The following is a 230,686-nucleotide window of genomic DNA, read 5'->3' as shown; positions in this document are numbered from 1 at the left end:
CTGAACGGCTTCGCGGGTTTGCGGCATCACGCCGTCGTCCGCCGCCACCACCAGGATGACAATGTCGGTCGCCTTGGCACCACGGGCACGCATCTGGGTAAACGCAGCGTGACCTGGGGTATCGAGGAAGGTGACCATGCCGCGGTCGGTTTCCACGTGGTAGGCACCGATGTGCTGGGTGATACCACCGGCTTCGCCAGCGGCAACCTTGGCACGACGGATGTAGTCGAGCAGCGAGGTCTTACCATGGTCAACGTGACCCATGACGGTAACCACCGGCGCACGCGACTCGGTCTGGCCTTCGAACTTCAGCGATTCGGCCAGGGAGTCTTCCAGGGCGGTGTCGCTGACCAGCGTGACCTTGTGGCCCAGCTCTTCTGCGATCAGCTGAGCGGTTTCCTGGTCGAGCACCTGGTTGATGGTGACCGGGGTCCCCATCTTGAACATGAACTTGACCACTTCAGCGCCCTTGACGGACATCTGGTTGGCCAGCTCGGAGACGGTGATGGTCTCGCCGATGGTCACGTCACGGATGACGGGGCCGGTCGGGTTCTGGAAGCCGTGCTGATTACGCTTTTTCAGCTTGCTCTTGCCACCACGGCCACGACGAGCGCCATCGCTCTCTTCGTCGGTAGTGCGCGGAGCAGCACGCGGAGTCGGCGCCTTTTCCTTCTCCTTGACCTTGACCTTGATCGACACACGAGGTGCCTCGCCACGACGACGGTCGTCATCACGGGTACGGCTTTCGTTGCGACGGGTCTCGTCTTTCTTGCGCTCGGCAGCACGGGCTGCGGCGTCTTCAGAGGCCGGGGCGTCTGCGACTACCGGGGCCGGAGCAGCGACCGGAGCAGCGGCAGGAGCCGGCTCTGGCTTGGCAGCAGGCGCAGGGGCGGCGGCTGCGGAGCCGGCGGCCTGACGGCGAGCCTGCTCTTCGTTGCGCTGGCGAACTTCGGCCTCGACCTTGTCGCGAGCGGCATTTTCAGCCGCGCGGCGCTCATCCAGCTCACGCTTCTGCTCAGCCTGGATTTCTTCAGGGCTGCGCTGAACGAAAACTTTCTTCTTGCGTACTTCTACGCTGATGCTCTTGCTACCGGCGACACGCAGGGTGCTGGTGGTTTTGCGCTGCAAGGTAATCTTGCGCGGCTCTTCCGCCTTGCTCTTGTGGCTGCTTTTCAAATGAGTCAGCAAGGTCTGCTTCTCATTGTCGGTCACTACCTGACCGGCGTCGGTGTGCGGCAGACCTGCCTCACGCATCTGCTGCAGCAGGCGCTCTACCGGTGCCTCGACCTCTTGGGCCAGTTCTTTCACCGTGACTTGCGTCATGCACTTCTCTCCTCAGGCCGCGCCTAATTACTCGAACCAGTGGGCTCGGGCGGCCATGATCAACTTGCCGGCACGCTCTTCGTCGATGCCGTCGATGTCGAGCAGATCGTCGATCGACTGCTCGGCCAGGTCTTCGCGGTTAACCACGCCGCGCACCGCCAGTTCAGCCGCCAGGTCTTTGTCCATGCCCTCAAGGGAGAGCAGGTCTTCGGCCGGGTGGGCGTCTGCCAGTTTTTCTTCGGTAGCGATGGCCTTGGTCAACAAACGGTCCTTGGCTCGAGCGCGGAGCTCATTGACGATATCTTCGTCAAAGCCATCGATGTTGAGCATTTCTTCCAACGGTACGTAGGCAATTTCTTCAAGGCTGGTGAAGCCTTCGTCGACCAGCACTTGGGCCAGCTCCTCGTCGACTTCCAGTTCCTCGATGAAATTGCGCAGGATGTCACCGGTTTCGGCCTGTTGCTTGGCCTGGATGTCCTTCTCGGTCATCACGTTCAGGGTCCAGCCGGTCAACTGACTGGCCAGGCGAACGTTCTGACCGCCACGGCCAATGGCCTGGGCCAGGTTGTCCTCGGCGACGGCGATGTCCATGGCATGGGCATCTTCATCAACGATGATCGCCGCGACTTCAGCCGGCGACATGGCGTTGATGACGAACTGCGCCGGGTTATCGTCCCACAGGACGATATCCACACGCTCACCACCCAGCTCCCCGGATACGGCCTGGACGCGCGAACCACGCATGCCGATGCAGGCACCTTGCGGGTCGATACGCTTGTCCTTGGAGCGGACGGCGATCTTGGCTCGCGAACCCGGATCACGGGAAGCAGCCATGACTTCGATGAGGCCCTCGGCAATTTCCGGCACTTCAATGCGGAAAAGCTCGATCAGCATCTGCGGCGCGGTGCGCGACAGGATCAGCTGTGGGCCACGGTTTTCGGTGCGAATTTCCTTGAGCAGCGCACGCAGGCGCACACCAACACGGAAGGTTTCGCGCGGAATGATGTCTTCGCGAGCCAGCAAGGCCTCGGCGTTGTTGCCCAGGTCAACGATGACGTTGTCGCGGGTAACCTTTTTTACGGTACCGGAGATGATCTCGCCAACGCGCTCACGGTAGGCATCGACCACCTGGGCACGCTCGGCCTCACGGACCTTCTGCACGATGACCTGCTTGGCGGTCTGGGCGGCAATACGACCGAACTCGATGGACTCGATCTTCTCTTCGATCACGTCACCGACCTTGGCTTCAGGGTGGGTGTCCTTGATCTTGTCCAGCCAGGTCTCGATCGCCGGATCATCAAGATCGGCTTCGTCGACCACGGTCCAGCGACGGAAAGTCTCGTAGCTACCGGTGTGGCGGTTGATTTCCACACGTAGGTCGACTTCGTCTTCAAAACGTTTTTTGGTTGCAGTGGCCAGGGCCACTTCCAGCGCTTCGAAAATGACGCCGGGCGGTACACCTTTTTCGTTGGATACCGATTCAACAACCAGCAGTACTTCTTTGCTCATCGTACGCCTCGCCTTGCGCAAGCCATTGGGCCCGGATAGTCCGCCGGGCCCGGCACGTCTCAGTCAAAACTGGGAATAATATTGGCCTTGTCGATCGAGTCGATCGGTAACAGGAACTCCTGGTTGTCCACCTGGACCACCACATCCTGCTCCTCCACACCGCGGAGAAGGCCCTGGAAGTTACGACGACCCTCGAAGGGTGAGCGCAGCTTGATCTTCACTTGTTCGCCGGCATGCGAGGCAAACTGTTCCAGCGTGAACAGTGGGCGATCCATGCCTGGAGAAGACACCTCGAGGGTGTACTCACTGCTGATTGGATCTTCCACATCGAGGATTGCGCTGGCCTGACGGCTGACTGCTTCGCAGTCGTCCACCAGAATACCGCCTTCCTTGTCGATGTAGATGCGCAGTACCGAATGCTTACCCTGGGAAACGTATTCGATCCCCCAGCACTGATAGCCCAGACCCTCGACAACCGGGGCCAACAAGGCCTGCAACTGTTCTAGCTTGCTCGACACCTGAACCCCCTCGTGCATGCTGTGCAAATAAAAAATGGGCGAAGCGCCCATCCCTGAAAGCGCCGTAGGACAACGACGCCGAAACTGTTCGGTTAGCAAAAAGCCCCTGAAAAGGGGCTCCGCTGAAGCTGGTTGCGGGGGCTGGATTTGAACCAACGACCTTCGGGTTATGAGCCCGACGAGCTACCAAGCTGCTCCACCCCGCGACAAAGCTGGGGCAAAAGTATAAGACCGAACCCTGTTGAGGGTCAAATCCAAACATTCACCTACAAGAAAGCCCGCTAAAGCGGGCTCTCAAGCTTTAATTGGTACCGAGAAGGGGACTCGAACCCCTACACCCTATGGGCACAACCACCTCAAGGTTGCGTGTCTACCAATTCCACCACCTCGGCAATACTACTACTTGAAACCCGTTACTTCTGCTCTTGAGCCGGAGGAGGTACATCACCCGTATTACTGGTGGTTTCGCTCTTCTGCTGCTGGAGCACCGGAACATCATCATTAACTGCCGGTTTTTGCGGCTCTTTCACTTCTAGCACTGCTGGATCTGGAAGACCTGCTTGGCTAAGCTGGTGAGCTTGTTGCTTCGCGAAGTATCCTAACCCAAGTGCTGTCAAAAAGAAAGTGGCAGCGAGTATAGCAGTTAATTTACTTAGGAACGTTGCAGAGCCTTGGCTCCCGAACACGGTATTTGAAGCCCCCGCGCCGAAAGATGCACCTGCTTCAGCACCTTTACCCTGTTGCAACAGAACCAGCACTACAAGCGACAGCGCTGCCAACAGATGAAAAACAACGATGACTGTTTCCAGCATTTGTTCAGTTTCCTGCGGCGCGACAAATTGCACCGAATTCGTCTGCGTTCAGGGAAGCCCCACCAATGAGCCCCCCATCGATATCCGGCATGCCGAACAGTTCGGCCGCATTGGCCGCCTTCACGCTGCCGCCGTATAGCAACTGCACCTTCGCAGCCACTTCAGCATCTTCTGCCGCCAACTGGCCGCGGATGGCGGCGTGCACATCCTGGGCCTGCTGTGGCGTGGCCGTAAGGCCCGTACCGATGGCCCATACAGGCTCATAGGCAATTACTGCATCGGCAAAAGCCTTAACACCGAATGCTTCGATGATACTGCTTAGTTGACGCCCGACAACTTCGAGCGTTTTGCCAGCCTCGCGCTCCTCAAGGGTTTCCCCTATGCAAAGCACTGGCTTCAAGCCTTTGGCCTGGGCCGCTGCAAACTTGCGATTGAGCACTTCGTCGGTTTCACCAATAATCTGGCGACGCTCCGAGTGACCAATCAACACCAACTTGCAACCTGCTTCAACCAGCTGCTCCGGAGCAACTTCCCCGGTCAGCGCACCCTGTTCGGGTTGTACAGCAGAATTCTGTGCGCCGACAGTAATTTCTTTACCTGCCAGGCCATCAATCACCTGATTGATGAACAAGGCCGGTGGAAATACGGCGACTTCCACTCCGCTCGGCAAGGCGAGATTGCTCAAGCCTTTGGTCAGCTCAGCGACGCTAGCGCGGGTACCGTGCATTTTCCAGTTACCAGCTACCATAGGGCGACGCATGCTTTACCTCGTCGGTCAAAGTGGGCGCAGATCTTACCCAACCAGATCTGCGCTGGCAAGCGCCTTCAGACACAAACTTCGCTGACCAGTTTGGCCAGTGCTTCAGCATGGGCCCGCACCTGGCTTTCGTCTTCGCCCTCAACCATGACCCGCACCAGCGGCTCGGTACCGGACTTGCGCAACAGCACGCGACCACGCCCCGCCAGCGCATCGGTAACCTTTGCACTGGCTTCCTTGACGGCGGGGTGCTCCAGCGGGTCGACCTTGCTGGCGCCAAAGCGCACATTGATCAGCACCTGCGGACACTTGCGCAGGGCCTGACGGGCCTGGGCCAGGGTTTCACCCCGGCGCTTGAGCGCCATCAGCACCTGCAGCGCGGCAATGATCGCATCGCCGGTTGTGGTGTGGTTGCAGCACACGACGTGACCGGAGTTTTCACCGCCGACCAGCCATTCACGCTCCAACAGCTCGGCCATGACGTAACGGTCGCCGACCTTGGCTCGCACAAACGGGATGTCCAGGTCCTTGAGCGCCAGCTCCAGGCCCAGGTTACTCATCAGCGTGCCGACCACCCCACCTTGCAGCTTGCCATGCTCCTGCAGGTCGCGAGCAATGATGAACAGCAGCTCGTCACCGTCGACGATGGCGCCCGTGTGGTCGACCATCAGCACGCGATCGCCGTCACCGTCAAAGGCAATGCCGAGATCGGCATGCCCGACCAGTACAGCGGCCTGCAGCGATTCGATGTGTGTCGAGCCGCAACCTTCGTTGATGTTCAGGCCGTCCGGTTGCGCATGCAGCACGGTCACGTCGGCACCCAGCTCACGGAATACGCTGGGCGCAACCTTGTAGGTCGCACCATGGGCGCAGTCGACCACCAGCTTGAGGCCTTCGAAGCTGGTGCTGCTCGGCACGCTGCTCTTGCAGAATTCGATGTAGCGGCCGGCGGCATCGTTGATACGCGAAACCTTGCCCAGCTTGCCCGACTCGACAACGGTCATCGGTTGATCGAGCAGCTCTTCGATCATCAGCTCGACCTCGTCCGGCAGCTTGGTGCCCTGGCCCGAGAAGAACTTGATGCCGTTGTCATCGTGCGGATTGTGCGAGGCACTGATGACGATGCCGGCTTCGGCGTGGAAGGTACGCGTGAGGTAAGCGATGGCCGGTGTCGGCATCGGCCCGAGCAGCATCACATCGGCACCTGCCGCGGACAGGCCGGCTTCGAGTGCGGACTCGAACATGTAGCCGGAAATACGCGTGTCCTTGCCCACCAGCACGCGGCAGTGCCCTTGCTTGCGGAAGGCCATGCCGGCCGCCCAGCCAAGCTTCAGCATGAAGTCAGGCGTGATCGGGTATTCGCCGACGCGGCCACGAATGCCGTCGGTACCAAAGTATTTTCTGCTCATAGGGACTCCAATGTTCTTATTCGGCGTTTTGCACCGCAGCGATCATGCGTACCACATCAACGGTTTCGGCCACGTCATGTACCCGAAGGATGCTCGCCCCTTTGGTCATGGCCAACGCCGCCAGCGCAAGGCTGCCGTACAAGCGCTCGCCGACCGGACGTTCCAGCGTCAGGCCGATCATGCTCTTTCGTGAAACGCCCACCAGCAGTGGACGCCCAAGGCGATAGAGCGCTTCCATGTGCTTGAACAGGCTCAGATTGTGCGCCAGTGTCTTGGCGAAACCGAAGCCCGGGTCAAGGATGATTCTGTCAGCGTCGATGCCCGCTGCGGCGCAGGCGGCCATCCGCTGTTCTAGATAACGGGTGACGTCGGCGGTCACGTCCTGGTAATGCGGATCGTCCTGCATGTTACCTGGCTCGCCACGCATGTGCATGAGGCACACCGGCAGACCGGTGTCCGCCGCAGCGTCCAGGGCACCATCGCGCTCCAGGGCCCGCACGTCGTTGATCAGCCCAGCACCCAGGCGGGCTGCTTCACGCATGACAGCAGGCGTGGAGGTATCGACCGAAATGACCACGTCGAGGCGACTGTTGATGGCCTCGACCATTGGCGCCACACGCTCCAGCTCCTCGGTCACCGACACTGCACGCGCACCCGGGCGCGTAGACTCGCCACCGATGTCGATCAGCGTTGCGCCAGCGGCCACCATCGCTTCGGCATGGCGCAGGGCCTCGTCGCGCTGACTGAAGCGACCGCCATCGGAGAAGGAATCGGGGGTGATATTGAGAATACCCATGACATGGGTATGTGACAAATCAAGAACCCGGCTGCCGCAAGGCAACCGGGTGGGGTACTGCACTGAGCTCATAGATGCCCTTAGTGTTCAGCCGCTGGGCCGCCGATTGGCGATTCCGGACGCTCATCCTGGGCCGCAGGCGTGCCCGAGTGCTTGTCATCGTCCCAATCACGCGGCTCACGTGGTGTGCGCCCAGCCATGATGTCGTCAATCTGATCGGCATCGATGGTCTCGTACTTCATCAGCGCTTCGGTCATCGCCTCGAGCTTGTCGCGGTTGTCGATCAGCAACTGTTTGGCAGTGGCGTAGCACTGATCGATGATGCTGCGCACCTCGGAGTCGATCAATTTGGCCGTCTCACCGGACACGCTGGCATGCTGGCTACCGGCACTACGGCCGAGGAACACCTCGCCCTCTTCCTCTGCATACATCAGCGGGCCAAGCTTCTCGGACAGGCCCCATTTGGTCACCATGTTACGGGCGATCTGGCTGGCGCGCATGATGTCGTTGGACGCGCCAGTGGTCACGCCATCGAAGCCCAAGGTCATCTCCTCGGCGATACGGCCGCCATACAGCGAGCAGATCTGGCTGATCAGCGCACGCTTGGAGAGGCTGTAGCGGTCTTCTTCCGGCAGGAACATGGTCACACCCAAGGCACGACCACGCGGGATGATCGAAACCTTGTAGACCGGGTCGTGCTCAGGCACCAGGCGACCGACAATGGCGTGGCCAGCCTCGTGATAGGCCGTGTTTCTCTTTTCCTTCTCGGACATGACCATGGTCTTGCGCTCAGCGCCCATCATGATCTTGTCCTTGGCCAGCTCGAACTCTTTCATTTCGACCAGGCGCTTGTTGGAACGCGCGGCAAACAGCGAAGCCTCGTTGACCAGGTTGGCCAGGTCGGCGCCGGAGAAGCCTGGGGTACCCCGCGCGATGACCGCCGGGTTGACGTTCTCGCCAATCGGCACCTTGCGCATGTGCACCTTGAGGATCTGCTCGCGACCACGAATGTCCGGCAGGCCAACCACCACCTGGCGGTCGAAGCGGCCGGGGCGCAGCAGCGCAGGGTCGAGCACATCCGGACGGTTGGTGGCAGCGATGACGATGATGCCATCGTTCATCTCGAAGCCGTCCATCTCCACCAGCAACTGGTTGAGGGTTTGTTCACGCTCATCGTGACCGCCGCCCATGCCGGCGCCACGATGGCGACCAACGGCGTCGATTTCGTCGATGAAGATGATGCACGGGGCGTGCTTCTTGGCCTGCTCGAACATGTCGCGCACACGGCTGGCACCGACACCCACGAACATTTCCACGAAGTCCGAACCGGAAATGGTGAAGAACGGTACTTTCGCCTCGCCCGCAATGGCCTTGGCCAGCAGGGTCTTACCGGTACCGGGTGGGCCAACCATCAGCACACCGCGCGGGATACGGCCGCCCAGGCGCTGGAACTTGCCCGGATCGCGCAGGAACTCGACCAGCTCGCCAACCTCTTCCTTGGCCTCGTCGCAGCCCGCAACGTCAGCCAGCGTGGTCTTGACCTGGTCTTCGGACAGCAGGCGTGCCTTGCTCTTGCCGAAGCTCATCGGCCCGCCCTTGCCGCCCGCGCCCCCTTGCATCTGGCGCATGAAGAACATGAACACGGCAATGATCACCAGGATCGGGAAGCTCGCCACCAGCAACTGCGTCCAGATGCTCTGTTGCTCAGGCTGCTTGCCTTCGACGACCACGTGGTTGTCGACCAGATCGCCGATCAGGCCATTGTCGGTGATGGCCGGGCGCACAGTCTTGAAGTTGTCGCCATCGGTGCGCTTGCCAGTAATGATGTAGCCATCGACGGTCACACGCTCGACCTTGCCATCCTTGACCTGCTGGATGAAGTCGGAGTAGTTGAGGGTCTGCGGCTCGTTAGGGCTGGAGAAGTTGTTCATCACTGTCACCAGGACAGCTGCGATGATCAACCACAGGATCAGATTCTTTGCCATGTCGTTCAATTAGCTACCCTCTGAGGCCGGCGCACGACGCAGCCGTGCCTCGCATGATATTCATCGCCCTAACTTACTACATTACCTACGCAGCCGCAGGCACCGTCTGTAACCCTTTGTGAAAGCTAGACTACACGAAGTTCGGACGATCCTGACGCAGTGGCCGATTGGAATTAACTATCGACCACCCCGCTTCACACCTTTCATTACCCTTTGAAGCCCCTGCCCAACAGGTACTGCTCGCGGGAACGGTCCCGTGACGACGATGGCTTGCGCATTTGCACCTTGTCGAACTTGCTGCGCACATCCTTCAGGTACACGTCAAAACCTTCGCCCTGGAAAATCTTGATCAGGAAGTCGCCCCCGGGCTTGAGCACGCGGGTCGCCAGATCGAGGGCCAGCTCGCAGAGGAACATGGCACGCGGAATGTCCACCGCGGGCGTACCACTCATATTGGGGGCCATGTCGGAAATCACAAGGTCCACATGCGAATCGCCCACCGCTTCGAGAATGCGCTGCAGCACTTCGTCGTGGGTGAAGTCACCTTGAATGAAGGTCACGTCGGCGATCGAGTCCATTTCCAGAATGTCGGAAGCGATCAGGCGACCCTGGCCACCAATCAGACGACTGGTCACCTGGGACCAGCCACCAGGGGCCGCGCCGAGGTCGATCACGCTCATGCCTGGGCGGATAAGGCGGTCCTTCTCCTGGATCTCCAGCAGTTTGTAGCTCGCACGCGAGCGATACCCATCCTTCTGCGCCTGCTTCACAAAAGGGTCGTTGAAATGCTCTCGCAGCCAGTTTGCGCTGCTTTTGGAACGTTGTACCACGGGGCACCTCGATGATATGCGTCGTGATTGACTGGGCGGAGCCGGTGGCCCTCGGGTAAAATGCCGGTCAATTTTACAGAATCAGACGGAAAGGGTCAGATTATGCCGCTCAATAACGAGCAGAAGAAGCAATACAAGTCCATTGGTCATGACCTGAAGCCGGTCCTGATCGTTGCTGGCAACGGTTTGAATGAAGGCGTGATCGCCGAACTGGAGCGCGCACTGGTCGACCATGAGCTGATCAAGGTCGAAATTCGCTCGGAAGACCGCGAGGAACGCGCCGAAACCATCGCCGAGCTGTGCAAGGCCGGCCGTGCCGAGCTGGTGCAGACCATCGGCAAGAAAGCCCTGATCTACCGCAAGAACCCACAGCCGAACAAACAGCTGTCCAACATCCACCGTTACAAGTAACGGTGGCTCCGATCAGTGGCGCGGTGAACGCGCCCTGACCGGTACCGGCTGGGCCACCAGCACGATGCCGGAAAAGCCCAGCACCAGGAAGCAGAACATCTGCCAGCGCTCGCCCACGGAAATACCGTAGCGCAAGGTGTAATACCCCACGCAGGCACCAAAGCCGAGCAACAGCATCTGGCCGCGGAACTGCCGCCACCAGGCCGCCAGGCCGTCCACCCTCGCCAGCACTGCCAGCTGAGTCAACAAGCCAAGCAACGCCACGCCGATCAACCAGCGGTCGATCTGCCCGGCGATATCCTGCACCAGCAGCGGGGCCAGGCCACTGACCTTGAGCGCAGGCACCAGCCCTACATGGAACACCCACAGGCCACCGACCCAGAAAACCTGGGCCAGTTGCCAGAGGATCCCCTCAAGGGACGGCGCCCGCAGGCGTCGGTCAGATGTGCTTGACTTCGACAATCTCGTACTCGACCGTGCCACTAGGCGTCTTGACGACGACAGTATCACCTTCTTCCTTGCCGATGATGGCACGGGCAATGGGTGCACCGCTCGACAGCTTGCCCTGCTTCACGTCAGCTTCATCCTCACCAACGATCTGGTAGGTCACCTCTTCATCGGTTTCGGTGTTGGCCAGTACCACGGTGGTACCGAAAATCACCTTGCCGGTGTGAGGGATGGTGGTCACATCGATGACCACCGAATTCTGCAGACGGCCTTCGATATCACGGATACGCGCTTCGACCATGCCCTGCTCCTCACGGGCGGCATGGTATTCGGCGTTTTCCTTGAGGTCACCCAGCTCACGCGCTTCACCAATGGCCTGACTCAGGCGCGGACGCTCGGTCTTGCTCAGGAACAGGTGCTCTTCTTCCAGGGCGCGAGCGCCCTGGACGGTCATCGGGTATTTGGTAATGCTCATGCTTTCAGTCCTGCATGCAGATCCTGCAAGCGACGAACGGTCTTTTCCGGACCGAATTTCAGCGCTTCGCAGATGGCTTCACCAGCCGCAATGGTAGTGGTGCAGTAAATCTTGTGCTGCAGCGCATTGCGACGAATCGAGTAGGAGTCGGCGATCGACTGGCGACCTTCGGTGGTATTGATGATCAGCGACACTTCGTCGTTCTTGATCATGTCGACCACATGAGGGCGACCTTCGGTCACTTTGTTCACACGGCGCACTTTCAGGCCTGCCGCCTCGATAACCTTGGCGGTGCCGGCAGTGGCAACCACTTCGAAGCCCAGGGCGATCAGGTCGCGGGCAACGCCGGCCACTTGTGGCTTGTCGTCGTCGCGTACGCTGATGAACGCGGTACCGCCCGTCGGCAGCACTTCGCTGGCACCCATCTGGGCTTTGGCGAAGGCTTCACCGAAGCTGTCACCGACACCCATGACTTCACCGGTCGATTTCATCTCAGGGCCGAGGATCGGGTCAACCCCTGGGAACTTGGCGAACGGGAAGACGGCTTCCTTCACGCTGTAGAAGTTCGGGATGATTTCCTGGGTGAAGCCCAGCTCTTTCAGGGTTTTACCCGCCATGACGCGGGCCGCGATCATCGCCAGGGACGTGCCGATGCACTTGGACACGAACGGTACGGTACGCGAGGCACGCGGGTTGACTTCGATCACGTAGATCTTGTCGCCCTGCAGGGCCAGCTGCACGTTCATCAGGCCGACCACGCCCAGCTCCAGCGCCATTTTCTTGACCTGAACGCGGACTTCGTCCTGCACTTCCTTGCTCAGCGAGTAAGGTGGCAGCGAGCACGCCGAGTCGCCGGAGTGTACGCCGGCCTGCTCGATGTGCTGCATGATCGCGCCGATGACCACGTCGGTGCCGTCGCACACCGCATCCACGTCCATCTCGATGGCGCAGTTGAGGAAGTGGTCGAGCAGTACCGGGCTGTCGTTCGACACTTGTACCGCTTCACGCAGGTAGCGCTTGAGCTCGTCCAGCTCGTAGACGATCTCCATGGCACGGCCGCCCAGTACGTAGGACGGACGCACGACCAGCGGGTAGCCGATGCTGCCCGCAGCACGGATAGCCTCTTCTTCGCTGCGCACGGTGGCGTTTGGCGGCTGCAGCAGGTTCAGGCGCTGAACCATCTGCTGGAAGCGCTCACGGTCTTCGGCGCGGTCGATGGCGTCAGGGCTGGTACCGATGATCGGAACGCCAGCTTCTTCCAGAGCGCGGGCCAGCTTCAGCGGGGTCTGGCCGCCGTAGTGAACGATCACGCCCTTCGGCTTCTCGACGCGGCAGACTTCCAGCACGTCTTCCAGGGTCAGCGGCTCGAAGTACAGGCGGTCGGAAGTGTCGTAGTCGGTGGAGACGGTTTCCGGGTTGCAGTTGACCATGATGGTCTCGTAACCGTCGTCACGCAGCGCCAGGGCGGCGTGTACGCAGCAGTAGTCGAACTCGATACCTTGGCCGATACGGTTCGGGCCGCCACCCAGGATCATGATCTTGTCGCGGGTCGACGGGTTGGCCTCGCACTCTTCCTCGTAGGTGGAGTACAGGTAGGCGGTGTCGGTGGCGAACTCGGCGGCGCAGGTGTCGACGCGCTTGTACACCGGGAACACTTCCAGCTTGTGGCGGTGGCGACGCAGGTTCTTGTCGGTGATGCCCAGCAGTACTGCCAGACGCTGGTCCGAGAAGCCCTTGCGCTTGAGGCGCAGCATGTAGTCCTTGTCGATTGCCGACAGGGCCAGGGTCTTGACCTTCTCTTCTTCCTTAATCAGGTCTTCCATCTGCACCAGGAACCACATGTCGATGCCGGTCAGATTGAAGATTTCTTCGCAGGTCATGCCCGAACGCATGGCGTCAGCCACGTACCAGATACGCTCGGCACCCGGCACGGTCAGTTCGCGCTTGAGGATGCTGGCGGCTTCTGGGCTGGCCAGGTCGACTTTCGGGTCGAGGCCGCAGGCGCCGACTTCCAGGCCGCGCAGGGCTTTCTGCAGGGATTCCTGGAAAGTACGGCCGATGGCCATGACTTCACCCACGGATTTCATCTGGGTGGTCAGGCGGGCGTCGGCTTTCGGGAATTTCTCGAAGGCGAAGCGTGGCAGCTTGGTGACGACGTAGTCGATCGACGGCTCGAAGGACGCAGGGGTGCGACCGCCAGTGATGTCGTTCTGCAGCTCGTCGAGGGTGTAACCAATGGCCAGCTTGGCGGCGATCTTGGCGATCGGGAAGCCGGTGGCCTTGGAGGCCAGGGCGGACGAACGCGATACGCGCGGGTTCATCTCGATGACGACCATGCGGCCGGTGTTCGGGCAAATGCCGAACTGGACGTTGGAGCCGCCGGTTTCCACACCGATTTCACGCAGCACCGCCAGCGAGGCGTTGCGCATGATCTGGTATTCCTTGTCGGTCAGGGTCTGTGCCGGGGCAACAGTGATCGAGTCACCGGTGTGCACACCCATCGGGTCGAAGTTCTCGATCGAGCAGACGATGATGCAGTTGTCCTTCTTGTCGCGGACCACCTCCATCTCGTATTCCTTCCAGCCGATCAGCGATTCGTCGATCAGCAGCTCTTTGGTCGGCGACAGGTCCAGACCACGGGTGCAGATTTCCTCGAACTCTTCACGGTTGTAAGCGATACCGCCGCCGGTGCCGCCCATGGTGAACGACGGGCGAATGATGCATGGGAAGCCGAGCTTCTCGAGGACCGCATTGGCCTCTTCCATGCTGTGGGCGATACCGGAGCGCGGGCACTCCAGGCCGATGTCCTTCATGGCCTTGTCGAAGCGCGAGCGGTCTTCGGCCTTGTCGATGGTGTCAGCGTTGGCACCGATCATCTCTACGCCGAACTTTTCCAGAACGCCGTGGCGCTCCAGGTCCAGGGCGCAGTTCAGGGCGGTCTGGCCACCCATGGTCGGCAGGACGGCGTCCGGGCGCTCTTTCTCGATGATCTTGGCCACCGATTGCCACTTGATCGGCTCGATGTAGGTGGCGTCGGCCATGGCCGGGTCGGTCATGATGGTGGCTGGGTTGGAGTTCACCAGGATGACGCGGAAACCTTCCTCGCGCAGGGCTTTACAGGCCTGCGCGCCGGAGTAGTCGAATTCGCAGGCCTGGCCGATCACGATCGGGCCAGCGCCGAGAATCAGGATGCTTTTGATGTCTGTACGTTTTGGCATGGTGGTCACTCAAATCCGGGGTCAGTCGGCAAGCCGCTTTGAACAATCTGGGTCAGGCGCTGCCGGGCGCGGCAGGTGCCGGCCCGGGGCCTTGAAGCAGGATGCTCAGCGGCGCTTGGCCATGGCATCGGTGAAACGATCGAACAGAGGCGCGACGTCGGTCGGGCCCGGGCTCGCTTCAGGGTGGCCCTGGAAGCTGAACGCGCTCTTGTCGGTACGCTCGATACCCTGCAGGGTGCCGTCGAACAGCGACTTGTGAATGGCGCGAACGTTACCCGGCAGGGTCGCCTCGTCAACGGCGAAGCCGTGGTTCTGGCTGGTGATCATGACCACACCGGTATCCAGGTCCTGGACCGGGTGGTTGGCACCGTGGTGGCCGTGGCCCATTTTCACGGTCTTGGCGCCGGAAGCCAGGGCCAGCAGCTGGTGGCCGAGGCAGATGCCGAATACCGGGATCTCGGTTTCGAGGATTTCCTTGATCGCCTGGATCGCGTAGTCGCACGGCTCAGGGTCACCCGGGCCGTTGGACAGGAACACGCCGTCCGGGTTGAGTGCCAGCACTTCGCTGGCCGGGGTCTGGGCTGGCACCACGGTCACGCGGCAGCCGCGGGCCACCAGCATGCGCAGGATGTTCAGCTTGACGCCATAGTCGAAGGCAACCACATGGTACGGCAGGTCGGCAGCGTCGATGGTCGGGTGGCTGTCGGTTTTCAGCTCCCACACACTGGAGCGCCACTCGTAACGTTCCTTGGTGGAGACGACCTTGGCCAGGTCCATGCCCTTCAGGCCCGGGAAGCCACGGGCAGCGGCGATGGCCGCTTCTTCGCTGATGTTGTCACCCGCCAGAATGCAGCCGTTCTGGGCGCCCTTTTCACGCAGGATACGGGTCAGGCGACGGGTGTCGATGCCGGCAATGGCAACGACGTTGTTAGCCTTGAGGTACTCAGGCAGCGACTGGGTGTTACGCCAGTTGCTGGCCAGCAGCGGCAGGTCACGGATGACCAGGCCAGCGGACCAGACGCGGTTCGACTCGGCGTCTTCCGGGGTAGTACCGGTGTTGCCGATGTGCGGGTAGGTCAGGGTAACGATTTGCTGCGCGTAGGAAGGGTCTGTAAGGATTTCCTGGTAGCCGGTCATAGCGGTGTTGAATACCACCTCACCAACGGTCTGACCGTCGGCACCGATGGCTTCACCGCGGAAAATACTGCCGTCGGCAAGGGCGAGTATGGCTGGCTTTGTCAAGAAGACCTCCCGTAAATCAAGCATGAAAGGGCGATCGCAGGTTGCAAAAAAGCGGAGTGACGTATGGACACGTCACCCCGCTTTCATGTGCTGAATTCAATTCGCTGCGCGCTTTTAGTGGACACACTAAAGCTGTAGCTTACAGAAAAGTGTGTTTTCGGTCTACCGTGGATGTGTCTCTAAAACACATGATTGCGACAGACTGACATCGGCAGTGGCTTCTTCGCGAGCTTGCCCGCGAAGAAGCCACTGCCGATAGAACGGCTTAACGCAGTTCAAGCACATCCTGCATGTCGTACAGCCCCGGCTCGCGCCCATCCAGCCACAGCGCCGCACGTACAGCACCCTTGGCGAAGGTCATGCGGCTGGAGGCCTTGTGGGTGATTTCCAGGCGCTCGCCTTCAGCAGCGAACAACACGGTGTGATCGCCCACCACATCGCCGGCACGCACGGTAGCGAAACCGATGGTCTTGCGATCGCGCGCACCGGTCTGCCCTTCACGACCATACACGGCCACTTCCTGCAGATCACGGCCCAGCGCATTGGCAACCACTTCACCCATGCGCAGTGCAGTACCCGACGGCGCATCGACCTTGTGCCGATGGTGCGCCTCGATGATTTCGATATCGACATCATCACCCAGCACCCGCGCAGCCATATCCAGCAGCTTGAGGCTAAGGTTGACCCCCACGCTGAAGTTGGCGGCGAACACGATTGGAATGTCCTTGCCAGCCTCAGCCAACAACTGCTTCTCTTCGACTGTAAAACCGGTCGTGCCGATGATCATCGCCTTGCCGTGCTTGCGGCAGAACGCCAGGTTTTTCAGGGTCACCGAGGGGTGAGTGAAATCGATCAGCACATCGAACTCGTCGGCAACCTTGGCCAGGTCGTCGGACAACAGCACGCCAATTCGGCCAAGTGCCGCCAGCTCTCCGGCATCAGCCCCGACCAACGAGCTGTCTGGGCGATCGATCGCCGCAGTCAGCCCCGCGCCCGGGGTTTGTTGCACGGCTTCGATGAGGGTTTTGCCCATCCGCCCCGCCGCGCCCATCACTGCAATACGTCGCATAACCTGTTCCTTGTCAGAGATCGCCGAAGAAGCGCTTCACACCATCGAACCAGCCGCTGGCCTTGGGCGAGTGGGAACTGTCACCTTCCAGCGAATCACGCAGCTCTTCGAGCAGCTCACGCTGACGGCGACTGAGATTGACCGGGGTTTCTACGGCCACACGGCACAGCAGGTCACCCGCACCACCACCACGCACCGGGGCAACACCCTTGCCACGCAGACGGAACTGCTTACCAGTCTGGGTGCCTTCCGGAATCTTCAGCTTCACGCGACCATCCAGGGTCGGCACTTCCAGCTCGCCGCCCAGGGCAGCATCGGTGTAGCTGATCGGCACTTCACAGTACAAATGCTTGCCATCACGCTGGAAAATCTCGTGCTCACGCACGCTGATCACCACGTACAGGTCGCCAGTCGGGCCACCATGAGTACCGGCCTCGCCCTCACCCGACAGACGGATGCGGTCGCCGGTATCGACACCTGCCGGCACCTTGACCGACAGCGTCTTGTATTCCTCGACACGACCTTCACCGTGGCACGAAGTGCACGGGTCGGTAATGATCTTGCCTTGGCCATGGCAGCGCGGGCAGGTTTGCTGCACCGAGAAGAAGCCTTGCTGCATGCGCACCTGGCCGATACCACCGCAGGTCGGGCAGGTCGACGGGGTCGAGCCCTTCTTGGCACCGGAACCGTCGCAAGGCTGGCAGTTGACCAGGGTAGGCACGCGGATGCTGACCGTGGTGCCACGCACCGCTTCTTCCAGGTTCAGCTCCAGGGTGTAGCGCAGGTCGCTACCGCGCTGAGCACCGCCTCGACCACCACCGCGGCCGCCGCCGAAGAAATCGCTGAACACATCGCCGAAGATATCGGAGAAATTGGCACCACCAAAGCCGGCACCACCGCCACCCATGCTTGGGTCGACACCCGCATGGCCATACTGGTCGAAGGCCGCACGCTTGCTCGCGTCTGACAGCACTTCGTAGGCCTCGTTGGCCTCCTTGAACTTGTCTTCCGATTCTTTATCGCCCGGGTTGCGGTCCGGGTGATATTTCATCGCCAAACGGCGGTAAGCCTTCTTGAGGTCCGCTTCAGTGGCGCCGCGCTCGACACCCAGGACCTCATAATAATCACGCTTGGACATAGGTCATTTGCACCTTGTTGGGCGTGTGGCATCTGCGCCACGCCATCAGCACCCGCCTGCTACCCATTAAGAGCCGCTGACAGATGCTGTAAAAATTCTCGAATTCCAGATACGCCAACGCGGGAGCAAGCCCCCGCGCGGCGACATCCTACCAGCTCACCGGCAAACGACGGTGAACCGGCCGACAACATGCAGGGATTACTGCTTGTTGTTGTCTTTCACTTCTTCGAACTCGGCGTCAACCACGTCATCGTGCTTGGCTTCCGGCTCGGCCTGCTGCGCGCCACCCTGAGGCTGTTCAGCCGACTGCTCGGCGTACATCTTCTGGGCAACCGGGGCAGAGACCTTGGACAGCTCTTCAACCTTGGCGTCGATGGCAGCCTTGTCGTCGCCTTTGACAGCGGCTTCCAGGGCAACAACGGCGGCCTCGATGGCGGTTTTCTCTTCAGCGGTAACCTTGTCACCTGCGTCAGCGACCATCTTGCGGGTCGAGTGCACCAGCGCGTCACCCTGGTTACGGGCAGCAGCCAGCTCTTCGAACTTGCGGTCTTCCTCGGCGTTGGCCTCGGCGTCACGCACCATGCGCTCGATCTCTTCGTCCGACAGGCCGGAGTTGGCCTTGATCACGATCGACTGAGTCTTGCCGGTGGCCTTGTCTTTCGCACCTACGTGCAGGATGCCGTTGGCGTCGATGTCGAAGGTTACTTCGATTTGCGGAACGCCACGCGGTGCTGGCGGAATGTCAGCCAGGTCGAACTTGCCCAGCGACTTGTTCTGCGCAGCCTGCTTACGCTCACCTTGCAGCACGTGAATGGTCACGGCGCCCTGGTTGTCGTCGGCAGTCGAGAACACCTGCGACTTCTTGGTCGGGATGGTGGTGTTCTTCTCGATCAGCGCGGTCATCACGCCGCCCATGGTTTCGATACCCAGGGTCAGCGGGCTGACGTCCAGCAGCAGTACGTCTTTTACGTCACCGGCCAGTACCGCACCCTGGATGGCAGCACCCATGGCGACGGCTTCGTCCGGGTTGACGTCCTTGCGCGCTTCTTTACCGAAGAAGTCGGCCACTTCTTTCTGCACCAGCGGCATGCGGGTCTGACCGCCGACCAGGATCACGTCGTCGATCTTGCTGGCGTCGATGCCGGCGTCTTTCAGGGCGATGCGGCAAGGCTCGATGGTACGCTTGACCAGGTCTTCGACCAGCGACTCCAGCTTGGCGCGGGAGATCTTCACGTTCAGGTGCTTAGGACCGGTGGCATCTGCAGTGATGTACGGCAGGTTGACGTCGGTCGACTGAGCGGACGACAGCTCGATCTTGGCTTTTTCTGCGGCTTCTTTCAGGCGCTGCAGGGCCAGAGGATCGTTCTTCAGGTCCATGCCCGACTCTTTCTTGAACTCGTCGACAAGGTAGTCGATCAGGCGCATGTCGAAGTCTTCGCCACCCAGGAAGGTGTCGCCGTTGGTAGCCAGTACTTCGAACTGGTGCTCACCGTCGACTTCGGCGATTTCGATGACCGAAACGTCGAAGGTACCACCACCCAGGTCATAAACGATGACGGTGTGGTCGCCCTTGGCCTTGTCCATGCCATACGCCAGTGCAGCGGCAGTCGGCTCGTTGATGATGCGTTTTACGTCCAGGCCAGCGATGCGGCCGGCGTCTTTGGTCGCCTGACGCTGGCTGTCGTTGAAGTAGGCCGGAACGGTGATGACCGCTTCGGTGACTGGCTCGCCGAGGTAGTCTTCGGCGGTCTTCTTCATTTTCTTCAGGACTTCGGCGCTGATCTGCGGCGGAGCCATTTCCTTGCCAGCAGCCTCGACCCAGGCGTCACCGTTGTTCGCCTTGACGATCTTGTATGGCACCAGCTTGATGTCTTTCTGCACGACATCTTCTTCGAAGCGGCGGCCAATCAGGCGCTTCACTGCGAACAGAGTGTTGTGCGGGTTGGTGACTGCCTGGCGCTTGGCCGACTGGCCAACCAGGATTTCGCCATCGTTGGCGTATGCCACGATCGAAGGGGTAGTACGCGCACCTTCGGCGTTTTCGATGACTTTGACGTTACCGTTTTCCAGAATGGAGACGCACGAGTTGGTGGTCCCCAGGTCGATACCGATGATTTTGCCCATGTTAACTCTCCCGAAACTTGAATTTGGTAGCAGCGACTACTTTGGCCAACTGCGGTAATACTTGAAGGCTTGACACCTAGATGGGGATGCCCCGAAGGATTTCAAGCCTTTTCATTGATCGAGGGTTGCGCCGCGCTCGGCGCCTTGCTGACCACCACCATGGCGGGGCGCAGCAGGCGGCCGTTCAGCAGGTAACCCTTCTGGAACACGTTCAGCACGCTGTTTGGCTCGACCTCGGCGTTTTCCTGCATGGCCATGGCCTGGTGGTGCTCAGGGTTGAACGGCTGGCCGTGCGGGTCGACAGCTTCAAGGTTGTAGCGCTTGAGGGTGTCCTGGAACATCTTCAGGGTCAGCTCGACCCCTTCGCGGATTTGCTTGACGTGCTCATCGTCGGCACTGGAGTGAGCCAGGGCCAGTTCCAGGCTGTCGATCACCGGCAGCAGGTCGCTGGAGAACTTCTCCAGGGCGAACTTGTGGGCTTTCTCCACATCCTGCTCGGCACGACGGCGTACGTTCTGCAGGTCGGCAACGGCGCGCAGCGCCTGGTCCTTGGCTGCGGCCAGCTGTTCCTCGAGCTCCAGAACACGGGTATCAGCTGCATTGCCTGCACCGGTTTCTTCCACGTTAAGGTCTTTCTCGTTCAGCTGCTCATCAGCCATGGGGTCTCTCCTGCGCAATTTTGTGGACTGCGAGCCAGGCTCGCCTTGGATGTCGGCTATATGGGGCCGGAAAAACCAGGTTCAAGGGGCAAGGTGGTTTTCAAGGCTGCAACAGAATCTGCGAAGGGGCATTGGCAGGCCTGAAAAAAGTACTGTATAAATAACCAGACCTGATTTCCGGGAGCCGCCCCCATGCTGGTGCACCTGTCCATTCACAACTACGCCATCGTCGAGCACCTCGACCTCGAAATCGCCCGTGGCATGTCCGTCATCACCGGCGAGACCGGTGCCGGCAAATCGATCATGCTCGACGCCCTCGGCCTTGCCCTGGGCGACCGTGCCGACAGCGGCGTGGTGCGCCCCGGCACCGACAAGGCAGACATCCTGGCCACCTTCGACCTGGTGGACATTCCCGAAGCGCACACCTGGCTGGCCGAGCGCGACCTGGACAACGAAGGCCTGTGCATCTTGCGCCGGGTGATCACCGCCGAAGGCCGCAGCCGCGGTTACATCAACGGCACGCCCTGCCCGCTCGGCGACCTCAAGGCGCTGGGCGAACTGCTGATCGATATCCACAGCCAGCACGAGCACCAGTCCCTGCTCAAGACCGACACCCACCGCCGCCTGCTTGACGAGTATGCCGGCGCCGTCGACCTGGCCCGCCAGGTACAGCTTGCAGCCAAGCGCTGGAACCAGACCCGCCTGGAGCTGGAGCGCCTGTCCAACTCGGGCGACGAGCAGCGCGCCCGCCACCAGTTGCTCAGTTACCAACTGGAAGAACTGGACAACCTCGGCCTGGGCGAGCACGAACTGGAGCAGTTGGAGCAGGAACACAAGAACCTGACCAGCGCCGAAGCCCTGTTCGGCATCTGCCGCCAGGTCATCGACCAGTGCAGCGAGAGCGATTCGGGCAATGTGCTGAGCGCCCTCACCTCCAGCCTCAACCGCCTGGGTGCCGCCACCAACTCGCCCAAGGCACTGAACGAAGCGGCCAACCTGATCGCCAGCGCGCAGATTCAGGTCGAGGAAGCCGTGGGCGAACTCAACCGCTTCCTCGACAACTTCGACGCCGACCCGATGCGCCTGCAAGCCCTGGAAGAGCGCCTGGACACCATCTACACCCTGGCGCGCAAACACCGGGTGCATCCCACCGAGCTGCCCCACCTGCAACAGCAACTGATGGAGGAGCTGGAAGGCCTTAACGCCAGTGACGAGTCGATCGAGCGGCTGGGCGAAGAGCTTGCCGCCTACGCCCAGCACTATAAAGAGAAGGCGCGCGAACTCAGCGGCCTGCGCCAGCAAGCGGCGCAGCAGCTGGCGGGCGCGGTGGAGCAGGAAATCCAGCGCCTGGGCATGCCTGGCGGGCGCTTCTGCATCGAACTGACAGCGAACGAAGGCGCCGAACTGTCACCCCATGGCCTGGAGCAGATCGAACTGCTGGTCAGTGCCAACCCTGGCCAGCCGCTCAAGGCACTGGCGAAGGTGGCGTCGGGCGGTGAACTGTCACGTATCAGCCTGGCGATCCAGGTCATTACCGCGCAGACCTCGCGCATTCCTACCCTGGTGTTCGACGAAGTCGACGTGGGTATTGGCGGGCCAACGGCAGAAATCGTCGGCCAACTGCTGCGGCGCCTGGGCGAGCGCGGCCAGGTACTGACCGTGACCCACCTGCCGCAGGTGGCGGCGCAGGGGCATCACCATTTGTTCGTGCACAAGGTGCGCAACAGCGACACCACCCACACCGCCGTGGCTAGCCTGGGCAAGCGTGAGCGCGTGGAAGAAGTGGCGCGGATGCTCGGCGGGATCGACCTGACCAAGGAATCCCTGGCCCATGCACGCAAGATGGTGGTGAGCGGCAAGGCCTGAGGCCCTACCCGGCAGACGCGGTCAATGTGGGAGCAACTGTCTTGCTCAATTTCTAAAAGCTGGCGCGATCCTTGGACTGCCCCCAAGAAGTTGGACACTAATCCAACCCTTGGGGGATCTATGGGTAAGTACACCGAGCAATTCAAGCTCACAGCGATCACAGCCTACCTGGATGGCAGCAACGGTTTCCGAAAGGTGGCTCAACACTTAGGTATCGATTTCAGCCTGCTTCGACGCTGGGTGGCCAGTTATCAGGCCAATAATGGCATTGGTCCAGGCTCGCATGGGCGGCGCTATACCAGTGATTTCAAACAGCAGGTGCTTAGCTATATGCACGAGCATCGGCTTTCGCTGCGCCAGACCGCTGCCCACTTTGGTCTTGGGCAGTCCTCTCAGATAGGCATTTGGCAGCGGCAGTACTACAGTGGCAGTCCTGCACCCTCTACTGCCATCAAGCCAAGAAAGCCAATCGACGTGTCGAAGAAGATCAAGCCTGCCAAACCCACCGATACCAATGATGATCAGAAGTCTCGAGATCAGCTGATGGCTGAACTTGAGTACCTGCGCATGGAGAATGCTGTCCTAAAGGAGCTCAAGGCTCTGCGCGAGGAAAAGGAACGAACACGCGGGAAAAAGTCCTGATCGTTTCCAAACTCAAGCGCAGGTTTCCTTTGCCTGACCTCCTTCAGTTGGTCGAGCTGGCGCGCAGCACCTTCTACTACCAGCTCAAAGCTCAGCAGAAGCCAGACCGGCATGCTGAGCTCAAGGCATTGGTGCATCGCGTCTACCACGAGCAGAAAGGGCTTTATGGTTATCGCCGTATCGCACTCGTAATCAGGAAGGAAAAGCGGGTGAACAAGAAGGTCATTGAACGGCTGATGGCTGAGCAGGGATTGAAATCAGTAGTGCGCCCCAAGAAATATCGCTCCTATCGAGGTACCGTCGGTAAAGTGGCAGCGAATGTACTGGAGCGAAATTTTATCGCTCAACGCCCAAACCAAAAGTGGGTGACTGACGTAACCGAGTTCAAAGTAGCTCAACAGAAGCTCTATCTGTCGCCCGTGATGGATTTGTACAACGGCGAAATCGTGGCCTACGAAATGGCCAGCCGCCCGTGCTATAGCCTGGTTGGGAACATGCTTGGCAAAGCGCTCGATTGCCTGGGAGAGAAACCGAAGCTCGTGCTGCATTCGGATCAGGGATGGCATTACCAGCAGGCGCAATACCGCCGTAAGCTAAGCGAATGTGGGGTAAAGCAGAGCATGTCTCGAAAAGGCAATTGCCTGGACAACGCGGCCATGGAAAGCTTCTTCGGCACGCTCAAGTCTGAGTTTTTCTACCTGAAGCGTTTCGAGAGCATTGATGAGCTGAGAGCGGGTCTGGATGAGTACATTCACTACTACAACCATGATCGCATCAAGCTGAGGCTCAATGGCCTGAGCCCTGTGGAGTACAGGGCTCAGGCTGCAGCTTAAAACTGTCCAACTTTTGGGGGGCAGTCCACCCTGTGGGAGCGGCCTTGCGTCGCGAAAGGGTCGCAAAGCGGCCCCAGGATTTCAGCTTCAACCCACCTATCGCTGGGGCTGCCCGGCAGCCCTTTCGCGACGCAAGGCCGCTCCCACAGGAATCTCACACTCTTTCTAGCCCGGCTATAAAGCACAAAGGCGACCCGAAGGTCGCCTTTGCTATCCATAACGAAAAATCGTTACTTCTTCTTACGCACGTACAGGACCAGATTGTGGTCCACCAGCTCGAAGCCATGCTCGGCCACGATTTCGCGCTGGCGCTTCTCGATTTCGGCGTCCATGAATTCGATGACTTCACTGGTATCCACGTTCACCATGTGGTCGTGGTGACCGCCATCAGCCAGCTCGAACACTGCATGACCGCCGTCGAAGTTGTGGCGAACCACCAGACCCGCCGCCTCGAACTGGGTCAGCACGCGATAGACGGTGGCCAGGCCTACATCCTCGCCAGCCTCCATCAGCGCCTTGTAGACATCCTCTGCACTCATGTGACGCTGCTCGGTAGAGTCGAGCATCTGAAGGATCTTGACTCGAGGCAGGGTCACCTTGAGGCCGGCTTTGCGCAATTCGCTATTTTCAACCATGGTCAGCTTTCTCGCCGATGCTGCTTCGCAGCTTCTCTTAATACGGGTATGATCGGGGTTTACGTTGTCCAGCCAAGATAGTGGAAGTCGCCCACCGATGCAAAACACCAAGCTCTTGCTAACCAGCCTCACCCTAGTGGGACTGCTCGCACTCGCCGGTTGCTCGTTTCCCGGGGTTTACAAAATCGACATCCAGCAGGGCAATGTCGTCACGCAAGACATGATAGACCAATTACGCCCGGGAATGACCCGCCGGCAAGTAAGGTTTATCATGGGCAACCCGCTGATTCAGGACACTTTCAACACCAATCGTTGGGATTACCTGTACAGCCTGCAGCCTGGTGGCGGTAAGCGCCAGCAAGAACGCATGAGTGTATTTTTCAACGAAAGCGATCAACTGGTCAGCCTGTCTGGCGACTTCATGCCAGGCGTCAGCCGCGATCAGGAAATCCTCGGTGGCAGCAGCGACACCACCGTCAGCCCGGCCACCGAGCCAGGCCAGGCCGAACAGCCGGCAGCGCAACCTGTAGAAAAACCGGCCAAGCCTGGTTCGACCGAAGAGTCCATCCAGCGCGAGATCGACACCATCGAGACCACCCCGGTCCCGACCCCGGCACCGCTGGAAACCCGCTAAGCGGGAACAGCAGATGCAAAAAAGCCCGGACCTGGTCCGGGCTTTTTGTTTGCGCCTTATACGTCAGGCATTCAATTGCTTGGCACGCTGGCAGAACGCATCGACCAGCGTATTCGCCGCCTGATTGAATAGCGGGCCCAACGTGGCGCGCACAATCGGCCCGGCGTAATCGAAGGACAGGTCCAGGCTGATCTTGCAGGCTTTTTCACCCAGCGGCTTGAACACCCAAACACCATGCAGCTGGGTGAATGGCCCTTCTTCGAGGTTCATCTCGATGGACTGCCCCGGCACCAGCACGTTACGCGTCACGAAGTGCTGGCTCATGCCCCCCTTGGCCACTTCGAGCTTGGCACGCATGTGTGTATCGCTGGTTTCGATCACCGTCGAGGCCGAGCACCACGGCAAAAACTCAGGGTAGCTGGCCACATCGTTGACCAGATCGTAAAGCGCCTGGGCGGGGTATGGCAGCAGGGCGGAGCGTTGAATATGGGTAGTCATCCAGGCGTCACTTCCAAGGCTGGGTGGCGGCGCTTCGCAGCGTGCCGAAAACAGGTTCTGTGCGTATGACAGGGTTTGTATTGTCCGGTATTCATTCCAGTGGCTCAAGCACACCGAAATCCCATAGCGGACGACGCGCGGACTTGCCTATAATGCCGCCCCTATGGCTAAGCAAAAAAAACATCCGACCGGGACCATCGCGCAAAACAAGAAAGCGCGACACGATTACTTCATCGAACACAAGTTCGAGGCCGGGCTGGTCCTGTCCGGCTGGGAAGTAAAAAGCCTGCGAGCCGGCAAGGCGCACCTGACTGACAGCTACGTGCTGCTCAAGGACGGTGAGGCCTGGCTGTTCGGCAGCCACATCACCCCGCTGACCACGGCCAGCACCCACGTCATCGCCGACCCTACACGCACCCGCAAGCTGCTGCTGAACAAGCGCGAGCTCGAGCGCGTGGAAGCGGCTGTGGCGCAAAAAGGCTACACCTGTGTGGCTTTGGCGCTGTACTGGAGCAAGCACCTGATCAAGTGCGAAATCGCACTGGGCAAGGGCAAGAAGGAATTCGACAAGCGCGACACCATGCGCGAACGCGATTCCAACCGCGAGCTGCAGCGGGCTGTGCGGAACAAGGGCAAGGAAGAGTAACCAGCCTGCCTGGCCGCTATGGGAGCGGCCTTGTGTCGCGAAAGGACTGCGAAGCAGCCCCAGCAATCTGCGCATCGACGCCGATCCTGGGGCCGCTCTGCGACCCTTTCGCGACGCAAGGCCGCTCTCACAGGCCCCGCGTTACAGCACAAAAACGCGCTCTCAGCGCCCGCTGCGCCGCTCCGCCCGTGCCACCCGCTGCGCTTCTTCGTGCGCCTCATGCAGCACCTCCTGCACATACAAAATGTGCCGGCTGGACACCTCTCGCGCATCTTCCGCCCTGCCCTCGACAATCGCCAGGTACAGTTCCCGGTGCTGACTGATCAGCATGTCCCGGGTTTCGGTGCGCTGCTGGTACATGCCCCCGATGTTGGTCACCACGTTGCGTTTGAGCAGGTCGAACAAACCCCGGATGGTGTGCAGCAACACCGCGTTATGGCTGGCCTCGGCGATCGCCAGGTGGAAGCGCGCATCAGCCGCGCCCTCCTCCGCACGGGTCACCTCATCGACCCTGGCATAGCAGTCCTGCAGCGTATCGAAGGCCGCCTTCAACCGTGCCCGGTCCGGCTCGGTGGCACGCTGGGCAGCGTAATAGGCGCAGGACGCCTCCAGGGTATGGCGGAACTCGAGCAGGTCACGCTGCGCTTCGGCACTGTGCTCGAGCAACTGCAGCAACGGGTCGCTGAAGGTGGACCCCAACGACTCCGCCACAAAATTGCCCCCGCCCTGACGGCTGACCAGCAGCCCCTTGGCCACCAGCTTCTGGATCGCCTCACGCAGTGACGGGCGGGACACACCAAACTGCTCGGCCAGGACGCGCTCGGCCGGCAGCCGCTGCCCCGAGGTCAGCGTGCCTTCCAGAATCATCCCTTCCAGCCGATCGACAATGTCGTCGGACAGGCGCCGTTGGCGTACCTGATCAAAAACCATCACATGCTCTCCACAAACCCCCGGCAAATTTCAGGGGGTGCCTATTCTCGCCGATCCAGGCCACGCAAACACCCATCAAGCCGCGATTTTCCGAGCACATCAGACGCCCGCTCATCGGCACGCGACCAAAGTTTTGCACGGGACAAATTGACACACCCACGGCAGCGCTTTTAACCTAGCGTCCAGCCATTGTAAATTGGTCTTACCAATTATCCAATGCCAGTGCCTGACCAACAACAATTAGGGGCCACCCCATATGCAAACCTGGCAACAACTCTATAGCCCGCTTGGTAGTCTTGGCCTGTCCGCACTGGCGGCGGTCATCCCTATCGTGTTCTTCTTCCTGGCCCTCGCCGTGTTCCGCCTCAAGGGCCACGTAGCGGGCAGCATCACCCTCGCGCTGTCGATCCTGGTGGCGATCTTCGCCTTCCAGATGCCTGTCGACATGGCCCTCGCCGCCGCAGGTTACGGCTTCCTCTATGGCCTCTGGCCAATTGCCTGGATCATCGTTGCCGCGGTGTTCCTGTACAAACTCACGGTCAAGAGCGGCCAGTTCGAAGTGATCCGCAGCTCGGTGCTGTCGATTACCGACGACCAGCGCCTGCAAGTGCTGCTGATCGGCTTCTGCTTCGGCGCCTTCCTCGAAGGTGCGGCAGGCTTTGGCGCACCGGTGGCCATCACGGCCGCACTGCTGGTGGGCCTGGGCTTCAACCCGCTGTACGCTGCCGGCCTGTGCCTGATCGCCAACACCGCGCCAGTGGCCTTCGGCGCCTTGGGCATCCCGATCATCGTGGCCGGCCAGGTCACCGGTATCGACGCCTTCCACATCGGCGCCATGACCGGCCGCCAGCTGCCGCTGCTGTCGCTGTTCGTGCCGTTCTGGCTGGTGTTCATGATGGACGGCCTGCGTGGCGTGAAGGAAACCTGGCCTGCCGCCCTGGTCGCCGGCCTGAGCTTTGCCGTCACCCAGTACTTCACCTCGAACTTCATCGGCCCGGAACTGCCAGACATCACCTCGGCACTGGCCAGCCTGATCTGCCTCACCCTGTTCCTGAAAGTCTGGCAGCCCAAGCGTGCGTTCAGCGAGGCCAAAGGCAGTGTCGGCGCAGCCGTTGTGCAGCCAAGCGGCAGCCAGCCTAGCCCGTACAGCTTTGGCGAGATCTTCAAGGCCTGGTCGCCGTTCCTGATCCTCACCGTGCTGGTCACCATCTGGACCCTGAAGCCGTTCAAGGCGGCTTTCGCTCCGGGCGGCGCGATGTACAACTTCGTGTTCAACTTCGCCATCCCGCACCTCGACCAGCTGGTGATCAAGACCGCACCGATCGTTGCCGCGCCGACCGCCATGCCGGCGGTGTTCAAGCTCGACCCGATCTCCGCCACCGGCACCGCGATCTTCCTTTCGGCGCTGATCTCGATGGCGGTGCTGAAGATCAACTTCAAAACTGGTCTTACCACTTTCAAAGAAACCTTCTGGGAACTGCGCTGGCCAATTCTGTCGATCGGCATGGTGTTGGCTTTTGCCTTCGTCACCAACTACTCGGGCATGTCCTCGACCATGGCCCTGGTGCTGGCCGGTACCGGCGCCGCGTTCCCGTTCTTCTCGCCGTTCCTCGGCTGGCTGGGCGTGTTCCTGACCGGCTCGGACACCTCGTCCAACGCCCTGTTCAGCTCGCTGCAGGCCACCACTGCGCACCAGATCGGGGTCAACGACACCCTGCTGGTGGCGGCCAACACCAGCGGCGGCGTAACCGGCAAGATGATCTCGCCGCAATCGATCGCCGTGGCCTGCGCCGCTACCGGCCTGGTCGGCAAGGAATCCGACCTGTTCCGCTTCACCGTCAAGCACAGCCTGTTCTTCGCCACCATCGTCGGCCTGATCACCCTGATCCAGGCTTACTGGCTGACCGGCATGCTGGTTCATCACTAAAGTGAAAGGGGCCGGGCGCCGTCGCGCGCCCGGCACTCCCACAAGCAACGCTGCGAGAATCCATGATCATTTCTGCCTCTACCGACTATCGCGCCGCGGCCCAACGCAAGCTGCCCCCCTTCCTGTTCCACTACGCTGACGGCGGCGCCTACGCCGAGCACACCCTGCGCCACAACGTCTCGGACCTGGCCGGCATCGCCCTGCGCCAGCGCGTGCTGAACAACATGTCCGAGCTCAGCCTGGAAACCAAGCTGTTCGACGAAACCCTGAGCATGCCGGTGGCCCTGGCCCCGGTCGGCCTCACCGGCATGTACGCCCGCCGTGGCGAAGTGCAGGCCGCACGCGCGGCCGCCGCCCATGGCATCCCGTTCACCATGTCGACCGTGTCGGTGTGCCCGATCGAAGAAGTGGCGCCCGCCATCAACCGGCCAATGTGGTTCCAGCTGTATGTGCTCAAGGACCGCGGCTTCATGCGTAATGCCCTGGAGCGGGCCAAGGCTGCCGGCGTCAAGACCCTGGTGTTCACCGTGGACATGCCCGTACCCGGTGCCCGCTACCGCGACGCCCACTCTGGCATGAGCGGCAAGAACGGCCCGCTGCGCCGCGTGCTGCAAGCCATGACCCACCCCGAGTGGGCATGGGATGTGGGCGTGATGGGCCGCCCGCATGACCTGGGCAACATCTCCAAATACCGTGGCAACCCCACCGGCCTTGCCGACTACATCGGCTGGCTGGGCAACAACTTCGACCCGTCCATTTCCTGGAAGGACCTGGAGTGGATCCGCGAGTTCTGGGACGGCCCGATGATCATCAAGGGCATTCTCGATGCCGATGACGCCCGCGATGCGGTCAAGTTCGGTGCCGACGGTATCGTGGTGTCCAACCACGGCGGCCGCCAGCTCGACGGCGTGCTGTCCAGCGCCCGTGCCCTGCCGGCCATTGCCGACGCGGTCAAAGGCGACCTGAAGATCCTGGCCGACTCGGGCATTCGCAGTGGCCTGGACGTGGTGCGCATGATCGCCCTGGGTGCCGACACCGTCCTGATCGGCCGCGCCTTCCTCTATGCCCTTGCCGTGCATGGCCAGGCCGGCGTGAAAAACCTGCTTGAGCTGTTCGAAAAGGAAATGCGCGTGGCCATGGTGCTGACCGGTGCCAAGTCGATCAGCGAGATCACCCGCGACTCGCTGGTACGCGAACTGGGCGCCTGAACGCCTGCAAGAACCACCGCCTGAATGACCCGGGGCATGTAGCGCACAGACGCCACAGCCCCGCGAGGAGACTGCATGAGCCTGCCCGCCGCGTTCCTGCGTGATGCCGAGCGCCTGATCCCCGCCGAACGCCGCTTCGACGACCCCACTTCCACCCTGGCCTTCGGCACCGACGCCAGCTTCTACCGCTTGATCCCCAAGCTGGTGGTGCGCGTCGAGTCCGAGGACGAAGTGGTCGGCCTGATCAAACTGGCCCAGCGCGAGCGGGTGCCGGTCACCTTCCGCGCTGCCGGCACCAGCCTGTCTGGCCAGGCCATCAGCGACTCGGTGCTGATCGTGCTTGGCGATAACTGGAACGGCCGCGAAATCCGTCGCCAGGGTGAGCAGATTCGCCTGCAACCCGGCGTGATCGGCGCCCAGGCCAACGCCTGGCTGGCCCCCTTCGGGCGCAAGATCGGCCCCGACCCGGCCTCGATCAACGCCTGCAAGATCGGCGGCATCGTCGCCAACAACGCCAGTGGCATGTGCTGCGGTACCGCGCAGAACACCTACCACACCCTGGCGGGCCTGCGCCTGGTGCTGGCCGATGGCACCCGCCTGGACAGCGAAGACCCGGCCAGCGTCGCCGCCTTCGAAAGCAGCCACGCCGAGCTGCTGGAAGCACTGGCCCGCCTGGGCCGCGAAACCCGCGCCAACACCGCGCTGGCCGAGCGCATCCGGCACAAATACCGGCTGAAGAACACCACCGGCCTGTCACTGAACGCACTGGTGGACTACGACCAGCCGCTGGACATTCTGCAGCACCTGCTGGTCGGCTCCGAAGGCACCCTGGGCTTCATCAGCGCCGTCACGTACGACACCGTGCCCGACCACCCGCACAAGGCCAGCGCCCTGCTGGTGTTCCCCAGCGTCGAAAGCTGCTGCCGCGCGGTACCCGTGCTCAAGCAGCAGCCGGTTTCTGCCGTGGAACTGCTCGACCGCCGCAGCCTGCGCTCGGTGCAGAACATGCCCGGCATGCCGCTGTGGGTAAAAGGCCTGTCGGACAATGCCTGCGCCCTGCTGATCGAATCCCGCGCCGCCAGCCAGAGCCTGCTGCACGAGCAACTGCAGCAGATCATGGCCTCGATCGCCGACTTCCCGCTGGAACAGCAAGTGGACTTCAGCGAAGACCCGGCCGTGTACAACCAGCTGTGGAAAATCCGCAAGGACACCTTCCCCGCCGTCGGTGCCGTGCGCCAGACCGGCACCACGGTCATCATCGAAGACGTGACCTTCCCCGTCGAGCAACTGGCCGAAGGCGTCAACCGCCTGATCCAGCTGTTCGACAAGCATCACTATGACGAAGCGATCATTTTCGGCCACGCGCTGGAAGGCAACCTGCACTTCGTCTTTACCCAGGGGTTCAACAGCGCCGAAGAAGTCGCCCGTTACCAGGCGTTCATGGACGACGTGGCGCAACTGGTGGCGGTGGAGTTTGGCGGCTCGCTCAAGGCCGAGCACGGCACCGGGCGCAACATGGCGCCCTTCGTGGAGCTGGAGTGGGGCCACGATGCCTACCAGCTGATGTGGAAGCTCAAGCGCCTGCTCGACCCCAACGGCATCCTCAACCCCGACGTGGTATTGAGTGAAGACCCGGACATCCACCTGAAGAACCTCAAGCCGCTGCCGGCCGCCGACGAAATCGTCGACAAGTGCATCGAGTGCGGCTTCTGTGAACCTGTGTGCCCGTCCAAGGGCCTGACCCTCAGCCCGCGCCAGCGCATCGTCATGTGGCGTGACATCCAGGCCAAGCAACGCGCCGGCATCGATACCCGCGCACTGATGCAAAGCTACCAGTACCAGGGTATCGACACCTGCGCCGCTACCGGCCTGTGCGCCCAGCGCTGCCCGGTCGGCATCAACACCGGCGAGCTGGTGAAGAAACTGCGCAGCCAGGCCGTCGACCACGCTAAAACTGCCGACTGGCTGGCCGAGCATTTCCACACTGCCCTAAGCGGTGCGCGCCTGACCCTGACCGCCGCCAACACCGCACGCAAGCTGCTAGGCGCCCCGCGCCTGGGCCGCCTGAGCGCCTCGCTGAGCAAAGCCAGCAAAGGCCGCCTGCCCCAATGGACCCCGGCCATGCCGCAACCGCTGCGCCCGCTGGCCTTCGGCGCCACCAGCAACGACGCCCGCCCCCGCGTGGTGTACCTGGCCGCCTGCGTCTCCCGGGTAATGGGCCCGGCCTATGCCGACCGCGAGCAAAGCTCGCTGCTGGACAAAACCCGCGCCCTGCTGGAAAAGGCCGGTTACCAGGTGGTGTTCCCCGACAACGCCGACAGCCTGTGCTGCGGCCAACCGTTCGCCTCCAAGGGCTACCCCGAGCAGGCCGAACACAAGCGCCAGGAACTGATCACCGCCCTGCTGCACGCCAGCCGCGGCGGCCTCGACCCGATCTATTGCGACACAAGCCCCTGCACCCTGCGCCTGGTGCAGGACCTGAGCGACACCCGGCTGGACCTTTACGACCCGGTGCGCTTCATCCGCACTCACCTGCTTGACCGACTGGAGTTCACCCCCCAGGACGAACCGGTAGCCGTGCACGTGACCTGCAGCACCCAGCACCTGGGCGAAAGCCAGGCCTTGATCGACCTGGCGCGGCGTTGCAGCAAACAGGTGGTGATCCCGGAAGGCATTCACTGCTGCGGGTTTGCCGGTGACAAAGGCTTTACCACCCCCGAGTTGAACGCCCACTCGCTGCGCAGCCTGAAGGACGCCGTGCAGTATTGCAGCGAAGGTATTTCCACCAGCCGCACCTGCGAGATTGGCCTGTCGAGCCACAGCGGCATCGACTACCACGGCCTGGTGTACCTGGTGGATCGCGTCACCCGGCCACGCAGCCTCTAACGCGTTGATATAGGTGGGGAGCGCTGTGTAGGAGCGGGTTTACCCTCGAAAAGGCCGGCCCTGCTGGCCAATCTCTACCCGTCGTCCACCACCGCATTCGCGGGTAAACCCGCACCTACACAGATTAGTGGTGCCCACACATCGGTGGTTGTACACAGCCCCCCCCGTAGGAGCGGGTTTACCCGCGAAGAGGCCGGCCCTGCTGGCCAACTTCTACCCGTCGTTCACCATTGCCGCCGCCACCGTATTCGCGGGTAAACCCGCTCCTACATATAGATTGATGGTGGACACACGTCGGTGGTTGTACGAAGCCCGCCGTATCCGCGGTAAACCCGCGAACACCGGCACCGCCGGTGCCATCCCCACCTCAATATCGCCCCGCCACCATCCCGATTGAACCCCCGCCAATCCCCTGCAGTCCACCTTACAGGCCCACCTTCCAGAGGCCCCAGAGGAGACACCCATGAAAGGTACTGCACTTTCGGCCCTGTTCGCGGCCGCCACCCTGCTGGCTTCGCCGGTGTTCGCCGCCGATGACCTCTGCGCCGCCAACCTGCAAAAGATCGACGACAGCATGGCCACCGCCGGCGCCACTTCCGAAGGCCTGGACAAAGCCATCACCGAGCACGTCGACAAAGCCAAGGCCGCCCAGGCCTCGGGCGACACCAAGGAATGCATCGCCATTACCAGCAAAGTGCTGGAGCGCCTGGAAAAAACCGAGAAAGGCAGTAGTGGCAACGGCGGCGCGTGAGCCCAAAAGCGGGCGACTGGACCGGCTGTCGACGTCGCCCGCGCAATGGCGTATACTCCGTCCTACGCGCCGTAAGGTGCGTTAGCCAAGAGCTAGTGCGGGGCCGATTAGGATTCGACGCCGGTAGCGAAACTCTAGGTGCATGCCGAGTTGGTAACAGAACTCGTAAATCCACTGTTGCAACTTCTATAGTTGCCAATGACGAAACCTACGGCGAGGAATCCTACGCTCTCGCAGCGTAAGTGACCTTTGCTTCTGGTAGCTTCGGCTCCAGCAATCACTAGGGGATGCCTGTAAACCCGAAATGATTGTCATACAGAACAGGATCGTCGCGTAGCACGTTGTGGGCGAAGTGACTAAAACTTACACAACTCATCCAAAGCACCCTGCCCGTCGGGCGGCTGCGGATTAAATCAGTAGACACGGCTAAGCATGTAGTACCGACAGCGGAGTACTGGCGGACGGGGGTTCAAATCCCCCCGGCTCCACCAATTTGTCTTCCCAGGAAGACCCAGAAAAGCCGTAAAGCCTAGAGAAATCAACGCTTTACGGCTTTTTTCTTGCCCGCGTTTTCCCAGCTGATCCCAGGGCATCCCACGGTTGACGGGGGCATATATGGGGGCATAAAACGCTCATCAGCTCGCTCGGAGAGGATGTGCCCCCAATGCCCCTGAAAGACACCAACTGCCGCAACGCCAAGCCCCAGGACAAGCCGTACCGCCTGTATGACGAACAAGGTTTGTACCTGGAAGTGCAGCCCAACGGAGGCCGTTACTGGCGCTTGAAGTATCGCTTTCTGGGCAAGGAAAAACGCTTGGCTCTTGGCGTTTACCCAGAGGTCGGCCTGCAGGAGGCGCGGCGAAAACGTGATGATGCTCGTGTCCAGCTCGCCAGCGGCCAAGACCCCTCACTGCAAAGACGCATGGCCAAGGTGGTCAGCCAGCTCGATCACCAGCACACGTTTGAGTCAGTTGCCACGCAGTGGCTGAGTATTCGCGAGTCCTCCTGGGACCCGGAGTACACCCGCACGGTGCGGCAGCGCCTTGAGCTCAATGCCTACCCCTGGCTGGGGAAACTCCCGATCAGCAGCATCAGCACGCCCATGCTGGTAGAAAACCTCCAGCGCATCATCAAGCGCGGCGCGCGCGAGACAGCACGTCGTGTTGCTCAGATCTACAAGCAAATTTTCGAGTTCGCCGAAGCTGCCGGCATCACCCCACCCAACCAGATTGGGAATCTCTCACGTACGCTCCCAGCCAAGCGGGTGAAACACTTTGCTGCCGTGACCGACCCTGAAAAGCTCGGCGCTCTGCTTAAAGCACTGGATAGCTATAGCGGAACGATGCCTGTTTGTTGTGCCTTAAAACTGGCTCCGTTGCTGTTCTGCCGACCCGGAGACCTGCGTCACATGGAGTGGTCGGAGGTCAATCTGGATACGGGCGAATGGTTGATTCCTGGTCACAAGATGAAAGGGCTTACTGCCACCAAACAGGATCGGCCGGATCATTTGGTTCCTCTCAGCCAACAAGCAGTCGCGGTTCTGCGCGAGCTGAAACCACTCACCGGCAGACATCGGTACGCCTTCCCCTCGGCACGAGGAGGCGACCGGCCGATGTCCAACAATGCCGTACTCAGCGCATTACGCCGCATGGACATCAGCGGCGACGAAATGACTGGGCACGGCTTTCGTGCGACAGCGAGAACCATAGGTGCGGAGGTGCTAGGATTTCGCCCCGATCTCCTGGAGCATCAGCTTGCTCACACGGTAAAAAATCCGCTGGGACGTGCGTACGATCGAACCACCTTCTTGCCGGAGCGCCGCGAAATGATGCAGACATGGGCCGATTATTTGGACTCGATAAAAAACTGAATGCGCGCTCGCGCCATCAGCCGGCCCCCTTGAAACCAGCACAAGCACCATCGCTTCGCATGAGTACGGGCTGAATTGCTAAACTGCGCGGATTTGGCGTCTGCAATGCGCCACGCATAGTTCAAAAGGAATTCCTGCCGATGTCAGCCTTATCAGCCTTGCTCACTACCTACCGCAGCGCTTCTGTCACCGAACGCGAAAAAGGTACTTACTTCGAAGAGCTGGTTTGCACTTATCTGCGCAACGAAGCCACCTACCGCGACCTGTACGAAAAGGTATGGACATATGCGCAATGGGCCAAGGAGCAAGGACTCAGCGGCAAAGATGCTGGCATTGATTTAGTGGCTCGCACCCAGGGCACCGGCCAATACCACGCTATCCAGTGCAAGCTGTATGCCGAGGACTACAAAGTCCAGAAGAAAGACATCGACAGTTTCTTTACCGCCTCGGGCAAAACGCCGTTCTCGCACCGCGTCATCGTTACCACCACTAACAACTGGAGCGAGCACGCCGAGGATGCGCTTCAAGGCCAGCAGCCCCCAGTCAGTAAGATCGACTTACAAGCCTTGGAAGACAGCCAAATTGACTGGGCCAAGTATCAACCCAATCAGGCAGTCGCCCTCAAGGCCAAGAAGCAGCTTCGCGATCACCAACAGACCGCACTAAACGCCGTAGCCGCCGGCCTCAAGGATGCCGAGCGCGGCAAGCTGATCATGGCTTGCGGCACCGGCAAGACCTTCACCAGCCTGAAGATTGCCGAGCAGCAGACCGGTAAGGGTAAGCGCGTACTGTTCTTGGTGCCCAGCCTGTCGCTGCTATCGCAGACCCTTACCGAATGGACGCAGGAAAGTACCACCCCGCTCCACAGCTTTGCCGTCTGCTCCGACAGTGACGTAGGCAAGAAGCGCAAAGCAGAGGATGACGCGGTTCAGGTGTTCACCCACGAGCTGCGCTACCCGGCTACCACCCAGGCGGATCGCCTCGCAGCGGAAATGCTCAAGCGCCACGATGCCGAGCACATGAGCGTGGTGTTCTCCACCTATCACTCCATCGACGTGATCAGCCGCGCCCAGCATGAGCATGACATGGCCACGTTCGATCTGGTGATCTGCGACGAAGCGCACCGCACTACCGGCGCAACCTTTGATGATGACGACGAAAGCACCTTCGTGCGCATCCATGATGCCGACTACATCCGCGCCAGCAAACGCCTGTACATGACCGCCACGCCGCGCATCTATGGCGACAACGCCAAGCTCAAGGCTGAGTCCGGCGAAGTCACACTGTGCTCGATGGATGACGAGGCGCTGTACGGCAAAGAGCTGTTCGTCATCAACTTCTCCGAGGCCGTTCAGCGCGGCCTGCTCACTGATTACAAAGTGCTGGTACTCACCGTCGAGGAGAGCACCATCAGCCGCCGCCTTCAGGACATGCTGAAGGACGAGAACAACCAGCTCAAGGTAGACGACGCCGCCAAGATAGTCGGTTGCTGGAAGGCGCTGGCCAAGCAGGGACTGGCGGAAAACCTGGTGGGTGATGATCAACCCATGAAGCGCGCTGTAGCTTTCTGCCAGGTCATCTCGCCCAACTACAAGGGCACCAAGCACAAGGTCAGCTCGATCAACATCGCCAGCATGTTCCAGTCGGTGGTAGAAGCTTATCAGGAGTCAGAAAACATCGATGAGGCCTCACGCATCATCTGCGAAGCCGCACACGTCGATGGCGGCATGAACGCCAGTGCCAAGGAAGCCAAGCTCAACTGGCTCAAGGAAGAACCGCCAGCCAACACCTGCCGCATCCTCAGCAATGTGCGCTGCCTGTCTGAAGGTGTCGACGTGCCAGCGCTGGACGCCGTGCTTTTCCTCACCCCGCGTAATTCCCAGGTCGACGTGGTGCAATCCGTTGGCAGGGTAATGCGCAACGCACCGGGCAAGAAGCGTGGCTATGTGGTGCTGCCGGTGGTTATTCCTGCCGGTATGGAGCCCCATGAAGCGCTCAACGACAACCAGACCTATAAGGTGGTCTGGCAGGTGCTTCAGGCACTGCGCTCGCACGACGACAGCTTCGACGCCATGGTCAATAAGCTCGACCTGATTGGCTCTGACCCGCGCAAGATGGAAGTCATCGCCATCACCGACAAGGCCGAGAAAAAGGCCAGGAAAGCTAGTGGCACCAGCAACGGCCAGGCAGGCAAAGGCCAGTACGGCATTGGTGAGAAACGTGCTAAGTACGATGTCGAAGGCCAGATGACCCAGCAGGCCGAGCTGGCCTATGAGGTGGGGGAAATCGAGAAGGCCATCTACGCCAAGATCGTTGACAAGTGCGGCAACCGCCACCACTGGGAAGACTGGGCCAACGACATCGCCAAGATCGCCCGCACCCATATCGACCGCATTCAGGGCATCCTGGAGAACCCTGCCAACATCCAGGAAAAGACCGCATTCAATGCCTTCGCCACCGAGCTGCGCGACGACCTCAACGACAGCATCAGCGATGGCGAGATTGTCGAAATGCTCGCCCAGCACCTGGTAACCAAGCCAGTGTTCGACGCGCTGTTCGATGAATACAGCTTCGCCAGCCACAACCCCATGTCCAAGGCCATGCAAGGCGTACTGGACGCGCTTCATGAACATCACCTGGCCAAGGAAGCCGATACCCTGGATAAGTTCTACGCCAGCGTGCGGCAACGCGCTGCCGGCATCAACAATGCCCAAGGCAAGCAGAAGATCATCGTCGAGCTGTACGACAAGTTTTTCCGCAATGCCTTCCCCAAGATGACTGAGCGCCTAGGGATCGTTTACACCCCGGTTGAGGTCGTGGACTTTATTCTGCACAGCGTCAATCACCTGCTGCAGCAGGAGTTCAGCCAGACCTTGGGCAGCAAGGGCGTCCACATCATTGACCCGTTCACCGGCACCGGTACCTTTATCACCCGCCTGATCCAGTCAGGCCTGATCAAGCCGGACGAGCTGCCGCACAAATACAGACACGAGATTCACGCCAACGAGCTGGTACTGCTGGCCTACTACATCGCGGCCATCAATATCGAAGCGGCATACCACGGCGAAGTGATTGACGAATACACCCCGTTTGAAGGTATCTGCCTGACCGACACCTTCCAGATGTACGAAAAGGACGATTTGGTAAGCGCGCTGCTGGAGGACAACAGCGCCCGGCGTCAGCGCCAGAAGGATTTGGATATACGGGTGATTGTGGGTAATCCGCCGTATTCGGTTGGTCAAGGAGATGCCAATGCCAACAATGCCAATGTGCCCTATCCATCATTGGACGCACGCATTCGTGATACATACGGAGCGCGTTCTGAAGCAACCAACAAGAACTCGCTGTATGACAGCTACATTCGCGCCATCCGATGGGCCAGCGATCGTATCGGTGATGCCGGGATCATCGGCTTTGTTACCAACGCCGGCTTTGTAGATGCCAGCACTACTGACGGACTGCGGAAGTGCCTAAATGATGAGTTTTCCAGCCTGTATGTGTTCCATCTGCGCGGGAACGCCCGCACATCAGGTGAAACACGCCGGAAGGAAAAGGACAACGTGTTTGGCATGGGTAGTCGAGCGCCTATTGCCATCTCCCTATTGGTCAAGAATCCTAACGCAGAGGCTTGTGGCCAGATTAATTTCAACGACATAGGCGACTACCTCAGCCGTGAGGAAAAGCTGGAGAAGATCGCCGGCTTTAGCAGCGTGGCCGGCATCGAGCAGTGGCAGCCGATCACCCCGGATGAGCACGGGGACTGGGTTAAGCAGCGTGACGACAGCTTTAACCAGTTCATTGTGTTGGGCGAAAAGGACGACAAAAGCGCACTTACACTGTTCGACAACTACTCCAATGGCGTGAAAACTCAGCGTGATGCTTGGGCCTTCAATTCCTGCAAAGCCAAATTAGCGACCAATATGGAAGGCATGATTGGTTTCTACAACGCTGAAGTAAAGCGCTTCAATGCGGCGCATCCGGGGCTGGATACCAAGGGCCGTCAGGCTCAGGTGGATGGATTTATTGACACCGATCCGACACGCATCAGTTGGACTCGCGCACTGAAGCAGGATCTTGGCAAAGATCGCAGCTATGCCTTCGAGGTCGACTGCTTGGTGCCTGCACTTTATCGCCCTTTCACCAAGCAATGGTTGTACTTCAACCGTCGATTCAACGAGATGGTTTACCAGATGCCGCGCATTTTTCCCGATGCCGTGGCTGAGAATTTGGTGATCGGCGTTTCTGCCACAGGTGAAAAGGTTGCATTTAGCGCCTTGATTTCTCGCCATGTACCAAGCCTTCACTTCGTGGATATTGAGGGTTCGCAGTGCTTCCCCCTGTACCTCTACGACGAAACCGCACAGGCCTCGAAAAAAGATCTCTTTTCCGAGCCCACTGAAGCCGGGCTGCGCCGGCGCGATGCCATCACCGATGCCGGCCTTGCACACTTCAATACCACCTACCCCGGCGAGCAGATCAGCAAAGAAGACCTGTTCTACTACGTCTACGGCATCCTGCACTCCCCAGACTACCGCGAGCGCTTTGCTGACAACCTGAGCAAAGAGCTGCCGCGCATCCCGGCTGTCAAGAAGGCCGCCGACTTCTGGGCTTTCAGCAAAGCAGGCCGCGCCCTGGCTGACCTTCACCTGAACTACGAAACTGTCGAGCCGTACCCGTTGACCATCGAGGCCAAGGGCACGCTGACCGATGCCGACTACCGAGTGGAGAAGATGAAGTTCGCCAAGAAGGGCGACAAAACCACAGTCATCTATAACCCCCGTATCACCCTCAAGGGCATCCCCGAGGTGGCTTGGGATTACGTGGTCAACGGCAAAGCTGCGCTGGATTGGGTAATGGAACGCCAAGCCGTGCGCACCGACAAAGCCAGCGGCATCGTCAACGACGCCAACGACTGGGCAACCGAAACCATGGGCAACCCCAAATACCCTCTGGAGCTGTTCCAGCGCGTGGTCACCGTGAGCTTGGAAACCCAGAAAATCGTCAAGGGATTGCCCAAACTCGATATCGGTACAGATGACTAGTTAAGTCCGATAAAACGCTGAGCACTCAGTCAACTATTGCCTTGGTTGGGCCACCCTTTCCCAACCAAGGCAGAGCACCTGCTGATTGCCAGCCCGGCACTCTCATGTTAAATAGTGTTCGTCCCAAGCGATCCATATCGATCCGCAACGGTCCGCCACGTCGCCCTGGTAACGATGTTAAAAACTTCGCCTCGTTCGCATCCGCTGAACGGCCCGCATCAGCTGCCCTTGGTTGATTTGCGTATCTGGCCAGGACACTCTCAGTCTGTTCTGCCACTAGAAGCCTTAGGGCCCTAGAACTTCTGTAGCCCACAACGACCTCCGACGCTACCGAACATCAATCTCGGAAACGCGCATATACCTATGCGTGTGGCAAATGCCCCTGCTCGCTATATAGCCAGCCGATATCCGTCTTTTACCCTTTTTAGCAGTAGTGCCGGAGGACGCTGCCCCACGCTTCAGAACCTAGGACTCAAACCTATGGCAATGCACGTTAGCAACTCTGACGATGTCAGCGACGATGACAAAATTCTTCGTTTGCGCGATGTCGAGGCAATCGTCGGCCTAAAACGTTCAACGATCTATCGGAAAATTTCGGAAGGCCTTTTCCCGCGACAGCGCCTTTTGTGCGGCTCCAGCGTCGGTTGGCGTAATAGCGAAGTCCAGGCTTGGATTCGGCAAAGGGAGGCGCTGTAATGCAGCGCCGAACACCTCAACAACCGGGCTGGATGATAGAACTCACAGCAGCGGTCGATATCCCAGCGGAAAAAATCCAGTGGATTTGGCCAGGCTGGCTGCCAAAGGCAAAGTTATCCATTCTTGCCGGCGCAGGTGGATGCGGCAAAACCACGCTGGCAATCTCGCTGGCCGCCACGCTCAGCAGAGGTGGTGACTGGCCAGACGGCAGCAAATGTGAGGCAGCAGGCAACATCGTAATCTGGAGCGGCGAGGATGGTATCGCTGACACGATCATTCCCCGCCTTACGGCTGCAGATGCAGACCTAACCCGCGTGCACATAATCGAAGGGCTAAGTGATCAGCGCGGGAACAGGCGACAGTTTGATCCTGCAGCCAACTTTGCCCTTTTGAATGAGGCAGCAGCACGTATTGACGGCGTTTCATTGCTGATTTTCGATCCACTGATCAATCTTATTCGTGGGGATATGCACCGAGCAAACGAGGTTCGGCAAGGGCTACAAATGGTAGTGGATTTTGCAGAGCGGCATTGTTGCGCTGTCCTCGGCATATCTCACCTGAGCAAAGGTACGGCCCAGTCCTCCGCCGCTAATCGTGTAATCGGCAGCCAGGCATTCTCCGCGCTCGCTCGCACTGTACTGGTGGCAGAGAAGGATCAAAATTCAGAAGCCAGGGTGCTTGTCCGAGCCAAGTCCAACGTTTCGATTGATAACGGAGGAATCGAGTATTTCGTTGAGCCCATCGTTATAGACGAGCAGTTGGAGACAACCTGCATCCGATGGGGAGAGGCCATCGATGGTAGCGCTGAAGCCATTCTCGCTGCTATCGAGCAAACGGGTGACGCCAGACCCGCATCAGCTACTCAAGAAGCGCGCAGCTTTCTTGAGGAGACGTTGCAAGCTGGGCCTGTTGCAATCAATGCGTTGATGGCTTTAGCTGAAGAACGTTGCATTTCTTCGGCGTCACTTCGCAGAGCCCAGAAACAGCTAGGTATACGTTCACACAAAACAGGTATGCAGGGCGGATGGGCATGGGAGCTTCCCACCGCTCCCTGAAGGCGCTCAACGCACGTCGAAGGTGCTCAATACTCGTGTTGAGCATCTTCGTTTTTATTGAACGCCTTCGACTCGCGAGAGAGTCTGTATGACTGATTCCGCAGATAAAACCCCGGCACGCCAGGCGCACAGGTCGACCACGAACTACTTCCCAATGAAATAGAGATTGCCGTTCTTGTTGTAAATAGCGGCAGGTCGGAAGTCCTTAGGCCAATTCCGTCCAGGGTAGTATGCATATATCCATTCGGGCAGGTGACGAGCAATACCCGCCAGCGCATCCATGCCGTCCTTATCAGCTCTGCTAGCGTCAGCAAATAGTTCGCCTGAGGGATCGGTCAGGAAAATCGGGCCGTAGGCTTTCTCGGCCGAAATGAATGCTGGCGCAGCGCTCGCCGGAGCGTCGAACGGTGCAGGGTTCCCAGCAGCCAAATCTGCAAGCCTGTCGTATTTCTTGCCTGATCCGTCAGCGTACTTAGCCGGCTCATGACGCAACTTTGAGATTTTCCCACCGAAGTATTTTTCTCTCGCATCAAGCCAGGCCAACCTGACCAACGCAGATGCCTCCTTTGGGTTAGACGCGAGTTCCTCAGGCACCCACGCAGCAACCTGGTAATGATAGACAGGGCCAGCGCTGCCACCACCCAGCAAGAACAACCCGACGCCAAGAGAGGCTGCTCCTGCGCTGCTAAAACCAGTTGGAGGTGACACGTATCCCAAACCTGCCGTCGCCAGACCTCCAGAGCCTCCCGAAGACCCCAGCGCGCTCAAGTTATTTACCTCGTTCCCGACCATTTCCCTTGGAATATCGCGCTGACCATCGATGCGCATGGCTTCCAGAACCAGCATGGCATCGGACCATTTCTCGCGAGGAACATTTTTAGGTTCTGGCAACGTGACCCTCGGGGTACTGGAGCACCCAACTAGCGCAACCAACAGCAAGGTACCAACGCATCCCTTCACAGAAAAATGCACCGACATGAAAACTCGGCGGCGGCAAAAACTGAGTGCAACACCTGACCTTTCCGGTACGGTGCTGCCCCTATGTCTTATACCGAACTCAGCGTTGAAGAGCGCGCCACCATTCAAATCGGTCGTACCCAAGGCTTCAGCCTGCGCAGGATTGCCTGCTTGATCAACCGATCCCCTTCGACCATCAGCCGTGAGCTGCGCCGTAACCGAGGTGCTTGCGGTGGCTACTCGGCCCGTCTGGCTCAGCAGCAAATGCAGGCCCGCCGCCAGGTTTGTCGACCGATGCGAAAACTGTTGCCGGGTAGCGAGCGCTTCGAACTGGTGACCCATATGCTGCGTGAGCGTTTGTCTCCCGAGCAGATTGCCGGCAAGCTGCGCAGCATGAACATACCCAACCTGCGAGATGCCTACGTCTGTCGCGAGACGATCTACAACGCGATCTATGCCCTGCCAGTGGGTGAGCTGCGTAAGGAGCTGATCATCTGTCTGCGCCAAGGCAAGACGACGCGCCGGCCGCGCTCTGGTGGCGTGGATCGGCGCGGCCAGATCCCCGAGATGGTCAGTATTCATGTGCGCCCGCCGGAGATTGAAGACAGGCTGATGCCGGGGCATTGGGAAGGCGACCTCATCAAGGGTAAGGCCAACGCCTCGTCCGTCGGTACGCTGGTGGAACGCACCAGTGGCTACCTGATGTTGGTGAAGATGAACGACGCAACGGCGACTTCGGCGCTGGAAGGCTTCAGCGCCGCGCTCAATAGCATGCCGCTGGAGATGCGCAAGAGCATGACTTACGACCAGGGCCGGGAGATGGCGCGACACGCCGAGATCACCCAAAGAACCGGCGTGGCGATCTACTTCTGCGACCCGCACAGCCCCTGGCAGCGCGGCAGCAACGAAAACATCAACGGCCTGATTCGCCAGTACTTGCCCAAGGGCACAGACCTGTCGGTACATAGCCAGGAGGAGCTGGACGCCATTGCGCTGCAACTGAACATGCGACCGCGCAAGCGCTTCGACTTCAAATGCCCCATCGAGGTGATGGGAGAGGTCATGCAAAATGCCATGGCAATGCGGCATGATGCTCCGGTTTCAATTCAATAACCGTGTTGCACTCAGCTCCTGCAACCGCCCATCAATAGTGATCGAGCGTCTCTAACCTCAAAGCGCTTACCTAGCGAGGCCTGTATGCATGTGCTGACCGGGAACACGGATAACCTATCGGACAGTCTGAGCGGGTCGATACCTGCATGCATTTCAGTCTCGCTTGGCTGTCTCGTAAACTGACGGTTGGATCGAGCGTGCGCTTGCTGTAGATCGCTTACGCACGCTGATGCGGCGTCACATATTTGAAAGGCTGATGGCGAGGGCGATTAAATGAGCACGAAAGATTCAACACAAATATCTGAGACAGTCCTTAGCCCGTTTCGTGAGGTTGTAGAGCCTTATTTGGAGCGCCTTGGTATTGACCGGCTGGTACTAGACGACCCGGACGCCGAAATAACGGATCGTAAATTCGTTGAGCTTCTTGAGCTTATCTCTATTGAGGAAGATCAGTATATCGGACTGCACATGGCAATGAGGCTCAAGTGCAGTAATTGGGGGGTTTTCGGCCATGCAGTGCGCAATGCGCCAAATGTACTGTCCGCACTCAACGTCATGGCAGGCTTCGTCAATGTTTTTTCCCAAGCAGTAGAAGAGCAACTTGTTCAAACTGAAGATGCTATTGGCCTCTCGTATCGTCTGAATGATTCTGGGATCACACATCGTCGTCAGGATTCAGAGTTTTCACTCGCTGCGATTACCTCCATGATTCGCGAGGCGACTGGGACGGATATCAAACCGCGATTGGTTCACTTCGAACACGCTGCGCCAAGATTCACTCGCGAGCATGAAGATTTTTTCGGTACTGCCCCAAAATTCAAGCAACCAATCAATGCAGTAATGTTTTGCCGCTCTGTCTTGGCCAAGCCAGTCGTGAATGCCGATCAGAGGCTGTACATGCTTTCTCTCCGTTACCTCAGTGAGCGCCTGGTGGAGCGGCGAGTCGAACATAGCGTTGCGGTAAAAATCAGCCAGATTGTGGGGCGTCAACTTCAGGCTGGTGTGCCGTCCCTGGCCCAAGTTGCCAGCGCTATGCATATGAGTGAGCGTACCCTGCAACGACGTTGCAATAACGAAGGTGTCGATTTCCTTCATCTAGTGGATCAGGTCCGTCACCAAGCAGCAGTCGATCTCCTTAGGAAAAATAACAGCTCGCTTACCGATATAGCGTCGGAGCTAGGTTATTCGCAGCTCAGTGCTTTTAGTCGCGCGTTCCGTCGCTGGACAGGATTGACGCCAAAGCAGTACCGGGATGTGTACTCTGAAGAGCTGCGCTAGCGGTTGCGGTGTCAAAATCCGGTAATAATGGCGTGTGCGGTTAAGTGAAATGGCGCGCTAGGTCAAACGTCGATGCCCATCGATGAGATAGGCTTTGAAACACAACACAACAAAACAAAAGGGTATGTGTAATGACCGTCACCAATCAACGCCTGCGGCAGTCATCTTTCTTTCAAAAATTCGGCACAGGTAGCAAGGTTTGCCTGATCGCCCTTATGTCTTTAGCTTCAACACAACTGCTTGCGGCAGAGCCCAAGCAAGCCTTTCACCTCAATCCTGAATTCGAGCAGCAATACGGTTTTTCAATTGCAGTCAAGGCGGGCGGGTTTCTTTATATCGGTGGCGTAACAGCCGTTGATAAAGAGGGAAATGAAGTATACGCCAATGATGCTAACAAGCAAATGCAGCTTATTTATGAGCGTCTGGGTGCGATCCTGGCCGCTCATGATGCAGACTTCAGTAACGTTGTTAGTGAAACTATCTACTACAAGACCGATAACGAAACCTATATCAAAGCTCTAGACGTTAGAACTGCCGCGTATAAAGGGGTAGTGGCGCCTAGCGCAGCCGGTGTGAAAGTGGCCGACTTCGTGAGCGATAAGACCCTTATAGAAATAACAGCTGTGGCGTATCTCGGTGAATAAGCGGCTTGCTAGTTTGATCGGTACAGTAGAATTACAACGATACTAAAGGTGTCGGTTAATGGATGACAAACTAAACAAAGGCCTTAGTCGTAGATCTTTTATTGGAGGCGCGGCGGCAGCAACGGCCGGTGCTGCGGGGCTTGGGCTCATTGCATCTGCAACCGCTTCCGAGAACAGCACTTCCAAGCGGGCGACCAAGTTTGATTATGACGTGATCGTGGTTGGTGGCGGCTTCGCTGGCGCGACGGCTGCGCGTGAATGTGGCCATCAAGGCTACCGAACTCTTCTGCTTGAGGCGCGATCGCGCCTGGGTGGGCGCACGTTCACTTCCCATTTTGCCGGCCAGGAAATCGAGTTTGGCGGAGCGTGGGTCCATTGGTTGCAGCCTCACATTTGGGCGGAAATGCAACGCTACGGTCGAGGGGTAGTGGAAGACCCCCTAGCAAGCCTAGACAAGACTCTAGTTATGTATAACGACGGAAACGTTGAAGAGCTTTCGCCTGAAGTATTTGGAACGAACATCAAAGTCGCTTTCGAAAAGATGTGCCATGACGCCTGGGAAGCATTTCCGCGGCCACATGAGCCCATGTTTACCGAGCGAGCCCGTAAGCTAGATAAGCTGTCCGTCTTGGATCGTATAAATGAGCTGGAGCTGAGTCGCGCCCAGCGAGCAGAGCTTAATAGCTTCATGGCGCTTTATGCTGGTGAGACCACAGATAAATATGGTCTCCCTGGAGTTCTCAAGTTATTTGCCTGTGGCGGGTGGAACTACAGCGCTTTTATGGACACGCAGACTCACTATCGGATAGTGGGAGGCACTATTGGTTTAATCGAGGCCATGTTGGACGATAGCGGTGCCGAGGTCCGATTAAACGTGCCGGTTATCTCAGCGGAGCAAATAGCCGGCGGGGTTCGCATCGAAACTGACGATGGTGAAACGATTACCGCCGCAACAGTTATCATGACGGTTCCGCTCAATACCTATCGCCACATTCAATTCACTCCGGCCCTATCGCAGGGTAAACAGCGCTTTATTCAAGAAGGGCAGCTCAGTAAAGGCGCTAAGCTTTATGTTCATGTTAAAGAAAATCTCGGCCGAGTTTTTGCTTTCGCTGATGAACAACAGCCGCTTAACTGGGTCCAGACTCACGACTACGGCGATGAGTTGGGGACAATACTGTCGATTACCATCGCGCGCGCAGAAACAATCGACGTGAATGATCGTGATGCTGTTACTAGGGAAATCCGGAAACTGTTTCCCGGCGTGGAAGTTCTAGGAATAGCTGCCTACGATTGGACTGCGGATCCGTTTTCATTGGGCGCATGGGCCGCCTATGGTGTCGGCCAACTGAGTCGATTGACAGACTTGCAGCAACCTGAAGGGCGCATTTTATTCGCGGGCGCGGAAACAAGTAACGGCTGGCACGCCAACATCGATGGCGCGGTGGAGAGTGGTCTCCGCGCCGGACGCGAAGCGAAAGAAATATTAGGTTAACCAACGTTATAACTGGATTAAGTGATCATGATAAAACAAAAGTTTCAAGCCGTGTTGTTGTGCCTGGGGGCGCTGTTTTTTGGGGCTACTTCTTCTGTTGCTACAGCCAGTGAAAATTGCAATCCAGATAATGGTAAAAAGATCTTTCAGACATGCGCGGTTTGTCACAGCAATGACAATACAGGGAAACACGGACCTGCGGCGCCGAATCTTCACGGTGTGGTTGGCCGGGAGGTTGGCAAAGTGCCGGGTTATAAGTTTTCTTCCGCACTGCGTAAGTCGGGCGACACCTGGACCGTAGAACATCTTGATGCGTTTCTTAACAGTCCAATGCGGGTCTATCCGCTTACCGGAATGGCGTTTTCCGGCCTGAAGAATGAACAAGATCGGCGCGACGTAATATGCATGCTGAATCAGACGTCCAACTAGCCGGTCGTCCAAGCGACGGCTTGTAAAATAAGAAAGGGGTAAAGATAACATGGCTAACGATAAGGGTGATATAAGCAAGGACGGTGTATCGCGACGCAAATTTCTTGGCGGTGCCGTTATTGGTGCTGCTGCTGCTGCAGGCGTTGGCTCTCAGATCCTATCACTGTCCGCTACGGCACAGGGGGCGGATAAAGAAAGAGTTGGTCCGCTGCAAAGCAACGTAGATTACGATGCCGTCGTGATCGGAGGTGGGTTTGCGGGGGTAACGGCTGCAAGGGAGTTGAGCCGATCCGGCTTGAAAACATTAGTGCTTGAGGGTCGGAGTCGCCTAGGTGGCCGCACGTTTACGTCTAAGCTCGATGGTGAGAAGGTGGAGCTTGGAGGTACTTGGGTACACTGGACCCAGCCTAATGTGTGGACTGAGGTCATGCATTATGGATTAGAAATCGAGGAAACCGTCGGTCTCGCTAGTCCTGAAACTGTTATTTGGGTTACTGATAATCAGGTGAAGCGAGCGCCGGCGGCAGAGGCGTTCGAAATATTTGGCGCCGCTTGTACTGAATATTACAAAGAAGCGCACAACATCTACCCACGTCCCTTCGATCCTTTCTTTGCAAAAAAAGCGCTCCAGGAGATGGATGGGTTGTCAGCTTCTGAGTACTTAAATAAACTGTCCCTAACCCGCGAGCAAAAAGACATGATGGATTCATGGCTTAGCGGTAATGGACATAACTACCCAGAGACGATCGCTTATAGCGAGATTATGCGCTGGTTTGCACTCAGCAACTTCAACATGCCCACTATGTTCGACTCAATTGCCAGATATAAAATTAAATCAGGTACCGTGAGTCTTCTGGAGGCCATGGTTGCTGAAAGTGATATGGAAATTCAGCTTTCAACGCCTGTGCTAAAAGTTAAGCAAGACAGTCATAGGGTACTTATCACCACTGAAGAGGGCACAATTGCGGCATCGGCAGTTGTCATGGCAGTGCCTTTAAACACGATGGGTGACGTTGAGTACAGTCCGCGTCTCTCTGATGCAAAGTCAGAAATTGCCTCCCAAGGCCATGCGGGTAAGGGTGTTAAGGGTTACATTCGTATAAAGCAAGATGTAGGTAACGTAATGACCTATGCGCCCGCTAGAAACGATGTAACGCCTTTCACTTCGGTGTTTACGGACCACGTCGGTGAGAACGGTACATTGCTTATCGCATTTTCCGCCGATCCTAAACTGGTAGACATTAACGATAGCAAAGCGGTCGAAAAGGCCCTGCATCCCCTCCTTCCAGGCGTGGAGGTAACGTCCAGCTATGGCTACGACTGGAATCTCGATCCCTTTTCTAAGGGCACTTGGTGCACTTATCGTCCGGGTCAGACAACTCGCTATTTAACCGAGCTGCAGAAGCGCGAAGGCCGGCTCTTCTTCGCCGGTTCCGACATGGCTAATGGCTGGCGTGGTTTTATAGACGGCGCGATAGAGAGCGGTCGCGAGGTCGGGTATCAGGTTGCTAGCTATCTCAAGGGGAAAAATAGCAATGCGTGATTACCGAGAGTTTTATATAGACGGGCAATGGGTGATGCCGAAAGGCGCTCGTGAAGCCGAAGTCATAAATCCTGCGAATGAAGAGATTGTCGGGGTCATCTCGCTGGGCACCGAGGAGCACGTTGATCTGGCAGTGCAGGCTGCGCGGCAAGCTTTCGACGGCTGGTCCCGTACAACCAGAGATCAGCGTCTTGATCTGCTAGACCAGGTATGCCGAGCATTTGAGTCCAAACTTGATGAGATCGCCAAGGCTATCACTGAGGAAATGGGTGCTCCGCTGGCCCAGCTATCCCGTCCGCTACAGGCGCCGGCCGGTCTGGGGCACTTCCTCACGGCAACTTCCATATTGCGCGATTATGATTTTGAGGAGTCCCTCGGAACGACTCGTGTGATACGGGAACCAGCTGGCGTTTGTGGTTTGATAACACCTTGGAATTGGCCATTGAACCAAATCGCTGCGAAAGTGGCGCCCGCGTTGGCGGCCGGATGCACGATGGTATTGAAGCCAAGTGAGATCGCTCCGTTTTCTGCTTATTTGCTTGCTAAAATCTTCGATGAAGTTGGAGTTCCGCCTGGGGTGTTCAACCTAATCAATGGCGACGGCCCTGGCGTGGGCGCTCCCCTAGCTGCCCATCCAGACGTGGACCTGGTTTCCTTCACCGGCTCCACCCGAGCAGGTACCCTCGTTTCGATAGCTGCGGCACCGACTGTTAAGCGTGTCGCCCTCGAATTGGGTGGTAAATCCGCCAACATTATCTTAGATGACGCTGATTTGGAGACTGCAGTTAAGCACGGTGTGAGCACAATGATGCTTAACACCGGGCAGAGCTGTAACGCTCCATCTCGTATGTTGGTTCCGCTTTCGAGGATAGATGAGGTCGAACGGTTAGCCGAACAGTTCTGCAAGGAAATCATGGTCGGTGATCCGATGAATGCGGATACCAACTTGGGGCCTCTGGCTAGCGCAATGCAGTATGAAAAAGTGCAGGAATGTATTCGGCAGGGCGTGGCCGAAGGAGCCAAGTTGATTTGTGGGGGCTTGGGACGTCCAGAGGGGATCGAGTCTGGCTTTTTTGCGCAGCCCACTATTTTCAGTGCGGTTAACAATCAGATGCAGATCGCTAAAGAAGAGATCTTTGGGCCCGTCTTATGCATCATGCCTTACCGCGATGATGATGAGGCGATCAAGATAGCTAATGACAGCTGCTACGGGCTTTCTGGCTATGTTAGTTCCGGAAGCCTGGAGCGCGCTCGGAAGGTCGCTAAACAACTACGCACCGGCGCCGTACATCTCAATGGGGCGGCACTCGACTTCACCGCACCGTTTGGCGGTTATAAGCAGTCTGGTAATGGCCGAGAGTGGGGGAAGTACGGTTTTGAGGAGTTCCTTGAGATAAAGGCAGTGATGGGTTATGAGGGGTCGTAGAAATCATCTTTACAGGCTTTCCTTATCGAGCGTCACCCAGGGTTATTCGCCCCTCTGTTCCGTCTCGGCTAGCGCTTGGCTACATGGTTGATAATAGATTGTCGCCTAACAACAGATAGATTATAGCGCTGAAGTTTGCGCACTTTATTAACTAGGGTTAAATCAGCTCCGTTGCTTTTGGGTTGATTTCGGCACGATGAATCCACACACCAAGAGGAAAACGTAATGTCATCTGAAAAGCGAAACTTAGAGCAAGCGACTTCTAGGTTTGTTGATGCGAACAACAAAGCTGATTTGGACGCAGCCATGAATTTTTTTACCGATGATGCGGTTTTCGAAGATATCTATGGTGGGCGCCACTCTGGGGTTACGGCTATCCGCAATGCGCTCCAACCATTTTTTGATGGAACATTTGGCAGGGTGCAATACGTTGGCGAAGACCTATTCATTGACGAACAAGCAGGTAAAGTAATGGTTAGTTGGCGCTGCAACCTTGAATTAGGCGGCAAGCCAGCGTATCTCCGGGGTTTGGATCTGCTTCATTTTAACAACGGTAAACTTGTTGCGAAGCTGGCTTACGGGAAGGCCAGCGAAGCTCTGTTCGAGCATTAATTCGGGTAGGCTTGCCCTGAGCCTATCGTGGCCCTCGCTAACTATCGATACTCTTGGCTACGGTATATGCTCAAGTGTTTGCGCCGTCTTAGCATTGGCGTCTGTTAATCTTGGACACTCGTCGGCTCCGCTGATGATACCCATAATGAGTCATGCTACTCCGTAGCAACAGGAGGATGTGTTTCGCCCCCAGTAGCCTGATACTCGACAACATAACAACCAAAGCCGCTTCGAGCTTAAGCGCATCCCCGCTCGCGCGCTACTGATGAGTCTGCTAGCGATTGAACAGACTAGGCATGGCTACCGCGACGGAAATGTGCTGCCTAGTTGCATCGTCTGTAACAGAAGCCTCGATGGCTTGTACTGTAGCGGTTCGGTTTGCCTGCCCCATAGTAGTAGATGATTTAGAGGCGCTGGTGGGCCAGGGAAGAGCAAGCAGCCCAGCTGAGTCGCTCAGCGCTTTCTAAATCTTATCTCTGATAATGTGCGTGGCTCGTGGTTGCTTGTGTAACCAGGCACGTAATCGACCTTCCGCTGCTGGCCGACTCTGTTGAAAAAGTCGGTGTCGTCTAGGTCCGCTGGCGTGAAGTCGAAAACTCGCGCTTGATGTGTCGCTATGCGAAATATGAGGCTATTTCAATGCCGGAATTGGCTCAGATTTCAATTAAAACTGCCTATTTTCGCGGACAAGAATTGAAGTGGATTTGTTTAACAGGGCCGACCGATAGCCGCCATATCTCAGTTACATATACACGTCAGGTTTCATCTTCAATCAACGAACCTATGTCCGCCTTGGCGTGGGAGGTCGGTTTGACGCTTGTTTTTTCTGTCGTATACAAAAATAATTGATCGGCGTATTGCAATAGCTTTTGCTCATTGAGCATGCTGGTTATGTGCGAGCTCGTTCGTACGTATAAAAAGAAGAATCAGCATGAACACAGATACCCAAAGTGCTTACCGCTCACTAGCTACACACTTCTACACGACACGCTTTCCAGAAATCCCTGTATCAGCGCAGGATGAATTGGATGAGTTCAGCATTATCGGTGCGCTGCTGCGTGCTGCTCCCGAGTATCGGCCCGACTATTTCAGGCGGTTGCGCAATGCAAGCAGTCAATTCTTGAGCATCTGCATGATCTTGTTTTCTATCGCTACACGGGCGCAGCGCTGACGCGTTTGCAGTATGAGAAAGAGGTGCGCAAAGCTTTCTACTTCGAGCCTGAGCATGTCTGGTTCAAACAACGAAAGATCAGATGAACTGAGCGCTGGGGGCGTTATTACCGTATCCGCTCCATAAACCCCACCTACCCATAGCCTGCTGATCATTGGATGCTGAGCTCCCGTTTTCACCGGAGTTCATCCCATGATGCGTCCCGACGCCAAGGTGCAGAAGGTCTATCTCTACCCAAAACCCGTCGACTTCCGCAAATCCATCAACGGCCTGGCCGCGCTGGTCGAGCTGGACATCAAGGTGGAAGTGTTCAATCCGGTGCTGTTCGTGTTCCTCAATCGCACCCGCAGCCAGGTCAAGATTCTCTACTGGGAGCGCAATGGCTTCTGCCTGTGGCTCAAGCGACTGGAAGCCGAGCGTTTCAAGACCAAACCCGATGCGGGTGACGAAGCCATCGAACTGACGGTCGACGAGCTGAACTGGCTGCTCGACGGCATCGACCTGTGGCGTAACCGGCCGCATCAGGTTCTGACGCCGCGCTTCGTGGCCTGAGCCGGTATAATCCGGCGCCATGAAATTTGGCGCCGACCACCTTCCAGACGATCCCGTCCTGCTCAAGCAGATGCTGCTGTTGGCTCAGGGAAAGGTGGCGCAACTCCAGGAACAAGTCGCCTTGCTGCGCCACAAGCTGTTCTCGCCCAAGTCCGAGCGCAGCCCTGAAGATGCCGACTCACCGCAGCTGGCCATGTTCAACGAGGCCGAAGAGCTGATCGAAGCGCCGGCCGCCGTGGCAAGCGCAAGCCGTTGCCGGCCAACCTGCCGCGTGTGGAGGTCATCCATGAGCTGCCCGAGCATGAGCTGACCTGCGCCTGCGGTGCCTGCAAGCAGGTGATCGGCGAGGAGACCAGCGAGCAGCTGGAGATCATCCCGATGCAGGTGCGGGTCATCCGCCACATCCGCAAGACCTACGCCTGTAAGGCCTGTGAAACCGCGCCGGTCATCGCCGACAAGCCGGCACAACTGATCGAGAAGAGCCTGGCCAGCCCCAGCGTATTGGCGATGCTGCTGACCACCAAGTACGCCGACGGCATCCCGCTGTACCGCTTCGAGAGGATGCTCAGCCGCCACGGCGTCGACATCCCACGGCAGACCCTGGCGCGTTGGGTGATCCAAAGTGGCGAGCAACTGCAACCGCTGCTCAACCTGATGCGCGACAAACTGTTCGAATACCCCGTGTTGCACTGCGACGAAACGCGTCTGCAGGTGCTGCATGAACTGGGACGCGTCCCCTCGGCACAATCCTGGATGTGGGTGCAAAGCGGTGGGCCGCCGGACAAGCCGGTGATCCTTTTCGACTACACAGCCAGCCGTGCGCAGGAGGTGCCGCTACGCCTGCTCGATGGCTACCGCGGCTACCTGATGACCGACGACTACGCCGGCTACAACGCCGTGGCTGCACGCGACGGCATCGAGCGGTTGGCCTGCTGGGCGCATGCGCGGCGCAAGTTCGTCGAGGCGCAGAAAGTGCAGCCCAAGGGCAAGACCGGCCGTGCCGACATGGCGCTGAACCTGATCAACAAGCTTTACGGCATCGAGCGCGATCTTAAAGAGGTCGACGACAGCGAACGCCTGGCCGCCCGCCAGCAACGCAGCCAGCCGCTGCTCGACCAACTCAAGGCCTGGCTGGACAAAACCCAGCCGCAGGTCGCTGGGCAGACGGCCCTGGGCAAGGCGGTGAACTACCTGGCCAGCAACTGGAGCAGGCTGGTGCGCTACATCGAAGGTGGGCATCTACCGATCGACAACAACCGCGCCGAGAACGCCATCCGACCGTTCGTCATCGGCCGCAAGAACTGGCTGTTCAGCGACACGCCCAAGGGTGCCACGGCCAGCGCGCAGATCTACAGCCTGATCGAAACTGCCAAAGCCAACGGGCAAGAGCCTTACGCCTGGCTGCGCCACATCCTTGAACGCCTGCCAGCGGCGAGCTGCGTCGAGGATTACGAAGCGCTGCTGCCGTGGAACTGCTCACCAGCTTCTGCCTCTGCTTCCTGAAAACAAACCCGTCCGCCAGGTGGGGTTTATGGAGCGCTTACTTATTACCTGTGGGTAGCAGTCGGGTCATCTGCTTGGGTTTCTTTCGAGATAGCGCACCATGGGCTCATCTAGGGCGATCTCAGCTGAGGTGTGGTATGAGGCACTCGATGGTTCCATGTCACAACTGTGGCAAAGCGATGGTTCCGAGAACGACATATAGCCGTGGTTTCTGGGGCTATTCGCCTTCGTCGAATCATTGCCCCTTTTGCCTGAGTGAGAACTGGCACGGAGCAAATCCAGGATTAGGGGCTCGGTTGTTTGCGTTGGTTGGCCTGGCTCTAGGTATTCTGGCCTGTGTGTTGATGGGAGCGTTTCTATTCAAAGTGCAGTGGTGGCTGGGCGTTGAAGGGCAATGGCCTTTATTGAGCCTAACTACATGCGCGGTGTCAGTTCTTGCGGGGTATCGCTTCTACAACTGGTTTGTAGATTTCTGAATAATCACTCCCGCTCAGAACGCTAGGTAGGAACCGGCCAAAAGAAGTCCTCGACTACTTGCGTAGGTTTGCTGGACTGCAATTTATGGTCTAGCGGGCCGGTATCCCTCTTCTATAGCGATATCTGGCGACTACTCAACTGATGTTGCGAGGAAAGGACGCTCGTAGATGACGTAGAAGATCGCTCGGTAGCACTGCAGGTAGCTTCGCGGTGCCTTTGTTGGACAGCTGGATGGCAACGGTTTTGTTAAAGTCCGAAAATTTTACTTGGACTTTTTCTAGCACATGTTTGCGGCCGGCCAGAAGAACATCGGTGGCATCGCGTACATCTTTTACCCCTTTGAGCAAAATTTTCCCTGTCACCCCTTCATCTATTTCGACACCGGAGACTTGGAGCGAGTCGACGGTGACTGTCTGATCTACCGCGTCCTGCAGAGCCGAGACCCACTCGATCAGGTTTACCGAAGGAGGCGTCACTACCAGATTGAAATTGCAGGCTTCAAGTAAGCGGCTGATCAGTTCCTTGAGACTGCGCTGGTAATTTCTGAGCTCAATGTGGGGTGGGGAGTCGAAAAGCGTGAACTCCGTCGTCCGATACCCTATTCGATCAAGCACCTCCTCACTCCCAAAAGGGGTCGATATCACCTCTTGGTAACTGTACTTTTCGATGTAACGCCCCTCTATGAAGTCATCCCTGATTCGCTCGATAGCGAAGCCATCCATTCTCTCCTCCGTGAATGGCATGTCGATGAGCCTCTTCCCTACCGATCGAATCGATGAAGGCCATTGGGCATTCAGCCACCTCACCCTGTTCATGCTGGCTCTCCTTGCGTTTCAGCGCCTGCTTGAGCCTGTGCTCTGAGTTCCTTGATGACCTTCGCAGCGGTTTCTTTGAATCGCCCCGGGTTTCGTGTAGGCCTCAACTCTTGAGAAGATGAGACCATGAGAAAGACTACGACCTACTCCCCTGAAGTCCGTGAACGTGCCGTGCGCATGGTTCTGGAGCATTTGAACGACTACTCCTCCGAGTGGGCCGCCATTGAAGCCATCGCGCCGAAGATTGGCTGTGCAGCGCAAACGTTGCATGGCTGGATTCGCCGTCATCAGACCGACGCAGGTCAGCGTCCAGGCCCGACCACCGAAGAGCGTGAACGCATCAAGGCGTTGGAGCGGGAGAACCGGGAATTGCGTAAGGCCAATGAAATTCTGCGTCTGGCCAGTGCGTATTTTGCCCAGGCGGAGCTCGACCGCCGCACCAAGTCCTGAGGGCTTTTGTCGATCAGTACCGTGACCGTCTCGGGGTCGAGTCGATCTGCCGTGTCTTGCAGATCGCCCCGTCCGGTTACCGCAGACATGCGGCCCAACTGCGTAATCCGGCACTGCGTTGTTGCCGTGCTCAGCGCGATGAGGCGTTGAGCTTGGAGATCCAGCGCGTGTGGGACACCAACATGCAGTGCTATGGCGCGGTGAAGGTTTGGAAGCAGCTCCGGCGAGAAGGTATCGAGGCAGCCAGATGCACGGTGGAACGGTTGATGCGTCGAGCTGGATTGCAGGGCATAAGGCGCGGTCAGGTCGTGCGGACAACGGTGGCCGGAGACAAGTCGCTCTGTCCGCTGGATCGTGTCCAGCGCCAATTCCAGGCCGACCGCCCCAACCAGCTGTGGGTGTCGGATTTCACTTACGTGTCGACCTGGCAGGGATGGCTGTATGTGGCCTTCGTGATCGACGTCTTTGCGCGGCGCATCGTGGGGTGGCGAGTCAGTAGCAGCATGAAGACCGACTTCGTACTGGATGCCCTGGAGCAGGCCCTGTACGGCCGCCAGCCACACCGTGCCGGTGGACTGATTCATCACAGCGACCGTGGCAGCCAGTACGTCTCTATTCGCTACACCGAGCGGCTGGCAGAGGCCGGCATTGAGCCTTCGGTTGGCAGCAAGGGCGATAGCTACGACAACGCCTTGGCCGAAACCATCAACGGACTGAATCGCCCCGGGTTTCGTGGAGGCCTCAACTCTTGAGAAGATGAGGCCATGAGAAAGACTACGACCTACTCCCCTGAAGTCCGTGAACGTGCCGTGCGCATGGTTCTGGAACACCTGAACGACTATCCGTCCGAGTGGGCGGCCATTGAGGCCATCGCGCCGAAAATCGGCTGCGCAGCGCAAACCCTGCATGGCTGGATTCGCCGCCAGCAGACCGATGCCGGTCAGCGCCCTGGTCAGACCAGCGAAGAGCGCGAGCGCATAAAGGCCCTGGAGCGCGAGAACCGCGAGCTGCGCAAAGCCAACGAGATTCTGCGCCTGGCCAGTGCGTATTTTGCCCAGGCGGAGCTCGACCGCCGCACCAAGTCCTGAGGGCATTTGTCGATCAGCATCGTGACCGTCTCGGGGTCGAGTCGATCTGCCGTGTCTTGCAGATCGCCCCGTCCGGTTACCGCAGGCACGCGGCTCAGCAGCGCAACCCGGCATTACGTTGCTGCCGTGCTCGACGCGATGACGCATTGATCCTGGAAATCCAGCGTGTATGGGACACCAACATGCAGTGTTATGGCGCGATGAAGGTCTGGAAGCAGCTCCGGCGAGAAGGCACCGAGGTGGCCAGATGCACGGTGGAGCGGTTGATGCGTCGGGCTGGATTACAGGGCATCAGGCGCGGCCAGGTCATGCGAACAACGGTGGCCGGCGACAAGTCGCTCTGTCCGCTGGATCGTGTGCAGCGCCAGTTCCATGCCGACCGTCCAAATCAGCTGTGGGTGTCGGACTTCACGTACGTGTCGACCTGGCAGGGCTGGCTGTATGTGGCCTTCGTGATTGACGTGTTTGCGCGGCGGATCGTTGGCTGGCGAGTCAGTACCAGCATGAAGACCGACTTCGTGCTGGATGCTCTGGAGCAAGCCCTGTATGCCCGCCAGCCGCATTGCGCGGGTGGTCTGATCCATCACAGCGACCGTGGCAGCCAGTATGTCTCGATTCGCTACACCGAGCGGCTGGCAGAGGCCGGTATTGAACCCTCGGTTGGCAGCAAGGGCGACAGCTACGACAACGCCTTGGCTGAGACTATCAACGGGCTGTACAAGGCTGAGCTGATACACCGTCAATCATGGAAGAACCGCGAAGCTGTTGAGATGGCGACCTTGAGATGGGTGCACTGGTGCAACCACCAGCGCCTGCTGAGCTCAATCGGCTATATCCCGCCTGCGGAGGCTGAGGCAAACTTCCACCAGCAACAAGCAAATCAGGCCATGGCGGCCTGACTTAAACGAAACGGCCTCCACAAAAGCCGGGGCGATTCACCATCGATCACGGGAATTCTCCACCATATCGGTACATCAGGCGCGCTTTACTTGAGCGCGTTGATTCCACCGGCTATAAACAACGTCATTTTTTCAATCATGTCATCTTCTGATTCTGCGTGGACGCTTCCGTCCGTAAGCTCACCGATACGATCGACACCTCTTAGCATATAAAGAATCATTGAGATCATGAACACAGCCCCCCAGCTAATAGCGACGCGATGCTCCTTACCTTCGCAAGCCATCATCTCTTTTATATAAGCCTTAATGGCTTCATCATATAACTCCTTCCTTAACGGCACAGTAACCTCGTCAGGCTCACTTACTAAACGGGACTGCAACCGCGCAAAGTACTTCCATGCCTCCCCCCCATCTCTGTGTTCGAATTGCGGCTTAAGGTAAGTTCTAATTATATCCGAAATCTCATAATCGGATCCCCCCGCTTTCAAATCATCGAGGTATTGCTGACGATTTCTAGCGATATCCGCCAGGCCCCTCCTATAAATTTCTAAAAAAAGATTCTGCTTCGTTCCATAATAATATGTGATAAGCGCTTGAGTTACGTTAGCTTGCTGAGCTATTTGTTTGAGGCTAGTCCCCAAGTACCCTTGCATAGCAAAAAGCTTTTCGGCCTCGTTTAGAATAAGCTCTTTATTTTCGACTTCACCGAGCTCTGAGAACCTTCTCCTACCGAGCCGGCTAACCTGTTTTTTTTCTGCACCCGCCTTCAATCCGGACATACTGCACCCTAGCTGAACACTTAACCTTTAATCGTTCATTATACCTCCGACAAATGAAAAACTGAATATTTTTTTTCCAGCAACCACTACGACCCGAGCAGAGGCCGGGTTAATAAACCAACAGAGATTGCAATTAAAAATTCAAACTTCAACAAGTTACTCCATACGCACTAGTTAAATTGCGCATAGCCACAATTTGCTCATTTAATTTTTTGGTTTAGCAAGTTTAGTAACTCGATATACAGAACCACGTTCGTGCTGGCGTTTAATACTGGGCGGTTGCAGGAGCTGAGTGCAACACGGTTATTGAATTGAAACCGGAGCATCATGCCGCATTGCCATGGCATTTTGCATGACCTCTCCCATCACCTCGATGGGGCATTTGAAGTCGAAGCGCTTGCGCGGTCGCATGTTCAGTTGCAGCGCAATGGCGTCCAGCTCCTCCTGGCTATGTACCGACAGGTCTGTGCCCTTGGGCAAGTACTGGCGAATCAGGCCGTTGATGTTTTCGTTGCTGCCGCGCTGCCAGGGGCTGTGCGGGTCGCAGAAGTAGATCGCCACGCCGGTTCTTTGGGTGATCTCGGCGTGTCGCGCCATCTCCCGGCCCTGGTCGTAAGTCATGCTCTTGCGCATCTCCAGCGGCATGCTATTGAGCGCGGCGCTGAAGCCTTCCAGCGCCGAAGTCGCCGTTGCGTCGTTCATCTTCACCAACATCAGGTAGCCACTGGTGCGTTCCACCAGCGTACCGACGGACGAGGCGTTGGCCTTACCCTTGATGAGGTCGCCTTCCCAATGCCCCGGCATCAGCCTGTCTTCAATCTCCGGCGGGCGCACATGAATACTGACCATCTCGGGGATCTGGCCGCGCCGATCCACGCCACCAGAGCGCGGCCGGCGCGTCGTCTTGCCTTGGCGCAGACAGATGATCAGCTCCTTACGCAGCTCACCCACTGGCAGGGCATAGATCGCGTTGTAGATCGTCTCGCGACAGACGTAGGCATCTCGCAGGTTGGGTATGTTCATGCTGCGCAGCTTGCCGGCAATCTGCTCGGGAGACAAACGCTCACGCAGCATATGGGTCACCAGTTCGAAGCGCTCGCTACCCGGCAACAGTTTTCGCATCGGTCGACAAACCTGGCGGCGGGCCTGCATTTGCTGCTGAGCCAGACGGGCCGAGTAGCCACCGCAAGCACCTCGGTTACGGCGCAGCTCACGGCTGATGGTCGAAGGGGATCGGTTGATCAAGCAGGCAATCCTGCGCAGGCTGAAGCCTTGGGTACGACCGATTTGAATGGTGGCGCGCTCTTCAACGCTGAGTTCGGTATAAGACATAGGGGCAGCACCGTACCGGAAAGGTCAGGTGTTGCACTCAGTTTTTGCCGCCGCCCTGCATAGACATAACAAAAAAGTTGCGTTTAGAAACACCGGACCACTGAACAACCCCGCCTGTATTGATCAGTGTGACGGCCCGTTAAGCCCGCGGCAACGAGACTTCGCCATCCGGCCGAAATAAGTGAAAAAAAAGGCTGCTGCGGATGGCATTCACTGTAGCGAGCCTGTACCGTAAGGGTTCGACTACCGCTAGCAGTGCGTAACACCTCATAGTCGAAAACAGCGAAGCTTAGGGTCAGCGTCCGAGTCGCCTGCCCAAGTTTATGACATCGCATTTCGGAGAAACACAGCATGGGTCTTGGTGGAATTAGCGTCTGGCAGCTTCTCATCGTATTGCTCATCGTGGTTATGCTTTTTGGCAGTAAACGTTTGAAAGGGCTAGGCTCAGACATGGGGGAGGCGATAAAAGGATTTCGCAATTCAATGGGAGCGAGTGAGGATAAGCCAAGCGTGGAAAAGCAGAGCTTTACCTATAACGTGGAAGGCCAGAAGGCCGAAGAACCGGCAAAGAAGAGTTGAGGTGTCGACCTCAGTTACGCCTGAGCTAAATCTGGCTGAACAGCCAAGCGTAAATTAGTATCGGCACAGCTTTACATATGCTTGTGGTAGGCCGCGCGCCTTTGGCGGGACATGAAGGTCCCGCTCGCGCTGCTGTCTCGGCTGAGTCTTTATCGGTGTTTCTTACGCCACAGCTATCAACTGCTTTTTTGTTGGCATTTAGCCTGCCGCGCCGGGTGCAATCGCCACAGCTTTGCTCGCCGTATCAATGTGGGCTTGTCTTCTGCTGAGCCGCCTGAGCGGGTACAAAAATTAACGGCCTAAACATAGTTACGCGCATGTGGAAAGTGGCGAAGCAGGACGCGGTAACTATGCTAAGTATGTGAAAGTGGGCGAAGCAATGATCTTAAAGCACGTAGCGTGCGGCCCAGATTCAAACAAAGTTATCGCCCGCCGCACCCGTCGATGCTGATATACAAATGTCATTAATTTTTACTCAGTTGCGGCGGCCTCTTGGGCAAGCTTGGCCTGATGAATTGACATTTCTACGGGCAGCGCAACGCCATTTTTGACTGCTATTATTTCAGCCATGACGCTGACCGCAATTTCTGCAGGGGTTTTGCTACCAATGTAGATACCCACGGGACCTCGAAGCCGCTTCAGCGAATCCTCCGTCTCGCCAAAATGGGTTATGAGCCGGTCACGACGGCTTCGGTTGTTGCGCCTAGAGCCGATTGCGCCAATGTAAAATGCTGGGCTCTGAAGTGCTTGTAGCAGTGCCAAGTCATCTAGCTTCGGATCATGGCTCAGCGCCACAATGCAAGTCCTAATATCTGGTCGAAACGCATAAACAGCATCGTCAGGCATAGCGGTGCTAATCTCCACGCCCGCGACTGACCAAGTATCGATGTACTCGCTTCGTGGATCGCAAATAGTTATTTTGAATCCATTGAACAGAGCCATTGTGGAGAGGTACTCCGCCAAGGCACCAGCTCCGATAATAAGCATTCGATAACCTGGGCCTAATGTATTTATTAGCTGGGCATCATTGAATTTCAGAGACTCAGGCTCCGCCGTATTCACAAGCCTAACGGAGCCATCAGTGAGCTGGACAATTCGCTTCACCAACTGACCAGTTTCCAGTCTGCTGACCAACTCGTCTAACGAGTCGCCTAACGAGCTGAGCGGTGGTATGAACTCCAAAACTAGTTCGAGAGTTCCTCCGCACGGCAATCCAAATCTGTGCGCCTCGTCAGCACTGACACCGTATCGAACTACCTGAGGGATCGAATTCGGAATGCCTCGTCCGCCGAATGCCTTCGTGTAGCAGTGAATTAGGTCATCCTCAATGCAACCGCCGGATACGCTTCCGACTGCACGACCATCATCGCGTAGGATCATCATGGAGCCAACGGGACGAGGAGATGATCCCCATGTTCTAACTACCGTGGCTAGCAGCACTCTGTGCCCTTCTGCCAGCCAGTCCCGCGCGGTGCGAAGCACCATGACGTCAATACTTTCCATAGCGCCTCATTGTGTTTGTTCGGCATGCTCGCGGAGACGAAGAATCTTCTCAACGCGAACAAGGTCTGTGATTGTGTCTACGTCTTCAGCAATGCCTATGTCCTCGACCGCCAAGTCGAGGACATGACCAAGCGACTGATTGGCACGCACGATAGAACTGGCGCCATAATCAGCTGAGAGCGCTGCAAGATCGTGGTAAAGCTCACGCCTAAACGCCACAGGATGACCACGTCGCCCATCGCAGTGAGGGGCAACAATTAAGTTCTGGCTCAGACTATTCGCGACGAGGTGTAACGTGCCGGCCTGAATTAGCGGCAGATCTGCTGGGAGTATCAACCAGCCAGCCGCATCAGGTGTCGACCGGACACCTAGCGCTATGCTTTCGCCCATACCGCCAGTCCCACCATGAGGACGTACCAGTAGTGCTCGTAACCCGGACTCATCCACAGCCTTCATTACATGCCACAGCATTGGCTTAGCAGCTATAAGCGCTTCGAGTTTGTGGCAAGTGCCCCCAGAGGCCCTGAATCTCTCTCCTTTACCAGCCGCAAGTACAAGCACCGTGACCGTACTGAAATCGAACCGAGATGAAGCAGTCAATGCGTTCATGCATCATCCTTGAGCAATGGCTTCGATACGCCGGTTATGATTCGAAGCCGTACTAGGCATAAGTTTGATGGCTATGAACTTCGATGTAGGGGTGTGACTGCCGATACCAATGCTCTCAAGAGGTACCAATGGGTTGGTTTCGGGGTAGTAAGCGGCTGCCTGCCCTGCCGGGATGTCGAAGGCGAGCAGAGCGAAGTCGTTCACACGCCGTTCAACACCGTCGCTCCAGAGGGACAGCAAGTCGACTTTTTGCCCCGATGTGTAGCCCAGGCGAAGTATGTCGGCCTCGTTGGCGAAGATGACGCGGCGCTGGCCTTTGACGCCGCGGTAACGATCATCGAGACCATAAATGGTGGTGTTGTACTGGTCATGCGAACGCAGCGTCTGCAGGATCAGATCGGGCTGCTGACCGCTCAGGCGAACCTGCTCCGGTAGCAGATCCGTCGGGATCGGATTGGCTTTGAAACGCGCCTTGCCGGTCGGAGTATTCCAGCGTCGTGCGCCGGCCATGTTGCCCAGATAGAAGCCGCCCGGATGTTGGAGGCGCTGGCTGAAGTCGGCAAAGCCGGGAATGGTATCGGCGATCAGGTCGCGGATGCGGTCGTAATCGGTGATCAGCGCCTCCCAGTCCACCGGATGATTACCGATTGTCGCCTTGGCGATGCCGGCGACGATCGCTGGCTCCGAGCGCATCAACGCCGACAGCGGCTGCAGCTGGCCGAAGGAGGCGTGGATCATGCTGAAGGAATCTTCCACGGTGACGCTCTGTGGGCCGTTGGCCTGCCAATCAATATCGGTACGGCCAAGGCACGGCAGGATCAGCGCATCGCGCCCGATGGTCAGGTGGCTGCGGTTGAGCTTGGTGCTGATCTGGACGGTCAGATCGCAATTCTGCAACGCCAGGTGGGTGCGTCGGCTGTCGGGCGTGGCCTGGGCGAAATTGCCGCCCAGGCCAATGAAGACCTTGGCGCGACTTTCGAGCATGGCCTGGATCGCCTCGACGGTGTTGTGGCCGTTCTCGCGGGGCACCTTGAAAGCAAAGCGTTTCTCCAGTGCGTCCAGCAGCGCGGCCGGCGGCCGTTCGTTGATGCCCATGGTGCGGTCGCCTTGCACGTTGCTGTGCCCGCGCACCGGACAGAGCCCAGCGCCTCGGCGACCGAGGTTGCCACGTAGCAGCTGCAGGTTGGCGATCTCCTGGATGGTCGCCACGGAGTGATGATGCTGGGTGATGCCCATGGCCCAGCAGATGATCACCCGCTCGGCCTGCCGATACAGTTGTGCAGCCTGTTGGATGTCAGCCAGGCTCAGTCCCGACTGTGCTTCGAGCTGCGCCCAAGGTGTTGCGTCCAGCACCGCCAGATAGGCGTCGAGGCCATCGGTATGTTCGTTGATGAACGCATGATCGAAGACCGCTGGCTCTCCCTGGTCCTGCGCCTCACGCTCCCATTGCAGGAGAAATTTCGCGATCCCGCGCAAGGCGGCCATGTCGCCGCCCAGGGCCGGACGGAAAAATGCGGTATTGAGCGGTGCGGAGCCGTTGCTGAGCATTTCCAGCGCGTGCTGTGGATGCTGGAAGCGCTCCAGACCACGTTCCTTGAGCGGGTTGAAGCAGGCCACCTGCGCGCCGCGTTTAACCGCTTCGCGTAGCGGTTCGAGCATTCGCGGATGGTTGGTGCCGGGGTTCTGACCGAGCACGAAAATGGCGTCGGCGTGTTCGAAATCGGCAAAGGTTACGGTGCCTTTACCGACGCCCACGCTCTGGCCAAGGGCGACGCCGCTGGCTTCGTGGCACATATTCGAGCAATCGGGAAAATTATTGCTGCCGTAGGCGCGAACGAACAGCTGGTAGAGAAACGCCGCCTCGTTGCTGGCCCGGCCTGACGTATAAAACTCCGCCTGTTGCGGACTGTCGAGACGCTTCAGCTGTTCGCCGATCAGGTTGAACGCGGCGTCCCAGCTCACCGGCACGTAGTGGTCGCTGGCCCGGTCGTAGCGCATCGGTTCGGTCAGGCGGCCCTGGTATTCGAGCCAGTAATCGCTCTGCGCGCGTAACTGGCTGACGCTATAGCGGGCAAAGAAACCCGCATCGACACGACGCTTGGTGGCTTCCCAGTTCACCGCTTTGGCGCCGTTCTCGCAGAACTTTATGCGGCCGTCTTCAGGCGAATCACCCCAGGCGCAGCCAGGACAGTCGAAACCGCCATGCTGGTTTGTCTTGAGCAACGCACGGAGATTCTTGAACGGTTGTTTGCTTTCGAGCCAGGCGCGACCGACGCTGCGCAACGCCCCCCAACCAGCGGCTGCGCCAGCATACGGTCGATAACGAGGGCCTTCAGGTTGTAGGCTCATGGCGCACTCCGTCGTAACCAGGGTTTGTCTGTCGGATTATCAAATTACGCCCTGCCGCGCCGGGGATTCCAATGAGGCCAACAAAAGCGACGCAAAGTCCAACGGCCCATCGAACGTGATCGATAGGAAACACGATCGCGGGGCCCAGGCTGCCTTTCGAAGTATTCGCTCCAAATCGATAAACCATACCGATTAGCTGCTGGCGACCGAACCCCTAGCCTATGCGGCTGCTTGAACGGCGTCTAATCGTTACGCTTGATCCCTTGATCGAGCATATCTATTAAGATCAGCAGCCAAACCATGGGTTACGGGTCATGGGATCTGACTCCTGCCTAGCAGCGCCTGGGCTTCAGCGAAACAAGCGTCGCCAAGCGCCGAGCGAGGTGCGGTTCGCCGGAGAATAAGGCCTAGCGGGGCCAAAGTCTGAGCATCTTCAATGGTAACCAGGCGAAGATGCTGATGATGACCTTCCAAGCCGCTGTTCAGCGGTATCACTGCGCAGAATAAGCCAGCCTGAACAGACTGTAGGAGGATGTGCACAGCGTCGGTTTCCAGTAGTGGACTGACCGCAAGACCGCGGCTACGAAAGCCGTGATCAATCGATTGGCGAAAATGCATGCCGCCCGATAGCAGCCCCAACGGTAACCGGACGAGCGCTTCCCAGCCGAGCTCAGTCGTTTCGAAAGTGAAATAACGGTCGTCATAGAGCAATCCCATACGCGTTTCAGCCAGCTCTAGACTGGTGAAATGGGTCCGGTCAAGTGAGGTGAGGTACGACAGACCCAGCTCTAGCTGGTTGCTGCTGAGACGTTCAAGAATCTGTTCGCTACTCAACGCGAAAAGCTGGAAACGGAGATGCGGGTATTTTGCAGTAAAGATTGAGATTAACCGCATCGGATCGAACCCGCACAACGGTACGACCCCTAGACGCAAGGTGCCTACCAATTGCCCACGGCAGGCGGAGGCCTCCGCCTGTAATCCATCGTGCGCTGCGAGAAGCGTGCGGGCCCACGCAAGGATACGTTTGCCCTCGGGAGTAAAACCCTCGAAGCGCTGTCCTCGGTCCACTAGGGACAACCCCAGCTCCTGTTCTAGGCTGCGCAGCCTCATGGAAAGCGTAGGCTGAGTGATATGACAGAGCGAAGCCGCCTGTCCGAAATGGCGGGCCTCGTCGAGGGCCACAAGAAATTTAAGCTGCTTAATATCCATTAAAAGAACAATACCGTCTTACCAAAGCTCATTGTATTCAACGCCAGGAACGAGTTAGGGATGGTCTGAAGTAGTCAGGTATTTCTGGCTGACTCCAACCCTTGCCGATTTCAAAACGGTGATTCGGCTAAAAAACGATCAAATCATCCCCTCTTTCCGGATTTATAGCCGGCGCGAGCACCTCGCGCCGGCCATTTCCCGCATTACAGACGCACCTCTCCTGCATTCGTCAGCAAATGTCGGCGCGCCATCCACAGGTTCGACAGCGCGAACAGTGTCACCAACTGCGCGGTGTTCTTCGCCAGGCCACGGAAGTGTGTCGTCACGTAGCCGAATTGGCGCTTGATCACCCGGAACGGGTGCTCGACTTTGGCGCGCACCTGGGCCTTGGATTTCTCGATCTTGCGCTTGGCTTTGTACAGCGCACTGCGCTTACTCAGCTTCTTGTACATACTGCGGCGGGCCGCAATCTGCCAGATCACCTCCCGGCCTTCATGTTCCGGGCGTTTCTCTACGCCGGTGTAACCCGCGTCGGCGCCGACCATGTTTTCCTTTCCATGCAGCAGTTTGTCGACCTGGGTAACGTCAGCAACGTTGGCTGCCGTCCCCACCACGCTGTGCACCAGACCTGACTCGGCATCCGCGCCGATGTGAGCCTTCAGTCGGGTAAAGCAGGAGTGTTACCACTCCTGCCTCCCCTAAGAACCGTACTTGAGAGTCACCCCTCATACGGCTCAAGCCTTCCAGCAGCCTGAGTGAGACCGGGCTACCTGACAATGCGCTCTTCGGCGCTCAAGGTAAGACGTCCATGCCGGATCGAACGGGTTCGCTGCACTGCATATTTTGATATGCCGAACAATCGAAACACTGGCTGCGGCAAAAAGCCAAGCGGGTTGACTCATGCCACGTACTTTTTCCTTGCTGGCGAAAATCCAGTGCCGTTGACCCACTACACGAAAGTATCGTTGTTTTACCCAATGGGCACTTTTCATGGCATGCCGGCGGACAGCCCAGCGCCATAACACTCGCCAAATCTGATGGTCGATCCACGCGAAACGCTTGGCAGCGACAACATGACGATGATACATGGCCCACCCCCGGATTACCGGGTTCAGGACCTGAATCAGGTTTGCTTGCATCGCCGCCTTGTTTCCGTTTGTGATTTCCCGGACCTTATCCAGAAGCGCTTTCACACTCTTGCGAGCCGGAGTGATGAGTAGCTTGCCAGCGTACTTACGTACGTTCTGGCCCAGAAAATCGAAGCCTTGCGAGATATGCGTGATGTGAGTCTTTTCATCAGAGAGTTCCAAGCCTCGCTCTTTCAGGAATGCCTCAATTGCAGGTCGAACCTGACTTTGCAGGATAGCCTTCGAAGTTCCCGTGATGATGAAGTCATCGGCATATCTTACGACGTGTATCTTGAATGGCTGTCGCTTTCGGTTCGTCGAAGCCACGCTTGTGTGGACAACATGTTCCAGCCCATCCAACGTCCAATTCGCAAGTATCGGGGAGATGATTCCCCCTTGCGGGGTTCCTGCCTCCGTTGCGAACAAGGCTCCCTGATCGACATACCCGGCTCGAAGCCACTTACGCAGAACCGCTTTATCCATGGGTACGTTGGCGAGCAGCCAATCGTGGCTGATATTGTCAAAACAGCCTCGAATGTCGCCCTCAAGTACCCATTGCGCCGAACTGCGTTTCGCCAGTGCATTGAAGCAATGTGCGATTGCATCGGCCGTGGATCGCTGCGGCCGAAATCCATACGAATTTGGATCCGCACGCGTTTCTGCAACCGGCTCAAGTGCCAGTTTCCACAGTGCCTGCATTGCGCGATCCCGCATCGTTGGAATTCCCAGCGGGCGCTTCTTGCCATTGCTTTTGGGTATGTAGATACGTCTCAGCGGTTGAGGGCAATAGCCCCGATGCTGTAACGCTTTCACTCCCTTCGATTTGGCCACAGGGGTTGACCAGATCTTGCCATCAACTCCCGGTGTTCTCTTGCCTCTATTCTCCGTCACTCGCTTAACGGCCAACATCTTGCCGCGGTACGAGCGAGTCAGCAGCCGCTGCAAGGCTTGCACCTTGCCCCATCTGCCTTCTCGTGTTGCCTTGGCGATACGTACCTGGAGTCGTTTCACTTGCGATTCGATTTGGCACCAGGATAGGGGCCAGACCGACTCGAAGTTCGAAGATGCACCAGTGCCCGCCGGTGCTTGTGCATGGGATGTGAGCACTACCATCTGCTTTCCTCCGTACAACGATTGATCAGGTTGTTTCGCCATGGAAGACCTTGTGGAAGTCTGCTCGCTTTCGCGCCAGATGATCTTTCAACCTGTATTCGCCCCATTACAGGGCGACCTTCGCTTTTTCCACATTCCTTTACCCGCAGCACCAACAGCTTGCTTTACAGCTCACCTGCCGAAACCGGCAGCGCTACGGGCTTACCCTGTTCCACATGGATTTCCGAACGGGTCGGGCTCCTCGATTTCGCCGGCGGCACCACATCCACGAGGGGGTATCGGTAAGACCCCCTGCCTGTCCGCTTACCTTTTGGTTCAAGCCTGTCAGCATCTTTGGCTTGGCTATTTTGACGACGTTTATATGAGGTTCACGTGTGTTAGCCGTACCCGTTCATCCCTAGCACCTCTCCGCCTTGATGCTGGCAGATTCAGTCTGGCCTCACGGTTCGACCTACCGAAAATCGGCGGTTACATTGTCCCCAGGGCTTCAGACCCAGCTGTTACCGGCCGCGCCTGTCTGGGTAGGGAACGAGTGGTGGAACAATCGGTTCCGTCGGGCGTTAACCTGCGGAACAGAAACCCATGCGACTTTCAGGTCGCACTGCCAAAGTAATACTGGTTCCCTTTCTTGCTCTGGTGCATTTCCGGGTCGCGCTTGCCGTCCTGGTTCTTGGTCGAGCTGGGTGCGTGGATCAGTGTGGCATCGACGATAGTGCCCTGGCGCAGCGACAGGCCGCGATCCCCCAGGTAGCCATTGATTACGCCGAGGATGCCGGCTGCCAGCTCATGTTTCTCCAGCAAACGACGGAAGTTGAGGATGGTGGTTTCGTCGGGAATGCGCTCCAGGCTCAGCCCGGCGAACTGACGCAGGATGGTCGTCTCGTAGAGCGCTTCTTCCATGGCCGGGTCGCTGTAGCCGAACCAGTTCTGCATCAGATGGATACGTAACATGGCCATCAGCGGATAGGCTGGACGACCACCTTCACCCTTTGGGTAGTGTGGCTCGATCAGGGCAATCAATCCCTTCCACGGCACCACCTGATCCATCTCGATCAGGAACAATTCCTTACGGGTCTGCTTGCGCTTGCCGGCGTACTCGGCGTCGGCGAAGGTCATCTGCTTCATGGAAAAACTCGGCTGGCGGGATCGGCGTATTTCACCAGATTCGGGAAGTCTTTTTCAGACCTTCCCTAGACAAGACTCTAGTTATGTATAACGACGGAAACGTTGAAGAGCTTTCGCCTGAAGTATTTGGAACGAACATCAAAGTCGCTTTCGAAAAGATGTGCCATGACGCCTGGGAAGCATTTCCGCGGCCACATGAGCCCATGTTTACCGAGCGAGCCCGTAAGCTAGATAAGCTGTCCGTCTTGGATCGTATAAATGAGCTGGAGCTGAGTCGCGCCCAGCGAGCAGAGCTTAATAGCTTCATGGCGCTTTATGCTGGTGAGACCACAGATAAATATGGTCTCCCTGGAGTTCTCAAGTTATTTGCCTGTGGCGGGTGGAACTACAGCGCTTTTATGGACACGCAGACTCACTATCGGATAGAGGGAGGCACTATTGGTTTAATCGAGGCCATGTTGGACGATAGCGGTGCCGAGGTCCGATTAAACGTGCCGGTTATCTCAGCGGAGCAAATAGCCGGCGGGGTTCGCATCGAAACTGACGATGGTGAAACGATTACCGCCGCAACAGTTATCATGACGGTTCCGCTCAATACCTATCGCCACATTCAATTCACTCCGGCCCTATCGCAGGGTAAACAGCGCTTTATTCAAGAAGGGCAGCTCAGTAAAGGCGCTAAGCTTTATGTTCATGTTAAAGAAAATCTCGGCCGAGTTTTTGCTTTCGCTGATGAACAACAGCCGCTTAACTGGGTCCAGACTCACGACTACGGCGATGAGTTGGGGACAATACTGTCGATTACCATCGCGCGCGCAGAAACAATCGACGTGAATGATCGTGATGCTGTTACTAGGGAAATCCGGAAACTGTTTCCCGGCGTGGAAGTTCTAGGAATAGCTGCCTACGATTGGACTGCGGATCCGTTTTCATTGGGCGCATGGGCCGCCTATGGTGTCGGCCAACTGAGTCGATTGACAGACTTGCAGCAACCTGAAGGGCGCATTTTATTCGCGGGCGCGGAAACAAGTAACGGCTGGCACGCCAACATCGATGGCGCGGTGGAGAGTGGTCTCCGCGCCGGACGCGAAGCGAAAGAAATATTAGGTTAGCCAACGTTATAACTGGATTAAGTGATCATGATAAAACAAAAGTTTCAAGCCGTGTTGTTGTGCCTGGGGGCGCTGTTTTTTGGGGCTACTTCTTCTGTCGCTACAGCCAGTGAAAATTGCAATCCAGATAATGGTAAAAAGATCTTTCAGACATGCGCGGTTTGTCACAGCAATGACAATACAGGGAAACACGGACCTGCGGCGCCGAATCTTCACGGTGTGGTTGGCCGGGAGGTTGGCAAAGTGCCGGGTTATAAGTTTTCTTCCGCACTGCGTAAGTCGGGCGACACCTGGACCGTAGAACATCTTGATGCGTTTCTTAACAGTCCAATGGGGGTCTATCCGCTTACCCGAATGGCGTTTTCCGGCCTGAAGAATGAACAAGATCGGCGCGACGTAATATGCATGCTGAATCAGACGTCCAACTAGCCGGTCGTCCAAGCGACGGCTTGTAAAATAAGAAAGGGGTAAAGATAACATGGCTAACGATAAGGGTGATATAAGCAAGGACGGTGTATCGCGACGCAAATTTCTTGGCGGTGCCGTTATTGGTGCTGCTGCTGCAGGCGTTGGCTCTCAGATCCTATCACTGTCCGCTACGGCACAGGGGGCGGATAAAGAAAGAGTTGGTCCGCTGCAAAGCAACGTAGATTACGATGCCGTCGTGATCGGAGGTGGGTTTGCGGGGGTAACGGCTGCAAGGGAGTTGAGCCGATCCGGCTTGAAAACATTAGTGCTTGAGGGCCGGAGTCGCCTAGGTGGCCGCACGTTTACGTCTAAGCTCGATGGTGAGAAGGTGGAGCTTGGAGGTACTTGGGTACACTGGACCCAGCCTAATGTGTGGACTGAGGTCATGCATTATGGATTAGAAATCGAGGAAACCGTCGGTCTCGCTAGTCCTGAAACTGTTATTTGGGTTACTGATAATCAGGTGAAGCGAGCGCCGGCGGCAGAGGCGTTCGAAATATTTGGCGCCGCTTGTACTGAATATTACAAAGAAGCGCACAACATCTACCCACGTCCCTTCGATCCTTTCTTTGCAAAAAAAGCGCTCCAGGAGATGGATGGGTTGTCAGCTTCTGAGTACTTAAATAAACTGTCCCTAACCCGCGAGCAAAAAGACATGATGGATTCATGGCTTAGCGGTAATGGACATAACTACCCAGAGACGATCGCTTATAGCGAGATTATGCGCTGGTTTGCACTCAGCAACTTCAACATGCCCACTATGTTCGACTCAATTGCCAGATATAAAATTAAATCAGGTACCGTGAGTCTTCTGGAGGCCATGGTTGCTGAAAGTGATATGGAAATTCAGCTTTCAACGCCTGTGCTAAAAGTTAAGCAAGACAGTCATAGGGTACTTATCACCACTGAAGAGGGCACAATTGCGGCATCGGCAGTTGTCATGGCAGTGCCTTTAAACACGATGGGTGACGTTGAGTACAGTCCGCGTCTCTCTGATGCAAAGTCAGAAATTGCCTCCCAAGGCCATGCGGGTAAGGGTGTTAAGGGTTACATTCGTATAAAGCAAGATGTAGGTAACGTAATGACCTATGCGCCCGCTAGAAACGATGTAACGCCGTTCACTTCGGTGTTTACGGACCACGTCGGTGAGAACGGTACATTGCTTATCGCATTTTCCGCCGATCCTAAACTGGTAGACATTAACGATAGCAAAGCGGTCGAAAAGGCCCTGCATCCCCTTCTTCCAGGCGTGGAGGTAACGTCCAGCTATGGCTACGACTGGAATCTCGATCCCTTTTCTAAGGGCACTTGGTGCACTTATCGTCCGGGTCAGACAACCCGCTATTTAACCGAGCTGCAGAAGCGCGAAGGCCGGCTCTTCTTCGCCGGTTCCGACATGGCTAATGGCTGGCGTGGTTTTATAGACGGCGCGATAGAGAGCGGTCGCGAGGTCGGGTATCAGGTTGCTAGCTATCTCAAGGGGAAAAATAGCAATGCGTGATTACCGAGAGTTCTATATAGACGGACAATGGGTGAGGCCGAAAGGCGCACGTGAAGCGGAAGTCATCAATCCCGCAACTGAAAAAATTGTTGGGTTAATCTCCTTGGGCACCGAGGAGCATGTCGATCAGGCAGTGCGATCTGCTCGACGAGCTTTTGACGGCTGGTCCCGTACATCAAAAGATCAACGTCTTGAGCTACTAGGCTTTGTACGAAAAGTATTGCCGCATGCAACGTAGGCTGCAGGCCAAGGTGACCATGGCTGCAAAGCTCTTGGCCAGCTTGTCATAGCGAGTGCCGATCCTGCGATTTTCTTTCAGCCAGCCAAACATCCGCTCAATGATGTTCCGTTGCCGGTATTTGGGCCGGTCAAACAGTCGGGGCAAGCCAGGTCGAGGTTTGCGCGGCATAGCGCGCAATGGGATTACCGGCTGCATTCGGTAACGGTCGCAGTACTGGCGCAGGTGCTCGGCATCGTATCCCTTGTCAGCCAGCAACCACCGGCTACGTTTACGCGGTCGTCCTGGCTTGCCAGCAATTCTTACAGCATCCAGCAGCGGCTGAGCGTGGGAGACATCACTGGCTTGTCCTGGTGAAAGCCTGAAATGCAATGGCACGCCATTGGCATCGCACACCATGTGAATCTTGGTGGTCAGACCGCCTCGACTGCGCCCGAAGGCATGGTCTAACGGTTCTTCAGGCCCCCCTTTTTCCCGGCGCCTGAAGAGGCTCGGGTTGCTCGTACTGCGGTGGAGTCGATCATCCAGGTGTCCAAGTCGATCAGTCCTTCCCGGTTCAGCCGAATATACAGACGCTCCAGTACTCGCTCGAATGTGCCGTCGTCGCGCCAGTCACGAAAACGCTGATACACCGTTGACCAAGGCCCAAAGCGTTCAGGCAGGTCGCGCCAGGGAGCGCCCGAGCACAGGATCCACAGAATTCCGTGGAGAACCTGACGATCATCGTTGCGAGGACGGCCCATTTTCTGTTCTGGAGAAACCAAATCCTTGATCAGCTCCCATGACGCATCAGAAAGTTCGTAACGCCTTGCCATACGGGCCTCCAACCGGTCATGGCGGCAATTTTAGCCACAACGACTTTTCGTACAAAACCTAATTCGCACTGGCAGGGGGACTTCAACCGAAGTCACCAGTGTCAGATAATGGTTGCAGCTGAGAACCATGGCTTAGCGTACAAACATCTCAGTGCTCTGTGATTTCCCTTTATTTCGCATGACCCGTTAGTCACGCCTTATGGCATAATGCCATTATTGCTCATGGAGACTCATCTTGCGCTCGAACCTGCCTGTCACAACCGTTGAACAAATATTTCCAGTCCAGCAGCGATTGATCTCTGCTACGGATGCGAATGGGAATATTTCCTATGTGAATGACGAGTTTATGAGAATAAGTGGCTATTCTCGTGAAGAGTTGTTGGGCAGTCCGCACAATTTGGTTCGTCATCCCGACATGCCTCCAGCTGTTTTCGGGCTGATGTGGGGCTATCTGAAGGCTGGCAAAAGCTGGATGGGTATCATCAAGAATCGCTGCAAGAATGGTGACTTCTATTGGGTCAGTGCGTATGTGACACCTATTCTCGAAGATGGCCGCTTAACAGGCTACGAGTCCGTTAGAGTCAAGCCGACTCGGGAGCAAATTGATCGCGCACAAAAGCTGTATGACCGGTTGCGTGCAGGTAAAAATTCCATTCCCCAAAATCGTCATTATGCGGCATTCATGAGGAGGATGGTCTTACCTGCAACTGCGGCTGCGTTGGCAATAGGTGCGGCTAGCGTGCTGCCAAGCCTGGCAGCACAAGCGGTAACTGCCGTGCTCTTTCTCGTTACAGGATGGTGGTCCTATACGCGGCTGGAACATCAGTTGAGTCATATCATGAAATGCGCCCCTGACGCTTTTTCAGATCCGATTAGCGCCATCACTTACAGCGATACGTATGGCCCTTCAGCGCAGTTGGAAATGATATTGATTAGTGAGGATGCACGCCTTAAAACCGCACTGACTCGGCTAAGCGATCTGGCCAGCCAAGTGGCTGAAGCCGCTGCGCATTCCTCCTTACTCTCGAACCAAACTGAAAATGCCTTGCTGGAGCAGCGAGCGGAAACGGACATGACGGCAGCCGCCATGACGGAGATGGCGGCCTCAATCAACGAAGTGGCAGGGCATGTTCAAAAAACCGCCATGGAAGCGCAAGCAGCAAATGAACTGGCTGAACAAGGTGATAAAGTCGCCGGTACTTCCCGTGAGGCCATTCAGTTGCTGGCCAGTACCGTCACGAATATCAGCACTGCTGTGGATTACCTTGCCAATGAAACCCAGCAAATTATGGCTGCTGCGGGGGTGATTCAAGCCATTGCTGATCAAACCAACCTACTCGCTCTCAACGCTGCAATTGAAGCGGCTAGGGCTGGTGAGCAGGGTCGTGGTTTTGCGGTAGTAGCTGATGAAGTCCGGGCCTTGGCCGCTAAAACCCGCGTATCGACTCAACAAATTCAAAACGTCATTGAAACCCTTAAAAAAGGCGCAGATGAGGCTGTGAGCATTGCCAAACTCGGTATTCGCGAGGCCGACCACGGTGTACAGCAAGTTATAGAGGCGCAGTGTGCTCTCCAAGGCATTCGCGATGCTGTTGAACGGATCAGTGGTATGAGCCAGCAAATGGCAGCCGCTTCAGAAGAGCAGGCTAGTGTCGCTGAAGATATTGCTCGGCAGATTAATAACGTAGCGGGAACGGTTGAGAGAACAGCGAAGAATGCTAACTCCGCCGTGATTCGTGGCCGCGAACTTGAAAGTACATCCCGTGGTTTAAACTCGTTGGTTGAACGGTTCAACAGGTAGTGACCTTATGACTATTTTGGTGAATTAGGTTTATATATGAGTGCAGGATACCGTGCAGCGGTGGATGCGGCAGCTATTTTCTCGGAAACCGATAAATCCGGAATAATCACCTATGTCAATGAACAGTTCTGTGATATTTCTGGCTATAGCGCACAGGAGTTGATTGGGCAAAACCACCGCATACTAAACTCAGGGCAGCATCCCCCTGAGTTCTTTATTGATATGTGGAAAAAAGTTTCACGTGGGCAGGTATGGAAAGGTGAAATTTGCAACCGTAAAAAGGATGGCAGCCTGTATTGGGTAGAGAGCACCATTGTACCCATGTACGATGATGCCAGCCAGCGGGTGCAGAAATACGTTTCCATTCGTTTCGATGTGACCGAAAAGCGGAAGTTTCTGGAAACCTTGCAATGGCAGGCTGAGCACGACGAGCTGACGGGTCTTCCAAATCGTTTTTTGCTGTCCAAAGCGCTTGATCAGGCTATTGTCAAAGCAAAGAGCCAGTCCAGCACGGTTGCCGTGGGCGTGCTTGATCTCGATGGGTTTAAGCAGATTAACGACCGCTATGGCCACGAGATAGGTGATCGTCTGTTAGTGGCGGTGGCTGATCGCCTGAAACATAGTATGCGTATCGAAGATACCGTAGCCCGTTTGGGAGGCGATGAGTTCGTGCTGATTTTGGGTGTGCGGGATCCCAAGGTGTTGGAAAGCGCCCTGCAGAGGCTTTTAGCTGCCCTTTCCGCCGTCTACATCATCGATGGCATAGGCATTAATATTTCCGCCAGTATCGGTGTGACGCTCTATCCAAACGATAATGAGAATGCCGATACACTGCTACGTCATGCCGATCAGGCTATGTATAAGGCCAAACAAAGTGGCCGTAACTGTTTCTATTTGTTTGATGTATCAAAAGATAAGATGGATAAATCAGCTTTTGATACCGTAATACGGGTTCGCCAAGCGTTACATGATGGTGAGTTATGCTTGCATTATCAACCAAAAATAAGTTTGAGCAGTGGGGCAGTGATTGGTTTTGAAGCACTATTGCGTTGGCAGCATCCGCGAGATGGACTTATATTACCGCAGTATTTTATACCGTTGATTGAGCAGAGCGATCTGATCGTGGAGATCGGCGAGTGGGTCATAGATCAGGCGCTCAGTCAAATAGAACAATGGGCGGACTTGGGTCATTCGTGGTCTGTGAGTGTAAACATTGCAGCATTACATTTGAAAAAAGAAAACTTTGTAAAGTCCCTAAAGTTTTTGCTGGACAGCCACCCTAATGTTTTGCCGCAGATGTTGGATATTGAGATTACCGAATCAGTGGTGATAGAACACTTATCACATGTCACTCAGTGCCTCATTGCTTGCCAGGATCTGGGTGTGACATTTTCGTTGGACGACTTTGGAACCGGGTATTCATCGCTGAGCTACCTTAAACAACTGCCCACGCAGTCAATCAAGATAGACAAATCTTTTATACGCGACATACTCATCGATAAAGACAGCTTGGGGCTGACTAAGGCGATCATCGGCCTAGCGAAATCGTTTAACCGCGAGGTTATTGCTGAAGGGGTGGAAACGGTTGAGCACGGAGTGTTGCTGATGAACCTAGGTTGTGATGTAGCGCAAGGCTATGGTATTGCGAAACCCATGCCGGTAGAAAAAGTGCCATCTTGGGTGGCGAAGTTTGTCCCTGCTCATTTATCTAGAGGGGTAATAGATAAACCGCACCGTCCATGAACTGATTGCGTCGTCGCAACCTAGTGGATTGAGCGGTTAATTCATTTATCCACCGGTAACGATATACTGTGCGTCCAATGCCATGGATTGGTTATGCGCATGGCTCGACCGACTTTCCCCATTCGCTCGAAATATATTTTTTATGATACACTATCCAAGCTGTTTTTTTCTGGAACAATGAAATAATTAATATTATCATAAACAACAAATCGATAATAATAAAGAGGATCATATATGTCGGATCAAGAGTTAATACTAGAGCAACTCCGTAACGTGAATTATGATAAGTTAAGCAAACAAGATATCGTAACAATGCTAAATGCAGGGGAACAGACTCTAGAAAATATGGCAGCATCAAGAAAAACTGCCATTGATATAATAGCAGAGGCAATGAACCAAACAAAGAATACGCTTGAGGCACTTGATTATTCTGGAAAGGTAGAAGCTGAAATCAGGAAAAATCTCAGCATACTGAGAGAGCTACTGATGACTGGCGATCTATAGCCCCCTAGACTGGGCGAATTAGGTTTTGTACGAAAAGTCGTTGTGGCTAAAATTGCCGCCATGACCGGTTGGAGGCCCGTATGGCAAGGCGTTACGAACTTTCTGATGCGTCATGGGAGCTGATCAAGGATTTGGTTTCTCCAGAACAGAAAATGGGCCGTCCTCGCAACGATGATCGTCAGGTTCTCCACGGAATTCTGTGGATCCTGTGCTCGGGCGCTCCCTGGCGCGACCTGCCTGAACGCTTTGGGCCTTGGTCAACGGTGTATCAGCGTTTTCGTGACTGGCGCGACGACGGCACATTCGAGCGAGTACTGGAGCGTCTGCATATTCGGCTGAACCGGGAAGGACTGATCGACTTGGACACCTGGATGATCGACTCCACCGCAGTACGAGCAACCCGAGCCTCTTCAGGCGCCGGGAAAAAGGGGGGCCTGAAGAACCGTTAGACCATGCCTTCGGGCGCAGTCGAGGCGGTCTGACCACCAAGATTCACATGGTGTGCGATGCCAATGGCGTGCCATTGCATTTCAGGCTTTCACCAGGACAAGCCAGTGATGTCTCCCACGCTCAGCCGCTGCTGGATGCTGTAAGAATTGCTGGCAAGCCAGGACGACCGCGTAAACGTAGCCGGTGGTTGCTGGCTGACAAGGGATACGATGCCGAGCACCTGCGCCAGTACTGCGACCGTTACCGAATGCAGCCGGTAATCCCATTGCGCGCTATGCCGCGCAAACCTCGACCTGGCTTGCCCCGACTGTTTGACCGGCCCAAATACCGGCAACGGAACATCATTGAGCGGATGTTTGGCTGGCTGAAAGAAAATCGCAGGATCGGCACTCGCTATGACAAGCTGGCCAAGAGCTTTGCAGCCATGGTCACCTTGGCCTGCAGCCTACGTTGCATGCGGCAATACTTTTCGTACAAAGCCTAGATTATGGGCTTTGTTGCATGAGGGTCCTGCAGTTGACAGCGCACCTCCTCCTGGAGCAGAAGTGTCAGGCTCTGTGGCATCCCCGGCAGCAAACAGTTCCCAGAAAGCAATTCCGAGCCAGGCAGAGCCAGCTATTACGCCAGCAGTGATAGGTGTTGAGATGCCCGTCATTTCCGGCTGGTACACGTTCTGCCCTACCGCGGCTGACCAAGGTAGCCCAAAACTTCTGGATCTCCTTTATGACGTGCGAGCGAATGCCGGCAAAGTGGCCTTCTTCGACATACAGGTGGACATCGACTGCGTGTTGGGCAGGCAGCCGGACTATGATGCTGCGTTCAGTAGGCTCGAGGACGCGGACGAGGTAATTTACCTCTTGCGCGTGCCCCTAGTAATGGACGGCGATCCTGTCACGCCCCGGCAATGGATTAGCGGCAAGCGCGATCCCTCCGTTCTGCGTACCATGTATAGCGACAATGGTTCCGCGATAGCGATACACAATGGGAACGACAGTCGTAATCCCCTGTCACGTTTCCAGCCCCATGTTGAGGGAAGCAACGACATCCTCTTCGGGCCCTATGCGATAAAGGAAAGCTCCGACGACGATGCCATCACGTTCGATCTGAACGCTTCGTTTCTTGACAGTGCCGCTCTGCAGCAGGCGACCATTATCGCGGAAGAACTCCGTGCTACCCGTGCGCTGCCTACGACTTTGCATTCGCCAGTCGGGAAAGGCGGGTCATAACCGTTTTTGTTTTGCGCAACTGCCATTCTGCTTGTGGTTGGGAATGTTTGCGAACCAACACCGCAATGTTCGAAGCGCGAGCGGTAAAGATCCGGCTTGGGGCGGAAGCCGTCGATCAGAAGGATCAGCTCTTGGCCATTGCCTGCTTATCGTCACTTTGGCATTCGTTGATTCTGTTCAATCTCGAGCCAGGGCATCCGTCGTCGTCTGTTGTGCATCCTTTGCACGTAATGTTGCTGTACGTCTGCAATGTCGTCATCTGCCGCCCATCTAACGCGCGGCAGAGCGGCAGCGGTGCATTGCCAACTCCGCTTCCGTAAATTTCTGACGGTAAAATCGCCTGAAAGCGAATTTTTGATACCGGATGAGATGCCACCATTTGGGCTCTAGAAGCAGTTGGAGCCTTGGCCATGAGCAAAGAACCGCAAGCGATAGTCGCCTTGCTGGATCAGCAATATGAGCAGTTGTTGGTGGACGCGAGACGCCTGGTAACAAGCTATGTGGATGCGTCCATGAAGCTGTACAAAAAGACTGGGGCCAGATCTGTTGTAGCTGCCGTGTCAATCAAGCAAACGAGCCCGAATGCGTACTCGATCTACTGGTGCAAACTGGTGCCACTGCATGGGCAAAAAAACAAATTCGCGCCCCTTACTATTGCCAAGGGCAATGGCAAACACAAATACCCGGCTTCCTCGTTCGAGTTTGTTAAATACCCTTACCGCCGCCTGGTTTTGCAGGTTGAGGAGCGTCTTGCTGAGATTCGTAGCATTGCCAGCGAGAATCGTCAGCTGCGTCGGACGTTGGTCGCTTATGAAAAGAAACTGTCTAGATACCAAGCGCTTGATCATGGCGGTCTCTATTCGGGAGAGTAGAGGCTGAGTGCCTATAAGCAGTGCCGAACGGATCTGAACCGATTTTAGCGTCCGAAAGCCCCGTGCAGCATGGTCTGACGGGGCTTTCTTGTATCAGCAGTGAATTCCTGTGCGACATGTTGCAGCGCTTGAGTAGGTTACGGGCTATAAGCAGTGTAGTGCGCTAAATCTACTCGCTGCCAGCCAGCAGGCCAGTGCATGCGGGGTTCACAGGCTATATTTGCTATTAGCAGTGATGCGTACGTCCAAGGCTGCTGGCCAACTGCGATCTGTATTAGCAGTGAGAGGCTTCACTTTCATAAAATAAACATTGGTAGGTGCCGGTCTAGCTGGTACCTGTGTCGCGCAGCGGATGGCGGCGGTGATGCGCTACCCTTCACTGCATCGCTGCTGTTCGAATGCAATGCGGTTCATTACGCAGATGGGGATGGGGTAGCCCTGGATGTGGGTCGTGAGAGCCTCGCTGCCGGCGATCACCATGATGCAGGAGAGGCCTCTGCGGAAGCGCATTCCTCGTCCCGAGTAATTGCGCGGGATGATCTCCCATGATTCGTCGTCGTAGTAAAAACCAACGATTTCTGACCAGTGCGATTGGACGCCCGCGCCCATGATGCCTACTGGTGTCAGGCAGAAAATTTCTACCTGGGTTTCCTGCCCAAGAGGTACGGCGTAAACCCGACCGTTTGGTGCAATGGGTGGGAAGTACTGCCCGTTACCGAGGTGGCGAAATTCCATGGTGGTGCTCCGGATAGATGAGGTCGCTAGACACTCTCCGGTAGTTTTAGGAAAACCCAAGATCAGATGTTGCCTGCGAGTCGGCGCACGGGTTATGGCGTACCGGGCAAGCTAATTCGCCACATCGAGAAGCGAGCATGCCGTTGATCTAAGCGCTTCGGCGCTCCGGTCATTTTCGCATTGACGCGGCAACTGACTACCCAGCCAAGGTCATCGCTGATCTCATGGACTTGGGTGGCAAATATTGCGTATCGCAGTAGTGATGCCTTGCAGGTGGATTCGGGTAGGCGCCCGCTGCCGATGAAAAGGCAGCGGACAGTTTGTTACAGGTATCTGGTCATACCGCTGAAGACTCAATCGTCGCCACGCTTCTTGTCCAGATACGCTGCGACCATGTAGCCAACAGCACCTGTGATGGTGAGCGCACTGATGACCGCAAGTACCGCATATACCAACAATTCAAAACGATCCACGCCCTGACTCCTTTGACTCGAGGTAAGCCAAGTTTAAGGGCGTCTGATCTAATCCCAAATCTGCTGCGTAGTGCCTTAGCGGCTGGTACCGGCTGCTTCCTTCAGTAGGGTGGCTCGGGCACCGACGTATGCATCAGTTTCCCAGATACGTAAATTTCCGAGCTCGTAGGCGACGTGATCCCGCGCCTCTAGATCCTCGTCGTGGGGAGCGTTTCCCCCAAGAATCGGAGCTTTATGATCGGCCCATTGTTCGTAGAGCTCGCAGGCATACGCTGAGCGGCAATCATCAAAATTTAACCCATGAGCAAGCAAAAGCTCCTTAGCTGCAGGTAGGCTGTTTTGCCGCCATATCCGCCATGCTTCTTGTCTTGGATGGTGACAGTGCCGCACACCTTGAACTGCCGAGGCCGTTTCCAAAACGGCGATCTGCTTGCCCCCTGAGATATTAATTTTGCGGTGATCGTATGGATCTTCGCTGCCGTTACTTACCGAATGATATCCGTCTGCTTTGGCGTCATTCAGAGCTATTCGGGCATCGAAGAAAAACGCTTCACGCAGCGAAATGCCCAGATACCGCACTAACATAATCACCACCGCCAGGTGCTCAGAGAGGCGAGTTTGAACGTCTTCTACAGCTGCCTCGAACGTCGCTTGATCAAGGCTGCGCGGGACGGTAATCCGTGCATGGTTAGGAAAGCCAATACGGTCGCCAACGTCAGCTGTCGCGACTTTCCAGCCACCATCGGTTGCAAGGGCCATTACTGAATACACGGTCTCAAGCAAGTTCGCCGCGCCTTGCTGCGAGAGATTCCCGTGGTACACCTGGATACAGAGTTCTTCGCCGTATTGCCGCACCAGTTTTTTATTGACGAGCTCCAGGATGTCCACCTCATGAGACTCCTTGGCGTAAATACTAAACTGGGCCCACTGCTGGTCGTGGATCATTGCCTCGTGTTGGCTGAGGAGGCCGCGCCGGACTGCCTCCCTGAGGATCGCCGAACCGGCCTTGCTCAAGTCCCGATCAAAATGTAGGTGGAAACTCTGCTTCATGGTCATTCCTCCAATCAGCTCAGGTGCTGAGCTGCTGTAGGGAATGTTGAGGAAGAAAAAATATCCTGTGGTTCGTTTTCGGTCGCTTTCAGCACCTGAAATTGACGAGCGCATCCGTCCCGTAAACGGTCGTTTATGGCACACCTATTCCAAATGATCTTTTGGACTTGGGATTTACCGCTTTCCTGTCACTTTTCCTGTACCGAAATCAGTGTGAGAAAAACGTATGGGAAAGCGGATTGGGTATGCCCGAGTGTCGACTGATGATCAGAACCTCGACCTGCAGCGAGATGCACTTGCTCTGGCTGGGTGCTCAACAGTCTACGAGGAGACCATGAGCGGCAAGTCGGCGGACAGGCCGGAGCTTGGGCATTGCCTAAAAGCTCTGCGTAGTGGTGACACTCTGGTTGTCTGGCGACTGGACCGCCTCGGTCGTTCTCTGCCTGACTTGGTTGGGATTGTCAGTAGCTTGGAGCGGGAAGGGGTGGCCTTCGAATCCATGACCGAACGAATCGAAACCACCAGCGCTGCCGGTAAGCTGATCTTTCACGTGTTCGCTGCCCTGGCGGAGTTCGAGCGCAACCTCATTCGAGAGCGAACTCGTGCAGGGCTGGCTGCGGCTCGTGCCCGTGGGAGAAACGGTGGACGCAAGCCTGCGCTGGATGATCGTCAGGTACGTGCGATACGAGCTCTTCTCAGAGATCCTGAGATACAGGTAACCGATGTTGCCCGACGGTATGGCGTTTCTCGAACAACGCTTTACCGCTACGTCGGTTCGCAGAAATCATCTGCGGTCGTTTAAGTGGTGGTGGTATTTTCCGCTGAAGTTGTCCAGATAATTTTGGGCGCTATGACCTGGCAGGCAAGTGACGGATGTCTCCGGCGCACTACGTGTGCCGTACTACCACTGAATAAAAATAGGGAGGGCGGTTGCAGGAGCTGAGTGCAACACGGTTATTGAATTGAAACCGGAGCATCATGCCGCATTGCCATGGCATTTTGCATGACCTCTCCCATCACCTCGATGGGGCATTTGAAGTCGAAGCGCTTGCGCGGTCGCATGTTCAGTTGCAGCGCAATGGCGTCCAGCTCCTCCTGGCTATGTACCGACAGGTCTGTGCCCTTGGGCAAGTACTGGCGAATCAGGCCGTTGATGTTTTCGTTGCTGCCGCGCTGCCAGGGGCTGTGCGGGTCGCAGAAGTAGATCGCCACGCCGGTTCTTTGGGTGATCTCGGCGTGTCGCGCCATCTCCCGGCCCTGGTCGTAAGTCATGCTCTTGCGCATCTCCAGCGGCATGCTATTGAGCGCGGCGCTGAAGCCTTCCAGCGCCGAAGTCGCCGTTGCGTCGTTCATCTTCACCAACATCAGGTAGCCACTGGTGCGTTCCACCAGCGTACCGACGGACGAGGCGTTGGCCTTACCCTTGATGAGGTCGCCTTCCCAATGCCCCGGCATCAGCCTGTCTTCAATCTCCGGCGGGCGCACATGAATACTGACCATCTCGGGGATCTGGCCGCGCCGATCCACGCCACCAGAGCGCGGCCGGCGCGTCGTCTTGCCTTGGCGCAGACAGATGATCAGCTCCTTACGCAGCTCACCCACTGGCAGGGCATAGATCGCGTTGTAGATCGTCTCGCGACAGACGTAGGCATCTCGCAGGTTGGGTATGTTCATGCTGCGCAGCTTGCCGGCAATCTGCTCGGGAGACAAACGCTCACGCAGCATATGGGTCACCAGTTCGAAGCGCTCGCTACCCGGCAACAGTTTTCGCATCGGTCGACAAACCTGGCGGCGGGCCTGCATTTGCTGCTGAGCCAGACGGGCCGAGTAGCCACCGCAAGCACCTCGGTTACGGCGCAGCTCACGGCTGATGGTCGAAGGGGATCGGTTGATCAAGCAGGCAATCCTGCGCAGGCTGAAGCCTTGGGTACGACCGATTTGAATGGTGGCGCGCTCTTCAACGCTGAGTTCGGTATAAGACATAGGGGCAGCACCGTACCGGAAAGGTCAGGTGTTGCACTCAGTTTTTGCCGCCGCCATGTTATTTAGCGTTAACAAGGCATCAACATCCCCCGCACAACCGAGGCCGCAACTGCTTGGGCACCTAGAGACGATCCAGCATGGCCGTTCGACCAAGGATGATGAGATTAGATGGGAACGGTCCGCTCGCACGTCGCCCCTGCAAGGACCTGTCTCTTCTGACAGCGGGGTTGCGGCGTCTTGATTGGTAAGGATTATGTTTATCGACCGCATGAGTGAGCCATGTCTCTTTCGCTGCGGCGGAATCGCGAATACGCGCCTGGAGCGGCTTTAGCCGCAGTTTTAAGCAGGCGGCCTTACTTGCGTTGGCACCCCAGCGTTCAAGCGGCAGCATCGGTGCGTTGTCGCGCACGCTTCAATAACCTGGCCAAGGTTACATCGAGCCAGAGGCGAGCCATATCGGGCCTAGTTCATCGTATTGCGGCAAGGCTAAATCCGGAAGCCACCCACGAGCTCTTTGAGCCGAGTGGATTGCTGCCTTAAATCAGCGCAGGCGCCCAGGGTCGACTGCAGATTTTGGACGCCTACTTGGTTGAGCGTGTTTATCTCCGTAATGTCTTGATTTAGCGATTCGATTACTGAGGTCTGCTCCTCGGTGGCCGCCGCCACCGACTGGTTCATCGCGTCGATCTCGGCAATGCTCTGGGTCACGCTGGCTAGTCGCTCGCCGGCCTGATCGGCGATGTACGCGCTTTCGTCGCTCTGACGCCGGCTCTCAGTCATTAGGTATACCGAATCCCGTGCCCCGACCTGAAGTTTCTCGATCATTACATGGATTTCGTGAGCGGAGGCCTGGGTACGATGCGCCAAGCTGCGCACCTCATCGGCCACGACTGCAAAGCCACGCCCAGCTTCACCGGCACGGGCCGCTTCGATGGCAGCATTGAGCGCGAGCAAATTAGTCTGAGCTGAGATTCCCTGGATTACATCAAGAATATGACCTATCTCGGCAGTTTGACTATTGAGGGCCTCAAGCTGGGCGCAAGATGCGCTGATATTGGTAGAGAGCAGCTTCATCGCGTCGATATTTTGCTGCACAACTTTGCGGCTCTCCTTGGCTTGATGGCTGGCAGCACCGGCCCGCTGCGAAGCGTCAGCTGCGTTACGGGCGATTTCCTGGGCAGTTGCGCCGAGCTGGTTGACTGCTGCCGCGACGCTGTTTACCCGGCTCGCCTGCTCGTCAGAGTTGGCCATCGATGAGTTAGAGGCATCTAGTACTCGCTGTGCCACTTCGTTTACCTGCAACGTTGTGGAGGAGACTTCGTGAATCGATTCGTGTATACGTCCGACGAAACGGTTAAAGTCCAACGCCAGCTTTCCGAACTCGTCCTGTGAATGTACGGCGAGGCGGCGAGTGAGGTCGCCCTCCCCTTCGGCAATGCTAGCCATCGCCTGGCTCATGTCCGTGAGGGGACGCATCAACATTTTTATCAGCATGCCTAGCAACGTTATGACGAGCACCACTGCAATCAGGGCAGCTAGGAATGCGGATATACGGAAATCTGAAAGCGCCGCGTAAGCTTTTTCCTTACTCACAGATATGCCTACGTACCAAGTCACAGAAGGCAAGCCCTGGACGGGGCTGAAGCTGAGGATGCGCTGCTGTCCATCGAGCTCCGCCTCGATAAATCCACTTGTCACCGAAGGCGTATTGTTAGGATACAGCTCGGCCAAGGTTTTCATAACTTTGGTCTGATCCGGGTGCACAAGTACCTTGCCTTCGCTGCTAACTAGGAATGCATAGCCCATTCCGTCGAAGTTCAGTGTGTTGATGATATCCACCAGCACCTTAAGATTAATGTCGCCGCCCACCACGCCGAGGCTCTCGGCTCCGCTTTGCGCAGGCGTTGACGCAGCAATGACCAGCTCTCCAGTCGAGCCATCACGATATGGTCCGGTCAGAGTAGTCGTTCCAGACTCGAGCGCATGCTTGTACCAAGGCTCTAATCGATAATCAGAGCCAGCCTCCATGCTGAAGGAAGGAAAAATAATCAGCTCTCCATCACTCCTACCAAGGTACGTGAAAGCGAAAGCCGAGTTGAGCGCTGGCTGTTTAACGAGCGCTTGAACTTCTATACTCGAACTTTCGCGGGCAACGGTCTGGGCTGTGCTTTCTAGCAAAACCAGACGCCCAGCAAGCCAGTTGGCAATGTTGCTAGCGGCTACGCCCCCCATCTCATCTAGGTAGCTCTCGAGCTTCGCCTGAATAACCATGCGTTGCGAAAAATCGTTGTAGAGAGTAAACAAAGTGAAAGCGGCGATGACCACCGATGACGCGGCCACCAATATTTTACGGCTAAACTTTAGTCGACTAAGTATGGCGCGTGTCCGAGGGATTTTCTGGGTCATATGCAAGCTACGTCCTTATTATTTCTTATCTGAGACACTTTCTTCAAATAGCCACTTAGGCGCAGGATCAAGCTAACTCATCCAAGCCTACATATGCCCAAGCGTTGATAATTATACCGGTTTGGTTGGGATAGCTCGCGCTTTGCTACCGGCTTCCTTATTCTCAAGAAGCCACTTAATCGTTAAAGAGCCTCGTCGCCTGCAAGCCAAATAAAATGACCCGAAGGCAACGTTTAAATAAGCGCTCCACAGCAGCTGGTATTTAACTTATCAACCGCTGAATAACAAAACATCTTTACATCCGAAAAACGGAACGTTTTCTAAGGGAAACGCCCGCATTCATGTGCTCAGAAAAGCTCAAGCGGGTAGGAGATAATAAGGCGGGTTTGGGTAAGATCACCGCCAGTGCTACCGTCACCCGAATGCCAAGATTGGACCAGCCTAGCGGTAAGATCTTTGACCGGCCCGCTTTCGGCAACATACTGAGCGCTTAAATTAGTCTCACGCTCCTTCTCAGACTCCCCATAAAGACCGAAGTAGGCCGAATCGGAGCTGACACTGCTACCATCGATGCCATGGCCACGTATATGCCTAGCCATTAACGTCAAACCTGAAACTCCAAAGCTTTGCATGTTTAGCTCGTAGCGAACCTGAACTGAGCGCTCATTCGGAGCATTGAAGTCCGACAGTTCAGCAGCGTTCGCCAAGTATAGCCCGTCGCTATATACTCCTGCTCCAACACCAGATTGTCTGCTGCCTATCGCAGCATAGTCATGAGGTTGGTCACCATCATTACGCTGTAACGCGACGACAAACGTGTGCGCCCCTGTCGTAAATGCGGAGGAGAGCGATGCAGCTGTCACGTTGATTTCGCCTGCTTTCTCCCGACCTGAGTCGAGGCTACGATATATATTAAAATCGAAAGTCAACGCCTGAGTATCAGAAAACACATGTACATAGTTAACGCCTGCATAGTACTGCGCCATCACGTCCTCATACCGAGAACCATACAGAGACAGTGATAGATTATCTTTAAGACCGTACGTACCTCCAACATAGTCAACTTGGGTGGTACTAACTCCAGCGAAAGCCAATCCAAGCTCACCATTTCGATTTGTGGAAAGGTAACCAGTTCCAGACGTAAAGTGGCCCGCAGAAATAATCGAACCTTCGACGTCAGCGCTTTCTATCATCCAGCCCACTGCGGTTTGGTTAAGCTGATAATAGCTTCCAGTAGCAAAGACCGGGACCTGCGGCTGCAGGTCTCCATACCTTAGTGTAGTATTTGAAAGGCGAACCTTTACACTTCCGCCTGCTTTACCGTAATTGTCAGCAGGCTGGCCGTTACCTCGATAAGGCAGAGTCATTGAGCCCGTACGACTGCCGCTTCCATCAAGCTTCACTGCACCATAAGCAAAAGCATCGATGCCCAAGCCAACAGCACCCTTGGTGAAACCAGACGTGAAATCTAACATTTCACCTTGCGTCCAATCGCGTTGCGCCCCTAAGTCTCCCGTCTGGTGCCAATAATAGTTGCGAGAGAGCAAGGTGAGGCGACTATCTTCAACGAACCCAGCAGATTCGGACTGACTATTTGCATAGCTAAAGCCTACCGGAATTATCAGGAGTGCGGCTCCGGCGAGCTGACTATACAGGGAGGTATTCTTATTCATTTGTTGCTCCCAAGATTCTACAGATTAGAGGTTATAGATTTTGGTGGCGAATTCGGGGAATCCTAATAGAGACCAGGCGGGATTATTAGGCCCCCGAACTGACCAGCAGCCTGTCACAGACGCCAACCGCTCGATCACTTTCGCTGCGTAGTGACAATTCTTAAATGGCGCACGGTGCTACGCTCAACTCAGCTAATCAATAAGTCAATTTTTAATCGCACCTCCTAGCCTCTAACATCAAACCATAATCACCGTGTTTCGTTGGCATCTATTTGCTTTTAGACAAATAACAGAACAACGTGGAGGATGATTTGATATCATCACTGGGCAGCGTTTTCAGCCTAAAAGAGAAGTTGACGCTTGCAACGAGCTCAGCCATCTCAAGATATCGCCGGAATCAGTCACATCGCCATACTTCTGGTGTATGTCATATAAAGCTGCATCGTGCGGAGGTGAGGCGCGGTCAGCACAGCAATCAGCTGGCACAAGAACATTAAAGCCAGATTGAACGGCATCCACGGCAGTCGCGCGTACGCAGCCTGAAGTTGTGGCCCCGGTTATCACAACAGTATCCGTGCCGGATCCGGCTAGGAGAGTGGATAAGGTGGTTCCAAAGAAAGACGAGGCGCCCTTTTTAACAACGACCATATCCGATGGCTGAATCCCTGTAGCTTCATCAATTTCCACCAAGCGCGTTCCCAAAACCAAATTGGCCATGCCCGACGCTTTTTTCAGCCAAGGAAGTACCGCCACTTCTGCCGGATGGTAAGCGATGGTAGTGAAAATAACTGGAAAGCCCAGCTGTCGGGCGTAATCACATATTTCTTTCGTGCGCGCAATTTGGCCGGCGGCGTTAGACGCCGTGGGATATTGCTCGTCAGTGAACCCATACGAGAAATCTACTACAATTATTGCTGGTCGTGACCCTCTAGGTACGGGCCGCCCGAATCCTGCAGTATCATATATATTAGCCTGAGACATTTTCTCTCCTTAATACAAGGGCCGCTCTGTAGCGTTCATCTTGCGTCGAGTTGGATTTCCTTAACTACGATATCGCCAGCGATGACAACAGGCGCGTCATCAAGGAACAGCGAGCAATTTCGCATTGGAATATCGAGATGACAGGCTGTGTCATTTGACCCGCCAAGTTCATTATTTGGGCCAGTAGAGAACATGACATTGCCGTAGAAACTTCTCGCCTCCATCCCCATGCCGCCAGGGAACTGGCCGGGCACAAAGTTATGCCACCTTGCATAAGGATTCATGCCCCAACCAACATGACTCATTCCCCTTCCCTGTGGATCATTGAATGAATCCATGTACATGCTGACTATATCCGCCTCGAGACCGCCGCGAATATCGGTAATCCACCCCTTCTCGATCGTATATGTAATCGGCTCCCTAACCATAAGCAGCTGCGGCAAAAGGATATCGCCTGGCGCGACGACAATTGTTCCGTCTACTCCATCGTCGTCGCCGCCCGTAAACACGAAACCTGAGGGCCAGTGATCCCAGCGTCCAGGTGTATCCGTACATGCGTATTCCGCAACGGTGGGATATGTGTTTAATTTATAAGTTACATCCGTACCATAAGGCGATGTGATTCGCATCACCTTAGCTCGGTCTAGCAACTCCGCAGCAATAGTCACCTTCTCGCGGAGTTCTGGAAATGGTTGCAATCGCGCTAGTAGTTCAGGTGGCTCCACGGCAGTGAGAATGCGAGTTCCCGCTGCTTGAATTGCCATTTGCTCAGGCGAGAAAAGAAGAAATATGCAATCAATGAGCATGTCGCAGTTTTTCAAAGCTTCGACAGCGCCAGGCATATCCGCCAAACCAGTGACACCTACGGCCCACCCTTCTGAAGGTAAAGGCGCCGGCAGTCGCATATGAAACATCTCGGCACCAAGCTGCCGCCCCGCAGACATAAACGCATCCGCATAAGCTAGACGGTCATTTCCTTGGGTTAGAACGATAAGACGCTCGCCGTTCCTAACTCCCGACATCCTGAGTTGGTGTAGGCATATTTCTGTGAAGCTTAGGTGATCCATCCTAGGCCCCCTTTGCGTCATCGGTGACAGCGCCGAGGAATCCTTCCAAATCGTCCCAAGGAATCATGTGTCCTGCATTTTGAACAGTATAGGTCTTGGTCTGTGGTGCGAGACTCTCGAACTCAGCGATATCTTCCGCGCGGATAACATCCGCTCCGCCAGCTACAATCAGTCGGATAGGAAGCGTCAACTCTAACAAGTCAGCGTGTATATCATCTGTATGAAAACCATCGAAGGCTGTTTTGATGGCCGTATATTGGCAAGTGTGTAGCCACTCCGCGCGGAGTTGGATCTGTTGATCTGTCCAAGTTGGGCAGAAGACTCGCATCTCGTCAACAGAGCAGCCTTTTTGGGCTAAGCGTATGGAGTCGGCATACCATGACCACTTTGCTGGATATTGCCGTCTCCCTGGCCCAGAGACAGGCGGATCTACAAGAATTAGCTTCGAGAATAACTGCGAATTCTTGCGTGCTGCACGGATCGCGATACGTGCTCCCATAGAGTGCCCTAACACAACAACAGTACCCCCCATCCGTTGGACCAGGGCTACCACATCATCCGACATCGCGTCCAAGGAGTAATCGAGGTCGCCTGCTTCACTCAATCCTCGGCCTCGAATGTCGAGAACATGCACGTCGTAGAACTTTGACAGCCGTTCTGCCACGAATCCCCAAGTGATCGCGGGCGAAGTGATTCCAGGAACCAAAAGAAGCGGCTCACCATTTCCCGGAAAATGAAGGATGTGTTGCCGAATCCCATTGGCATGTACGTTGTAACCTTCCATTAGTACGCCCCCGACAAAAGGGCGCCACCGCCTGGAACTCGTGTGGGCAAGTTCAATGCTTTCAACATTGCCCACGTCGTAGCGACTGCAGCTGAAACAACCGGCTTTCTGGTCTGGGCCTCAACCATAGTTATTGCTGACAGTGACGGCATTTGAACGCATGCGGAAAGAACGATCGCGTCAACGTCATCCGTTCTCATCTTGGCCACGATGTCTGGAAGATTCATTGGATCGTGTGCGGCTACTGCAAGATTGTCGGAGATTTCTAGCGCCCGATAATCTCCAACTTCGATGCCCTCGTTCCGAATATAGTCAACGACTAGCTCAGTTAGCGGCTTCATATATGGCGTTACAACTGCTACGCGCTTGGCACCAAGCGCACGAATACCATCCACAAGCGCTCCCGCCGAGGTAATAACCGGCGTTTGAGCATCGTTCTGCGCAGTGACTGTTTGGAGACGTTCGGCCGAAGCGCGATGATAACCGTGCCCCATGGACATGATGGCGACTAAACAGGCATAACCCATCACATCGACACGCGCGTCAGATAGCTCGAGCGCGCAACGGTCGCTGTCCCCATCCATCCGCGCCAATTCTTCTTTCGTTACATGTTTCATTCGCATGCGAGAGGAGTGAAACGTGAACCGCTCAGGAGCTATTAATTCCCTTGCCTTCAGCAAAGCAGGTATCTCCGTCTCCATAGTGATGTTGGAGCTAGGTACGATCTGCCCGATACGAATGATAGTCATTATCGAAACCCTCTTTTATATAAAACATTTAATTTAGTCGCCAATAACCCAGCACGTGTTATAGGCATGACCGGCGAGTTAGAATGAGCCCGTTCGTTTTGTAGCTGCTAGCTAATCCGGTATACCGACCGGCAGCGCTAAACAGCTAAAGTATCGCTCTCGTACTTGGCAGCGACTGTCTATTGAGCTGTCATTACCGACCCTTCAAACCATGAAACAAGTAAGCGCGCGATGTCACTGCTGTTTTTTTCTGACATAAGCATGTGATTGTTCCCTATAATCCCATGCTCCTCTAAAAGGAAATGAGTGACATCGTAATTTAGATCTTTTAGATAACTAACAGCTTTACTATTAGCTTCCCTCATCCAAGTCGCCTGCCCTGTCACAAAGCAGATCGGCCTATCAAAAGGATCATGGGAACCGGACAGCTCCGCCGCGCAAAGTCCGTTATCAAATACTCCAAACGAATGCTCTAATCCCGGATATCCAAGCGGCTCTACCGCAGCAACGGCTTTGACTCGATGCCCACCGATAGCCGCCAGCGCCCAACCACACGGCCCGCCTGCTGAATGCGAAACCAAAATCGTATCACCGGTGACTTCAAACAATTTCGGGGCAATCGCTTCTACATGTTGTTGAGCTGCGGTTAAGGTTGTGGCCATTACACCTTGGCTCGCCATGAACCTATCACCGGCAAGCGGCTCGTGATCAGGCCATTGATCGTGACTTTCTGCTTGTGCCCATAGACCCAAAGTTTTGGGATCGACGAATCTTTGATAAAGAGTTTCGTAATCTGGATGAGGTGTATGGGGCCCTAAAACATCAGTATTCCAGCCACTACGGCCGTGACCCGGCCTGTCTAGAACAAAAACCGAAAAGCCAGCTTTCAAAAAGTCATGTACCCACCCAGGGCGCCCGTCAGGGGTGGTCAGAAATTCCGATCCTTGCCCACCACCACCATGTACAAGCGTAATAGACAATGGATGAGGGTTGACAGGTTTGAACCATTGCACGTAAGCATTTATACCTGGAAAACTCCGACCATTGCACGACAGCGGGGCACTGGTAAGAAACATTCCACCAAAGTCGGCCAGTTCAAGATTGGTCGACGGCGCGGTTCTGAATGCCTGCTCGTCTAGCATTATATCTAGCACTCCTACTCACTATTACTTGATTTAGTTTAGCTAAGCTAAGCGGAGCCTAGGTTCATTTCCGTCTGTCACCCTCAGCCAACGAACTGTGCGACGCTAAACCCAAAACGAACGATAGCGCCGGACCGGGTTCCGCAAAGCACTAATCCGGCACGATCAACTTTCGCGTATTACAGGAACGTCTCCATGTGTTCTGGGAATCGGAGTGCGTCGCGCATTCTGTCTACATCTTTCGAGATAGCCCTAGTGTTGTCCACCCACTCGTCTTTGCCTACACCTTGCTTCTGGTGATACAAATTACGAAGGTTATCGCTGGCTCTCGGGGAAACTAACTCAATAAATTTTCTACGACGGTCGGCTTCAAAAACATCCAGGACTTCTTCGCTACGACCTTCATGGATAATTTGATTTAGCGCAGCTGTTAACGCAAACGCATCAAACATACCACCCGTTAGGCCAAGCCCTCCCGTCGGATTAGTCAAATGGGCTGCATCGCCAATTAACAGAACACGACCCAAGCGCATGGTATCTGCAACCCGCTGGTGCATACGGTACGGCGAATAGGCAACCACCTCATATGGATCGTCAGTCGGCAAAAGCTTGTTGAACATCTGACCGATACGGTCTGAAATACCATCCATGGGTAAGTTCGGATCCTCCATGAAAGTGACCCGCCATAGCGAATCACTATCAATACAGCATATAACTGACCCGTAGACGTCATCCACCTGCATGGTGGTTTTACCAAAACCTAGACTGTCGAAATCAAACTTTGTATTTGTTGCAACGTATCGCTGCGGCCATGTTATGCCAAAGAAGTTTTGCTTCATGACCTGTTGCCGAACAAAACTGTTAGCGCCATCGGCACCAACCAGCCATCCACCCTCAATAACTTGTCCAGCGAACTGACCACCAAGTACAACCTGAACCGAATGAGAACTAATCTTATAATCAACAACGGGCGATGAATACCGAACTTCCACATTTGGGAGGGCTTTAAGATGGTTAATCAATATCTTAGAAAGCTTGTCCTGTCCTAAATGAAGCGCATATGGCAACTCGACCTCAGATTCCAGGCATTTAAGATCCCAGAAAATCATTTCGCCAGTTGAGTGCACACGCCATGCAAAGTTCTGCCTCATTAACCCTGCTGCTATGCAGTCGTCGAGCACTCCTAGACGTTTAAGATGAGGCAAAACCGGGAAGTGGTAAACAAGCGCGCGTGGGCTATCACTGGGCTGACTCTCAGCTTCTAGTACCGTTACATTCGCACCCGCCTTGCCTAATCCCAAGGCAGTTAGCAGCCCTACCGGGCCGCCGCCGACAATAATGACGCGCTTATCAATACTCATCACTTACCCTCTTATTAATTTGATTTCCGATCCCTACCGGGATGAACGAAACGCATTGCACGAATCCGGCCTCCCCCATATGACGTAAACCGGCCGTTGGCGTAATTATATGGCCGTATATATATGTGTGTCAAACCAAGGTTGGCTGGCTTATTTTTCATTCAGTTCAGAAAATGCGTGGTTGAAAAGTTATCTGGTTTGATTATTTAACCGACATAACGGAGATCAATGCCCTTGGTCTCTTTCCAGCATGCCACCACAGCAGCCCCTACTAAGACCATGGCCACTACGTATATATGATATACCCACCCGTAGCTTAATTCCGTTAACCATGAGTTGAGGTAGGGAGCCGTGCCTCCGAAGACTGCAACGCCAATTGACAATGAAACGCCCATTACCCGTGCTCGGTATTTCGTGGGGATTTGCTCAGTGATAGTCGCTGGCATTGTCCCGCCTATACATGCGACCAAAGCGAGCATACCGCCCTGTGCCACAAATAACGTCCAAGCCTGATCCGTTATCATAGCCATAGCCGGATAGTTCAAGAGGGCAACGGAAAGGAAGTAAAATATCGTTACAGGTTTGCGGCCAATTTTGTCGGACACGTATCCCCAACACGGTACTGCAATCAAATATACAAGCTGAGCTAGGACAGTTGCCGTAAATGCATCACTTGGATTCATTCCCCTCTGGGTTATTGCAATCACGAGCGCATACCCAGTCCAGATATAGAATGGTATCCCTACCCCGGCTTGGTAGAAGAAAATACCCACCGACCGCAGAAAAATTTTCTTGCTAGTCCATTCCCTAGGTGTTTCTGCTGCTAACCGTGAGCTGTTAGCTTTGGTTGCAAAATCCTCAAGCACTTCGCTCTCCATCATGTTTCTCCTTAAAAAAAGGACAACAATGGTAAGGAACGCGCCCAATGCGAAAGGAATCCGCCAGCCCCACGCATTCATATCTTCAGCGGATATAACATTTGTAAGGAATGCGCCTACGAGGGACGCTAGAAGACTTCCCAACCCAGCGCTGAAGTACATGCTGCTTGACCACAAGCCGCGTCGCTCTTTAGGTGCAATTTCCGCTAAATATGTGTACGAAGCCGTGGCCTCTCCCCCGTGAGCGAAACCTTGGAGCAATCGGGCCGCCAGGATAATCAAAGATGCCACGCCTCCAATTGATTCATATGACGGCGCGAGGGTAATAATAAGACTCCCGATACCCATCAGCACCATAGATATCAGCAGTACGCTTTTGCGACCGTATGAATCCGCGAGAGTACCGAAAACGATCCCGCCGAGGGGGCGAGAAATAAATCCAACTGCAAATATAGCCAATGTTAAAAGGAGCGCGGAGCTTGGGTCGCTCGGATCGAACATAGCCTTCGCAATATATGATGCAAAAATTGCGTAAATGGTCCAGTCGAACCACTCAAGTATGTTGCCAAGACCAGTAGCGATCATCGAGCGCGTACGCAGCACACCACCCAGTGCTTGAGTGCGTGCAGGTTCGCTAGGAGTTGTTGTTGTTGTAATATTTAACATTTAACTAGTCTTCCTATGGACTCAGCCATGACAGTCGTGGCTACAGCGCGGCCCACCCCGTCACTTTTAAATTGAGAGTTCGGCCACACGTTAAGGACCAGCATTGCATCATTCTGATGGCTTTCGTCTGAAAAGTCCGGCTACCCAAGATTTTATGACCGGCCAGATAAGCGACCGAAGTCCGACAGGCGCGTTTTTTCGCTCAGTTAACGCTCCTTCGCGCAACAGTTGCTCTAGATTTTCTCCAAACATAGAAGCAAGACGTCGAACCGTTTCGATGACAATTCCGCCGCGCCCAAATTGAGCCAACGCTCCGGTGAGCTTCCATGCTAAACCTACATCTATGACTGAGCCCGACTCACCGTTTTGTCTTACCGTCCAAATGATCCGACCCGTAGCGGTGGAACCAGTCAACGCATCCCGACCCCCTACCGTCATCCAGCCTTCCCGGCGTTCATCATTCATTTCGTAAGTTCCATCGCCATTGAAATGGGCCCTAATTGGGCCTAGAGCCATGTGCATTTTTCCAGTTACTTCGTGTTCAGTTAAGCTCACAACCTCTGCCCCAGGAATACAGCTAGCGGCAGTCTTAAGGTCCCGCATAACTGCCCATGCTTCATCTGGCGGGAGGTCGATTTCCACACTCTGTGAAATTGAGTTTGGAAAGTCGTCGGGCTTAGCATCTCGCTTCAAGCTAGGTTCAGGCTTCGAAGATTCGTCAGTTTCATTGGCAACGGACTGAATAGCCTCGCGTTCCTGATGAACCACGACCGGACTTGCACTACCGGTCGGCACCTTTCCACAACTTACTGAACGAATCGCATCAACTATTCCTACATAGCCGGTGCACCGACATAGATTCCCCGCTAATTCGCGCCGAATGCGATTTTCATCAACGTCTCCCAGTCGTAACACAATATCGCGTGCCGTTATAAGCATGCCGGGGGTGCAGAACCCACATTGCAAAGCGTGCTTTTCACGGAAAGCTTTCCTCACATAGGACATCGTAGGGTCATCTTGAAACCCTTCAATGGTGGTGATATTTGAGTCATCGCAATCAACAGCAAAAGCAATACATGAGCGCTGAGGTTTGCCATCGATAAGAATCGTGCATGCGCCACAGACTCCTTGATCGCACCCGAGGTGTGTGCCGGTAAGGCGAAACTGCTCTCTTAGAACGTCCGCAAGCACATCTCTCGACGTGACTGTTGCGGCAATCTTTTCACCATTTACCGTGAGCGTGATAGAGCACGCGGACTGGTCTGGAATAACCTGGTTAATCATCATTTGTAACCCTCAATCCGCCTTATAGCTCTTTCGACCATTGTCAGGTGGATAGCTAGACGATCAGCCTCAACCTCCCGCAGCTTGCTTCGAATTTCCTTTTTCGCAACTTTCAACATCGTTTCTGGGTCGGCTGAGCCTAACTGATTTGATGTTTCCTTGAGGAATAAGGGCGGTCCATCCATTCCTCCGAGAAATGCGCGCGATACCCCTGTTGATGGATCAAAAACTACCGCACATATGGACTTGGCGAATTCGCCGGTTTTTTGGCAAAACTTCACATAAGCCCATCGAGCCGTCGCTGATAGCTTCGGAACCTCAATGCTCGCAAGGATTTCATTACGCTCAAGAGCATTTACGAAAGGAGCGATCATGAGCTCTTCCACTGGGACTTGGCGCTTCCCTTTAGCACCCTGAATGTTGCAAACCGCACCGATTGCGCTCAATGATGTTAACCAGTCCGCTGCAGGATCGGCATGGCACAAAGAGCCTCCTATGGTTCCACGGTTTCGAACGGCGCGGTACGCAATCCCTTTCGCGACATAAGAGAGGTACCGGCCAGTAACGTCTGCAGAATTCTGATCTTCTAGTACGGCATGTGTCACCGCTGCGCCGATGCGGATAGTTTTTTTCGCCTCTTGAATGTCCTGCAGCTCTGGTAAACGGCGAATCGAAACTAAATTATTTGGCCTCGCCAATCGAAGATTCATCATGGGCACTAAGGACTGTCCTCCTGCCATTGGCTTCGCCATGCCCTCTGAAACGGATAACATTTCAACAGCGCTTGAGAGTGAGTCGGCTCGCTCATAGTCAAATTTAGACGGCCTCATAATTTTCTCCCGCAGCTGCAATTGCATTTAGTATCCGTGGAGGCGTCATTGGGAGAGTGCGGACTTTGGCCCCCAACGGTAAAAGTGCATCGTTTATTGCGTTAGCAATCGCAGCTGCGGCAGGGATCGTGCCGGACTCACCGGCACCCTTCACGCCAAAGCTTGTATGCGGAGATGGACTCACGAGGTGATCGAGCCGGAAGCGGGGCACCTCCGCTGCGCCAGGAAGCAGGTAATCTAGTAGCGTCGATGCAAGTGGTTGGCCGTTCTCGTCGTACGGACTTTCTTCGAAAAGCGCTGTACCAATCCCTTGAGCGGCGCCACCGATGGTCTGGCCTTCCACGATCATAGGGTTAATACGCTCTCCGCAGTCCTCGACAATTACGTAGTCGACAATATTAACTTGACCTGTTTCTGTATCGACTTGAACCTTAACTGCGTGTGTACCATAAGCGAAGATTCCGCTATCAACCGGTACTTTGTAGCCTTCGGTAACCTCAAGGCTTTTGATATTCTGCGCACACGTTGGAAGCAAATGCGGTTTCAAATAGAACATGTGGGCGATTTCTTCAAAACTGACGCTTTGATCGCCGATGTAAGCAGCCCCTTCGTCAATCTTCACGTCATCGGGATTGACTTCACCTAGCAGTCCCGCAGCGACAGTCCGAATCCTATGATTCAGAACTTTGGATGCCGCCTCTATCGCGCCTGCGCCAATTACTGCAGATCGGGATGTGAAAGATCCGACAGAATGAGGTGTTAGCTCGGTATCCCCTAAACGAACCTGAATCTTGCTTAGTTCAAACCCGGTCGCAGTGGCCGCAACTTGAGCAAGGGAGGTCTCAAGCCCTTGACCGAAACCTTGGAGGCCCAGCTTCACTTGCAGGGTTCCATCAGCGTTAACTTTAAGAGTTGCTTGATCTAACCCGGGGACAACTGGCATACCCCAAGATGAAAAGAAGCTCGCGCCGTTAGCCGTCTGCTCGTAAAACGTTGCAAAGCCAATTCCTGTTAAGGTTCGTGGCGAAGCCAAACAAGAGGATTGCTCTGATCGGAACTTGTCGAAATCTATCAATTCTCGGGCGCGTTGAAGGCTTTTTCCGTAATCACCAACGTCGAACATTTTTCCCGTAACATCGTGAAACGGCATAGACTCAGGCGGAACCAAGTTAAGCGCACGAACATCGCACGGCTCACGGCCAACGGCGTGAGCTACCGCGTCAATCAATGACTCAATCGCAAAGCATGTACCTACCCGCGCGATACCTCTGTACGGGCAAAAGCTGGGCTTATTGGTAGCCACGACATTCACCCGTGATTGGTAATGGGTGATTTGATACGGGCCAGGTAAGTTGCTTCGCGCGGAGTAGCCTTCCAGAACGGCCGTGAATGGCCAGGTGGAATAAGCGCCATTATCGATGCATATGTCGGCATCCAAACCAACAAGCCGCCCTTCGGGGGTCGCGTAGCCTGTCAGCTTGTACTTGGCTTGTCGAGTACATGCCCCAGCCACCAAATGCTCACGCCTATCCTCTACCCAACGGAAAGGCGTCCTATGCTTAAGCGCGAGCCAAGCAACAACAATTTCTTCGGGAAGGAGCTGAAGCTTATATCCGAACCCACCACCAATGTCTGGTGGAGTGACCCTTATCTTTGATTCAGGAATTCCGAGGAACTGGGCCATTCCGCTACGTACCGGATGGGGGATCTGTGTCGACATTGCAAGCACCAGCTGGTCCGCTTCGAAATCCCAATGCGCCACGATCCCCCTTCCCTCGAGTGGATGGATCGTTTGACGTGAAAGCTCGACCTCGACGTCAACAACAACTGGCGCTTCTTGTGCGAGTGAAGCTAGATCCACCTCAGTTATCATTTCTACAAAGCTGTTATTTGTCCAGCCTTCATGAAGTAGCGGCGCATTGGGTGCAAGTGCCTGGCTAACCGTGGAGAGCGCCGACATCTCTTCGATATCAAGCTGCACTTCATCCGCTAAATCTTCCGCTTGAGCGCGGTCGAGAGCCACGCAAGCGGCGATCGGCTCGCCGACAAACCTTACGCGGCCGGAGGCGAGAACCGGGCACTCGCTGTGTTGGTAACCGGGCGTGGTAACTGGCGTGGTGATTGGCTGAACCCCGACAAGATCAGCATTCGTAAAAACCCGGTTTTCCAAATATCTGGGCTTAATGATTTGGCGAATAACGCCATGCGCGACGGGACTTCTAACAAAAACGACTTCCAGCATACCCGGGAGCCTGATGTCTCCTACGAAGCGCCCGCGCCCTTGAAGATGCCGCTCATCCTCGCGCCTTTCGACTCTCAACCCGATTGAATTTGTCATAGGGGCTGTATCTCCCATTTGCGCAAGACTCAAAGCCAATCCCCGAACTGGGATAGCCAATTTATTATATGTATGACGGTATAATTACTGCCTAATGGTGTCAAGCACAGCCGATAGGATTTTCAGCTTCGCAATGCGATACCCGGCCTGTCACGTTTGCTGGCCGACAGCGCAGGTAGTTAGCACACGCGAATAGGGCGAGATCTCGGCACAGATCGCACGGACCTGAAGCTCGTTAGGTAAATGCGCATCGTCACCCCCTCGAAGTCGGCGGAACGTCAAATAACGGTACATCTGCACAGCCTCTGGGTGCCTGCACCGCGAGTCCCTTGCTAAGGATGGTCTGAAAAAGACTTCCCGAATCTGGTGAAATACGCCGATCCCGTTGCCCGAGTTTCCCGATGAAGCAAATGACCTTCGCCGACGCCGAGTACGCCGGCAAGCGCAAGCAGACCCGCAAAGAGTTGTTCCTGATCGAGATGGATCAGGTGGTGCCGTGGAAGGGTTTGATTGCCCTGATCGAGCCGCACTACCCCAAGGGTGAAGGTGGTCGTCCGGCGTATCAGCTGATGGCGATGCTGCGCGTACATTTGATGCAGAACTGGTTCGGCTACAGCGATCCGGCGATGGAGGAGGCGCTGTACGAGAGCACAATCTTGCGCCAGTTTGCCGGGCTGAACCTAGAGCGTATTCCCGACGAAACCACCATCCTCAATTTCCGTCGCCTGCTGGAGAAGCACGAGTTGGCGGCCGGGATTCTGGCGGTGATCAATGGTTACCTGGGCGATCGGGGCCTGTCGCTGCGCCAGGGCACCATCGTCGATGCCACGCTGATCCATGCGCCGAGTTCGACCAAGAACAAGGACGGTAAGCGTGACCCGGAAATGCACCAGACCAAGAAGGGCAACCAGTATTACTTCGGCAGTGCGACCTGAAAGTCGCATGGGTTTCTGTTCCGCAGGTTAACGCCCGACGGAACCGATTGTTCCACCACTCGTTCCCTACCCAGACAGGCGCGGCCGGTAACAGCTGGGTCTGAAGCCCTGGGGACAATGTAACCGCCGATTTTCGGTAGGTCGAACCGTGAGGCCAGACTGAATCTGCCAGCATCAAGGCGGAGAGGTGCTAGGGATGAACGGGTACGGCTAACACACGTGAACCTCATATAAACGTCGTCAAAATAGCCAAGCCAAAGATGCTGACAGGCTTGAACCAAAAGGTAAGCGGACAGGCAGGGGGTCTTACCGATACCCCCTCGTGGATGTGGTGCCGCCGGCGAAATCGAGGAGCCCGACCCGTTCGGAAATCCATGTGGAACAGGGTAAGCCCGTAGCGCTGCCGGTTTCGGCAGGTGAGCTGTAAAGCAAGCTGTTGGTGCTGCGGGTAAAGGAATGTGGAAAAAGCGAAGGTCGCCCTGTAATGGGGCGAATACAGGTTGAAAGATCATCTGGCGCGAAAGCGAGCAGACTTCCACAAGGTCTTCCATGGCGAAACAACCTGATCAATCGTTGTACGGAGGAAAGCAGATGGTAGTGCTCACATCCCATGCACAAGCACCGGCGGGCACTGGTGCATCTTCGAACTTCGAGTCGGTCTGGCCCCTATCCTGGTGCCAAATCGAATCGCAAGTGAAACGACTCCAGGTACGTATCGCCAAGGCAACACGAGAAGGCAGATGGGGCAAGGTGCAAGCCTTGCAGCGGCTGCTGACTCGCTCGTACCGCGGCAAGATGTTGGCCGTTAAGCGAGTGACGGAGAATAGAGGCAAGAGAACACCGGGAGTTGATGGCAAGATCTGGTCAACCCCTGTGGCCAAATCGAAGGGAGTGAAAGCGTTACAGCATCGGGGCTATTGCCCTCAACCGCTGAGACGTATCTACATACCCAAAAGCAATGGCAAGAAGCGCCCGCTGGGAATTCCAACGATGCGGGATCGCGCAATGCAGGCACTGTGGAAACTGGCACTTGAGCCGGTTGCAGAAACGCGTGCGGATCCAAATTCGTATGGATTTCGGCCGCAGCGATCCACGGCCGATGCAATCGCACATTGCTTCAATGCACTGGCGAAACGCAGTTCGGCGCAATGGGTACTTGAGGGCGACATTCGAGGCTGTTTTGACAATATCAGCCACGATTGGCTGCTCGCCAACGTACCCATGGATAAAGCGGTTCTGCGTAAGTGGCTTCGAGCCGGGTATGTCGATCAGGGAGCCTTGTTCGCAACGGAGGCAGGAACCCCGCAAGGGGGAATCATCTCCCCGATACTTGCGAATTGGACGTTGGATGGGCTGGAACATGTTGTCCACACAAGCGTGGCTTCGACGAACCGAAAGCGACAGCCATTCAAGATACACGTCGTAAGATATGCCGATGACTTCATCATCACGGGAACTTCGAAGGCTATCCTGCAAAGTCAGGTTCGACCTGCAATTGAGGCATTCCTGAAAGAGCGAGGCTTGGAACTCTCTGATGAAAAGACTCACATCACGCATATCTCGCAAGGCTTCGATTTTCTGGGCCAGAACGTACGTAAGTACGCTGGCAAGCTACTCATCACTCCGGCTCGCAAGAGTGTGAAAGCGCTTCTGGATAAGGTCCGGGAAATCACAAACGGAAACAAGGCGGCGATGCAAGCAAACCTGATTCAGGTCCTGAACCCGGTAATCCGGGGGTGGGCCATGTATCATCGTCATGTTGTCGCTGCCAAGCGTTTCGCGTGGATCGACCATCAGATTTGGCGAGTGTTATGGCGCTGGGCTGTCCGCCGGCATGCCATGAAAAGTGCCCATTGGGTAAAACAACGATACTTTCGTGTAGTGGGTCAACGGCACTGGATTTTCGCCAGCAAGGAAAAAGTACGTGGCATGAGTCAACCCGCTTGGCTTTTTGCCGCAGCCAGTGTTTCGATTGTTCGGCATATCAAAATATGCAGTGCAGCGAACCCGTTCGATCCGGCATGGACGTCTTACCTTGAGCGCCGAAGAGCGCATTGTCAGGTAGCCCGGTCTCACTCAGGCTGCTGGAAGGCTTGAGCCGTATGAGGGGTGACTCTCAAGTACGGTTCTTAGGGGAGGCAGGAGTGGTAACACTCCTGCTTTACCCGACTGAAGGCTCACATCGGCGCGGATGCCGAGTCAGGTCTGGTGCACAGCGTGGTGGGGACGGCAGCCAACGTTGCTGACGTTACCCAGGTCGACAAACTGCTGCATGGAAAGGAAAACATGGTCGGCGCCGACGCGGGTTACACCGGCGTAGAGAAACGCCCGGAACATGAAGGCCGGGAGGTGATCTGGCAGATTGCGGCCCGCCGCAGTACGTACAAGAAGCTGAGTAAGCGCAGTGCGCTGTACAAAGCCAAGCGCAAGATCGAGAAATCCAAGGCCCAGGTGCGCGCCAAAGTCGAGCACCCGTTCCGGGTGATCAAGCGCCAATTCGGCTACGTGACGACACACTTCCGTGGCCTGGCGAAGAACACCGCGCAGTTGGTGACACTGTTCGCGCTGTCGAACCTGTGGATGGCGCGCCGACATTTGCTGACGAATGCAGGAGAGGTGCGTCTGTAATGCGGGAAATGGCCGGCGCGAGGTGCTCGCGCCGGCTATAAATCCGGAAAGAGGGGATGATTTGATCGTTTTTTAGCCGAATCACCGTTTTGATATCGGCAAGGGCTCGGCGATTTTCAAGGTAGTTGTCGCGTGAGCGTGTCACGCTGCCTTTGATGTTTGCTGCAGTACCGCTTCCCGCTCCGGGTTCAGGCACACGATTGGTGCCAGCACCCAGTTCCTGATGATGCCGCTCCAGCGCTCCGGGTGCCGTGCACGCGCCGCCTCGTACAGCTCGATACGCTTGCACAGCAACTCTTCCGCCTGGCCAGTATGTCGCTGCGCCGGGGTCACGAACTTCAGGGCGCTGTGGCGATGTTCATGGTTGTACCAGGCCACGAAGCTGTTCACCCAGTTCCTGGCCTGCTCCAGCGTGTCGAAGGGCCGCTCCGGCCACAGCGGGCAGTACTTCGCCGTGCGGAACAAGGCCTCGGCATAGGCGTTGTCATTGCTCACCCGCGGGCGGCTGAACGAGGGCATCACACCCAGGTTCTGCATGGCCGTCCTTGATCATGTACCAGTAGAAGTAACGTAACTGCTCCATTAACCCAACATTCAAATCGTTTAGCTAATCCCGGATGCTGTGCTCCCGATTTCTTGCTGGCGCCCATCCGCCATGATGCGACCTCGATGCAAAAGTCAAAAATCTCTAGCCCAAACCGTCGACTTCTGAAAATCCATCGACGGCCTACCTGCTCTGGTCAAGTCGGACATCAATCTCGCGGTATTTGACCCGTGCTTTTCGTCGATAACCTTCCCCAACTGAGGATGAAACCTGCGCAGCATTACTGTCAGTCGATCCTCCATGCCAAGGTTTTCTACCCGTAACTCACCAGGGGCCAGAGGCTGCTAGGCGCGGAACCCAAATTTTGCACCATTGAATAGCCATTACCTGGCGATTCTGTGCCACTGAAATGGCCTGGCCTTGGCATTCTTATACCGACTGAATGGAATCGGACTATTTAGCACCATTTCTGTGCCACAGAATTGCCATTTAATGCCACGGAAATGCAGGATTCTGTTCTTTCTGTCCTCATTTGAGCCCCTTTGGTCCTGTACCGGGGGTAGGACTTTTTTTGTATCGGGCTCAGGACTTTCTAGTTTTCCAGGGGAGGCAGCCCCAAAAAATGTCCCGAGTCTATTACGTGTTTGGCGTATTTGGCGGTACAACAAAGGACATCCCAAGAGAGCCTCGGCATGACCCACCCTGGGATAGGTTCAGGCTTGACGTGGTAACTCTCGCGAGCAGTTCCACGGCAGCAGCGCTTCATAGTCCGCCACCGACTGCGCATGCGGCAGTCGCTCCAGCACGTGGCGCAGCCACGCATAGGGCTCCTGACTGTTGGCTTTGGCGGTCTCGACTAGGCTATAGATTTGAGCGCTGGCAACGGCGCCCTTGGGCGTGTCGCTAAACAGCCAGGCCTTGCGCCCAATGACAAAAGGCCTTATCGCTCTTTCTGCCGGATTGTTGTCGATCGGCAGGTGACCCGCCTCGACATAACGTTTGAGTTTGTTCCAGTTGCTGGCCAGATAACCGACGGCTTTGCCCAGTGCGTTTTGCGCGGTCACTTGCGGCTGGGTTTTCTCCAGCCAGCCGTGCAGTTGCGCAAGGATCGGCAGGCTGTCTTGCTGACGACCTTGGTGGCGCTGCTCGTCGCTGGCGTCTTTCAGGTCACGCTCGATTCCGTACAACTTGTTGATCAAGTTCAGCGCGATATCGGCCCGCCCAGTCTTGCCTTTCGGTTGCACTTTCTGCGCTTCAACAAACTTGCGTCGAGCATGCGCCCAGCAGCCCATACGCTCGATACCTGGTTGTACGGCCACGGCGTTGTAACCGGCGTAATCGTCGGTCATCAAATAGCCGCAATAACTTTCCAGCAGACGCGAAGGCACTTCCTGCGCACGGCTGGTCGAGTAGTCGAACAGGATCACTGGTTTGCCGGGTGGGCCGCCGGTTTGCACCCACATCCAGGATTGGCTGGTCGCCTCTCGATCCGGTTCTTTCAGCACCTGCACGCGGGTTTCGTCGCAGTGGATCACGCGACTTTCCAGTAGCCGATCACGCATCAGATTGAGCAGCGGTTGCAGATGTTCGCCGCACTGGATCACCCAGCGGGCCAGGGTTTGACGCGAGATGTCGATACCATGACGGCTCAGCACTTTTTCGAAGCGGTGCAGTGGCAGGCCATCAACGTATTTGGTGGTCAGCAGCATCGCTAAAACACTGGGGCTGGCCATACTCTTTTCGATCAGCTGCGCCGGCTTGTCGGCGGTGACCGGGGCGGTTTCACAACCGCGGCAACCGTAAACCTTGCGAATGTGTTTGATCACGCGGATCTGCATCGGCACGATTTCGAGCTGCTCGCTGACTTCTTCACCGATGGTGTGTTTGCGGCAGCCACAGGTGCAGGTCAGTTCGTGCTCGGGGAGTTCGTGGATAACTTCGATGCGTGGCAAATCCGCAGGCAGCGGCTTGCGTTTACCACGGCGCTTAGTCGGCGCGACGGCTTCTTCATCAACGTCTTCGGCAACAGGTTCAGCGACGCTTTCGGCTTCGTTGAACAATACTAATTGCGGTGTTGCCGGATCAGTCGTTTGTTCTGACTTGCGACCAAACAAGCGCTGGCGCAGCAGCGCATTCTGCTCTTCAAGATGAACGACCTTGGACTGCATCTGAGCAATTAATTGCTTGAGCACAGCCGGGTCATCGGGAAGGGTGTCGGGCATGGAAATCATGCCGCGGATTATACCCAATCAAGCCACGAATCGCGGGGTCAAAACCTGATGTGGACGGTTGCGCCACAGATCAAAGCCGTCGAGTAGCCAGTTCAGCTCCTGAACCGTCAGCACGATGGCGTCGTCGGTGATATCGGGAGATGTTTTAAAACGTTCGGATTCGAGGCGCTTGAGCCAAAGGCAGAAGCCGTTGCGCTCCCAATAAAGGATTTTCACTCGATTACGGGGCCGATTAAGAAAAACGAACAGCACAGGGTCGAACACGGCCACCTTGATATCTAGTTCGACCAGGGCGGCCAGACCGTCGATGGATTTTCGGAAGTCCACCGGTTTGGGGTAAAGGTATACCTTTTCGACTTTGGTGTCGGGTCGCATCATGACGTGCTGGCTCCAGAGAGAAATCGGGAGCACAGCTTCAGGGATCAACTGTCGGCTTTGAATGTGGTGTTCATGGATCCCTTACGAAGTAACGGCCCTTGACCGTGGTCGGCAGCCAGGTGATGTCCCAGCACCACAGCTGGTTCGGGCCGTCGGCCACATGGGTCGTCAGAGCTCGTTTCACCGGTGGGCGGCTACGGCCGCGCGGATGCTGCTGTTCGGCGTCCTTCAGCAACCGGTAAAAGGTCGACTCCGAGGCCAGCCAGGTGCCCTGATCGGCCAGCCGCGCCACGATCTGCTGCGGCGGCAGGCTGGCAAACTCGGGCTGGTTGGCGACCTCCAGCACGCGGCGGCGCTCTTGCGGGGTCAGCTTGTTGGCCGGCTCAGCTCGCTGTGCCGAAGGACGCCGATCCTCCGGGCAGTGCTGCCAGCGCTGCAGGCAGCGCAGCGACAGGCCCAGTTCGGCGCAGGCCTGCGCCCGCCGCGCTCCCGCCGCCACGGCGTCCTCGATCAACTGCAGCGTTTCACGGCGATCCGGGGCGCTGATCATTCGTCCTCGTCCTTCCCCCAGAGCGCCTCGGCTTTTTTTCGCAACACCAGCAGAGCCGCGGTTTCTGCCAGCGCCGCATCCTTGCGCCGCAGTTCACGCTCCAGCTGCTTGATGCGCTTCTTCGCGGCCTTTTCCTCTTCGCGTTCGCGCCGGGTCTTGCTCGGCTGAGCCAGGCTGTTGGCCTGCTCGCAGGCTTCGCGCCAGGCGTTGATCTGCTCGACATACAGGCCTTTGCGCCGGCAGTACTCCGCCAGCTCAGCCCCATTGAGGCTGGCGCTTTCCAGCACCACCCGAAACTTGTCCTGGCTCGACCACTGGTCGGCCTGCTGTCCATCTCCCGGCACCACTGCTCCCGCTGCTCTGGCCTGTTTGCGCCAAGCATACAGGGTGGCATCAGTAATGCCTGTCGCTTCCACCAGCTCCGGCACCGTCCGGTTCAAGGGCGGCATCATCTGCCGCACCACCCACTCCCGATGCTCTATCGAATAACGCGCCACACGGCTCTCACTTCCGCCCACCGACCAAGACTCATCGAATCAACTCACACGACAACTATCCTGACGCGGCGGGTCAACAACAGCGTAATGCTTCGCCGGGCTTTGCTATCGGGATGTCAAGCTTCGTAGTGATGGATCTACTGGACGCACGTCATCTGCTAGAGATACTCGAAGCGTTTCGGCCGACGCCGCACCAAGTCTACGGACTGCTCCCGAACCGGAAACATCTGTCTTTCAAAGTCGAGCTGATCTTTGAGTTTGTGCGCCGCTGCCTTACACACCCGCAACAATCAGTCAACGGCTGATCCAGGCCTAACAAAACCGCAAGCCCAAAAGCCGCTGCAACTAGTCAATCGCTCCGCCATGCGCCGTTTAGATGCTTTTTTGCAGCGCACCTACAAATTTAATATGGCTTAACACTAACGCGGCGCTTTTACAGGTCCAACGGCGGCCGAGCGACACCGAAAACCGGCTGACAGCGTTCATCGCCGACCCGGTCGGCGAGCCAAAAAAGTGCATTGCATGTAGTCGCCGCTACAGATTATAAAAGTAGCTTCTTCAGAGAATTGCCTGACACCATCGATCACGGGAATTCTCCACCATATCGGTACCTCAGGCGCGCTTTACTTGAGCGCGTTGATTCCACCGGCTATAAACAACGTCATTTTTTCAATCATGTCATCTTCTGATTCTGCGTGGACGCTTCCGTCCGTAAGCTCACCGATACGATCGACGCCTCTTAGCATATAAAGAATCATTGAGATCATGAACACAGCCCCCCAGCTAATAGCGACGCGATGCTCCTTACCTTCGCAAGCCATCATCTCTTTTATATAAGCCTTAATGGCTTCATCATATAACTCCTTCCTTAACGGCACAGTAACCTCGTCAGGCTCACTTACTAAACGGGACTGCAACCGCGCAAAGTACTTCCATGCCTCCCCCCCATCTCTGTGTTCGAATTGCGGCTTAAGGTAAGTTCTAATTATATCCGAAATCTCATAATCGGACCCCCCCGCTTTCAAATCATCTAGGTATTGCTGACGATTTCTAGCGATATCCGCCAGGCCCCTCCTATAAATTTCTAAAAAAAGATTCTGCTTCGTTCCATAATAATATGTGATAAGCGCTTGAGTTACGTTAGCTTGCTGAGCTATTTGTTTGAGGCTCGTCCCCAAGTACCCTTGCATAGCAAAAAGCTTTTCGGCCTCGTTTAGAATAAGCTCTTTATTTTCGACTTCACCGAGCTCTGAGAACCTTCTCCTACCGAGCCGGCTAACCTGTTTTTTTTCTGCACCCGCCTTCAATCCGGACATACTGCACCCTGGCTGAACACTTAACCTTTAATCGCTCATTATACCTCCGACAAATGAAAAACTGAATATTTTTCTTCCGGCAACCACTACGACCCGAGCAGAGGCCGGGTTAATAAACCAACAGAGATTGCAATTAAAAATTCAAATTTCAACAGGTTACTCCATACGCACTAATTAAATTGCGCATAGCCACAATTTGCTCATTTGATTTTTTGGTTTAGCAAGTTTAGTAACTCGATATACAGAACCACGTTCGTGCTGGCGTTTAATACTGCATAGACATAACAAAAAAGTTGCGTTTAGAAACACCGGACCACTGAACAACCCCGCCTGTATTGATCAGTGTGACGGCCCGTTAAGCCCGCGGCAACGAGACTTCGCCATCCGGCCGAAATAAGTGAAAAAAAGGCTGCTGCGGATGGCATTCACTGTAGCGAGCCTGTACCCTAAGGGTTCGACTACCGCTAGCAGTGCGTAACACCTCATAGTCGAAAACAGCGAAGCTTAGGGTCAGCGTCCGAGTCGCCTGCCCAAGGTTATGACATCGCATTTCGGAGAAACACAGCATGGGTCTTGGTGGAATTAGCGTCTGGCAGCTTCTCATCGTATTGCTCATCGTGGTTATGCTTTTTGGCAGTAAACGTTTGAAAGGGCTAGGCTCAGACATGGGGGAGGCGATAAAAGGATTTCGCAATTCAATGGGAGCGAGTGAGGATAAGCCAAGCGTGGAAAAGCAGAGCTTTACCTATAACGTGGAAGGCCAGAAGGCCGAAGAACCGGCAAAGAAGAGTTGAGGTGTCGACCTCAGTTACGCCTGAGCTAAATCTGGCTGAACAGCCAAGCGTAAATTAGTATCGGCACAGCTTTACATATGCTTGTGGTAGGCCGCGCGCCTTTGGCGGGACATGAAGGTCCCGCTCGCGCTGCTGTCTCGGCTGAGTCTTTTTCGGTGTTTCTTACGCCACAGCTATCAACTGCTTTTTTGCTGGCATTTAGCCTACCGCGCCGGGTGCAATCGCCACAGCTTTGCTCGCCGTATCAATGTGGGCTTGTCTTATGCTGAGCCGCCTGAGCGGGTACAAAAATTAACGGCCTAAACATAGTTACGCGCATGTGGAAAGTGGCGAAGCAGGACGCGGTAACTATGCTAAGTATGTGAAAGTGGGCGAAGCAATGATCTTAAAGCACGTAGCGTGCGGCCCAGATTCAAACAAAGTTATCGCCCGCCGCACCCGTCGATGCCGATATACAAATGTCATTAATTTTTACTCAGTTGCGGCGGCCTCTTGGGCAAGCTTGGCCTGATGAATTGACATTTCTACGGGCAGCGCAACGCCATTTTTGACTGCTATTATTTCAGCCATGACGCTGACCGCAATTTCTGCAGGGGTTTTGCTACCAATGTAGATACCCACGGGACCTCGAAGCCGCTTCAGCGAATGCTCCGTCTCGCCAAAATGGGTTATGAGCCGGTCACGACGGCTTCGGTTGTTGCGCCTAGAGCCGATTGCGCCAATGTAAAATGCTGGGCTCTGAAGTGCTTGTAGCAGTGCCAAGTCATCTAGCTTCGGATCATGGCTCAGCGCCACAATGCAAGTCCTAATATCTGGTCGAAACGCATAAACAGCATCGTCAGGCATAGCGGTGCTAATCTCCACGCCCGCGACTGACCAAGTATCGATGTACTCGCTTCGTGGATCGCAAATAGTTATTTTGAATCCATTGAACAGAGCCATTGTGGAGAGGTACTCCGCCAAGGCACCAGCTCCGATAATAAGCATTCGATAACCTGGGCCTAATGTATTTATTAGCTGGGCATCATTGAATTTCAGAGACTCAGGCTCCGCCGTATTCACAAGCCTAACGGAGCCATCAGTGAGCTGGACAATTCGCTTCACCAACTGACCAGTTTCCAGTCTGCTGACCAACTCGTCTAACGAGTCGCCTAACGAGCTGAACGGTGGTATGAACTCCAAAACTAGTTCGAGAGTTCCTCCGCACGGCAATCCAAATCTGTGCGCCTCGTCAGCACTGACACCGTATCGAACTACCTGAGGGATCGAATTCGGAATGCCTCGTCCGCCGAATGCCTTCGTGTAGCAGTGAATTAGGTCATCCTCAATGCAACCGCCGGATACGCTTCCGACTGCACGACCATCATCGCGTAGGATCATCATGGAGCCAACGGGACGAGGAGATGATCCCCATGTTCTAACTACCGTGGCTAGCAGCACTCTGTGCCCTTCTGCCAGCCAGTCCCGCGCGGTGCGAAGCACCATGACGTCAATACTTTCCATAGCGCCTCATTGTGTTTGTTCGGCATGCTCGCGGAGACGAAGAATCTTCTCAACGCGAACAAGGTCTGTGATTGTGTCTACGTCTTCGGCGATTTTCAAGGTAGTTGTCGCGTGAGCGTGTCACGCTGCCTTTGATGTTTGCTGCAGTACCGCTTCCCGCTCCGGGTTCAGGCACACGATTGGTGCCAGCACCCAGTTCCTGATGTTGCCGCTCCAGCGCTCCGGGTGCCGTGCACGCGCCGCCTCGTACAGCTCGATACGCTTGCACAGCAACTCTTCCGCCTGGCCAGTATGTCGCTGCGCCGGGGTCACGAACTTCAGGGCGCTGTGGCGATGTTCATGGTTGTACCAGGCCACGAAGCTGTTCACCCAGTTCCTGGCCTGCTCCAGCGTGTCGAAGGGCCGCTCCGGCCACAGCGGGCAGTACTTCGCCGTGCGGAACAAGGCCTCGGCATAGGCGTTGTCATTGCTCACCCGCGGGCGGCTGAACGAGGGCATCACACCCAGGTTCTGCATGGCCGTCCTTGATCATGTACCAGTAGAAGTAACGGCCCTTGACCGTGGTCGGCAGCCAGGTGATGTCCCAGCACCACAGCTGGTTCGGGCCGTCGGCCACATGGGTCGTCAGCGCTCGTTTCACCGGTGGGCGGCTACGGCCGCGCGGATGCTGCTGTTCGGCGTCCTTCAGCAACCGGTAAAAGGTCGACTCCGAGGCCAGCCAGGTGCCCTGATCGGCCAGCCGCGCCACGATCTGCTGCGGCGGCAGGCTGGCAAACTCGGGCTGGTTGGCGACCTCCAGCACGCGGCGGCGCTCTTGCGGGGTCAGCTTGTTGGCCGGCTCAGCTCGCTGTGCCGAAGGACGCCGATCCTCCGGGCAGTGCTGCCAGCGCTGCAGGCAGCGCAGCGACAGGCCCAGTTCGGCGCAGGCCTGCGCCCGCCGCGCTCCCGCCGCCACGGCGTCCTCGATCAACTGCAGCGTTTCACGGCGATCCGGGGCGCTGATCATTCGTCCTCGTCCTTCCCCCAGAGCGCCTCGGCTTTTTTTCGCAACACCAGCAGAGCCGCGGTTTCTGCCAGCGCCGCATCCTTGCGCCGCAGTTCACGCTCCAGCTGCTTGATGCGCTTCTTCGCGGCCTTTTCCTCTTCGCGTTCGCGCCGGGTCTTGCTCGGCTGAGCCAGGCTGTTGGCCTGCTCGCAGGCTTCGCGCCAGGCGTTGATCTGCTCGACATACAGGCCTTTGCGCCGGCAGTACTCCGCCAGCTCAGCCCCATTGAGGCTGGCGCTTTCCAGCACCACCCGAAACTTGTCCTGGCTCGACCACTGGTCGGCCTGCTGTCCATCTCCCGGCACCACTGCTCCCGCTGCTCTGGCCTGTTTGCGCCAAGCATACAGGGTGGCATCAGTAATGCCTGTCGCTTCCACCAGCTCCGGCACCGTCCGGTTCAAGGGCGGCATCATCTGCCGCACCACCCACTCCCGATGCTCTATCGAATAACGCGCCACACGGCTCTCACTTCCGCCCACCGACCAAGACTAATCGAATCAACTCACACGACAACTATCCTGACGCGGCGGGAATTTCAGGACACTAGTTCAACTCCTTAAATGGCCGCTCATCGGAAATACATCTATGGGGGCACATATGGGGGCACCCAAGAACGAATCCTTAAATAAAGATATTTAGAACAATACGTTATGCATTGATTTAAGATCCCCCCGGCTCCACCAAATCCAAAGAAGAAGACGCCCTCGGGCGTCTTTTTTTGTGCCTGGCATTTGGGCGCTGCGGGTGGAAAAATCGGATTTAACCCCTTTCTTGCAGGGCTTTTCCCAAACCGCATCGAAGCCGGCATTCCTTGCCAAAACGCCCGCGAACAGGCCTCGGAACTGATGGGCTATGAATAGGGTAGGCAACGCGTTGAGATCAGCAATTTGACTCACCAAAGCGCAGTCGCCCTCACCCCACCAGCGACAATCCCCTACCCACCCCACCACGCGGCAGATCCTCGAGCCCGTCGATACCATTGGCCAGGTACCGACTACGCCACTTGAACACCACCGGCGCGGTAACGTTCAGCCGCAAGCTGACCTCCTTCGGTGTCAATCCACTGTCCAGCAACAGCAGAATCGAGGCCCGGGTAACGCTACGATAGGGCATTCGCCCGGAGCGGGCAGTCTTCCTCAGATGTGCGCGGTCGTCATCCGACAGCAGGAATTCCAGTGCCTTCCTGGCCATGCAGCCTCCTGGTTACATTCAAAACGGTTCATTTGCTGGCCGACGCCATCAGCATGCCAAAACAGAAGAAAGTGACGCCCGAAAGCTTGCCGACAATCCGCGCGCCGCGGTTGGTCGACAACCAGCCCCTGGCGCCGTTGGCCACCAGCGCATAGCCGGTGTGCACCAGCACCACCAGCAGGGCGTAGGACGATACCAGTATGAAGAACTGGCTGTAGTAGCTGTCCTGCGCACGGATGAACTGCGGGAAAACCGCCAGGAAGAAAAATCCTGCTTTGGGGTTGAGCAACTGGATCGACAGCGCCTCGACAAAACGGCGCCAGGGTTGCGTGGCGGTCACTGTGAGCTCGGAGATAAAGCGCTGCGTGCGCCACATCTTGACCCCCAGGTACAGCAGGTACAGGGCACCAACATACTTGAGCACGGTGAACGCCATCGCAGAGGTCGCCAGGATCAACCCGACACTGCTGGCCGAGAGTCCGGCGACGATGAAGGCGCCCAGGGCGATACCGAGGATCCCGGGCAGCGCGCCGCTCCATCCATGGCGCAGGGCGTTGGAAAGTGTCAGCACCACTCCGGGGCCAGGGCTGAGTACGGTAAGCGTCCCGAGAATGAGGAACAGTCCATAACTAGCCATGCAGCATGCCTCCTGGCAACAGGTTCAACAACGTCCGCGCCGCCCAGAGCAGGTATTGCCCCAGCAGCCCGGTGAACAGCAGGTCGGCACCGACCACATAGAGGTACGGTTGCAAGCCTTGATAACGCCTCCACCCCCGCTCGCCACACAGCGCCTGGATACAGGTGGCGCCATCCAGCGGTTGCACCGGCAGCAGCAGATACAGCAGGACATCGCCGGGCAGGCACAAGCCAACTATCACGGCAGCGCGCAGCGAATCCCGATCGGCAGCTTGGGTGGTGTTCACAGCCATGGGGCGGTGGCCAGGGCAGAAAGAGCGGCCTTCAGGGTGGCGCGAAGCGCGACTGCTGACAAACGCTTTTATTGCGCCTTTGATGTGACTAAATTAGACAGATGATCGCCGACCTCCCGCCCTTGAACGCCGTCCGTGCCTTTGCCTCGGCTGCGCGTCACCAGAGCTTCAGCCGTGCCGCCGAAGAGCTGCACGTTACCCACAGCGCCGTCAGCCGCCATATCCGGCTGCTAGAGGAACACCTGGGGGTGGTGCTGTTCGAACGCCGCAACCGGCAATCGCTGCTGACCCCGATCGGCCAGGCCTATTTCGAACAGATCAGCCAGGGCCTGGCGCAGATCGCCAACGCTACCCACGCCCTGACCCGCGGCAGTGCGCCGCGCAAGGTAGTGATCAATGTCCGACCGTCTTTCGCGGTGCGCTGGCTGATCCCGCGTCTGCCCGATTTCATGGCGCAGCATCCGGACATCCAGCCTGAGGTGGTCACCAGCACCCTGGCCCCGGACCAGTCACGGGAAGCCTTCGATGTGGTGGTACGCCGTGGCAGCTCGGGCTGGGCGGCCAACATAGAACCGCACGTCCTGCTCGAGGACGACATGCTGCTGGTCGCCGCACCCGCCCTGCTGCAGGCGATACCAGTAATTGCACCGAGCGATGTGCTGCGCCATACCCTGCTCTCGGGCCGCACCCGCAGTGGCGACTGGGCGGCCTGGTGCAAACTGGCCGGCATCCGCCAGCCGCAGCGCCAGCCAAGACTGCAGTTCGACCACATGCACCTAGTGCTGCAGGCCGCCGTCGATGGACTTGGCGTGGCGCTGTGTCCGGCCTCTCTGCTGGGCAAGGACCTGGCCACCGGTCGCCTGCACAGCCCACTGCCACACCTGCGCCTGCCACTGACCCGTTACTACTACGGGGTATCCCAGGATGCGGTCGCCGAGACCCAGGTGTTCATCGACTGGATGTTCTCGCAGTTCAGTCCAGGCAGCGACCGTTGCCGTTATGAGTGCCACTGACCCGCAGCGCGCCGTCCTGCACCGGTAACGGCGTATCGAGAAGACACCTGCAGTGTTATCGAAGGGGGCCTCGGGCGTCTTTTTTTGTGCCTGGCATTTGGGCGCTGCGGGTCGAAAAAATCGGATTTAACCCCTTTCTTGTAGGGCGTTTCCCAAAGATACTGCCTGCGCCTGTTTTCCGTTGCACACGTTAAATGCGGTCTCTAGTCTCGACGTGTCGTTGGCATTCAACGACCGGGTTTAGCCGCCCGCTATCGTCAGACAACACAGCCGTGCAATTCCGAGCAATCGGCATTGGCGCTTTATGGCGGCTGTGCGTGGGGCACCTTCGGGTGCGCCGGGTGCCTGACGTCCCGGTCGGCTAACCCGCGTACAGTTGCCACCTTACTGTTTAGCCGCGGTGGGTGGTTGCTTCACTACGACAGGAGCCACGCCATGCTAAAGATAGTCCCTGACCCACCCCATCACCTCCACTCCCTGGAAGACACGATCATGATGGCCTCGGACTACGCGCTCTGTGCAGAAGCCGTAGCCCAGCAGGCAATTCTGATGCAGCCCAAGTCACCCGCATCGGTGTTGATCATGGCCTCGATGCACGAGCTTGAAACCCTGCGGCGGCTACTCGAATCCGCACTGACGCAAATACAGCAAACGGCCAACCCGCAACCGATGCATTGATTCGCAGACCGAGCGAAAAGCCTGCAAGGCCGGCTTACCGGCGCATCAGCAGCACCAGGGAGATTGAACAATGACAACCGAAGACACCCAATGCACAGTGGGTAAAACCATCTTCTTTCAAGGCGAAAACCAGACCCACCCACTGTTCCGCATCGAAGCCGGCATCCCTTGCCAGAACGCCCGCGAACAGGCCTCGGAACTGATGGGCTACGCACGGGACCTGACCATCGACGGGCTGATGGAAGACAAGCCCAAACTGATCTGGGCAGCGCACTACCTCTGTGCTTTGGGCAAAGCGCTACTGGATGATGCCGAACTCGGCATGATGCGTTGAATCACGCACCGCGATGCTTCAAGGGGTCAGCCTCAGCCGCTCGGCCCCTGTTACTCCGATCGATCAACGCCGAGGGATGCGGTCTTCCTCAGCAATCGTCGCATTGATGCGCCGCAACATTGCCATCAACCCACCATGCAATCCGGTGCGCGTCGGCTTACGTCCCGCCAGTTGCTGCTGGTTGAGCGCTCCCGGTCCGTTGTAGATCTCTTCGAATGTACCGTCACGGTTCATGCGAATGCCCAGGTAATAGTCAGGCACATGGTGTACCGGGAAAGTCAGGCTCGTGCCAAACGTGGTCTTGATCTGGACATCACGCCCCTCGTCGCAGACCGCATCGCGGTGCTTTGTCAGCCCTTCGTTCAGCGTCAAGAACAAATCCCCGTAAAAAATCACCAGCACCTACCACACCTTCCCCAGCAACCCGCCCAGTCAAGCCTTCCATGAATCAAGGTCACAACATAAAGTTTCGAATAGGAACCCTACAACTTTAGCTCGCCCGTCACCCAGCGCTGAAGCAATAGTAATTACGGATACCAACATAGCGTTGACGACTTGCAAATCAGTTACATCACCAAGGCAACTCAATACTTCTTCAAATTTCTCGAGCATAGTCGCTTGAGTAAAATTCAAACCTTGGACCACATGCGTGGAAGGCGTTAAGTAGAGAATGTTCGCACGCGTCCGCAAGCCATACGCTTCAGTCAACATACCATAACCTTCGGAAGGGAAAGCCGCATCTTGCCCTGCCAGCCTTCTCAATGCCTCCTGAAAAGCCATGGACAAATGAAGAATTAGCTCTGAGAATTCCTTTACACTGACTTCACTGGCCAGTGCTGCAGATTTACTTGAGGGCTTTAACACAGTCATAATACCTCCGAAAATTGGCAGCATCTACTCTTCAACTAGCTATTAGTTCCGAACTCCGAAGCACCCTAGTCAAATGATCAGTCAGCAGATGAATGTCACCATGTAGATTTTGGATTCCATTCCACGGCCGGTTGCCAGTTTTGAAAAACCAATCTCCCGAACCAGACGTCCAGGCAGTATAGCCTTGCAGTTTTTTCAGACCCAACTTAAACACTGGAGCCAATGGTGCTCCTGTGGCACACAACTGTTCCATGACGAACCCCATAGAGATAATCCCTGCACTATGGACGAGGCGCGAACTCTTTGGCGTATGCCCATGCCAAGCATCTCCAAATACTTCTTGGACCGCCTGGAAAAATTCGCTAATAGCTAAAAAACAAAGATCTTCACCTCCCGACAACTCGATAACCTCTCGGCAGTAACCGTCGGAAAGGGAGTTCATCACCAACTTTTGAAGCGAAGTATCGCCTAATACGCCCAGAGGGTTTGTATGCTGCTTTATTTGCCCTTGCAACGAAGACCTATCGTCATAATTCAGCATCTCCACGATACGAGCAGCTCGGGAGCGAGAAGTCATTCTAAGTGGAAGACCACTCACCCCTGGAAGTAGTTCGTAAACCAAAGATTTTGGCAGTGGACTTGTATTATTGACTAGAATAAATTGCCGACGAAGTTCTTCCTGGCTCTTACAGACAAGGGCGGAAACGAGTAACTGAAACGAACTTCCTTCGATACCAGACAACGCAGAAAGACGCTGCTGACCATCTACAACGAACCCAGGCGGACCGGATGAAATGTCCACCTCAATTTCTGCATAAGCCCCAGTCCCCTCAACCACCCTTACTCCAGCGGTGAACGCTAGCACCACTGAATTGGGCATTACCGCATCTGGACGAGTCAGGTAATCGCGGATCTCTCGTATGTGTTTGGACACCTGAGGCCGCTGGAATCCATTAAGAATTCCACGATCATCACGCTTGACTCGGTCGATGCTAGCGATCGCCAAAATCTGCTCAACCGTCGCCGCAAACGATACCACCTGGTGGCTTTGGCTCTGTAAGGCCTTGATTGCGCTGAACTTAAGCAATGAAACTATTCCTTCTTTGAGCGCCCTCCAACAGAGAGGCAGTAGCACTTTCCAGGCCCTTATACCAACCTCAACGCACAAAAACCAGCCAATTTTCATGGCCTAAGCAGTTTCTCAATGCTAAATTAGCAACCCCTAGATAAATGCAAAACCACCACCACAAAGGCTTGCAGTTTTTCGCATGAGAACCGTCATCATTACCAACTGCACCAATCGAAAGCGCCTTGACGGCCTGCCCTCGGTGGTGCTGAGCGACGCATGCTACCCATCGCTTGAAGCTATGGCGCACGCGTGGAAGGAGCAAGTCGACAAACGTCCTGCCACTCAGACGGCATCTTCACTTTACCTGGGTAGGAGCGTTTCCGACGCGAAGTGCGTCGCTACGAGGCTGGGAGCGAGGCTAATGTTCGCCTCGACCGGCTTAGGGTTAGTTGAGAGCGATCATAAGTGTCCGCCCTACGACCTGACTGTGTCTCAAGATCCGAATTCTATCATCCCATACCTCGAAAAATGGGGGCTCCGCGCGTCAGACTGGTGGGAAGCCGTGAATGGTACCCGTGAAAGAGCAAGCGCCCTAGCTGATCTCGTCAGCCAGCCCGACATCGATTTAACGCTGATCGCACTCACTTCAAGCTACGTTCAGTTGATAGCTGCAGACCTCGAAAAAATAGAGGATGCACACATCGACAAGGTCAGGATATTCACTTCGCGCCCAGGCATTGAGATGCTTCCCCGTCGCTTGCGAAGCATGGCGATGCCCTATGACGAACGTCTTGAAGGCTCAACACTACCAGGCACTCGCAATGATTTCCCTCAGAGAGCTATGCGTCACTTCGTTGAGGTTCTTGAACTGTCGAGTGCTCCTGCAGAAATCGCTCGAAAGGCCGTCTCCGAAGCGATGAATGATTTGTCGCCAGCCAAAATGACTGTCCGACGGCGCGCATCGGACAGTGAAATTGCCTACATGCTCGAGTGTGTGTGGGCCGATTACAAAGGCAGTTCCACCCGCTTGTTACGCTACCTAAGGGATGTGGCCCAGGTCTCGTGCGAGCAATCGCGTTTCCGGAAAATCTGGCGCGACATCAAATGCCAGGACAGCATAGAGAGCAAAGCATGACGAGCGAAAATGCGATTGTGGTGCGTGCACTACGCACCACTCAAGGCGACAACCTTGATGTGTACGCATTATTCATCAAAGGATCTGACCTGGTCCGGATTGCTGACATCACCCGCCTTTCTCGCGAAGATAGTAGCCCCCTCAAGGGCTTCCAGCGCCCCGAGATTAAAAACCATGTCAAAGGGATTACCGAGTACCTCAATCAGGGAAACGTGCTTTTCCCCAACGCAATCATCCTGGCGCTGTCACCGGACCTACGCTTCGTTGCCGCACGCGGAAGCAAGCCGACCGGCGACGCGGGGCTTTCGCAAGCGGGTACCCTGACGATCCCTATTAGGGAGGAAGGCTTGAGATCTGCCTGGATCGTGGACGGGCAACAGCGCTCGATAGCGCTAGCGAAAGCAGCCAATTCAGATCTACCAGTCCCAGTGATCGGTTTCGTATCTGACAGCCTGACCACCCAGCGCGAGCAGTTCATTCTGGTCAACAAAGCGAAGCCGTTGCCTACTCGACTGATCAATGAACTCCTGCCAGAGACGGGCGGGATTCTTTTGCCCCGCGAACTGAGTGCTCGCAAAGCTCCAGCTGAGTTATGCGGGCTTCTTAGCCGTGATCCTAACTCTCCTTTCTATAAACTCATAAAGCGCTCGTCCGAGCACAATTGTAAAGCAGTTATCACTGACACTGCTGTCATCACGATGATCCGGAACAGCATTAGTAATCCGCTGGGGGCATTGGCTCCGTACACCTCTAGCAGAGACGGTGCAGCTAACGTTGAGTCCATGTACCACCTGCTTACGACTTTCTGGCGAGCAGTACGCGATACGTTCCCAGAGGCGTGGGCACTTGAATCTAAGAACAGTCGCCTCATGCATTCAGCAGGGGTAATTGCCATGGGCGTCCTTATGGATCGGATCTACGCCAAAATCGGAGGGCAGCGCGAGACCTACGATGCCATACTAAATGAACTGAGCAGAGTAGCCCCCTACTGCGCATGGACATCAGGTCAGTGGCCGATTATTAATGCGCAGTGGAATGAAATCCAAAGCACCCCCCAAGATATCAAGGTACTGCAAGAAACCTTGATCCGCCTCTATATGACCAGCGCTCACCAATGAAATTCTTATACGCCGACACCCAAGACTATGTAGACCCGGACTACGACTTCATCAACGATCGAAATGCGCCAGGCCGTAAGAGATACTGGGATGACCGTTATGCGCACGAAATGATGTCTCCTATCCCTTATGACGGACTCTTGGTTTCGATGAGCGCTGTGCGGCCCGCAAATGGGGTCGCTAATTCAAAGGTTCGGTATTCAACTTCCGAACAGCAGCGTTTCTTGAGAGAGGGTGTGCGCAAATTTCTACGACTCGATGGCGTCCAGTTCAAAGACACTATGGTTTTGGGCGACTGTGGGGCTTTCGCCTATGTAGAGCATCCGACCCCTGCGTATAGCCCAAGTGAGGTAGTAGAGTTCTACTCAGATGCAGGATTCACCCACGGTTGCTCGCCGGACCACATCATATTCGACTGCGACTCCAGCAATCCTCCAGCGGAGAGTCAGTCGGAAGATGTGCTGTTTCGGTACGAAATCACACTAAAAAATGCGCAAGAGTTTCTGCGCCTGGTGAAAGAGGCAGGATGGCCCTTTGAGCCTCTAGGGGCAGTGCAGGGTTGGTCTCCACAGAGCATGGCGAGTGCTGCCAAACAACTTGAAGACATGGGATATCGCTACTTGGCAATCGGGGGATTAGTCCCTCTAAAGGTCGATCAAATTCATGAAGTTCTGAAAGCGCTTCGTGCGACTCTTAAGCCAGAAACAAATATTCACCTCCTAGGCTTTGCCAAAGCCGAAAACATACATGAATTCACTGGATATGGCATTACCAGTTTTGACTCAACGTCCCCCCTCATACGCGCATTCAAAGATGCAAGATGCAACTATTACATGGGTACCACAACAAGCAAACTGGATTATTACACCGCCATCCGCATCCCTCAGGCGATTGAAAACCCACGCCTTATGCAGGGAATAAAAAAAGGCACGCTGAGCGCAGAAGAACTACAAGAAAAAGAAAAATTGGCATTATCAGCAATCCGTGAGTACGACAAGGGCCTGCTCGACTTTGACTCGACCCTAGGAGTGCTAGTCGACTATCTCCGGCTAACACTGTCGGGATCGATATCATCACCAGCAGCAATGGAAAAAGAAATAGCAAAACATATCCGACTGATCTCACCCACACTGAGAGATAAGCCGTGGCAAAAATGCCAGTGCTCGATTTGCCAGTCAACTGGCATCGAAACCATTATATTTAGAGCAAGTAACAGAAACAAAAGACGCGGGTTTCACAACCTGGGCGTTTATCACCGCCACCTTCAGAAAACTCTGGAATCTTCGAAACAATGATCTATCGGTTCAAGGGTGTGCGCGCCCAACAGGCATCCGGGCATGACGTATTTTCTTTCGCGGCCACTCCAAATGAAATTTTAGAATTTTCTGAAATTGAGAGAGTCGGACGCAATGAAGACGGTCATCTTAAGGGTTTTCAGCGCCATCAGGTTGCCTCGCACATTAGAGATATTCGGGACTACCTTCAACGCGATGATGCATTGCTCCCTAACGCGATCATCTTAGCCTTTCTAGATGGAGTCACGATTAAAGACCTCGGCGAAGGCATCGTAGAAATCGTCATTGAGACTACTGATTCCAAGCCAGGCTTTGTGGTTGATGGCCAACAACGACTCAGTGCCCTTGCGACGATGGAAAAGCCTGGGTTCCAGGTGTTCGTATCTGCATTGATTTGTAAAAACTACAACGAATTACGACAACAGTTTGTGCTCGTTAACAATACCCGACCGCTTCCAAAGTCACTGATTTATGAACTTCTACCAACTGTTGACGGCTTGCCTGAGCGTTTTACCAGTCGCAAATTCGCGGCCCACATTATTGACCTATTGAACTTCTTACCGAACTCTTCTCTATTCGGCGAGATCAAGCAACATACTAACCCCAAGGGAGTTTTAAGCGACATGGCGATGCAGAAGTTTGTAATGAATTCTGCTAACGACGGCGCCATTCGTAGTTTTATGAAATTCGATGACTTTGAGGGGCGCAGCATCGAACTCATCAACAATTTCTTTCACGCAGTGCGCGTGGTTTTCAGATCGGAGTGGGAAGGACTAGCGCCTAGAAACTCACGTTTGAAGCACGGGGCGGGCCTAGTATCATTGAGTTTCGTTATGGAAATGCTTTACTCCGAGCAAGGTTCGGCCAGCAAAGAAGAGTTCATCAAAGGCCTCAAACTTTTGAAACCTCATACGGCATGGACAAGTGGTGAATGGCATATTTCAGAAACTGACCAACGCCCCTGGAACGGCATCCAAAACACTCCTACTGATATCGGACTACTTACGAAGTACCTGACCGAAAAGCTTAAGCAAGAACTGAAACGTCGCTAAGTACACGCCCAGTTCCGAGGATGGGAATATGCATAAGAAAGCCTTAGTTTTATTTTCAGGCGGGCAAGACTCCACAACCTGCCTTGCCTGGGCGCTAGAGCGCTACGAGTACGTTGAGACTATTGGCTTTGACTATGGCCAGAGGCACGAAATAGAACTCCAGTGCCGGATCAACATCTTGCTGGAAATACGTAACAGGTTCCCGAACTGGGCTAAGCGACTTGGTGATGATCACGTACTTGATCTCAAATTACTCGGCCAGATCAGCGATACAGCGATGACAGCCGAGAAGAAAATAGAATTTGAGAAGAACGGGCTTCCCAACACTTTTGTCCCTGGGCGCAATCTGCTGTTCTTCACCTTTGCTGCCGCCATCGCGTATCGACGAGGACTTAGCGTACTAGTGGGCGGAATGTGTGAAACGGACTACTCAGGCTATCCAGATTGTCGAGACAACACGCTGAAGTCGCTGCAGGTTTCTCTCGGCCTTGGCATGGATTTACCGTTGGTTATCGAGACACCCTTGATGTGGCTGGATAAGAAACAAACATGGGGCTTGGCCAAAGACCTTGGCGGGCTTGGCTTTGTCGAGTTTGTTCAGGAGGAAACCCACACCTGTTACCTAGGCGATCGTCAGCATCGACATGAGTGGGGATATGGGTGCAATGACTGCCCAGCTTGCGAATTGCGCCGAAACGGCTTCGAGGCATTCCAGCGGGATAACGACGTATGACCTACAGCGTTAAGGAAATTTTCTACACCCTGCAAGGAGAAGGACTTCGAGCGGGCCGGCCAGCAGTATTCTGTCGCTTTGCTGGGTGCAATCTCTGGAGCGGCCGGGAGGCCGACCGCTCCCAAGCGGTATGCCAGTTCTGTGACACCGATTTTGTGGGTACAAACGGAACCTTGGGAGGTAAGTACCTGAGCGCGGAGGCCTTGGTCGAGAGGATAAGCACGCAGTGGCCAGTTGGCCAAGCGCACCGTTATGTCGTGCTCACAGGAGGTGAGCCGTTGCTACAGGTCGATGAGGACCTGATCAATGCACTTCATAACCAAGATTTCGAGGTAGCGGTTGAGACAAATGGGACCATCGCAGCGCCTGCCGGTATCGACTGGATCTGTGTCAGCCCCAAGGCTGGCACTGAATGGGTACAGCAAAGCGGTGACGAATTGAAACTCGTCTACCCACAACCGGGACTGCTGCCCGACACCATTACCGCCAAAGACTTCAAGTACTACCTATTACAACCAATGGATGGTCCATTGCAACGGCAAAACACTCGATCCGCAATTGCCTATTGTCAAGCCAATACCAAGTGGCGACTGTCGGTGCAAACACACAAAATATTGGAGATCCGCTGATGTCCACGCCTCCAGTTGCTCCTCCCTCCCCTTCGTGCGCCGCTGAGTCCATGCTCAACTCGAATAGCAACACGGTCTGCGAATTGTCGCAGCGGTTCTACTTTGAGGCTGCCCACACATTGAATCGCGGCATAGAGACCGAAAGTAGCCGCCGCATCCATGGGCATACCTATGAAGCGGAGGTAACCGTCGCAGGCCAACCAGATGCTACCTCCGGCATGCTAATTGACCTAGGCTACCTACGAAGCGAGATTGCACGTGTTCGCGAGATGCTCGATCACCGGCTACTTGACGAGGTGCAGAATCTGGGGCCGGCCACAATCGAAAACCTGTGTGCGTTTATCCGTAAGCAACTCGAAGATTCAGTACCTAGTCTTTGCGCCGTGATGGTCGAGCGTCGCCTCAGCGGTGACCGCTGCGTGTTACGCTGGACACGGTAGACTTTGATCACGTAGGCAACGCTGACGGATTGTTCACTCGACAACCCGTCAGGCAACACGCATGTCGAGTCGAAGCAACTCTGCATGCTCGCCGAACGATGACGCAGAACGCTTGACTTTTATAAATTCACCTAATCACTCCGAAGCAGAATTTACGCAGCTTTTGCAGAATGCTTCGATGATGCTCGATGCGCCTTTTCCTAAGGGATAGATCAAATCCTGTCTTATCCGACTCACGGGATAGAAGGCTTGATGCTTCGCGCTACCGGCAACAAACAAAAAGTAATTAGCTTTTTTGGCTAAATTCTGCAGAGCTGGGGTCGCAGTGTGATCATGATTGAGTTCCACTCGTAGCCCTTCAAACATGCCTTCCAGTACCGTTTTAGCCCGCCGTGCGGCCCCTTCAGTAAGGCTGTAGATAGCCAGCAGCCTACCCGATAGCTTTCTTGTTTGGACGTCAAAATCAGCATCGCCTTCTTCAGCAGCTAGTGGCGGATAACTCGCTTCATTGCTCTCACCAAATATCTCTCTGGCGAGACTTTTGGTGAGAAAACGCTGCGCTAACTCGAGACGAGTCCAGCGACTCAAGGCAAATCCTTGAAGTACCAACCAGAGCTTTTGCAACTCTTGCTGCCCCGGTTGAGTCTCGTCCAGGAGCAACTCGACAATCTCGAGCATTTCCGAATAAGCACTGACCGAACCGCCCTTCTCCCATAACAACTCCAAGGCTTCCCCTAGACGCGTACGGTCGCCGATATGGCTAGGGCGGGACATGAAGCGTTGCACAATCTGCCCTGCCAATTGTACGTCCGACGGATTAACCAAATCATCGAGCGCCAGCAACTCCAGCCATTCCAGCCAGAAGTGCCCGGAGCAGAGGATTTGACGACGATCCAGCCAGTCAAGCAGTAACGGCAAGCTGTCTCGCAACAATAGGGCAGTACTGGCATCGCCATGCAGACACTGACCCAACTGAGCCTCCGAGAAAGACTCTATTGACCAACTCTGGCTCTCCTCCTGTAACTCATGAATCAGGGCATCAGGGTCAGTAGAAGCCTCCTTCAGGCGTTCTAGCCATCCCTTCCAACCAAGTTCCCTACTACCATCAAAGAGATGGCATATGCCTTGCCACACCGACTGCAGGCGTGGATAAACGTAGAGTTCATTTTTTAACTCTTCGGGTGCTTCCTGCACTGCGACCCAGATCTCGCGTAACTCTTCCATGGAGGCAGATAGCGAGCCTTCGAGCACCAGTCGCAGATCGTTGAAGGTCTGGGGAGATCCGACTTTTAGCAGCGAAGGGATTGGCGCTATGGTTGGCGCTACCGGGGTCTTGGTCGGCAAATTGGCCCAGTCGTGCAATCCGCGAATCCACGCCGGATCGACGAAGTCAGGAAGACCATCAAGGCCATCGGAGAAGCCCAATGCCCCGGCGCCTATCGCCCAGAGTTTCCAGTCGGATGCAAAGCATTCGCGAGTCTCCAGGGGAGGCCGATTAGCAAAAAGAGGGCTGATCGGCTGACATAGAAGACGTATACGCTCTAGGGGGAGTTCGCCAAACGCTGCTGGCTCCAGCAAGCGATCACCGCCTAAATTACCTATGGCACGCAATAGAACCCGAACCAGTTGGGCAGGCATTCTTCCGCCCAGCATATCCACTAGTCGGGGATGTCCTAGAATGTCCGACCAACGACGCTCAGCCTCCCAGGCCTGCAACTCCAGAGAGATCAGGTTCCGCTGACTGAAATTGCCTGTCGTTTTGAGTTCGTCAAAAAAGTGCGATGCTTTCGAACCATCCCTGGACTGACAAGCAGCGAAGAAATCCCGCAGGATCCGCCCAACTGGCCGCTTCACCACAGCGGTTACTGGCGGCCGTTGCTGATAGAGATCCAGCACCGATGCCAACGCTTGAAACACACGTTTACGTAAAGCGAAGTCGCTCTGCGACTGGCGCAACAAATCAACTTTGAGAAGCCCTGCAGGTGCCTGCTGTAAAATAATCTGTTCGATTTTTTCCCGGGCTACCTTAATCAATGGAAACTCTGGATACGTATCCGCTGCTCCCAGCACCGCTTGCAGTATCTGTCGCAACTCCTCCAAAGATCGCCTGTCGCGTTCAGCACCATAGAAATAAAGTTCGCCGCCACGACTAACCGGGAGCAGCAACGGCCATTTTCCCTCGATTGTTGAAGACACGAGTGGCTTGAGTAGATCCTGAAACTTAGGATCGTACGGGTTAGTCAGCGAAAGCACTCGATCAAGATCGATTTGATTGTCTTCAGCGAAAAAATTCCGAAGCCAATCTGGAGGGATACTCATATATCGGCCTCGAAACGATAATGATTTTTAAATTCAAGAAACGCATCGGATATCACCTGTGCGTCTTGTGTCAGAGTCACATGCTCATCGTTTCGTTGCGTACCGCTGAATGTGTAGTTCAAGGAACCCTTAAGAAACCCCGATCGGGTCAAAAAGCCCTTCGAATGCAGGGTGTCACTGATCAAGTAGTTAAAGTCCGGATTGTCGCCGAGACGATTTTCAAGACCACGGACAAAATAGCGACTGGAGTCTACATCGCGGGTTGCGATTCGCAAGGTACACCCCCCCGTGACCGCTCGTGCCAATAACTCGCTGAACGAAACGGTTCGACTACCCCACTTGGGTTCCAATGAATTCCATTGCCCTGAGCGATTATCCAATAGAGGAAAATCGCTCAACCAAGGTGATACAAGCCAGATCTCGTCTGGATTGATCAGCAAAGACGCCAGCATAGTGCTTAGCACTTCACGAAACTGCCTACGACCCAGAGGTCCATGCAGAAAAATCTGCCGCTGCTCATTCATAGCGCGCCCTCACTGCAAAGCCTCCGCCAACTCTATGACCAGCACCAGGGAACCGTCTTCTCTCTGTAGTTCGCCCACTCTGGGGTAAAGTAACAAACCCAGATAGTCAACCGGATACAACTGTACCTCGGTAATGACTTTGGACACTCCCCTCTGCTGGTCGCGGGAAATCACCAATTCAACGCTACCCTCTGCTCGCAAGAATTTGTGCAATTCACTCAAATAGGAATTTGAATACACTAACCGAGGTCTACGCCCGGCAAACAAACCAGCACCCAGCATTCGCTCCGTGGTCGCATTCCCATTACTAAAAGGATTGTAACGATTCAATTCCGATTGGCGAATTGTATTACCTCGCGGCCACAATAACCCCTGATTGACACAATGAGCACGAAATAAATCAGAGACAGTCGCATTCGCTCTCATCTTCTGCGCCGCCAACGTGTGGGAAACGATATTAAGGGGCCACTCAATGCCACTCCTGACCTCGAGTTCTCGCCATTGCTTGAGCAATGTGAGTAGTTCGGCATCCGTTTGCCGACTGCTGCTCGGCTTGAGTATGCGGGAGTGCAATACACTGAGAAAACTGTGGCTAAGTGCAAACCCAGCCCGCAAGAGACTGGAATGCATGGCTGCACCGGCCTTGCGACGCTGCTTATGATCGGCAGCTGCACGAACACCCGTTAGAACCCTCTCGACCTCCTCATCAACAGAAGCTTTCTCCAGCAATTCGTAGAGATCGAAGTCAATTTTCTCGTAGTCGCCAGGACGCAAACTGCACGCCAATACATTCAGAAATCGCAAAGGATCATCGAAGTAGTCTTCGGCCAAGCGACTAATGACCCCACAACCACCCGCTTCGACCTCGCTGAGCCATACTTCCAGGTCACCGCCTTGCCAAAGCGCATCAGCATTCACCGAACGTTCGTTAACGTCCCCAAGCAAGGTGCATAGTGTTTGCTGGGTTGCTGCTGCCAACGTATTGGCCAGAAGTTCTTTTGTCCATTCCACGATATCTGGCAAGGTATGAATATCCCGCCACAGAGGCTCGGCACAATCTGCTAGTTGGGCTAGCACTTCAGAGCATCCCAGGAGTCCGCGCAAGTCGGCCTGTAATTCCTGCTCTCTGGAACCTTCTTCTTGCTCATCAAGTTGGAAAAGGCTTTGCGGAATAGCGAGCAAGCGTTCCTTACCCTCGTCGGAAAGTAGACGGCGCAAGGCTCCATGCATCACCGATGGCTCGGCCGGGTCTACGTCTTTCAACTCAGCAGCCAAAGCGGCAAGGAAGCATTCGCATACCCAGTTGGCTGTAAAGGGGTCACCGTCGAAACGACCTAGTTGCTCGACCCGCCGCCGGAACAACAACGGACGCAATGCGGCAGATATGGCAAGGGTCCCCAGGAGATCGGCAATAGTTTCATCGCTGACTCGAAAACGAAGACGCATACCGTCCACCCACTGACGCGCACCTACGGCTATCGGTTCACCTTGGCTTTTCCATGCAAAATTCACCCGCGCGGTTTGGCCGTTGCGAAAACGCAGCGTGGCGTCAGCCCCTTTGCTATAGCGCACCACCTCAAGCGGCGTCATCTGCTGGTGGAGGCAAAACGCCACATCAATCAGGTGCGTCCCCCAACTTCCCATCGGTGGCTTCTGAACAGATGTATGTTCGGCCAAGATGAATTCCGAGTCCCAACGCAGGCGGGAATTACTCTTTTCCGTCAACCCACTCGCCTTGCGCAGAGCGCGGGTATATATTTCCCGTGGGCGCACTACAGACAATTCTGCCTCGGATCCCGCGGCCACCGCCCCTTCGTTCTGTAGGTACTCTCCGAATGCTTCCGCAATCTCAAAGTCAACCTGTTGTACGGTGTCGGCAATCGGCTGAAATCCCTCCGGGATCAACCAGTCAGCCAGGTCATACTTGATAGCAAAACGCTTGGAAATCCTGCCGGGGGAGAACTCGCGCAAAGCCTGATAAAATGGCAGTCCTTCCCATTTTGCATCACTACCCTCCCCACGCTGCAAAGACACGAATAGGCTAGGAATATTTAATTCGGCGAACATTGCCTCTGGAATGAAAGCCGGCATCGGAGAGCGACCTCGGGGTAATTCTTTCCACTTTTCTCCATACTCGCACCACAGCGTTTTCAATTGCCGACGAAGCGTCGGCAAAAAAGACAACATCAATGATCGCGGTGAAGCCCACAGCACTTGCTGCAAGGCTGCCTCATCTATGCGCAACGCGTCCTTCAAATAACCAACATATCGGTCCTGCATTCCACCAGGTTGCAATACCTGCTCAACAGCCGAGAGTAAGGTCGTCAGTTGTGCAGACGATCCTTTGGGATACTTCAGGATTCTCCAAACCGACCCCTCCTTCAGCAGCATCGCTAGCCAATCCAGCGTCGCCATTGCCCCCTGCATCTTCTGGATATGCCCATTCTGAAGGGGCAACCTCTGTCGCGTGATTTCAGGGGTAAGCAAATCCTCGTAACGCTGAAAAGCAACTCGATCTCGACCGAACTCAGAAAGCACAACGAGGGTCCATGGGCGCATCCCGCGGGGGCGCCCAGCACGTCCCTTGCGCTGCAGATAGGACGCAACGCTTCGCGGCGCCTTATGCTGCAAAACCGCTCCAACCAATGGATCGTTAAAGCCGACCTCCAGCGAAGCAGTAGCTACCACTACCTCGGAGTTAGGGTCGACGCCAGAGTCCTGACTAGAGGTCCGGCCTACCCGAGCGCGATCATCATTGTCGAGCGAATGCCCGATATCCATGCCTATTTGCCAGTCTTGGCCTAACTGAATACGTTTAAGGCGGCTTGGATAATCCAGATAGCGACCACCTCCCCTCAAGCTTGCCAGCGGTTCATGATCCGGCACCAACTGCGCGCCCCTGGTTTTCCAACCTTCAGCGTCTGCCAGTTGGTGATAGAGTCGATTGTTGACATCCAGATCATCGGTAAAGACGAAAGCTTTACTTCCCCATGTTCCACGCGATCTCTTGTCACGATTATCTAGGATACGTCGAGTCAACATGGCGGCCTGAATGGTGGTGGAAAGCAATGCGGTTTGAGAAACCGGATCCCCGCGCAACAACATGAGATACTCGGCGCCCTCATCCACCATCTCATCCGCAAGAGGCTCGATCAACTCCACATGACCTTCTTTCGCCCCGATTAACTCGGAAAAAAAAGCAGGTGCGTCGCTCAAAGTAGCGGAAAGTCCAACGAAGTGTGGCCGGCATTCACTTCGCTTCATCCAACGCCGTAGCAGATAGGCCGTCTGCGCTCCGCTACTACCTTCGTAAGTATGCACCTCATCCAGCAGCACCAGTGTGGGCCCCTCGCAGTTACCTACCCCGAATAAGTGGTGGAATGCATAGTTCCCAAGATGCTGATTCAGCATTTCAGTCGTAGTGAAAAGGATATCCGGTGGCGCAGCAGCCAGAGACCGCCGAGTCAAACGAACCTCATCATGAGGTACATAATGATCACAGCGACTGCAGTGCAGTTCTTCGCGTTGCGCGACAGAACCCTCCAGACGCCATTCCATTTTTCCGGAGCAATCCTTCGTTGGGCAACGCAACAAGTCGAACGGCAAATTGCCGCTGAACTTTTTTGCGGCTTCATGGGCAGTGCTGGTGTTCTCCAGCGTGTCGCCAAAAAATGCCCCAATGGAAATTTTTCGGTCTGACTGCGACTTGACCAATTCGTCCAATTTTCGGCATTGGCTCCAAGTCTCCATGAACTGATCTTTAAGCAGTTCACGCCGCGGGTAGATCGCCAGAATGCGTACTCGCGAGGAAGCATCCTTAGCCAATTGACTGCATAAAGCAGCTAAGGCTGGCAAATAGAAAGCTAAGGTCTTGCCGCTACCAGTGCCGGCACAGACTATGCTGCCGGCAGCATGGATAGACCGATCCTTAGACGCCTGCAGGACTCGAGTAGTAGCACGCACCTGAAAGCCGGCCAGAAGCAGGTTCTCCTGGTGTCCCAGTAGAGCGCGGATTGGCAGTTGGAATCGCGCAGAAGCGACCTCGCCCAAGCCATCTAGCAGTTTCTGCAAACTCTGATCGCGGCAGGGGTAACTACGCGACCGCCGAACGAAACGAAAATCGGAAACTAGCGTACGGGCCTGGTCGACCGGTTTGTTTAGGAACCACTGGCGAAGATGGCGGTACAGATGCACAGCCTCTCCCATTCGCGTCCTGTAGCGCTTGGACAATCCCTCGGGGTGGGGAGCCTCGATCACCATTGCGTGATCGCAGAGTCTGAGCAGAACGTCATAGGGATCGTCCTCGGGAAGCACCTCTTCGAGTGTCGCAAGTATCTCGTCTTCAGTGAAGAAGCCACTGGTGTCCCCCCAAGCCAGCAAACTCGTCTCCAACTCCTCCAAGCGATCGAGGGCAGTACACAAACGATCCAGGGATATTGCCATCAAAATAGCTTCCTACTGCGTTCGACGGAGAACTGATCTAGTAAGTCGTGCTCAAGTAGCCAGCAGAAGGTGTCCTTATCCATCTCCGACAATAAAACCCCTTTAATTCGGCCACGCTGATTCAATACCTTAAAGAAGCGCTTAACATTCTCAGGAAGATCGAGTTGCATTTCATCTCGAATTTGCTCCATGCGCTTCTTAATCTTCACCAGGTCATCAAGAGGCCATACAGTCTCAGGGACCTTTTTTGCTAGAACTTTAAACTCACCATCAAGTTTTACATACCCCGCATAAACATGCTCGAAACCCGGTATCTCGCGCTGACTCTCTAGTATCACTTTCTCAACCATGCACTGGCTATATAATTGCCCTACCCATGATTTCCAAGAAGACTCTATTTTCCCTTCCAACCGTAAAACTAAATCTTCAAGTGCAACCCTCGCATTTTCAAGAGAGTCATCCTGACGAGAAGACTGCTTACACTTCCGCCAAACCTCCAAAAAAGCTCCCAAACTCGCCTGCACCTTATGAATCTGATCTTTAAAGTCATCTTTCAAACTCAATAATTCTGGTGCATCATCCGGCAAGGCCGCGATGCTCGATGATTGTCGCCGCAGCAAAGCAAGCCTCTCTGAAAGGCTTGAAAATCTCTCGTAAATTTCTTTGCAATCCTCGATGGCTATACGCGAGTTACCAGCAGACCGATTCAGCGAGATCCGCTCACGTATAACACTAACCCTCTGTTCAAGACTGCTCACGGCATTCCTCCAGCAACCCAGTCAAAGTATCCGTCATCGCCGACAGCAACTCAGTAACTTTCGCTTGTGATTGCTCCAATATATCCAGTCCATATTGGCGGTTCTCGCGTTCCAACAGCGGAGATACGTATTCGTCAAATTTATCCCACGCTACTAATGCCTGAACAGCTTTTTGCAGGTGCGAACCATCAACCTGATTTATCAACTGCAATCTCTTAGAAGGTTCAGACTCCTTCCAAAACGAAAGAAAAACCTTAACCCCCCCCCAAACCTCGCTTGTTTTCGCATTACTCAACATCTCAAGTATCTTCCTTGAACTCGGCACATCTGGAAGGTGAGAAGGATAATGCTCCCCACCCTCACTTACGCTACGAACGACTTCAGCCATTTCCTCCAACAACAGACAAAATTGTTCATACCGAGAATACCCATCGAGAGTAGACAACACAGAAAATGATGATTGTAACTCTTGGGTAATCGCCCTATTTTGGGTGATCGACTTCTGTCCGAAGCCATTTTTGATAGCATCTCTGAATGATTTGAGAGCCAACTCACCATCCATACCATGATCGTTAGCAGCGACAAGCCTCAACCAGGCATCACGGTTGCCATCCCATTCTTTCAAGGCTGCCCCACGTTCCTCCGACAATTTCAAACAAGCAGCAACCGGCAATGCTTCTCTGATATTTTTCGCTGGCTTAAGAAACTCATTGAGTCTCTGGCGATCGTTGGAAGCATTCCGCCATAACCCCAGAATAGGAGCCGAGGACAATTGTGCTTGCATCGCTTCATGTAGGTTAGATCGCTCCATTAGCGCAAGGGTTTCAAGAACCTGCGGAACCCAATAGGCGGCAAAGTTCTGATAGCGCAAATAGTCCTCGAAACCACCATCATATCCCCAACCAACCACTGTGGATTTCGGGTTAGCACTCTCGTAACGTAAAAGCGCCAGCGCAACCCCTTTCAAAAAAGCTGCTTTCCGGGGATCATCAAAGTCTGACTCGTTAAAAAAACTCACCAAATTGGTTTCTTTATTCCCAGTCATGGAAAATGGGATATTGATATTAACGAAGCTGCCACTATTTAGAGCAGGCCGCGAAGCCAAGCCTAACCACTCTGGATTAGCATATTGCTTATACAAATTGTTCAGGGCATTTCTTAGGTCCCTGGACTCATTCTGCCCCAACTTACTCTTTCGCTGAAACCACCTAGAAACAACCTCTTCAATTTCATCCTGATCAAGATCTGGCTTTGGCCGTTTAGAGTCTATCACCGGCTTGATATTTTTTTTTCCAACGCTTGGCTGCACTGGAGGGTTTACAAAACCGGCAGGTTGGACCTCCCTCAACAAAGATGCTAATTCGTACAGCCCAAATACATTTGCCACACGCCAATCCAACCCCTTCTGCAACTCTGGGATAGAACGACAGCCATAGCCCCAGATTGCAGCTACAGTTTCACAGCGCGTAGGTTCGTTGAGTCCATACAAATCGGACAATCCAGCACTACCCTTGATAGCAGCAAATTCCGCCGGTGGAAATCTGTGTTCCTCACACGCTTGGCGATGGTCTCGTAATACCCTCAACACGATCTGATTCAAGACCTGACGTGGATTGAATATCAACTCGTCGTCGTTTCTGCGATAGTTGTCCACCAAAGCAGTGATGGCACCACGATTAAATGGAAATAGCGGCACACCCGAAGAAGAAAACCCAAATGCCTGAAGATCTTCCGGAGGACCTTCTGAATCCTCCCAAACTTTCGGCCAATCAGATTCACTTACACGATCTACCCAAGACCTTTTCAAACTTTCACTGCCGTGACGGGCAGCGTTCAGATAGCGCGCACAGAAATCAACGATACGTTGCAGAGTTTGTTCTCGACTCTGACCATGATCCCTTATTAACCACTCATACTGTGCACGTGTTTGAATCGTGTCGCGCCGCCGAAGATACCCTTGGTAGCCATCAGTTACCGCAATGGCCGAGCGGAGCGTACACAACTCCTTCTTTTCGTCCCTAATAGACTCCTCCATCAGGCTATCGATCAGCACATCCTCGATAGCAGAAATCGCCGCCATATCCTCAACTAGTACGAACAATGTGCGATCTTGGCGCTTCAAGGTACGGCGAATGTCTTTGAAAAGATCCAAAAAGCTACCGCCATTGAAACTAAATAGGTGGCGAAACGCGGTTCTGGTTGACTCTCCAAGGACCTCATTCAAAACACTTGCAGCAACTTCCTGGGCCTTCCGACTTGTATTCAATTGAACCCGACTTATATACTGACGGGCACTTTGCGACAGGTCATACAGATTGAAACTGAAATCCAAGTCATCAGCCCAGATCTGGTAGTCGTTCCTACTTAACTCCTGATCGGTAGCCCCCTGCGTCAAGCGACTCGCAAACTGATAAATACAGTGACTCGACTCAAGCAAACTTCTTTTGAAATTAGGATCAGTAATCAACTCAGAAAGACCGGACCCTAGCGTGGTATGCGAACGAATATCTGCCAAACGTTGCTTTTCTTCAGCAGGCAGAATTTCGGCAGCCTGCGGATTCTCCTTGTAATAGGCAATTTGCTCTACAACGCGAGCGTTGAGTCTCTGCAACTGCTGTGACATGAAAGTCAATAGCAAGTCGGCGACCTCTTCGACCTTCAGCATTTCACCGACCGATCGGATTCGTAGACGCGCACTGTCGAACTCTTCACCTTCCAAACCTTCCAGCAGCACTTCCAAAACCTGGCGTAAACTGGAGTTCTTCGGAATGCGAACAATATGCCAACTATTGGATTGTGCCTGCAGTTTTAGTTGAGCTTCCAACCATCGAATAAGATGGGACTTTCCAACCCCTGAACGCCCGATCAGTGGAATCGGGCGTTCCACCTCGAGAAAGTGCTTCAGCAAATCGACTTCAGTGCATTGCTGCTCTACACCGTTACCTACTCGAACCAACTGCATAGGTTCATGCACCGCTAAGAGTACGTGCTCAGCTAACTCCTCTGCCTCCGTACGGATACAGTGGGAAATATTCGCCGAATTCGGCCAATAATTTATCAGACTCATACGGCAGCCTCGGAACGGTAGTGAATCTCACCCACGGAGCGTTGAACACCATTCGGCAACAGCAAACTCATACTCGAACTATCGTCCGAGGACTTCTCGAGTCGCAATAGAAACAGACTTTCCATACGCACTAGAGCATGACTAAGTGCTGCGCTGATTTCATGTGAAGCATCTGGCTGCCAATCCTCCATGTAAGGCTCGAGCAATCTGCGGTAGCGTCCACCATCCAACAGTGGAAGGTAGTTCCCCAAACGCTCGATAAACACCCTTACCGACAGCACTCTCTTCCCCTCAAAGATTCGCTCAAGATAGGGTTTGATAGCCAGTGTGGGATCGACAACGTAGCCTTTACCGAAGGGCTCCAGAAAGCCAAGAAAATCCCCGTAGGACACGAAGGTCGAGAGTTCGTTGGACTCATTCAGCCCTCTTCCCGGCAGGTGGCTATTGATTGCCTCAGCTGCATTAGCAGTACTTAGTACGTCGCCCCCCATGAATGTGTAACTACGCTGCGCCAATAAGCAGGTCATTGCTCGAATGAACGGTTCACAGCGAACGCCATCCAGAATAGCACTATCCGGCTCGTTAACTGTATTTTTAATAATCAACTCTAGAACCCTGGATGGTAGTCTCTGATCGCCAGACTGCAGAGGGAGAAGGATCATATCTTCACTATTCTGCACCCACAGGCCCTCTTCCAACCAGAAATCCAGGTTGGACTCAAACCGCTTGGCTCCAGTCTCACTTTCCGGGAGAAAGTCCGGACGCAAAGTCTCTACCAACTCCGCCCGCGCAACTGGTTTTTCTTTGCGAACCAGCACACGATCAATAAGATTTAGCAGTATCAGACTGCTACCAGGGTTAGCGTTATTCACCATGGACATATTCAAATTTCCCTTTCAAAGTCGACCAAATCCCTGCTATTGGAATCACACTCCCACCAATTCCGGTACGGGTGATATGGATCGCCAAGAGTTTCGGGGGCAACTATCAGTCTTGCTGTATCCTCAAAGCCTCTCGTAGGGAGGTGAACTTCATCCGGCATCAGCAATACCAACTCAGTCCACCCCCCAGCAGTATCGAATGGCTCTAGAGCACACCAGAAAGGTAGTGCTTTAAAACCAGCATCCTTCTTTATTTCATCCAACAAGGCCCGACTGGCGCGGACAGCCTGCACCTCCTGACTGCGCAGAAGTGTCACCATCCATCGCCGCCAGTTATGAATCAAAGCACGAGGAGTGACACTGCGATAACTCTCCGTACGGTATCGGATCCTCTGTAACTGGGATTCCGGCATCCACTTGGGCATTACAGGAGGCACCACGCCCACTACATGGAAAGACGCGCCCAATGTTGGCGTAAAGGGCCCCCGCCCCTGAGAACGGCAACCAGGGCATCCACCGCAACTGCGTTCAGGACTGACGCCATCCAGTCGGTAGAACTCTTCCAACAGTTGGCACATCGACTGATCCGGATCATCCAAGCACTGGCGCAAACTGGCGAAACCCTCTGCCATTGCCTGTTGCTCACGAGCACGTTGTGGATCGACATATCGTTGCCAAATATCTTTGGACTGATGGGCATCTATTAGGATTTCCACATCGATACGGTCAAAGTAGTTGTCACTCTGCAGCGCGTCAGTATCGTCAACTGCGGTGTTTTCGTAATCAGCCTCGGGCGGCGAATAGCGCAAACGAATCAGGCCTGCTCGTTGCATCAGAAGCAACGTACGTACGTTCCATTCGGCGTTACCTTCGCTACGACGCCTCAAATCGCGGCGTAACATCGACAGAGATACACTGAAGCAACCATCACTGCTGCGTCGACGACTTTGCAGCAAGGTGTTCCAGCGATCCAATCCCACTTCACTAGAAATCAGCCGTGCCCGAGATATCTGCTCCGCCACTTTTATCTGGCCCGGGTAGAAAACCAACCAGGACCAACAGGCATTACCGTCTCGCCCGGCACGCCCCGCCTCCTGATAGAAACGATCCAGATTTTCTGGCACTGCCGCATGCAATACCGAACGGACATCTCTCTTATCCATGCCAACACCGAAGGCGGACGTTGCAACCATGATGTCCAGATGGTCATCCTGCCACAGGCCAATTAGACGCTCGCGCTCCTGGGTGTTGGTTTCTCCGTGGAATAGGCCAAGCCGACGGAAGCCCTGCTCGACCAACTGATCCCGCCAGTTCTGCGCATCCGCCCGGGTCGTTGTGTAAAGAATCAGAGGTCGAGGCAAGCGCCATAGCAAGTCCACGACAACCTGCCGATGCTCTTCTTCTGCAGGAGTTCTGAGGACATTGAAGTCCAACTCTGGGCGCAAAAAACTGCCATTGATCTCGATAGCCTGAGTTCCTTCGGGAACGAAGGCTTCCTTCAACACCTCCAGAGCGGCGAAATTAAACGTAGCTGACATCAACAAGGTGCGGATGCCGCTTGATGAGTGCTCTCTGAGGGAGTGGAAAAGAGGGGCTAGCAGTTGGAAATCAGGACGGAACTCCGCACCCCATTGGCCGACCAGATGCGCCTCATCGATTACTAGCGCACCCAGCAGTCCTTTTCCGGCGAGTTCGAACAACGATGGTCTAAGGCCCGATATAGCGGACTCGGGCGCACAGAACAAGATCCGTTGAGTGCCGCAACGTAGACGCTCGCGAATCTCTCGACGCTCAGTTTCCTCCTGCCCCCCGATCCACACGTAACTGCCGCCGTGATCGCATCCTGCAGCCTCTAGCACTTCCCCAGCACGCACGGCCTGCTCGATGGCAAGTCCGGTCGTTGGCACAATGACAAGAACCACTTTCTGCCTATAGGCAAACAGACTCAAAGCATGGACAGCCAGTGTCTTGCCGCAACCCGTAGGTAGGTTGATGAAGACCGTACTGTCATCCGGAGAGGTCAGCAATGTCCGCACTGCAACTTGCTGACCGAGGCCGTTGTAGTTGCTAAAACCAACACGGCCCAAAGCACTGCTCAAGGCCACGTCTACCTGAGGCTCGTGGAGGAATCGGCGACGTTGACGTCTGTAAACTGCCAAGTCCGTTTCTTCGAAAGCAATCTTCAACCTTATCCGGTCGGTCAACGGATCTTGAGCCAGCCCCACTCGGGATAGGTGTTGCTTTTCAACGGAACCAGCAGGCAGTTGAAGCAGCAAATCAGTGCAGCCATGAGCATGAGCACAGCCGAAAGCATCACGGCAAGCGACGGCGCGATCGGCCGAACCCGCCTTGGCGTCGCCAAACACCATCAGCATGCGGAGAAAGTACGGCTCGACGACTGTCTGCTCGGATGGATACTCTGGTACTAGTAGCGCCGCCTGCAAGGCGTTCCATTGGGCCTGAATCATTCATTCCTCCACAGATCTTTTGAGCACAGGATCTGGGCGCGTACCGCCATAAGGTGCACGTGCGGTTCAAGGACGGAATCTCGCAGAGCGCCTATCTCCTCCAGGATCCTCTTTCGACTCAACTCAGTGATACCCAGCACCATGCGTTTCCATTCGCCTACAGGTAATAGAAACTCCAACTCGGACCAGACATCATGGCGCAGATTGATATCCTGGAAGATGGCGCCCGCGGGCTTCTTGTAAGGCCATTCCAGGGATTTCAATTTGTTTTCGTCCTTTACCAGGCTGCCGTCTTCAGCGAGCCAGTGGCCATACACCGCAGGTGCCAGTAACTCATCGGCGATAACCTGTTCCTGATACGTGCAATCCGGCCGGGCAGCAGTTACCAGCCACTTCAAATGAAAGAAAATCTTTGGCGCCTGTAGTGCACTGCCGTTAAGAACTCGCAAGAATGCGCAGGCTGCCCCCCGCGAATCACCAGCGGCCAGTTCATATATGGAATCCACGAACGGTTGGCCGTAACGGAAGGGGTACACGCCCGATTGAGTTGAGGCCTGCTGCCGCAAGAAGCTCATGGGGGCGGTGTATGGCGGGTTACCACTTTCCGGATCAATACCCGTGATGCAACCTTCGATAAAGGTCTTCACGTCCACCAGAGTACGACCGCCACGCTCAGCGGAGTCAAGGCCGAAGCCCAGCCTGAATTGATGCTGCAGATCCCCCTCTAATCTGAAGTTTATACCGCGCGTCATCCAGGCACACATGCGGCCAATCTGCTCCTCGGCTATTTCGTCCGCCTCAGAAATTCTTTCGGCGAAGTCCCGTGCCTTGGCGACATCCTCGTCCAATGCAAGCAATTCTTCCTGTACTTTCACGCGACGGCGCTCACGGTCCAACAGGCCGCCCTCGCCCCTCAGTTGCTTGGCGCAGACAAGTAACTCTTCATCGCCAGATCGCGCGACTGCCTGCCAAGTTTTTTCGAGGTGCTCTTCCAGTACGTACTGCAAACTGGCCACCGTCTGATTGAATACACCTACCGATGTGTCAAGTAGATCTAGCCACCGTCTGAATAAACCATCATTGTCAGACATCAAAACTAAACTTTCTACAGGCCTGATGCCACGCAGGTTTGCGCTGTAACGGTTCAATCGTCCCAAGCGTTGTTCAACGCGACTGAACGATCTCGGCAGACTGTAATGCACAGCGAGTTTCTGCCCTCCATGCAGGTTAAGACCATCTTCACCACCTTGATCGCAAACCAATACCCGCACAGAACCGCCCGACTGCAAGAAATGCAAGTCGCGGTCGGAAGAATTGCGCTCTATACCTACAGACAGAGCGTCACCGAGCGTAGCGGCAACATGATCCGCGACTACTTCGTCACCGCAGAAAACAACCACCTTGCCCTTAGGATTGCAGGCCAACCAATCTTCCAGACTCGTGATCAAACTTCGATCTTTACACTCCTGCTCGATTGAGGCTTGCTTGGATATTTCGGCAAGAAACTCTCGCTCGGTTGCTTCAAGGGTCGCTGCTAATTCGCTGTCGAACTTATTAGCCCGCTGCTTAACCAGTAATGGATTGTCCAACAAGTCGTCAACCCAGTTCAGGTACTCTCCAGAACTCATTGCCTGGAACTCATCAGGATCCCGACAGGCCTGACTGCGGTACTCTTCCAACAACAGATCCAATGGCATGCTGCGTGGTTCTATCGGCCAGTATTGACGGCGCAAACCAGCCAATCCTGGAAATAACTGCGCGAGATGCCCCATTTCCCGGCGGTTACGAAGCATGCGCTGATGTAGGCGGTAGTGTTCTCCGAGGTAATGCCGCAAGCCTATGATTTTGTGCTCGCGCTGCTCGCCGCTCTCCTCGGCGAAGAGATCCACAAACGGCATCAAACTGCCGATTCTCTCATGCAACTCCTGATCCTCAGGGAATTTCCCCCGCAGATCATGCAGTGCTTGTTCCAATGCGGCGTTCGAGTTACCCGGGGTCAGTGCGCTATACAACCCACCTAGCCATTCACGCTCCTTGACTCGAGCGATGAAACGCTGAACCCCCGCTTCCGAGATCTCATAAGCTTCGGGACTCAAGCAGTGCAGCATCGCCAAGAAGTTCCTTTCGTTCCCATTCAACGGGGTTCCCGACAACAACAGAGTCACCTCAGCTGCCTGGCAGGCCTCCGCCAGTACCTGAAACCGGTCATTCGAGTGTTGCTCGGAGGACCAGGCCAGCGGCGCTAATTGATGCATCTCGTCAACGACAAACAAGCTAGGCTGGCCACTCTCCCGCAAAGCCGTCTCCAACTGTTCATGACTGCATACTCGAATCAGCTGTTCCGATCGATGCTTTGTAGACATCAACTCGCCAAGATGAAATCGGCCCTTTAATTCCTCATGCCACTGAGTGACAAGAGAAGCCGGCGCCGCAATTAAAACATTGGCGTAAAACTTCTTCTGAAGCACGTGCTCACGGATGACCAGGCCAGCCTCGATTGTCTTGCCCAAGCCCACTTCATCCGCTAGCAAGTACTTAGGGCATGGGTCCTTAAGGATGCGCCTAACTACGGCAATTTGATGCGGCTCCAACTCTACGCTGCTGCTGGTAATCGCACCGATGGAGCGGCAAGCCGCCCGCTGCTCAATATAGGCTTCGAGGAAATCCTGGCGCAGCGGGAAGAAAAAAGGCGCGTCGTTGGCCCTAGCCGCCAGGAACGCCGAAGGATCGAGCAAATCCTGCGCTCCGAGGTTCAGGCAGTAGATCTCATCAATATCGACCACCGCTTGATCGTTATCGTCAGTGCGAAAGATCACCAAGTGCCGATTGAGTGGCCGCGAACCACCGTACCGACCACGTCGCCAGATGCCTGTCAATTGATCTCGACAATAAACGATTGCTTCCTCATAGAGTTGAGTCTTCCTAACGTCGGCTAGATCAACCTTGAGCCTCCTCGCCTCAGGGTTCAAAGGGGATTCGAAGAAGGTGACCTCGCACTCGCCTCTCTCACGATCCAATCCCGACAATTTACCAATGCCGGGAAAAGCACTAGACAAAACCAACTCACCGACGTATAAGACTTGGTTCACTTCGTCCCTCTACCAGTATTATTCCCACTTTTATCCGCCTCTCACCGACGACGTGAATGAGGCCTTGGCGTCTGACGCCTCACACGTTAATAGGCGCTACTTCTGAGGCCAACTCTTCCGATGGCTCTCACCCTATCCGCTCGCCACACCTGGGTAAAGCCACGTACGGTGTTTTTTTGCCATCATAGCTAGCACACGCCTGCAACCATCACCTGAGCCCCGCAAAAAGGGACGAACAGCCAAACTTCTAATCGCCTGACAGGTACACCCTGCCTTGCCTGATCCTTGAATAACGCCAATGTATTAGCAGAATATCCATGGCGCGATTCGCTGCAGGAATCAACAAAATTTAATCCTTTAGGACCTATCCGTATGCGCCTGGCCGTGCGGGTAAACTTTTCGAACAGGTCGAACCACGCTAAAGATGCGCTACTGAAAAGCGGCAGCACGACATGAAGTATCTACCACGCTATGAAAGACGGCGCTCTAATGGAAGTTAGTACCGTGACCGATACTGTGCGTGACGTCAGCGATGCATTGGCATATGGTCAACCAAGCTTTCCATGCTCACGCAAAGCTCTGGTACTAAAATTCAAAGAATCTGCCAAGCCAATCTCAGGTTTAAAATTCGGGGATAGGTATTCCAAATGGTATTCCATTTTTTCACAGAAGAAATTTCCACTTAATCTTCAGATGGATAGATCCATTTCAACTCTCCCCGGCCCACAAAATACAGCACAAGCCGACACCCCAGCCTTCAGCCTGCCCCCCCCACAAGCACGCCGCTAACCGTTTACCCAAACCCCAACCCTCACTCCATAACGCCCTCTTCTTTAAGGCTCAGCCGAAACGTATCCCGAGCAGTCTTCCCCACATACTTCGTCAGCGCATAATTCGCCGTGCCGCCCACTACAACCCCAATCCCAAATGGAATCACTTTAGCGGCAGCCTTCTGGGTGAACGTAATCCCGATCTTCTTGAACAAATCCTTGATCACTTGCAAAACCGGACCCGTGAGGTACTTCTTGACCATCCGCACCCCAGCTTTGCTGGCGATTCGGGTCGTTCCCGTAGTCCCCATCTGCTCCAGGGAACCGTAGAGGGCGATGATGTACGACATGTGCTTGGCGTCCTCATTGGACATCTTCCCGTTGATCGCGACCGCCAGGCACATCGTCATATCAATCTGAAGCTTCATGCACACCGAAATGTCCGCCAGCCCGCCGCCCACAGCACTCACCGCAGTTCCGATACCCGGGATAACACCCGGCAGCGCAGTGGCAGCACCAGAGGTGGCGGCCAATTTTGAGTAGCGGCTGATAATCTTGTCGACCACCGTGTCCTCGATTTTCTGCTCCGAGGCAGACGGCGAGGCCTTGCGCGCCTGCGCCTGGTACTGGGCGACCAGCTCCCGCGCATCTTGGGGACTAATGGCGATGGCTTCCACCATCTTCATCAACGACGAGCTGCTTTCTACTACTTCAGTGGTCATGCCGGATTCCGTTCGTAAAATGGTTTGCCAACTGCCCGCAAAAGCGAAGCATGGGTATCAAGGCGGTCAACATGGCGTCTGGCGCAGGGTCTCACACGATCCGATACTGGCTTCGCCTCTAAAGGTCCGTGCCCCGCGCAGGGCTGCAGCAGCCCTTAGCGCTCAAGAAGCCGCATGGCTGATGAGGCATAATGCCATCATTTGATTGTAAGTCTCCACCGGGCCATGTGAAATCGGTTTTGAACCGTTCCGTAGGCGTTCAGCACTGCACCTGCCCAAGCAGCGGCCTATTCAAAAGCCTCCCTTAACGGACTTGTGTCACAGCCATGTCCTGCAAAATGACCACCTTGCGCTGCAACTGCGCAACATGCTCTCGCTCCGCCCGCAACGCTGACCGTAGCTCGCGGTTCTCCATCTCCCAAATTTGCAACCAACGCAAATCCCGCTGGCAGTGCTCCACCTTCTTGCCAAGCTCCCCCAGCTTCAACCCTTGCTGGATCAGCACCAGCAGGATGATCCCAATTGCCACCAAGGCCCCCGTCGCAACCACTTCCGGCATCGTCATGTTCATGTCCTTTGATGCCTCCGATGCATTCCGAAGGCGAGCCAAAGGTATGTAATGAAAAACTACACGTCTAGAATGTAGACTTATACAGGTAAAGTAATCGCGCACATGGAGAGGGTATGAAACGCAAGCAATCTATCGAGCAGGTACGCTGGGACCTGGCACTTCGCTATCGTTTGATCGAGACCGTTGCCTGGTGGGAAGGCCGGCTGACCACGGGGCACCTGATGCAGAGCTTTGGCATCAGCCGCCAGCAGGCGTCTAAGGACATCAATACCTACATCACCGAACATGCGCCCGAAAACTTGACGTATGACAAGCAGATCAAGGGCTATGTACCGAGCGAGCAGTTCGAGCCACGGTTCATCGACAACAGCGCCAGCGCCTATCTGCACCTGCTGTACCAGAACAATGAGCGCGCCCCGCACATCGACGGGCTGGCACTGGCCTATGCGCACACCCGGGTGCTGGAAGTACCCGATCGCCCAATTCGGCCAGAGGTGCTGCGCCCTTTGCTCAAAGCCTGCCGTGAAGGCCTGCGCCTGGAAACCGAATACGTGTCCTTCAACACCCCCAACGTCGAGGTACGCCTGATCGCCCCGCACACGCTGGTGTACACCGGCATGCGCTGGCACGTACGGGCTTACTGCGAAAAGAACGGCCAGTACCGCGACTTCGTGCTGAGCCGCTTGCGCGGGCAGCCGGACTTGCTCGACGCATCGCCGAACACGCGCGAGCAGGATGAAGACTGGAATGTGGAAGTGCCCGTCATCTTCGAACCTGATGGGCGGTTGAACGCGGCGCAGAAGGCAATCATCGAAACCGACTTCGGCATGACGGATGGGCAATTGGTGGTACCCAGCCGCAGGGCGTTGGTGAAGTATGTGTTGCAGCGGTATCAGATCGACCACCGCAACATGGCGATACTGCCCGAGGCCCAGCAACTGGTGGTGAGCAACCTCAAGGAATTGAAACAGTGGTTGATGAATGACTAATAGCTGAATGCCGGGGCCGAGAATTGCTGCCGCAAGTCTCAGCCCGGCACCCGCGCTCAGCTACGACGACCTGTTCCAGCGCTTGCTGGGGTTATCAGGGCTCATTTGCGCAGCAGTTCGTGCCTGAAACGTGCTTCCAGCGAGGGGATTTCAAGCAACACATCTTCGTCTTCCCACACATCGTAGGAGCGTTCCATCTCAATGTTTCCGGCCATGAAATCTTCATCGAATGGGGCATCATCATCGATTTCCTCGTAGAGCGACGAGGTGTAGCCCTTGATCCAAAGCTTGCGCTTTTCTGCACTGACCACATAGCCGGAAGAATACTCACTACCCAGCAGGCGCTGGGGCTCCGCAGAGCCTTTACGGCCAAGGGCGGTAATGGCAATGACCAGATGCGCCAGTTCATCCATGTCTGGGCAGACAAACTCATGAAACGCTGGCCAAAACTCCATATCGGCGTCAGAAGCGCGCCAACCTTTCGCATCGTTGACCTCGCTCAGGTCTTCGTAGGGGTGCGAATGGAACGTGCCGATGAGCTCCAATTGCGGCCAGTACTCTGCGAAGAAGTCGCGCTTCATCGCGATGGATTCGAAATCGGGCTTTACCCATTCCGAGTGCCTGAGTGCCGAGGTTTCGACCGTGGCGACCACCGCAACCAGGCGGGCAGGAAGGTTGTTGCGCACGGGTAAGGCATACCCCCACAGCAAGCCGAATGTTTCGAGCTTCTTGTTGCTTCGTCCCCGCGCGTGCGCCCTGTGCGACACCTCGTACGCCTCGATCGCCGAAGTAAGCAACTGCGGCAGGACATGATCCTCAATAATTACCTGTGTGCGCATTTATTCCTTCCTGGGAGTTGTTGATGGCTTGCGCCGCGTTATCAATGCCCAGGACACGCCAGGCAGATAATGGCAAATAGCCTTTATCCTACCTTATTTAGCTGATCAGAATACGGTGGAGGCTGGCCGAATGCCCAGCGTCCACCCGGTACACATTTCCCCTACCAGCTATAACTCACCTTCGCCGTCACCTCCCGCCCCGGGTTGTAGTAATTCGCCGTCCCCGACCCCACCACATGCTGCTCGTCAAACAGGTTGCTCACGTTCAGCGCCAGGTCGGTCCCTTTGGCGATCTTGTAGTTCAGCGCCGCATCAAACAACGTGGTCCCATCGCTCTTCTTGGTATTGGCAGCATCCATGTAGTACGCCCCCACATACCGCGCGCCCAGGCCGACACTCACGTCAGTGCCAGGTATGTCGTAGTAGCTCCACAGCGATGCGGTGTGTTTGGGCGCCGTGGTGAACTCATTGCCCTTCAAGGAAGAGCCGTCATACAGCGACCCGCGCAGCACCTCGGACTCCATGTAGGAGTAAGCACCAATCACGCTGATGTCTTGCGTGACTTGTGCCTTGGCTTCCAGGTCAAGGCCACGCACGCGTGACTCGCCCACCGTCTGCTGCTCGATGATGCCGCTTGGCAACACCACGGCAATGGTGACGTTCTCCTGGGTCAGGTCATAAACAGCGGCGGAGAAGAGTGCGTCCATGCCCATGGGCGAGTACTTGATGCCCACTTCGTATTGCTTGCCGGTTTGCGGGGTAACGCCCACTTGCGGGGGCGAGACGGACTCCACCATGCTCACGTAGGTCGACACTTCATCGTTGACGATATAGGTCAGTGCCGTGCGGTAGGAGGTTTCGGAGAAGTTGTCCTTTTCCGTCTGCTCGCCACCGATGTATTCCTTGCTCGACAGGTCCATCGAGTCGTTACGCACGCCTGCGGTCGCGATGACGCGATCAAAGAACGACAGATTCTGCTGCAGGAAAACCGCCTTGGTGGTGGCGTCATTCTTTTTGCGGCTATAGGGCGTGATGCCGCCGGGCACGCCAGTGAACACCGGGTTGGCGATGTCGATGGAGGGCGCCAGGCCGTAGACCGAGCTCTGTTTGGTCGTCGAGTCGAGGTACTCGACGCCCACCAGCGTGCTGCTGTCGATGTGCTCGAACTGGGCATCGTACTGCAGCATCAGGTTGCCATTGAGCTGGTCGGCATCGCTGTCGGTGCCGAAGACGTAGCGTGGAATGGTGGTGCCAACACGCGAGGCGTTGTCGCTCAGGTAGACATAGCCGAAGTCATCGGTCAGCTCGCTGTAGCGCAGGTTGCTGCGCAGGGTGAAGCCGTTGTCGAAGTCGTGGGTAATGTTGCCGCTCAGGCTGGTGCGCTCGACATCGTGGAAGTTGTAGCCGGGCTCGCCGTAGAAGTCGCTGCGGTCGTACTCCTTGTCCAGCGGGTAGCCACCGCTGTTCGGCGAGCTGTTGGTCTTCAGGTAATCCAGCACCACCGTGGCCGAGGTAAAGTCGGTCGGCGCCCAGGTCAGGCCGCCCATGACGAAGCGGTTATCGTCCTGCGAATGGTCGTACTCGCGGTCGCTGTTCTGCATCTTGGCCGTGAAGCGGCCGGCCAGGGTTTGTTCGTCGTTCAGCGCATCGCCTACATCGATCCCGGTTTCGGCATGGTCATAGGAGCCGTAGGTCACGTAGCCTTGGCCAAACTTCTCGAAGCGCGGTTGCTTGGTCACGAAGTTGACCGAGCCACCCGGGTCTGCCGGGCCGAACAGGGTGGAGTTGGCACCCCGCAGAATTTCGATACGCTCGTAGGCGTAAGGGTCTTCGCGCACACCGCGCATCGAGCTGAGGGTCAGGCCGTCTCGGTAGGTGGTGGCCTGGAAGCCGCGGATCAGGAAGTAGTCGTTGCGGTCGTCCGAACCGTAGTAGTCGCTGACCACGCCGGGGGTGTACTGCAGCGCCTCTTCGGTGGTGCTGACGCTGCGCTGCTGCATTTCCTTGTTGGTCACCACCGACACGGACGCGGGCGTGTTGAGGATGCTGGTCGCCACCTTGCCGCCAACCCACAGCTCCTTGGCAACCACCGAGTTGGCGTCATCGTCGGCGCTGGCCTTGACCTTGGCATTGATGATGACAGGTGCCAGGCGGTAGTCCTCGGTCGCGCCCAGTTCCAGCGGGCCGGCAGGCTTTGGTTGCGGTATTACCAGGTACGCATTGGGGCCCTGCGGCTCAATCTGCAACTCGGTTCCGCGCAGCAGCGACGACAGTGCCGACCGTGTATCCAGCGCGCCCTGCACCCCGTTGGTATTGCGGTTGGCCACGTTCTGCGCATCGAACGAAAGGCTGATGCCCGCCTCGCGCGCAAAGCGGTCCAGTGCCGGCGCCAGCGGGCCCGCAGGAATGCTCCACTGCTTGAGCGGGTTGTTGTGATCAGCGCTCAAAGGCTGTGCAAGCGACGGCAGTGCGTAGGTGCTGACTGCCAGGCCCAACAGTGCAGCATGCAGGGCACGACTCAAGGGGTGGCGCTGTGGAACCGGGGTAAAACTCATTCTCTCGCTCCGTGTCGGGGGTCGGCGGGCTGGCCTGTAATCCGGCCTTCTCTACATGCCGAACGAGAATGAGAAAACACCTCATTTATTTTTACACTGGGCATCTTGCGCTAACCACCCGCCTACCCCGATACGAAACCGCGTGGTGGATGGCCTTGCGTTGACCCAATCGTTGCAGGGAATGGACGGCACACGGGCTGCGAAGCGAGCGTACCCCGATCGACCCGCTTGACCTCAGGGCGCATGGCGTTCTTGGCCATTTCGTCAAGTCGTCCCGCAACGCCCAGCGCTACGAGAGGCAGCAATACCCCGCCCAGGTGTGCGCGGCCTGGGTCTGTATGCCTGTCGAGGCCCTGGCTGCTGGCGCCACGAGTCCCCCAACCGCCTCCGACAGCCCCGCCAGCGGAACAGCCAGCACCCTGGCCCCTGAGGCTGATCAATTACATCTGGCGCAATCCCTGTAGCGGCCTTGTGTCGCGCATGTCATTCATGGCGCCGGGGCAGATTCGTCGACATCCTGTTCGGGTGCAGCCGACTGCAGCATGTCCATGATGAACCGCTGCGTTTCCGGCAGCAGCTTGCCGAACACCTCATCCAGTTCAGGGGCGACCTGGATTTCGCCTGCACGCAAATCCCTTGCAACCTGGTCCTGGTAACGCTTCACAAAGCGTTGCCGGATGTCCCGCGCTTCGGGGTTATCGCCGTGAACCAGTTCTTCCAGTAGCCCTTGCACCGCCCGCATGAACACCAGGCTGCGCTTGTATTGCAGCTGCCTCAGCCTGGACTGCTCGAGCGCAGCTGCATAATGCATGTCCATCACCTCGAGCCTTGCCTTGAGCAACTCATTACTGCTCTGCAGGGCTGCAAATGCTTCGGACTCGCAAGCCGTCGGTTTAGCCTCAGCGCGCTTGGCCGCGCCGGCGACCAGGGACAATTGCTGGTACATCAGGTCGATGATGGTTTTCTGGCGCTGCACAACAGCCCGAAGCTGCACCGCCTCCTCGAAGTACTGCCTCACGTACCCCCTGAGTGGCTCCAGTTTCTGGTTAGCACATACCACCCCTGCGTCCCAGCCTTGCGCATAGCCTTGAGAGCGCCCCTCGTCGAAGCCCTCTTTACGACCTTGCTGGCGCCCCTGACTGCGCCCGACATGCAGGTTGGAGATTGCATGATCGAGCGACCCGGTATATCCACCATCCAGTCCGCCGCCCGCTCTACCCGTACCCCAGTTATTGTCCATTTCGCCATCTCCCTGGTTCGACGCGTCCCTAAAAAATGCGCCGCTAGATTCTGGTCAATGCCAAACCCGATACTGTCGACCGGGTTCAACGCATGATCTTTACCTCGCTCCCAGCTGCTTGCTGGGCCTCGGCCTGAGGCAAGGCAAAATTGCCCAGCCGAGTGCCACGCAGTAACGCCACGCAAACCTGTATGCGCTGAAAGGCGTCACGCCATGAGCTTCAGGACACTGGCTGCAAGTTTCTGAAAACGTTCAAGGACGCCCTGGGTATCCCTGCCCGTTTAAGCCAGGTCATCGCCGCCGCCCCCAAGCTACGCATGCAGGTGCATAACACCGCCCGTCATCGCCTCATCACGCATGGTGCGCTGGCAGGTGTGGTCGCAGCGTCTCGGTTTCGACCAGGGCAGCGAGCGCAACGGTGAGGTCAGGGGCGGGCGTGGTAGTGACGGCCACTACGAGGGTGAACATCGGCAGATCATCAGCCCTGATTCAACTTCAGAATATGCATCTTTATGGCCTGCCCGGCGGCATCGACAAGGCTCATATAGAACGCCTTGCCCAGGCCGAGCAACGGTGATCCCTTCAATGATTCAGCCGTTGCCTTCAGCGTGATGACGCCGAATTGCTCTGCGATGGTCTCAATACTGCGCTGGCGCTTCCCAGGCTGGTCGTACGGCTTTTGATACCACGTGGCAATCTGGTACTGGGCGTCCTCTCTTTCGAATGCCGCGTACAAGTGCTGGGCCAGCGCAGTAACCGTTTCACGAATCAGCCCAGGGTCGGTATCGTGATTATTCAGCAATGCCTCGAAAGGGGCATTGGCTACCGCCAGAAGATCTCCGATGGTGTAACCCGCCATCGGTGGAAACACACCAGGCGGCAACTCGACGGCTGCGCCATTCGCTAAAGTTGAACTGCCTTCGTCGTGCATAAAAAGCTCCTTTCTCTTAGCGCGAAGCGCTCTTGTATCCGTGCAAAGCATCCCTGCACGAGAGTGACGAAACGGTGAAGCTCACCACATACTGCATAAAGTCACCAGGCGCAATATTGGCCGGGTACGCGCCTCTGTCGACAGCCGAACGGTGGGTAAGTACGGCATCACAACTCTCCACAGCGGCCAGCACGGGCAGGATGAGTTTACACATGGTCATGCCAGTTTCCTTACTTGAAAAGTCTGCTGGAGCACACCAGAAGAACCGCCCCATGTCTTGCTGCTGAACCTTCGTCTGGCCAAAAAAACAAAGGGCACCCATCCTCGGGTGCCCTTTGCCTTACAGCCAGGTGAACTGAATCACCCCATCGATCGCGCTGCCACCGGTTGCGCATGGCCCCTCGACGTCACGATCCCCAGGAAGGAAATCACGATCGCCAGGCCCAATGTCGAGCTCACTTCCGCCCGATGCTCAGGCGTGTACATCATCACCGCCAGCGCCCCGGCAATGAAAATGATCACCGCCCAGGTCAGGTACGGGAACAGCCACATGCGGAACTTCAGTTCGGTGTTCTCGCGCTCCAGACGGCGGCGCATGCGCAGCTGGGAGATGGCGATAACCATGTACACCAACAGGGCGATGGCGCCAGAGCTGGCCAGCAGGAACTCGAACACGCCCTTCGGCGCGAAGTAGTTGAGGACTGCGATGGCCGCACCGATCAGGGTGCTGCCGAACACTGCAGCACGCGGTACACCGACCTTGGAGGTCTTGTTGAGGAAGGCCGGGGCGTCACCGCGCTTGGCCAGCGAAAACATCATCCGCGAAGCGATGTAGATGGACGAGTTCATGCAGCTGGTAACGGCTACCAGCACCACCAGGTCGACCATGAACGCGGCGTTGGGGATGTTCATGATTTCCAGCGCACGCTGGTACGAACCCACCACCGCCAACTGCGGGTCGTTCCACGGCACCACCGAAATGATCACGAAGATCGACAGGATGTAGAAGGTGCTGATACGCCAGATCACCGAGCGGGTGGCCTTGGCGATGTTGCGCGACGGGTCGCTGGACTCGGACGCGGCGATGGTCACTGCCTCGGTGCCGATGAAGCTGAACATCACAGTGATGAACGCGCCGACCACCGCCGACCAGCCCTTCGGTGCAAAACCGCCGTATTCGGCCATCAGCCCGCTCAGCCCACTGACCTCGCGGTTGGGCAGCCAGCCCATCAGCGCGGCAAAGCCCAGGCCGATGAAGCCCAGGATGGCGGTGACCTTGAGGATGGCGAACCAGAACTCGAACTCGCCGTACTTGGCCACGCTGAACAGGTTGGTACCGGCCAGCAGCAACACCGAAGCCAGGGCGAAGATCCAGCTGTCCACCTGCGGGAACCAGGCGTTCAGCACATGCCCGGCGGCCAATGCTTCGATAGGAATCACCAGCACCCAGAACCACCAGTACAACCAGCCGATGGTATAGCCGGCCCAGCGGCCAATGGCCTGGTCGGCATAGGTGGAAAACGATCCGGTGTCGGGGTGTGCCACGGCCATTTCGCCGAGCATGCGCATGACCAGTACCACCAAGGTCCCGGCCACGAAATAGGAAATTATGGTTGCTGGGCCAGCTGCCGCGATGGCATGGCCAGAGCCGACGAAAAGTCCGGCGCCGATGATGCCGGCGATGGACAGCATCGTTACGTGACGTGGCTTGAAACCTTGTGCAAGGTTGCCATCAGATCCCACGGTGTTCATTGATGTTGTTCTCTTTTTGCTGACACAAGGAAGGACGGGCAGGCGTAGGCGAAAAATATCTCCTTTGAAATCAATAAGTCGACACGTTGTTCGCGCGCTGTTGTTGATATTTGGCACGCGTCACAGAGCAAGGTGTCAGTGCGGTTCGGGGTTCATTTAATCCCCGCATGGCTGTGGGGAATTACACGAGAACGCCACGGAACTGTTCGATCACGACAGGGCATTTCCATCAACGCCAGATGTCGCGAATGGCATATCCGATCGCGCCACAGGCCCAAATGGAGCTTTTGTTTTTCATTTGAATGTGTGTTGCCTGTGCCGGCCCTTTCGCGGGTGAACCCGCTCCTACAAGGGTGCGGGGCGACGGTACCGATTGATGAATGCGGTGGCGGCTGCGACGGTGCCGATTGGTGGATGCGGTGGCGGGTGCGGCGGTGAATGACTGGGGGTATTGGGCGGCAGGGTCGGCCTATTCGCGGGTGAACCCGCTCCTACGACGGTGCGGGGCGACACCACCGGTTGATGTAGGAGCGGGCTTGCCCGCGAAGAGGCCCGCAGCCTCAACGCACCAGGCAAGGCCGTTTGTTATCGAAGCTCCAACCCGGAATCAGGAACTGCATCGCCACGCTGTCATCCCGCGCACCCAGCCCCATGTTGCGGTAGCACTCATGGGCCTTCGCCAGCTGGTCTTCATCCAGTTCCACGCCCAGGCCCGGTCGCGCCGGCACTCGCACATGCCCGTCGACAATGCGCAGCGGCTCACGGGTCAGGCGCTGGCCATCCTGCCAGATCCAGTGGGTGTCGATCGCCGTGATTTCACCCGGCGCCGCAGCCGCCACCTGGGTGAACATCGCCAGCGAAATATCGAAGTGGTTATTGGAATGAGAACCCCAGGTCAGCCCCCAGTCGTTGCACATCTGCGCCACCCGTACCGAACCCTGCAAGGTCCAGAAGTGCGGGTCGGCCAGCGGAATGTCCACCGACTGTAACTGAATGGCATGGCCCATCTGTCGCCAGTCGGTAGCGATCATGTTGGTCGCAGTGGGCAGTCCGGTGGCACGGCGGAACTCGGCCATCACCTCGCGGCCCGAGTAACCGTTCTCGGCGCCACAGGGGTCTTCGGCGTAGGCCAGCACATTGTGCTTGTCGCGGCACAGGGCGATGGCCTCCTTCAGCGACCACGCGCCATTGGGGTCGAGCGTGATGCGCGCTTCGGGGAAGCGTTCGGCCAGCGCTGTCACGGCCTCCATCTCTTCTTCACCACGCAGCACGCCGCCCTTGAGCTTGAAGTCGCTGAAGCCATAGCGCGCCTTGGCGGCCTCGGCCAGCCGCACCACTGCTTCCGGGGTCAGGGCCTTTTCGTGGCGCAGGCGAAACCAGTCGTCATCGCTGTCGGCTTCGTTGCGGTAGGCCAGGTCGGTCTGCTGGCGGTCGCCGATGTAGAACAGGTAACCGAGCATCTTCACCGCATCACGTTGCTGCCCCTCGCCCAGCAATGCTGCCATCGGCACATTCAGGTGCTGGCCGAGCAGGTCGAGCAACGCCGACTCGATGGCCGTCACCGCATGCACGGTGATGCGCAGGTCGAAGGTCTGCAGGCCGCGGCCCGCCGAGTCGCGGTTGGCGAAGGTCTGGCGCATGGCGTTGAGCACACGCTGGTAATGGCCGATCGGCTGGCCGACCACCAGGCTGCGGGCGTCCTCCAGGGTCTGGCGAATCTTCTCGCCGCCGGGCACTTCGCCCAGGCCGGTATTGCCGGCGCTGTCGCGCAGCACCACCACGTTGCGGGTGAAGTACGGGCCATGGGCGCCACTGAGGTTGAGCAGCATGCTGTCATGGCCGGCCACGGGGACCACGCGCAGGTCGGTGACCACCGGGGTACTGGTGTGAAGGGTCTGCATATTCATGGTTGTTGTCTCGCAGTCATCAGTGGGTCTGGCCCAAGGCCGAAGGGGCCTTGAGGTCATCGGAAGGGACGCCCTTGGGGCGAATGCGTACGAAGAAGATGGCAATCGCCGCCAGCACCGAGGTCACCGCCAGGCCGTACAGCCCGCCCTGGATCGAGCCAGTCTGCTGCTCCAGCAAGCCGAAGGTGGTGGGGGCAACGAAGCCGCCGAGGTTGCCGACCGAGTTGATCAGGGCAATCACCGCCGCAGCGATGCGGGCGTCCAGATAGCCCTGGGGGATTGGCCAGAACAGTGACGACGCTGACTTGAAGCCGATCGCGGCGAAGCACACGGCGACGAAGGCAAACACCGGCCCACCCGTGGTGGACATGAACATGCCCGTGGCAGCGACCAGCAGGGCGCCTGCCACCCAGGCCTGCTGGAACTTCCAGCGAGCGGAACCGGCAGCGAAGGCGTACATGGCCAGGATCGAGATCAGCCAAGGGATCGAGTTGAAGAAACCGACCTGCATGTCACTGAGGTCGCCCATGCGCTTGATGATGCTGGGCAGCCAGAAGGTGGCGGCATAGATGGTCAGCTGGATGCAGAAGTAGATCAGGCAGAACAGCACGATCTGGCGGTCCTTGAGCAGGCTCCAGGCCGACGGCCTGACCGCGCCGATGGCCTCACGCGCTTGCTGCTCGCGGTCGATGGTGGCGACCAGCGCGTCCTGCTCGGCCTTGCTCAGCCACTTGGCATCCTGCGGCTTCGAGTCGAGCCAGAAGAACACAAAGAAGCACAGCGCCACCGAGGCCATGCCTTCAATGAACAGCATCCACTGCCAGCCATGCAGGCCCAGGCCCTGGATCTGCATCAACGCCCCGGCCAGCGGCCCGGAAATCAACGAAGCCAGCGCCGAGCCACTGAGGAAGATGGCAATCGCCTTGCCGCGCTCTGCCGCCGGCAGCCAGCGGGTGAAGTAGTAGATCACTCCCGGAAAGAAGCCTGCTTCGGCCACCCCGAGCAGAAAACGCAACACGTAGAACTGGGTTTCGTTCTGCACGAAGGCCATGGCCGTGGCCACCAGCCCCCAGGTGAACATGATACGGGTCAGCCACAGCCGGGCACCGACCTTTTGCAGCAGCATGTTCGAAGGGACTTCGAACAGCGCGTAACCGATGAAGAACAGCCCGGCACCAAAGCCAAAGGCCGCAGCGCTGATGCCCAGGTCGCTTTCAAGGTGCGGGCGGACGAAGCCAATGTTGACGCGGTCAAGGTAGTTGACGATGAACATGATGACGAACAGTGGCAGGACGTGGCGCTTGACCTTGGCCACGGCACTGGCCAACGCGTCGCCTTCATGCCGGGCAGACGGAGCGAGGGTGTCGTTCACTTGCGGATCTCCCACTAATTGTTTTTGTGCGGGTCGGGTTGTCTGACATGGCAGTGGGGAGGAGCTTATGCGCAGCGAGGTTGTACGACAAGATCACAAACGTCGGCAAAACAGCAAAATACAAGCTGTCACAATGCCAATTTGATCAGAACATGCAAAAACACATCAACTACATGCTGAGTTGGATGCGCGAAAAATCGGCAAAAAATATTTCTATCGATTAACTTGTCGTACAAGCCAATCAAGAACCGGATCACACATGGAACCCGAACACGCGCGCAAACGCGGCCACAGCCGTGCCCACGACCTGGTTTCCAGCCTGACCCAGCAGATTTTGCTGGGTACCTTCAAACCAGGCGACAAACTGCCTTCGGAAAACACCTTGGTGCGCGAGCACGGGGTCAGCCGCACGGTGGTTCGCGAAGCCTTGTCGAAGCTGCAGGCCTCTGGGCTGGTGGAGCCGCGCCACGGGATCGGTACGTTCGTGATGGAACGCCAGGCCCAGGCCGGCCTGCGCGTTGCGGCGGAGAGCGCGGCGAATGTGCGCGATCTGCTGGAGCTGCGTATTGGCCTTGAGGGCCAGGCTGCCGCGCTGGCCGCACTGCGTCGTGATGAGGGGCAACTGGCGCGCATGCGCCAGGCGCTGGATGACTATCAGGACCTGGCCGCTGCCGGCGACAGCTGCATCGAAGCCGACCGGCGCTTTCACCTGCTGATTGCCGAGGCCACCGGCAATCTGTATTTCACCGAGATGCTGCTGCAACTGGGTAACGGCCTGATACCGCGCAACCGCATGGCCCTGGCCGAGCGCGCGGGGGCCAAGCTGGCGCGGCAAGCGTACCTGGCCAACCTGGAGCATGAGGCAATCCTCAACGCCATCCGCCGACAAGACCCGGATGCGGCACGGGCGGCGGTATGCCTGCACCTGTCCAACAGCCGCGACCGGCTATTGCCGGACTGACTGTCAGGCAGTGCAAGACGAGTATATTGGCGTGCAGGGTGGCCGTTACATCCAGCTACCCTGCCCTCACTTCACCAGGTCAGGCAGATCTTGCCGAAATGCCGGTTGCTCTCCTGGTAACGGAACGCCTCAACGATCTGTTCCAGCTCGAAATGCTTGTCCACCACCGGCCGCAGGCCGTTGGCATCGATCGCCCGCACCATCGCCTGCTGCTGCGCTCGGCTGCCAACCAGCACCCCTTGCAGCCTAATCTGCCGCACCAGCGCCTGCACCAGCGGCAACTGCCCGGCCACCCCGGTAAGGATGCCGATCAGCGAAACATGCCCGCCAATGCGCGCAGCTATCATCGACTGCTCCAGCGTGGCCGGGCCGCCCACTTCAATCACATGATCGACACCACGGTTGCCAGTCAGCTCGCGCACCTTCTCACCCCAGGCCGGGGTGCTCTTGTAGTTGATCAGGTGGTCGGCACCCAGGGCCTTCAGGCGCTCCAGCTTGGCATCGCTGGACGAGGTGGCGATCACGGTCGCGCCCGCCAGCTTGGCGAACTGCAGGGCGAAAATCGACACACCGCCGGTACCCTGCACCAGCACCGTGTCGCCGGGCTTGAGGTGATCATCGCTCATCAGCGCGCGCCAGGCGGTAAGGCCGGCGGTGGTCAGGGTGGCAGCCTCGGCATGGCTGAAACCCTGGGGTGCCAGGGTGAAGGCGGTGGCGCGGGCAGTCACCTGCTCACGGGCGTAGCCATCGATGCCGTCGCCGGGCACCCGGGCAAAGCCCTCGACATTGGCCTGGCCATCGAGCCAGTCGGGGAAGAAGGTGCTGACCACATTGTCGCCGACCTGGAACTCAGTGACGCCAGCCCCCACCGCAACCACCTCGCCGGCGCCATCGGCCATGGGGATGCGTCGCTCGCTTGGGCCCCACATGCCGCTGACCACGGCGAAATCGTGGTAGTTGAGGGAACTGGCGTGCAGGCGCACGGTAATCTCGCCGGCCTGGGGGGCCTGGGCCTCGCAGGTGCCTACCTCGACCTTGTCGTAGCCGCCGCCGGGTTGTACGTAGATGGCCTTGCTGCTCATGGGTGGGTCTCCGTATCAGAGCAAAGAATGGGGTTCAGCATAGACAGATCCGGCCCTTTCGCGGGCACGCCCACCCCCACAGAGGCACCACAGGCCCCGAGACGTGCGCAATACCTGTGGGAGCGGGCATGCCCGCGAAGAGGCCCGCATGGCCAACACACGCATCAGCCCAGCATCACCTTCAACGCTCGGCAATCCGCCGCATGCCAATCCACCAGTTCCGGCCAGGGATTGTCCGGCAGGTTCACCAGCACCGTGCGCGCCCCCGCCGCCCGCCCACAGTCCAGGTCAAAGCGGTAATCCCCCACCATCACCAGTTCGCTCGGCGTCACGCCCCAGGCGCTGGCAATCTTCAGCAGCCCATCCGGGCTCGGCTTCGGCGCAGCCTCGTCACGCCCGAGAATGTGTTCCACCGGGAAGCAGTCCGCCAGGCCGATGGCCTCCAGCGTTACATGCGCCAGCTCACGCGCATTGCGGGTCAGAATACCCAGCCGGCACCCGCGCCCGGCCAACTCGCGCACCAGCTCCACCGCCCCGGTGGCCGCCGTGGAGGCCGTTGCCAGGTCCCTTTCGTGCTCCAGCAACCAGGCATGCTTGGCCGCCGCTTCCTCTGCCGGCAAGGCCGCCAGGTGGGTGAGGATGTCGTGTTCGGCCGGGATGTCCAGCGCCACCCGAATGGCGGCGAAGTCGTGCACGGCCACGGTCAGGGTGCCGTCCATGTCGAACACCCAGTTGCGCACCTCGCCCAGGCTCATGCCCAGTCCTTGCGATGGCGAATCAGGCCTTCCTGGCTCGACGATGCCACCAGTTGCCCGGCCTGGTTGAAAATGCTGCCGCGGCAGAAGCCACGGGAATTGCCGGCCCAGGGGCTATCGGTGGCGTACAGGAGCCACTCGTCGGCGCGCAGGTTGCCGTGAAACCACAGCGAATGGTCCAAGCTGGCGATCTGCATGTCGCGCTGCCACACCGATTTGCCATGGGGCAGCAACGCCGTGGTCAGCAGGCCGAAGTCCGAGGCGTAGGCCAGCATGTACTTGTGCAGGGCAGGCACGTCAGGCAGGTTGCCGTCGGCGCGGAACCAGGCGTACTTCACCGGGTCGCCCGGCTTGGGGTTGAACGGGTCGCGCTCGGTGACCGGGCGGATCTCGATCGGCTTGGCACACAGCACCTTGTCGCGAATGCGCTCGGGCAACTGGTCGGCCATGGCACGGGCCAGTTCGACTTCGGTAGGCAGGTTTTCCGGGCCGACCACGTCAGGCATCTGCGCCTGGTGCTCGAAGCCTTCCTCGTCGTACTGGAACGATGCACTGCAGGTGAAGATGGTCTGGCCCTTCTGGATCGCCGTCACCCGCCGTGTACTGAAGCTGCCGCCATCGCGCACGCGGTCTACCGAGTACACCACTGGAAGGCTGGCATCGCCCGGGCGCAGGAAGTAGCCGTGCAACGAATGCACATGGCGCGCGTCCTCGACTGTCTGGCTGGCAGCCGACAACGACTGGCCCAGCACTTGGCCACCGTAAAGCTGGCGGAAGCCCAGGTCCTGGCTACGTCCACGGAACAGGTTCTCCTCGATGGATTCGAGGCTCAACAGGTCGACCAGGTCGTCCAACACATGACTCATCGGCGGTTCTCCGTAGGAGCGAGCCTAGCTCGCGATGCGCCGCCCGAGCGGCGCTCGATTTCACAGGCGCTGAACGTGTTACGGGCAAGCGCCTTCCAAGTAGGCAAATGATACAGCGTTTGTCATTCGCGCCGGGCATGGCAGTGCATTCAGGCGCGCAGGGTGCGCTCCCAATGCGCGCGATCGATCCGGTACAGCACATGCGGGCGCAGCGGGTGGCCGATGGGCAGGCGGGGGTGTTCGAAGCTGCCGTGCAGGTCCTGCTGCATGCCGATGGCTTGCATCACCTTTTGCGACGGCAGGTTGCATTCGCTGGTGAACGACACGACCTCCTCCAGGCGCAACTGGGCAAAAGCACAACGCAGGCAGGTCCACGCCGCTTCGCTGGCAAAGCCCAGGCCCCAGTGACGGCGTGCCAGGCGCCAGCCGATCTCCACCGCCGGGGCAAAAGGCGCATCGAAGTTGACATTGAGCAACCCGGTCATGCCGATGAACGCACCACTGTCCTTGCGCTCCAGGGCCCACAAACCAAAACCGTACTCATTGAAATGCCCACGCACGCGGCCGATCAACGCAGCCGCCTCAACGCGCGTCAGCGGCGCCGGAAAGTAGCGCATCACCTGTGGGTCGGCGCACAGTGCGGCGAACTCGCGCAAGTCATCGTCATGCCATTGGCGCAGCACCAGCCGTGCGCTTTCCAGTTCGAGGATGGGGGTCATCGGGCCTGCTCCGGTTTACCGCTTTGCAGTTTACAGCGTAGGCGCGGGCGCGGGTTTCACCCAGCCGGCAGCCGCCAAATGCAATTTTCACACGCCCTTCACCGGCCCCCGACAGGCCGCTTGGCAGGATGGCGCCACCCACCACCGCGCCAGCCGCGGCACTGCCAACGGAGCAACGCATGCTATCGAGCAACACCCTGGGGCACCCCGCCATTCATGCCCGGCGCAAGCGACGCCTGACTCGCAAAGCCGTCGGAGCCGCCCTGGGCCTGTGCATGGTCGTGGCGGCGTTGACCACCTGGCTGGCGACGAGGACGCATATCGTGGACCTTGGCAACGAGCAACAACTGACTGACAGTGGCCTGCTGCAGGACTGGGCCGACGGTGCGGTGATCGTGATGATCCGCCACGCCGAACGCTGCGACAGCGCCCCCGGCCCCTGCCTGGACGACCCCACGGGGATCACCCTGAGCGGCAGCCAGGCCGCTGCCCGCGTTGGCCAAGGGCTGCACCAGCTGGGCCTGAACAACGCCGACCTGCTCAGCAGCCCGAAACTGCGCACCCGGCAAACCGCACACTTCATACTGGGTCAGGCGGTGGCCAGCGAGGACTGGCTCGAAAGCTGCGACAGCCAGTTCGCCAACGAAGCGCTTGCACACAAACGCGCGGGCCACAACCTGGTGCTGGTGACTCACAACGGCTGCATCGACCACTTTGCCCGCCAGCAGCACGTTGCTGGCGGCGAACGTCAAAGCAACTATGCCAGCGCCCTGTTCGTATCGGTGGATGGCAATGGCAAGGCACGCATCCTGGGGCGCTTGAACGAACCGGACTGGCAACGGGTATTGGCCAGCGCCGCAAAGTAATTCAGGCCACCGCAATCCTGTGCAGGCGATTGAGCAGCAAAGCTGGCCCGGCCATGGCAAGATCAGTACCGGGCCCTGATTACGACCTCAACCATGCCGTCTGAACCGCTCCAACCGGACACCTGGACAAGACAGTAAAGTGACGTGGCGTCAGGCCCTTCTTGGGTCACACGTATCGGCAAGGCGGTCACCTTGACGTGCAGTGTTCCCGGATGGTCGACAGGCCCAGGGAAAGACACAAGGGTCGATCGAAGTGTGGGTCAGGCCACCCGGGACACTCCACGACCAGATCATCCATCATCGGTCTATCGCTGTGTGAGTCAGACCCTATGGAAACACTGGCCAGTACATTCTTACTGTCTGAATAAATCATCACTTGCTGCTGTGGCTTGCGTCGCCAAACGGCCATCAACATCGCGTCGATAGCCAGGTCGCTGCACACCCTTGGCTTCATTGACCAACCAATTACTTGGTGTGAGAACAGATCCAGTACTACCGCTAGGTAGAGCCACCCTTCATAGGTGCGGATGTAAGTGATTTCTGTCACCCAGACCGTGTTCGGCTCACTGACCTTGCACTGCCGCGCGAGGCGGTAGCCGTACACACCTCCGCTTTCCAGCCAAGCATGTTTGATCAAGCCAAGCAGACGTTGATCTTCTTTTGCTCGGGCAGATTGAGGCTCGGTCAGCCAGTGTAGTAGCCGCTGGGGTGTACCTTGAGGGTTTGGCAAATGCGCCGCACCGGGTAGCCATTTACGCGCCTAGCGCGGTAGATCTGCTAGCAAGAGTTTTTGGGTCGGTTGGAACACGTTCACTGGGGCCATTCAACGATTAAGAATTGTCTGATGTCCGATTGCCGGCTATCCGCACAAAGTTGGCTAATGCGATTAAAACGTTACCTTCTGCACATCAACCCCTTACTGTCCAACCCCGAAGCGGCCCGGCGGTTGCTGCGATTGTTCGCCATCGTTTTATCGATCGGTATCTTGAGTGGTGTCTACAACTTTTTGCTGTTCACCTTTAACAACGACATCTCCCAACGTCGTGGCTACATGAGCAGCGCGATTGCCGAAGCCCATGCATTCTTCACCAACCGCGAAGCCTTGCTGGAAAGCCTGAGCCTGTCGGCTGTACGCAAGGAGCAACAAGCCAAGCCATTGGTCTACCTGCCTTCGAGCGAAGAAATCCACCTGCAGCTGGGTAGCAGCCCCAACAACCTGTGGAGTATCTGGCTGACCAAACGCATGCGCAGCTATATGCAAGACAAGCAAGTCAGCCTGCTATACGTAGGCACCGGTGCACAAGCCCAGGTCAGGCGGCTCTTTAATGCAACAGCTGAGGTGCCCGAACTCTCTGCCGCCATGCTTGAACAACTGCATGTACTCAAGAATCGTGCAGCCGCGCCACTGAGCGAGTTGTGGTTGACTGACCACAATGAGCAACGCTCGCACCTGTACATCTTCATTCGCCTGGACGAACGCGCCCCCGAGTCCGGCTGGCTGGGCCTGGAAATGGATACGCGTGAGGTATCCAGAGCCTTGAGTGATCATAGCGCCGGTGCGTTCATGATGCTCAATGCCGATGGCATGCACGTGTTCAGCAACAATCCGCAGGAGAGCCTGAACCAGAGACTGCTCAGCCCCCAAGGCGAAAACTTCTTTGGCTTTATCGGCAACGGCCTGATGCCCGATCACCTGGTGATCCGCAAACACCTGAAGTCTTCGGACTGGCAACTAGTCTACTCGATCGACCTGCTGGCAGTGCTGGGGGGCTTGTGGAAACAATTGCTCGGATCACTGCTGTTCTGCCTGTTCAGCATCACCCTGATCGTGCTGTTGATGCGCCGTTTCGAACAGCGCTTGATCGCCCCGGCAGTCCATCGCATTGAAGCCTTGATAGAAAGCGAAGCGTTCAGCCGTGACGTCATCGAGACCGCCCCGGTCGCGTTGTGCGTTCTGCGTCGCAGTGACGGCAAGGTGGTGCTGGAAAATCATCTGGCCCAACAATGGTTAGGTGAAGGCCTTGAGCGTGATGTGCTGTGTGCCGGCTGGATCCGCGACGCCTTCGACTCGGTCGATGCCAACTGCAGCGATTACTTTGAAACGGCCGATGGCCGCCACTTGCACCTAAGCAGTGCGCCCACCCGCTACAAGGGCGAAGACGTGTTGTTCTGCGCCTTCAGCGACATCAGCACACGCAAGCAGGTGGAAGCTGCGCTGGAGGAAGCGCGGCAATCGGCCGACGCGGCCAACGAAGCCAAGACCCTGTTCCTGGCCACCATGAGCCACGAAATCCGCACGCCCCTGTACGGCGTCCTGGGCACCCTCGAGCTTCTGTCCCGCACCCGTCTCGACGGCCAGCAGAAAGACTACCTGCATGCCATCGAAGGCTCTTCGGCAACACTCTTGCAACTGATCTGCGACGTCCTGGACGTATCGAAGATCGAGGCTGGCCAGTTGATTCTGGAAGTGAGCGAATTTTCACCACTGGAACTGGTGCACGAAGTCGTCCAGAACTATAGCGCCGCAGCAACCAGCAAAGGCCTGCAACTTTATGCCTGTCTCGACCCACACCTGCCTGAACGACTGATTGGTGATGTCTCGCGAATCCGCCAGATCCTCAACAACCTGCTAAGCAACGCGGTGAAGTTTACCGATTGCGGGCGTGTGGTGCTCAGGGTCCGCTTGCTGAATTGCGAAGGCGAACGATCAGGCCTGTTGTGGCAAGTTTCGGATACTGGCAAAGGTATTGCCGAGAAGGATCAAGCCTACATTTTCGAGCCCTTCTACCAGATCGAAGGCAATACTCATGTAGTCGCAGGAACCGGGTTGGGACTGCCCATCTGCCAACGCCTGACGCAATTGATGAACGGTCATATGCGCATGGTCAGTGAACCCGGCCTGGGCAGCAGCTTCACCTTGACCTTACCGCTGGAAGTCGCCTTCGGCACGAGTGACACAACCGTGCCGCACAGCTTGTTGGCCGAAATCATCTACATCGTTTCACCGATTCGCGAACTGGCAGAGTCTATCGCTGGCTGGCTGCGCCGCTGGGGGGCCCGAGCGCAGATCGGCTGCCCTGCCGAGACCTGCGCAACCCGTACTCAGGTATTACTTGAGCTGCACCCAGGCCGCGTCGAGCAACACCTGCAGCCGGACTGGCCAGGTCCACGGATCCTGATCAGCAGCAATGGCTGCAGCGAACCCCGGCATGAAGACGGTATCTGGTGCGTGAATCTCAACCACCTGAATGCTATTTACCAGGCTGTCAGCCAGGCCCAGGGACTGAGGGCTACCACAGGCGATGAACACACAAAGCCGCAGGAGATGCGACAGCTTGACCTGCGCGTGCTGGTCGCCGAAGACAACATCATCAATCAGCTGATTCTCAAGGGTCAGCTCGAAGAACTCGGATGTACCGTCGTGCTGGCCAGCGATGGCGATGAAGCGCTGCAGCACTGGAGGCCTGGCCGGTTCGACGTCGTACTGAGTGATGTGAACATGCCCCGTATGAATGGCTATGCCTTGGCCAGAGAACTGCGTCGACAAGGCTGCCTGGCGCCGATCATCGGTGCGACGGCCAATGCAATGCGCGGCGAAGAAGAATTATGTCTGGCCGCCGGCATGAACCGTTGTCTGGTCAAACCTTTTGCATTGCAAGCCCTGTTCAACTGCCTGGCGCCCTATCAAGGAATCACCCGTGAAGCCCTATAACATTCTGATTGTCGAAGATCACCCGTTTCAGCGTATGTACCTGCAGCACCTGTTAAGCGAACTGGGTGAATTCAATCTGGAGTGCGCACGGGACGGCAACGAGGCGCTGCAGCGCCTGCAACAACGTGACTTCGACTTTGTGCTGACCGACCTGTTGATGCCCGGCATGGATGGTGTGCAGTTCATCCAGCGTCTGGCCGGGCTGCGTTGTAAACCTGACCTGGCAATCATGAGCGCCGCCTCTCGACGTATGCTGATGGCGGCCAGCCTGGTCGCCAAAAATCTCGGCGTCGATGTGATCGGACTGATCTCCAAGCCCGTGTCGCCTGGCGCCCTGCGTAGCGTGACCGAGCAACTGCGGCGCAAGCATCAAGTCGCTGCGCAAGCCGCTGCTGCCCCGATCGCCGAGTTTGACCGCCAGACCCTGCTCCAGGCCCTTAACAGCCGTGCTTTTCAGGCCTGGTTCCAACCCAAGAAATCTTTGCACAGCGGTCGTATCGTCGCTGCCGAAGCCTTGGTGCGCTGGATGCATCCTGAACAGGGGGTGTTATTGCCCGGCTCGTTCCTGCCTGCACTGAAAGCGTTTGGCATGGAGGAGCGCTTGCTATGGCTGATGCTCAAACAGGCCATGGATGCCCAGGCCCGCTGGCGCGAACAGGGCTATGACATTCCGGTGTCGATCAACCTGCCCACCCACCTGCTCAATAGCCACGACCTGGCGGACCGTCTGCTGGAGTTTGTCCTCCATCATCAGGGTATACCCGGCAAGCTCTGCTTCGAACTAATGGAGAGCTCTACGCCAGAAGACCTCAGCAACTTCTACGCCGGAGCCTGTCGCTTGCGCATTAAAGGTTTCGGCCTGTCTCAGGATGATTTCGGCCAGGGTTACAGCTCCTACCTGAGCCTGGTGTCGGCGCCGTTCACCGAGCTGAAGATCGACCGCGCACTGGTCCAGGGATGTCATCAAAACGAGAACATGGCCTCAGCCCTGGCCAGCATTGTCGCCCTGGGGCGCAAGCTCGGCCTGACCGTGGTGGCCGAAGGGGTGGAAACCTCCCAGGAGCTTGCCCTGTTGCGCAAAATCGACTGCCATCAGGCCCAGGGCTTTCTGATTTCCCACGCTGTGTCACCAGATCAGTTTCAGCAACTCTTGAACCTTGATGGGGCGGCGACTCTTTATTGATCTGCCCCCAACCCTCGACCACTATTCAGAGGTAACATTCATCGGATCTCAGTATTTTAAGGCCCTGCGGACACTGTTCATGAAGCAAAACAACGCCTCACTGGAAAACCTCACCCGCAGTTCATTACGCCTGAACAAAGGGGTGATGATTCTGCTGGTATTGGCGTTGCTGCTGGTCGGCACCAGCTTCTGGTCGATCCAGCGCCTGGTCGAAGAACACCATGACACGGTGCGCTTTCATTTTGCCCGCCTGCTGGAAAACATTCAGGAGCAGGAAGCCTTTTTGAAAACGCTGGCTGCGCAGGGGACACAGCTGTCTGACGAAAGCCCACAGGTGCATTTGCTTTCACCCTTGCCGAACGAGGGACCAAACATTTACCAAGGACAGGCGTTCTCGTTCTCATTACCCTTCAGCGTCAAACTCGACAAGGACAAAGTTGTTGCTCATGAACACCCCAAGATCTTTGGCCTGGGGGCAAACCTGGCAGACCTCTACAGTACGTTCTGGTCAGCTTCGCACTTCCCTTCACCGCAAGTGTTTCTGTTCGGGCCACACGACAGCTACGACATTACCGTGCCTGCGACCGGACGTTCACGCGGCAAGATGATGAACATCAACGAAAGTTTCGTCGATGTGTTCAACACCGTCCGGGCTCGCACACCGCAAGACAGCCAATACTTGATGAACAACGGGATCGATTGGCGAAGCTATGTCGAAGTGCCCGACCGCACAACACCTGCGCGCTTGTTGGCGTATGTCAATCTCCAGTCCAAATCCGAACAGGCGCAGGTCAAGGGGAGCGACGCCCGCCGTATTGTGGCCTCGCTGCTCGACCTGTCACAGATCAACGACTTTGAACGCATCATGGACTGGATGGTGTATGACCGCTTCACCCTGATTGCTCCGGCCGGTGAAGTACTGATTGGCATTCAGCGCCCGGAATCACATCTGCACGAGGGCGTGAACCTCAAGCCAGAAGGTCTGGTGTTCAAGCTGGTCAACCACGACGGTCCCGGCTGGGCGGCCATCTACACCATTAGCTTCAAAAGTTTTTTCCGCTACGCATTCTGGTCACTGACCACCTTGCTGCTCTCGCTCCTGGCCATCATCGGCCTGGGCTGGCTGGCCAGCCGCTGGTACAAGAAACAGGTTATCCTCCCAGCGCGCCAGGCCCACGCAAGCATCGCCGAGAGCGAGGCTTTCAGCCGCGTGGTGATCGACACCGCGCCGACCGGACTGTGCGTGGTGCGCTGCGCGGACCAGCAGATACTGCTGGAAAACCAGCGGGCCCGGCAATGGCAAGGCACCGCCGCACTGGTCAAAGCCCTGAATCTTCAACAGGACAACGCTAATACCGCAGAGCACGATCTGGAAATCGACGGCCGTCACCTGCAAGTCGGCTTCGTCGCTACCCGTTATCAGGGCCAGGACGTGCGGCTGTATGCCTTCAACGACGTCACACGGCATGTCGAAGATGCCCATGCCCTGGAACACGCCCGGCGCGCCGCCGATGCCGCCAACGAAGCCAAGACCCTGTTCCTGGCCACCATGAGCCATGAAATCCGCACACCGCTGTACGGCGTGTTGGGCACGTTGGAACTGCTTGGCCTGACCCCGTTGGAGCCACGCCAGCTGGCTTACCTCAATACCATCCAGCGTTCTTCGGCCACCCTGTTCCAACTCATCAGCGATGTGCTGGATGTCTCCAAGATTGAATCCGGCCAGATGGCCATCGAGCCGGTTGAATTCTGCCCGCTGGACATGCTCGAAGACACCTTGCATACCTACGCCGCCTTCGCCGAGCGCAAGGGATTGCAGCTCTACGCCTGCACCGACGCGCGGCTGCCTGGCAGGGTGCTCGGAGATCCGATGCGGATTCGCCAGATCCTCAACAATCTGCTGAGCAATGCCATCAAATTCACCGACACCGGCCGGGTGGTGTTACGTACCCGTGTGCTGGAGCTCACGGAGGGAAAGGTCAGCCTTGAATGGCAAGTCACCGATACCGGTATCGGCATCGGCGAACCACAGCAGGCGAAACTGTTCGAGCTGTTCTATCAGGTCAAGGATGCATCCAGCGAAGGCGGTGCGGGGTTGGGCCTGCCAATCTGCGGCTGGCTCAGCGAGTTAATGGGCGGGCAGATGAGAGTGGTCAGTGAGCCGGGGCTGGGCAGTAGCTTTTCCCTGAAAATGAATTTGTCGGTGTTGCCTGGCGAGCTGCCCGACTGCCCCGCCATCGAACGCGACCCGACACCTGTGTATGTGCGCGCGCCACTCCCGGAACTGGGGCAAAGTTACTGCGACTGGCTTGAGCGCCTGGGCGTGGATGCGACCCTGACAATTCCCCCACAAGCGCCAGACAACCCACAGGCGCTGCTGGTTGAAGTCCTTGCAACCACACCTGAACTGCCCTGGAACGGGCAACGGATCTGCTGTATCAGCGGTGGACGCAACCCCGCCCAATACAGTGATGGCCACTGGGACGTCGACATGCATGATCTGCGAGCAGTAGCTCAGGCCATCGTGCTGGCCCGTCAAGGGACTTGCCGACCAGCCGGTGAAGCACCCGAACAACGTAGCGTGAACCTGCAGTTGCATATCCTCGTAGCCGAAGACAACCCGATCAACCAGGCCATCCTCAAGGAGCAGCTCGAGGCCTTAGGGTGCAGCGCCGTGGTCGTAGCCAATGGCGAACAGGCCTTGCACCTGTGGCAACCCGAGGTCTTCGACCTGGTGCTCACCGACGTCAATATGCCGGTCATGAACGGTTATGAACTGGCCAAGGCCCTCCGCGCGCACGACAGCCGCTTGCCGATCATCGGCGTGACTGCCAACGCTATGCGCGAGGAAGGCTTACGCTGCATGGAAGTGGGGATGAACGCCTGGCTTGTCAAACCGCTGAGCCTGAAAACCTTGCGGGCACAGCTGATCAAACTGTGCAAACCCATGCTGCACAGTGCTCCTTCACGGCTCGACGCCGAAACCCTGAGCACTTCGCACACCGCAACGCCCACTGATAGCGTAAAACTGTCACCGACAATGCGGCCGCTGTTTATCAATACCATGCGACAGGACATCGAGCTCATCAGCAGCGCGCTCGCACAGCAAGATGCCAGAGCCATCGCCGAGCGCCTGCATAGCATGGCCGGCGCACTCGGTGCGGTCCAGGCCAGCCGCCTGGCCAGACAGTGCGTCGACCTGGAGGATCAGTTGCACAACGCGAAGCTCGATGCCCCCATTACGCAGAAAGTACAGCAGGTACTAGAACGTCTTGCGACAATCCTGGACACCCTCGCGTAAACTCACCACACCACTACGTGCAACCGTATGGACCCCCTTCGCACCGGTATAACGGGCCGTATTTATGGAAAAACTCAAGGTCATCATCGCTGACGATCATCCCATCGTCCTTCTCGGTGTTCGCGAGCTGGTCGAGCGCGACCCACGCTTTTGTGTGGTTGGCGAGGCCGTGTGCTCCAGGGGCCTGATCGAACTGCTTGAACAACAAACGGTCGACATCGTTATCAGCGACTACAATATGCCCGCTGATTCACCCTATGGCGACGGGCTCAAACTGGTCGACTACCTGAAACGTCGTTACCCTCACGTCCAGGTTCTGATATTGACGATGATCTCCAACCACCTGATTCTTACCCGCCTACAGGAGCTGGGAGTCGTTGGTGTCATTCAGAAAAATCAACTCCATACGGAAATCGAACTGGCACTCAATGCCATCGCCCGTCAAAGCACGTATCAAAGCCTGGAACCTGCGAAAACTTCAGTAATTGATTCCAATACCGCTATCGATGAGCGTGTGGCCAGCCTATCGCCGAAAGAGTTTGAAATACTGCGATTATTCGTTGCCGGGAAAAGCGTAAGCGATATAGCGCGCAGCCAGAGCAGAAGTGCAAAGACCATCAGCGCACAAAAAATATCTGCCATGCGCAAACTCGAAGTCAGCAGTGATCAGGATTTGTTGACCTATTGCCTGGCGCGTAGCATTTTCAACTAAACCCTCCATTAGAAAATTGCATTGACTGGTGCCATCGACAACGATGCCTAGTCCTATGATGTCACCATTGCCGAGCGCATGATCGTCATGGACATAGGCATCACCGAAAGCCTGCCTAAGGACGCGTTAAGGGCAAGTTCTGTAACCTCGACATCCACTGCAACCTGGCGCACCAGAAGTTGGTGGGTATCCCTTGCTCTTTGCTTAGCGTGCAATGCTTTCGGCTGACGTTCACGGTACCGCCTTATCGAAAGCATCCGAATTAAGAATCGTCTGATGTCCGCAAATAGCTATAGCCGTTATTGTTCACGGGCATTTCCACAAATGCCCTTACCCGACCAATAGCAATGGACATGACATGAAGAACATTTTTCTATAATTGTAACCACTTCCTCGTTCATCCGAGCGCTCCACAGCCAGCAGAAGTGCCAACTTCACCGGCCTACCCAATACGCCGTCTGATCAGAAAATAGTGCAACCCTGGCTGCGTGATCGCTGCAGTTGTGGGCATTAATTACAGGTGTACTTTCGAAAGCCCTAACGCCGACCACATGGCCTGCAAGACTTTCAATCTCAGCACCCATCACTTAAGCAGCCCGCGCTCGCAAACAACCTAATCTGAAGAATATAGCATTTCAAATTTGCATTAAGGAGTTAAAACTGTGTGTAAACCCATTAAAGCACTCCTGGCCATCACTGCCACAGGTTTTATTGCCAGCAACGCCATCGCAGCCGACGGCACCGTGAACTTCTCCGGTGAAATTGTCGCGGCGTCCTGCAGCATCAGTGGCGGTGCAGGCACAAGCGTCAGTGGCGCGGCCGGAGATCAGGTTATTGACGTCAAGCTCGGCAAAATCAGCTCCAATTCGCTCAAGGGGGTAGCCGGTGGCGGAATCACGGCAGGCCAGGCTATCAACCTCAACCTCGATTGTGGCACGACCGCTGCCGACTTGACCGCAGTGACCATGCAATTTGATCCAAGTAGTGGTTCGGGCATCGACGGCAAGAATCCTAGCTTGCTGAGAACCGCCGGCACCGCTGCCGGTGTTGGCATCGGCATCTACAACACCGCCAACAAGCTACTGAACCTGTCGTCGAACGAAAGCATCAGAGGCGCTCTCTCAGGCGATGCGACAGCTGGCTACAAAGCCAGACTAAGTCTGCGTGCGGCCTATGTGGCCAATGGTTGGACAGTCAAGCCAGGTACTGCCACCGGTACTCTGCCGTTCACCCTGAGCTACGAATAATCCCGTCGAGTAACAAAGGGGTGTAGTTACACCCCTTAGCTATCTACAGAGTTGTCGATGAAAACGATGATGTTTGCAAAAGTGGCACTGCTCGGGGCGCTGACCTGCTTCAACTCGCTGGCCAATGCGGGAATCATGCTGGGCGGAACGCGGGTGCTGTACACCGAGCCTAGCAAGGAAGCCTCCATCTTGGTGATGAACCAGGGCGCGCAAGACATCATGATCCAGTCCTGGATCGAACCCGAGGTCAAAGATGGTGCGCAAAATGTGCCATTCGTGATAACACCAGCGCTCAGTCGTCTGGGAGGTAACAAACAGCAGTTGTTGCGAATTTTCTACTCCGGCGAGCATTTGCCAGGCGATAAAGAATCGCTGTTCAGGCTGAATGTTCAGGAAATCCCGCAGAAATCCAAAGACGACAACAGCCTGCAGATTGCGGTGCGCCAGCGACTGAAGCTGTTCTATCGGCCAGCCAGCCTGGTGGGCAAGCCCGATGAAGCCCCACAACAACTGCACTGGCGCCTAGTCGAACAGTCAGGCAAAGCGGCCGTTGAAATACGCAACCCTTCGGCGTTCCACGTCTCTTTCGCGAGCGTCACGCTGAACAACGGCTCAGCTAGCTACCCCGTCTCCGTCGGCATGATTGCCCCGGGCAAGACGCAAGTCTTCAACGTGCAAGGACTCCCCGCCGGTAAAACGGTCAAGCCCACGACCGTAGAATTCAGCAGCATTAATGATTACGGCGGTCATGACACTCACTCAATCAAACTGAGCCACTAGCACGCGTCGAACGCCACCTCTGGCTGAAACTAAGCACGGGCAAAGTCTAGACAGTTTATTAATGAAAATCTTGATTTCTGGCACTTTCAGAAGTCAGGCTGACGGGTGGGCACATGCCAACTTTAACGAAATTTAGGAAAGCCAGGAAATTTAACGCCGCCTTCCTTCCCGGAGTTTCGTGCGTCATAACCTTGGGGGTTACAGCACAAGCAGCGGCAACAGAGGTACAATTCAACGAACTGTTTTTGAACAAAGCAGGCACTTCCATTGACCTTAAATATTTTGAACAGGGCAATACGGTGCAACCCGGCACCTACAATGTTGATATCTATTTTAACCAGTCACTGTCGAAGCGTCAGGATATCAGCTTCATCCTCGACAGCAGCTCTGGTAAGGTAAAGCCGATCATCCGACTGGCACTGCTCGAAGAGTTAGGGGTCGATATCCAGCGCCTGAAGAAAGATGGCGTTATTCCGACTAACGCCAACCCTTCACAGATCGTCGATCTGATGGCGTTGATCAAGGGCGCGACACTAGAGTTCGAGGTGACTCGCCTGGCCTTGGAAATCAGCGTGCCGCAGATTTACGTAAAACGTCAGGTGCACGGCTATGTTGACCCTTCCCTGTGGGATCAGGGCCTTACCGCCCTCTATACCGATTACCAGGCCAATTTCAGTCGTAACGACTCGAACGGCAATCGTAGCGACTATCGCTACCTTGGTCTGCGCAGCGGTTTCAACATCTCGGGCTGGCGCCTGCGCAACGAGTCTGCATGGACCGGCGGCACCGGCAGCAAAAGTACCTTTCGCAGCAACCGCAACTATGCCGAGCACGACCTGTCGAGTCTCAAGAGCAAGTTTGCCATTGGCGAACTCTACAGTCAGGGCGAGATATTCGATAGCGTGCGTTTTCGCGGCGCTCAGATCAATTCCGATATCGGCATGTTACCGGATAACGAGATCGGCTATGCGCCTGTAGTGCGTGGTATCGCGGAGACCAACGCGACCGTTGAGGTGCGGCAAAACGGCTATGTGATCTACTCCACGAGCGTGCCACCAGGAGCGTTTGAAATTGCCGACATCTACCCCAGTGGTTCCAGTGGTGATCTGACGATCAAGATCATCGAGGCTGATGGGCTGGTGAGAGAGTATTCGCAGGCCTACTCTTACCTGCCGGTAATGACCCGTCAAGGTAACTTCCGTTACAGCCTGGCTGCTGGTGAGTACGCCTATGACGGCCAGCCTTCGCCCAGATTCATCCAAGGCACAGTGGTATATGGATTATCGAACAACCTAACGACTTATGGCGGTGGATTAACGGCACAGGATTACAAAGCCGCAAACGTTGGCTTCGGGGTCAACTCGGGGATAGGCGGCTTTTCTTTTGATGTAACCAACAGTCAGTCAAAAGGCTTACAGGGCAACACTGATGAAGGTCAGAGCGCGCGGTTTCTCTACTCCAAGACTTTCAACGCGACCGATACGAGCTTCACGATGGCCGGTTACCGCTACTCAACCGCTGGCTATCGGACCTTCAGCCAGCACATCGATGACCTGACGTACTTCAACGAACAATCGTCCGGACGGCAAAAAAGCCGGTTAGACATGAACATCAACCAATCACTGGGACAACGTGGCTCGATGTACGCCAGCCTGGGCGAGAGCAGCTATTGGAACCGTCAGGGCCGAACGCGCAACTGGCAGTTCGGCTACAGCGGCACCCTGGCCTATGCCAGCTACAGCCTCGCCATCGCCCATACCGAAGGCTCTGGCGGACCGAACTCGGATACTCAGTTCACCGCGTCGCTGAGTATTCCATTGGGACGTAGCGACAGATCGCATCGTTTGTATGCCAATGCCCTGGCCTCACAGCACGGCGACTCCAGTGTGCAAAGTGGTGTTTCGGGATTTCTCAATGAGGGCAGTACGCTCAGCTATTCCGTCCAGACCGGGCACAGCAAGCAGAGCGGTAACTCCAGTGGCATCGGCCTGGGATGGGACACCCCTACTTCGCGGATCAATGGCAACTACAATCAGAGTCGCGACAACAAACACATGGACCTGAGTGCCGGTGGATCTGTGGTGGTGCACCAAGACGGCATCACCTTCGGCCAACCGCTGGGGGAAACCTTTGCGTTGATCGAGGTTCCTGACGTCTCTGGGGCCGGCGTGGACAGTTCAGCTTCCATTCGCACCGACCGTAAGGGATACGCCGTAGTGCCCTACGTTCAGCCCTATCGCTACAACTGGATCAACCTGGATACCACCACGCTGGGCAACAACACTGAAGTGAGCGAGAGCAGTGCCATGCTTGTGCCGACCCGTGGCGCCATCGTCAAAGCGCGCTACGCCTCCGTACAAGGTCGGCGCGTACAATTTGACCTGAAGCAGGACAGTGGCCAGCCAATTCCCTTCGGTGCCCAAGCTCGTGACTCACAGGGCAAAGTGCTAGGCATCGTCGACAATCTGTCGAGACTTTTGGTGTTCGGCATTCATGATCAAGGCGTACTGGAGCTCAACTGGAGCTCAGGCAGTTGCAAGGCCGAATATCATCTAACTCCTGTGAAAAGAGATAGGGCCTATGAGCGCTTTGAGCTGCGCTGCCGCACGTCGTCAGCACAGTAATTAACTTTCACTGCTAGGAGATTAGAATGCGGCTATTGGTTGGGTTGATCGGAATTTTTGTGCTAGTTGAAAGTAGCTCATTATGGGCCGCTTGCAAATGGGATCAGGTGATGTCGGGATTTCGACCTGATCCGTACAATAGTGTTGTTGTTCCCCCGAGCATCACAATGAGCCTCACTCCAATCGGCGGTGTACTGGCCAGCTTTTCTGGGGGAGGGGCTAGGCTTGGTGTTGTTAATTGTGACCGGCTTGATAAGCTAGAAGCCATCTTGGACATCAAGGGGTTGGAGCCTGCAGGTATCATGGATGTCTATAAAACAAACGTTCAGGGTGTGGGTATCCGCATCACTGGATACGCCAACTCAAGGCTGGTGTGGACCCCGCCGCAGAAGACAATTGTCTATGACGAACCCAGATATGAAGCGAGCCCGACGAGCATAAAAGTCGAGTACATACGTACAGGCTTCGTGGTCGGGTCAGGAAAAGTAACCTCTGATTTCCGTGTCTTATTTAAAGCTCCCGGTATAAGTCCAAGCACAATAGAATTTGCCTCTTCGGCACAATCTAGCGAACTAATCAATGAGACGTATTTTACTAGTTGCGCGTCAACTACTAGCAACCTTAATGTATCAATGGGAAAGCAGCAAATTAAAATGATTGGCGCTAACACCTCGCCCAAGAAAGATTTTTCTTTTGAGGTGCGATGCCTTGGCTTAAAGCCAAATAAACCAGTTCCTATTAAGATATATTTTGAGGGCGATTCTCCAGGCGCCGGCAAACTAAATCTTTCTGGGGCTGGGCAGGAGGGTGTAGCCAGTGGCGTTCATATAGCGCTCACCACAAACAAGGGGAAAGTGCTACCCTTTAATAAAAACAACTCAATTGAGCTCGAGTGGTTACGCAGCGAAGCCATGGCAGAGGTCTACCGGTTTTCCGGCGTAGCACAGTATGCTCCGAGCCAGACGGGGAAGTTGAAACCAGGTCGGGGAGACGCGACCATGACCTACGTACTGGAATACAACTGATATTCCAAGAACTTATTACTTTAGAGCAAGGTGGCGGATTCCTTTCGGGCGCCTTGCAAACGACCGCCGGTGTGGCGGGTGGCATGGTGCTTGGTAACATGCTGATGGGGATGTTCCAGGACGATGGTGCTGATCAACTCGCGAACCAGGCACCTGCAAAAGAACCACCTGTGGCACAGGAAGAGCCGGTATCAGATGCCCACTATGCTCACGAGGGCTTCTTCGGTGGAGGAGACGACGAAGCGTTCGTTTAACTTTCTCAAGTGAGCACAACATGCAGGTCGTCAAAACCGGCATGTTGTGCCTGCTGACGACTGCTTCCCGTCAAAACAGGCAGGACGTTCAGCATTATTTAATGATTTGGATAATAAGTCTGGCCAATGCAGAGGCGTACAATACCTAGTCACACTCCGTTTGAATCGAAAGAGCGCTAGCGCAGCACCGACTGCAATCAGCGCAGGTGACCAATCGAAAGCGTCTTCAAATCCATTGGGCCAACGCATGTGGTAGCCGAAGGACAGCGCCAAGTTGAGGATCACGCCAACCGTACCCGCTGTGATTCTGGTCAGAGGGGCGGTGTACTTCCCACTGAGCACGGGCATACCGTCTCGCCTTGTACAAAGGACAGGAAACCGTTCGCCACTTTCGAATCGCACGAGCTTGATTTTATAAGGGTTCATTGTTTACAGAACCAATAGGTAAATAATAATTACCCCTGGATCACAATTCATCATTTCGCAAAAAGAACGCAATAACCCTATGATTTTATTGGCCTTTTACTAAATAAGTTTACATGTAAGAAATGGTCATGCTGACTGCATTTTCAACGACCTGGCGGTCATCAGCCGCTACCTGCTGGAAGCAGGCCGGGTACACAGGGTGCTGATCTTCAACTGCGACGTGCACCAGGGTGACGGCACCGCGCGCATCCTGCACGACACGCCCGAGGCCATCACCGTGTCGCTGCACTTCGAGCAGAACTTCCCCGCCCGCAAGGCACAAAGCGATTGGGACATCCCCCTGCCCCGAGGCATGGGCGACACTGCCTACCTGAAGGTGGTGGACGACGCCCTCAACTACCTATTGCCGCTTTATCAACCCGACCTGGTGCTGTATGACGCCGGTGTCGACGTGCACAAGGACGACGCCCTGGGCTACCTGCAACTGACCGACGCAGGCGTTGCCGCCCGTGACGAAGCCGTGCTGCGCCACTGCCTGAGCCGCGATATCCCGGTGATGGGCGTGATCGGCGGAGGCTACAGCAAGGACCGCACAGCCTTGGCCAGACGCCACGGCATCCTTCACCACAGCGCGGCACGTGTCATAGGTTGTTCACAATGACTGTGGAACCGCTTGTGGATAACCTGCGCGAAAGGCGCTGTAGCCCTTTACTGGCAAGGCCTGCATAACACTGGCTATTTTTTGATCAGTGCTTCCATGGGCAGCGCTGCGGTAGAATGCGCCTCTTTTCCACAGCCTGCTGCCCACCATGCCCGATCTGACCCCCGCATCCCCTCCCCCCGCTGTCGTCATCGGTGGCGGCCCCGCCGGCCTGATGGCTGCCGAAGCACTGGCCAAGGCAGGCCTGGCGGTCGAGGTGTTCGATGCCATGCCTTCAGTGGGCCGCAAGTTCCTGCTGGCGGGCGTCGGCGGCATGAACATCACCCATTCCGAGCCCTACCCGGCGTTCGTAGCACGCTATGCCGAACGCCAAGGCGAAATCGAGGCCCTGCTACGCGACTTCGATGCTGACGCGTTGCGCCAGTGGATTCATGGTTTGGGCATCGAAACCTTCGTCGGCACCTCGGGCCGGGTGTTCCCCACCGACATGAAAGCCGCACCGTTGCTGCGTGCCTGGCTCAAGCGCCTGCGCGATTGGGCTGCGCAGCAGCCCCAAAATTTCAGCGCAGATGCACACATTGCTGGGGCTGCTGCGCAGCCCAATCGCGACACAAGGCCGCTCCCACAAAGGGCCGGTACCGGCGCAAGAAACAGGTACTCCCATTGCAGTCACCCGTCATGGCAAGATCAGCACTGGCCCTGATTGCGACCCCATCCATGCCGTTGCCGCTGATCTACCACGAAGATTACAGCCCGGAGTTCCCCGCTGAACACCGCTTCCCGATGGACAAGTTCCGCCTGCTGCACGACCACCTGGTCGGCAGCGGGCTGACCACCGACCAGGCCCTGCTGCGCCCGGACATCTGCCCCAACGACATCCTCGCCCTGGCCCATGACCGCAGCTACATTGAGCGCTACATGAACGGCGAACTGTCGCGCGAGGACCAGCGCCGCCTCGGCCTGCCCTGGAGCGAGGCCCTGGCCCGGCGGACCGTGCGCGCTGTCGGGGGCTCACTGCTGACTGCCGAGATGGCACTTCAGCACGGCATCGCCTGCCACCTCGCCGGTGGCACCCACCACGCCCATTACGACCACCCCGCCGGCTTCTGCATTTTCAACGACCTGGCGGTCATCAGCCGCTACCTGCTGGAAGCAGGCCGGGTACACCGGGTGCTGATCTTCGACTGCGACGTGCACCAGGGTGACGGCACCGCGCGCATCCTGCACGACACGCCCGAGGCCATCACCGTGTCGCTGCACTGCGAGCAGAACTTCCCCGCCCGCAAGGCACAAAGCGACTGGGACATCCCCCTGCCCCGAGGCATGGGCGACACTGCCTACCTGAAGGTGGTGGACGACGCCCTCAACTACCTGTTGCCGCTTTATCAACCCGACCTGGTGCTGTATGACGCCGGTGTCGACGTGCACAAGGACGACGCCCTGGGCTACCTGCAGCTGACCGACGCAGGCGTTGCCGCCCGTGACGAAGCCGTGCTGCGCCACTGCCTGGGCCGCGACATCCCGGTGATGGGCGTGATCGGCGGAGGCTACAGCAAGGACCGCACAGCCTTGGCCAGACGCCACGGCATCCTTCACCACAGCGCGGCACGTGTCATAGGTTGTTCACAATGACTGTGGAACCGCTTGTGGATAACCTGCGCGAAAGGCGCTGTAGCCCTTTACTGGCAAGGCCTGTATAACACTGGCTATTTTTTGATCAGTGCTTCCATGGGCAGCGCTGCGGTAGAATGCGCCTCTTTTCCACAGCCTGCTGCCCACCATGCCCGATCTGACCCCCGCATCCCCTCCCCCCGCTGTCGTCATCGGTGGCGGCCCCGCCGGCCTGATGGCTGCCGAAGCACTGGCCAAGGCAGGCCTGGCGGTCGAGGTGTTCGATGCCATGCCTTCAGTGGGCCGCAAGTTCCTGCTGGCGGGCGTCGGCGGCATGAACATCACCCATTCCGAGCCCTACCCGGCGTTCGTAGCACGCTATGCCGAACGCCAAGGCGAAATCGAGGCCCTGCTACGCGACTTCGATGCTGACGCGTTGCGCCAGTGGATTCATGGTTTGGGCATCGAAACCTTCGTCGGCACCTCGGGCCGGGTGTTCCCCACCGACATGAAAGCCGCACCGTTGCTGCGTGCCTGGCTCAAGCGCCTGCGCGACAACGGGGTAGTTATCCACACCCGCCATCGCTGGTTGGGCTGGAACACCGATGGCAGCTTGCGAATTGCTTATCCACAGGGCGAACGTCAGGTGAAAGCCTCGGTCGTGGTGCTGGCGCTGGGTGGCGCCAGCTGGGCGCGCCTGGGTTCTGACGGCAGCTGGCAACCGCTGCTGGCAGAACGGGCTGTGGATATCTCGCCTTTGCAGCCGAGCAACTGCGGTTTTGAAGTAGAGGGCTGGAGCGCGCTGCTCAAGGACAAGTTCGCGGGCGCACCGCTGAAGAACATCGCCCTCAGCGTCCCGGGCAGCGCACCGCGCAAGGGCGAGTTCATCCTCACCGCCCACGGTGTGGAAGGCAGCCTGGTGTACGCCTGGTCGGCACCGGTACGCGAGGCCATCCACCGTGAAGGCCGCGGGGTGTTGTTGCTCGACCTGCTGCCGGACAAGCCTGTGGACAAGATTGCCCAGGCATTGGCCAAACCACGCGGTTCACGCTCCATGGCCAAGCACCTGCACAGCCAGCTGGGGATTGATGGGGTCAAGGCCGCACTGCTGCGCGAACTGACCGATCAGGCGACCTTTGCCGACGTTGATGCTTTGGCCCGGGCCATCAAGGCATTGCCTATCACCCTGGTACGCACGCGGCCGCTGGATGAAGCGATCAGCAGTGCCGGCGGGGTCCGCTTCGAGGGGCTGGATGAGGGGTTGATGGTCAAGGCCGTGCCGGGGGTGTTCTGTGCCGGCGAGATGCTGGACTGGGAGGCGCCGACCGGGGGTTATCTGCTCACGGCGTGCTTTGCCAGCGGCTTGCGCGCCGGGCGGGCAGCGGCGGACTGGGTGCGGGCTTCCTGACAGCTTGCCAGGGCTGCTTCCACAAGTACTGCGTCAATCCAGATTGTGCAGCCCATGTGGGAGCAACTGTCTTGCTCAATTTCTGGAAGCTGGCGCGATCCGTGTGAGAGCGGCCTTGCGTCGCGAAAGGGCTGCACAGCAGCCCCGGGGTTTCAGCGTCGATGCAAATAATGCCGGGGCCGCTTCGCGGCCCTTTCGCGACACAAGGCCGCTCCCACAGGCCGGTGTTCAGCCTCAGCCCAGCGCAGTGTCGAGAAACATCATCACCGCAAACCCGCCCATCAACCCTGGGTAATGGAGCTGGGTGCAGCGCTGGGCATCAAGGTCGAGCCGGCGCTGGAAGCCCTGAAAGTCGCCGTACACATCTAAAGCCTGGCGCAGTCCTTGTGGGAGCGGCCTTGCGTCGCGAATGGGCCGCAAAGCGGCCCCAAAGCCTCAAGGCTTGCGCTTGCGCGGCCCACCATTGAAGCTTGGCACCTTGCGTACAGCCTTCACCGCCGGTTCCGCACTGCCGGCTTCAGTGCTGTCCATCCAGCGCCCCAGCCCGCGCTTGGCGCTGTTTTCTTTCGGCTTCTTGGGCTTCTTCGGTTTCTTGATAACCTGCCCACTGGCATCGGTCATCGGCACCCGGTGCTCGGGGATGAAATCCGGCTCTTCATGACGCGGCAGGGTTTGCCGGGTCAGCACCTCGATAGCCGCCAGCAGTTGCACTTCATCCGCACACACCAGCGAAATCGCCTCGCCCTTGTTGCCCGCCCGCCCGGTACGCCCGATGCGGTGCACGTAGTCTTCGGCAACGATCGGCAGGTCAAGGTTGACGACCAGCGGCAAGTCATCGATATCCAGGCCACGGGCCGCCACATCGGTCGCCACCAGCACTTGCACCTCACGGGCCTTGAAGCTGTCCAGCGCACGCTGGCGGGTCGCCTGTGGGCGATCACCGTGGATGCCGTCGGCATTCACACCTTCGGCCAGCAAGCGCTCCACCAGCTGATCGACGCCATTGCGGGTCTTGGCGAACACCAGCACCTGCTTCCAGCGCTGCTTGCGCAGCAGGTGGCAGAACAGGTCGGCCTTGCGCTTCTTGTCCACAGGCACCAGCCACTGCTTGACGCTGGTGGCCGTGGCGTTGCGCGGGCTCACTTCGATACTGAGCGGGTCATTCAGCGCCAGCCCCGCCAGCATGCGAATCTGATCGGAAAAGGTGGCGGAAAACAGCAGCGTCTGGCGCTTGCGCGGCAGTGCCGCATACACCGACTGCAGCTCTTCGGCAAAGCCCAGGTCAAGCATGCGGTCGGCTTCATCCAGCACCAGGGTCTGCACCTGGTTGAACTTCACGGCGTTCTGCCGGAACAGGTCGAGCAAGCGGCCAGGGGTAGCCACCAGCAGGTCGACACCCCGGCGCAGGCGCATCATCTGTGGATTGATACTGACCCCGCCATACACCGCGTAAGTACTCAGCGGCAGGTTCTCGGCGTATTCGCGCACGTTGTTGTGCACCTGCTCGGCCAGCTCGCGAGTGGGTACCAGCACCAAGGCGCGGATCGAGTTGCTGGCCACCTTCTCGCCCTCCAGCGCCAGGCGCTGCAGCACAGGCAGGGCAAAGCCTGCGGTCTTGCCGGTACCGGTCTGGGCTGCGGCCATCAGGTCGCGGCCGGCCAGCACGGCGGGGATGGCTTTGGCCTGCACCGGGGTCGGGGTGGTGTAGTCCAGTTGCTGCAGCGTGCGCAGCAGCGGTTCGATCAGGCCGAGTTTGGCGAAATTCATGGCAATACCGTCAGGGGGTTCAGCGAAGGCGGCAAGTTTACCGCATCGCCCCTGCCTACTTGCAGATTTCACCTTTCAACGGTTGCACAGGTTCAGGCGCCTTGCGCCACTGCGGCAGGCCGATCAGCACCACCGCACCGATGATCACTGCCATCGCCACACACTCTTCAGCGCCAATCTGCTCACCGGCAAAGACGATACCCAGCAGCACCGCCACCGCCGGGTTGACGTAGGCGTAGCTGGTGGCCGCTGCCGGGCGCACGTGCTTGAGCAGGTACATGTAGGCACTGAACGCCAGGATCGAACCGAAGAACACCAGGTAGGCCAGCGCCCCCCAGCCAGCGGCGGTCGGCAGCTGTGTCATGCGTTCGCCCGATAGCACACTGCCCAGCAACAGCACCGCACCCCCGACCAGCATTTCCACTGCGCTGGCCATCGGCCCCTGGGGCAGCGGCAAGGTCTTGCTCCACACCGAGCCGAACGCCCAGGACGCTGCCGCGAAGATGATCAGCGCCGCACCTATCGGGCTTGCCTGCAGGTTGGAGCCCAGGTTCAGCAGGCCGATGCCCACCAGCCCAAGGGCTATCCCCGCCCATTCCAGCTTCGAATTGCGGTGCCCGAACAACAGGCCGAACAGCAAGGTGAACAGCGGCACCGTCGCCACCGCCAAAGCCGCCACGCCCGAAGCCACGCCGGCATGCTCGGCCACGGTCACCCCGCCGTTGCCACAGCTGAGCAACAAGAAACCGATCGCCCCTGCCGCCCGCCATTGTGGCCAGGTAGGTGCCGGCACGCCGCGCCAACGCAGGAAGCCGTACAGCAGGCCACCGGCGATCAGGAAGCGCACACCGGCCATGAGCATCGGAGGCCAGCTCTCGACGCCGATGCGAATGAACAGGTAAGTGGAACCCCAGACCAGATAAAGGGCCAGGAAGGCGCCAATCAGCAGCAGCGGGAAACGACGGGAGGCAGGCATGGGGAAAACTCGAAATCCGTTTACGGGTGCCTCAGTTTAACGGCCTGCCTGGGTGAAGGGACGTTACAGAACGGGTGCAAATGAGCGGCACAATTCTGGTGCATCCGGTGTGGTTGGCTTATCGCCTGGGACGATCACCTGCCAGCCCCTGACCGTACTTGGCCAGCGCTTCGCGCACTTTCGCAGCCGGGGTCTTCTGCAGCCGGCAAAGCAGCTCGTGCGACAGTTGCTGAACCCCGTGGTCCTGGTGCAACACACCCGCCAGATGCTGCAGCAGGTTGGCGGCCATTTCGGCATCGGCCATGGCCCGGTGCGCGGTCCCCGTGTCTGGCAACCCAGCCCAGCGTGTCAAAGTGCCCAGCTTGTGGTTCGGCGCGGCGGGCAGCAGGCGCCGTGAAAGCAACAGGGAACACGCGAAGGGCTGGCTGCGGCTGCGGCCAATACGGCTCAGCTCGTAATCCCAGAACTTCTGGTCGAAAGCAGCGTTGTGCGCCAACAATGGGGTGCCACCGACGAACTCGGCCACCTCGTTCATCACTTTCTCCACCGGCGGCGCACTGCGCAGCATGGCGGTGGTGATGCCGGTCAGCCCTGCGACGAAGGCCGGCACCGGCACGCCAGCGTTCATCAGGCTCTGGTAGCGCTCGACAATGCGCCCACCCTCAAGCATTACCACCGCCACCTCGGTTGCACGGCAGCCGGTACCGGGGGAAATGCCGGTGGTTTCAAAGTCGATGACAGCGATACGTTCCATGAAAAGACCTTAGTGTTTGAGCAACAGCGCGCCTTCGATGGGCACGTAGCGGGTGGCAGCACGGATCAGTGACAACGCCGTCAGCCCCGGCACGCCATACACCACCGCTTCGGTGCCATGGCGCTGGATTACCCGCTCCAGCAGCAGGTCGAAGTCACCGTCACCGGAGGCCAGCACCACCTGGTCGACCCGGCTGGCCGCGTCGATCACATCCAGGGTAATGCCCACATCCCAGTCACCTTTGGCCGAGCCATCGCTGCGCTGGATGAACGGTTTGAGGCGCACATCGAAACCGAGGTTGCGCAAGATCTGCTGGAACTGCTGCTGTTTGCTGTCGCCACGGTCGATGGCATAGGCCACGGCCTCGACGATCTGGCCTTCGCGGCTGACATCGGCCCACAGGGCCGTGTAGTTGAAATGGCAGCCGTGGGCCTGGCGCACGGTGTAATAGAGGTTCTGCACATCGGCGAACAGCGCGATCTTTTTCACCTGGGAACCTCATTTTTGGCCTGGAGTGCTGGGGGGCTGCTGCGCAGCCCTTCGCGGGCACGCCCGCTCCCACAGGTATCGCGCGTACACCTGTGGGAGCGGGCGTGCCCGCGAAGGGGCGCAAAGCGCCCCCGGAAATGCCAGCAGTATGCCAGACCTGTCAGACGTAAGAATCGTCGTCCGAGAAGAACCCACCGTCATCGCTGCCAAAACCACCGTCGGCGTATCCGCCCTGGTCACTGCCCCAGCCACCGTTGTCAGCCACTTGCTGCTGCCCGCCCTGGTCGTTCCAGCCGCCACTGTCGCTGGCTGGCGCCGGCTCTTCCTTGATGACCTCGACCACTTCTTCCGGTTGCGAGTTGTGGTTGAACAGGCTGCTGATACCCTGCGCCAGCAGCACACCACCGGCCACACCGGCGGCGGTCTGCATAGCCCCGCCAAGGAAGCTGCTGGCCCCGCTGCGCGCAGGCGCGGCGCCATAGCCAGGCTGCGGCGCCTGAGGTTGGCCAAAACCAGGGGCCGATGGCTCGCGCCAGCCACCACCGGACACTACAGGGGGCGCCGAAGGGCGCTGTGGCTGCACCGCCGGCGCTGCGTTGCGCCCACCCGAACCAAAGATGCTGGACAAGAAACCACCCCCGCCATTGCTCGGCGCACTGCTGGCGGCTTGTGCCGCCTGAGCCTGGGCACGGGCCTGCTGCAGCTCGGCTTCCAGCTGCTTGTTCTGTTCGTCGAGGCGCTTGATTGCGGCCTCCTGCACCAAAATCGCCTGGGCCATGTAGTAAGGCGCCGCCGGTTGCTGACGCACGTGCTGCTCGATGCACGCCTGGGCTTGCGCGTCACGCGGCTGGCTCGGGTCTTCGGCTTGCTTGAGGCGGCCGAACAGGCCGTCAATCAGGGTTTGTTCTTCAGTGTTCATGGGGCGACCTCGTGGGGTAGCGGGACATCGGACAGCGTCAAAGATGGGGCGTACAGGCGCGGGATTCAATCACTGCTGCGGTGAAACTTTTTTCAGCAAGTGACAGCCCCAGGCCTGCTTTGGGCTAAAGTTAGGCCCCTGTTTTTACTGCCATGCGATGTTGACTGATGAATCCGCTGAGCGTTTTGCGCGACTCCTTGTACTTCTTCCGCCGTCACCTGCCAAACATCCTGCAGCTGTGCCTGCCGCTGGTGGTGGTGGAAGCCCTGGTTACCCAATTGCTGTACCGGCAGCTGGGCGACCAGGCATCACCGGCCTACGGCATGCTGGTCAGCCTGTTGTTCTACCCGCTGTACAGCGCAGCCCTGATCCTGTACCTGGACACGCGCAGCAACGGCCAGGAAATCGCCAAGCGCGACCTGTTCGCCCGCGCCCTGCAGCTGTGGCCGCAACTGGCCCTGCTGATCCTGATCAGCTCGCTACTGATCATGGCCGGCCTTGCGCTGTTCATCTTCCCGGGGGTGTGGATCATGATCAACCTGGTGTTCGCCGAGTACCTGCTGGTGCTGCGCGGCCGGCCGGTGGTACAGGCGATGCGCGACAGCGCAAGCATGACCACCGGGCATTTCATGCGCATCATGATCTGCGTGGTAGGCGTGCTAGCACCGATCTGGCTGATCGACGGGCTGCTGCTGATGGCCTTCCCCGAGCCATCACCTGGGATGGAACTGGCCATGGACAGCCTCAGCGGCTTCCTGCAACTGTTCAGCACCGTGGTGCTGTATCGCCTGTTCATGTTGCTGGAAGGCGAAGCCAGCACCTGAGGCCACCGGGGAATGTTTTCGGCCTGCCGGGCTGCCCAGCCTTGGCGCCAGAGTGCACATCCTCAATGCTGTCCTAGGAGTGCACCATGAACGAAACCATTCAGGCCAGGTACGCCAGGTCTTTTCGCGGCAAGCTGTACATGCGCGCCGTCGACCGGGACATCCCACTACGCCTCAGCCGCAGTTCAGACAAGTTCAGCTGGGGCATTACCCCAGAGGATGACTGGTTGCAGGCGGGGGGAAGGCAGGACTCGCCGGTGATGGACTTTCATTACCACTCGCGGACCAACGATCGCCTGCACTACCGCATCAGCATGCCTGGGCGCCCGGAGACAAAGAAACTAGGGGTCAGCCGCAATGGTTATCTGGGCTTTTACTGGCATGCAGACGTTAGCGAATACTGGAAAATCGAGCCGCTGGCGCTGACAGATGAAGGCCTTGTCTGCCATCTGCGCGACCAGCGGGGCTACAGGGTCGGCGCCCTCACGGATACGCCGCACAGGAGTGGGGAGTGGGTAGCCTTGCTCAACGTCGAGGAAGGCGAAGTGATCACTTTCCTATTGAGGCAAGCAGATCAAGCTTCACTGGCGGGTGCAATACGATGAATGGCACGACCACTGACACGTCGTGCCCAGCACATGATTTTTTCGGCCTGCCGCACTCGGTGTTGTGCATCAGCGCCCTCTCGGCTTGGCCCGCGCCGTAGCCTCGGCCACCAGAGGGTCGTCCGGCCAGTAATGCTTCGGATAGCGCCCTTTCAGGTCTTTCTTCACCTCGGCATAGGTCGTGCCCCAGAAGCTGGCCAGGTCCTGGGTCACCTGCACCGGCCGACGTGCCGGTGACAGCAGGTGCAGCTTGACCTGCTGCCGGCCGTTGGCGATGCGCGGGGTATCGGCAAGGCCGAACAGTTCTTGCAGACGCACGGCGAGAATCGGCGGGGTTTCGCTGTAATCCAGGCGGATGTTCGAGCCGGACGGCACGGCCAGATGCGCCGGGGCCTGTTCTTCCAGGCGTTGCGGCAGCGGCCAGGGCAGCAGGTTGCGCAGCATCGACGGCAAGTCCAGCGCGGCAAAGTGGCTGAGGCGCGATACTTTGCTCAGGTAAGGCTGCAACCAGTCTTCCAGGCTGGCCAGCAGGGCCTCGTCCCCCAGGTCAGGCCATTCGCTGTGGCCATCCTTCTGCAGGTCGAGCTGACGCAGCAGCGCCACACGTGCCTGCCATTGCCGCAGTTCCGGCGTCCAGGTCAGCAGGTTCAAACCTTTGCGCCGGACCAGGCCAAGCAGCGCCCGGGCCCTGGCTTCGTCATCCAGCCCGGGCAGCGGCTCGCGGCTGAGGACCAGTTCGCCAACCTTCACCTGGCGCTCGGCGCGCAACACCTGCTCGCGCTCGTCCCAATCAAGGATATCGACCCGCTCGACCTGTTCGGCCAGCACACCCTCGAGCAACGCCGGATCGAATTCGGCGGCCAGATAGATCCGCTCCTCACGCTGCCCCTGGCGGCTACCCAGGTCGGCGATCACCAGCCATGGGCACTTCATCAATGCATCGACTTCGCCAAACAGGGCCGCACGGCCGTTGGCGAGCCGATACTCCGCCCCGCCCGCCCGGCGCTGCTGGGCGACCCGGTCAGGGTAGGCCAGCGCCAACAGGGCGCCCAGCCAGCGTGGGTGGTCCGGGTCGGCAACCGGTGCACCGACCTTGCCACGCAACAGGCCACGGTATTGCCGGGCCAGCTGACGAGCACGCTGCACACCCCCCTGGCCGCCACGCGCAGCCTTGCTCTCACCGCTGACCAGCGCAAGCCGGCTGTGCAAGTCGGCACCACCGCCACGCTGGATGTCCCGCTCCCCCAGCAGTGCAGCCACATCGCAGGCCATCTGTGCCAGGCCCAGGTCCTGACCCCGCAGCAACAAGTGCGCGATGCGTGGGTGAGCCGGCAGTTCGGCCATGGCCTGGCCATGTTCGCTGAGGGTGTCGCGGCTGCCCGGCCGGAAGGCGCTGAGTCGCGCCAACAGGTCCTGGGCCTGGGCGAACGCTGCAGCTGGCGGCTGGTCGAGCCAGCGCAACTGCTCGGGGGTTACACCCCAGCGCGCCAACTGCAGGGCCAGCCCGGCCAGGTCGGCCTGGAGAATCTCGGCACTGCCATGGGCGGCCAGCTGGTCATGCTGGGCCTCGGACCAAAGGCGGTAGCACACGCCGGGCTCCAGGCGGCCGGCACGCCCAGCGCGCTGGGTGGCACTGGCGCGGGAAATGCGCTGGGTGTCCAGGCGGGTCATGCCGCTGCCGGGGTCGAAGCGCGGCACCCGGGCCAGGCCTGCGTCGATCACCACGCGCACGCCATCGATGGTCAGGCTGGTCTCAGCGATGTTGGTGGCCAGCACCACCTTGCGCAGGCCCTTGGCCGGCGGGTCGATAGCGGCGCGCTGGGCATTGAGGTCGAGTTCGCCATGCAGCGGGCACAGCAGAATCTCGGGTCGCGCCCCCAGGGCGTCCTGAAGGCTTTGGTGAACCCGGCGGATCTCGGCTTGCCCAGGCAGGAACACCAGCACGCTGCCGGCCTGGTCAGCCAGCGCATGCAACACGCTGTCCACCACCCGTGGCTCGATGAACTCGCCTGGCTGGAACGGCCGCCCCCAGCGGATATCCACCGGATGCATGCGCCCTTCGCTGCTGACCACCGGGGCGTCGTCCAACAGCCGCGACAGGCGCTCACCTTCCAGCGTCGCCGACATCAGCAGAATCTTCAGGGGCGGGTCGTCACGCAGCAACTCGCGGCCGTTAAGGCTCAGCGCAAGCGCGAGATCGGCATCCAGGCTGCGTTCGACGATTTTGTCATTTACACAGCCTTGTCAAATTTGACAGAATACAGATAACACGGGCTTTACAGACGATCAAGAGCTTTATGGAAAACCTGACAATTATCAAAGGATCGCTGGCTTTGGCGAACTATCCGTTCACCACCCTGCCTCCTGACGTCCTTGAGCTCATGCACCGCTCCTACGAGCCGATCGCGCGAGATGGCATGGGCCAGCTGACCAAGATTTTCGACGCCTACTGCAACATCACTGGCAGCACCGTCACCTACCTCGGCCTCTCTTCTCCAGCCTTCGAACGCACCGTCAGAGGCTTCCTAGGAGCGCTGTACGACCCCACCTTCATCGACGTCACGCGACCGCTGCGCAACAGCTACGCACGCGAGTTCGTGCGCATGCTGCAAGAGATGGCCAAAGAGATCCCGTTGCTTCCGACCTTTGAGGAGAACGGCGGACGCGATGGCTGGCCAAAGTTCAACGAGAAATACTGGATAGCAATCAAAGACGATATTGACCCGAATGCCGTGAGGTTTTGGAACGGCTGGCCCTTGGTGGATATCACGGGTAAAACGGCATATTTGTCGGTGCCCAACATATGGATTTCTCATGGCCCTGAATTTGCCGAAGAAGTATATAAGTGCGTCCGCCAACATTGCCTTAAGATGCGACGACCACGGAGCTCTGAGCTCAGTGGATTTCTGAACTACATCGCAGAAAACGCGCCTAGCTGGCCTACTGAAACATTCCAGAATCCAATTCAAATTAAGAAAGCCTTTTTGGCCTATATGCTCCACTGGTTCACAGATCAGCACGACCGAGGAATGGACATTCCGACTGCGACAAAGTCGTATGCAGCATTCATTAACCTAGTAAACTCCACGATGCTCGCATCCGGTTCATGGGTTAAGCCTTACAGCGGCTCAATTCCAAAACCGGCAATCCAGCACGTCCGAGGAGCGGATACAAATAACAAAAAGAACGCAAAGGGCGAAGTGATTAAAGCAAAACTAATCACGGAAATCCCGTATCATCTCACTGACACTCAGGCAATCGAACTAATTTTCAAAAAAATCAAAGCCGATAACAACGCACTGTACAAGTGGGCGAATAAAAAAGCTTGGCAAACATCAAATGCGCAGAAGTCTCGCGACAAGCTAGCGAAGCTGGGTAATCCCCAAAAAATCATTTACGCTACTAGGGCCCAACCCGAGGACGCCAAGCCTGAAGATGTGTGCGCCGCCTTTAAAGAACACGGCTTTGGATACGTCTACAATGACTTCTCTAAAAGATTTGGAAAAATCATAAACCGAGAGTACCTTAACAGCTTTTTAAGAGTGCCATCAGCTAACGACCTGTATCCATTCAAAATTCTGTTGGTACACAACTACCCGTGCATAACTCAATCCTTCTTAGACAACTTTGAGCTCTACGACAAAAAAGGAGACCTGACTGGCTTTATTAAACTAGATGGATACTACCAACTCACAGGATATAAAGACCGCAAAGGCGGAGCTAATAGTGAGATCAAGGTTAAGCTAAAGCCTCGAGACGCCGTTCGAGTGCGGCAAATTATTCGCTGTACACAACCGCTGCGTGACTACCTGCGCGCAACAGGTGACGACGCATGGAGGCAACTGTTCATTCAGTGCTCAAGGGGGCTTGCATCGCCAAAAAAAATGTCCCCTACGAACTGGAACTCTGGAACGCTCGAAACCCGATATCAGCACCTAGCCGACGAGTTCGCCGAATTCGTCGATATGCCGAAAAAGGAGATCGAAGAGTTCATCTGCAGAATCTCGATCACGTCCCTGAGAGCAACGCGAGCGGTGCTGCTTTACATTGAGAACAACAGCCTGACCGAAACCGCTGCCGCACTGGGGCACACTAACGTCTCGCCGGATCTCCTGAGCAGCTACCTGCCCGAGCCAATTCTAGCGTTTTTCCAAACTAGGTGGATCCGAGCATTCCAGCGCGGGATCATCTGCTACGCCATGAAAGACAGCAAATACCTACTGAAAGTGTCGAACTTTCAAACGATGGAGGAGCTGCATAAGTTTCTGGAGAACAATGCGCTCAAGGACATTCCGGAGGCGATGCGCGACCCAGAAGGCTATCGCGCGGCCCGCGAGCGCACAGCTCATGAAGCACCGACAAAGAAGGGCAAGATAGGCACCAAAGCGGCAGCAAATGACGACAGAGCTGACCGGGTAGAGATTTCTGTCGACGTCGGCATCCTCACCGCCCTCCTATCACTCGAAGAGGCAGTCAGGAAATCCAAGCGTCAAGACCAAATTTGCGCCAAGGCTATGTACTGGGCTCAATTGGCCAAGCTGCTCGTCAAAGAAATTACCGATGGTTATGAATTCGATCTGCAAGAATACCTAGCTACTGCCAAAACCCAGATTGACGCTAGCCAAATGGAGAGCCTGATTTATGCTGCTGCCGCCTGAGCTGCAATTCCTGTCCCCACTGCTGAACTCTCCGCGAGAGGAGTACAAAACAGCGCCGTGGCTGCTTAGCGACTTCGATGCACCCAAGTGGCAGTACTCGTTTGGCTACAAGAAGAAACCAAAGGAGCTCGACTGGGAAATCACGCTTTCGGATGGCAGTTCGCTGCTCGACTCGAAGAACGAAGAGCTCTACCTGGGATTCAAGTACTTCCTTACCACCAGTACCCGTCGTGATTTTGACCTGGGCACCACCAATGAGCTTGAAGGCCAGCAAGCAAAGCAGTTCGGCAGAGCATGTCAGATCATCGATTTCTTACTGATCAATGACAAGCGCTACCAGCTTTCCACGTATGGTCTGGCAGGTCTCACAGGGGGCAATCTCATCGAGATGCTTGAGACCTTCTCCAAAACGCCTTCGAGCGCAGAATCGGTATACAACTGGACGCCAACGCTGCGAGAGTTCTGCCATAGCATCCTCGCAGACACAAGCGAGATGGAAATTATCAGCGTGCTCAAAGAGCGTCCACAGCTGCTCATCATCACCAACGAGCAAAAGGACGACGACGAGTTAGGTATCCGCCACGAATTGATTCCACCGATTCGTGCTGCGCTGTACATACGAGGACTGTATGGCACAACACAGGTAGAGTATGGCCGTCAGCCCAACACCATCAGGCTTTCGGGCATTCTTTACCCACACGTGCTGTGGGGTAAAAACCAGTTTAAGCCCGTTCACTCGATTCTAGGGTTTAATGAGGACACGTCACTCTTCTCCCGAGAGTATCCAGGTGTTCGGACAAACACGGGTGCGCTTGAGCTGATGCGTGACCAGACGTTCTTTACCTACCGAAGCGCTGTGTATAGCCTCGGCACGCTGCACGAAATTGGCCTGCCGGCACCTACGTCCAAAGCGCTGATAGAAGCAGATTGCTTCACGCCAGAGCTTGGCACCAAAGGTCGTTTCCGTACCGTGCCCTCGGATCTGGTGTTCACGTCCCTGCGCAATGCCATTGAACTGCACATTGAGCATGGCTCGGAGATCATCAAAGGCTTCTGCCGCATTGCGATCGAGTGCCAGAAGCGCGGCGTGAACCCCTCTACCCTTTCCGAGGCAGAGGTCAGACACATCGTTGGCCCTTACCTGGCTAACCTTGGCGTATCACGGCTCTCATTGAGCGCCAGGATCATCGCCACCAAGACCCTACGCGAGTCTATTAAGGGCGATAAGGAAGAGTACTTTGCGAACCTGAGGTCAAATACAGGCCTGTATGACCTGCTTGCCGTATACGTCGGTGGCATTCAGCTTACTGTCGGCATACTTATGGCACGGCGCGTCAGCGAACTGTATTCGTTGAAGGCTGACCGGTGCCTTGATGAGAGCGGGGAATGGCTGTTGTTTGGCAACGGCAAGAGTACCAAGCATCTGTTCGGCCTGCGCCGGAGAGAAGCTCGACCTATCGAGCCAATAGCCGCAGACATGATCAAGAGCCTGATCAGGATGCAAAAAGTATTGCTGAAAGTCGGGTATATCAAGTCGTATAAGACCCTGTTTGCACTGCCACAGATGAGCGGAACGCGGGAGTTCATTGACTCGAGCAACACCGCGTACAATCGTAATCTTGATAGGTTCTGCGATTATTTCGAAACTCCCGTCAACGATGAAGGACAGCGCTGGTATCTACGCCAGCATCAAATGCGGCGCTTCTTTGCAATGCTGTTCTTCTACTGCGGGAGCTTCTCAAATCTCGACACTCTGCGCTGGATGCTTGGTCACGCGAGCCTCCAGCACGTCTACAATTACATTACTGAAAGCACAGATGGCGCCCTACTCAACTCTGTTGGTGCTCAGTTTGCTGCAGAAAACATTCACGTCGGCAATGTCGAAAACTTCACAGTATTGGCTGAAATGCTCAAAGACCGATATGGCACTGACAATTTTGGGTTGATTCCGAGCTCTGAATTGGAAGACTATATCAATGACAAAATTAAGGAAGGCATGGTCGAGATCGCGCCTGAATTTTTCACTGATGCTAATGGTGAACACATGAAGGTCGTCGCTCGCCTCAAGCATGGAGTCGCAGCATGACAGATCGCCCCTCACGTGGCGACGTAGCCAAGGCGGGAGTCTTGGCTCTTGAGCGCCTGCTTGCCCAAGTAATCACAAAGCCGAGCGATTTTGTTGAGGACAAAGAGCTGCGGAGCGCCCTTAATAGTCAGGCTGGCCTGGCTTCGCTGGATCGCGTTGTGAGTGCCGGTGTGGAGCCAGCCACCAACACCTTTCCAACCAGTCTCAACACGCTGAAGAAATATAGCGATGAGTGCCTGGTCGGTGGCTTCAACAGTCTCAATGCCTTACGAATCAAGGCTATCGAGGCGTTTGAGCGTGAGGAGCGCAGGAAGGCAAAAAGCAACAAACGCACCAAGTCGGGGCTTAGTCTCAAGGTTCAAGACGTCGAGTCAGAGCTGGAAATGCTGCGCCAGACGAATTACCTACTGCTCCGAGGGCTCCAGGATGCGCTCGGGCAGTTCCGAGACATTCGTGATGCTAAGGATCTGAAGATCTTAGAAAAATGGTCTTCTGACGCGATTGCCAACCTGCTATCCATCACCAGTCTGTGCATTCCCCCGTTCAACCTCACCGAGACGCCGCTGCCAAAGGCCTCATCCAATACAGTGACTGACATCAATGACTACCGCAAAAAAGACTAAGGAGCGGTCAACGCACAAGCTCTATAGCTTGCTGGGCGAGTTTCAGACGTTCAGTCACTATTCAGTTGGTCGTACCAGTTTGCGGGATGCGACGAACATTCCTTTCATGAACTGGCCCAACGGGTCACCGTGCATCATCGGCAACCTTTACATGCTTAGCCTCTTCAACAGGAAAGGGCGAGGATCCCGGCGCGGCCTTTCTCGTTCCGGTCAAGATGGCGGGAGCATGGGGGATTATGCAGCAAAACTAAGTCAACTATTGCGTCGATGCTATCACGATAAGATAGAGCCTATAATGCTAACCGATGGCGACTTCACTGACTACATAACGGAGTTGCGCGAAGAAAAATCCCTTATAAATCCGGGCACACGAAAGCGAACAGAAGATACAATTTCTGATATAGGCCGTGTTTGGCTTGATTTTTTAAGTTTTGTAGGTCGCTTGCATGGATATCAAGACTTTGTTGCGCCTGAAGGCAGAATACGCGTAATGGAGAAAACCTACAACACCGTCGACAGATCGGGTCGCAAATTATCCCGCTCATACTTAGTACATCATTCTTTCGGCCCGCCTTCGCGAAAGAAGAAAAGAAACCCAATCACAGTTGAACAAATAGCACTACTTAAAGACACTGCGCGAAAAGAAAAAACCTCCAACTTCGTTAAAGCTAGACGCTCCCTGCTTATTGATCTCCTCACTGATACTGGAGCACGGCGCTCAGAAATAGAACAAATCACAATTGATGATATTAAAGCTGCCAAAAGACTTGAAAAGAACCCTACCCTAAGACTAACCACTCTAAAGCAGCACGGCGAGCTTAGCTTTAGGGAAGTACCCGTTTTGCCCACATTGCTGCACCTCCTCAATAACCACATTGAGAGACAGCGCAACAACATCATGAAAAAGAAATACAAAGAAGGAAATGACCATCGAAGATTCTTTGTCTCCGAGAGAACCGGCCGCCCACTAACAAGCAAAACCTTATATAACGAAATCAAAATACTGAAAGCAGCTTCAGGAATAGAACCCCCTATCTTTCCACATATGTTTAGACACCGCTTTATCACTAAGCTTTTCATTGACCTAATCAGGACACACCAAGTTACGAATGAAGACGAATTCCGGCGCAACCTCCTAAACACGGAGATCTTCAAAGCCGAGGTAACGGAGTGGACTGGGCACTTAGACCCAGATTCGATCAACGACTATCTACATTTAGCCCTCGCTGCCTCCGCAGACTATGCGGATACCGTCAATACAGTTCACATGCAGCGTGCTATGGATGCATACTTTGAACGAGAAGCTGAGCTTACCCGCCGTTTGGATGAAGGCTTGTCCGTGGAGGACTACAAGAAAGAGATGAAGCTCCTGAAAGAGCTGGTGCAGAAGGACTTTGAGGTTGCACGCACTAGAGAGGCTTCGGTCAAAAGCAAGCGCTTATAGGCCAATGCCTTAGCCACAACCAAGATGCATTGCGAACTGCGATCGAAGAGCTTGCCAAATGGGTGGGTGACCGAGGAGCTGCAACGGCTGTGGACATTTTCAATTAAGCTGATGTGACCTTGCACGACTACATCGACGCCGTGCTGCAGGGCATCGCGGAACTGGTTGCAGCGACTGTAAAGCCTTAGGCGGGCTTCCGCCCGAACAATCGATGCACCACTGAGACAGAACTTTGACCATAAGAGTACCCTCGAGAAATCGGCTGGACGTTGGCTTTCGCGGAACAGAAGCCGTCAGTACGGAGTAGGAGCATGGACGGCAAGTCTGCTAAAACGAGGTAGGAAGGTTTCGGCAAACTCGTTTTGATGAGCTCTTACGAGCGCCACCTTCGCTACAGACCTCATCCAGTCAAATGATCACCCACGCTGAACAGTGGCAACCTTAAGGCATTGCTCGTGAGGGACAGCAGGCCTGAGACGCGCCTTTCTTTCAACCTAGTCTCGCTAATGCGCTGTAAGCGATCCATGAACCCCACCTACCGCAAGGTGAGGCCATCGTTTACCGTGGCATTTCCGGTGAACAGTTCCACGGCAACAGCGCTTCATAATCTGCCACCGACTGCGCATGGGGCAGCCGCTCCAGTACGTGGCGCAGCCACGTATAGGGCTCTTGGCCGTTGATCTTGGCGGTCTCGACTAAACTGTAGAGCTGAGCACTGGCGGCGGCACCCTTGGGCGTGTCGCTGAACAGCCAGGCTTTGCGGCCAATCACAAATGGCTTTATTGCGCGCTCTGCCGGGTTATTGTCGATCGGCAAATACCCAGCCTCCACATAACGCTCCAGCCGACTCCAATTGCTCGCTAGGTAATTCACCGCCTTGCCGAGCACACTTTGCGACGTCACATGTGGCTGCGTTTTGTCCAGCCAACTTTTCAACTGCCCCATGATCGGCAGGCTCTTCTCCTGCCGGCCAGTCAATCGCTGCTCATCACTGGCGTCCTTCAGTTCACGCTCGATGCCATATAGCTTATTGATCAATGACAGCGCCATATCCGCGCGTCCGGCTTTGCCCTTGGGCTGCACTTTCTGAGCTTCAACAAACTTGCGACGCGCATGCGCCATGCACGCCAATCGTTCGACACCCGGCTGCAACGCCAGGGCGTTGTAGCCGGCGTAATCGTCCGTCATCACATAGCCGCGATAACTTTCCAGCAAGCGCAACGGCACCTCCTGCGCACGGCTGGAGGTGTAGTCGAACAGCACGACTTTCCGATCCGGTGGCCCACTGGCTTGCACCCACATCCAGGATTGGCTGGTCGGGTCTCGATCCGGTTCTTTAAGAACTTGGACGCGGGTTTCATCGCAATGGATGACCGGGCTTTCCAGCAACCGGTCGCGCATCAGATTCAGCAGTGGTTGCAGGTGCTCACCGCACTGAATCACCCAGCGTGCCAAAGTCTGACGCGGAATCTCGATACCGTGTCGGCTCAGCACCGTTTCAAAACGGTGCAGCGGCAAACCATCGACATACTTGGTGGCCAACAGCATGGCCAGCACGCTCGGGCTGGCCATGCTCTTCTCGATCAACTGTGCGGGTTTGTCAGCGGTGACCGGAGCGGCTTCACAACCACGGCAGCCGTAAATTTTACGGATGTGTTTGAGCACCCGGATCTGCATCGGCACGATATCCAGCTGCTCGCTGGTTTCCTCACCGATCACGTGTTTGCGGCAACCACAGGCACAGGCCTGCTCGTGTTCGGGCAGTTCGTGGATGACTTCAATGCGCGGCAGGTCAGCGGACAGCGGTTTGCGCTTGCCACGACGCAGTGTTGGCGCGATCACTTCTTCGTCGTCATCGACCGGAGGTATCGACAGGCTTTCCGGCTCGTTGAACAACGCGAGTTGCGGCGTGTTGGTTTCAACGGTCTGCTCGGACTTGCGACTGAACAGACGGTCGCGCAGTAGCTTGACCTGCTCTTTGGATGCTCCGATCAACTTGTCGTGCAGCCGCGGCAAGTTGCAATTTTCCAGGCACCTACAGCGTCATTGGACGAAAAGTGACCGAAAAATCATGTACGGAGAGCTTTTTCGACCGGTTCTCCGTGTTAAACGCGAACCTCACCCATACCCATGAGCTGTTTTCGAACCCTCCACAGGTTTGCCAGGGCGAACAGCGTGGTCAACTGAGCCGTGTTTTTCATCAGCCCACGAAAACGTATTTTCACGTAACCAAACTGCCGCTTGATCACGCGAAACGGATGCTCGACCTTGGCCCGTGTCTGAGCCTTGCAGAACTCGATCTTGCGCTTGGCTTTGTACAGTACGCTGCGCTGGTTCAGCTTGGAATAGGTGCTGCGACGCGCTGCAATCTGCCAGATCACCCCCCGATTTTCATGCTCTTCGCGCCTTTCGACACCGGTGTAACCGGCATCTGCATACACGGCGTTTTCTTCGCCATGCAGCAGTTCAGCCACCTGCGTGACATCGGCCACATTGGCAGCGGTGCCATGGACGTGATGCACCAGGCCGGACTCGACATCGGCACCGATGTGCGCCTTCATCCCGAAGAAATACTGACCGCCTTTCTTGGTCTGGTGCATCTCGGGATCACGCTTGCCTTCTTTATTTTTGGTCGAGCTGGGGGCATGAATAATGGTGGCATCGACGATGGTGCCTTGGCGCAGCGACAGGCCTTTTTCCTGCAGATAACCATTGATGACCGCAAGGATTGCCGGTGCGAGCTGATGCTTCTCCAGCAAGTGCCGGAAGTTCATGATCGTGGTGTCTTCGGGGATTGGCGCGCTCAGCGTCAGGCGTGCGAACTGGCGCATGGGCGTGATTTCGTAGAGCGCTTCCTCCATGGCCGGGTCGCTCAGGGAGAACCAGTTCTGCAACAGATGGATGCGCAGCATGGTTTCCAGAGGATAGGGTTTTCTACCGCCGCCGGCCTTGGGGTAGAACGGTTCGATCAGCTCCAGCAGGCCTGCCCAGGGCACCACCTGATCCATTTCGGCGAGGAAGCGCTCTCGGCGGGTTTGCTTGCGCTTGCCGGCGTACTCAAAGTCGGAAAAGCTCATCTGGCTCATGGGCGGCTCGGATCAGGTGTTGCGGGGATTCTCGCATAACTGAAGGCTTGTTCGGAGATTCCCTTTGAGATCGACGATCTGGCCCTTATCGACCGTGCGCTCCATCAATAACTGCGCAAGCATCTGCTTGAGCAGTACGGGGTCATCGGGAAGGTCTTCGGGCATGGAAATCATGCCCCGGATTATACCGAATCAGGCGACGAATCGCGGCGTCAAAACCTGATGCGGGCGATTGCGCCAGAGGTCAAAACCGTCGAGTAACCAGTTCAGTTCCTGAACGGTGAGGACAATCGCTTCGTCGGTGGCGTCAGGTGATGTTTTGAATCGCTCGGATTCCAGGCGCTTGAGCCAAAGACAGAAGCCGTTGCGCTCCCAGTACAAGATCTTCACACGGTTGCGGGATTTGTTGAGAAATACGAAGAGCACGGGGTCGAACACCGCCACCTTGATGTCCAACTCGACCAGCGCCGCCAAGCCATCAATGGATTTTCGGAAGTCGACGGGCTTGGGGTAGAGATAGACTTTTTCGACTTTGGCGTCGGGACGCATCATGGCGTGCGGGCTCCAGAATGAAATCGGGAGCACAGCATCGGCAATCAGCTGAGCGCTTTGAATGTGGGGTTCATGGAGCGCTTACAATGCGCTTATCTCGCCGCCTTATCTTGCTGCCAATGAGTAATGCCTGAGATCTCCAGAGTCGGCTCGGCTGCGATCATCAAGGTCTGACGAGGATAGAGGTCGAACAAGCCAGGCATACGCCCGAAATTGTCTACGGTCTCAGCAAATTCGTAGTCATCCTCAAACGGGTAATAGTTCACGCCGTGAAGCAGAACTCCCAGCACCGATGATCCCGAAGCATCATAGGCCGAAATGTTCTCGATATTTTTGTCCCGTCTCAGCTCTTCGATTTCGATCCCGTCACGGGTTTCATACCAGATGTGCACCACCCCAGCCTTGCCAGGTGGAATCTGAGACACCCCGTCATGCACCAGGCCCTTGAAATGCCTAGAACGCAGCCGTAGTGACTCTTCGTTATCGCAGCGCCATTGGGCTCCCACGCAAGTTGTTACGTCCTTCACGAAGAGGTTGAGGATGTCGTTATTTGTGCCCGGCCGGACAACCTGTTTAGCCAGTGTAGCGATACTGCGCTTTTGATTGCTGTCCATGTTCCCGAAAACCAGCATTTCCTGCTGCGGGCTATTGGATCTAACCGAGAATTTCCGGTAATGGTGTTTGAGTCTCTTCTTGTCTATGCCCCGCATCTGAACTGTAAGCTTGTCCGCAACGGCCCTACCCTGCCTATCCATGTATGCCCTATCAACTGCCTTCATCACCTCTTCAGCGCTGACTCCTATGACCGGCTGATGAAAAGTGATGTCTACCGTGCACCAAGGCATCACTCTCAACATGTGGTGGCTAAGCTGACCCCAGATACCGGCCCAAGCTTGCTCTTCACACCGTGAATACTTGGTCTGCTTGTCAGCCCGCTTGCACTCCACATAGAAATCTACATCTCCTGCTCTGACGTGCATGTCCGGCGATTTTTTTGTCTTTCCGTCAGACCACGTCATTGAGTTCTCGGGGATGAAGGAAACCTCGTAACCGTTTTTGATGTAGAACGAGGCCGTTAACAATTCAAAGATCTGCTTTTCGGGTTGGTTGTTGTTGGCCAACATCTTATCGAGCACACCACTAACGTTGGGAACGCTGCGAAGCTCAGTGGCGACGGCACCAATCGCCATTGCATAGGGATAGATCCGCCTACTGCTGTAGGCGGAGTCGCTATAAGGGCAGGTGTGCGACAGGTATGACGCTAGGATGTACCAGTCGATGTCATCGTCAGCAGGCGAGAAGAGCTGAGCCTCAACGGGGAGCCTTATATCGAACTGCGACTCCCGCTCGCGTATGCGCCTCAAATAGGCAGCTTTACGTGTTGCCCAAACGTCCTTACCGAGTTTCTCCACCAGTAAATCATAGAAGGCCTTCGTCCTGGCGATATCAACCTGGGTACGGGCATCCATTGCAGTTACTCCATATGATGGAATTGAAGATTACTCCGGCCTCACATTAGTCTACCAACACAGCATTACAAGCCTCCCTTCGAGGCCGGTGCTGACGACCGGCGGACTCTCGTGTTGAATCGCTAACGCTGGACGATTGGCGAGGCCTAGAAATCCCGCTGAGGAGCTACTCGCAGGTTCATGCAGATTCCCAATCGCACCTCCGTTGTCAGTGGGCTGAGGTACGTATACCCTGATCAATAGTCAGAGAGTGCCACCTACCGAACTTAGGATATGAATAAACATGGATAACAATCAGGTCGATGAGCCCGGATCAGGCATGCCTCAGGTGGGGGTGGCAGATACCGGTGAGCGTCGCTCGTCCATTGCCCTTCAGGATGGAGCAATTCATGAGCTGCCTCTGTGCCCGAATCGCTTGATCATCGCCGTTGAAGCTGTGCGTGGCACAGGCTTCGCCCTCGAACTGTTGAGGGAACAACTTCGTCTTCGCGCTTCAGCTAAGCTCGTTTTCTCGACTTACAGCGGCTGCTATTTCCTACAGGTAGACGACTTTGACCGCTACCAGAACCGCTGCGTTGGCATGCTTGAGGCTGTTTCCACACTGCCATTCCGCTCGGCGGCGATCTTCAAAAACGAGATGGCCGGTTGGAAATCCTCGGATATCACTCAGGTGGTAGACGCGAACGGACTCAAGGCGCTGGCAGAGCTTGGGCTTGTTTCTCCATCTGGTGGAAAGCCAGCCCTACCGGCGTAAAAACATGAACCCATCCGTGCTCATCAGCCCGGATTCGGCCTGTACTGTTCATCTTGAATGACCAGTGAGCGGTACCATACATTACGTGGCGGCGATCAAAGCCTGGACTGCCATCACCCCACCACACATGGCCCCTCTCTCCTAAGGTCACCTTTGCGTCATGCATCGCCGCGCGGGTAGTCCGCAACTGATCAGCATTGTTGGCTGCCTACGCCTCTACCACGGCTCGCCCAGCGGAACTAATAGCTGCGAGCGTAAAGCCATAGGCGGGCTTCCGCCCGAACAGTCGATGCAGTGCTGAGAGGGGAGCATGCAGGTGCAACAGGCCCCTCGAGAATTCGGCTGGACGCCGGCTACGCCGCCCCCACGCTGGATTGCTTAACCCCTTTCTGATCGGATCACCCCAGCCGAAAATAGGAGGGCCGATTCGGAGCCTGGGAAATTATTTGAAATTATGGCTCAGCAATAATTATCTCCTAGCGATAATTTCTGTGAACAGCAGGCTCCGGTTCGCTACGGGAGAGACCGTCACTAAGAATTGCGTCCACGGCTAGGGAAAGCGCAATCGTCCGCGCTGACGAGCACCTTCAACTCGGTGCAGAAAGTAAGATGGCGCTTCGGTAGGCGCCACCGGGCCATAACGCCTTAAATCAGCTCTGCGCATATGGTAGGTCTGATCCGGTTTCTGGCTTGCTCCAGGTACTCCAGCACGCAGAACTGCAGGCTTTGCATGAAGCCACTCAGTGCTGATTCGTAATGGAAAAAGTCCACAGCGGTGTCGTCGATTTCAGATCGGGCGCTGCCTAAGACGTGGCTCGAGTCATAGTCATCGCTCTCCGGATGGGCTTCGTAGTTGTCTACCAGCAGGCGAATCTGCCAGTGAGTACGAGCCACTGCAGCGCTCGCTCGGCGCCCATTGAGGCCGCGAGCAGTGAGCACTTCTTGTCCGTCCTTCGTTAAAAACATAAGGGCGATCTCAATTCAGCTCTCTCGTGAGCTGCATTACCGGGAGTCGAGCCAATAACCCATCAGCCAGATTACTGGCGTGGCGTGAGTACAGCGTCACCGTGCCTAGTGCTACCTCACGAAGGGGAACGAACGCACCTACTCTGGTCTGGGTAATCTTCAAAATATTCAGTACCTGAGTGCTCAACGTAGCCGTGGACAAATGATCCACCGCCGTTCGCTGCGGAAACTCGAGAGCGTCCCACAGCTCAACGACAATCTGAAGCAGTTGCCCAGGGCCGAAGTGGTTGAGGGCAATTTCCCAAAGCAGGCCTTCCCGTGCGAGGGTTAGGCGATTTCTAGGCATGACGGAGATTCAATTATGAGGCTCTTTCTGGACTGCGAATTCACTCAGCTCACCGCACAGGCGAAGCTGATCTCTCTGGCTCTGGTTGGCCAGGATGGCACGGAATTCTACGTGGAAGTGATGGATGCATGGCGAGAAGAGGACTGCAGCGAGTTCGTGAAGGAGATCGTGCTGCCACAGCTCTGGGGCGGTAAGTACGCCATGCCGATCATCGAGGCCCGGTCGGCACTCCTACGGTTCTTGGCAACCTACGACGAAGAACTCGAGGTTGTCACTGATGCACCTAACTACGACTGGGAGCTGTTCTGCGAACTCGCTTACGACGATGGGAAGTGGCCTAGGAATGTCAGAAACTTCCCCATTGACGCTACGACCTTGGCCGCGATGAATGATGGGGAAGAACTGCCTCACCACGCCCTACTGGACGCCAGGATCATCGCGAGCATGTTCACAGCTAAAGCGTGACCATCTCTCGCTCGATGGATCGCTTGAGGTGCTCAGGCATGTTGGTGTGCACGTGGAAGTCGACCGGCACATGCACAAGGGCTTGAATTTCATCTTCGAGCGTGTAGATAGAGATCACTGCCTTCGTGATCATCGCCTCGTGCGGCAGAGCCGGAGAGATTGGGTTCAATGAAGCCATTTGTCTCAAGGAGGCGCTGAACCTCTCCTTCCTTTACTCGTATCGCGTCAATGGCCCTCATGCCTTTCTCTTTGAACCACGACCTTGCTGATTGGATAAATACCTTGACAGGCGCTCGTCGATGGCCCTGACATATTAGCATTTGGTGAGCGCCTTTCCGGAACTCAAGCGGCTCGTTAAACTCGGTATAACGCCTTCGGCGACCACTTTCTAGATCAGGGATGTCAGCACCATGCCTTCTATGCGGCCCTCGCAGTACGCCATGCAGCAGCGCACCGATGGCGGCCCATTTCTTCGTTTTGACAATGGCGAAGCCAGAGGGTTAAGCGAGAGAGAGCTTGAAGCAATTGACTCGGGCGATTACGACGAAAATGACTTCCGTGGCCCGACCTTCGTTTACTATAGCGATGTCCCCCTACCGAACAATGCGTCAGGATGGCATCTCATTTTGATGGTCACACCCGACTATGTGGCCATTTACCCAATCATCGCTCGCTCGGAAAACCCCGAGTACGGCAAGCCCAAGTACGACAACATCAAGTCGATAGTAGTAACCGCACCCCTGTACGATGACTATACATACCCTACCGATCAAGATGAGCTTGATGCCTTGCTTGAGCTTCTTCCAGCCGGGCTTACCAAAGACTGGCGCTATGGTCTTGGCTTCCACTATGAGTACCGATACATCCTTCAGGCTTTGAATGACTTGGAGGAGGTGGACACGCTTATCCTGCATGGTGGCTCTGGAAGCTCTGATGCGAAGATCAAAGGCAACGAGTTCTACTTAGGCGTCGAACGGCTTGAACGACTGAGGAAAAGCTTGGACAGGCTAACCCAGCGACATCAACGAGAAACTGCTGCGGATAAGAAGCTCGTTTGCTACACAGGACTACTGCACAAAGCAGATCCCAAGATCCATCCTCCCCGTGAACGGAAGCTGCCGCCAGATCTTCTTGCCAACCTGGTAGCGCTGGGAGTTGGTGAACCTCGCCTATCATCCAAAGACCAAACGCAGGTCGTAAAGCTTGCCCAACAGAGCGTTCCTGCTTTGGCGAAATCGGCCCCGAAGACCCTGTATCAGCTCAAGTCCGAAATTGAACTCATCACGCTCGGAGAACTAATTGAGGTCTACCGGCGGCTGCTGGAGGGCAAGGTCTCTGAGGGCAAGTGGCAGAGCTTCTTGAGTGAGCATCCTTTCGTGCTCGATATGGCGTTCGGCTACCCTGTGAAAATGATTTCAGAACAGCCCTACGTCGGAGGGAAGAATCTCAGAGGCCAGGGAGGTCAATATTCGGATTTTCTTATGGCGGCGAAGGCCACTGGAAACCTCGCTCTGATCGAGATTAAGCACCCCGGACAAGACTTACTCGGAAAAGCCTACCGCAAGACTTACGTGCCCTCCTACGAGCTAAGTGGATGCGTGGCCCAGGTCATCAGTCAGAGAAGCGTTCTACAGAAGAGCATTTCCAACCTTACCGATACTGATGACGATGATGAACGTGTCTACGCACATGCCGTGGCGGCCATTGTCATCATTGGCCGTACCCCAACAAAGGTTGTTGAACAGCGTGCTTTCGAGCAGTATCGGAACAGCTTGAAGGATGTGCTCGTGATCACGTTCGACGAAATGCTGGGACGGCTCGAGGGCATTCACCAAGCCCTGTCGCCGAAGCTGCCAGCAGCACACCTGCCCCTTGATGGTGAAGATCTACCCTTCTGAAATGCCCCCATTGAATGTTTGTAGCGACTTGAGTCGCTGATGGGAGACAGGCCGTGAACCGCGAGAAAAGTGCAGATTCCGAACCTTGCTGTTGGGGATCGGCATCAGGTTGCCCATCGTAAGCGTCCGGCGAACTCACCTTGCGTAAGTCAGGCCGGCACCCACTGATGCGGCAGCAACTGTCCGATCTCACTGGCCCGTTGGGTCGGCAGCCGCGTCAGCACATCTTTTAGATAGGCATACGGATCATGCCCATTCATGCGCGCCGACTGGATCAAACTCATGATTGCCGCAGCCCGCTTACCGCTGCGCAGGGATCCCGCAAATAACCAGTTCGAGCGCCCGAGTGCCCATGGCCGTATCTGGTTTTCGACCTGGTTGTTGTCGATGGGCACAGCCCCATCATCCAGGTAGCGCGTCAGCGCTACCCAGCGTTTCAGGCTGTAATCGAGGGCTTTGGCCGTGGCTGATCCATTGGGCACCAGGTCGCGCTGAGCCAACATCCAGTCATGCAGTTTTTTGAGGATCGGCACCGCCAATTCTTGTCGTATTCGCCAGCGCTCTTCATCACTCATGTCCCGCGCCTGACGTTCGACCTCGTACAAGCCGCTGATCGAGTGCAGGGCCTGTTCAGCCAGCTGACTTTTGTTCGCCACGTGCAAATCAAAGAACTTGCGCCGGGCGTGGGCCATGCAGCCGATTTCAGTGATGCCTTGTTCGAAACCGGCTTTGTAGCCAGCGAAGTCGTCGCAGACCAGCTTGCCGTTCCAGTCACCTAGGAAGTTGCGCGCATGTTCGCCAGCACGGCTTGGGCTGAAGTCGTAAACCACCGCTTTGAGCGCTGAAAACGGCGTCGTGCTGTAGGCCCAGACATAGGCCCGGTGGGTTTTCTTCTCGCCTGGCGCAAGCATTTGCACCGGTGTTTCATCAGCGTGGATCACGCCCTGGTTCAGCACGGCTTCACGCAGTGCATCGACCAGTGGCTGAAGCCGCACGCCGGTTTGTCCGACCCACTGGGCCAGGGTCGAGCGAGCAATTGCCAGCCCGGCGCGGCCAAAGATTTTCTCCTGCCGGTACAGCGGCAAGTGATCGGCAAACTTGGCCACCATCACGTGGGCCAACAAACCTGCGGTCGGGATACCTTTGTCGATAACCTGGGCTGGCACCGGTGCCTGGATCAGGGTTTCGCACTGGCGACAGGCCCATTTGCCCCGCACATGTTGCTCGACGGTAAACACGCCCGGCGTGTAATCCAGCTTCTCGCTGACGTCTTCGCCGATGCGTTGAAGTTGGCAGCCACAGACGCACTGGGTGTTTTCGGGTTCGTGACGAATCACCGTGCGTGGAAACTGCGGCGGCAAAGGCGCACGTTTCGGGGATTGCCGTGGTTCGGCCTGTGGCGCATCTGGGAGAAGCTGTTTTAGCTCGGCCTCGATAGCTTCAAGGTCTGTGTCGAGCAGGTCATCCAGCAAGCTGCTTTGCGCCGGGCTGATTTGCTCGCTGCGCTTGGCAAACTTGTGCCGTTTGAGCAGGGCGATTTCGAACTTGAACTGTTCGATGAGGATTTCATCGTTCTGAATCTTCCTGCTCATCGCCTCGACCTGGGATTGCAATTGCAACGCCTGTGCCGCCAAAGCACGAAGCTGTTCCGGGGTCATCTGGTCGAGGTTGGGCGAGAAAGTCATGCCGCCGATTGTGCCAGAGCAGGCGCGGGGCGACGACAAGTAGACCGGCCAAATGGCCGGCGGTTACAGCATGCTGATCACGCCGCCTGAGCCGACGCGCTGCCACGGCAGGCCCAGCACCAACGCCTGGAGTTGTTCGCTGTCGAGTTCGACCTTGCAGCCGTGGCGAATGCCGGGCCAGTGGAACTTGCCTTGGTTCAGGCGCCGCGCGGCAAGCCAGACACCGACGCCATCGTGCACCAGCACTTTCATCCGGGTAGCCCGGCGATTGGCGAACAGATAAGCGCAGTGCGGCTTCGCCGCACCGAACACCGCAATCACCCGGGCTAATGCCGTCTCGGTGCCGGCGCGCATATCCATCGGCTCGGTGGCCAGCCAGATGGCATCGATGCGGATCATTGAGCCACAGCCCGAATAAATTGCGCACAACCCTCGGGATCCGAGGCTGGCCATTTCACCGTGATCACTTGCCCGGCCACGGGCAACTCGATGATCACTGACGCTTCGACTGGCCGTTTAGGTGCGGCTTTTAGCGGGACGAAAGCTGGTAGTGAAGCCGCTGCGGGCTGATCTCGATAGAGCGGCAGCCATTTGCGGATGACGTTGGCATCGATGCCGTGGTTGATGGCGACACTGGACACGGTTGCGCCAGGTTGCAGGCATTCCTGAACGACCTGGGCTTTGAACGGTTTCGGATAAGAGCTTCGTTGGCGCATGGAAATCCTGGCGATGAGGGTGATCGCGTCCGCTTAAAAATACGCGGACACCATCGCCCTTAATGCTGGAGTTCGGAAGGTGAGTTCGCCGGACGCTTACTGCCCATCTGTTAATGACCTTTCTCAGCGGGCCCGCCGAGGGCGTGCATCTGATAGTCGGTGACCGCCTGGAAGCGATGCTCAGCCATCAACCGGAGGCGCTCCAGCTCCGCTCCCTCGACCCCGTCAGCTTCAGCCTTATGGTAGACCTTCAACGCATCCACAGCCCCGATGTACAGGGGATGGTCGGGCATGAGCACATTGCTCAGATCTCTTTTCACGATCTCTCCCTTTCGTCATGGATATGCCACACGACGCCATGCCACCAAGGCATGTATTTATCCTACCACTGCTGATCAGCTTGGACGGAGTGGGCGTACATCAATGCTTCGTCCGCGAGCTCCAACATGTCGGCCAAGGTTCCTGAGTCCACGGCATGCGTATCACGTAGTGCATAAGCGTGGTGCAGAAGCTCCCGGTGATGTTTCTTCGGCGCGTGAAGCAGTGCCTCGGTGTCGTTAAGCAGCTGTCGCCACTCTTGGATCGACATTACGGGCAGACTGGTGCCTGTCATGGCGGCATCCTCTAATGCTGTATGGGCATACAGTATTCGGAAAATGCCCGGCTGCATAGGTAATGCGGACGAAATGCGCCTGCGAGGTGGGTGTCGGGGGGAGTGGCTATGCATCGCCCAGATGGAAGAGGTGACGACACCACCATAGAAAAAGCCCCCATTAGGAGGCTTAGCAAACTAGCAATGAAGAATATTACTGGGCGAGCCAGCCTTCGATCACATCGCCGCCATACTGGGATTTCCACTCTTTGAGAAGCTTGTGATTGCCGCCCTTTGTCTCAATGATCTCGCCACTGTGCGGATTCTTATACTGCTTTACCTGGCGGGCGCGGCGCGGGGCCTTTTCAATTGCTGCTGGAGCGGAGGCACGACCGCTGGCTTGAGGATCCATGATATTAATGATATCACGAAGGCTGTAGCCGTACTTAGCCAACAGATCATGCAGCTTGGTCTCAAACTCGATTTCTTTCTGCAACTCGGAGCTGCCCTTCAAGGCCTCAAGCTCTGCGAGCTGTGCGGCAAGCTGCTGCTCAAGCTGACGGAATTCTGCTAATCGAGACACAATAATTACTCCAAGGACGAGATCAGATTAAATACTAAACTAAAAAAGCGTCCCCGTCTTCACTCATTACATCAAGTATTTCACATACGTGGCCATAGCCCCATAGGCTCCTGTTTCACCATGCATCATTACAGCCGCACTATACAAGCTCGGAGGAATTTCAATGGAACGTTAATTTTAGGAAAGTACGGGCCTTGCTCAGGTTCTAGATCTTCCAGAAATAGAACGACATTACGCCTCCCAGGCTTTGGCGAAGCCACACTACCGTACATGACCCCGTCGATGCGACCGGATTCAAAATTAAAATCGCGCAAGAACTCTGTAACGACCTGCGATGGTACATATTCTGTATGCACGCGATCATCTCGTGCGACAGGCTGCATTATCTCCTTCGTGAAATAATGAAGAAAAGAGAGCAAAAGACGCCGTCTAGGGGACTCAGTTGAAAAGGCACCAGGAAGCATCGGCAAACTAGATAAGTCAAGCAAGCGCAATGGCTTGACCACCTCAAAGCATCCTATGCGGCTAATCCTTTCTTTTACTTCATAAACAGCAGTGCGGCGATCAAGCGCCCCATAAAACATTGGCACACCTGCGGGGTTCATTCTATTACTCTGGCAAACCTCCCTTGGGGGTGGGCCGAAATCTTTTGCAGTTGGATTTCGCCCTTTAAATCCTGGTCGTGCACGAAAAAGCTTCAAACCAGGCTTCACAGTGATAATTAGCTCTTCCGCGTCAACCAACTGAGCTATTGCGGCCAGCAATTCTACTGGAGAATAAGAGTCATAACTTACACATTCAGAGTCGAGATTTTGAAAAAAATACCGCCGCTCGTGTTTAATGTGATTACAGAATCTGCCCCACGCAAATCGCATTGCTTCATCTTCATCCAATGCCACCCAATCTCGCCTACACCAATTATCATCAACGAGCAATCCGATAATTCCCATTCTCAACGAACCGTCGACATCATTGGGCAAATCGAGGCAACACTCTTCAAACAACAGCTCATAAGTCGACCAAGAGTCCCCTAAATAACCTCCCTCAGCACTGCAAAAAGGTAGCTCATTTGCTGACTTCCCGTAATTCATCTCCAAGATTCGTTCAATATGCTGACAGAGTTCGCCAAGGGGAGCTGCAAGAAGCGTATGCTGGCTACAAAAGCTGCATCCTCTATGGCTATTTAATTCTCTAATCCACTGTTTTAGATCTTCATCTCCAATACAGTCGATGCACACCTTTTGCATTGGCAGAACCTCTCACGCACATGACAGAGCCAACTGAAGCGGCCCCGCCTCTAAATCAACCACCCGTTTAAACCCAGTCAGCGTACAGACCACAAGTATCCTGGGCCCTGGTAGAACCTAAATTTCAATATTACGCCCTAAAAGTCACTTATTGGAATCTATCGATATGGCATTGAGCTTACGTAAACGTCAATATCTACCCCTAAATTTGCTGCCAGCCCCATTACTTCTATCGCGTGCTTAGGATCCGCCTTTGGGCCATAATAGAGAATCGAGCCATTGCAGATCACTCCCGGATTTCCTTCAATATAGGCCCGCCGTGGGCTTCTATCATCAAACAATACGCCTTCTCTCGTTGAGTAATTCGAGGCATGACCGATTGAACGCACCTCTTCCTCAGACGAATATTCTGAAGACTTGAAGAGAAACAGTAACGGGTGCGTTGCTTGGATTACGGCCTCCAAGTCTTCCATTGCCAAGTGCAAAGTCCCTCTAAGCGAGTTCAATCGAGCGATCAGGGCATCTTTAAGCTTTCTAATTGGCCGCTCACCTGCACCACGCCCCCCGCCTCTCGACTCTGTGCCGTAGATAACCTTGAAAAGCTGATCAGGAAAAATGTGAATCAAATTTTTCAAAGGAACGACAATACAGGATCCTTTGCCATCGTCCCCGTAGAAGCGCCAATGATTCAGAGAATCACTTGAGTCCTCTGCGCCATTACGAATCGGCGTGATAGTCCAGCATGACAGAAATGTTGCCTTTCTGTATGCTGAATATAGTAGGCGAGAATCTCGAAGCTTTGCAAACCGCTCAACAAAGTTACTCTTATGTTGATGAGTGCACTCTTGAGCAGCTGCAATCATCACATCGACTAGATATCGCCCCTCCTCGGGATCATTCATGTAGTCTCCGTCGAACTGACGCATCTTATTTTCTGTAGCAGCTGCTAGAAGGAATTTTGGTGTCTGCGCATTGGTATAATGGGCAGCAAACTTACCATCTGCCTCCTTTACGCGCAGGTCGTCCATGATGGCCGTAACCTGTGCAATATAAGACTGAATGTTCATTATCATCCTTGACTAAAAATAAACTGACACAAACTATTTTAGACTAGCGGGGCACTGTCATATCCTACGATATCTCAAAGCACAATGCCATTTTGCCGCAACTCCTCGCCGACTTGGCGCAATCGCTCGTACCGCTAGCCATACTACTTGCGGTAAACCGTCCATAGCTCATCAACGTGAAGCTCTGGCTCATCATCTCCCGCCGCATATCCCATGAGGGATCGACCGGCACACTCGCCAACCGCATCGTCCCCTACCCCACCTACCATTCCATTCACCGCATCGAGCACTCCCATCAACTTCTCGCTCGCCACAGGCTGAGCAGTCGCGGATAGGTCACCGGTAATCTCGATGGGCTGGCTGAGGTCGAGGAGCAACACCTCCGCCGTGCTATAGCGGAACCCTTCCCGGAACACCCGCTCCACGCCCTCCTGCGCTGCTTTTGTCAGCAAACGTGAGTCGTCCGTTGGATATGGCAGCTCGACCAGGACGCCGTTGGCGTACTTCGCCTCGTCCGGATTGAACATACCCGTACGGATGCTCAAGCTTTGTAGAGCGATGGGGGCGTGCCCTGCCAGGCCCGGCTGTCGTGAATCGAGCCATCGTCGTGCGCCGACGTCTCGACCCGTCGGGCGTCCATCCGACACGCCGGCGCGCTCCGCTTGTCGGATCTGCGCCCCCCGGCCTCCGTATCATGCTTCGTTGATGTTTATCCAACGAACTGCGCTCACAATTCCCCAATTTCCCTCAGCATTCGGCCTTCGCCAGTGAGCGGATGGTTGTGAACGTAGATAAGCCAAAGCATCTGGGTAATGTTCGATTTTCTGCTCGCTACCTTTGCGCCCGACAGTGAATCCTCCAGCCTTTTTCAGGGCGGGGGAGAACGTTGAACCGTCCCGGGCTTGAGGCACCAAGTCTAGCGAGCCAGTTACTTTTTTGAGTCGCACTCCTCTCCGGTCAACTCGACATCGACTTCTTCTTCGCCACTATCAATTGAATACGACTGCTCACTGAAGCCGAGAAGCTCGGCGTAGCGCTTCCTCAGTAGCAAGTCTCTAGCTTTGAGGAATTCAAGGAATCGGCTTGTCTGATACAGGCTGCTGTCGCCTGGTATTGAATGCTCCTCAACAAAAGCCGCGCTGCGCCCGGCGAGCCACTCCTCAAAGGCACTGTCCGACTTCTCAAGATTGTCTCGGTATGGCAGCAGCTGCAGATTGCCTAGGCGGTCTTTGCCTTCCTGGAAACCCTCAAGTGCCCACTCCGAAACACCACAGGAAAGTAGCTTGGCTCTGGTAAGGCTAGCCTGTGGGAAGATGTGATCCACGTGGTATTGAGCGGCACCCCACCGTTTATCAGGGTGAAGCAGGGAAAGAGCGAAGAAGGTAGTCCAGTCGTGATAAGTCAGCGCGAGAAGGTCGTCGAGGCTTCTCGGGTCAGTGAAATCAATCTGGCTCTGACGACGCAGCCCAACAAGAAGCGCCCGCTCAGGGAATTCTTTGGAGGTTGTCAGGCTTTCTTGAATGATCTTCCTGGACTGGCTAATGGTGCCGTCAGAAGAACCACCGAATGTGCTAGCCAGCAGGGTCTTAACTAACCAGCGGTGCATCGCACTGATTGCATCAACGTGATGAGCATCAGTCGAATTGAAGCGAACCGAAGTTTTGAAGAAATAGTAGGCAATCGGGAGCAAGGCATTCGCGCTAGTCAGGGTCTCACGATCAATGCCAAAATCATTCGCGAGACGCACTGTCATCTCGAGCGCAGATTTGATCCCATCCCAATTCTGACGGATCAGATCTAGGTTTTTTTTAGTGAAGTTAGAAACTTTGTAAGCATTGGGCAGGTCAGATAAAACAAGACACGCCTTCATCACCCAGTCTTTGTCAAAGCTATTATTGCGAGCTAGCCCGGTATTAAGATAGTCCACAAAACTATAGATTTCCTCCCTGGCGTTCAAGTCTCCCCACATAGTCGTAATGGTCGACAAGAGCAGATCAGACTTGCTTAGCTTTGTGCCGCCCTCGTTAGCCCGCACGAAGATATCCAGTACACGCTCCATTGATTTACTCGTTTCAGTAAAGTAGGCAATGGATTCGTCAACCCAGACAGCATGGTACAGCTTTTTCAGATTCCGTTCGACGATACGGCAATCCGCTCGCGCAACATCCTTCGATTCCAAAAGGTCGAGCAATTTTTCCAAATAATCATCAAACCGGTCTTTATCATCGAATTGCATTATATGGCTGACTGGGAACCAGTGACTGCCGTCCTGCTCGACCGGGGGATTAGCAAAAAATGCGAGCCCGAATGTGATGTCCGACTCTAGCTCTTCATCACTAGCATCCTTCAGCAGGTCAAGATAGAGGCTCTGACGCACCCAAGAGTCTGGATTCTGCCAGCGCTTACCTTTCAGTTTGACCTTATAAGTTCCTCGCAGACCGATCAAGAGAGAGGTTAAGCGCTGCTGACCATCGAGTACTAGGGTGAGGTGCTCACCGCCGGATGCCGCTAGTTCATTATGAAAATCGCCATACTTAAAGTCTTCTACGAACTTGTAGATATCGAGCTGACTGGCTTGCGGCCCATCGATATCCCAGAACAGGAAGGAACTGATCGGATAACCTTTGAGAAGACTATCGAAGAGGCGAACGATTTGCTCAGGTGTCCACACATAGGGGCGTTGAATCGCGGGGAGATAGTAATCACGATTCAGATGTCGGATAACACTCGCGATTGAACTAGATTTGTAGGCCATTTTCCTTCCCTAGAGCCCTTTGGGCCGCATAATGATTTTGCTGAAGCTATCTGATGAATGATGTGGTTGCAATGGGCAGGCATGGGCAGGCATGGGCAAACGAAAGCAATATGTGCCGAGCAATGGTTGATTTCGTGAGGTTAGAGGGCTCAGCTAACCTCCCAACGCTGTTGGCTGGCCTCAGATGGGAACCAAGTGCGCGCAGCGACCAGTCGGTCGCTGCTAAAAACCGATGCTCAACCATCTGACGAAGGTGCTCCAGTCCGACCCTGTCACACCATTTTCTTGTGCCGGGTGGTAACGCTTCATAGCCTCCAGTGCATCGGTATACTTGCGGTGGTCAGGAGGCAGAATTCGACATTCACATGCTACGCCCTCATAACACCGATAGCGTCTTCAAACGCATAGGCCTTGAGCATGCGTATTGTCCGGGAGTGTACCGTCGAGTGCACACGTATACGACTCCGGCCTAGTCCATCATTTTTTCTTGTAATTCACCTTGAGACTTTTGTTCACGTAGTCCTTTAAGATTTCGTAGTCTGGATTATACGTCGCCAAGGTATGCCCTACTGTCGCCACCGCGCCAACCGAAAGGGTAGCTACTGTTACAGGAGTTGACAGCACTCCGAGTGCTGCTCCAAGAACCCCCCCTTGGAGAACTGCGCTTTTAACATCACTTTTAACGCGACACTTAAGGCCGAGAGACTCAATTGTCGTTTCAACGAGCTTGACACCGTCCGAAAAGTTACCCCGCAGGCCATGCACCTCAAATGAATTTCTGCCCTTTACAAGCCCTTCAATCTGGGCTTGGTTCAAACCTGAAACGATGACCATGGTGTTACTCCTATCAATTTAACGCGATGCGGCTGCACCACAATAAGGGTGTGGGGATACATGCTGAGGCCGGTTATACTGCGGCGGGCGTACCGCACTCAGAACAGAACCGCGACGAGCGCACGATGCTGGCTTTGCAATTGCCACAGGTCTTAGCAGCTAGGGCCATAATTGCCTTTTGGCGCATGTACGCCAACTGAACGACACAAGGAACCGTGACGCGATAGGCGGGGCTGGCCAAGTCAGCAGCCGTCCAAAGCGCTGTAATAGCCCAGCCGATCGGGCCGATGGCAACGCTGATGGTGCGCATCATTTGACCGCTGGCTGCAAATGTAAGCCCCTTTCCCAAAATCGCTTTAGCGATAGCGTTGGCAACGATTGCCGCGAGTTTGTACGTGGCGAACCCACCCGCCTTCGCCGCGCAAATAGCGGCGATGGCGGCAGCAGGCCCTGCGGTGGAGTAGCTGGCGACGCCCAGCTCCTCCAGGATGACCTGACGTTCTTCTTCGGACATCTGGTCGAACGCACGGGATAGGATCTTTCCGAGAATCTCCTGCTCGATAACATTGATGGGATCTTTGCCGAAATTTACCTTTAAATGCTTCGCTACATCTTCGACGATTTCCTGATACGGCACACCGTCCTTTCGGAACAGATTCAAAATGGAATTTCCGCCAAACAAGCGGATCTCTTTGGCGATCAATTCGTAGTCCCCAACTGAAAAACGACGCGCATTGCGAGCGGCGACAAGCCGTTTGCAATTATCGCCATCAAGGGCTAGGCGACCCGCACCGTTGTCGGTAAGGTAGTTCACCAACGCGATGATGTCGTCCACCTCGGAGACGGCCAGAAGCTTTTCGAGGTCGCTTGTCGAAGTAATGTCGGCCAGATTCATATTTGATTTCCTTGGTCAATGATTCGAGCGCCCAGTACGATGCACAGCGGCAGTAGTTGGGCATAAATTCCATCTTGGAATCTGGGGTGCACGGGCAAGGCAGCTGTGGTCAAGATTCCCTGTTTGAGCTTGCGCTGGCTGGGTGTTTCCGCTTCGAAGGTATGTCGCGGTTTGACGCCAATATGCTCTGCCATTTTCAGAACTGCATCGGCCCGATCCAGAGGATTGCCTGACGATGCTTCGCCGAGCTGCGCCGCAATGTCGTCGAATTGGTTGTTATTAAGCGTTTGTGCAACGGTCACCAAGCCGTGGGCAAGGTGCAGCCAATCCTCTTCTGTCATGAGCAGCAGTGCCGGCGAAACGTTTAGAGTGGCCGCGAGGCGGCAGAGCGTCTCCAAGTCAGGATTGGCTTCAGATTGCTGAGTCAAATATTTACTGATGGTTGAGCGTGCCACGCCTGAACAGTCGGATAACAGCTGCTGGCTTAGCTTCCCAGGCGATCCGTCTGCTCGGGTGCCAGCAACCTGCATTGCTCGGAGTAGGTTGGAGCTCAAACCTTGTTGGGTCTTCTTGCGAATTTCAATCCCGTGGATCAATGCGTCCTGCGATATCATAAGGCCACCCACCTGAAGATGGCACAATGATATAGCCAAGGCAGATGAAGTCCAGCCCGAACAGCCCTCTCACGAAGTCAATTTTGATGGCAATGGGGTATTGCCCTGGCAGGAGGACATTTCAGTAAGCAGCGAAGATAGATGGAAAGTTGCTCGCCAGGTCTACCCTACCGAAAAGGACTATTCGGTGCTGCTGCGATCCAGCCACCTACTGCTTGAAAAGGACAGATCTCACGTCGAGGGTGCAAAGGATATGCGCAAGAAAGGTCAATGATGGTTTCTGCCGCTGCTGGTTCTGCTCGTGATGGGCTGGGCTGTCGGAAGGAAGGACTCGCCTAAAACTGAGCCACCAGTCAGCCAGGCGCCGGTGAGCACTTTGGCATCACCGCTCCATGTATCTTCCATGATAGATCTGAACACGCCGGCCAGCCCGGAGTGCTTACCTGAGGCTTGGAGCTCTTGTACGAGCTTCCTGAGGTCATCAGCTTCTTGGGGCTGTGAGTATTAAGTCGAGGTAGTGCAGGCCTTCTGTGGCCTTAGTGAGCTGTGCTTTTTGGTCTTCCTGCAAGGGGGATGCTTTGGCTGCAACCTAATGCTGAAAAAGTCACATCTCCCCGCCTGCATCCCCTACCCGTTACCGCGTAGCTAACTGCTTTCTAAAGAACAGCTCCGCTGATCAGCTTAATGCTGGGCCTTCGTGCCTCCTCTCGCACCATCCGCCGCCCAATCACAGACAACGTATGTGCTGTTGAGGGTGCGCGCGACTACATAGCCTTGGAAGTCTTCATAGGTCACGATGTTGGAAGTTCGGATGGAATCACCATCATCAAACCGCCGCTCCCGGTCACCGAAGACCACCCCTCTGAGGAAGAGCTCATGCGGCCCATACTCAACCGAGGACAGGTAGGCTGTGACTTCCCGTTCGAACTCGACCCGCATCGCCTTAGCTACCGTGCGGGGCATGGCTGATGGCGAGACATTGACGGTCTTGGATGTGGAAAGGGGCGCGCGCCGTTTAATCAAGTTTAACCTCCTGTGCAGTGATGCCTTCGGTACCTCATACACGTGATGCCAGCCCATGGGCCGACCAGCAACAGGTGATTAGGCATGCGCGTGTTAGCCTTGGTGAAAGCTCAACGCAAGGAGCGCTGTACTTGAGCATTCCCCCAATTTTTGGCTACTACGAAACGCTTCTCACTGCGCCCGACTCCTCCGACGATCCGGTTGGTGCTCGTCAGAGTCAGCGTTGGCAACTCATCGTCGATGACATTCACCACAGCACATGTGTGAGTGATCTACGGGAGGCTAGGGGAAAAGCCGAAGGCTACATTCGAGGTCTGGTTGATGCCGGCCACCTCTCCCACGACCGAATCCGGGATTATAAAATTTTGAGTAGTATCCACCGACGCAGAACAACGCTTTCGGACGCTTGATCGCAGCATCGTTCATCCAGCGCACGGAAGCGCCTGGCTATGCTGTTGGAATCATCCCCGCAGTAAGCGCTCGTAAGCCCGCCCTCCCCAATCCCCGCTTGAAAGACGTCAGCACAAACCGCCCCTCTGCTGTAGTGATCACCCAGTATCGCCCTACCTTCTTCAGATGCTCGATGCTAGACGTCTGAAAGATGTGCCCATCCGCCCTTTGCCCGTATTGCCCTGGATCGGTGTGGCCAAATACGATGCCGACTGCGCACTCCGACGCGATGAAGACGTCGCTCAAGTAGGCGGTGACAGGTGGCGAGTACCTGAAAACCATCGCACGAGCGATCCGCTTGAGCTGGAAATCTGAAAGCTCTTTGATGTGATATTCGATGACGAATTCGTCTGACATTCGTTGTTCCTGCTCCTACTCCTGTTGCTCGATGCTTAAGCAACGCACCACGGCAGATTAAATCTCGATGGTGAAGTCCGACGAGAAGCCTGTGCGCTCGCCCGGATAGCCTCGAGGGTTCGATACGAGTCGGCAGCCTGAAATGACCGTGTCGACTGCGTGGTGGGTGTGGCCAAAGATCCAGACATCGGCCTGGGCCACCAGGTCATGCCACTGGTTGAAGTACGCCGCGCCGAGGTGGCCTTCGTGACCATCGCCAGCGACATCCTGGATGGGGCAATGGTGGGTAATGACCACTGTCTTGCCGTCGAAGTCCTTCGCCAACTCTGTGGCCAGGAACTCGCGTGTAGCAATGTTTCGAGCGATGAGATCAACTGGGCGAAGCTTGCTGAAGCCCTCCCCTATCCGGATCCTCTTAAAGTCAGTCATCCAGTCGGCACAGACCCTCATCGCCGCTTTGTAGTCGCCCGTGGCGGAATAGTCCGTCCAGGCTGTCGCGACCAGAAAGCGCGTGTTACCAATGATCAGGGACTCGTTATCTAGGATGTGCACATGATCTGCAGCGGCATCGCGCATCTTGGTCAGTGTGCGGTGGAGGTGGCCTTTGTAGTACTCATGGTTGCCACAGACGTATATCACTGGGCATTCGAAGACTTCGTTCGCCCACGTCACTCCCCGGCCACGCACCGAGATGTCGCCGGCCAGCACGACCAGATCAGCATCTGTCGCAGGTGGCTGGAAATCAACGAACTCCAGATGGAGATCTGAATAAACCGTGATTCTCATCGTATCGCCTGGTCTCCGTATCAGCTGACTGGTCGCCCCTCCAGTGCCTCCAACGGAGTGGAGGCCTGGCTACAGGCACTTACTTGAAAGCTTTGCTGAAGCGCTGAGAAAGCTCTGCAATTCCGATCGGTGCCCAACCCTCTGGATCGTTGCTCTTTCGGATGAAGTTGATTGCGCACCCGAGCATGAACACGCCTGCAGCGATACCCTCCCAAAAAGCCCAGATGAAGGTATTCGGCACTAGATAGTCCGGATCCTCGCTTCCCGTCACCAGGTAGATCAAATAGGGGGACGCGAAGCAACCAATGACGAAGGTGAGGATCATTAAAGGAATCGCGGAAACCATGATCAAGATCGGTACCTTGAACTGAAGCTCCTTTGCCGCGATGAGCAGGCCGTTCTCGCCTTTCATGGCGTAGATGGTGGCTTGGTTCTGCATCTTGTCCTTCTTCTTGGTGAAGAAGCCGTACAGCGTAACCCGCTGACCCTTGCCGAGCTCTTCATAGATCTTCCCTGGCAGCAGCACCTTTGGCAGCACCTGCCCATCGATGACGATGTAGGCCGTTACCGTGCCCTGCTCCGTGCTCGAGACATGGAGGGTTTCGATCACCCCAGTGACCTGTCTGCAATCAAATTTGAACAAAATCTGCTCCTGCAATTTTTACAGCGCGCAAGCATCCCCACCCCCGCGGAAACAGGGTGCGTCGATGTGCTGGATCAGCTGCGCGATAAACGAAAAAACAGTGCTGAGGTCAGCCTGCTTCCCTACCTCATCCCAGACGGAAAAACTTTCCTAGCTCAGGCGCAAACAGACGACCTCGTCGGCCTAGCAGTGGAGTAAACCTGCCCACCCTGGGTGATGAATTCGTACACCGGCCTGGATTCCGTGCCGGCTTGTACCCGGATCTCAGACAACAGTTCCATCGCGTACGACCCGCCACCATTTTTTTCAGAAGGAGTAATGAGGTGGATCTTGCTGACACTGAGGAAATTTCCCAGCTCTGCCGTTTGCATCATCTGAACAGTCGGGACATCTTTTACGAGATGCGCGATAGGCCCTATGCATCCATCCTCTATGCCCATTCCTTCGATGAGGAATGAATACTCACATCGACTGATGTCTACGGATCGCCAAAGCATCCGCGTTGCCTCCGGGACTCTGAACTGCCCTTGAAGGTCGTTGCTATAGGTAACAAACACGGTTTCAAACCCTAGTCCAAGCCTGACCTGGCCCTGTGCAAGCCCATCCAGGACGGTCTCATGCGTAGCCTCATGGCAGAGACTACTTGGCGTCCATCGCAAGATGGCCGGCGCGCCACGCACCGAATGGCCATCATAAGGATTTGTCCCGCCAACCGCAACGAACGATGTTTGGTGGGATAAACGGTCTATGGCTCTATCCTTCCTTTTGAGATGCATAACGTGAAGGAAGAGCTAGCCGCGACGCTACGGGTGATCCGTCAACTGAAAGGTGCTCGTTACGAGGCTATCTCGGGTGCGATAAGTCCTAAGCATCTGAGCATGATTGAGCGAGGCGATGCCCAACCGACCTTACCGACCCTCCTTAAATTATCGGAATCACTGGGCATCAGCGTATTGACTCTCCTCGCATTGTGCCTGGCAGTCAGAGACCAAAAATTACCCGACATGGAGATTGAGCAGGCCCATCATGAACTGGGAGAGCTAGCGGCACTGGGAGCGCTTGAAATCATTAAAGCTAACCTACCGGATGGCGCTCTCACAAAGAGAGCTCGCGGCACAAAAGCCGATGCTGAGCGCGTGAGCGCAGTCCAAGCATTAAAACAGCAGGGCAAAACGCAGGCCGAAGCTGCCCGCGAACTGGGGCTTCCCACATCAACTGTGCATCGGTATTGGACGAAATCCTGACGCTTTTAAGCAGTCTGCCTCAAAGCTTGCTAGTGCCGCGTCACTACCCATCGCATCGGCCAACGAAAGCCATTAATTGATCGACTATGCCAAAAACACTTACTTCAAGGATCAATTTTCCTCTGCGGTATCCGACATCGTCCTTGCCTAGACGGATCAAGTTCCCCTAGGTTTAGCTCGCGATGTTGCTTCAGCTACCAATGGATCATCGGGCCAAAAATGCTTTGGGTATCTACCCTTCAAATCCTTTTTCACCTCGGCGTAGGTTGAAGCCCAAAAGTTCGCCAAATCCTGAGTTACCTGCACTGGACGACGCGCCGGGGACAGAAGATGCAGCTTGAGTACCTGTCGCCCATTTGCGATGCGTGGCGTGTCAGCTTGCCCGAACAGCTCCTGCAGTCTCACTGCGAGAACCGGCGGACGCTCACTGTAGTCGATTCGAATATTCGACCCGGACGGTACCGAAACCGTCTGGGGCGCCTGCGCATCCAACTGCTGCGGAAGTGGCCACGGCAGCAGGTTGCGGATAATAGAGGACAGATCGAGCTGACCAAAATGACTAAGCCGCGTGACCTTACCGACATAGGGGCCGAGCCAATCCTCAAGCGACACTAGCAAGGCTTCATCACGAAGATCGGGCCACTCGCTCTGCTTACCCGACTCTTCATCCAACAGGCGCAGCAGCTCCACCCTCGCCTGCCACTGACGCAATTCAGGTGTCCAGGACAAAAGCTGCAGACCCTTCCGGCGAACGCAGTTGAGCAAAGCCTGAACGCGCGCTTCATCGCTTAGGTCGGACAATGGCGCGCGAGACAGAATCAACTCCCCTACTTTCACTTGTCGCTCAGCGCGGAGTGCCCCCTCCCGCTCATCCCAATCAAGTTCATCCACCTGGGTGACCTGGTCTTTCAAGACAGTATCAAACAAGGCTTCGTCCAAGTCGGAGGCGAGGTAGATCCGCTCTTCGCGTTGGCCTTGCCTGCTACCCAAGTCGGCGATCACCAGCCATGAATGCTTCATCAGTGCATCAGCTTCGGTGAACATCGCTGCTCGACCGTTCGCCAAGCGATACTCAGCCCCACCCGCTCGACGTTGCTGTGCGACGCGATCTGGGTACGCCAAGGCAAGTAGGCAGCCGACCCACTTCGGGTCGTCTGAATCAGCGACTGGTTGCGATGCTGGGCCACGCAAATATGAGCGGTACTGCTTAGCCAATTGCTTCGCCCGCTGCGCGACCCCCTGCTCATTGCGCTGAGCACGTTGCTCACCAGACAAGATGGCCAAACGGCTGTGAAGGTCTGCCCCACCACCACGCTGAATATCCCTCTCACCGAGCAGGGCTGCGATGTTGCAGGCAGTCTCAGCCAGGCCCAGCTCATGACCTCTCAGCAGGAGGTGAGCGATTCGAGGGTGGCTTGGCAGCTCGGCCATCGCTTGGCCGTGCTTTGTCAGTTGCCCATCAGGCTGTAATGCGCCAAGGCGCCGAAGCAAGTAGTTGGCTTGGGAGTAAGCAGCTGCGGGCGGAGCATCAAGCCACTTTAGGTCGCCCGGCTGAACGCCCCATTTGGCCAGTTGAAGCGCCAAGCCAGTGAGGTCAGCCTGCTGAATTTCAGGCGAGCTGAAAGAAGCCATTTGGTCATGCTGCGTCTCAGACCAGAGTCGATAGCACATACCGGGCTCGACTCGACCTGCCCGACCTGCTCGTTGAGTTGCACTAGCCTTTGAAATTCGCTGAGTATCGAGTCGCGTCATCCCACTACGAGGATCGAAGCGTGGAACCCGCTCAAGGCCGGCATCGATCACGACCCGCACACCGTCGATGGTGACACTGGTCTCAGCGATGTTTGTGGCCAGCACAACCTTCCGCTTTCCTGCCGGCGCCGGATCAATCGCAGCCCGCTGCTGATTTAGATCGAGTTCACCATGAAGGGGGCAAAGAAGAACGTCACGCTGAAGTGATGGTGACTGGGTCAAAGCATCTTCCAGGCCTGTCATGACTCGACGGATCTCGGCTTGACCAGGGAGGAAAACAAGCAAGCTACCAGTCTGATCAGCAAGTGCTTCAAGGCACGCACTGATGACTCGCGGCTCGATGTATTCTCCAGGTTGCTGAGGTTTTCCCCAGACTGTCGAGACAGGGAACATGCGTCCTTCGCTCGTCACGATCGGTGCGTCATCCAGCAGGCGGGACAGCCTTTCACCTTCCAGCGTTGCCGACATCAGCAGCACCTTCAGCGGTGCATCGTCCCTGAAAAGCTCGCGACCATTGAGCGTCAGGGCCAAGGCGAGATCGGCATCTAGATTTCTCAGATGGAATTCGTCGAAGATCACCAAGCCAACACCTTCGAGCGAAGGATCGCTCTGCAGACGACGCGTCAGTATTCCTTCGGTCACCACCTCGATCCGCGTCTTCGGCCCAACTTTGCTGTCGAGGCGGATGCGATAGCCAACGGTCTCACCGACCTTCTCACCTAGCTCGTTCGCCATGCGCTCGGCAGCAGCTCGGGCTGCGAGCCGGCGAGGTTCCAACATGATGATCGTCTGCCCTTGGAGCCATGGTTCACTGAGCAAGGCAAGCGGGACGCGAGTCGTTTTACCGGCGCCAGGCGGTGCCTGGAGCACTACCTCATCTCGCTCTTGGAGGGCTTTCAGAAGGGCCGGCAACGCGGCGTTGATTGGCAACGAACTCATGTGTACTCCTGCGGCAGACGCGCAGTATACAAAGGTTCGTCAGGTGACGGATCTGTGTAGCGGATAGCTGGCCAAACCGGGCCGCTACCCGCCATTCTTCAGTTGCTGAAGAGACCTTTAGCCAGATCCAAAATCCCGCCCGAAACGAACAGACTAATAATGATCTGCTTGTGCTCGGCGAAGAAGCTCCACTCAGTCAGCCCACAGCCAACCCCGAGGAGAATGCTCGTCATGAGCACAAATCGCCACGTGGGAGCGAAAATTTTGATGAGGTTTGCGAGCTGAGTGTGCTCGATAAACTCATCAACATGCTTATTGTAGGCACGCCCTAGGATGACCGCAGTCACAAGCAGCACCCCGGCCAACCCCAAAGCTAGCCACTGAGTTAGCGGAACAAAAAACAGCGCGCCGCTTCCTACAAAAAGCCATTTTCCAAGCGTGGCCAGCTTCTGGCTGTAATCCTTCGCGACCTGGTCAAACCACCAAGGCATACGCGGATCGAAAAACGGTGCATCCAACATGCGCTTCCCCATAGATCTCATGACTATCGTGAAAGGTACTGGCTAGCAGACCTACCAGCGCAGATCAGCCTTGACCGCCTTATAGAGATCCGCTCGAGAAGTCATGGTGCTGAGTTGAGGTGCCTTGAGAGCTTCCTCTGCCGCACGGATATTTGCCGCTCCGGACTTGCCATGGTCATTCATCAATTTCTCGATGAAGTCAGCGACCTCATAGCCCTCGTCCTTGTCGACCTTAGCTCGGTCAAGTGGGCCGGCGTACGTCCCATCCCCTTTATCGCGCTTCCAGGTGTATTTGTACTTCTCCTGCTGCAAATCCAAATGCTTCACCGTTACTGCCATGTCCTGTCTCCTAGGCTTCGAGATTTTTACGCGCAGCAAACCGCTGCATAAACACCAAGGGACGACACTCCCAAACAAGGAGCGTCGACCCTGGCCAATGGTTAGCTGGTATGGCAGAGCGAAGAGCAGAACCGGCAGCCATTGGACTGTGGGTACGTCACCCGAGCCTGACGAACAGCAGTCAAGCACGAGGTGTGCTCGCCCAAATCTTGGCGGTTGTAAATCGAAGGGAGGAAGGTGCAGCTACCCGTGTGCACTTCATGGTCGCCGTTGGCTTGCGCGTTTTTGTTCACGTAATAACGAGCCATGATTAGTTACCCCGCTCTTTGTTGGACTGAGCGAGCACCGAGGCTGCCAACGTTTTGGTAGTAGAGCTGTACTTGTCGCTTTCCAACACGCGACCAGCTACCGCTTCCATCTCAGCACTGGTCTGCTTACCAGAGGACGACTGGGACATGGCAGATGCTGCGAGCTTCTTCTGAATCGCAGAAGAGTTCGAGTCGCGCAGGGTTTCAGATGCCAGGGTGGCAACCATCGGGGACGTTTCTTTCGTATTTTTAGACATAGCAGGGAGTACTCCACAGTCTTGAATCGAGATTCAGGCGGGAGCACGTTGAGCAGAAACCTCTGGTAGAGCGTTGACACCCTCCCCTGGTTATCTCTAAATGCGCATCCCACCGCTTTCATGAGCGGTATCGGGTGGCAGGTTCATGCGTTGTGTCTGCAAACGTTGCGCATGTGCCTGCTAGTTTTTTCGATTCCACCTTAGCCGCCGAAACCCAAGATATAGTGGCCTCGTTACGACTTGGCTACAAGATAAGGGGCTATTTCGAGACGCGCAAGTTGATGGAGTGTGGATAACTTGTGCGCAAACTGTGTCTTGGATCCCATTTTTGTACTGTACGCATGCACAGCCCGCATGGGACAAGGGTTTCAGGGTTGCACTCCCGTTTTATCTTGTTACAAATATCCTTTTTCTTTATCCAACTGCCCCATTTCCCGGCACTAAGCGACGCAATCTGGTAGGATTTTGCGCCGATGCAGCGTGCGCATTTCTAGAGGGCGCCCCTCTCGGGCAAGTCGACACCCAATCCCCCGAGGCGTCGACTGGCACTGCATTTTACTGGGGTAGCGATGAAGCATTCAGCTGAGCTTGTACGCTTGGTGTAAACGGCCAAGCTCGTCCAATCCTCTGGCAAGCATCGCACTGTAACCAGCTCGATCCTGGATAAAGGGCGAGAACAGACTATGCCCCAGCCAGTGCTCGAATCCCTCGTGGGCAACATTGGCTAAAGCCATGCCGACAGACCGGACGTCCTCAAACTTCCCATGCTGCAAATCATCCAAGCTCAGGTTGTCGTAGACGTACCGCGTGTCGTCGCGTATCGCAGCCCACTGTTTGAAAGAGGCGCGCCGCACCTGACACGGCACACACCGCCCGCAGTGCTTGTACCCGAATCGCTGGAATCGTCCGCAGCTGGTTGAAGCCACAGCATGCTCTTTGAGCAACTCCTGGTTTCGGCATGCAGCGAGCATTTCACCCTTAGTCATCAAGGCATAGGGATTTCGAATCTGCACATTGATGCCAGCAGCATCGAGGATCTTTTGAAGCCGCCCAAGGTATTCAGGGTGAGCTGTACGAGTGCTCAGGCTACCGAGCCTGGACATCGTCAATGGAGGGTTGATTGCAATGAAGCCGTTCTCACAGATGTAGAGCGGCACAGTCTGGCCCCGGTGATAACGGTCAAGCGACGTCCCCACCGCCAAGCCAAACGCCAAGAAAATTATCGAACGAGCACGCTGCGATGGCTCCTGCTGGCCGGGTGATTTCGTGACATGGTTAAGGCCAAGTCGCTCCAAGCCCAAACTCTTGGCGAAGCGATCCTGCTTTTCTCCATCCCCCCTGACGATCTGGCTCACCGCATAGGGCTTCACACCTTGCTCCACCAAATCGATAGCACCGATCAAGCTGTCCAAGCCACCCGACAGAAGTACGACAGAGTCTTCGCTAGGATGCAGAGCCTGCAGCTGCGCAGGTGGCCCGAATCCACCCGCATGGAATGTGAGCGTCCAACGATCCGTGGTGAGAAAGCGCAAAGCTCCTTCAAGCGCTCGAGCTTGAGTGTTCCAGAACACCGGATCTTGAACGGCAATCTCTAGATCAATCACACGCGTCCAAGCATCAGCGCTTTTTGCACGGAGAGCAGTGAAGTCTGCTGCGACTACCGCAAGCGCAATGCTCAGGAAATCCCAAGCTCGGGGATCAATCTCCAAGTGGGCTTTCTCAAGAAGCTCGCGAGCATACCCTCCGACACTCACCTGCCCTTTTTCTGCCTTGCCGTAGATGACCACCTGCATCGCATCATCGACACCCGGCACCCTGAAGTCGGCTGGGCCGCATACGAACTTCATTCTACGTACCCCTCAAACACTTCAAAGGTGTCCTGCAATGCCTGGCTGACCACCTGCGAAATCCGGCCCGTTGTAAGCCGCGCCCCAGTTGCCGCAATCTTACGGAACGACGCAGAGACACACTCTTTGATGTAGTCCTTGATTTCCTTCAAGCGGCGTACAGCCACGGTTGCCGACTTAGCCTTCTCTTGAATGGTTTTACCGAGGTCGAGCTCATATCGATGGAACACATCCATCGCTGTATAACGCTCGATCACAAATGCTCGCTGCTCCGTCGAAAGGTTGAGCAGGTCAGCATCCGGATAACGCACGAGAACATCAGAAAGGGAGCCGCGAATGGATGCTCGCTCAGCTTCTGCATCTTGAGTACCGTCTACCGGACGCACCGCCTCAACTAGCGCATCCATCACCTCCGAAGGTGAACGCCCTTGCCACATAGCGGGATCGAGCACACCTGGTGCGGCCTGGTTGGCAGCATCAGCAACGGATTCAAGTGCAGCAGCCAGAGCGCCGGCGACCGAAGCAGTACCGCCGAATCGCGCAGTGGTTGTTTTAGATCCACCGTAGCCCTGACGCACATAGTCGCGAAGGCTTTTGCGCAGGCTACGTCGATCACCATTACTCGCATAGTCACCTAGACCACGGCGTGCACCACCAAATCGCCCGGGTGGCGCTATTGGCTGCGGTGCTTGCGGCACCTGCCGTGGTTCATCAGTACCCTCTTTTCCATCGTCAGCTGCCTCCTGATCTGGATCAGGAGGGCCTTCATCTGGAGGGCCGCACTCCGGATCGGTCGGATCTAACGGCTCGGGAGGAGCAGGCGGCTGAGGCGGCACCGGAGGCAATGGAGGCAATGGAGGCAATGGAGGCGTCCAAGGTGGTACGTATGGCGTGCCCTTCCCAGGCCCGTCGTTATTTTGTGACGTTCCCATTCAACTTCCTTATCGCAGTTTTTACCGGCATGCCGACGTCGGCACTCAGCCAGAAATCGCAGACCGATTTCGCCCATGCTTCATCGCTCAATTTAGGCACGATACCGGCCTGAATCTGCGCAGGTGGACGCTCCTTCAAAAATGCAGCCAGCCGAAGCCCTTGTTGCGCATCAAGCCTTCCAACAACCAGCATCGCTTCAAGAATGTCTGGCACACCCCATTCCTGTTCTCCACCTGCTTTGTCCAGCAAGCGATCCATAACAACGTTGATCTCAACAGGTGCAAGGGCTCCCAGACGCTCTTTCAACTGAGGCGCCATCTCAGGCATCTCAAGCAGAGCGGTCAAAAGCTCCGCTGCTTCGGAGGACAGTCGATCCTCATCAGTAATGATCGGCGCATGTTCACGGCTCACGTAGATCGCGCCACGAAGATCTTTGTCTGCCAAAGCGGGAGGCAGAGCTAACCACTCCTTCACAAAGGGCTGATCCCAAGGCTGAGACAGAGCTAGGTTTTTGCCTTTGTCTATATGGTCTTCCCAGTCTCGAAGCATGGCCGGCTTCCCGTGTTTGTCGGTAGCCACTGCCTTCATCAGCTCTTCGTAGGCCTTCGGATTACCGCTGCGCTCGAACAGCATCAGCTTCACCAGCACCGCTTCATCCACTCCTACGCCTTGGGCACGAGAGATGCTCATGCGGATGGCCAGCGCGTTGAGGAAGCGCTTGATGAGTCGCGGGTTGCCTTGAATACCTGAGGCAGAAGTCATGACTGCTGCCAAGCGCTCGGCAGTGTCGAATTTGCCAACTAGTTCGGAGGGGTAGTCTTTGTACAAGCCCTGCATGAAGGCTCGATCCACGCGATTGCCCTGCCAGGTCGTACGGAGCTGGCTGCGTACTTTCAGCCGGATATCCTCGAGCACCTCTTTCGGCAACGCACTGTTCTCAAGGAACAGCATCATCATGTACGCCCTCACCTCCTGGGTACCCAGTGGAGGAACACGAATGGGCACCTGGATCAGCTTGTCGAAGTAGCTGGTGACCAGGAAATCATCCGGTACGCCACTGAAGTGCTTACGCACCGCGTGCTTGATCATCTCGTTATCGGCAGCGATCACAAACGCCGTGTTGCGCAGGAACAGGAAGAGGCGGATAGCTTCAAGTGTGGAAATCGTGGTCTC

187 protein-coding genes, 2 tRNA genes, 1 other RNA gene, 17 pseudogenes and 2 other annotated features (2 of these 209 only partly in view) are annotated in these 230,686 nt (G+C 56.2%); of the genes and pseudogenes, 82 read left to right on the top strand and 125 right to left on the bottom strand.

What is annotated here, in order from left to right; translation table 11 throughout:
- The 11 genes from infB to rlmE form a co-directional block, all read right to left on the bottom strand.
- Positions 1 to 1,323, bottom strand: partial view of a translation initiation factor IF-2 gene (gene infB / locus AA098_RS04305; protein WP_003249965.1) — the 5' portion only. The gene continues 1,218 nt to the left of window position 1, outside the view; 1,323 of the gene's 2,541 nt are visible here — the first part of the coding sequence; the start codon lies at positions 1,321 to 1,323; the stop codon falls past the left edge of the window.
- 27 nt (positions 1,324 to 1,350) lie between these two features.
- On the bottom strand, positions 1,351 to 2,832 hold the full coding sequence (gene nusA, locus AA098_RS04300) for a transcription termination factor NusA (RefSeq protein ID WP_003249963.1): 1,482 nt from the start codon (positions 2,830 to 2,832) through the stop codon (positions 1,351 to 1,353).
- A 59-nt stretch (positions 2,833 to 2,891) separates the two neighbouring features.
- Positions 2,892 to 3,350: a ribosome maturation factor RimP gene (gene rimP / locus AA098_RS04295; protein ID WP_003249960.1), complete on the bottom strand. Its 459-nt coding sequence runs from the start codon at positions 3,348 to 3,350 to the stop codon at positions 2,892 to 2,894.
- Between the two features lie 129 nt (positions 3,351 to 3,479).
- Positions 3,480 to 3,556: transfer RNA gene (locus AA098_RS04290), tRNA-Met, on the bottom strand.
- A 100-nt stretch (positions 3,557 to 3,656) separates the two neighbouring features.
- Positions 3,657 to 3,742, bottom strand: a tRNA-Leu gene (locus AA098_RS04285).
- Positions 3,743 to 3,763: 21 nt separating this feature from the next.
- On the bottom strand, positions 3,764 to 4,162 hold the full coding sequence (gene secG, locus AA098_RS04280) for a preprotein translocase subunit SecG (RefSeq protein ID WP_003249958.1): 399 nt from the start codon (positions 4,160 to 4,162) through the stop codon (positions 3,764 to 3,766).
- 4 nt (positions 4,163 to 4,166) lie between these two features.
- Complete coding sequence (gene tpiA, locus AA098_RS04275; RefSeq protein WP_003249956.1) at positions 4,167 to 4,922, bottom strand: triose-phosphate isomerase; 756 nt, start codon at positions 4,920 to 4,922, stop codon at positions 4,167 to 4,169.
- 65 nt (positions 4,923 to 4,987) lie between these two features.
- Positions 4,988 to 6,328: a phosphoglucosamine mutase gene (glmM, locus tag AA098_RS04270; RefSeq protein ID WP_003249955.1), complete on the bottom strand. Its 1,341-nt coding sequence runs from the start codon at positions 6,326 to 6,328 to the stop codon at positions 4,988 to 4,990.
- Positions 6,329 to 6,344: 16 nt separating this feature from the next.
- Positions 6,345 to 7,196 (bottom strand): dihydropteroate synthase, encoded by an 852-nt coding sequence (folP, locus tag AA098_RS04265; protein ID WP_003249952.1) that lies wholly within the window; start codon positions 7,194 to 7,196, stop codon positions 6,345 to 6,347.
- An 8-nt stretch (positions 7,197 to 7,204) separates the two neighbouring features.
- Positions 7,205 to 9,109 carry an ATP-dependent zinc metalloprotease FtsH gene (gene ftsH / locus AA098_RS04260; RefSeq protein ID WP_003249950.1) on the bottom strand — a complete coding sequence of 635 codons (1,905 nt, stop codon included), beginning with the start codon at positions 9,107 to 9,109 and terminating at the stop codon, positions 7,205 to 7,207.
- A gap of 206 nt (positions 9,110 to 9,315) precedes the next feature.
- Positions 9,316 to 9,939: a 23S rRNA (uridine(2552)-2'-O)-methyltransferase RlmE gene (gene rlmE / locus AA098_RS04255; RefSeq protein ID WP_003249947.1), complete on the bottom strand. Its 624-nt coding sequence runs from the start codon at positions 9,937 to 9,939 to the stop codon at positions 9,316 to 9,318.
- Positions 9,940 to 10,041: 102 nt separating this feature from the next.
- Here rlmE and yhbY point away from each other — a divergent pair, with 102 nt between their 5' ends.
- Positions 10,042 to 10,350, top strand: a complete 309-nt coding sequence (yhbY, locus tag AA098_RS04250; protein WP_003249945.1) for a ribosome assembly RNA-binding protein YhbY — start codon at positions 10,042 to 10,044, stop codon at positions 10,348 to 10,350.
- 12 nt (positions 10,351 to 10,362) lie between these two features.
- Here yhbY and AA098_RS04245 read toward each other — a convergent pair whose 3' ends face one another.
- The 8 genes from AA098_RS04245 to grpE form a co-directional block, all read right to left on the bottom strand.
- Complete coding sequence (locus AA098_RS04245) at positions 10,363 to 10,812, bottom strand: hypothetical protein (protein WP_012053750.1); 450 nt, start codon at positions 10,810 to 10,812, stop codon at positions 10,363 to 10,365.
- Positions 10,790 to 11,266: a transcription elongation factor GreA gene (gene greA / locus AA098_RS04240; protein ID WP_024717413.1), complete on the bottom strand. Its 477-nt coding sequence runs from the start codon at positions 11,264 to 11,266 to the stop codon at positions 10,790 to 10,792. The genes AA098_RS04245 and greA overlap by 23 nt, the downstream gene beginning before the upstream one ends.
- A gap of 2 nt (positions 11,267 to 11,268) precedes the next feature.
- Positions 11,269 to 14,490 carry a carbamoyl-phosphate synthase large subunit gene (gene carB / locus AA098_RS04235; RefSeq protein WP_003249937.1) on the bottom strand — a complete coding sequence of 1,074 codons (3,222 nt, stop codon included), beginning with the start codon at positions 14,488 to 14,490 and terminating at the stop codon, positions 11,269 to 11,271.
- 105 nt (positions 14,491 to 14,595) lie between these two features.
- Positions 14,596 to 15,732 carry a glutamine-hydrolyzing carbamoyl-phosphate synthase small subunit gene (carA, locus tag AA098_RS04230; RefSeq protein WP_003249935.1) on the bottom strand — a complete coding sequence of 379 codons (1,137 nt, stop codon included), beginning with the start codon at positions 15,730 to 15,732 and terminating at the stop codon, positions 14,596 to 14,598.
- A gap of 265 nt (positions 15,733 to 15,997) precedes the next feature.
- Complete coding sequence (gene dapB, locus AA098_RS04225; RefSeq protein WP_003249933.1) at positions 15,998 to 16,801, bottom strand: 4-hydroxy-tetrahydrodipicolinate reductase; 804 nt, start codon at positions 16,799 to 16,801, stop codon at positions 15,998 to 16,000.
- A gap of 13 nt (positions 16,802 to 16,814) precedes the next feature.
- Complete coding sequence (dnaJ, locus tag AA098_RS04220) at positions 16,815 to 17,939, bottom strand: molecular chaperone DnaJ (protein WP_003249931.1); 1,125 nt, start codon at positions 17,937 to 17,939, stop codon at positions 16,815 to 16,817.
- Between the two features lie 198 nt (positions 17,940 to 18,137).
- Positions 18,138 to 20,063 carry a molecular chaperone DnaK gene (dnaK, locus tag AA098_RS04215; protein ID WP_003249929.1) on the bottom strand — a complete coding sequence of 642 codons (1,926 nt, stop codon included), beginning with the start codon at positions 20,061 to 20,063 and terminating at the stop codon, positions 18,138 to 18,140.
- 101 nt (positions 20,064 to 20,164) lie between these two features.
- On the bottom strand, positions 20,165 to 20,722 hold the full coding sequence (gene grpE / locus AA098_RS04210; protein WP_010955367.1) for a nucleotide exchange factor GrpE: 558 nt from the start codon (positions 20,720 to 20,722) through the stop codon (positions 20,165 to 20,167).
- A 192-nt stretch (positions 20,723 to 20,914) separates the two neighbouring features.
- Here grpE and recN point away from each other — a divergent pair, with 192 nt between their 5' ends.
- Entirely contained in the window at positions 20,915 to 22,588 is a 1,674-nt protein-coding gene (recN, locus tag AA098_RS04205) for a DNA repair protein RecN (protein WP_003249924.1), read from the top strand.
- A 120-nt stretch (positions 22,589 to 22,708) separates the two neighbouring features.
- A protein-coding gene (locus AA098_RS27980; protein WP_085983016.1) for an IS3 family transposase occupies positions 22,709 to 24,063 on the top strand; the annotation gives its coding sequence in 2 pieces (ribosomal slippage) (positions 22,709 to 23,182 and positions 23,185 to 24,063; 1,353 coding nt in all).
- A 230-nt stretch (positions 24,064 to 24,293) separates the two neighbouring features.
- Here AA098_RS27980 and fur read toward each other — a convergent pair.
- Positions 24,294 to 24,698, bottom strand: a complete 405-nt coding sequence (fur, locus tag AA098_RS04190) for a ferric iron uptake transcriptional regulator (protein ID WP_003249922.1) — start codon at positions 24,696 to 24,698, stop codon at positions 24,294 to 24,296.
- Between the two features lie 97 nt (positions 24,699 to 24,795).
- Here fur and AA098_RS04185 point away from each other — a divergent pair, with 97 nt between their 5' ends.
- A complete protein-coding gene (locus tag AA098_RS04185) occupies positions 24,796 to 25,332 on the top strand; it encodes an outer membrane protein assembly factor BamE (protein ID WP_003249918.1) in 537 nt (178 codons plus the stop codon).
- Positions 25,333 to 25,395: 63 nt separating this feature from the next.
- On the opposite strand, the gene AA098_RS04180 is transcribed toward AA098_RS04185, so the two are convergent.
- Entirely contained in the window at positions 25,396 to 25,830 is a 435-nt protein-coding gene (locus AA098_RS04180; RefSeq protein ID WP_003249916.1) for a type II toxin-antitoxin system RatA family toxin, read from the bottom strand.
- A gap of 163 nt (positions 25,831 to 25,993) precedes the next feature.
- Here AA098_RS04180 and smpB point away from each other — a divergent pair, with 163 nt between their 5' ends.
- Positions 25,994 to 26,476 carry an SsrA-binding protein SmpB gene (smpB, locus tag AA098_RS04175; protein WP_003249914.1) on the top strand — a complete coding sequence of 161 codons (483 nt, stop codon included), beginning with the start codon at positions 25,994 to 25,996 and terminating at the stop codon, positions 26,474 to 26,476.
- Between the two features lie 162 nt (positions 26,477 to 26,638).
- Here smpB and AA098_RS04170 read toward each other — a convergent pair whose 3' ends face one another.
- Entirely contained in the window at positions 26,639 to 27,406 is a 768-nt protein-coding gene (locus tag AA098_RS04170) for an FCD domain-containing protein (protein ID WP_003249911.1), read from the bottom strand.
- Positions 27,407 to 27,662: 256 nt separating this feature from the next.
- Between AA098_RS04170 and AA098_RS04165 the strand changes: the two genes are divergently transcribed.
- From AA098_RS04165 to AA098_RS04125, 9 genes are all read left to right on the top strand, one after another.
- Positions 27,663 to 29,333 (top strand): lactate permease LctP family transporter, encoded by a 1,671-nt coding sequence (locus AA098_RS04165; protein ID WP_003249910.1) that lies wholly within the window; start codon positions 27,663 to 27,665, stop codon positions 29,331 to 29,333.
- A gap of 62 nt (positions 29,334 to 29,395) precedes the next feature.
- Complete coding sequence (gene lldD / locus AA098_RS04160; RefSeq protein ID WP_003249907.1) at positions 29,396 to 30,541, top strand: FMN-dependent L-lactate dehydrogenase LldD; 1,146 nt, start codon at positions 29,396 to 29,398, stop codon at positions 30,539 to 30,541.
- A gap of 75 nt (positions 30,542 to 30,616) precedes the next feature.
- Positions 30,617 to 33,427 carry an FAD-binding and (Fe-S)-binding domain-containing protein gene (locus AA098_RS04155; RefSeq protein WP_064613887.1) on the top strand — a complete coding sequence of 937 codons (2,811 nt, stop codon included), beginning with the start codon at positions 30,617 to 30,619 and terminating at the stop codon, positions 33,425 to 33,427.
- Between the two features lie 463 nt (positions 33,428 to 33,890).
- Positions 33,891 to 34,178: a hypothetical protein gene (locus tag AA098_RS04150; protein ID WP_003249902.1), complete on the top strand. Its 288-nt coding sequence runs from the start codon at positions 33,891 to 33,893 to the stop codon at positions 34,176 to 34,178.
- A gap of 99 nt (positions 34,179 to 34,277) precedes the next feature.
- Positions 34,278 to 34,669: a transfer-messenger RNA gene (ssrA, locus tag AA098_RS04145) on the top strand.
- Positions 34,670 to 34,842: 173 nt separating this feature from the next.
- Positions 34,843 to 36,048 carry an integrase arm-type DNA-binding domain-containing protein gene (locus tag AA098_RS04140; RefSeq protein WP_014754486.1) on the top strand — a complete coding sequence of 402 codons (1,206 nt, stop codon included), beginning with the start codon at positions 34,843 to 34,845 and terminating at the stop codon, positions 36,046 to 36,048.
- Between the two features lie 140 nt (positions 36,049 to 36,188).
- Entirely contained in the window at positions 36,189 to 41,090 is a 4,902-nt protein-coding gene (locus AA098_RS04135) for a type ISP restriction/modification enzyme (protein WP_014754487.1), read from the top strand.
- 363 nt (positions 41,091 to 41,453) lie between these two features.
- On the top strand, positions 41,454 to 41,786 hold the full coding sequence (locus AA098_RS30105) for a helix-turn-helix transcriptional regulator (RefSeq protein ID WP_371059032.1): 333 nt from the start codon (positions 41,454 to 41,456) through the stop codon (positions 41,784 to 41,786).
- Positions 41,786 to 42,841 carry an AAA family ATPase gene (locus AA098_RS04125; protein ID WP_041167256.1) on the top strand — a complete coding sequence of 352 codons (1,056 nt, stop codon included), beginning with the start codon at positions 41,786 to 41,788 and terminating at the stop codon, positions 42,839 to 42,841. Before AA098_RS30105 ends, AA098_RS04125 begins: the two co-directional genes overlap by 1 nt.
- 144 nt (positions 42,842 to 42,985) lie before the next feature.
- Here AA098_RS04125 and AA098_RS04120 read toward each other — a convergent pair whose 3' ends face one another.
- Positions 42,986 to 43,687 carry a hypothetical protein gene (locus tag AA098_RS04120; RefSeq protein ID WP_014754491.1) on the bottom strand — a complete coding sequence of 234 codons (702 nt, stop codon included), beginning with the start codon at positions 43,685 to 43,687 and terminating at the stop codon, positions 42,986 to 42,988.
- 195 nt (positions 43,688 to 43,882) lie between these two features.
- Here AA098_RS04120 and AA098_RS04115 point away from each other — a divergent pair, with 195 nt between their 5' ends.
- The 11 genes and pseudogenes from AA098_RS04115 to AA098_RS04070 all read left to right on the top strand — a co-directional run bounded on the left by AA098_RS04115 (position 43,883) and on the right by AA098_RS04070 (position 55,564).
- Positions 43,883 to 44,911, top strand: a complete 1,029-nt coding sequence (locus AA098_RS04115; RefSeq protein ID WP_011911495.1) for an IS30-like element ISPsp7 family transposase — start codon at positions 43,883 to 43,885, stop codon at positions 44,909 to 44,911.
- A 273-nt stretch (positions 44,912 to 45,184) separates the two neighbouring features.
- Positions 45,185 to 46,189: an AraC family transcriptional regulator gene (locus AA098_RS04110; RefSeq protein WP_064613886.1), complete on the top strand. Its 1,005-nt coding sequence runs from the start codon at positions 45,185 to 45,187 to the stop codon at positions 46,187 to 46,189.
- Positions 46,190 to 46,320: 131 nt separating this feature from the next.
- Entirely contained in the window at positions 46,321 to 46,833 is a 513-nt protein-coding gene (locus AA098_RS04105; RefSeq protein ID WP_082916855.1) for a RidA family protein, read from the top strand.
- 58 nt (positions 46,834 to 46,891) lie between these two features.
- Entirely contained in the window at positions 46,892 to 48,328 is a 1,437-nt protein-coding gene (locus tag AA098_RS04100; protein ID WP_064613885.1) for an NAD(P)/FAD-dependent oxidoreductase, read from the top strand.
- Between the two features lie 27 nt (positions 48,329 to 48,355).
- A complete protein-coding gene (locus AA098_RS27975; RefSeq protein WP_082916854.1) occupies positions 48,356 to 48,757 on the top strand; it encodes a cytochrome c family protein in 402 nt (133 codons plus the stop codon).
- A gap of 49 nt (positions 48,758 to 48,806) precedes the next feature.
- Positions 48,807 to 50,300 (top strand): NAD(P)/FAD-dependent oxidoreductase, encoded by a 1,494-nt coding sequence (locus tag AA098_RS04095; protein WP_082916853.1) that lies wholly within the window; start codon positions 48,807 to 48,809, stop codon positions 50,298 to 50,300.
- Positions 50,293 to 51,726 (top strand): aldehyde dehydrogenase family protein, encoded by a 1,434-nt coding sequence (locus AA098_RS04090; protein WP_064613884.1) that lies wholly within the window; start codon positions 50,293 to 50,295, stop codon positions 51,724 to 51,726. The genes AA098_RS04095 and AA098_RS04090 overlap by 8 nt, the downstream gene beginning before the upstream one ends.
- Before the next feature lie 225 nt (positions 51,727 to 51,951).
- Entirely contained in the window at positions 51,952 to 52,338 is a 387-nt protein-coding gene (locus AA098_RS04085) for a nuclear transport factor 2 family protein (RefSeq protein ID WP_064613883.1), read from the top strand.
- Between the two features lie 931 nt (positions 52,339 to 53,269).
- Entirely contained in the window at positions 53,270 to 53,509 is a 240-nt protein-coding gene (locus AA098_RS27970; RefSeq protein ID WP_256545222.1) for a hypothetical protein, read from the top strand.
- 192 nt (positions 53,510 to 53,701) lie between these two features.
- A complete protein-coding gene (gene tnpB, locus AA098_RS04075) occupies positions 53,702 to 54,061 on the top strand; it encodes an IS66 family insertion sequence element accessory protein TnpB (RefSeq protein WP_058151328.1) in 360 nt (119 codons plus the stop codon).
- A gap of 19 nt (positions 54,062 to 54,080) precedes the next feature.
- Positions 54,081 to 55,564: pseudogene (locus AA098_RS04070) on the top strand (IS66 family transposase).
- Between the two features lie 611 nt (positions 55,565 to 56,175).
- On the opposite strand, the gene AA098_RS04065 reads toward AA098_RS04070, so the two are convergent.
- Positions 56,176 to 56,763 (bottom strand): hypothetical protein, encoded by a 588-nt coding sequence (locus tag AA098_RS04065; protein WP_156747511.1) that lies wholly within the window; start codon positions 56,761 to 56,763, stop codon positions 56,176 to 56,178.
- Between the two features lie 219 nt (positions 56,764 to 56,982).
- Here AA098_RS04065 and AA098_RS27965 point away from each other — a divergent pair.
- Positions 56,983 to 58,022, top strand: a pseudogene (locus AA098_RS27965) (IS3 family transposase); the annotation flags it as partial.
- Positions 57,261 to 57,377, top strand: a sequence feature (AL1L pseudoknot). It overlaps the preceding pseudogene by 117 nt.
- Before the next feature lie 48 nt (positions 58,023 to 58,070).
- A protein-coding gene (locus AA098_RS04045; protein WP_156747510.1) for an IS3 family transposase occupies positions 58,071 to 59,293 on the top strand; the annotation gives its coding sequence in 2 pieces (ribosomal slippage) (positions 58,071 to 58,356 and positions 58,356 to 59,293; 1,224 coding nt in all).
- Positions 58,349 to 58,465: a sequence feature (AL1L pseudoknot), on the top strand. Its footprint overlaps the gene before it by 117 nt.
- Positions 59,294 to 59,379: 86 nt before the next feature.
- Here AA098_RS04045 and AA098_RS04040 read toward each other — a convergent pair.
- Positions 59,380 to 60,072 (bottom strand): TetR/AcrR family transcriptional regulator, encoded by a 693-nt coding sequence (locus AA098_RS04040; protein ID WP_064613865.1) that lies wholly within the window; start codon positions 60,070 to 60,072, stop codon positions 59,380 to 59,382.
- 303 nt (positions 60,073 to 60,375) lie between these two features.
- Positions 60,376 to 61,404 carry an IS30-like element ISPsp7 family transposase gene (locus AA098_RS04035; RefSeq protein ID WP_011911495.1) on the bottom strand — a complete coding sequence of 343 codons (1,029 nt, stop codon included), beginning with the start codon at positions 61,402 to 61,404 and terminating at the stop codon, positions 60,376 to 60,378.
- Positions 61,405 to 61,755: 351 nt separating this feature from the next.
- Between AA098_RS04035 and tatA (AA098_RS04030) the strand changes: the two genes are divergently transcribed.
- Entirely contained in the window at positions 61,756 to 61,983 is a 228-nt protein-coding gene (tatA, locus tag AA098_RS04030; RefSeq protein WP_064613864.1) for a twin-arginine translocase TatA/TatE family subunit, read from the top strand.
- A 471-nt stretch (positions 61,984 to 62,454) separates the two neighbouring features.
- On the opposite strand, the gene AA098_RS04025 is transcribed toward tatA (AA098_RS04030), so the two are convergent.
- The 7 genes and pseudogenes from AA098_RS04025 to AA098_RS03995 all read right to left on the bottom strand — a co-directional run.
- Positions 62,455 to 63,486 (bottom strand): XdhC family protein, encoded by a 1,032-nt coding sequence (locus AA098_RS04025; RefSeq protein ID WP_064613879.1) that lies wholly within the window; start codon positions 63,484 to 63,486, stop codon positions 62,455 to 62,457.
- A gap of 6 nt (positions 63,487 to 63,492) precedes the next feature.
- Positions 63,493 to 64,095, bottom strand: a complete 603-nt coding sequence (locus AA098_RS04020) for an NTP transferase domain-containing protein (RefSeq protein ID WP_064613878.1) — start codon at positions 64,093 to 64,095, stop codon at positions 63,493 to 63,495.
- A gap of 3 nt (positions 64,096 to 64,098) precedes the next feature.
- Positions 64,099 to 66,444, bottom strand: coding sequence for an FdhF/YdeP family oxidoreductase (locus AA098_RS04015; protein ID WP_064613877.1), 2,346 nt, complete (start codon positions 66,442 to 66,444; stop codon positions 64,099 to 64,101).
- Positions 66,445 to 66,756: 312 nt separating this feature from the next.
- Positions 66,757 to 67,653 carry a LysR family transcriptional regulator gene (locus AA098_RS04010; protein ID WP_064613876.1) on the bottom strand — a complete coding sequence of 299 codons (897 nt, stop codon included), beginning with the start codon at positions 67,651 to 67,653 and terminating at the stop codon, positions 66,757 to 66,759.
- Between the two features lie 203 nt (positions 67,654 to 67,856).
- Positions 67,857 to 68,315 (bottom strand): annotated as a pseudogene (locus AA098_RS04005) (IS5-like element ISPst5 family transposase); the annotation flags it as partial.
- A gap of 72 nt (positions 68,316 to 68,387) precedes the next feature.
- Positions 68,388 to 69,893 carry a group II intron reverse transcriptase/maturase gene (gene ltrA, locus AA098_RS04000; RefSeq protein WP_035834956.1) on the bottom strand — a complete coding sequence of 502 codons (1,506 nt, stop codon included), beginning with the start codon at positions 69,891 to 69,893 and terminating at the stop codon, positions 68,388 to 68,390.
- A 603-nt stretch (positions 69,894 to 70,496) separates the two neighbouring features.
- Positions 70,497 to 71,018: pseudogene (locus AA098_RS03995) on the bottom strand (IS5-like element ISPa16 family transposase); the annotation flags it as partial.
- 83 nt (positions 71,019 to 71,101) lie between these two features.
- Between AA098_RS03995 and AA098_RS03990 the strand changes: the two are divergent.
- From AA098_RS03990 to AA098_RS27955, 4 genes are read left to right on the top strand one after another with little or no spacing between them, the layout of a single operon-like run.
- Positions 71,102 to 72,130: an NAD(P)/FAD-dependent oxidoreductase gene (locus AA098_RS03990; RefSeq protein ID WP_064613875.1), complete on the top strand. Its 1,029-nt coding sequence runs from the start codon at positions 71,102 to 71,104 to the stop codon at positions 72,128 to 72,130.
- Positions 72,131 to 72,157: 27 nt separating this feature from the next.
- A complete protein-coding gene (locus tag AA098_RS27960; RefSeq protein ID WP_082916852.1) occupies positions 72,158 to 72,559 on the top strand; it encodes a cytochrome c family protein in 402 nt (133 codons plus the stop codon).
- Positions 72,560 to 72,608: 49 nt separating this feature from the next.
- The gene (locus AA098_RS03985; RefSeq protein ID WP_082916851.1) at positions 72,609 to 74,099 is read left to right on the top strand and encodes an NAD(P)/FAD-dependent oxidoreductase; all 1,491 of its coding nucleotides are present in this window, start codon (positions 72,609 to 72,611) and stop codon (positions 74,097 to 74,099) included.
- The gene (locus AA098_RS27955) at positions 74,092 to 74,337 is read left to right on the top strand and encodes an aldehyde dehydrogenase family protein (RefSeq protein WP_082916850.1); all 246 of its coding nucleotides are present in this window, start codon (positions 74,092 to 74,094) and stop codon (positions 74,335 to 74,337) included. The genes AA098_RS03985 and AA098_RS27955 overlap by 8 nt, the downstream gene beginning before the upstream one ends.
- Here AA098_RS27955 and AA098_RS27950 read toward each other — a convergent pair.
- A protein-coding gene (locus AA098_RS27950; RefSeq protein ID WP_156747509.1) for an IS5 family transposase occupies positions 74,299 to 75,152 on the bottom strand; the annotation gives its coding sequence in 2 pieces (ribosomal slippage) (positions 74,299 to 74,796 and positions 74,799 to 75,152; 852 coding nt in all). The genes AA098_RS27955 and AA098_RS27950 overlap by 39 nt on opposite strands.
- 346 nt (positions 75,153 to 75,498) lie before the next feature.
- Between AA098_RS27950 and AA098_RS30100 the strand changes: the two are divergent.
- The 7 genes and pseudogenes from AA098_RS30100 to mobI form a co-directional block, all read left to right on the top strand.
- Positions 75,499 to 75,666, top strand: a pseudogene (locus AA098_RS30100) (PAS domain-containing protein); the annotation flags it as partial.
- A 168-nt stretch (positions 75,667 to 75,834) separates the two neighbouring features.
- On the top strand, positions 75,835 to 76,953 hold the full coding sequence (locus tag AA098_RS03970; RefSeq protein ID WP_371857143.1) for a methyl-accepting chemotaxis protein: 1,119 nt from the start codon (positions 75,835 to 75,837) through the stop codon (positions 76,951 to 76,953).
- A 36-nt stretch (positions 76,954 to 76,989) separates the two neighbouring features.
- The gene (locus AA098_RS03965; protein WP_014754513.1) at positions 76,990 to 78,696 is read left to right on the top strand and encodes a bifunctional diguanylate cyclase/phosphodiesterase; all 1,707 of its coding nucleotides are present in this window, start codon (positions 76,990 to 76,992) and stop codon (positions 78,694 to 78,696) included.
- Between the two features lie 234 nt (positions 78,697 to 78,930).
- Positions 78,931 to 79,200, top strand: a complete 270-nt coding sequence (locus tag AA098_RS03960; RefSeq protein WP_012274344.1) for a hypothetical protein — start codon at positions 78,931 to 78,933, stop codon at positions 79,198 to 79,200.
- A gap of 80 nt (positions 79,201 to 79,280) precedes the next feature.
- A protein-coding gene (locus AA098_RS27945) for an IS5 family transposase (protein ID WP_085983057.1) occupies positions 79,281 to 80,134 on the top strand; the annotation gives its coding sequence in 2 pieces (ribosomal slippage) (positions 79,281 to 79,634 and positions 79,637 to 80,134; 852 coding nt in all).
- 160 nt (positions 80,135 to 80,294) lie between these two features.
- Positions 80,295 to 80,876, top strand: a complete 582-nt coding sequence (locus tag AA098_RS03945) for a hypothetical protein (protein WP_017735520.1) — start codon at positions 80,295 to 80,297, stop codon at positions 80,874 to 80,876.
- Between the two features lie 410 nt (positions 80,877 to 81,286).
- Entirely contained in the window at positions 81,287 to 81,748 is a 462-nt protein-coding gene (mobI, locus tag AA098_RS03940) for a conjugative transfer protein MobI(A/C) (RefSeq protein WP_014754508.1), read from the top strand.
- 369 nt (positions 81,749 to 82,117) lie between these two features.
- Here the strand turns inward: mobI and AA098_RS03935 are convergent, their stop codons facing one another.
- Both AA098_RS03935 and AA098_RS03930 read right to left on the bottom strand, forming a co-directional pair.
- On the bottom strand, positions 82,118 to 82,483 hold the full coding sequence (locus AA098_RS03935) for a hypothetical protein (RefSeq protein ID WP_017735521.1): 366 nt from the start codon (positions 82,481 to 82,483) through the stop codon (positions 82,118 to 82,120).
- 548 nt (positions 82,484 to 83,031) lie between these two features.
- Positions 83,032 to 84,006 (bottom strand): hypothetical protein, encoded by a 975-nt coding sequence (locus AA098_RS03930; protein WP_014754503.1) that lies wholly within the window; start codon positions 84,004 to 84,006, stop codon positions 83,032 to 83,034.
- Positions 84,007 to 84,232: 226 nt separating this feature from the next.
- On the opposite strand from AA098_RS03930, the gene AA098_RS03925 reads away from it, so the two are divergent.
- Positions 84,233 to 84,808, top strand: coding sequence for a recombinase family protein (locus AA098_RS03925; RefSeq protein WP_014754493.1), 576 nt, complete (start codon positions 84,233 to 84,235; stop codon positions 84,806 to 84,808).
- A 152-nt stretch (positions 84,809 to 84,960) separates the two neighbouring features.
- Here AA098_RS03925 and AA098_RS03920 read toward each other — a convergent pair whose 3' ends face one another.
- The 14 genes and pseudogenes from AA098_RS03920 to AA098_RS03875 all read right to left on the bottom strand — a co-directional run bounded on the left by AA098_RS03920 (position 84,961) and on the right by AA098_RS03875 (position 102,148).
- The gene (locus AA098_RS03920) at positions 84,961 to 85,989 is read right to left on the bottom strand and encodes an IS30-like element ISPsp7 family transposase (RefSeq protein WP_011911495.1); all 1,029 of its coding nucleotides are present in this window, start codon (positions 85,987 to 85,989) and stop codon (positions 84,961 to 84,963) included.
- A gap of 486 nt (positions 85,990 to 86,475) precedes the next feature.
- A complete protein-coding gene (locus AA098_RS30095) occupies positions 86,476 to 87,240 on the bottom strand; it encodes a methyl-accepting chemotaxis protein (RefSeq protein WP_371914702.1) in 765 nt (254 codons plus the stop codon).
- A gap of 90 nt (positions 87,241 to 87,330) precedes the next feature.
- A pseudogene (locus AA098_RS30090) lies at positions 87,331 to 88,260 on the bottom strand (cache domain-containing protein); the annotation flags it as partial.
- Between the two features lie 482 nt (positions 88,261 to 88,742).
- Entirely contained in the window at positions 88,743 to 90,068 is a 1,326-nt protein-coding gene (locus tag AA098_RS03910) for an OprD family outer membrane porin (RefSeq protein WP_064613873.1), read from the bottom strand.
- Between the two features lie 336 nt (positions 90,069 to 90,404).
- The gene (locus AA098_RS27940; protein ID WP_082916849.1) at positions 90,405 to 91,049 is read right to left on the bottom strand and encodes an isochorismatase family protein; all 645 of its coding nucleotides are present in this window, start codon (positions 91,047 to 91,049) and stop codon (positions 90,405 to 90,407) included.
- 35 nt (positions 91,050 to 91,084) lie between these two features.
- Positions 91,085 to 92,116, bottom strand: a complete 1,032-nt coding sequence (locus AA098_RS03905; protein ID WP_064613872.1) for a hypothetical protein — start codon at positions 92,114 to 92,116, stop codon at positions 91,085 to 91,087.
- Between the two features lies 1 nt (position 92,117).
- Positions 92,118 to 92,900, bottom strand: coding sequence for an alpha/beta fold hydrolase (locus AA098_RS03900; protein WP_064613871.1), 783 nt, complete (start codon positions 92,898 to 92,900; stop codon positions 92,118 to 92,120).
- Positions 92,900 to 93,601, bottom strand: coding sequence for an Asp/Glu racemase (locus tag AA098_RS03895; protein WP_156747536.1), 702 nt, complete (start codon positions 93,599 to 93,601; stop codon positions 92,900 to 92,902). The genes AA098_RS03900 and AA098_RS03895 overlap by 1 nt, the downstream gene beginning before the upstream one ends.
- Positions 93,602 to 93,828: 227 nt before the next feature.
- Positions 93,829 to 94,791: an alpha/beta fold hydrolase gene (locus tag AA098_RS27935; RefSeq protein ID WP_177342667.1), complete on the bottom strand. Its 963-nt coding sequence runs from the start codon at positions 94,789 to 94,791 to the stop codon at positions 93,829 to 93,831.
- Between the two features lie 179 nt (positions 94,792 to 94,970).
- On the bottom strand, positions 94,971 to 96,152 hold the full coding sequence (gene hspB, locus AA098_RS03890; RefSeq protein WP_064613869.1) for a 6-hydroxy-3-succinoylpyridine 3-monooxygenase HspB: 1,182 nt from the start codon (positions 96,150 to 96,152) through the stop codon (positions 94,971 to 94,973).
- A 206-nt stretch (positions 96,153 to 96,358) separates the two neighbouring features.
- Positions 96,359 to 97,696: an MFS transporter gene (locus AA098_RS03885; protein WP_064613868.1), complete on the bottom strand. Its 1,338-nt coding sequence runs from the start codon at positions 97,694 to 97,696 to the stop codon at positions 96,359 to 96,361.
- Positions 97,697 to 97,804: 108 nt separating this feature from the next.
- Positions 97,805 to 98,983: a 2Fe-2S iron-sulfur cluster-binding protein gene (locus AA098_RS27930; RefSeq protein ID WP_082916848.1), complete on the bottom strand. Its 1,179-nt coding sequence runs from the start codon at positions 98,981 to 98,983 to the stop codon at positions 97,805 to 97,807.
- On the bottom strand, positions 98,980 to 99,837 hold the full coding sequence (locus AA098_RS03880; RefSeq protein WP_082916847.1) for a xanthine dehydrogenase family protein subunit M: 858 nt from the start codon (positions 99,835 to 99,837) through the stop codon (positions 98,980 to 98,982). The genes AA098_RS27930 and AA098_RS03880 overlap by 4 nt, the downstream gene beginning before the upstream one ends.
- The gene (locus AA098_RS03875; protein ID WP_156747508.1) at positions 99,797 to 102,148 is read right to left on the bottom strand and encodes a xanthine dehydrogenase family protein molybdopterin-binding subunit; all 2,352 of its coding nucleotides are present in this window, start codon (positions 102,146 to 102,148) and stop codon (positions 99,797 to 99,799) included. The genes AA098_RS03880 and AA098_RS03875 overlap by 41 nt, the downstream gene beginning before the upstream one ends.
- Positions 102,149 to 102,549: 401 nt before the next feature.
- Here AA098_RS03875 and AA098_RS03870 point away from each other — a divergent pair.
- From AA098_RS03870 to AA098_RS03860, 3 genes and pseudogenes are all read left to right on the top strand, one after another.
- Positions 102,550 to 103,071 (top strand): annotated as a pseudogene (locus AA098_RS03870) (IS5-like element ISPst5 family transposase); the annotation flags it as partial.
- Between the two features lie 561 nt (positions 103,072 to 103,632).
- Positions 103,633 to 105,180 (top strand): group II intron reverse transcriptase/maturase, encoded by a 1,548-nt coding sequence (ltrA, locus tag AA098_RS03865; protein ID WP_256588071.1) that lies wholly within the window; start codon positions 103,633 to 103,635, stop codon positions 105,178 to 105,180.
- 72 nt (positions 105,181 to 105,252) lie between these two features.
- Positions 105,253 to 105,711 (top strand): annotated as a pseudogene (locus tag AA098_RS03860) (IS5 family transposase); the annotation flags it as partial.
- Between the two features lie 141 nt (positions 105,712 to 105,852).
- Here the strand turns inward: AA098_RS03860 and AA098_RS03855 are convergent.
- The 6 genes and pseudogenes from AA098_RS03855 to AA098_RS03830 all read right to left on the bottom strand — a co-directional run.
- A pseudogene (locus AA098_RS03855) lies at positions 105,853 to 106,248 on the bottom strand (integrase core domain-containing protein); the annotation flags it as partial.
- A 720-nt stretch (positions 106,249 to 106,968) separates the two neighbouring features.
- Positions 106,969 to 108,486: an IS66 family transposase gene (locus AA098_RS03850; RefSeq protein ID WP_024086152.1), complete on the bottom strand. Its 1,518-nt coding sequence runs from the start codon at positions 108,484 to 108,486 to the stop codon at positions 106,969 to 106,971.
- 18 nt (positions 108,487 to 108,504) lie between these two features.
- Positions 108,505 to 108,864 (bottom strand): IS66 family insertion sequence element accessory protein TnpB, encoded by a 360-nt coding sequence (tnpB, locus tag AA098_RS03845; RefSeq protein WP_024086151.1) that lies wholly within the window; start codon positions 108,862 to 108,864, stop codon positions 108,505 to 108,507.
- A gap of 70 nt (positions 108,865 to 108,934) precedes the next feature.
- Positions 108,935 to 109,414: a helix-turn-helix domain-containing protein gene (locus tag AA098_RS03840; RefSeq protein ID WP_082916845.1), complete on the bottom strand. Its 480-nt coding sequence runs from the start codon at positions 109,412 to 109,414 to the stop codon at positions 108,935 to 108,937.
- Positions 109,411 to 109,911: a transposase gene (locus AA098_RS03835; protein WP_177342666.1), complete on the bottom strand. Its 501-nt coding sequence runs from the start codon at positions 109,909 to 109,911 to the stop codon at positions 109,411 to 109,413. Before AA098_RS03835 ends, AA098_RS03840 begins: the two co-directional genes overlap by 4 nt.
- Positions 109,912 to 110,534: 623 nt before the next feature.
- A complete protein-coding gene (locus tag AA098_RS03830) occupies positions 110,535 to 111,227 on the bottom strand; it encodes a TetR/AcrR family transcriptional regulator (protein ID WP_064613865.1) in 693 nt (230 codons plus the stop codon).
- Positions 111,228 to 111,793: 566 nt separating this feature from the next.
- On the opposite strand from AA098_RS03830, the gene tatA (AA098_RS03825) reads away from it, so the two are divergent.
- The gene (tatA, locus tag AA098_RS03825; RefSeq protein WP_064613864.1) at positions 111,794 to 112,021 is read left to right on the top strand and encodes a twin-arginine translocase TatA/TatE family subunit; all 228 of its coding nucleotides are present in this window, start codon (positions 111,794 to 111,796) and stop codon (positions 112,019 to 112,021) included.
- 471 nt (positions 112,022 to 112,492) lie between these two features.
- On the opposite strand, the gene AA098_RS03820 is transcribed toward tatA (AA098_RS03825), so the two are convergent.
- From AA098_RS03820 to AA098_RS03795, 5 genes and pseudogenes are all read right to left on the bottom strand, one after another.
- Entirely contained in the window at positions 112,493 to 113,524 is a 1,032-nt protein-coding gene (locus tag AA098_RS03820; protein ID WP_064613863.1) for an XdhC family protein, read from the bottom strand.
- Positions 113,525 to 113,644: 120 nt separating this feature from the next.
- A pseudogene (locus AA098_RS27925) lies at positions 113,645 to 115,027 on the bottom strand (integrase core domain-containing protein).
- Positions 115,028 to 115,511: 484 nt separating this feature from the next.
- Positions 115,512 to 115,661 (bottom strand): annotated as a pseudogene (locus tag AA098_RS29075) (helix-turn-helix domain-containing protein); the annotation flags it as partial.
- 127 nt (positions 115,662 to 115,788) lie between these two features.
- Positions 115,789 to 116,397 (bottom strand): LysE family translocator, encoded by a 609-nt coding sequence (locus tag AA098_RS03800; protein ID WP_064613861.1) that lies wholly within the window; start codon positions 116,395 to 116,397, stop codon positions 115,789 to 115,791.
- Complete coding sequence (locus AA098_RS03795; RefSeq protein WP_064613860.1) at positions 116,390 to 116,689, bottom strand: hypothetical protein; 300 nt, start codon at positions 116,687 to 116,689, stop codon at positions 116,390 to 116,392. The genes AA098_RS03800 and AA098_RS03795 overlap by 8 nt, the downstream gene beginning before the upstream one ends.
- 101 nt (positions 116,690 to 116,790) lie before the next feature.
- Between AA098_RS03795 and gcvA the strand changes: the two genes are divergently transcribed.
- The 3 genes from gcvA (at position 116,791) to AA098_RS03780 (ending at position 118,714) form a co-directional block, all read left to right on the top strand.
- On the top strand, positions 116,791 to 117,702 hold the full coding sequence (gcvA, locus tag AA098_RS03790; RefSeq protein ID WP_064613859.1) for a transcriptional regulator GcvA: 912 nt from the start codon (positions 116,791 to 116,793) through the stop codon (positions 117,700 to 117,702).
- A 435-nt stretch (positions 117,703 to 118,137) separates the two neighbouring features.
- The gene (locus AA098_RS03785) at positions 118,138 to 118,380 is read left to right on the top strand and encodes a hypothetical protein (RefSeq protein WP_003249899.1); all 243 of its coding nucleotides are present in this window, start codon (positions 118,138 to 118,140) and stop codon (positions 118,378 to 118,380) included.
- A 70-nt stretch (positions 118,381 to 118,450) separates the two neighbouring features.
- A complete protein-coding gene (locus AA098_RS03780; protein WP_003249898.1) occupies positions 118,451 to 118,714 on the top strand; it encodes a DUF3077 domain-containing protein in 264 nt (87 codons plus the stop codon).
- 63 nt (positions 118,715 to 118,777) lie between these two features.
- Here the strand turns inward: AA098_RS03780 and AA098_RS03775 are convergent, their stop codons facing one another.
- The 3 genes from AA098_RS03775 to dbpB (AA098_RS03765) are packed head-to-tail and all read right to left on the bottom strand — an operon-like array spanning position 118,778 to position 120,671.
- Positions 118,778 to 119,116, bottom strand: coding sequence for a hypothetical protein (locus AA098_RS03775; protein WP_256545217.1), 339 nt, complete (start codon positions 119,114 to 119,116; stop codon positions 118,778 to 118,780).
- 30 nt (positions 119,117 to 119,146) lie between these two features.
- Positions 119,147 to 119,584 carry a hypothetical protein gene (locus tag AA098_RS03770; RefSeq protein ID WP_156747507.1) on the bottom strand — a complete coding sequence of 146 codons (438 nt, stop codon included), beginning with the start codon at positions 119,582 to 119,584 and terminating at the stop codon, positions 119,147 to 119,149.
- A gap of 31 nt (positions 119,585 to 119,615) precedes the next feature.
- Positions 119,616 to 120,671 carry a DGQHR domain-containing protein DpdB gene (gene dbpB, locus AA098_RS03765; RefSeq protein ID WP_256545216.1) on the bottom strand — a complete coding sequence of 352 codons (1,056 nt, stop codon included), beginning with the start codon at positions 120,669 to 120,671 and terminating at the stop codon, positions 119,616 to 119,618.
- Between the two features lie 403 nt (positions 120,672 to 121,074).
- Here dbpB (AA098_RS03765) and AA098_RS03760 point away from each other — a divergent pair, with 403 nt between their 5' ends.
- From AA098_RS03760 to AA098_RS30085, 7 genes are read left to right on the top strand one after another with little or no spacing between them, the layout of a single operon-like run.
- Positions 121,075 to 121,788, top strand: a complete 714-nt coding sequence (locus AA098_RS03760; RefSeq protein ID WP_156747506.1) for a hypothetical protein — start codon at positions 121,075 to 121,077, stop codon at positions 121,786 to 121,788.
- A complete protein-coding gene (gene dbpB / locus AA098_RS03755) occupies positions 121,785 to 122,906 on the top strand; it encodes a DGQHR domain-containing protein DpdB (protein WP_064613856.1) in 1,122 nt (373 codons plus the stop codon). Before AA098_RS03760 ends, dbpB (AA098_RS03755) begins: the two co-directional genes overlap by 4 nt.
- Complete coding sequence (gene dpdA, locus AA098_RS03750) at positions 122,903 to 124,201, top strand: tRNA-guanine transglycosylase DpdA (RefSeq protein ID WP_064613855.1); 1,299 nt, start codon at positions 122,903 to 122,905, stop codon at positions 124,199 to 124,201. The genes dbpB (AA098_RS03755) and dpdA overlap by 4 nt, the downstream gene beginning before the upstream one ends.
- Positions 124,198 to 125,253, top strand: a complete 1,056-nt coding sequence (dbpB, locus tag AA098_RS03745) for a DGQHR domain-containing protein DpdB (protein ID WP_064613854.1) — start codon at positions 124,198 to 124,200, stop codon at positions 125,251 to 125,253. The genes dpdA and dbpB (AA098_RS03745) overlap by 4 nt, the downstream gene beginning before the upstream one ends.
- A 28-nt stretch (positions 125,254 to 125,281) precedes the next feature.
- On the top strand, positions 125,282 to 125,986 hold the full coding sequence (queC, locus tag AA098_RS03740) for a 7-cyano-7-deazaguanine synthase QueC (protein ID WP_064613853.1): 705 nt from the start codon (positions 125,282 to 125,284) through the stop codon (positions 125,984 to 125,986).
- Entirely contained in the window at positions 125,983 to 126,615 is a 633-nt protein-coding gene (gene queE / locus AA098_RS03735) for a 7-carboxy-7-deazaguanine synthase (protein ID WP_064613852.1), read from the top strand. Before queC ends, queE begins: the two co-directional genes overlap by 4 nt.
- Entirely contained in the window at positions 126,615 to 127,055 is a 441-nt protein-coding gene (locus tag AA098_RS30085) for a 6-carboxytetrahydropterin synthase (RefSeq protein ID WP_082916843.1), read from the top strand. The genes queE and AA098_RS30085 overlap by 1 nt, the downstream gene beginning before the upstream one ends.
- A gap of 135 nt (positions 127,056 to 127,190) precedes the next feature.
- Here the strand turns inward: AA098_RS30085 and dpdD are convergent, their stop codons facing one another.
- From dpdD to dpdE, 8 genes are read right to left on the bottom strand one after another with little or no spacing between them, the layout of a single operon-like run.
- Positions 127,191 to 129,374, bottom strand: coding sequence for a protein DpdD (gene dpdD, locus AA098_RS03725; RefSeq protein WP_064613851.1), 2,184 nt, complete (start codon positions 129,372 to 129,374; stop codon positions 127,191 to 127,193).
- Positions 129,371 to 129,898 carry a phospholipase D-like domain-containing protein DpdK gene (gene dpdK, locus AA098_RS03720; RefSeq protein ID WP_064613850.1) on the bottom strand — a complete coding sequence of 176 codons (528 nt, stop codon included), beginning with the start codon at positions 129,896 to 129,898 and terminating at the stop codon, positions 129,371 to 129,373. The genes dpdD and dpdK overlap by 4 nt, the downstream gene beginning before the upstream one ends.
- Positions 129,899 to 129,907: 9 nt before the next feature.
- The gene (gene dpdJ / locus AA098_RS03715) at positions 129,908 to 134,341 is read right to left on the bottom strand and encodes a protein DpdJ (protein ID WP_177342665.1); all 4,434 of its coding nucleotides are present in this window, start codon (positions 134,339 to 134,341) and stop codon (positions 129,908 to 129,910) included.
- Positions 134,341 to 135,099 (bottom strand): hypothetical protein, encoded by a 759-nt coding sequence (locus AA098_RS03710; protein WP_064613848.1) that lies wholly within the window; start codon positions 135,097 to 135,099, stop codon positions 134,341 to 134,343. Before AA098_RS03710 ends, dpdJ begins: the two co-directional genes overlap by 1 nt.
- Positions 135,086 to 138,166 (bottom strand): protein DpdH, encoded by a 3,081-nt coding sequence (gene dpdH / locus AA098_RS03705; protein ID WP_064613847.1) that lies wholly within the window; start codon positions 138,164 to 138,166, stop codon positions 135,086 to 135,088. Before dpdH ends, AA098_RS03710 begins: the two co-directional genes overlap by 14 nt.
- Positions 138,163 to 139,047, bottom strand: a complete 885-nt coding sequence (dpdG, locus tag AA098_RS03700; protein WP_064613846.1) for a protein DpdG — start codon at positions 139,045 to 139,047, stop codon at positions 138,163 to 138,165. Before dpdG ends, dpdH begins: the two co-directional genes overlap by 4 nt.
- Before the next feature lie 2 nt (positions 139,048 to 139,049).
- Positions 139,050 to 141,515 carry a protein DpdF gene (gene dpdF / locus AA098_RS03695; RefSeq protein WP_082916842.1) on the bottom strand — a complete coding sequence of 822 codons (2,466 nt, stop codon included), beginning with the start codon at positions 141,513 to 141,515 and terminating at the stop codon, positions 139,050 to 139,052.
- The gene (gene dpdE, locus AA098_RS03690) at positions 141,512 to 144,604 is read right to left on the bottom strand and encodes a protein DpdE (protein WP_082916841.1); all 3,093 of its coding nucleotides are present in this window, start codon (positions 144,602 to 144,604) and stop codon (positions 141,512 to 141,514) included. Before dpdE ends, dpdF begins: the two co-directional genes overlap by 4 nt.
- 504 nt (positions 144,605 to 145,108) lie before the next feature.
- On the opposite strand from dpdE, the gene AA098_RS29070 reads away from it, so the two are divergent.
- The gene (locus AA098_RS29070) at positions 145,109 to 145,393 is read left to right on the top strand and encodes a hypothetical protein (protein WP_156747505.1); all 285 of its coding nucleotides are present in this window, start codon (positions 145,109 to 145,111) and stop codon (positions 145,391 to 145,393) included.
- 22 nt (positions 145,394 to 145,415) lie between these two features.
- On the opposite strand, the gene AA098_RS03685 is transcribed toward AA098_RS29070, so the two are convergent.
- Together AA098_RS03685 and AA098_RS03680 are read right to left on the bottom strand one after the other, a co-directional pair.
- Complete coding sequence (locus tag AA098_RS03685) at positions 145,416 to 146,096, bottom strand: EcsC family protein (RefSeq protein WP_003249877.1); 681 nt, start codon at positions 146,094 to 146,096, stop codon at positions 145,416 to 145,418.
- A 304-nt stretch (positions 146,097 to 146,400) separates the two neighbouring features.
- Positions 146,401 to 146,661 carry a hypothetical protein gene (locus AA098_RS03680; protein ID WP_064613845.1) on the bottom strand — a complete coding sequence of 87 codons (261 nt, stop codon included), beginning with the start codon at positions 146,659 to 146,661 and terminating at the stop codon, positions 146,401 to 146,403.
- Positions 146,662 to 146,780: 119 nt separating this feature from the next.
- Here AA098_RS03680 and AA098_RS03675 point away from each other — a divergent pair, with 119 nt between their 5' ends.
- Positions 146,781 to 147,656, top strand: coding sequence for a WYL domain-containing protein (locus AA098_RS03675; protein WP_014859377.1), 876 nt, complete (start codon positions 146,781 to 146,783; stop codon positions 147,654 to 147,656).
- A gap of 101 nt (positions 147,657 to 147,757) precedes the next feature.
- Here AA098_RS03675 and AA098_RS03670 read toward each other — a convergent pair whose 3' ends face one another.
- The 7 genes from AA098_RS03670 to AA098_RS03635 form a co-directional block, all read right to left on the bottom strand.
- Positions 147,758 to 148,495, bottom strand: a complete 738-nt coding sequence (locus tag AA098_RS03670) for a hypothetical protein (protein WP_003249871.1) — start codon at positions 148,493 to 148,495, stop codon at positions 147,758 to 147,760.
- Positions 148,496 to 148,656: 161 nt separating this feature from the next.
- The gene (locus AA098_RS03665) at positions 148,657 to 151,050 is read right to left on the bottom strand and encodes a TonB-dependent siderophore receptor (RefSeq protein ID WP_064613844.1); all 2,394 of its coding nucleotides are present in this window, start codon (positions 151,048 to 151,050) and stop codon (positions 148,657 to 148,659) included.
- 487 nt (positions 151,051 to 151,537) lie between these two features.
- On the bottom strand, positions 151,538 to 152,290 hold the full coding sequence (locus AA098_RS03660; RefSeq protein ID WP_064613843.1) for a hypothetical protein: 753 nt from the start codon (positions 152,288 to 152,290) through the stop codon (positions 151,538 to 151,540).
- A gap of 478 nt (positions 152,291 to 152,768) precedes the next feature.
- Positions 152,769 to 153,221 (bottom strand): hypothetical protein, encoded by a 453-nt coding sequence (locus AA098_RS03655; protein ID WP_004576149.1) that lies wholly within the window; start codon positions 153,219 to 153,221, stop codon positions 152,769 to 152,771.
- A gap of 360 nt (positions 153,222 to 153,581) precedes the next feature.
- Complete coding sequence (locus AA098_RS03645; RefSeq protein ID WP_003249863.1) at positions 153,582 to 154,973, bottom strand: amino acid permease; 1,392 nt, start codon at positions 154,971 to 154,973, stop codon at positions 153,582 to 153,584.
- A 560-nt stretch (positions 154,974 to 155,533) separates the two neighbouring features.
- The gene (gene gudD / locus AA098_RS03640; protein ID WP_060537887.1) at positions 155,534 to 156,880 is read right to left on the bottom strand and encodes a glucarate dehydratase; all 1,347 of its coding nucleotides are present in this window, start codon (positions 156,878 to 156,880) and stop codon (positions 155,534 to 155,536) included.
- A 19-nt stretch (positions 156,881 to 156,899) separates the two neighbouring features.
- Positions 156,900 to 158,252 (bottom strand): MFS transporter, encoded by a 1,353-nt coding sequence (locus tag AA098_RS03635; RefSeq protein ID WP_003249859.1) that lies wholly within the window; start codon positions 158,250 to 158,252, stop codon positions 156,900 to 156,902.
- 259 nt (positions 158,253 to 158,511) lie between these two features.
- Here AA098_RS03635 and AA098_RS03630 point away from each other — a divergent pair, with 259 nt between their 5' ends.
- Positions 158,512 to 159,213 carry a FadR/GntR family transcriptional regulator gene (locus AA098_RS03630; protein ID WP_003249857.1) on the top strand — a complete coding sequence of 234 codons (702 nt, stop codon included), beginning with the start codon at positions 158,512 to 158,514 and terminating at the stop codon, positions 159,211 to 159,213.
- 71 nt (positions 159,214 to 159,284) lie between these two features.
- On the opposite strand, the gene AA098_RS03625 is transcribed toward AA098_RS03630, so the two are convergent.
- From AA098_RS03625 to AA098_RS03610, 4 genes are all read right to left on the bottom strand, one after another.
- Positions 159,285 to 160,295 carry an NAD(P)-dependent alcohol dehydrogenase gene (locus AA098_RS03625; RefSeq protein ID WP_010955388.1) on the bottom strand — a complete coding sequence of 337 codons (1,011 nt, stop codon included), beginning with the start codon at positions 160,293 to 160,295 and terminating at the stop codon, positions 159,285 to 159,287.
- A 164-nt stretch (positions 160,296 to 160,459) separates the two neighbouring features.
- Positions 160,460 to 161,050: an HAD family hydrolase gene (locus AA098_RS03620; RefSeq protein WP_003249853.1), complete on the bottom strand. Its 591-nt coding sequence runs from the start codon at positions 161,048 to 161,050 to the stop codon at positions 160,460 to 160,462.
- Positions 161,047 to 161,916, bottom strand: a complete 870-nt coding sequence (gene tesB, locus AA098_RS03615) for an acyl-CoA thioesterase II (protein ID WP_003249851.1) — start codon at positions 161,914 to 161,916, stop codon at positions 161,047 to 161,049. The genes AA098_RS03620 and tesB overlap by 4 nt, the downstream gene beginning before the upstream one ends.
- A gap of 149 nt (positions 161,917 to 162,065) precedes the next feature.
- Positions 162,066 to 162,635 (bottom strand): GNAT family N-acetyltransferase, encoded by a 570-nt coding sequence (locus AA098_RS03610; protein ID WP_003249850.1) that lies wholly within the window; start codon positions 162,633 to 162,635, stop codon positions 162,066 to 162,068.
- A gap of 179 nt (positions 162,636 to 162,814) precedes the next feature.
- Between AA098_RS03610 and AA098_RS03605 the strand changes: the two genes are divergently transcribed.
- On the top strand, positions 162,815 to 163,501 hold the full coding sequence (locus tag AA098_RS03605) for a histidine phosphatase family protein (protein WP_054888847.1): 687 nt from the start codon (positions 162,815 to 162,817) through the stop codon (positions 163,499 to 163,501).
- Between the two features lie 337 nt (positions 163,502 to 163,838).
- Here AA098_RS03605 and AA098_RS27910 read toward each other — a convergent pair.
- Positions 163,839 to 164,248, bottom strand: a pseudogene (locus AA098_RS27910) (DDE-type integrase/transposase/recombinase); the annotation flags it as partial.
- A 133-nt stretch (positions 164,249 to 164,381) separates the two neighbouring features.
- Here AA098_RS27910 and AA098_RS03595 point away from each other — a divergent pair.
- From AA098_RS03595 to AA098_RS27905, 9 genes are all read left to right on the top strand, one after another.
- Entirely contained in the window at positions 164,382 to 167,213 is a 2,832-nt protein-coding gene (locus AA098_RS03595) for an ATP-binding protein (protein WP_033725392.1), read from the top strand.
- A complete protein-coding gene (locus tag AA098_RS03590; protein ID WP_003249842.1) occupies positions 167,200 to 168,396 on the top strand; it encodes an EAL domain-containing protein in 1,197 nt (398 codons plus the stop codon). Before AA098_RS03595 ends, AA098_RS03590 begins: the two co-directional genes overlap by 14 nt.
- Before the next feature lie 79 nt (positions 168,397 to 168,475).
- Positions 168,476 to 171,697: a hybrid sensor histidine kinase/response regulator gene (locus AA098_RS03585; protein ID WP_064613841.1), complete on the top strand. Its 3,222-nt coding sequence runs from the start codon at positions 168,476 to 168,478 to the stop codon at positions 171,695 to 171,697.
- 64 nt (positions 171,698 to 171,761) lie between these two features.
- Positions 171,762 to 172,409 carry a response regulator gene (locus AA098_RS03580; protein ID WP_003249839.1) on the top strand — a complete coding sequence of 216 codons (648 nt, stop codon included), beginning with the start codon at positions 171,762 to 171,764 and terminating at the stop codon, positions 172,407 to 172,409.
- A gap of 662 nt (positions 172,410 to 173,071) precedes the next feature.
- A complete protein-coding gene (locus AA098_RS03575; protein WP_003249837.1) occupies positions 173,072 to 173,656 on the top strand; it encodes a fimbrial protein in 585 nt (194 codons plus the stop codon).
- Positions 173,657 to 173,713: 57 nt separating this feature from the next.
- Positions 173,714 to 174,436 (top strand): molecular chaperone, encoded by a 723-nt coding sequence (locus AA098_RS03570; RefSeq protein WP_033725390.1) that lies wholly within the window; start codon positions 173,714 to 173,716, stop codon positions 174,434 to 174,436.
- 113 nt (positions 174,437 to 174,549) lie between these two features.
- Positions 174,550 to 177,060, top strand: a complete 2,511-nt coding sequence (locus AA098_RS03565) for a fimbria/pilus outer membrane usher protein (RefSeq protein WP_256545211.1) — start codon at positions 174,550 to 174,552, stop codon at positions 177,058 to 177,060.
- A gap of 26 nt (positions 177,061 to 177,086) precedes the next feature.
- Complete coding sequence (locus AA098_RS03560) at positions 177,087 to 178,085, top strand: fimbrial protein (protein WP_003249830.1); 999 nt, start codon at positions 177,087 to 177,089, stop codon at positions 178,083 to 178,085.
- The gene (locus AA098_RS27905) at positions 178,076 to 178,339 is read left to right on the top strand and encodes a DUF2076 family protein (protein WP_082916939.1); all 264 of its coding nucleotides are present in this window, start codon (positions 178,076 to 178,078) and stop codon (positions 178,337 to 178,339) included. The genes AA098_RS03560 and AA098_RS27905 overlap by 10 nt, the downstream gene beginning before the upstream one ends.
- Before the next feature lie 94 nt (positions 178,340 to 178,433).
- Here the strand turns inward: AA098_RS27905 and AA098_RS29700 are convergent.
- Positions 178,434 to 178,669: pseudogene (locus AA098_RS29700) on the bottom strand (chromate transporter); the annotation flags it as partial.
- A gap of 232 nt (positions 178,670 to 178,901) precedes the next feature.
- On the opposite strand from AA098_RS29700, the pseudogene AA098_RS03555 reads away from it, so the two are divergent.
- From AA098_RS03555 to AA098_RS03540, 4 genes and pseudogenes are all read left to right on the top strand, one after another.
- Positions 178,902 to 179,426: pseudogene (locus AA098_RS03555) on the top strand (histone deacetylase); the annotation flags it as partial.
- A 148-nt stretch (positions 179,427 to 179,574) separates the two neighbouring features.
- Positions 179,575 to 179,961: pseudogene (locus AA098_RS03550) on the top strand (NAD(P)/FAD-dependent oxidoreductase); the annotation flags it as partial.
- Between the two features lie 182 nt (positions 179,962 to 180,143).
- Positions 180,144 to 181,058, top strand: coding sequence for a histone deacetylase (locus AA098_RS03545; RefSeq protein ID WP_004576004.1), 915 nt, complete (start codon positions 180,144 to 180,146; stop codon positions 181,056 to 181,058).
- 148 nt (positions 181,059 to 181,206) lie between these two features.
- Positions 181,207 to 182,445 (top strand): TIGR03862 family flavoprotein, encoded by a 1,239-nt coding sequence (locus AA098_RS03540; protein ID WP_054889737.1) that lies wholly within the window; start codon positions 181,207 to 181,209, stop codon positions 182,443 to 182,445.
- 234 nt (positions 182,446 to 182,679) lie between these two features.
- On the opposite strand, the gene AA098_RS29695 is transcribed toward AA098_RS03540, so the two are convergent.
- The 6 genes from AA098_RS29695 to AA098_RS03515 form a co-directional block, all read right to left on the bottom strand.
- Complete coding sequence (locus AA098_RS29695; protein ID WP_014754328.1) at positions 182,680 to 182,808, bottom strand: hypothetical protein; 129 nt, start codon at positions 182,806 to 182,808, stop codon at positions 182,680 to 182,682.
- A 72-nt stretch (positions 182,809 to 182,880) separates the two neighbouring features.
- A complete protein-coding gene (locus AA098_RS03535; protein WP_012053786.1) occupies positions 182,881 to 184,212 on the bottom strand; it encodes a DEAD/DEAH box helicase in 1,332 nt (443 codons plus the stop codon).
- A gap of 55 nt (positions 184,213 to 184,267) precedes the next feature.
- Positions 184,268 to 185,188 (bottom strand): drug/metabolite exporter YedA, encoded by a 921-nt coding sequence (gene yedA, locus AA098_RS03530; RefSeq protein WP_064613838.1) that lies wholly within the window; start codon positions 185,186 to 185,188, stop codon positions 184,268 to 184,270.
- A 118-nt stretch (positions 185,189 to 185,306) separates the two neighbouring features.
- Positions 185,307 to 185,942 (bottom strand): PolC-type DNA polymerase III, encoded by a 636-nt coding sequence (locus tag AA098_RS03525; RefSeq protein WP_004576857.1) that lies wholly within the window; start codon positions 185,940 to 185,942, stop codon positions 185,307 to 185,309.
- A gap of 9 nt (positions 185,943 to 185,951) precedes the next feature.
- Positions 185,952 to 186,431, bottom strand: coding sequence for an NYN domain-containing protein (locus AA098_RS03520; RefSeq protein WP_004576858.1), 480 nt, complete (start codon positions 186,429 to 186,431; stop codon positions 185,952 to 185,954).
- A gap of 160 nt (positions 186,432 to 186,591) precedes the next feature.
- Positions 186,592 to 187,350: a DUF2076 domain-containing protein gene (locus tag AA098_RS03515; RefSeq protein ID WP_014861636.1), complete on the bottom strand. Its 759-nt coding sequence runs from the start codon at positions 187,348 to 187,350 to the stop codon at positions 186,592 to 186,594.
- Between the two features lie 167 nt (positions 187,351 to 187,517).
- Between AA098_RS03515 and AA098_RS03510 the strand changes: the two genes are divergently transcribed.
- Both AA098_RS03510 and AA098_RS03505 read left to right on the top strand, forming a co-directional pair.
- Entirely contained in the window at positions 187,518 to 188,174 is a 657-nt protein-coding gene (locus AA098_RS03510) for a YciC family protein (protein WP_004576859.1), read from the top strand.
- A gap of 86 nt (positions 188,175 to 188,260) precedes the next feature.
- On the top strand, positions 188,261 to 188,779 hold the full coding sequence (locus AA098_RS03505) for a hypothetical protein (protein ID WP_003249804.1): 519 nt from the start codon (positions 188,261 to 188,263) through the stop codon (positions 188,777 to 188,779).
- A gap of 69 nt (positions 188,780 to 188,848) precedes the next feature.
- On the opposite strand, the pseudogene hrpB (AA098_RS03500) reads toward AA098_RS03505, so the two are convergent.
- Positions 188,849 to 191,008 (bottom strand): annotated as a pseudogene (gene hrpB / locus AA098_RS03500) (ATP-dependent helicase HrpB); the annotation flags it as partial.
- A gap of 68 nt (positions 191,009 to 191,076) precedes the next feature.
- Between hrpB (AA098_RS03500) and AA098_RS03495 the strand changes: the two are divergent.
- Genes AA098_RS03495 through AA098_RS03480 form a run of 4 tightly spaced genes read left to right on the top strand, consistent with a single transcriptional unit; the run spans position 191,077 to position 197,590 of the window.
- Positions 191,077 to 193,437: a hypothetical protein gene (locus AA098_RS03495; protein ID WP_012274314.1), complete on the top strand. Its 2,361-nt coding sequence runs from the start codon at positions 191,077 to 191,079 to the stop codon at positions 193,435 to 193,437.
- On the top strand, positions 193,421 to 195,523 hold the full coding sequence (locus tag AA098_RS03490) for an integrase (RefSeq protein WP_012274315.1): 2,103 nt from the start codon (positions 193,421 to 193,423) through the stop codon (positions 195,521 to 195,523). Before AA098_RS03495 ends, AA098_RS03490 begins: the two co-directional genes overlap by 17 nt.
- Positions 195,520 to 196,146, top strand: coding sequence for a hypothetical protein (locus tag AA098_RS03485; protein ID WP_012274316.1), 627 nt, complete (start codon positions 195,520 to 195,522; stop codon positions 196,144 to 196,146). The genes AA098_RS03490 and AA098_RS03485 overlap by 4 nt, the downstream gene beginning before the upstream one ends.
- Positions 196,124 to 197,590 carry a tyrosine-type recombinase/integrase gene (locus AA098_RS03480; protein WP_012274317.1) on the top strand — a complete coding sequence of 489 codons (1,467 nt, stop codon included), beginning with the start codon at positions 196,124 to 196,126 and terminating at the stop codon, positions 197,588 to 197,590. Before AA098_RS03485 ends, AA098_RS03480 begins: the two co-directional genes overlap by 23 nt.
- Before the next feature lie 558 nt (positions 197,591 to 198,148).
- Here the strand turns inward: AA098_RS03480 and AA098_RS03475 are convergent.
- The 5 genes from AA098_RS03475 to AA098_RS03455 form a co-directional block, all read right to left on the bottom strand.
- Positions 198,149 to 199,621: an IS66 family transposase gene (locus AA098_RS03475; RefSeq protein WP_064613836.1), complete on the bottom strand. Its 1,473-nt coding sequence runs from the start codon at positions 199,619 to 199,621 to the stop codon at positions 198,149 to 198,151.
- A gap of 74 nt (positions 199,622 to 199,695) precedes the next feature.
- Complete coding sequence (locus AA098_RS03470; protein ID WP_003117291.1) at positions 199,696 to 200,676, bottom strand: IS5-like element ISPa41 family transposase; 981 nt, start codon at positions 200,674 to 200,676, stop codon at positions 199,696 to 199,698.
- Positions 200,677 to 200,688: 12 nt separating this feature from the next.
- Positions 200,689 to 200,841 carry a hypothetical protein gene (locus tag AA098_RS29065; protein WP_177342664.1) on the bottom strand — a complete coding sequence of 51 codons (153 nt, stop codon included), beginning with the start codon at positions 200,839 to 200,841 and terminating at the stop codon, positions 200,689 to 200,691.
- Positions 200,842 to 200,868: 27 nt separating this feature from the next.
- Positions 200,869 to 201,228: an IS66 family insertion sequence element accessory protein TnpB gene (tnpB, locus tag AA098_RS03460; protein ID WP_012270248.1), complete on the bottom strand. Its 360-nt coding sequence runs from the start codon at positions 201,226 to 201,228 to the stop codon at positions 200,869 to 200,871.
- A 92-nt stretch (positions 201,229 to 201,320) separates the two neighbouring features.
- Positions 201,321 to 202,697, bottom strand: a complete 1,377-nt coding sequence (locus tag AA098_RS03455) for a hypothetical protein (protein WP_060709155.1) — start codon at positions 202,695 to 202,697, stop codon at positions 201,321 to 201,323.
- A 283-nt stretch (positions 202,698 to 202,980) separates the two neighbouring features.
- Here AA098_RS03455 and AA098_RS03450 point away from each other — a divergent pair, with 283 nt between their 5' ends.
- Positions 202,981 to 203,451 (top strand): hypothetical protein, encoded by a 471-nt coding sequence (locus AA098_RS03450; RefSeq protein WP_064613835.1) that lies wholly within the window; start codon positions 202,981 to 202,983, stop codon positions 203,449 to 203,451.
- Between the two features lie 645 nt (positions 203,452 to 204,096).
- Here the strand turns inward: AA098_RS03450 and AA098_RS03445 are convergent.
- Positions 204,097 to 204,345: a hypothetical protein gene (locus AA098_RS03445; protein WP_156747502.1), complete on the bottom strand. Its 249-nt coding sequence runs from the start codon at positions 204,343 to 204,345 to the stop codon at positions 204,097 to 204,099.
- Between the two features lie 433 nt (positions 204,346 to 204,778).
- On the opposite strand from AA098_RS03445, the gene AA098_RS03435 reads away from it, so the two are divergent.
- Complete coding sequence (locus AA098_RS03435) at positions 204,779 to 205,228, top strand: 3'-5' exoribonuclease (RefSeq protein ID WP_064613832.1); 450 nt, start codon at positions 204,779 to 204,781, stop codon at positions 205,226 to 205,228.
- Here AA098_RS03435 and AA098_RS03430 read toward each other — a convergent pair.
- Positions 205,218 to 205,406: a hypothetical protein gene (locus tag AA098_RS03430; protein WP_256545207.1), complete on the bottom strand. Its 189-nt coding sequence runs from the start codon at positions 205,404 to 205,406 to the stop codon at positions 205,218 to 205,220. The two genes, AA098_RS03435 and AA098_RS03430, sit on opposite strands and share 11 nt — an antisense overlap.
- A 262-nt stretch (positions 205,407 to 205,668) precedes the next feature.
- Here AA098_RS03430 and AA098_RS03425 point away from each other — a divergent pair, with 262 nt between their 5' ends.
- A complete protein-coding gene (locus AA098_RS03425; protein WP_156747501.1) occupies positions 205,669 to 207,126 on the top strand; it encodes a Shedu immune nuclease family protein in 1,458 nt (485 codons plus the stop codon).
- A 149-nt stretch (positions 207,127 to 207,275) separates the two neighbouring features.
- Here AA098_RS03425 and AA098_RS03420 read toward each other — a convergent pair whose 3' ends face one another.
- The 17 genes and pseudogenes from AA098_RS03420 to AA098_RS03345 form a co-directional block, all read right to left on the bottom strand.
- Complete coding sequence (locus AA098_RS03420; RefSeq protein ID WP_010792763.1) at positions 207,276 to 208,811, bottom strand: IS66 family transposase; 1,536 nt, start codon at positions 208,809 to 208,811, stop codon at positions 207,276 to 207,278.
- 63 nt (positions 208,812 to 208,874) lie between these two features.
- Positions 208,875 to 209,210 (bottom strand): IS66 family insertion sequence element accessory protein TnpB, encoded by a 336-nt coding sequence (gene tnpB / locus AA098_RS29690; RefSeq protein ID WP_064613830.1) that lies wholly within the window; start codon positions 209,208 to 209,210, stop codon positions 208,875 to 208,877.
- Positions 209,207 to 209,527 (bottom strand): transposase, encoded by a 321-nt coding sequence (locus AA098_RS03410; RefSeq protein WP_064613829.1) that lies wholly within the window; start codon positions 209,525 to 209,527, stop codon positions 209,207 to 209,209. The genes tnpB (AA098_RS29690) and AA098_RS03410 overlap by 4 nt, the downstream gene beginning before the upstream one ends.
- Positions 209,528 to 209,637: 110 nt before the next feature.
- A complete protein-coding gene (locus AA098_RS03405; RefSeq protein ID WP_064613828.1) occupies positions 209,638 to 209,847 on the bottom strand; it encodes a hypothetical protein in 210 nt (69 codons plus the stop codon).
- Positions 209,848 to 209,909: 62 nt separating this feature from the next.
- Positions 209,910 to 210,140 (bottom strand): hypothetical protein, encoded by a 231-nt coding sequence (locus AA098_RS03400; RefSeq protein ID WP_064615157.1) that lies wholly within the window; start codon positions 210,138 to 210,140, stop codon positions 209,910 to 209,912.
- 193 nt (positions 210,141 to 210,333) lie between these two features.
- Positions 210,334 to 210,702 (bottom strand): histone-like nucleoid-structuring protein, MvaT/MvaU family, encoded by a 369-nt coding sequence (locus tag AA098_RS03395; RefSeq protein WP_012274319.1) that lies wholly within the window; start codon positions 210,700 to 210,702, stop codon positions 210,334 to 210,336.
- A 128-nt stretch (positions 210,703 to 210,830) separates the two neighbouring features.
- Positions 210,831 to 211,949: a HEPN-associated N-terminal domain-containing protein gene (locus tag AA098_RS27885; protein WP_012274320.1), complete on the bottom strand. Its 1,119-nt coding sequence runs from the start codon at positions 211,947 to 211,949 to the stop codon at positions 210,831 to 210,833.
- Between the two features lie 158 nt (positions 211,950 to 212,107).
- Positions 212,108 to 213,016, bottom strand: coding sequence for a DUF2971 domain-containing protein (locus AA098_RS03390; RefSeq protein ID WP_012274321.1), 909 nt, complete (start codon positions 213,014 to 213,016; stop codon positions 212,108 to 212,110).
- A 143-nt stretch (positions 213,017 to 213,159) separates the two neighbouring features.
- A pseudogene (locus AA098_RS03385) lies at positions 213,160 to 213,561 on the bottom strand (DUF4113 domain-containing protein); the annotation flags it as partial.
- Positions 213,562 to 213,944: 383 nt separating this feature from the next.
- On the bottom strand, positions 213,945 to 215,771 hold the full coding sequence (locus tag AA098_RS03380; RefSeq protein ID WP_012274324.1) for a DUF262 domain-containing protein: 1,827 nt from the start codon (positions 215,769 to 215,771) through the stop codon (positions 213,945 to 213,947).
- Positions 215,772 to 216,248: 477 nt separating this feature from the next.
- Complete coding sequence (locus tag AA098_RS03375; RefSeq protein ID WP_012274325.1) at positions 216,249 to 216,605, bottom strand: hypothetical protein; 357 nt, start codon at positions 216,603 to 216,605, stop codon at positions 216,249 to 216,251.
- A 73-nt stretch (positions 216,606 to 216,678) separates the two neighbouring features.
- Entirely contained in the window at positions 216,679 to 217,500 is an 822-nt protein-coding gene (locus tag AA098_RS03370; RefSeq protein ID WP_012274326.1) for a ubiquinol-cytochrome C chaperone family protein, read from the bottom strand.
- Positions 217,497 to 218,114: a helix-turn-helix domain-containing protein gene (locus tag AA098_RS03365; RefSeq protein WP_012274327.1), complete on the bottom strand. Its 618-nt coding sequence runs from the start codon at positions 218,112 to 218,114 to the stop codon at positions 217,497 to 217,499. Before AA098_RS03365 ends, AA098_RS03370 begins: the two co-directional genes overlap by 4 nt.
- A gap of 681 nt (positions 218,115 to 218,795) precedes the next feature.
- The gene (locus tag AA098_RS03360) at positions 218,796 to 219,137 is read right to left on the bottom strand and encodes a hypothetical protein (protein ID WP_049773273.1); all 342 of its coding nucleotides are present in this window, start codon (positions 219,135 to 219,137) and stop codon (positions 218,796 to 218,798) included.
- Between the two features lie 447 nt (positions 219,138 to 219,584).
- Positions 219,585 to 219,944: a hypothetical protein gene (locus tag AA098_RS03355; RefSeq protein WP_012274329.1), complete on the bottom strand. Its 360-nt coding sequence runs from the start codon at positions 219,942 to 219,944 to the stop codon at positions 219,585 to 219,587.
- Positions 219,945 to 220,001: 57 nt separating this feature from the next.
- On the bottom strand, positions 220,002 to 220,730 hold the full coding sequence (locus AA098_RS03350; protein ID WP_012274330.1) for a metallophosphoesterase: 729 nt from the start codon (positions 220,728 to 220,730) through the stop codon (positions 220,002 to 220,004).
- A gap of 79 nt (positions 220,731 to 220,809) precedes the next feature.
- A complete protein-coding gene (locus AA098_RS03345) occupies positions 220,810 to 221,340 on the bottom strand; it encodes a hypothetical protein (RefSeq protein ID WP_223296390.1) in 531 nt (176 codons plus the stop codon).
- Between AA098_RS03345 and AA098_RS29425 the strand changes: the two genes are divergently transcribed.
- Both AA098_RS29425 and AA098_RS03335 read left to right on the top strand, forming a co-directional pair.
- A complete protein-coding gene (locus AA098_RS29425) occupies positions 221,323 to 221,571 on the top strand; it encodes a hypothetical protein (RefSeq protein ID WP_171577294.1) in 249 nt (82 codons plus the stop codon). The genes AA098_RS03345 and AA098_RS29425 overlap by 18 nt on opposite strands.
- Before the next feature lie 572 nt (positions 221,572 to 222,143).
- Complete coding sequence (locus AA098_RS03335) at positions 222,144 to 222,617, top strand: helix-turn-helix transcriptional regulator (protein WP_080516269.1); 474 nt, start codon at positions 222,144 to 222,146, stop codon at positions 222,615 to 222,617.
- 156 nt (positions 222,618 to 222,773) lie between these two features.
- Here AA098_RS03335 and hrpB (AA098_RS03330) read toward each other — a convergent pair whose 3' ends face one another.
- The 7 genes from hrpB (AA098_RS03330) to AA098_RS03300 form a co-directional block, all read right to left on the bottom strand.
- The gene (gene hrpB, locus AA098_RS03330; RefSeq protein WP_012274333.1) at positions 222,774 to 225,308 is read right to left on the bottom strand and encodes an ATP-dependent helicase HrpB; all 2,535 of its coding nucleotides are present in this window, start codon (positions 225,306 to 225,308) and stop codon (positions 222,774 to 222,776) included.
- A 98-nt stretch (positions 225,309 to 225,406) separates the two neighbouring features.
- Positions 225,407 to 225,829: a hypothetical protein gene (locus AA098_RS03325; protein WP_012274334.1), complete on the bottom strand. Its 423-nt coding sequence runs from the start codon at positions 225,827 to 225,829 to the stop codon at positions 225,407 to 225,409.
- 51 nt (positions 225,830 to 225,880) lie between these two features.
- Positions 225,881 to 226,168, bottom strand: a complete 288-nt coding sequence (locus tag AA098_RS03320) for a hypothetical protein (RefSeq protein ID WP_041166598.1) — start codon at positions 226,166 to 226,168, stop codon at positions 225,881 to 225,883.
- A gap of 310 nt (positions 226,169 to 226,478) precedes the next feature.
- Positions 226,479 to 226,733 carry a hypothetical protein gene (locus AA098_RS03315; protein ID WP_012274337.1) on the bottom strand — a complete coding sequence of 85 codons (255 nt, stop codon included), beginning with the start codon at positions 226,731 to 226,733 and terminating at the stop codon, positions 226,479 to 226,481.
- 578 nt (positions 226,734 to 227,311) lie between these two features.
- Positions 227,312 to 228,580, bottom strand: a complete 1,269-nt coding sequence (qatC, locus tag AA098_RS03310; RefSeq protein WP_012274338.1) for a Qat anti-phage system QueC-like protein QatC — start codon at positions 228,578 to 228,580, stop codon at positions 227,312 to 227,314.
- Complete coding sequence (gene qatB, locus AA098_RS03305) at positions 228,577 to 229,278, bottom strand: Qat anti-phage system associated protein QatB (RefSeq protein ID WP_223296391.1); 702 nt, start codon at positions 229,276 to 229,278, stop codon at positions 228,577 to 228,579. Before qatB ends, qatC begins: the two co-directional genes overlap by 4 nt.
- Before the next feature lie 214 nt (positions 229,279 to 229,492).
- On the bottom strand, positions 229,493 to 230,686 hold the 3' portion of the coding sequence (locus AA098_RS03300; RefSeq protein WP_012274340.1) for a P-loop NTPase fold protein. 678 nt of this gene lie beyond the right edge of the window; the window shows 1,194 of its 1,872 coding nt (coding positions 679-1,872); its start codon lies off the right edge, out of view — the gene reads right to left on this strand; the stop codon is at positions 229,493 to 229,495.

Origin of the sequence: Pseudomonas sp. JY-Q (genome assembly GCF_001655295.1) — a bacterium.
GTDB lineage: Bacteria > Pseudomonadota > Gammaproteobacteria > Pseudomonadales > Pseudomonadaceae > Aquipseudomonas > Aquipseudomonas alloputida.
The sequence above is the reverse complement of the archived record's forward strand: the minus strand, read 5'-3'. Positions and strand labels throughout refer to the sequence as shown.

What these genes read in the sequence shown, in the direction of transcription:
- AA098_RS03455 (WP_060709155.1), bottom strand. Translation starts at nt 202,697, where the DNA reads ATGGATGCCCGTACCCAGGTTGATATCGCCAGGACGAAGGCCTTCTAT.
- hrpB (WP_012274333.1), bottom strand. Translation starts at nt 225,308, where the DNA reads ATGAGTTCGTTGCCAATCAACGCCGCGTTGCCGGCCCTTCTGAAAGCC.
- dpdG (WP_064613846.1), bottom strand. Translation starts at nt 139,047, where the DNA reads ATGTCCATGGTGAATAACGCTAACCCTGGTAGCAGTCTGATACTGCTA.
- AA098_RS03925 (WP_014754493.1), top strand. Translation starts at nt 84,233, where the DNA reads ATGGGAAAGCGGATTGGGTATGCCCGAGTGTCGACTGATGATCAGAAC.
- AA098_RS03945 (WP_017735520.1), top strand. Translation starts at nt 80,295, where the DNA reads ATGCCCGTCATTTCCGGCTGGTACACGTTCTGCCCTACCGCGGCTGAC.
- tnpB (WP_064613830.1), bottom strand. Translation starts at nt 209,210, where the DNA reads ATGATCCGCATCGATGCCATCTGGCTGGCCACCGAGCCGATGGATATG.
- AA098_RS03525 (WP_004576857.1), bottom strand. Translation starts at nt 185,942, where the DNA reads ATGGAACGTATCGCTGTCATCGACTTTGAAACCACCGGCATTTCCCCC.
- AA098_RS03425 (WP_156747501.1), top strand. Translation starts at nt 205,669, where the DNA reads ATGCAGCAGCGCACCGATGGCGGCCCATTTCTTCGTTTTGACAATGGC.
- AA098_RS03850 (WP_024086152.1), bottom strand. Translation starts at nt 108,486, where the DNA reads ATGATTTCCATGCCCGACACCCTTCCCGATGACCCGGCTGTGCTCAAG.
- ftsH (WP_003249950.1), bottom strand. Translation starts at nt 9,109, where the DNA reads ATGGCAAAGAATCTGATCCTGTGGTTGATCATCGCAGCTGTCCTGGTG.
- fur (WP_003249922.1), bottom strand. Translation starts at nt 24,698, where the DNA reads ATGGTTGAAAATAGCGAATTGCGCAAAGCCGGCCTCAAGGTGACCCTG.
- AA098_RS04095 (WP_082916853.1), top strand. Translation starts at nt 48,807, where the DNA reads ATGGCTAACGATAAGGGTGATATAAGCAAGGACGGTGTATCGCGACGC.
- AA098_RS03935 (WP_017735521.1), bottom strand. Translation starts at nt 82,483, where the DNA reads ATGGAATTTCGCCACCTCGGTAACGGGCAGTACTTCCCACCCATTGCA.
- tnpB (WP_058151328.1), top strand. Translation starts at nt 53,702, where the DNA reads ATGATGCGTCCCGACGCCAAGGTGCAGAAGGTCTATCTCTACCCAAAA.
- AA098_RS03625 (WP_010955388.1), bottom strand. Translation starts at nt 160,295, where the DNA reads ATGAGCAGCAAGGCCATCTACGTACAACCCGGCGGCGGCTACGACAAG.
- AA098_RS29065 (WP_177342664.1), bottom strand. Translation starts at nt 200,841, where the DNA reads ATGCCCGAAGACCTTCCCGATGACCCCGTACTGCTCAAGCAGATGCTT.
- dnaK (WP_003249929.1), bottom strand. Translation starts at nt 20,063, where the DNA reads ATGGGCAAAATCATCGGTATCGACCTGGGGACCACCAACTCGTGCGTC.
- AA098_RS03645 (WP_003249863.1), bottom strand. Translation starts at nt 154,973, where the DNA reads ATGAACACCGTGGGATCTGATGGCAACCTTGCACAAGGTTTCAAGCCA.
- yhbY (WP_003249945.1), top strand. Translation starts at nt 10,042, where the DNA reads ATGCCGCTCAATAACGAGCAGAAGAAGCAATACAAGTCCATTGGTCAT.
- AA098_RS03390 (WP_012274321.1), bottom strand. Translation starts at nt 213,016, where the DNA reads ATGAACATTCAGTCTTATATTGCACAGGTTACGGCCATCATGGACGAC.
- queC (WP_064613853.1), top strand. Translation starts at nt 125,282, where the DNA reads ATGCATAAGAAAGCCTTAGTTTTATTTTCAGGCGGGCAAGACTCCACA.
- dbpB (WP_064613854.1), top strand. Translation starts at nt 124,198, where the DNA reads ATGATCTATCGGTTCAAGGGTGTGCGCGCCCAACAGGCATCCGGGCAT.
- AA098_RS03675 (WP_014859377.1), top strand. Translation starts at nt 146,781, where the DNA reads ATGAAACGCAAGCAATCTATCGAGCAGGTACGCTGGGACCTGGCACTT.
- AA098_RS03450 (WP_064613835.1), top strand. Translation starts at nt 202,981, where the DNA reads ATGGATAACAATCAGGTCGATGAGCCCGGATCAGGCATGCCTCAGGTG.
- AA098_RS03670 (WP_003249871.1), bottom strand. Translation starts at nt 148,495, where the DNA reads ATGCGCACACAGGTAATTATTGAGGATCATGTCCTGCCGCAGTTGCTT.
- AA098_RS04085 (WP_064613883.1), top strand. Translation starts at nt 51,952, where the DNA reads ATGTCATCTGAAAAGCGAAACTTAGAGCAAGCGACTTCTAGGTTTGTT.
- AA098_RS03970 (WP_371857143.1), top strand. Translation starts at nt 75,835, where the DNA reads ATGAGGAGGATGGTCTTACCTGCAACTGCGGCTGCGTTGGCAATAGGT.
- tnpB (WP_024086151.1), bottom strand. Translation starts at nt 108,864, where the DNA reads ATGATGCGACCCGACACCAAAGTCGAAAAGGTATACCTTTACCCCAAA.
- grpE (WP_010955367.1), bottom strand. Translation starts at nt 20,722, where the DNA reads ATGGCTGATGAGCAGCTGAACGAGAAAGACCTTAACGTGGAAGAAACC.
- AA098_RS04180 (WP_003249916.1), bottom strand. Translation starts at nt 25,830, where the DNA reads ATGACTACCCATATTCAACGCTCCGCCCTGCTGCCATACCCCGCCCAG.
- AA098_RS03505 (WP_003249804.1), top strand. Translation starts at nt 188,261, where the DNA reads ATGAACGAAACCATTCAGGCCAGGTACGCCAGGTCTTTTCGCGGCAAG.
- AA098_RS27955 (WP_082916850.1), top strand. Translation starts at nt 74,092, where the DNA reads ATGCGTGATTACCGAGAGTTCTATATAGACGGACAATGGGTGAGGCCG.
- AA098_RS27935 (WP_177342667.1), bottom strand. Translation starts at nt 94,791, where the DNA reads ATGCTAGACGAGCAGGCATTCAGAACCGCGCCGTCGACCAATCTTGAA.
- lldD (WP_003249907.1), top strand. Translation starts at nt 29,396, where the DNA reads ATGATCATTTCTGCCTCTACCGACTATCGCGCCGCGGCCCAACGCAAG.
- AA098_RS03965 (WP_014754513.1), top strand. Translation starts at nt 76,990, where the DNA reads ATGAGTGCAGGATACCGTGCAGCGGTGGATGCGGCAGCTATTTTCTCG.
- AA098_RS03375 (WP_012274325.1), bottom strand. Translation starts at nt 216,605, where the DNA reads ATGGTCATCGTTTCAGGTTTGAACCAAGCCCAGATTGAAGGGCTTGTA.
- dpdF (WP_082916842.1), bottom strand. Translation starts at nt 141,515, where the DNA reads ATGATTCAGGCCCAATGGAACGCCTTGCAGGCGGCGCTACTAGTACCA.
- AA098_RS03920 (WP_011911495.1), bottom strand. Translation starts at nt 85,989, where the DNA reads ATGTCTTATACCGAACTCAGCGTTGAAGAGCGCGCCACCATTCAAATC.
- AA098_RS03560 (WP_003249830.1), top strand. Translation starts at nt 177,087, where the DNA reads ATGCGGCTATTGGTTGGGTTGATCGGAATTTTTGTGCTAGTTGAAAGT.
- AA098_RS03990 (WP_064613875.1), top strand. Translation starts at nt 71,102, where the DNA reads ATGTATAACGACGGAAACGTTGAAGAGCTTTCGCCTGAAGTATTTGGA.
- AA098_RS04140 (WP_014754486.1), top strand. Translation starts at nt 34,843, where the DNA reads ATGCCCCTGAAAGACACCAACTGCCGCAACGCCAAGCCCCAGGACAAG.
- AA098_RS03780 (WP_003249898.1), top strand. Translation starts at nt 118,451, where the DNA reads ATGACAACCGAAGACACCCAATGCACAGTGGGTAAAACCATCTTCTTT.
- AA098_RS03820 (WP_064613863.1), bottom strand. Translation starts at nt 113,524, where the DNA reads ATGGAAAGTATTGACGTCATGGTGCTTCGCACCGCGCGGGACTGGCTG.
- AA098_RS03510 (WP_004576859.1), top strand. Translation starts at nt 187,518, where the DNA reads ATGAATCCGCTGAGCGTTTTGCGCGACTCCTTGTACTTCTTCCGCCGT.
- AA098_RS04010 (WP_064613876.1), bottom strand. Translation starts at nt 67,653, where the DNA reads ATGGATATTAAGCAGCTTAAATTTCTTGTGGCCCTCGACGAGGCCCGC.
- AA098_RS27960 (WP_082916852.1), top strand. Translation starts at nt 72,158, where the DNA reads ATGATAAAACAAAAGTTTCAAGCCGTGTTGTTGTGCCTGGGGGCGCTG.
- qatC (WP_012274338.1), bottom strand. Translation starts at nt 228,580, where the DNA reads ATGAAGTTCGTATGCGGCCCAGCCGACTTCAGGGTGCCGGGTGTCGAT.
- AA098_RS03400 (WP_064615157.1), bottom strand. Translation starts at nt 210,140, where the DNA reads ATGACAGGCACCAGTCTGCCCGTAATGTCGATCCAAGAGTGGCGACAG.
- AA098_RS27930 (WP_082916848.1), bottom strand. Translation starts at nt 98,983, where the DNA reads ATGATGATTAACCAGGTTATTCCAGACCAGTCCGCGTGCTCTATCACG.
- AA098_RS03960 (WP_012274344.1), top strand. Translation starts at nt 78,931, where the DNA reads ATGTCGGATCAAGAGTTAATACTAGAGCAACTCCGTAACGTGAATTAT.
- AA098_RS03800 (WP_064613861.1), bottom strand. Translation starts at nt 116,397, where the DNA reads ATGGCTAGTTATGGACTGTTCCTCATTCTCGGGACGCTTACCGTACTC.
- tpiA (WP_003249956.1), bottom strand. Translation starts at nt 4,922, where the DNA reads ATGCGTCGCCCTATGGTAGCTGGTAACTGGAAAATGCACGGTACCCGC.
- AA098_RS03435 (WP_064613832.1), top strand. Translation starts at nt 204,779, where the DNA reads ATGAGGCTCTTTCTGGACTGCGAATTCACTCAGCTCACCGCACAGGCG.
- dpdD (WP_064613851.1), bottom strand. Translation starts at nt 129,374, where the DNA reads ATGAGTATCCCTCCAGATTGGCTTCGGAATTTTTTCGCTGAAGACAAT.
- AA098_RS03490 (WP_012274315.1), top strand. Translation starts at nt 193,421, where the DNA reads ATGCTGCTGCCGCCTGAGCTGCAATTCCTGTCCCCACTGCTGAACTCT.
- AA098_RS04015 (WP_064613877.1), bottom strand. Translation starts at nt 66,444, where the DNA reads ATGAGCCTACAACCTGAAGGCCCTCGTTATCGACCGTATGCTGGCGCA.
- AA098_RS03900 (WP_064613871.1), bottom strand. Translation starts at nt 92,900, where the DNA reads ATGGAAGGTTACAACGTACATGCCAATGGGATTCGGCAACACATCCTT.
- AA098_RS03655 (WP_004576149.1), bottom strand. Translation starts at nt 153,221, where the DNA reads ATGCACGACGAAGGCAGTTCAACTTTAGCGAATGGCGCAGCCGTCGAG.
- AA098_RS03430 (WP_256545207.1), bottom strand. Translation starts at nt 205,406, where the DNA reads ATGGCTTCATTGAACCCAATCTCTCCGGCTCTGCCGCACGAGGCGATG.
- AA098_RS30085 (WP_082916843.1), top strand. Translation starts at nt 126,615, where the DNA reads ATGTCCACGCCTCCAGTTGCTCCTCCCTCCCCTTCGTGCGCCGCTGAG.
- AA098_RS03830 (WP_064613865.1), bottom strand. Translation starts at nt 111,227, where the DNA reads ATGTCCGGATTGAAGGCGGGTGCAGAAAAAAAACAGGTTAGCCGGCTC.
- AA098_RS04035 (WP_011911495.1), bottom strand. Translation starts at nt 61,404, where the DNA reads ATGTCTTATACCGAACTCAGCGTTGAAGAGCGCGCCACCATTCAAATC.
- gudD (WP_060537887.1), bottom strand. Translation starts at nt 156,880, where the DNA reads ATGAATATGCAGACCCTTCACACCAGTACCCCGGTGGTCACCGACCTG.
- AA098_RS03685 (WP_003249877.1), bottom strand. Translation starts at nt 146,096, where the DNA reads ATGACCACTGAAGTAGTAGAAAGCAGCTCGTCGTTGATGAAGATGGTG.
- dnaJ (WP_003249931.1), bottom strand. Translation starts at nt 17,939, where the DNA reads ATGTCCAAGCGTGATTATTATGAGGTCCTGGGTGTCGAGCGCGGCGCC.
- AA098_RS03795 (WP_064613860.1), bottom strand. Translation starts at nt 116,689, where the DNA reads ATGGCTGTGAACACCACCCAAGCTGCCGATCGGGATTCGCTGCGCGCT.
- AA098_RS27940 (WP_082916849.1), bottom strand. Translation starts at nt 91,049, where the DNA reads ATGTCTCAGGCTAATATATATGATACTGCAGGATTCGGGCGGCCCGTA.
- AA098_RS04185 (WP_003249918.1), top strand. Translation starts at nt 24,796, where the DNA reads ATGCAAAACACCAAGCTCTTGCTAACCAGCCTCACCCTAGTGGGACTG.
- folP (WP_003249952.1), bottom strand. Translation starts at nt 7,196, where the DNA reads ATGAGCTCAGTGCAGTACCCCACCCGGTTGCCTTGCGGCAGCCGGGTT.
- AA098_RS04115 (WP_011911495.1), top strand. Translation starts at nt 43,883, where the DNA reads ATGTCTTATACCGAACTCAGCGTTGAAGAGCGCGCCACCATTCAAATC.
- dpdK (WP_064613850.1), bottom strand. Translation starts at nt 129,898, where the DNA reads ATGAATGAGCAGCGGCAGATTTTTCTGCATGGACCTCTGGGTCGTAGG.
- AA098_RS03315 (WP_012274337.1), bottom strand. Translation starts at nt 226,733, where the DNA reads ATGTCTAAAAATACGAAAGAAACGTCCCCGATGGTTGCCACCCTGGCA.
- tnpB (WP_012270248.1), bottom strand. Translation starts at nt 201,228, where the DNA reads ATGATGCGTCCCGACGCCAAAGTCGAAAAAGTCTATCTCTACCCCAAG.
- secG (WP_003249958.1), bottom strand. Translation starts at nt 4,162, where the DNA reads ATGCTGGAAACAGTCATCGTTGTTTTTCATCTGTTGGCAGCGCTGTCG.
- AA098_RS03410 (WP_064613829.1), bottom strand. Translation starts at nt 209,527, where the DNA reads ATGCGCCAACGAAGCTCTTATCCGAAACCGTTCAAAGCCCAGGTCGTT.
- AA098_RS04110 (WP_064613886.1), top strand. Translation starts at nt 45,185, where the DNA reads ATGAGCACGAAAGATTCAACACAAATATCTGAGACAGTCCTTAGCCCG.
- AA098_RS03485 (WP_012274316.1), top strand. Translation starts at nt 195,520, where the DNA reads ATGACAGATCGCCCCTCACGTGGCGACGTAGCCAAGGCGGGAGTCTTG.
- carB (WP_003249937.1), bottom strand. Translation starts at nt 14,490, where the DNA reads ATGCCAAAACGTACAGACATCAAAAGCATCCTGATTCTCGGCGCTGGC.
- ltrA (WP_256588071.1), top strand. Translation starts at nt 103,633, where the DNA reads ATGGCGAAACAACCTGATCAATCGTTGTACGGAGGAAAGCAGATGGTA.
- tatA (WP_064613864.1), top strand. Translation starts at nt 111,794, where the DNA reads ATGGGTCTTGGTGGAATTAGCGTCTGGCAGCTTCTCATCGTATTGCTC.
- AA098_RS03840 (WP_082916845.1), bottom strand. Translation starts at nt 109,414, where the DNA reads ATGATCAGCGCCCCGGATCGCCGTGAAACGCTGCAGTTGATCGAGGAC.
- tatA (WP_064613864.1), top strand. Translation starts at nt 61,756, where the DNA reads ATGGGTCTTGGTGGAATTAGCGTCTGGCAGCTTCTCATCGTATTGCTC.
- AA098_RS04120 (WP_014754491.1), bottom strand. Translation starts at nt 43,687, where the DNA reads ATGCTGGTTCTGGAAGCCATGCGCATCGATGGTCAGCGCGATATTCCA.
- AA098_RS03665 (WP_064613844.1), bottom strand. Translation starts at nt 151,050, where the DNA reads ATGAGTTTTACCCCGGTTCCACAGCGCCACCCCTTGAGTCGTGCCCTG.
- AA098_RS30105 (WP_371059032.1), top strand. Translation starts at nt 41,454, where the DNA reads ATGCGTGTGGCAAATGCCCCTGCTCGCTATATAGCCAGCCGATATCCG.
- AA098_RS03365 (WP_012274327.1), bottom strand. Translation starts at nt 218,114, where the DNA reads ATGATATCGCAGGACGCATTGATCCACGGGATTGAAATTCGCAAGAAG.
- AA098_RS27975 (WP_082916854.1), top strand. Translation starts at nt 48,356, where the DNA reads ATGATAAAACAAAAGTTTCAAGCCGTGTTGTTGTGCCTGGGGGCGCTG.
- AA098_RS03880 (WP_082916847.1), bottom strand. Translation starts at nt 99,837, where the DNA reads ATGCAATTGCAGCTGCGGGAGAAAATTATGAGGCCGTCTAAATTTGAC.
- AA098_RS03875 (WP_156747508.1), bottom strand. Translation starts at nt 102,148, where the DNA reads ATGACAAATTCAATCGGGTTGAGAGTCGAAAGGCGCGAGGATGAGCGG.
- mobI (WP_014754508.1), top strand. Translation starts at nt 81,287, where the DNA reads ATGAGCAAAGAACCGCAAGCGATAGTCGCCTTGCTGGATCAGCAATAT.
- ltrA (WP_035834956.1), bottom strand. Translation starts at nt 69,893, where the DNA reads ATGGTAGTGCTCACATCCCATGCACAAGCACCGGCGGGCACTGGTGCA.
- AA098_RS03585 (WP_064613841.1), top strand. Translation starts at nt 168,476, where the DNA reads ATGAAGCAAAACAACGCCTCACTGGAAAACCTCACCCGCAGTTCATTA.
- AA098_RS04040 (WP_064613865.1), bottom strand. Translation starts at nt 60,072, where the DNA reads ATGTCCGGATTGAAGGCGGGTGCAGAAAAAAAACAGGTTAGCCGGCTC.
- dapB (WP_003249933.1), bottom strand. Translation starts at nt 16,801, where the DNA reads ATGCGACGTATTGCAGTGATGGGCGCGGCGGGGCGGATGGGCAAAACC.
- AA098_RS03515 (WP_014861636.1), bottom strand. Translation starts at nt 187,350, where the DNA reads ATGAACACTGAAGAACAAACCCTGATTGACGGCCTGTTCGGCCGCCTC.
- AA098_RS04065 (WP_156747511.1), bottom strand. Translation starts at nt 56,763, where the DNA reads ATGGATGGCTTCGCTATCGAGCGAATCAGGGATGACTTCATAGAGGGG.
- AA098_RS03480 (WP_012274317.1), top strand. Translation starts at nt 196,124, where the DNA reads ATGACTACCGCAAAAAAGACTAAGGAGCGGTCAACGCACAAGCTCTAT.
- AA098_RS30095 (WP_371914702.1), bottom strand. Translation starts at nt 87,240, where the DNA reads ATGGCCAACTCTGACGAGCAGGCGAGCCGGGTAAACAGCGTCGCGGCA.
- AA098_RS03770 (WP_156747507.1), bottom strand. Translation starts at nt 119,584, where the DNA reads ATGACTGTGTTAAAGCCCTCAAGTAAATCTGCAGCACTGGCCAGTGAA.
- AA098_RS27970 (WP_256545222.1), top strand. Translation starts at nt 53,270, where the DNA reads ATGAACACAGATACCCAAAGTGCTTACCGCTCACTAGCTACACACTTC.
- AA098_RS03380 (WP_012274324.1), bottom strand. Translation starts at nt 215,771, where the DNA reads ATGGCCTACAAATCTAGTTCAATCGCGAGTGTTATCCGACATCTGAAT.
- nusA (WP_003249963.1), bottom strand. Translation starts at nt 2,832, where the DNA reads ATGAGCAAAGAAGTACTGCTGGTTGTTGAATCGGTATCCAACGAAAAA.
- AA098_RS04100 (WP_064613885.1), top strand. Translation starts at nt 46,892, where the DNA reads ATGGATGACAAACTAAACAAAGGCCTTAGTCGTAGATCTTTTATTGGA.
- AA098_RS03545 (WP_004576004.1), top strand. Translation starts at nt 180,144, where the DNA reads ATGCCGTTGCCGCTGATCTACCACGAAGATTACAGCCCGGAGTTCCCC.
- AA098_RS03320 (WP_041166598.1), bottom strand. Translation starts at nt 226,168, where the DNA reads ATGGCAGTAACGGTGAAGCATTTGGATTTGCAGCAGGAGAAGTACAAA.
- AA098_RS03350 (WP_012274330.1), bottom strand. Translation starts at nt 220,730, where the DNA reads ATGAGAATCACGGTTTATTCAGATCTCCATCTGGAGTTCGTTGATTTC.
- AA098_RS27885 (WP_012274320.1), bottom strand. Translation starts at nt 211,949, where the DNA reads ATGCAAAAGGTGTGCATCGACTGTATTGGAGATGAAGATCTAAAACAG.
- AA098_RS03470 (WP_003117291.1), bottom strand. Translation starts at nt 200,676, where the DNA reads ATGAGCCAGATGAGCTTTTCCGACTTTGAGTACGCCGGCAAGCGCAAG.
- dpdH (WP_064613847.1), bottom strand. Translation starts at nt 138,166, where the DNA reads ATGAGTCTGATAAATTATTGGCCGAATTCGGCGAATATTTCCCACTGT.
- AA098_RS04150 (WP_003249902.1), top strand. Translation starts at nt 33,891, where the DNA reads ATGAAAGGTACTGCACTTTCGGCCCTGTTCGCGGCCGCCACCCTGCTG.
- dpdJ (WP_177342665.1), bottom strand. Translation starts at nt 134,341, where the DNA reads ATGGCAATATCCCTGGATCGTTTGTGTACTGCCCTCGATCGCTTGGAG.
- AA098_RS04165 (WP_003249910.1), top strand. Translation starts at nt 27,663, where the DNA reads ATGCAAACCTGGCAACAACTCTATAGCCCGCTTGGTAGTCTTGGCCTG.
- glmM (WP_003249955.1), bottom strand. Translation starts at nt 6,328, where the DNA reads ATGAGCAGAAAATACTTTGGTACCGACGGCATTCGTGGCCGCGTCGGC.
- AA098_RS03565 (WP_256545211.1), top strand. Translation starts at nt 174,550, where the DNA reads ATGCCAACTTTAACGAAATTTAGGAAAGCCAGGAAATTTAACGCCGCC.
- AA098_RS03785 (WP_003249899.1), top strand. Translation starts at nt 118,138, where the DNA reads ATGCTAAAGATAGTCCCTGACCCACCCCATCACCTCCACTCCCTGGAA.
- queE (WP_064613852.1), top strand. Translation starts at nt 125,983, where the DNA reads ATGACCTACAGCGTTAAGGAAATTTTCTACACCCTGCAAGGAGAAGGA.
- AA098_RS04020 (WP_064613878.1), bottom strand. Translation starts at nt 64,095, where the DNA reads ATGAACGCATTGACTGCTTCATCTCGGTTCGATTTCAGTACGGTCACG.
- AA098_RS04155 (WP_064613887.1), top strand. Translation starts at nt 30,617, where the DNA reads ATGAGCCTGCCCGCCGCGTTCCTGCGTGATGCCGAGCGCCTGATCCCC.
- AA098_RS03660 (WP_064613843.1), bottom strand. Translation starts at nt 152,290, where the DNA reads ATGGACAATAACTGGGGTACGGGTAGAGCGGGCGGCGGACTGGATGGT.
- AA098_RS03620 (WP_003249853.1), bottom strand. Translation starts at nt 161,050, where the DNA reads ATGAGCCTGGGCGAGGTGCGCAACTGGGTGTTCGACATGGACGGCACC.
- AA098_RS04105 (WP_082916855.1), top strand. Translation starts at nt 46,321, where the DNA reads ATGACCGTCACCAATCAACGCCTGCGGCAGTCATCTTTCTTTCAAAAA.
- AA098_RS04125 (WP_041167256.1), top strand. Translation starts at nt 41,786, where the DNA reads ATGCAGCGCCGAACACCTCAACAACCGGGCTGGATGATAGAACTCACA.
- AA098_RS03535 (WP_012053786.1), bottom strand. Translation starts at nt 184,212, where the DNA reads ATGAATTTCGCCAAACTCGGCCTGATCGAACCGCTGCTGCGCACGCTG.
- AA098_RS04170 (WP_003249911.1), bottom strand. Translation starts at nt 27,406, where the DNA reads ATGGTTTTTGATCAGGTACGCCAACGGCGCCTGTCCGACGACATTGTC.
- AA098_RS03370 (WP_012274326.1), bottom strand. Translation starts at nt 217,500, where the DNA reads ATGAATCTGGCCGACATTACTTCGACAAGCGACCTCGAAAAGCTTCTG.
- AA098_RS04025 (WP_064613879.1), bottom strand. Translation starts at nt 63,486, where the DNA reads ATGGAAAGTATTGACGTCATGGTGCTTCGCACCGCGCGGGACTGGCTG.
- AA098_RS29425 (WP_171577294.1), top strand. Translation starts at nt 221,323, where the DNA reads ATGGAGGGTTTCGATCACCCCAGTGACCTGTCTGCAATCAAATTTGAA.
- AA098_RS03540 (WP_054889737.1), top strand. Translation starts at nt 181,207, where the DNA reads ATGCCCGATCTGACCCCCGCATCCCCTCCCCCCGCTGTCGTCATCGGT.
- smpB (WP_003249914.1), top strand. Translation starts at nt 25,994, where the DNA reads ATGGCTAAGCAAAAAAAACATCCGACCGGGACCATCGCGCAAAACAAG.
- AA098_RS04090 (WP_064613884.1), top strand. Translation starts at nt 50,293, where the DNA reads ATGCGTGATTACCGAGAGTTTTATATAGACGGGCAATGGGTGATGCCG.
- AA098_RS03760 (WP_156747506.1), top strand. Translation starts at nt 121,075, where the DNA reads ATGTTCGCCTCGACCGGCTTAGGGTTAGTTGAGAGCGATCATAAGTGT.
- recN (WP_003249924.1), top strand. Translation starts at nt 20,915, where the DNA reads ATGCTGGTGCACCTGTCCATTCACAACTACGCCATCGTCGAGCACCTC.
- AA098_RS03355 (WP_012274329.1), bottom strand. Translation starts at nt 219,944, where the DNA reads ATGTCAGACGAATTCGTCATCGAATATCACATCAAAGAGCTTTCAGAT.
- hspB (WP_064613869.1), bottom strand. Translation starts at nt 96,152, where the DNA reads ATGAGTATTGATAAGCGCGTCATTATTGTCGGCGGCGGCCCGGTAGGG.
- AA098_RS03495 (WP_012274314.1), top strand. Translation starts at nt 191,077, where the DNA reads ATGGAAAACCTGACAATTATCAAAGGATCGCTGGCTTTGGCGAACTAT.
- AA098_RS03680 (WP_064613845.1), bottom strand. Translation starts at nt 146,661, where the DNA reads ATGACGATGCCGGAAGTGGTTGCGACGGGGGCCTTGGTGGCAATTGGG.
- AA098_RS04135 (WP_014754487.1), top strand. Translation starts at nt 36,189, where the DNA reads ATGTCAGCCTTATCAGCCTTGCTCACTACCTACCGCAGCGCTTCTGTC.
- AA098_RS03985 (WP_082916851.1), top strand. Translation starts at nt 72,609, where the DNA reads ATGGCTAACGATAAGGGTGATATAAGCAAGGACGGTGTATCGCGACGC.
- AA098_RS03895 (WP_156747536.1), bottom strand. Translation starts at nt 93,601, where the DNA reads ATGGAGACGGAGATACCTGCTTTGCTGAAGGCAAGGGAATTAATAGCT.
- AA098_RS03905 (WP_064613872.1), bottom strand. Translation starts at nt 92,116, where the DNA reads ATGGATCACCTAAGCTTCACAGAAATATGCCTACACCAACTCAGGATG.
- AA098_RS03930 (WP_014754503.1), bottom strand. Translation starts at nt 84,006, where the DNA reads ATGAAGCAGAGTTTCCACCTACATTTTGATCGGGACTTGAGCAAGGCC.
- AA098_RS03580 (WP_003249839.1), top strand. Translation starts at nt 171,762, where the DNA reads ATGGAAAAACTCAAGGTCATCATCGCTGACGATCATCCCATCGTCCTT.
- AA098_RS03325 (WP_012274334.1), bottom strand. Translation starts at nt 225,829, where the DNA reads ATGTTGGATGCACCGTTTTTCGATCCGCGTATGCCTTGGTGGTTTGAC.
- AA098_RS03630 (WP_003249857.1), top strand. Translation starts at nt 158,512, where the DNA reads ATGGAACCCGAACACGCGCGCAAACGCGGCCACAGCCGTGCCCACGAC.
- dbpB (WP_064613856.1), top strand. Translation starts at nt 121,785, where the DNA reads ATGACGAGCGAAAATGCGATTGTGGTGCGTGCACTACGCACCACTCAA.
- AA098_RS03610 (WP_003249850.1), bottom strand. Translation starts at nt 162,635, where the DNA reads ATGACCCCCATCCTCGAACTGGAAAGCGCACGGCTGGTGCTGCGCCAA.
- AA098_RS03885 (WP_064613868.1), bottom strand. Translation starts at nt 97,696, where the DNA reads ATGTTAAATATTACAACAACAACAACTCCTAGCGAACCTGCACGCACT.
- AA098_RS03335 (WP_080516269.1), top strand. Translation starts at nt 222,144, where the DNA reads ATGCATAACGTGAAGGAAGAGCTAGCCGCGACGCTACGGGTGATCCGT.
- tesB (WP_003249851.1), bottom strand. Translation starts at nt 161,916, where the DNA reads ATGAGTCATGTGTTGGACGACCTGGTCGACCTGTTGAGCCTCGAATCC.
- AA098_RS03595 (WP_033725392.1), top strand. Translation starts at nt 164,382, where the DNA reads ATGCGATTAAAACGTTACCTTCTGCACATCAACCCCTTACTGTCCAAC.
- yedA (WP_064613838.1), bottom strand. Translation starts at nt 185,188, where the DNA reads ATGCCTGCCTCCCGTCGTTTCCCGCTGCTGCTGATTGGCGCCTTCCTG.
- AA098_RS03910 (WP_064613873.1), bottom strand. Translation starts at nt 90,068, where the DNA reads ATGAATAAGAATACCTCCCTGTATAGTCAGCTCGCCGGAGCCGCACTC.
- gcvA (WP_064613859.1), top strand. Translation starts at nt 116,791, where the DNA reads ATGATCGCCGACCTCCCGCCCTTGAACGCCGTCCGTGCCTTTGCCTCG.
- AA098_RS03605 (WP_054888847.1), top strand. Translation starts at nt 162,815, where the DNA reads ATGCTATCGAGCAACACCCTGGGGCACCCCGCCATTCATGCCCGGCGC.
- dpdA (WP_064613855.1), top strand. Translation starts at nt 122,903, where the DNA reads ATGAAATTCTTATACGCCGACACCCAAGACTATGTAGACCCGGACTAC.
- AA098_RS03570 (WP_033725390.1), top strand. Translation starts at nt 173,714, where the DNA reads ATGAAAACGATGATGTTTGCAAAAGTGGCACTGCTCGGGGCGCTGACC.
- AA098_RS03420 (WP_010792763.1), bottom strand. Translation starts at nt 208,811, where the DNA reads ATGACTTTCTCGCCCAACCTCGACCAGATGACCCCGGAACAGCTTCGT.